The 216449-nt window shown below is 67.9% G+C and carries 212 protein-coding genes, 4 tRNA genes and 1 pseudogene (1 of these 217 only partly in view); 66 read left to right on the top strand and 151 right to left on the bottom strand.

Features of this window, described 5'->3' with window-relative positions:
• Positions 1-610 (top strand): annotated as a pseudogene (locus ACX80W_RS02705) (hypothetical protein); the annotation flags it as partial.
• A gap of 9 nt (positions 611-619) precedes the next feature.
• Complete coding sequence (csrA, locus tag ACX80W_RS02700) at positions 620-874, top strand: carbon storage regulator CsrA (RefSeq protein ID WP_459280164.1); 255 nt, start codon at positions 620-622, stop codon at positions 872-874.
• Positions 875-934: 60 nt separating this feature from the next.
• On the opposite strand, the gene ACX80W_RS02695 is transcribed toward csrA, so the two are convergent.
• Positions 935-1732 carry a sigma-70 family RNA polymerase sigma factor gene (locus ACX80W_RS02695; RefSeq protein WP_459280162.1) on the bottom strand — a complete coding sequence of 266 codons (798 nt, stop codon included), beginning with the start codon at positions 1730-1732 and terminating at the stop codon, positions 935-937.
• Between the two features lie 330 nt (positions 1733-2062).
• Here ACX80W_RS02695 and ACX80W_RS02690 point away from each other — a divergent pair, with 330 nt between their 5' ends.
• Both ACX80W_RS02690 and ACX80W_RS02685 read left to right on the top strand, forming a co-directional pair.
• Positions 2063-3787, top strand: a complete 1725-nt coding sequence (locus ACX80W_RS02690; protein WP_459280160.1) for an ABC transporter transmembrane domain-containing protein — start codon at positions 2063-2065, stop codon at positions 3785-3787.
• On the top strand, positions 3780-5567 hold the full coding sequence (locus tag ACX80W_RS02685) for an ABC transporter ATP-binding protein (RefSeq protein ID WP_459280158.1): 1788 nt from the start codon (positions 3780-3782) through the stop codon (positions 5565-5567). The genes ACX80W_RS02690 and ACX80W_RS02685 overlap by 8 nt, the downstream gene beginning before the upstream one ends.
• A 23-nt stretch (positions 5568-5590) precedes the next feature.
• On the opposite strand, the gene ACX80W_RS02680 is transcribed toward ACX80W_RS02685, so the two are convergent.
• The 3 genes from ACX80W_RS02680 to ACX80W_RS02670 all read right to left on the bottom strand — a co-directional run bounded on the left by ACX80W_RS02680 (position 5591) and on the right by ACX80W_RS02670 (position 9085).
• Positions 5591-6082 (bottom strand): PTS sugar transporter subunit IIA, encoded by a 492-nt coding sequence (locus tag ACX80W_RS02680; protein WP_459280156.1) that lies wholly within the window; start codon positions 6080-6082, stop codon positions 5591-5593.
• Between the two features lie 69 nt (positions 6083-6151).
• The gene (locus ACX80W_RS02675; RefSeq protein ID WP_459280154.1) at positions 6152-7876 is read right to left on the bottom strand and encodes a glycerol-3-phosphate dehydrogenase/oxidase; all 1725 of its coding nucleotides are present in this window, start codon (positions 7874-7876) and stop codon (positions 6152-6154) included.
• Positions 7877-7945: 69 nt separating this feature from the next.
• Positions 7946-9085, bottom strand: coding sequence for a GuaB3 family IMP dehydrogenase-related protein (locus tag ACX80W_RS02670; protein ID WP_459280152.1), 1140 nt, complete (start codon positions 9083-9085; stop codon positions 7946-7948).
• Positions 9086-9532: 447 nt separating this feature from the next.
• Between ACX80W_RS02670 and ACX80W_RS02665 the strand changes: the two genes are divergently transcribed.
• Positions 9533-11176 (top strand): ribonuclease J, encoded by a 1644-nt coding sequence (locus tag ACX80W_RS02665; protein ID WP_459280204.1) that lies wholly within the window; start codon positions 9533-9535, stop codon positions 11174-11176.
• Between the two features lie 109 nt (positions 11177-11285).
• Here the strand turns inward: ACX80W_RS02665 and ACX80W_RS02660 are convergent, their stop codons facing one another.
• Positions 11286-12674: a glycosyltransferase gene (locus tag ACX80W_RS02660; RefSeq protein WP_459280151.1), complete on the bottom strand. Its 1389-nt coding sequence runs from the start codon at positions 12672-12674 to the stop codon at positions 11286-11288.
• A 16-nt stretch (positions 12675-12690) separates the two neighbouring features.
• Entirely contained in the window at positions 12691-13482 is a 792-nt protein-coding gene (gene ubiG / locus ACX80W_RS02655; RefSeq protein WP_459280149.1) for a bifunctional 2-polyprenyl-6-hydroxyphenol methylase/3-demethylubiquinol 3-O-methyltransferase UbiG, read from the bottom strand.
• A gap of 293 nt (positions 13483-13775) precedes the next feature.
• Between ubiG and ACX80W_RS02650 the strand changes: the two genes are divergently transcribed.
• Positions 13776-14612 (top strand): PhzF family phenazine biosynthesis isomerase, encoded by an 837-nt coding sequence (locus ACX80W_RS02650; protein WP_459280147.1) that lies wholly within the window; start codon positions 13776-13778, stop codon positions 14610-14612.
• Between the two features lie 531 nt (positions 14613-15143).
• On the opposite strand, the gene guaB is transcribed toward ACX80W_RS02650, so the two are convergent.
• From guaB to groES, 4 genes are all read right to left on the bottom strand, one after another.
• On the bottom strand, positions 15144-16667 hold the full coding sequence (gene guaB, locus ACX80W_RS02645; RefSeq protein ID WP_459280145.1) for an IMP dehydrogenase: 1524 nt from the start codon (positions 16665-16667) through the stop codon (positions 15144-15146).
• Between the two features lie 139 nt (positions 16668-16806).
• A complete protein-coding gene (locus tag ACX80W_RS02640) occupies positions 16807-18768 on the bottom strand; it encodes an acyltransferase family protein (protein ID WP_459280143.1) in 1962 nt (653 codons plus the stop codon).
• 320 nt (positions 18769-19088) lie between these two features.
• Positions 19089-20702, bottom strand: coding sequence for a chaperonin GroEL (gene groL, locus ACX80W_RS02635; protein WP_459280141.1), 1614 nt, complete (start codon positions 20700-20702; stop codon positions 19089-19091).
• A gap of 70 nt (positions 20703-20772) precedes the next feature.
• Complete coding sequence (groES, locus tag ACX80W_RS02630) at positions 20773-21069, bottom strand: co-chaperone GroES (protein ID WP_459278926.1); 297 nt, start codon at positions 21067-21069, stop codon at positions 20773-20775.
• A 244-nt stretch (positions 21070-21313) separates the two neighbouring features.
• Between groES and ACX80W_RS02625 the strand changes: the two genes are divergently transcribed.
• Together ACX80W_RS02625 and ACX80W_RS02620 are read left to right on the top strand one after the other, a co-directional pair.
• Positions 21314-22558: a THUMP-like domain-containing protein gene (locus tag ACX80W_RS02625; protein ID WP_459280139.1), complete on the top strand. Its 1245-nt coding sequence runs from the start codon at positions 21314-21316 to the stop codon at positions 22556-22558.
• A gap of 162 nt (positions 22559-22720) precedes the next feature.
• Positions 22721-23410 (top strand): HAD family hydrolase, encoded by a 690-nt coding sequence (locus ACX80W_RS02620; protein ID WP_459280137.1) that lies wholly within the window; start codon positions 22721-22723, stop codon positions 23408-23410.
• Between the two features lie 11 nt (positions 23411-23421).
• On the opposite strand, the gene ACX80W_RS02615 is transcribed toward ACX80W_RS02620, so the two are convergent.
• Positions 23422-24216: a shikimate 5-dehydrogenase gene (locus tag ACX80W_RS02615; protein ID WP_459280202.1), complete on the bottom strand. Its 795-nt coding sequence runs from the start codon at positions 24214-24216 to the stop codon at positions 23422-23424.
• 158 nt (positions 24217-24374) lie between these two features.
• On the opposite strand from ACX80W_RS02615, the gene ACX80W_RS02610 reads away from it, so the two are divergent.
• From ACX80W_RS02610 to ACX80W_RS02600, 3 genes are all read left to right on the top strand, one after another.
• Positions 24375-25514 (top strand): glutamate--cysteine ligase, encoded by a 1140-nt coding sequence (locus ACX80W_RS02610; RefSeq protein ID WP_459280135.1) that lies wholly within the window; start codon positions 24375-24377, stop codon positions 25512-25514.
• An 84-nt stretch (positions 25515-25598) separates the two neighbouring features.
• On the top strand, positions 25599-26126 hold the full coding sequence (locus ACX80W_RS02605) for a GNAT family N-acetyltransferase (RefSeq protein ID WP_459280133.1): 528 nt from the start codon (positions 25599-25601) through the stop codon (positions 26124-26126).
• Positions 26123-26902 (top strand): alpha/beta fold hydrolase, encoded by a 780-nt coding sequence (locus tag ACX80W_RS02600; RefSeq protein WP_459280131.1) that lies wholly within the window; start codon positions 26123-26125, stop codon positions 26900-26902. Before ACX80W_RS02605 ends, ACX80W_RS02600 begins: the two co-directional genes overlap by 4 nt.
• 48 nt (positions 26903-26950) lie before the next feature.
• On the opposite strand, the gene ACX80W_RS02595 is transcribed toward ACX80W_RS02600, so the two are convergent.
• Together ACX80W_RS02595 and ACX80W_RS02590 are read right to left on the bottom strand one after the other, a co-directional pair.
• The gene (locus tag ACX80W_RS02595) at positions 26951-27112 is read right to left on the bottom strand and encodes a hypothetical protein (protein WP_459280129.1); all 162 of its coding nucleotides are present in this window, start codon (positions 27110-27112) and stop codon (positions 26951-26953) included.
• Positions 27113-27337: 225 nt separating this feature from the next.
• Positions 27338-27811, bottom strand: coding sequence for a DUF4386 domain-containing protein (locus tag ACX80W_RS02590; RefSeq protein WP_459280127.1), 474 nt, complete (start codon positions 27809-27811; stop codon positions 27338-27340).
• A gap of 475 nt (positions 27812-28286) precedes the next feature.
• On the opposite strand from ACX80W_RS02590, the gene ACX80W_RS02585 reads away from it, so the two are divergent.
• A complete protein-coding gene (locus ACX80W_RS02585; protein ID WP_459280125.1) occupies positions 28287-28964 on the top strand; it encodes a TetR/AcrR family transcriptional regulator in 678 nt (225 codons plus the stop codon).
• Between the two features lie 78 nt (positions 28965-29042).
• Here ACX80W_RS02585 and ACX80W_RS02580 read toward each other — a convergent pair whose 3' ends face one another.
• Genes ACX80W_RS02580 through ACX80W_RS02570 form a run of 3 tightly spaced genes read right to left on the bottom strand, consistent with a single transcriptional unit; the run spans position 29043 to position 32945 of the window.
• On the bottom strand, positions 29043-30188 hold the full coding sequence (locus tag ACX80W_RS02580; RefSeq protein ID WP_459280124.1) for a mannitol-1-phosphate 5-dehydrogenase: 1146 nt from the start codon (positions 30186-30188) through the stop codon (positions 29043-29045).
• Positions 30188-32161 (bottom strand): PTS mannitol transporter subunit IICBA, encoded by a 1974-nt coding sequence (locus ACX80W_RS02575; protein WP_459280122.1) that lies wholly within the window; start codon positions 32159-32161, stop codon positions 30188-30190. The genes ACX80W_RS02580 and ACX80W_RS02575 overlap by 1 nt, the downstream gene beginning before the upstream one ends.
• A gap of 58 nt (positions 32162-32219) precedes the next feature.
• Positions 32220-32945 (bottom strand): TetR/AcrR family transcriptional regulator, encoded by a 726-nt coding sequence (locus ACX80W_RS02570; protein WP_459280121.1) that lies wholly within the window; start codon positions 32943-32945, stop codon positions 32220-32222.
• Positions 32946-33070: 125 nt separating this feature from the next.
• On the opposite strand from ACX80W_RS02570, the gene ptsP reads away from it, so the two are divergent.
• Entirely contained in the window at positions 33071-34756 is a 1686-nt protein-coding gene (gene ptsP, locus ACX80W_RS02565; RefSeq protein WP_459280119.1) for a phosphoenolpyruvate--protein phosphotransferase, read from the top strand.
• Positions 34757-34775: 19 nt separating this feature from the next.
• On the opposite strand, the gene tsaD is transcribed toward ptsP, so the two are convergent.
• The 6 genes from tsaD to ACX80W_RS02535 are packed head-to-tail and all read right to left on the bottom strand — an operon-like array spanning position 34776 to position 39914.
• Positions 34776-35852 carry a tRNA (adenosine(37)-N6)-threonylcarbamoyltransferase complex transferase subunit TsaD gene (gene tsaD, locus ACX80W_RS02560; protein WP_459280118.1) on the bottom strand — a complete coding sequence of 359 codons (1077 nt, stop codon included), beginning with the start codon at positions 35850-35852 and terminating at the stop codon, positions 34776-34778.
• Positions 35849-36415 (bottom strand): ribosomal protein S18-alanine N-acetyltransferase, encoded by a 567-nt coding sequence (rimI, locus tag ACX80W_RS02555; protein ID WP_459280117.1) that lies wholly within the window; start codon positions 36413-36415, stop codon positions 35849-35851. Before rimI ends, tsaD begins: the two co-directional genes overlap by 4 nt.
• Positions 36412-37083 (bottom strand): tRNA (adenosine(37)-N6)-threonylcarbamoyltransferase complex dimerization subunit type 1 TsaB, encoded by a 672-nt coding sequence (gene tsaB / locus ACX80W_RS02550; RefSeq protein WP_459280116.1) that lies wholly within the window; start codon positions 37081-37083, stop codon positions 36412-36414. Before tsaB ends, rimI begins: the two co-directional genes overlap by 4 nt.
• Before the next feature lie 9 nt (positions 37084-37092).
• Positions 37093-37635: a tRNA (adenosine(37)-N6)-threonylcarbamoyltransferase complex ATPase subunit type 1 TsaE gene (gene tsaE / locus ACX80W_RS02545; RefSeq protein ID WP_459280115.1), complete on the bottom strand. Its 543-nt coding sequence runs from the start codon at positions 37633-37635 to the stop codon at positions 37093-37095.
• On the bottom strand, positions 37628-38833 hold the full coding sequence (gene alr / locus ACX80W_RS02540) for an alanine racemase (RefSeq protein WP_459280114.1): 1206 nt from the start codon (positions 38831-38833) through the stop codon (positions 37628-37630). The genes tsaE and alr overlap by 8 nt, the downstream gene beginning before the upstream one ends.
• The gene (locus tag ACX80W_RS02535) at positions 38826-39914 is read right to left on the bottom strand and encodes a PfkB family carbohydrate kinase (RefSeq protein ID WP_459280112.1); all 1089 of its coding nucleotides are present in this window, start codon (positions 39912-39914) and stop codon (positions 38826-38828) included. Before ACX80W_RS02535 ends, alr begins: the two co-directional genes overlap by 8 nt.
• 74 nt (positions 39915-39988) lie before the next feature.
• Here ACX80W_RS02535 and ACX80W_RS02530 point away from each other — a divergent pair, with 74 nt between their 5' ends.
• A complete protein-coding gene (locus tag ACX80W_RS02530; RefSeq protein WP_459280110.1) occupies positions 39989-40768 on the top strand; it encodes a class I SAM-dependent methyltransferase in 780 nt (259 codons plus the stop codon).
• A gap of 121 nt (positions 40769-40889) precedes the next feature.
• Positions 40890-42239: a family 4 glycosyl hydrolase gene (locus tag ACX80W_RS02525; protein WP_459280108.1), complete on the top strand. Its 1350-nt coding sequence runs from the start codon at positions 40890-40892 to the stop codon at positions 42237-42239.
• Between the two features lie 70 nt (positions 42240-42309).
• Here ACX80W_RS02525 and mgrA read toward each other — a convergent pair whose 3' ends face one another.
• From mgrA to glmS, 8 genes are all read right to left on the bottom strand, one after another.
• A complete protein-coding gene (gene mgrA, locus ACX80W_RS02520) occupies positions 42310-43356 on the bottom strand; it encodes an L-glyceraldehyde 3-phosphate reductase (RefSeq protein WP_459280106.1) in 1047 nt (348 codons plus the stop codon).
• Positions 43357-43401: 45 nt separating this feature from the next.
• On the bottom strand, positions 43402-44958 hold the full coding sequence (locus ACX80W_RS02515; protein WP_459280104.1) for an FAD-dependent monooxygenase: 1557 nt from the start codon (positions 44956-44958) through the stop codon (positions 43402-43404).
• Between the two features lie 2 nt (positions 44959-44960).
• Entirely contained in the window at positions 44961-46709 is a 1749-nt protein-coding gene (treZ, locus tag ACX80W_RS02510; RefSeq protein WP_459280102.1) for a malto-oligosyltrehalose trehalohydrolase, read from the bottom strand.
• Positions 46706-49024, bottom strand: coding sequence for a malto-oligosyltrehalose synthase (gene treY / locus ACX80W_RS02505; protein WP_459280100.1), 2319 nt, complete (start codon positions 49022-49024; stop codon positions 46706-46708). Before treY ends, treZ begins: the two co-directional genes overlap by 4 nt.
• 97 nt (positions 49025-49121) lie before the next feature.
• The gene (gene glgX / locus ACX80W_RS02500) at positions 49122-51308 is read right to left on the bottom strand and encodes a glycogen debranching protein GlgX (protein WP_459280099.1); all 2187 of its coding nucleotides are present in this window, start codon (positions 51306-51308) and stop codon (positions 49122-49124) included.
• A gap of 177 nt (positions 51309-51485) precedes the next feature.
• Positions 51486-53060 carry a bifunctional ADP-dependent NAD(P)H-hydrate dehydratase/NAD(P)H-hydrate epimerase gene (locus tag ACX80W_RS02495; protein WP_459280200.1) on the bottom strand — a complete coding sequence of 525 codons (1575 nt, stop codon included), beginning with the start codon at positions 53058-53060 and terminating at the stop codon, positions 51486-51488.
• Between the two features lie 24 nt (positions 53061-53084).
• The gene (locus ACX80W_RS02490; protein WP_459280097.1) at positions 53085-53441 is read right to left on the bottom strand and encodes a holo-ACP synthase; all 357 of its coding nucleotides are present in this window, start codon (positions 53439-53441) and stop codon (positions 53085-53087) included.
• A gap of 21 nt (positions 53442-53462) precedes the next feature.
• The gene (gene glmS / locus ACX80W_RS02485) at positions 53463-55403 is read right to left on the bottom strand and encodes a glutamine--fructose-6-phosphate transaminase (isomerizing) (RefSeq protein ID WP_459280095.1); all 1941 of its coding nucleotides are present in this window, start codon (positions 55401-55403) and stop codon (positions 53463-53465) included.
• A 63-nt stretch (positions 55404-55466) separates the two neighbouring features.
• On the opposite strand from glmS, the gene coaA reads away from it, so the two are divergent.
• A complete protein-coding gene (gene coaA / locus ACX80W_RS02480) occupies positions 55467-56444 on the top strand; it encodes a type I pantothenate kinase (protein ID WP_459280093.1) in 978 nt (325 codons plus the stop codon).
• Positions 56441-57244: a M15 family metallopeptidase gene (locus tag ACX80W_RS02475; RefSeq protein WP_459280091.1), complete on the top strand. Its 804-nt coding sequence runs from the start codon at positions 56441-56443 to the stop codon at positions 57242-57244. Before coaA ends, ACX80W_RS02475 begins: the two co-directional genes overlap by 4 nt.
• 78 nt (positions 57245-57322) lie before the next feature.
• Here ACX80W_RS02475 and glmM read toward each other — a convergent pair whose 3' ends face one another.
• From glmM to rplM, 3 genes are all read right to left on the bottom strand, one after another.
• Entirely contained in the window at positions 57323-58687 is a 1365-nt protein-coding gene (gene glmM, locus ACX80W_RS02470; RefSeq protein ID WP_459280089.1) for a phosphoglucosamine mutase, read from the bottom strand.
• 123 nt (positions 58688-58810) lie between these two features.
• Entirely contained in the window at positions 58811-59308 is a 498-nt protein-coding gene (gene rpsI / locus ACX80W_RS02465) for a 30S ribosomal protein S9 (protein WP_459280087.1), read from the bottom strand.
• Positions 59309-59349: 41 nt separating this feature from the next.
• Complete coding sequence (gene rplM / locus ACX80W_RS02460) at positions 59350-59793, bottom strand: 50S ribosomal protein L13 (protein WP_459280085.1); 444 nt, start codon at positions 59791-59793, stop codon at positions 59350-59352.
• 672 nt (positions 59794-60465) lie between these two features.
• Here rplM and ACX80W_RS02455 point away from each other — a divergent pair.
• The gene (locus ACX80W_RS02455) at positions 60466-60924 is read left to right on the top strand and encodes an Hpt domain-containing protein (protein ID WP_459280083.1); all 459 of its coding nucleotides are present in this window, start codon (positions 60466-60468) and stop codon (positions 60922-60924) included.
• An 18-nt stretch (positions 60925-60942) separates the two neighbouring features.
• Here ACX80W_RS02455 and ACX80W_RS02450 read toward each other — a convergent pair whose 3' ends face one another.
• Positions 60943-61731, bottom strand: a complete 789-nt coding sequence (locus ACX80W_RS02450; protein ID WP_459280081.1) for a response regulator transcription factor — start codon at positions 61729-61731, stop codon at positions 60943-60945.
• Positions 61732-61953: 222 nt separating this feature from the next.
• On the opposite strand from ACX80W_RS02450, the gene ACX80W_RS02445 reads away from it, so the two are divergent.
• Positions 61954-62604: a prepilin peptidase gene (locus ACX80W_RS02445; RefSeq protein ID WP_459280079.1), complete on the top strand. Its 651-nt coding sequence runs from the start codon at positions 61954-61956 to the stop codon at positions 62602-62604.
• A gap of 44 nt (positions 62605-62648) precedes the next feature.
• On the opposite strand, the gene ACX80W_RS02440 is transcribed toward ACX80W_RS02445, so the two are convergent.
• The 40 genes from ACX80W_RS02440 to ACX80W_RS02245 all read right to left on the bottom strand — a co-directional run bounded on the left by ACX80W_RS02440 (position 62649) and on the right by ACX80W_RS02245 (position 98757).
• The gene (locus ACX80W_RS02440; protein WP_459280077.1) at positions 62649-63584 is read right to left on the bottom strand and encodes a tRNA pseudouridine synthase A; all 936 of its coding nucleotides are present in this window, start codon (positions 63582-63584) and stop codon (positions 62649-62651) included.
• A 27-nt stretch (positions 63585-63611) separates the two neighbouring features.
• Complete coding sequence (gene rplQ, locus ACX80W_RS02435; protein ID WP_459280075.1) at positions 63612-64202, bottom strand: 50S ribosomal protein L17; 591 nt, start codon at positions 64200-64202, stop codon at positions 63612-63614.
• A 63-nt stretch (positions 64203-64265) separates the two neighbouring features.
• Entirely contained in the window at positions 64266-65276 is a 1011-nt protein-coding gene (locus ACX80W_RS02430; protein ID WP_459280073.1) for a DNA-directed RNA polymerase subunit alpha, read from the bottom strand.
• Positions 65277-65431: 155 nt separating this feature from the next.
• A complete protein-coding gene (rpsK, locus tag ACX80W_RS02425) occupies positions 65432-65833 on the bottom strand; it encodes a 30S ribosomal protein S11 (protein WP_120164773.1) in 402 nt (133 codons plus the stop codon).
• Between the two features lie 141 nt (positions 65834-65974).
• The gene (gene rpsM, locus ACX80W_RS02420; protein ID WP_459280071.1) at positions 65975-66352 is read right to left on the bottom strand and encodes a 30S ribosomal protein S13; all 378 of its coding nucleotides are present in this window, start codon (positions 66350-66352) and stop codon (positions 65975-65977) included.
• A 166-nt stretch (positions 66353-66518) separates the two neighbouring features.
• On the bottom strand, positions 66519-66632 hold the full coding sequence (gene rpmJ / locus ACX80W_RS02415; RefSeq protein WP_043440658.1) for a 50S ribosomal protein L36: 114 nt from the start codon (positions 66630-66632) through the stop codon (positions 66519-66521).
• Between the two features lie 21 nt (positions 66633-66653).
• The gene (infA, locus tag ACX80W_RS02410) at positions 66654-66875 is read right to left on the bottom strand and encodes a translation initiation factor IF-1 (RefSeq protein WP_019481515.1); all 222 of its coding nucleotides are present in this window, start codon (positions 66873-66875) and stop codon (positions 66654-66656) included.
• A 249-nt stretch (positions 66876-67124) separates the two neighbouring features.
• Positions 67125-67952, bottom strand: a complete 828-nt coding sequence (map, locus tag ACX80W_RS02405) for a type I methionyl aminopeptidase (RefSeq protein WP_459280198.1) — start codon at positions 67950-67952, stop codon at positions 67125-67127.
• A gap of 10 nt (positions 67953-67962) precedes the next feature.
• Positions 67963-68535 carry an adenylate kinase gene (locus ACX80W_RS02400; RefSeq protein ID WP_459280069.1) on the bottom strand — a complete coding sequence of 191 codons (573 nt, stop codon included), beginning with the start codon at positions 68533-68535 and terminating at the stop codon, positions 67963-67965.
• Positions 68532-69845 carry a preprotein translocase subunit SecY gene (gene secY / locus ACX80W_RS02395; RefSeq protein ID WP_459280067.1) on the bottom strand — a complete coding sequence of 438 codons (1314 nt, stop codon included), beginning with the start codon at positions 69843-69845 and terminating at the stop codon, positions 68532-68534. The genes ACX80W_RS02400 and secY overlap by 4 nt, the downstream gene beginning before the upstream one ends.
• A gap of 202 nt (positions 69846-70047) precedes the next feature.
• Positions 70048-70539: a 50S ribosomal protein L15 gene (gene rplO / locus ACX80W_RS02390; RefSeq protein ID WP_459280066.1), complete on the bottom strand. Its 492-nt coding sequence runs from the start codon at positions 70537-70539 to the stop codon at positions 70048-70050.
• Positions 70539-70757, bottom strand: a complete 219-nt coding sequence (gene rpmD / locus ACX80W_RS02385; protein WP_459280064.1) for a 50S ribosomal protein L30 — start codon at positions 70755-70757, stop codon at positions 70539-70541. Before rpmD ends, rplO begins: the two co-directional genes overlap by 1 nt.
• Positions 70757-71491, bottom strand: a complete 735-nt coding sequence (gene rpsE, locus ACX80W_RS02380) for a 30S ribosomal protein S5 (RefSeq protein ID WP_459280062.1) — start codon at positions 71489-71491, stop codon at positions 70757-70759. The genes rpmD and rpsE overlap by 1 nt, the downstream gene beginning before the upstream one ends.
• Positions 71488-71871 carry a 50S ribosomal protein L18 gene (rplR, locus tag ACX80W_RS02375; RefSeq protein WP_459280060.1) on the bottom strand — a complete coding sequence of 128 codons (384 nt, stop codon included), beginning with the start codon at positions 71869-71871 and terminating at the stop codon, positions 71488-71490. Before rplR ends, rpsE begins: the two co-directional genes overlap by 4 nt.
• 2 nt (positions 71872-71873) lie before the next feature.
• The gene (gene rplF, locus ACX80W_RS02370) at positions 71874-72410 is read right to left on the bottom strand and encodes a 50S ribosomal protein L6 (protein WP_459280058.1); all 537 of its coding nucleotides are present in this window, start codon (positions 72408-72410) and stop codon (positions 71874-71876) included.
• Between the two features lie 17 nt (positions 72411-72427).
• Complete coding sequence (gene rpsH / locus ACX80W_RS02365) at positions 72428-72826, bottom strand: 30S ribosomal protein S8 (RefSeq protein WP_043440638.1); 399 nt, start codon at positions 72824-72826, stop codon at positions 72428-72430.
• A gap of 96 nt (positions 72827-72922) precedes the next feature.
• Positions 72923-73498, bottom strand: a complete 576-nt coding sequence (gene rplE, locus ACX80W_RS02360; RefSeq protein WP_459280056.1) for a 50S ribosomal protein L5 — start codon at positions 73496-73498, stop codon at positions 72923-72925.
• Positions 73498-73875, bottom strand: a complete 378-nt coding sequence (gene rplX, locus ACX80W_RS02355; RefSeq protein WP_120164755.1) for a 50S ribosomal protein L24 — start codon at positions 73873-73875, stop codon at positions 73498-73500. The genes rplE and rplX overlap by 1 nt, the downstream gene beginning before the upstream one ends.
• Positions 73876-73878: 3 nt before the next feature.
• Entirely contained in the window at positions 73879-74247 is a 369-nt protein-coding gene (gene rplN / locus ACX80W_RS02350; RefSeq protein WP_049829173.1) for a 50S ribosomal protein L14, read from the bottom strand.
• Between the two features lie 265 nt (positions 74248-74512).
• A complete protein-coding gene (gene rpsQ / locus ACX80W_RS02345; protein WP_459280054.1) occupies positions 74513-74803 on the bottom strand; it encodes a 30S ribosomal protein S17 in 291 nt (96 codons plus the stop codon).
• Complete coding sequence (gene rpmC / locus ACX80W_RS02340) at positions 74800-75141, bottom strand: 50S ribosomal protein L29 (RefSeq protein WP_459280052.1); 342 nt, start codon at positions 75139-75141, stop codon at positions 74800-74802. Before rpmC ends, rpsQ begins: the two co-directional genes overlap by 4 nt.
• 1 nt (position 75142) lies before the next feature.
• Positions 75143-75559, bottom strand: coding sequence for a 50S ribosomal protein L16 (rplP, locus tag ACX80W_RS02335; protein WP_049829176.1), 417 nt, complete (start codon positions 75557-75559; stop codon positions 75143-75145).
• On the bottom strand, positions 75560-76390 hold the full coding sequence (rpsC, locus tag ACX80W_RS02330) for a 30S ribosomal protein S3 (RefSeq protein WP_120164750.1): 831 nt from the start codon (positions 76388-76390) through the stop codon (positions 75560-75562). It abuts the gene before it with no gap.
• Entirely contained in the window at positions 76391-76756 is a 366-nt protein-coding gene (gene rplV, locus ACX80W_RS02325; RefSeq protein ID WP_120164749.1) for a 50S ribosomal protein L22, read from the bottom strand. It lies immediately after the preceding gene.
• 38 nt (positions 76757-76794) lie between these two features.
• Positions 76795-77076, bottom strand: a complete 282-nt coding sequence (rpsS, locus tag ACX80W_RS02320) for a 30S ribosomal protein S19 (RefSeq protein ID WP_026549122.1) — start codon at positions 77074-77076, stop codon at positions 76795-76797.
• A 12-nt stretch (positions 77077-77088) separates the two neighbouring features.
• Positions 77089-77928 carry a 50S ribosomal protein L2 gene (gene rplB / locus ACX80W_RS02315; RefSeq protein WP_055768070.1) on the bottom strand — a complete coding sequence of 280 codons (840 nt, stop codon included), beginning with the start codon at positions 77926-77928 and terminating at the stop codon, positions 77089-77091.
• A 31-nt stretch (positions 77929-77959) separates the two neighbouring features.
• Positions 77960-78265, bottom strand: coding sequence for a 50S ribosomal protein L23 (gene rplW / locus ACX80W_RS02310; RefSeq protein WP_459280049.1), 306 nt, complete (start codon positions 78263-78265; stop codon positions 77960-77962).
• Positions 78262-78885, bottom strand: coding sequence for a 50S ribosomal protein L4 (rplD, locus tag ACX80W_RS02305; RefSeq protein WP_459280047.1), 624 nt, complete (start codon positions 78883-78885; stop codon positions 78262-78264). Before rplD ends, rplW begins: the two co-directional genes overlap by 4 nt.
• Before the next feature lie 4 nt (positions 78886-78889).
• Complete coding sequence (gene rplC, locus ACX80W_RS02300) at positions 78890-79546, bottom strand: 50S ribosomal protein L3 (RefSeq protein ID WP_459280045.1); 657 nt, start codon at positions 79544-79546, stop codon at positions 78890-78892.
• Between the two features lie 16 nt (positions 79547-79562).
• Entirely contained in the window at positions 79563-79871 is a 309-nt protein-coding gene (gene rpsJ / locus ACX80W_RS02295) for a 30S ribosomal protein S10 (RefSeq protein ID WP_026531952.1), read from the bottom strand.
• A gap of 910 nt (positions 79872-80781) precedes the next feature.
• Positions 80782-81750, bottom strand: coding sequence for a hypothetical protein (locus ACX80W_RS02290; RefSeq protein WP_459280043.1), 969 nt, complete (start codon positions 81748-81750; stop codon positions 80782-80784).
• 586 nt (positions 81751-82336) lie between these two features.
• The gene (gene tuf, locus ACX80W_RS02285; RefSeq protein WP_120164739.1) at positions 82337-83527 is read right to left on the bottom strand and encodes an elongation factor Tu; all 1191 of its coding nucleotides are present in this window, start codon (positions 83525-83527) and stop codon (positions 82337-82339) included.
• Between the two features lie 209 nt (positions 83528-83736).
• Positions 83737-85851, bottom strand: a complete 2115-nt coding sequence (fusA, locus tag ACX80W_RS02280) for an elongation factor G (protein ID WP_459280040.1) — start codon at positions 85849-85851, stop codon at positions 83737-83739.
• Positions 85852-85937: 86 nt separating this feature from the next.
• Positions 85938-86408: a 30S ribosomal protein S7 gene (gene rpsG, locus ACX80W_RS02275; protein ID WP_043440595.1), complete on the bottom strand. Its 471-nt coding sequence runs from the start codon at positions 86406-86408 to the stop codon at positions 85938-85940.
• Position 86409: 1 nt separating this feature from the next.
• Complete coding sequence (rpsL, locus tag ACX80W_RS02270) at positions 86410-86784, bottom strand: 30S ribosomal protein S12 (protein WP_120164735.1); 375 nt, start codon at positions 86782-86784, stop codon at positions 86410-86412.
• A gap of 475 nt (positions 86785-87259) precedes the next feature.
• Positions 87260-91150 (bottom strand): DNA-directed RNA polymerase subunit beta', encoded by a 3891-nt coding sequence (locus ACX80W_RS02265; RefSeq protein WP_459280038.1) that lies wholly within the window; start codon positions 91148-91150, stop codon positions 87260-87262.
• A 173-nt stretch (positions 91151-91323) separates the two neighbouring features.
• Entirely contained in the window at positions 91324-94833 is a 3510-nt protein-coding gene (rpoB, locus tag ACX80W_RS02260) for a DNA-directed RNA polymerase subunit beta (RefSeq protein WP_459280036.1), read from the bottom strand.
• Between the two features lie 320 nt (positions 94834-95153).
• The gene (gene crtI / locus ACX80W_RS02255) at positions 95154-96791 is read right to left on the bottom strand and encodes a phytoene desaturase family protein (RefSeq protein WP_459280034.1); all 1638 of its coding nucleotides are present in this window, start codon (positions 96789-96791) and stop codon (positions 95154-95156) included.
• Entirely contained in the window at positions 96788-97687 is a 900-nt protein-coding gene (locus ACX80W_RS02250) for a phytoene/squalene synthase family protein (protein WP_459280032.1), read from the bottom strand. Before ACX80W_RS02250 ends, crtI begins: the two co-directional genes overlap by 4 nt.
• A gap of 2 nt (positions 97688-97689) precedes the next feature.
• Positions 97690-98757 carry a polyprenyl synthetase family protein gene (locus ACX80W_RS02245; protein WP_459280030.1) on the bottom strand — a complete coding sequence of 356 codons (1068 nt, stop codon included), beginning with the start codon at positions 98755-98757 and terminating at the stop codon, positions 97690-97692.
• 120 nt (positions 98758-98877) lie between these two features.
• On the opposite strand from ACX80W_RS02245, the gene idi reads away from it, so the two are divergent.
• Together idi and ACX80W_RS02235 are read left to right on the top strand one after the other, a co-directional pair.
• Positions 98878-99456 carry an isopentenyl-diphosphate Delta-isomerase gene (idi, locus tag ACX80W_RS02240; protein WP_459280028.1) on the top strand — a complete coding sequence of 193 codons (579 nt, stop codon included), beginning with the start codon at positions 98878-98880 and terminating at the stop codon, positions 99454-99456.
• Positions 99457-99531: 75 nt separating this feature from the next.
• Positions 99532-100734 carry an acetyl-CoA C-acetyltransferase gene (locus ACX80W_RS02235; protein WP_459280027.1) on the top strand — a complete coding sequence of 401 codons (1203 nt, stop codon included), beginning with the start codon at positions 99532-99534 and terminating at the stop codon, positions 100732-100734.
• Positions 100735-100824: 90 nt separating this feature from the next.
• On the opposite strand, the gene rplL is transcribed toward ACX80W_RS02235, so the two are convergent.
• The 8 genes from rplL to ACX80W_RS02195 form a co-directional block, all read right to left on the bottom strand.
• Complete coding sequence (rplL, locus tag ACX80W_RS02230; RefSeq protein ID WP_459280025.1) at positions 100825-101205, bottom strand: 50S ribosomal protein L7/L12; 381 nt, start codon at positions 101203-101205, stop codon at positions 100825-100827.
• Positions 101206-101262: 57 nt separating this feature from the next.
• Complete coding sequence (rplJ, locus tag ACX80W_RS02225) at positions 101263-101847, bottom strand: 50S ribosomal protein L10 (RefSeq protein ID WP_459280023.1); 585 nt, start codon at positions 101845-101847, stop codon at positions 101263-101265.
• Between the two features lie 269 nt (positions 101848-102116).
• Positions 102117-103241 carry a GNAT family N-acetyltransferase gene (locus ACX80W_RS02220; RefSeq protein WP_459280021.1) on the bottom strand — a complete coding sequence of 375 codons (1125 nt, stop codon included), beginning with the start codon at positions 103239-103241 and terminating at the stop codon, positions 102117-102119.
• A gap of 367 nt (positions 103242-103608) precedes the next feature.
• Complete coding sequence (gene rplA / locus ACX80W_RS02215; protein WP_459280019.1) at positions 103609-104316, bottom strand: 50S ribosomal protein L1; 708 nt, start codon at positions 104314-104316, stop codon at positions 103609-103611.
• Between the two features lie 140 nt (positions 104317-104456).
• Positions 104457-104888 (bottom strand): 50S ribosomal protein L11, encoded by a 432-nt coding sequence (gene rplK, locus ACX80W_RS02210; RefSeq protein ID WP_459280017.1) that lies wholly within the window; start codon positions 104886-104888, stop codon positions 104457-104459.
• Between the two features lie 134 nt (positions 104889-105022).
• Entirely contained in the window at positions 105023-105856 is an 834-nt protein-coding gene (gene nusG, locus ACX80W_RS02205) for a transcription termination/antitermination protein NusG (RefSeq protein WP_459280015.1), read from the bottom strand.
• A gap of 69 nt (positions 105857-105925) precedes the next feature.
• Positions 105926-106189, bottom strand: a complete 264-nt coding sequence (secE, locus tag ACX80W_RS02200) for a preprotein translocase subunit SecE (RefSeq protein ID WP_459280014.1) — start codon at positions 106187-106189, stop codon at positions 105926-105928.
• Between the two features lie 155 nt (positions 106190-106344).
• A tRNA-Trp gene (locus ACX80W_RS02195) sits at positions 106345-106417 on the bottom strand.
• Positions 106418-106654: 237 nt separating this feature from the next.
• Here ACX80W_RS02195 and ACX80W_RS02190 point away from each other — a divergent pair.
• On the top strand, positions 106655-107881 hold the full coding sequence (locus tag ACX80W_RS02190; protein ID WP_459280012.1) for a pyridoxal phosphate-dependent aminotransferase: 1227 nt from the start codon (positions 106655-106657) through the stop codon (positions 107879-107881).
• Between the two features lie 169 nt (positions 107882-108050).
• On the opposite strand, the gene ACX80W_RS02185 is transcribed toward ACX80W_RS02190, so the two are convergent.
• Positions 108051-108728, bottom strand: coding sequence for a LuxR C-terminal-related transcriptional regulator (locus ACX80W_RS02185; RefSeq protein WP_459280010.1), 678 nt, complete (start codon positions 108726-108728; stop codon positions 108051-108053).
• Positions 108718-110040 carry an ATP-binding protein gene (locus ACX80W_RS02180; RefSeq protein WP_459280008.1) on the bottom strand — a complete coding sequence of 441 codons (1323 nt, stop codon included), beginning with the start codon at positions 110038-110040 and terminating at the stop codon, positions 108718-108720. Before ACX80W_RS02180 ends, ACX80W_RS02185 begins: the two co-directional genes overlap by 11 nt.
• Before the next feature lie 125 nt (positions 110041-110165).
• On the opposite strand from ACX80W_RS02180, the gene ACX80W_RS02175 reads away from it, so the two are divergent.
• The 5 genes from ACX80W_RS02175 to ACX80W_RS02155 all read left to right on the top strand — a co-directional run bounded on the left by ACX80W_RS02175 (position 110166) and on the right by ACX80W_RS02155 (position 113690).
• Positions 110166-111743: a PspC domain-containing protein gene (locus tag ACX80W_RS02175; protein ID WP_459280006.1), complete on the top strand. Its 1578-nt coding sequence runs from the start codon at positions 110166-110168 to the stop codon at positions 111741-111743.
• Positions 111740-112003, top strand: a complete 264-nt coding sequence (locus ACX80W_RS02170) for a hypothetical protein (protein WP_459280004.1) — start codon at positions 111740-111742, stop codon at positions 112001-112003. The genes ACX80W_RS02175 and ACX80W_RS02170 overlap by 4 nt, the downstream gene beginning before the upstream one ends.
• Before the next feature lie 29 nt (positions 112004-112032).
• On the top strand, positions 112033-112284 hold the full coding sequence (locus ACX80W_RS02165; protein ID WP_459280002.1) for a PspC domain-containing protein: 252 nt from the start codon (positions 112033-112035) through the stop codon (positions 112282-112284).
• 93 nt (positions 112285-112377) lie between these two features.
• The gene (locus ACX80W_RS02160) at positions 112378-113055 is read left to right on the top strand and encodes a hypothetical protein (protein WP_459280000.1); all 678 of its coding nucleotides are present in this window, start codon (positions 112378-112380) and stop codon (positions 113053-113055) included.
• A 14-nt stretch (positions 113056-113069) separates the two neighbouring features.
• Entirely contained in the window at positions 113070-113690 is a 621-nt protein-coding gene (locus ACX80W_RS02155) for a GNAT family N-acetyltransferase (RefSeq protein ID WP_459279999.1), read from the top strand.
• Here the strand turns inward: ACX80W_RS02155 and ACX80W_RS02150 are convergent.
• Together ACX80W_RS02150 and ACX80W_RS02145 are read right to left on the bottom strand one after the other, a co-directional pair.
• Complete coding sequence (locus ACX80W_RS02150; protein WP_459279997.1) at positions 113687-114412, bottom strand: SDR family oxidoreductase; 726 nt, start codon at positions 114410-114412, stop codon at positions 113687-113689. The genes ACX80W_RS02155 and ACX80W_RS02150 overlap by 4 nt on opposite strands.
• An 82-nt stretch (positions 114413-114494) precedes the next feature.
• Positions 114495-115592, bottom strand: coding sequence for a calcium:cation antiporter (locus ACX80W_RS02145; protein WP_459279995.1), 1098 nt, complete (start codon positions 115590-115592; stop codon positions 114495-114497).
• A gap of 347 nt (positions 115593-115939) precedes the next feature.
• On the opposite strand from ACX80W_RS02145, the gene ACX80W_RS02140 reads away from it, so the two are divergent.
• A complete protein-coding gene (locus ACX80W_RS02140) occupies positions 115940-117016 on the top strand; it encodes a thioredoxin family protein (RefSeq protein WP_459279993.1) in 1077 nt (358 codons plus the stop codon).
• A gap of 129 nt (positions 117017-117145) precedes the next feature.
• Here the strand turns inward: ACX80W_RS02140 and ACX80W_RS02135 are convergent, their stop codons facing one another.
• Positions 117146-118384, bottom strand: a complete 1239-nt coding sequence (locus tag ACX80W_RS02135) for an MFS transporter (RefSeq protein WP_459279991.1) — start codon at positions 118382-118384, stop codon at positions 117146-117148.
• A 209-nt stretch (positions 118385-118593) separates the two neighbouring features.
• Here ACX80W_RS02135 and ACX80W_RS02130 point away from each other — a divergent pair, with 209 nt between their 5' ends.
• Positions 118594-119631, top strand: coding sequence for a nitronate monooxygenase (locus tag ACX80W_RS02130; RefSeq protein ID WP_459279989.1), 1038 nt, complete (start codon positions 118594-118596; stop codon positions 119629-119631).
• A gap of 42 nt (positions 119632-119673) precedes the next feature.
• Here the strand turns inward: ACX80W_RS02130 and ACX80W_RS02125 are convergent, their stop codons facing one another.
• The 6 genes from ACX80W_RS02125 to ACX80W_RS02100 all read right to left on the bottom strand — a co-directional run bounded on the left by ACX80W_RS02125 (position 119674) and on the right by ACX80W_RS02100 (position 124570).
• On the bottom strand, positions 119674-119994 hold the full coding sequence (locus ACX80W_RS02125; protein ID WP_459279987.1) for a DUF3040 domain-containing protein: 321 nt from the start codon (positions 119992-119994) through the stop codon (positions 119674-119676).
• Between the two features lie 208 nt (positions 119995-120202).
• Positions 120203-121639, bottom strand: a complete 1437-nt coding sequence (locus ACX80W_RS02120; protein ID WP_459279985.1) for a dihydrolipoyl dehydrogenase family protein — start codon at positions 121637-121639, stop codon at positions 120203-120205.
• Positions 121640-121789: 150 nt separating this feature from the next.
• The gene (locus ACX80W_RS02115; RefSeq protein WP_459279983.1) at positions 121790-122236 is read right to left on the bottom strand and encodes a VOC family protein; all 447 of its coding nucleotides are present in this window, start codon (positions 122234-122236) and stop codon (positions 121790-121792) included.
• 119 nt (positions 122237-122355) lie between these two features.
• A complete protein-coding gene (locus tag ACX80W_RS02110; RefSeq protein WP_459279983.1) occupies positions 122356-122802 on the bottom strand; it encodes a VOC family protein in 447 nt (148 codons plus the stop codon).
• A gap of 81 nt (positions 122803-122883) precedes the next feature.
• The gene (locus ACX80W_RS02105; protein ID WP_459279981.1) at positions 122884-123327 is read right to left on the bottom strand and encodes a VOC family protein; all 444 of its coding nucleotides are present in this window, start codon (positions 123325-123327) and stop codon (positions 122884-122886) included.
• A gap of 247 nt (positions 123328-123574) precedes the next feature.
• A complete protein-coding gene (locus tag ACX80W_RS02100; RefSeq protein WP_459279980.1) occupies positions 123575-124570 on the bottom strand; it encodes an MBL fold metallo-hydrolase in 996 nt (331 codons plus the stop codon).
• 122 nt (positions 124571-124692) lie between these two features.
• On the opposite strand from ACX80W_RS02100, the gene ACX80W_RS02095 reads away from it, so the two are divergent.
• Positions 124693-125754, top strand: coding sequence for an NAD(P)H-dependent flavin oxidoreductase (locus tag ACX80W_RS02095; protein ID WP_459279979.1), 1062 nt, complete (start codon positions 124693-124695; stop codon positions 125752-125754).
• 15 nt (positions 125755-125769) lie between these two features.
• On the opposite strand, the gene ACX80W_RS02090 is transcribed toward ACX80W_RS02095, so the two are convergent.
• Both ACX80W_RS02090 and ACX80W_RS02085 read right to left on the bottom strand, forming a co-directional pair.
• On the bottom strand, positions 125770-126177 hold the full coding sequence (locus tag ACX80W_RS02090) for a nuclear transport factor 2 family protein (protein ID WP_459279977.1): 408 nt from the start codon (positions 126175-126177) through the stop codon (positions 125770-125772).
• An 84-nt stretch (positions 126178-126261) separates the two neighbouring features.
• Positions 126262-126969 carry an SDR family NAD(P)-dependent oxidoreductase gene (locus tag ACX80W_RS02085; RefSeq protein ID WP_459279975.1) on the bottom strand — a complete coding sequence of 236 codons (708 nt, stop codon included), beginning with the start codon at positions 126967-126969 and terminating at the stop codon, positions 126262-126264.
• Positions 126970-127044: 75 nt separating this feature from the next.
• Here ACX80W_RS02085 and ACX80W_RS02080 point away from each other — a divergent pair, with 75 nt between their 5' ends.
• The 4 genes from ACX80W_RS02080 (at position 127045) to ACX80W_RS02065 (ending at position 129127) form a co-directional block, all read left to right on the top strand.
• Positions 127045-127653: a TetR/AcrR family transcriptional regulator gene (locus tag ACX80W_RS02080; protein WP_459279973.1), complete on the top strand. Its 609-nt coding sequence runs from the start codon at positions 127045-127047 to the stop codon at positions 127651-127653.
• 91 nt (positions 127654-127744) lie between these two features.
• Positions 127745-128050: a DUF4193 domain-containing protein gene (locus tag ACX80W_RS02075; RefSeq protein ID WP_459279971.1), complete on the top strand. Its 306-nt coding sequence runs from the start codon at positions 127745-127747 to the stop codon at positions 128048-128050.
• Between the two features lie 55 nt (positions 128051-128105).
• The gene (locus tag ACX80W_RS02070) at positions 128106-128228 is read left to right on the top strand and encodes a ribosomal protein bL36 (protein ID WP_120164674.1); all 123 of its coding nucleotides are present in this window, start codon (positions 128106-128108) and stop codon (positions 128226-128228) included.
• Positions 128229-128341: 113 nt separating this feature from the next.
• A complete protein-coding gene (locus tag ACX80W_RS02065; protein ID WP_459279969.1) occupies positions 128342-129127 on the top strand; it encodes a carotenoid biosynthesis protein in 786 nt (261 codons plus the stop codon).
• A gap of 31 nt (positions 129128-129158) precedes the next feature.
• On the opposite strand, the gene ACX80W_RS02060 is transcribed toward ACX80W_RS02065, so the two are convergent.
• Positions 129159-130592: a phytoene desaturase family protein gene (locus ACX80W_RS02060; RefSeq protein WP_459279967.1), complete on the bottom strand. Its 1434-nt coding sequence runs from the start codon at positions 130590-130592 to the stop codon at positions 129159-129161.
• On the bottom strand, positions 130589-131455 hold the full coding sequence (locus tag ACX80W_RS02055) for a UbiA family prenyltransferase (protein WP_459279965.1): 867 nt from the start codon (positions 131453-131455) through the stop codon (positions 130589-130591). The genes ACX80W_RS02060 and ACX80W_RS02055 overlap by 4 nt, the downstream gene beginning before the upstream one ends.
• Before the next feature lie 261 nt (positions 131456-131716).
• On the opposite strand from ACX80W_RS02055, the gene ACX80W_RS02050 reads away from it, so the two are divergent.
• On the top strand, positions 131717-132742 hold the full coding sequence (locus ACX80W_RS02050) for a 6-phosphofructokinase (protein WP_459279964.1): 1026 nt from the start codon (positions 131717-131719) through the stop codon (positions 132740-132742).
• Between the two features lie 60 nt (positions 132743-132802).
• Positions 132803-133516, top strand: a complete 714-nt coding sequence (locus tag ACX80W_RS02045; RefSeq protein ID WP_459279963.1) for a GNAT family N-acetyltransferase — start codon at positions 132803-132805, stop codon at positions 133514-133516.
• Between the two features lie 100 nt (positions 133517-133616).
• Here ACX80W_RS02045 and ACX80W_RS02040 read toward each other — a convergent pair whose 3' ends face one another.
• The 4 genes from ACX80W_RS02040 to ACX80W_RS02025 all read right to left on the bottom strand — a co-directional run bounded on the left by ACX80W_RS02040 (position 133617) and on the right by ACX80W_RS02025 (position 136672).
• On the bottom strand, positions 133617-134006 hold the full coding sequence (locus ACX80W_RS02040) for an ankyrin repeat domain-containing protein (protein WP_459279961.1): 390 nt from the start codon (positions 134004-134006) through the stop codon (positions 133617-133619).
• Positions 134003-135094 carry a CAF17-like 4Fe-4S cluster assembly/insertion protein YgfZ gene (ygfZ, locus tag ACX80W_RS02035; protein ID WP_459279959.1) on the bottom strand — a complete coding sequence of 364 codons (1092 nt, stop codon included), beginning with the start codon at positions 135092-135094 and terminating at the stop codon, positions 134003-134005. Before ygfZ ends, ACX80W_RS02040 begins: the two co-directional genes overlap by 4 nt.
• 66 nt (positions 135095-135160) lie before the next feature.
• Complete coding sequence (locus tag ACX80W_RS02030; RefSeq protein ID WP_459279957.1) at positions 135161-135760, bottom strand: nitrobindin family protein; 600 nt, start codon at positions 135758-135760, stop codon at positions 135161-135163.
• Positions 135761-135928: 168 nt separating this feature from the next.
• A complete protein-coding gene (locus ACX80W_RS02025) occupies positions 135929-136672 on the bottom strand; it encodes a hypothetical protein (RefSeq protein WP_459279955.1) in 744 nt (247 codons plus the stop codon).
• 211 nt (positions 136673-136883) lie between these two features.
• On the opposite strand from ACX80W_RS02025, the gene ACX80W_RS02020 reads away from it, so the two are divergent.
• The 8 genes from ACX80W_RS02020 (at position 136884) to ACX80W_RS01985 (ending at position 145307) form a co-directional block, all read left to right on the top strand.
• Complete coding sequence (locus ACX80W_RS02020; protein ID WP_459279953.1) at positions 136884-137594, top strand: winged helix-turn-helix transcriptional regulator; 711 nt, start codon at positions 136884-136886, stop codon at positions 137592-137594.
• A gap of 254 nt (positions 137595-137848) precedes the next feature.
• Positions 137849-138874: a mycothiol synthase gene (gene mshD / locus ACX80W_RS02015; RefSeq protein WP_459279951.1), complete on the top strand. Its 1026-nt coding sequence runs from the start codon at positions 137849-137851 to the stop codon at positions 138872-138874.
• A 69-nt stretch (positions 138875-138943) separates the two neighbouring features.
• Positions 138944-141166: an RNA degradosome polyphosphate kinase gene (locus ACX80W_RS02010; protein WP_459279949.1), complete on the top strand. Its 2223-nt coding sequence runs from the start codon at positions 138944-138946 to the stop codon at positions 141164-141166.
• Positions 141166-142182, top strand: coding sequence for an NUDIX hydrolase (locus ACX80W_RS02005; RefSeq protein ID WP_459279948.1), 1017 nt, complete (start codon positions 141166-141168; stop codon positions 142180-142182). Before ACX80W_RS02010 ends, ACX80W_RS02005 begins: the two co-directional genes overlap by 1 nt.
• Before the next feature lie 77 nt (positions 142183-142259).
• Positions 142260-143069, top strand: a complete 810-nt coding sequence (locus ACX80W_RS02000) for a thymidylate synthase (RefSeq protein WP_459280196.1) — start codon at positions 142260-142262, stop codon at positions 143067-143069.
• Positions 143066-143623 carry a dihydrofolate reductase gene (locus ACX80W_RS01995; protein WP_459279946.1) on the top strand — a complete coding sequence of 186 codons (558 nt, stop codon included), beginning with the start codon at positions 143066-143068 and terminating at the stop codon, positions 143621-143623. Before ACX80W_RS02000 ends, ACX80W_RS01995 begins: the two co-directional genes overlap by 4 nt.
• A gap of 60 nt (positions 143624-143683) precedes the next feature.
• Positions 143684-144829, top strand: coding sequence for an aspartate-semialdehyde dehydrogenase (gene asd / locus ACX80W_RS01990; RefSeq protein WP_459279944.1), 1146 nt, complete (start codon positions 143684-143686; stop codon positions 144827-144829).
• Between the two features lie 49 nt (positions 144830-144878).
• The gene (locus tag ACX80W_RS01985) at positions 144879-145307 is read left to right on the top strand and encodes a hypothetical protein (RefSeq protein ID WP_459279942.1); all 429 of its coding nucleotides are present in this window, start codon (positions 144879-144881) and stop codon (positions 145305-145307) included.
• Positions 145308-145333: 26 nt separating this feature from the next.
• Here ACX80W_RS01985 and ACX80W_RS01980 read toward each other — a convergent pair whose 3' ends face one another.
• From ACX80W_RS01980 to ACX80W_RS01955, 6 genes are all read right to left on the bottom strand, one after another.
• Entirely contained in the window at positions 145334-146443 is a 1110-nt protein-coding gene (locus tag ACX80W_RS01980; protein WP_459279941.1) for a UDP-N-acetylmuramate dehydrogenase, read from the bottom strand.
• Positions 146440-146880: a MaoC family dehydratase gene (locus ACX80W_RS01975; protein ID WP_459279939.1), complete on the bottom strand. Its 441-nt coding sequence runs from the start codon at positions 146878-146880 to the stop codon at positions 146440-146442. The genes ACX80W_RS01980 and ACX80W_RS01975 overlap by 4 nt, the downstream gene beginning before the upstream one ends.
• A complete protein-coding gene (locus tag ACX80W_RS01970; protein WP_459279937.1) occupies positions 146877-147329 on the bottom strand; it encodes an FAS1-like dehydratase domain-containing protein in 453 nt (150 codons plus the stop codon). Before ACX80W_RS01970 ends, ACX80W_RS01975 begins: the two co-directional genes overlap by 4 nt.
• A 76-nt stretch (positions 147330-147405) precedes the next feature.
• Positions 147406-147642, bottom strand: coding sequence for a hypothetical protein (locus tag ACX80W_RS01965; RefSeq protein WP_459279935.1), 237 nt, complete (start codon positions 147640-147642; stop codon positions 147406-147408).
• A 20-nt stretch (positions 147643-147662) separates the two neighbouring features.
• Positions 147663-148586, bottom strand: coding sequence for a DUF2797 domain-containing protein (locus ACX80W_RS01960; RefSeq protein ID WP_459279933.1), 924 nt, complete (start codon positions 148584-148586; stop codon positions 147663-147665).
• Between the two features lie 10 nt (positions 148587-148596).
• Positions 148597-150069: a MinD/ParA family ATP-binding protein gene (locus ACX80W_RS01955; protein WP_459279931.1), complete on the bottom strand. Its 1473-nt coding sequence runs from the start codon at positions 150067-150069 to the stop codon at positions 148597-148599.
• 154 nt (positions 150070-150223) lie between these two features.
• Between ACX80W_RS01955 and ACX80W_RS01950 the strand changes: the two genes are divergently transcribed.
• A complete protein-coding gene (locus tag ACX80W_RS01950; RefSeq protein ID WP_459279930.1) occupies positions 150224-151429 on the top strand; it encodes a low temperature requirement protein A in 1206 nt (401 codons plus the stop codon).
• A 56-nt stretch (positions 151430-151485) separates the two neighbouring features.
• On the opposite strand, the gene ACX80W_RS01945 is transcribed toward ACX80W_RS01950, so the two are convergent.
• A complete protein-coding gene (locus ACX80W_RS01945; protein ID WP_459279928.1) occupies positions 151486-152067 on the bottom strand; it encodes a helix-turn-helix domain-containing protein in 582 nt (193 codons plus the stop codon).
• A gap of 107 nt (positions 152068-152174) precedes the next feature.
• Between ACX80W_RS01945 and ACX80W_RS01940 the strand changes: the two genes are divergently transcribed.
• Together ACX80W_RS01940 and ACX80W_RS01935 are read left to right on the top strand one after the other, a co-directional pair.
• Positions 152175-153218: an NAD(P)/FAD-dependent oxidoreductase gene (locus tag ACX80W_RS01940; protein WP_459279926.1), complete on the top strand. Its 1044-nt coding sequence runs from the start codon at positions 152175-152177 to the stop codon at positions 153216-153218.
• Positions 153208-153876: a class I SAM-dependent methyltransferase gene (locus tag ACX80W_RS01935; RefSeq protein ID WP_459279924.1), complete on the top strand. Its 669-nt coding sequence runs from the start codon at positions 153208-153210 to the stop codon at positions 153874-153876. Before ACX80W_RS01940 ends, ACX80W_RS01935 begins: the two co-directional genes overlap by 11 nt.
• A gap of 99 nt (positions 153877-153975) precedes the next feature.
• Here the strand turns inward: ACX80W_RS01935 and ACX80W_RS01930 are convergent, their stop codons facing one another.
• Together ACX80W_RS01930 and ACX80W_RS01925 are read right to left on the bottom strand one after the other, a co-directional pair.
• The gene (locus tag ACX80W_RS01930; protein ID WP_459279923.1) at positions 153976-154755 is read right to left on the bottom strand and encodes a hypothetical protein; all 780 of its coding nucleotides are present in this window, start codon (positions 154753-154755) and stop codon (positions 153976-153978) included.
• 787 nt (positions 154756-155542) lie between these two features.
• Positions 155543-156694, bottom strand: coding sequence for a tyrosine-type recombinase/integrase (locus ACX80W_RS01925; protein WP_459279921.1), 1152 nt, complete (start codon positions 156692-156694; stop codon positions 155543-155545).
• Positions 156695-157215: 521 nt separating this feature from the next.
• On the opposite strand from ACX80W_RS01925, the gene ACX80W_RS01920 reads away from it, so the two are divergent.
• Positions 157216-157440, top strand: a complete 225-nt coding sequence (locus ACX80W_RS01920) for a helix-turn-helix transcriptional regulator (protein WP_459279920.1) — start codon at positions 157216-157218, stop codon at positions 157438-157440.
• Between the two features lie 1629 nt (positions 157441-159069).
• Here the strand turns inward: ACX80W_RS01920 and ACX80W_RS01915 are convergent.
• Positions 159070-159372, bottom strand: coding sequence for an endonuclease VII domain-containing protein (locus ACX80W_RS01915; protein WP_459280194.1), 303 nt, complete (start codon positions 159370-159372; stop codon positions 159070-159072).
• Between the two features lie 953 nt (positions 159373-160325).
• Here ACX80W_RS01915 and ACX80W_RS01910 point away from each other — a divergent pair.
• On the top strand, positions 160326-160640 hold the full coding sequence (locus ACX80W_RS01910) for a helix-turn-helix domain-containing protein (RefSeq protein WP_459279918.1): 315 nt from the start codon (positions 160326-160328) through the stop codon (positions 160638-160640).
• Between the two features lie 392 nt (positions 160641-161032).
• Positions 161033-161953, top strand: coding sequence for a tyrosine-type recombinase/integrase (locus ACX80W_RS01905; protein ID WP_459279916.1), 921 nt, complete (start codon positions 161033-161035; stop codon positions 161951-161953).
• A gap of 140 nt (positions 161954-162093) precedes the next feature.
• Here ACX80W_RS01905 and ACX80W_RS01900 read toward each other — a convergent pair whose 3' ends face one another.
• The 10 genes from ACX80W_RS01900 to ACX80W_RS01855 all read right to left on the bottom strand — a co-directional run bounded on the left by ACX80W_RS01900 (position 162094) and on the right by ACX80W_RS01855 (position 174059).
• Positions 162094-162534: a Panacea domain-containing protein gene (locus tag ACX80W_RS01900; protein WP_459279915.1), complete on the bottom strand. Its 441-nt coding sequence runs from the start codon at positions 162532-162534 to the stop codon at positions 162094-162096.
• Between the two features lie 103 nt (positions 162535-162637).
• Positions 162638-163495, bottom strand: coding sequence for a hypothetical protein (locus tag ACX80W_RS01895; RefSeq protein WP_459279913.1), 858 nt, complete (start codon positions 163493-163495; stop codon positions 162638-162640).
• Between the two features lie 43 nt (positions 163496-163538).
• Positions 163539-165908, bottom strand: a complete 2370-nt coding sequence (locus ACX80W_RS01890; protein WP_459279911.1) for an N-6 DNA methylase — start codon at positions 165906-165908, stop codon at positions 163539-163541.
• 545 nt (positions 165909-166453) lie between these two features.
• Positions 166454-167743 carry a hypothetical protein gene (locus tag ACX80W_RS01885; protein WP_459279909.1) on the bottom strand — a complete coding sequence of 430 codons (1290 nt, stop codon included), beginning with the start codon at positions 167741-167743 and terminating at the stop codon, positions 166454-166456.
• Complete coding sequence (locus tag ACX80W_RS01880) at positions 167743-168909, bottom strand: hypothetical protein (RefSeq protein WP_459279907.1); 1167 nt, start codon at positions 168907-168909, stop codon at positions 167743-167745. Before ACX80W_RS01880 ends, ACX80W_RS01885 begins: the two co-directional genes overlap by 1 nt.
• Positions 168910-169551: 642 nt before the next feature.
• Positions 169552-169625 (bottom strand) — tRNA-Met (locus ACX80W_RS01875).
• A gap of 55 nt (positions 169626-169680) precedes the next feature.
• A tRNA-Thr gene (locus ACX80W_RS01870) sits at positions 169681-169752 on the bottom strand.
• A gap of 128 nt (positions 169753-169880) precedes the next feature.
• Entirely contained in the window at positions 169881-171788 is a 1908-nt protein-coding gene (locus ACX80W_RS01865; RefSeq protein WP_459279905.1) for a DEAD/DEAH box helicase, read from the bottom strand.
• A 338-nt stretch (positions 171789-172126) separates the two neighbouring features.
• Positions 172127-172768: an MOSC domain-containing protein gene (locus ACX80W_RS01860; protein WP_459279903.1), complete on the bottom strand. Its 642-nt coding sequence runs from the start codon at positions 172766-172768 to the stop codon at positions 172127-172129.
• A 4-nt stretch (positions 172769-172772) separates the two neighbouring features.
• Entirely contained in the window at positions 172773-174059 is a 1287-nt protein-coding gene (locus tag ACX80W_RS01855) for a glycosyltransferase 87 family protein (RefSeq protein ID WP_459279901.1), read from the bottom strand.
• Between the two features lie 118 nt (positions 174060-174177).
• Between ACX80W_RS01855 and ACX80W_RS01850 the strand changes: the two genes are divergently transcribed.
• Positions 174178-175386, top strand: coding sequence for an amidohydrolase (locus ACX80W_RS01850; RefSeq protein WP_459279899.1), 1209 nt, complete (start codon positions 174178-174180; stop codon positions 175384-175386).
• On the top strand, positions 175383-175823 hold the full coding sequence (locus tag ACX80W_RS01845) for a hypothetical protein (protein ID WP_459279898.1): 441 nt from the start codon (positions 175383-175385) through the stop codon (positions 175821-175823). Before ACX80W_RS01850 ends, ACX80W_RS01845 begins: the two co-directional genes overlap by 4 nt.
• Positions 175824-175850: 27 nt before the next feature.
• On the opposite strand, the gene ACX80W_RS01840 is transcribed toward ACX80W_RS01845, so the two are convergent.
• On the bottom strand, positions 175851-177017 hold the full coding sequence (locus ACX80W_RS01840) for a cystathionine gamma-synthase (RefSeq protein ID WP_459279897.1): 1167 nt from the start codon (positions 177015-177017) through the stop codon (positions 175851-175853).
• A 24-nt stretch (positions 177018-177041) separates the two neighbouring features.
• Positions 177042-178418, bottom strand: coding sequence for a cystathionine beta-synthase (locus tag ACX80W_RS01835; RefSeq protein WP_459279895.1), 1377 nt, complete (start codon positions 178416-178418; stop codon positions 177042-177044).
• Between the two features lie 263 nt (positions 178419-178681).
• Between ACX80W_RS01835 and ACX80W_RS01830 the strand changes: the two genes are divergently transcribed.
• Positions 178682-179656 (top strand): DNA-3-methyladenine glycosylase family protein, encoded by a 975-nt coding sequence (locus ACX80W_RS01830; RefSeq protein WP_459279893.1) that lies wholly within the window; start codon positions 178682-178684, stop codon positions 179654-179656.
• A gap of 125 nt (positions 179657-179781) precedes the next feature.
• On the opposite strand, the gene ACX80W_RS01825 is transcribed toward ACX80W_RS01830, so the two are convergent.
• Entirely contained in the window at positions 179782-180171 is a 390-nt protein-coding gene (locus tag ACX80W_RS01825) for a thioredoxin family protein (RefSeq protein ID WP_459279891.1), read from the bottom strand.
• Between the two features lie 192 nt (positions 180172-180363).
• Here ACX80W_RS01825 and ACX80W_RS01820 point away from each other — a divergent pair, with 192 nt between their 5' ends.
• Together ACX80W_RS01820 and ACX80W_RS01815 are read left to right on the top strand one after the other, a co-directional pair.
• Positions 180364-181131, top strand: a complete 768-nt coding sequence (locus ACX80W_RS01820; protein WP_459279889.1) for a hypothetical protein — start codon at positions 180364-180366, stop codon at positions 181129-181131.
• A 25-nt stretch (positions 181132-181156) separates the two neighbouring features.
• Positions 181157-181642: a DUF6314 family protein gene (locus tag ACX80W_RS01815; protein ID WP_459279887.1), complete on the top strand. Its 486-nt coding sequence runs from the start codon at positions 181157-181159 to the stop codon at positions 181640-181642.
• Between the two features lie 18 nt (positions 181643-181660).
• Here the strand turns inward: ACX80W_RS01815 and ACX80W_RS01810 are convergent, their stop codons facing one another.
• Entirely contained in the window at positions 181661-181957 is a 297-nt protein-coding gene (locus ACX80W_RS01810; protein ID WP_459279885.1) for a hypothetical protein, read from the bottom strand.
• 122 nt (positions 181958-182079) lie between these two features.
• On the opposite strand from ACX80W_RS01810, the gene ACX80W_RS01805 reads away from it, so the two are divergent.
• Positions 182080-182301: a hypothetical protein gene (locus ACX80W_RS01805; RefSeq protein WP_459279883.1), complete on the top strand. Its 222-nt coding sequence runs from the start codon at positions 182080-182082 to the stop codon at positions 182299-182301.
• A gap of 69 nt (positions 182302-182370) precedes the next feature.
• Here the strand turns inward: ACX80W_RS01805 and ACX80W_RS01800 are convergent, their stop codons facing one another.
• The 3 genes from ACX80W_RS01800 to ACX80W_RS01790 all read right to left on the bottom strand — a co-directional run bounded on the left by ACX80W_RS01800 (position 182371) and on the right by ACX80W_RS01790 (position 184707).
• On the bottom strand, positions 182371-182754 hold the full coding sequence (locus tag ACX80W_RS01800; RefSeq protein ID WP_459279881.1) for a YtxH domain-containing protein: 384 nt from the start codon (positions 182752-182754) through the stop codon (positions 182371-182373).
• A 192-nt stretch (positions 182755-182946) separates the two neighbouring features.
• Positions 182947-183600: an HNH endonuclease family protein gene (locus ACX80W_RS01795; protein ID WP_459279879.1), complete on the bottom strand. Its 654-nt coding sequence runs from the start codon at positions 183598-183600 to the stop codon at positions 182947-182949.
• A gap of 504 nt (positions 183601-184104) precedes the next feature.
• Positions 184105-184707, bottom strand: coding sequence for a DUF6919 family putative SAM-binding protein (locus ACX80W_RS01790; protein WP_459279877.1), 603 nt, complete (start codon positions 184705-184707; stop codon positions 184105-184107).
• Positions 184708-185037: 330 nt separating this feature from the next.
• Between ACX80W_RS01790 and ACX80W_RS01785 the strand changes: the two genes are divergently transcribed.
• Positions 185038-185946, top strand: coding sequence for a tyrosine-type recombinase/integrase (locus tag ACX80W_RS01785; RefSeq protein WP_459279875.1), 909 nt, complete (start codon positions 185038-185040; stop codon positions 185944-185946).
• On the opposite strand, the gene ACX80W_RS01780 is transcribed toward ACX80W_RS01785, so the two are convergent.
• From ACX80W_RS01780 to ACX80W_RS01765, 4 genes are all read right to left on the bottom strand, one after another.
• On the bottom strand, positions 185940-186611 hold the full coding sequence (locus ACX80W_RS01780) for a helicase associated domain-containing protein (protein WP_459279873.1): 672 nt from the start codon (positions 186609-186611) through the stop codon (positions 185940-185942). The two genes, ACX80W_RS01785 and ACX80W_RS01780, sit on opposite strands and share 7 nt — an antisense overlap.
• A 557-nt stretch (positions 186612-187168) precedes the next feature.
• Positions 187169-187942 (bottom strand): SDH family Clp fold serine proteinase, encoded by a 774-nt coding sequence (locus ACX80W_RS01775; RefSeq protein ID WP_459279872.1) that lies wholly within the window; start codon positions 187940-187942, stop codon positions 187169-187171.
• Positions 187943-188073: 131 nt separating this feature from the next.
• Positions 188074-188247 carry a hypothetical protein gene (locus ACX80W_RS01770; RefSeq protein ID WP_459279870.1) on the bottom strand — a complete coding sequence of 58 codons (174 nt, stop codon included), beginning with the start codon at positions 188245-188247 and terminating at the stop codon, positions 188074-188076.
• Between the two features lie 448 nt (positions 188248-188695).
• Complete coding sequence (locus tag ACX80W_RS01765; protein WP_459279868.1) at positions 188696-191680, bottom strand: phage tail tape measure protein; 2985 nt, start codon at positions 191678-191680, stop codon at positions 188696-188698.
• 89 nt (positions 191681-191769) lie between these two features.
• Between ACX80W_RS01765 and ACX80W_RS01760 the strand changes: the two genes are divergently transcribed.
• Entirely contained in the window at positions 191770-192687 is a 918-nt protein-coding gene (locus ACX80W_RS01760) for a hypothetical protein (protein WP_459279866.1), read from the top strand.
• A 432-nt stretch (positions 192688-193119) separates the two neighbouring features.
• Here ACX80W_RS01760 and ACX80W_RS01755 read toward each other — a convergent pair whose 3' ends face one another.
• Positions 193120-193485 carry a phage terminase small subunit gene (locus tag ACX80W_RS01755; RefSeq protein WP_459279864.1) on the bottom strand — a complete coding sequence of 122 codons (366 nt, stop codon included), beginning with the start codon at positions 193483-193485 and terminating at the stop codon, positions 193120-193122.
• A 204-nt stretch (positions 193486-193689) separates the two neighbouring features.
• Here ACX80W_RS01755 and ACX80W_RS01750 point away from each other — a divergent pair, with 204 nt between their 5' ends.
• Positions 193690-193884: a hypothetical protein gene (locus ACX80W_RS01750; RefSeq protein WP_459279862.1), complete on the top strand. Its 195-nt coding sequence runs from the start codon at positions 193690-193692 to the stop codon at positions 193882-193884.
• A 131-nt stretch (positions 193885-194015) separates the two neighbouring features.
• On the opposite strand, the gene ACX80W_RS01745 is transcribed toward ACX80W_RS01750, so the two are convergent.
• From ACX80W_RS01745 to ACX80W_RS16365, 9 genes are all read right to left on the bottom strand, one after another.
• On the bottom strand, positions 194016-194579 hold the full coding sequence (locus ACX80W_RS01745) for a hypothetical protein (protein WP_459279860.1): 564 nt from the start codon (positions 194577-194579) through the stop codon (positions 194016-194018).
• A gap of 30 nt (positions 194580-194609) precedes the next feature.
• Complete coding sequence (locus ACX80W_RS01740; protein ID WP_459279858.1) at positions 194610-195221, bottom strand: hypothetical protein; 612 nt, start codon at positions 195219-195221, stop codon at positions 194610-194612.
• Between the two features lie 49 nt (positions 195222-195270).
• On the bottom strand, positions 195271-195489 hold the full coding sequence (locus ACX80W_RS01735; RefSeq protein ID WP_459279856.1) for a hypothetical protein: 219 nt from the start codon (positions 195487-195489) through the stop codon (positions 195271-195273).
• 5 nt (positions 195490-195494) lie between these two features.
• Positions 195495-195719: a hypothetical protein gene (locus ACX80W_RS01730; RefSeq protein WP_459279855.1), complete on the bottom strand. Its 225-nt coding sequence runs from the start codon at positions 195717-195719 to the stop codon at positions 195495-195497.
• 404 nt (positions 195720-196123) lie between these two features.
• Positions 196124-197197, bottom strand: a complete 1074-nt coding sequence (locus ACX80W_RS01725) for an AAA family ATPase (RefSeq protein WP_459279854.1) — start codon at positions 197195-197197, stop codon at positions 196124-196126.
• Positions 197184-197462 carry a hypothetical protein gene (locus ACX80W_RS01720; RefSeq protein ID WP_459279852.1) on the bottom strand — a complete coding sequence of 93 codons (279 nt, stop codon included), beginning with the start codon at positions 197460-197462 and terminating at the stop codon, positions 197184-197186. The genes ACX80W_RS01725 and ACX80W_RS01720 overlap by 14 nt, the downstream gene beginning before the upstream one ends.
• Positions 197459-197725 (bottom strand): DUF3039 domain-containing protein, encoded by a 267-nt coding sequence (locus ACX80W_RS01715; RefSeq protein WP_459279850.1) that lies wholly within the window; start codon positions 197723-197725, stop codon positions 197459-197461. The genes ACX80W_RS01720 and ACX80W_RS01715 overlap by 4 nt, the downstream gene beginning before the upstream one ends.
• A gap of 142 nt (positions 197726-197867) precedes the next feature.
• Positions 197868-198017, bottom strand: coding sequence for a hypothetical protein (locus ACX80W_RS01710; RefSeq protein ID WP_459279848.1), 150 nt, complete (start codon positions 198015-198017; stop codon positions 197868-197870).
• 5 nt (positions 198018-198022) lie between these two features.
• Positions 198023-198226 (bottom strand): helix-turn-helix transcriptional regulator, encoded by a 204-nt coding sequence (locus ACX80W_RS16365; RefSeq protein ID WP_525929882.1) that lies wholly within the window; start codon positions 198224-198226, stop codon positions 198023-198025.
• A gap of 98 nt (positions 198227-198324) precedes the next feature.
• Here ACX80W_RS16365 and ACX80W_RS01705 point away from each other — a divergent pair, with 98 nt between their 5' ends.
• A complete protein-coding gene (locus ACX80W_RS01705; protein ID WP_459279846.1) occupies positions 198325-198888 on the top strand; it encodes a helix-turn-helix domain-containing protein in 564 nt (187 codons plus the stop codon).
• 3 nt (positions 198889-198891) lie between these two features.
• Positions 198892-200013 (top strand): site-specific integrase, encoded by a 1122-nt coding sequence (locus ACX80W_RS01700; protein ID WP_459279845.1) that lies wholly within the window; start codon positions 198892-198894, stop codon positions 200011-200013.
• Between the two features lie 65 nt (positions 200014-200078).
• Here ACX80W_RS01700 and ACX80W_RS01695 read toward each other — a convergent pair.
• Positions 200079-200160: transfer RNA gene (locus tag ACX80W_RS01695), tRNA-Tyr, on the bottom strand.
• Between the two features lie 223 nt (positions 200161-200383).
• On the opposite strand from ACX80W_RS01695, the gene ACX80W_RS01690 reads away from it, so the two are divergent.
• Positions 200384-200872: a YajQ family cyclic di-GMP-binding protein gene (locus tag ACX80W_RS01690; RefSeq protein WP_120164599.1), complete on the top strand. Its 489-nt coding sequence runs from the start codon at positions 200384-200386 to the stop codon at positions 200870-200872.
• A 97-nt stretch (positions 200873-200969) separates the two neighbouring features.
• On the opposite strand, the gene ACX80W_RS01685 is transcribed toward ACX80W_RS01690, so the two are convergent.
• Both ACX80W_RS01685 and ACX80W_RS01680 read right to left on the bottom strand, forming a co-directional pair.
• On the bottom strand, positions 200970-202250 hold the full coding sequence (locus ACX80W_RS01685) for an MFS transporter (RefSeq protein WP_459279843.1): 1281 nt from the start codon (positions 202248-202250) through the stop codon (positions 200970-200972).
• Positions 202251-202318: 68 nt separating this feature from the next.
• Positions 202319-203011, bottom strand: a complete 693-nt coding sequence (locus ACX80W_RS01680) for an esterase/lipase family protein (protein ID WP_459279841.1) — start codon at positions 203009-203011, stop codon at positions 202319-202321.
• A gap of 91 nt (positions 203012-203102) precedes the next feature.
• On the opposite strand from ACX80W_RS01680, the gene ACX80W_RS01675 reads away from it, so the two are divergent.
• Together ACX80W_RS01675 and ACX80W_RS01670 are read left to right on the top strand one after the other, a co-directional pair.
• Positions 203103-203609, top strand: a complete 507-nt coding sequence (locus ACX80W_RS01675; protein WP_459279839.1) for a Fur family transcriptional regulator — start codon at positions 203103-203105, stop codon at positions 203607-203609.
• Positions 203606-205093, top strand: coding sequence for a catalase (locus ACX80W_RS01670; RefSeq protein ID WP_459279838.1), 1488 nt, complete (start codon positions 203606-203608; stop codon positions 205091-205093). The genes ACX80W_RS01675 and ACX80W_RS01670 overlap by 4 nt, the downstream gene beginning before the upstream one ends.
• A 261-nt stretch (positions 205094-205354) precedes the next feature.
• Here the strand turns inward: ACX80W_RS01670 and ACX80W_RS01665 are convergent, their stop codons facing one another.
• The 3 genes from ACX80W_RS01665 to ACX80W_RS01655 form a co-directional block, all read right to left on the bottom strand.
• The gene (locus ACX80W_RS01665; protein ID WP_459279836.1) at positions 205355-206878 is read right to left on the bottom strand and encodes an APC family permease; all 1524 of its coding nucleotides are present in this window, start codon (positions 206876-206878) and stop codon (positions 205355-205357) included.
• A gap of 299 nt (positions 206879-207177) precedes the next feature.
• Positions 207178-209721, bottom strand: coding sequence for an MMPL family transporter (locus ACX80W_RS01660; protein ID WP_459279834.1), 2544 nt, complete (start codon positions 209719-209721; stop codon positions 207178-207180).
• Positions 209722-209770: 49 nt separating this feature from the next.
• Entirely contained in the window at positions 209771-210400 is a 630-nt protein-coding gene (locus tag ACX80W_RS01655) for a TetR/AcrR family transcriptional regulator (protein WP_459279833.1), read from the bottom strand.
• A 125-nt stretch (positions 210401-210525) separates the two neighbouring features.
• Between ACX80W_RS01655 and ACX80W_RS01650 the strand changes: the two genes are divergently transcribed.
• Positions 210526-211500 (top strand): aldo/keto reductase, encoded by a 975-nt coding sequence (locus ACX80W_RS01650; RefSeq protein ID WP_459279831.1) that lies wholly within the window; start codon positions 210526-210528, stop codon positions 211498-211500.
• 59 nt (positions 211501-211559) lie between these two features.
• On the opposite strand, the gene ACX80W_RS01645 is transcribed toward ACX80W_RS01650, so the two are convergent.
• Together ACX80W_RS01645 and ACX80W_RS01640 are read right to left on the bottom strand one after the other, a co-directional pair.
• Positions 211560-213281 (bottom strand): amidase, encoded by a 1722-nt coding sequence (locus ACX80W_RS01645; RefSeq protein ID WP_459279829.1) that lies wholly within the window; start codon positions 213279-213281, stop codon positions 211560-211562.
• Positions 213281-214324, bottom strand: coding sequence for an agmatine deiminase family protein (locus ACX80W_RS01640; RefSeq protein WP_459279827.1), 1044 nt, complete (start codon positions 214322-214324; stop codon positions 213281-213283). Before ACX80W_RS01640 ends, ACX80W_RS01645 begins: the two co-directional genes overlap by 1 nt.
• A 132-nt stretch (positions 214325-214456) precedes the next feature.
• On the opposite strand from ACX80W_RS01640, the gene ACX80W_RS01635 reads away from it, so the two are divergent.
• Entirely contained in the window at positions 214457-215098 is a 642-nt protein-coding gene (locus ACX80W_RS01635; protein ID WP_459279825.1) for a TetR/AcrR family transcriptional regulator, read from the top strand.
• Between the two features lie 18 nt (positions 215099-215116).
• Here the strand turns inward: ACX80W_RS01635 and pntB are convergent, their stop codons facing one another.
• Positions 215117-216449, bottom strand: the 3' portion of a protein-coding gene (pntB, locus tag ACX80W_RS01630; RefSeq protein ID WP_459279823.1) for a Re/Si-specific NAD(P)(+) transhydrogenase subunit beta. 194 nt of this gene lie beyond the right edge of the window; only the last 1333 of its 1527 coding nucleotides appear in the window; the start codon falls outside the window, past its right edge — the gene reads right to left on this strand; its stop codon occupies positions 215117-215119.

Raw genomic sequence — 216449 nt, 5'->3', positions numbered from 1 at the left:
CCCCCCCCTGAAGGACCTCACCTCTTCGGCCACCCCCCCTGCTGCCGTCACGGCCCCCCCCCCCCTCCCGCAGCCCCTGGGCGGCCCGGGCGACCTCATCGTCGTCGCCGGACCGGGCCGGGACGCCTTGGAGGCCGGCGGATCCCTGCTCGCCCCGGCGGCCCCGGCAGCCCTGCTGACCGCCGGGGCGCTCAGGGCCGATGGGCTGGCCCATGTGGCCGACCGCCGCGCGGCCACCGAGGCGCGGGCCGCCGGAGTGCTCGCCGGGGCGCCGGTGGTGCTCGCCTTCGGGCTGGGGCATCCCTCCGAGGCCTTCGCCCACGTGCCCGCGCTGGCCCTGCTGGGATTCGACCAGCTCTGGCTGGCCGTCGATGCCACCCGCAAGCACGAGGACACTGTGTCGTGGGTTGAGGCCGTCGAGGCCGTGGCCGAGCCCGACGCCGTCGCCGCCTTTTCCCGCCGGGACACCGCCACGCCGGAGACCGTGCAGGCGCTGCGCTTCCCGGTGAGCTGGGTGGACGCCGCCCCCGGGGCCCCGCCGGGGCCCGCCGGTCCGGCACCGTCCGCCGCGCGCGCCGTGGTTTTTCCTTCGACGCAGATGAAAAGATAGGCTTTAGCTGTGCTGGTACTTACGCGGAAATTCAACGAGAAGATTCATATCGGCGAGGATATCGTCATTACCATTCTCGAATCACGCGGTGATGGTATCAAGATAGGCATTGAGGCGCCCCGGGGCGTGAAAATCCAGCGCGGCGAGATTCTCCAGGCCGTGATCGAAGCGAATCTGTCGGCCAACGTCTCGGATGCCGATGCGGAGTCCCGGCTCAAGGAGCTGCTGGGCCGGAAGGACCCCGAACCGGGTCCTGCTTCCTGAGCCGTCCGGCAGGTGCCGGGGCCCCGGGCGGAGACGGGGTTTCAGGCGGAGACGGAAGCGTCAGGCGGAGACGGGCGCCATCGCGGCCAGCCGGGCGCCCGGGTTCAGGGTCGATCCGCCCCGGGTCAGGGCCGCGAGCGAACTGAGGTAGGCGTTGCGCCGGGCCGGCGCGACGCGTGATTCCGGTGCGGGCGCGGTGCCCTCGGTGTCGGAGTAGACCGCGGCCATCCCGTCGCGGAGCAGCCGGATGGCCTCGGCGCGCTGCTGGGACACCGCCGAGTGGGTTGAGCCGAACTCCTCGGCCAGGTCCTTGACCGGGCGGTCCTCGAAGTAGGTCTGCTCGATGATGTAGCGCATCTTCTCGGGCAGGGCCTCGACTGCGGCCCGCAGGACCTGGGCCTGCTCGGACACCAGCAGGGACTCCTCGGGGGTGGCCATGACCGCCGTGAGCGACTCCGGTGCGTTCTCGTCCAGGGCCGAGACGGTGCGTGAGGCGTCGGCCAGGGTGGCCGCTACGGCGTCGCGCCCGACGCCGAGCACCTCGGCGATCTCGCTGACCGTGGGGTTGCGCAGCAGTTCCCCGGTCAGCAGTTCGGAGACCGCCAGGGTCTCCTTGATCCGCCGGCGGGTGTCCCGGCTGGCCCAGTCGGCGGCCCGCATGTCGTCGGCGAAGGCACCAAGGATCCGCCGGCGGGCAAAGGTGCCGAAGCGGACGCCGTAGGTGGGGTCGAAGGAGTGGGCGGCGGAGACGAGGGCCACGGCGCCGGCGCCGGCCAGGTCCTCACGGGAGAGGTGCGGGGACCGTGCGCAGATTTCCGAGACAAGATAACCAACCAGCGGAAGATTCTCCACAATCATCTTGTTGCGTTCTTCACGGTTCAACTCGGACTTCCCCTCATAACACGATTCGCGATCCGCGCCGGTGGCTGTGGATTCTCCCGGGCCGGTCCCGGTTGTCCGGAAGCGGTGGCCGGAGAAATTCCCGGTTTTTTCAACAGTAAGTCCACGTAGCTGGCCGAAATAGCGAGGTGCAAAAACAGCGGGTAATTCCTACTGAAATACTGCGCCGATCCTGCGGATATCCAGAGCATCGATTGGAGGGCCCGCCGGGCCGCCCCCGTACCCACCCGCCGAAGCGATTGGGAAATCTCTACCATTGGGGTGCGAAGCGGTCTAGGATGGCTTTTCGTGCGCGCCTTCCCGTATCCCGATGCCGGCCCTCCGGACCTCCGTTCCCCCACCCGCTTCCTGCTCTGGCTCGCCGCGCGGCAGAAGGCGACCCTGGCGGCCGGGGCCCTGCTGGGCGCGGTCTGGATGGTGGCACAGGCCCTCATGCCCTTCTTCCTCGGCCGGGCTGTGGACCGCGGCATCCTCGCCGGCGACGGCCGGGCCCTGGCGGTCGAGGTGCTGATCCTGCTGGCCCTGATGGTGGTGCAGGCGGCGGCCGACACGTTCGGGCACCGGGTGGCCGTCAGCAACTGGCTCCAGGCCTCGTTCCGGTCGGTCCAGCTGGTCGGGCACAAGGTCACGCGCACCGGCGACGCACTGCCGAACACCCTGTCCACCGGCGAGGTGGTGTCGACCGCCGCGTCGGACACCTTCCGGCTGGGGGAGATCTTCGACGTCTCGGCCCGCCTGGCGGGCGCCTTCGCCGCGTGGCTCGTGGTCAGCGCCCTGATCTTTCGGACCTCCCCCGAACTCGGCCTGCTGGTGCTCGCGGGCGTGCCCGCGTGCTGCGCCCTGCTGCTGTTCGTGGTGCGCCCGCTGCAGGCCCGGCAGCGCGAGCAGCGGGCCGACTCGGGGAAGATGACGGCGGTGGGGGCCGACACGGTCGCGGGGCTGCGGGTGCTGCGCGGCATCGGCGGCGAGCACATCTTCGTGGACCGCTACCGCGCCCGCTCGGCGGCGACCCGCGATTCGGGCATCCGCGTCGCCCGCTCCCTGGCGGACCTCGAGGCCTCGCAGGTGTTCATCGCCGGTGCCTTCAGCGTGGTGTTCACCTGGGTCGGGGCGGGCCTCGTGCTCGACGGCAGCATCTCCCCCGGCGAACTGGTGGCCCTCTACGGTTTCTCGGTGTTCCTCGTGACGCCGATCCGCACGGCGGCCGACGCCGTCTCGCGCACAATCCGCGCCCAGGTGGGGGCCCGGAAGATCCTCGCGGTGCTGAAGGTGGAGCCGGGGGTCTCCGAGGCGCCCGCACCGGTTCGGCCGCCGGCGCCGGGAGCCGCCCTGGCCGATACGGAGAGCGGGCTGCGCCCCGAGCCGGGGCGGATCACCGCGCTGGTCTCCGCCGACGCCGCCGGCGCCGCCGCCGTGGCGACCCGGCTGGGCCGCTTCGACGACGCGGCGCCCGGGGCGGACGGAGTCCGGTGGGGCGGGGTGCCCCTGGGTGCGGTGGAGCTGGCGGAGGTCCGCCGGCGCATCGTGGTCAGCGAGGCGGCCCCGCAGCTCTTCACCGGTTCGCTGCGGTCCCAGCTCGACCCGCACGGACGCCACGACGACGACGCCGCCATCCTTGACGCCCTGCGGGCCGCCAGCGCCCTCGACATCCTCGACGGGGTGGAGGACGGCCTCGACACCGGAGTGACCGAGCGCGGCCGCGGGTTCTCCGGCGGCCAGCGCCAGCGCATCGTGCTGGCCCGGGCACTGCTTACCCGGGCGGAGAACCTGATCCTCATCGAGCCGACCAGCGCCGTCGACGCCCACACCGAATCGAGGATCGCCGCACGCTTCCGCACCGAGCGGGGGCACCCGGGCCTGACCACCCTGGTCGTGACCGCCAGCCCGCTGCTCCTGGGCATCGTCGACGCGGTGGCGTTCCTCGAGGACGGCAGGGTCGGTGCCACCGGCCGGCACCGGGACCTGATGGCGTCCAACCCGACCTATCGAAATGTTGTGATCCGCAGTGAGTGAGACAGCCACCCGCACCGGGCCCGACACCGGGCCGCACCCGGCACCCGACCGCCTTCCGGTGGCCGGCGCACGCGCCGTCCGGGCCGAGGCGGCCCGGCTGATCCGCCACCACCGCCGCGGCCTGGGCGCCGTGGTGGCCCTGTACGTTGGCTCGGCGGTCGCGGGGCTGGCCGGGCCGCTGCTGCTGGGCGCCGTCGTGGATGCGGTGCTCGCCGGCACGACGCGGGGGTTCGTCACCGCGGTGTCCCTGGCGATGCTCGGCTTCCTGCTGCTCCAGTCCGTCCTGCGCCGCTTCGCGGTGCGGGCCGGCATGCTGTTCGGGGAGCGCGTCTTCGCCCGGCTGCGCGAGGACTTCCTCGAGCAGGTCACCGCCCTGCCGCTGTCCACCGTCGAGAAGGCCGGCACCGGCGACCTGGTGGCGCGCACCACCAACGACATCGACGCCGTCTCGCACACCGTGCGGTTCGGGGTCCCGCAGGTCGTGGTGTCCGCGGTGACCATCGTCCTGACGCTGGCCGCCGCCGTCGTTGCCTCCCCCCTGCTCTCGGTGGCCCTGCTCACGGGCCTTCCCCTGCTGTACCCGGTGACGCGTTGGTACCTGGCGCGTTCCTCGGCCGGGTACCAGAGGGAACGCGAGAGCTACGCGGTGATCAACGGCGCCGTCACCGAGACCATCGAGGGGGCGCGCACGGTCGACGCGCTGAGCCTGGGTGCGGCGCGCCGGGCCACCATCGACGGCGCCCTCTCGGCGAGCTACCGTGCCGAGCGCTATACGCTCTGGCTGCGCAGCGTCCTCTTCCCCGCGGCGGACATCGCCTTCTGGCTGCCCGTCGCCGCGGTGCTCGTGTGGGGCGGCTGGCTCGCCTCCGTGGACGTGGTGACCCCCGGCGCCGTCGCGGCGGTGGCGCTGCTGGCCGTCCGCCTGATTGACCCGGTGGACCTGCTCATCATGTGGACCGACGAGATCCAGGTCGGGGCCGCGTCGCTGGCCCGGATCATCGGGGTGAAGGAGGTGCCGCCGGACCGCACGGCGACGCCGTCGGTGCCGGCGAACGAGGACATCCGGGTCTCCGGGGCCACTTACGCCTACCGTCCCGGCCACAACGTGCTCCACGGCGTCGACCTGACCCTGCGGCGCGGGGAACGGCTGGCCGTCGTCGGGCCCTCCGGTGCCGGCAAGTCGACGCTCGGGCGCCTGATCGCCGGGATCCACCCGCCCACCTCCGGGTCGGTCACCGTGGGCGGGGTGCCGCTGGTCGACCGTCCCCTCGACGACCTGCGCCGCGAGGTCGCCCTGGTCACCCAGGAGCACCACGTGTTCGTGGGTTCCGTCGCGGACAATGTGCGGTTGGGACGCGCCGACGCCACCGAGGCGGACATCGCCGGTGCCCTCGAGGCGGTGGGCGCCCTGTCCTGGGCCGCCGCCCTGCCCGAGGGAATCGACACGGAGGTCGGCTCGGGTGCGCACGAACTGACCCCCGCCCAGGCCCAGGAGCTGGCCCTGGCGCGGCTGATCCTCGCCGATCCGCACACCCTCGTCCTCGACGAGGCGACCTCGCTCATCGATCCGCAGTCTGCGCGGAACCTCGAGCGCTCCCTCAGCGTCGTCCTGGAGGGCCGGACGGTGGTCGCCATCGCCCACCGGCTCCACACCGCGCATGACGCCGACCGGGTGGCGGTGGTCGAGGACGGCAATATCACCGAGCTCGGCTCGCACGAGGAACTGCTCGCCCTGGATGGCTCCTACGCCTCGCTGTGGCGCTCCTGGCGCACCGAGTAGGCGGCTGTCCGGCCGGGAGTGCCTCAGTGGTCGAAGAACACCAGCGAGGAGTTGATCAGCTCCGCGATGACCTCGGCGTCGTGGGCCCGCCGCAGGGAGTCCCGGAAGTTTTCCTTGAACAGGCTCCGGGCGATGGTGGCAAGCACCTCGAGGTGCTCGGAGAACGATGAGGCGGGGGTGGCGATGAGCAGCACCAGGGTGGCCGGCCCGTCCACGGCCCCGAAGTCGAGGCTGTGCCCGTACCGGGTGACGCCGACGCCGATGGAGGTCTGGCAGACGTACTCGCTGCGCGCGTGCGGGAGGCCCACGCCGCCGGGCAGCCCGGTGGCCATCTGGTGCTCCCGGGAGTTGACCTGTGTGAGGAACGCCTCGAGGTCCGTGATCCTCCCGGCGGCGTGCATGCGGGCGGCCAGCTGCGCGCTGGCGTCCTCCTTGGAAACCGCCTCCATCTCGAGGATCACCAGGTCCGGCGTCGTCAACCCGGCGTCGTGCAGCTCCAGGGACAGATTGCTCACGTTGTGCCTCTCATCGTGCCCGCAGCCGCCAATGCCCTACGGTCTCCGCGCCGCGGCTGCGGCCCTCCCCTAGCTTACCGGGACGATGTCCTCGGCACCGAGGCGGGCGCTGTCGGCCGACTCGTCATCGGGCTGCTCCTGGCTGAGCCGCTCCGCCTGGACGCGCGCGAGGTAGTGCTTCACCTCGCGGTTGACCTGCTGCTCGCTCCAGCCCAGGAGCGGCCCCATCAGCTCGGCGACCACCGGCGCGGCGGAGACCCCGCGGTCCCAGGATTCGATGGAGATCCGGGTACGGCGGGTCAGGATGTCCTCGACGTGGCGGGCCCCCTCGTGGGTGACGGCGAAGACCGCCTCGGCGGCGAGGTAGTCGTCGGCGCCGGGCAGCGGCTCCCCCAACGCCGGGTCGGACCGAATCAGCTCAAGGACCGCCTCGGCCTGGGTGCCGTACCGCTGGAGCAGGTGCTCCACCCGGGCGACGTGGATCCCCGCCGCCTCGGCCATCCGGGCGCGCTTGTTCCACGCCGCCTTGTACCCCTCGGCGCCGAGCAGCGGAACGGTGTCGGTGCAGCTGGGGGGAACCCGCTCGTCGAGGGCCCTCGAGGCCTCGTCGACGGCGTCCTTGGCCATCACCCGGTAGGTGGTCCACTTTCCGCCGGCGACCACCACCAGCCCCGGCACCGGGTGGGCGACCACGTGCTCGCGGGAGAGCTTCGCCGTCGAATCGCTCTCCCCGGCCAGCAGCGGACGCAGGCCGGCGTAGACGCCCTCGACGTCCTCGCGCGTCAGCGGCCGCTTGAGCACCCGGTTCACGTGTTCGAGGATGTAGTCGATGTCCTGCGAGGAGGCCGCCGGATGGGCCTTGTCGAGGTCCCACTTGGTGTCGGTGGTGCCGATGATCCAGTGGCGTCCCCAGGGGATGACGAACAGGACCGATGTTTCGGTGCGCAGGATCAGGCCCACCGTCGACTGGAACCGGTCGCGCGGCACCACGAGGTGGATGCCCTTGGAGGCCCGGACCTTCAGCTGGCCGCGGTCGGTCACCATGGCCTGCGTCTCGTCGGTCCACACGCCGGTGGCGTTCACCACCTGCTTGGCGCGGATGCTGAATTCCTCGCCGGTCTCCTGGTCCTTGACCTGGGCGCCGACCACCCGCTCGCCCTCGCGCAGGAAGTTCACGACCGTGACCCGGTTCGCCGCGTGCGTCCCGTAGTGCACGGCGGTGCGGACCATGTTCACCACGTACCGCGCGTCGTCGACCTGCGCGTCGTAGTAGCGGATGGAGCCGACCATCGCCTCCTTTTTCAGGCTGGGCGCCGCGCGCAGCGTGCCGCGCCGGGTGAGGTGCTTGTGGAACGGCACTCCGCGGGAATGCCCGCCGCCCACGCTCAGGGCGTCGTAGAGGGCGATGCCGGCCCCGACATAGGGGCGCTCGATGAAGCGCTTGCCGAGCGGGTACAGGAAGGGCACCGGCTTCACCAGGTGCGGGGCGATCCGCTGGATCAGCAGACCGCGCTCCTTGAGGGCCTCCTGCACCAGGGCGAAGTCGAGCATTTCGAGGTAGCGGAGCCCGCCGTGAATCAGCTTCGAGGAGCGGGAGGAGGTCCCCGAGGCCCAGTCCCGGGCCTCGACGATGCCGGTGCTCAGCCCGCGCGTCACCGCGTCGAGGGCGGAGCCCACGCCGACCACTCCACCGCCGACGATCAGGATGTCGAGTTCTCCGCCCGGCCGGCTGGTGGCCTTCAGCGCCTCAAGCGCCTCGCTGCGGTACTGGGGACTGAGTGCGCCTGCTGCCATGGCCGTGACCCTCCGGAACGTTGAGTTCTGCGTACCCCAACTTTAGGCACTCAACGGCCCGGAACGCACTCAATCGTTCGAAACATAGGGTGAAAGGACAACCTCCACCCGCTGGAATTCCTTCAGATCCGAGTATCCCGTGGTGGCCATCGCCCGGCGCAGCGCGCCGATCAGGTTCGAGGTGCCGTTGGTGTGGTGGGAAGGACCCCACAGCACTTCCTTCAGCGGTCCCACCGTGCCGAGGTTGAACCGGTCGCCGCGGGGAAGTTCGGCGTGGTGGGCCTCCTGGCCCCAGTGCCACCCTTTACCCGGCGCCTCCTCGGCGCGGGCCAGGGCCGAGCCGAGCATGACCGCGTCGGCGCCCATCGCGATGGCCTTGACGATGTCGCCGCTGGCGCCCATCCCGCCGTCCGCGATGACATGCACGTAGCGTCCGCCGGATTCGTCCATGTAGTCCCGGCGGGCCGCGGCGACATCGGAGATGGCCGAGGCGAGCGGGGAGTGGATGCCGAGGGCCCGGCGGGTCGTCGTCGTCGCCCCTCCCCCGAAGCCCACGAGGACGCCGGCGGCACCGGTGCGCATCAGGTGCAGGGCCGGGGTGTAGCCGGCGGCACCACCGACGATGACCGGCACGTCGAGCTCGTAGATGAACTGCTTGAGGTTCAGCGGCTCGTCATTCTTCGACACATGCTCGGCCGAGACCGTGGTGCCGCGGATGACGAAGATATCGACGCCGGCGGCAAGGACGGTCTTGTAGAACTGCTGGGTGCGCTGCGGGGTGAGCGAACCGGCCACGGTCACCCCGGCCTCGCGGATCTCCGCCAGCCGGCTGGTGATGAGGTCGGCCTGGATGGGCGCCGCGTAGAGCTCCTGCATGCGCGCGGTGGCGGCGGGGCTGAAGTTTTCGGTGCTGAGCCCGGCGATCTCGTCGAGCACCGGCTGCGGGTCCTCGTAGCGGGTCCACAGGCCCTCGAGGTTGAGCACGCCGAGCCCGCCCAGCCGGCCCAGGGCGATGGCGGTGGCCGGGGACATCACCGAATCCATCGGGGCGGCGATCACCGGCATCTCGAACTGGTAGGCGTCGATCTGCCAGCTCACCGACACATCCAGCGGGTCGCGGGTACGCCGGGAGGGGACCACGGCGACATCGTCGAGGGAATACGCCCTGCGTCCACGCTTGGCCCGGCCAATTTCAATCTCGTAAGTCACTGCTCTAGGTTATCCCAGCCCCGCTCGGCGGCCTCATCGGGCGGCATTATCCGCTTTCCCGGCTGCTTCGCCACCCCCGGCGGCCGGACCCAATTAGCCCTCCCACCCCCGCACGCAATAGAGTTGCACAAAGGAACACCGCTGGAAAACACCGGCCGGGCAGCAGAACTGCTGGCTCCGGCACCCCCGCACCGCAACGACGCGGGCGGTTTCCCTCGGCCATTCGACCCGGCGCAGCCACCGGGCCCCGGAGGTGCAAGCACTCCGATCCGGTGAAATGCCGGCCGGTCCCCGCGGTCTGCGCGGAACTAATTTTTAGAGCAACACCCTTCGAGCACGACCCTTCCCCGCGGCGGCCCGCCCGCCTCGACACCGACGAGAGAATATCGATTCGTGAATAAAACACCCGCCGCACTGAAAACTCCCCCGACACTCGCCAAGGGCGCCATGCGCATCGTGGCCCTGGGCGGGATCGGCGAAATCGGCAGAAACATGACAGTCTTCGAATTCGGCGGCAAGCTGCTGATCGTCGACTGCGGCGTCCTGTTCCCCGAGGACCACCAGCCCGGCGTCAACGTAATCCTGCCCGACTTCTCCTACATCCGCGAACGCATCAACGACGTCGTCGCCGTCGTGCTGACCCACGGCCACGAGGACCACATCGGTGGAGTCCCCTACCTGCTGCGCGAACGCGCCGACATCCCCCTGGTCGGCTCCCAGCTCACCCTCGCCTTCATCGAGGCCAAGCTCAAGGAACACCGGATCACCCCCAAGACCATCCAGGTCAAGGAAGGCGACCGCCGCACCATGGGCGGGTTCGACCTCGAATTCGTTGCGGTGAACCACTCCATCCCCGACAGCCTCGCCGTCGCGATCCGCACCGCCGCCGGCATGGTGCTGCACACCGGTGACTTCAAGATGGACCAGTTCCCGCTTGACCGCCGCATCACCGACCTGGGGGCCTTCGCCCGCCTTGGCGCCGAGGGCGTGGACCTGTTCCTCACCGACTCCACCAATGCCGACGTGCCCGGCTTCACCACCTCCGAGAAGGACCTCAGCCCCGCGATCGACGCCGTCTTCCGCACCGCCCCGCGCCGGATCATCGTCTCGAGCTTCGCCAGCCACATCCACCGCATCCAGCAGATCATCGACACCGCCCACCGGCACCGCCGCAAGGTCGCCTTCGTGGGCCGCTCGATGGTGCGCAACATGACCATCGCGGCGGACCTCGGCTACCTGAACATCCCCCACGGCCTGCTCGTCGACTTCAAGAAGCTCGAGCGCAGCGACGACCACAAGGTGGTGCTGATCTGCACCGGCTCCCAGGGAGAGCCGCTCGCGGCCCTGTCCCGGATGGCCAACAACGACCACGCCATCAAGATCAGCGAGGGCGACACCGTCCTGCTGGCCAGCTCCCTGATCCCGGGCAACGAGAACGCCATCTACGGCATCATCAACGCCCTGACGGAAATCGGCGCGAACGTCGTCCACAAGGGCAACGCCAAGGTGCACGTCTCCGGCCACGCCAGCGCCGGTGAACTGGCCTACTGCTACAACATCGTCAAGCCGCGCAACGTCATGCCGGTGCACGGCGAATGGCGCCACCTGCGCGCCAACTCCGAGATCGCCGTCGCCACCGGCGTGGAGCCCCGCAACGTGATCATCGCCCAGGACGGCGTCACGGTCGACCTGCAGCGCGGCCGGGCCACGGTCTCGGGCAAGGTGCCCGCCGGGCTGGTGTTCGTCGACGGCGCAAGCGTCGGCGGGATCACCGAGGAGACGCTGCGGGAGCGGCGCCGCCTGGCCGAGGAGGGCTCGGTGACGGTTCTGGCCATCATCGACGCCGAGACCGGCACCATGACCGAGCCGCCCGAATTCTTTATCCAGGGCTTCTCCTGCGACCCGGCCGACCTGGACAAGGCCGGCACCGCCGTGGAGAAGGCCCTCGCCGACGGGCCTTCCGGCCGGCAGGGTGGGCGCGGGGCCCGCAACCTGGATCCCGAGGCCGTCATCGAGCGCGCCACGGCCAACTGGATGCGGCGCTTCTACAACCGCACTCCGGTGATCACCGCGATCGTCGTCGACGCCTAGCGGCGCCGGTTCCGGGGTTCCGCACGCACTGCGGAGCCCCGGGGCTACCTCCGGACGCTCCGGAACCCCAGGCCCGCCATGAGCGCCGCGAGCAGCGTGGCCCCCGCCGTCAGGGGTGCGATGCCGCGGCCGGGCCGCCGCCGGCCGGCCCGGAAAGAACGGCCAACCGCTTTCGGCCCGTCCGCCGGCGGGCAGCGCCGGAGCCTTCGCCGCCCCGCGGAGGGCCGGCCGTGGCGGTCTCCAGTTCGCGGGCGATCAAGGGCAGCGCCTCATACCGCGCATACTCCGCGGCCAGGCGTCCTGCCGCCTCCCGGTAGGACGGGTCGGAGAGGACCCGGCGGACGGCGTTCCGCACGGCGTCCGGCGCCGGCGAACCGGTGCGCAGGTTGATCCCCGCCCCGGTCCAGGCCACGCGGGCGGCCACCTCGGGCTTGTCCTCGCGGTCGCCGGCGACGATCACCGGCAGGCCCTGCGCCAGGGCGCGCTGGGTGCCGCCGTACCCGCCGTTGGTGACCATCACATCGATCAGGGGCAGCAGGTCCCCATGCGAGATGAAGTCGGCGACCCGGGCATTGGCCGGGACCTCCTCCGGAGGCACCTGCACCCCGCCGGTGGTGGCGACCACCAGGACGTCCATGCCCGCCAGGGCACGCAGCGTCGGCAGGATGAGCCGGCCCGGATCCTTGTTGTCGATGGTCCCCTGGGTGACGTGGACGACCGGGCGCCCGCCCTGGAGGTCGTCCCACCAGGACGGCGGGCTGAACCCGCCGCTCCCCGTTGGGAAGACCGGCCCCACAAAACGGACACTGCTCGGCAGGTCGCTGCGGGGGTACTCGAAGCCGGGGCAGGTGAACTGCAGGAACCGGTCCGCGAGCGAGGCCGCGTCGAGGAAGTGGACGGGAAGGGGCACCCCGGCGACGGCCTTCATCTGCCGGCTCGCGGCACGATGGGTCGACCGGAAAACAACCTTCTGCAGAACGGCTCTGAGCACCAGGTTGCGGAGCACCCCGGCCTTCGTGGGCATCGGCGGCAGGCCCAACCCGAAGGGTGCCGTGTCCCTGCTGGAAAAGGCGAGCGGGATGATCCCGCTGAAGTGGATCGGCGGCCGCGGCTCGGTCCGGAGCAGCGGGACAACGGCCCCGGTGAAGCCGGACTCGGCAAGCACGGCGTCGGGAGGAACCCGGTCGAGTTCCTCCCGCAGGGCGCGGTACTGGTGGGGCAGGGGGCTGATGAAGACTTCGGTCATGTCGAAGCGGAGCCGGTCCAGCCCCTTCTTTGCGCCACGCCCCGGGAAGGACGCGTCGAGGTCCCGGTCGTCGAAGTCGGCGGCGGCCGGCAGCGCGATGAACTCGAGGCCGGCGTCGGCGGCCAGTTCCCCGAAGCGGGCACCGGTAAGCAGGCGCACCCGGTGCCCCTGGACCAGGAGGTACCGCCCGATTTCGATCTGGGGCACCACATGGCCGTAGATCGGGGAACTGCAGAGAAGGTACGTTGCCATCGGTGACTCCTGATGCTTAGTTTCCGGACGCGGCCGGTTTGAGGGCGTACCCCATATAGGAGACCCGCTTGGTCGCGACCCTGCCGAAATCGAGGCGCCGGCTGAGCTCCCCGTAACTGATCCTGCGCTTGCGTGCGTCGTAGAAACCCTTGAGCACCACCGGCGTCCGCGCCCTGGGCGCCAGCCCGGTGATCTCTCCGACCACCAGTCCCCTGCGGGAGAGCTGATCGGTCAGCTCCCCCGGAGTGATGAACATGTCCCAGTCGTGCAGGGCGGCGTCGGTGAGCCGGGTCAGGGACCAGTCCTGCATGACCTTGATACCGAGCAACTTGCTGGTGCGGGTCCGGTTGATGGTGTCGAACAGGTACAGGCCCCCCGGCTTCAGGACCCGCGCGCTTTCCCCGATGACCCGTGGGAGGTCCGTGACGTGTTCGAGCACGTCGCAGCAGTACACGACGTCGAACACCGCACTGTCGATGGGCAGGTCCTCCCCCGCGCCCACGACGTAGCGGATGTCGAGACCGGCCTGCCCGGCATGCTCCCGGGCGGCGGAGATGGCCACCTCCGACGGATCGACGCCGGTGACCGAGAAGCCCAGCCGGGCAAACTCCTCGGCGAGGAACCCGCAGCCGCAGCCGACGTCCAGCGCCGTCAGGCCTGAATAGCTGTCCTCCAGCCGGCTGCGCAGCACCTCCCGGAAATAGGCCATCCGTCCCGGAGTGCAGCTGCCGTGCAGCATATTCAGCGGGTTGTCCTCGTGCCACCAGGTTCCGCCCAGACGGTCGTAGATTTCATTGTCGATGGCCACGGCCCCTCCTTGGCTTCGACCGGCCGGACCAGCACCGCTGCCCGCCCTGCGTGTATCTTGCTCCCGGGCCCACCCGATCGACAGGGCCCTTGGACCCGATTCCCAGCCCACCGGCATCGTCCCCCGGGCCTGCACCGGGGCGGCGGCCGGGCCTGCACCGGGGCGGCGGCCGGGCGCGTCAAGCTGGTGCTGCTGCCTGCCGACCACCGGATTTTCCTGCCCCAGGTCCCCGGGGCCGTGCCGCCGGGCGTGCCGGGGAGGCCGGACCCGGGCCGGTGGGGCAGAGTTGTGCCATGGAAATTCTTCGGTACGCCGCGTTCACCACCGATCCCGCCGGCGGCAACCCGGCCGGGGTCGTACTCGACGCGACCGGGCTGGATGACAGCCGCATGCAGCGGATCGCCGCGGACGTCGGCTACTCGGAGACGGCCTTCGCCTGGCCCGGCGGCGGGCGGACCCACACCCTGCGGTACTTCAGCCCCCTGGCGGAGGTCGCCTTCTGCGGGCACGCGACCATCGCCACGGCCGTGGCCCTCGCCGAACGGACCGGACCCGGGGACCTGCTGTTTTCCACTCCGGTCGGGGACATCGCCGTCTCCACGGCGGACAGCGCGGCGGGCCTCCGGGCCACCCTCGTGAGCGCTCCGGCCCGGAGCCGGCCGGCCACGGAAGAGGAGACGGCCGGGGCCCTCGCCGCGCTCGGTTGGGCGCCCGGGGACCTCGACGCTGCGCTTCCGGCGCATGTGGCGTTCGCCGGTAATGAGCACCTGGTGCTGGCGGCCCGCAGCCGGGAACGCCTCGCCGACCTCGACTATAACTTCGACGGACTCAAGGAATTGATGACCGGGCGGGGCTGGACGACGCTTCAGCTGATCTGGCGCGAGGACGCCCGCACCTTCCACTCCCGCAACCCCTTCCCGGTCGGCGGAGTGGTGGAGGACCCCGCCACCGGGGCCGCCGCGGCGGCGCTCGGCGGCTACCTGCGGGAACTGGGCCTCGTTCGCGAACCGCAGCGGATCACGATCCTCCAAGGCGAGGACATGGGCCGGCCGAGCACCCTCCAGATCGAGGTGTCACCTGCGGACGCGCGGGTGTCGGTCAGCGGCAGCGCAGTGCGGATGCCGGCCTAAGCCGCGGGTGGAGGAGTCGCCGTCGGGCACGGTTCGGCAGCTTCCCCGCCGTCCTTCCGCCGAAGCCGCACCTCAACGCGGGCGCTGCCTCTCCCGCCGAAACTGCAGCTCACCACGCTTTGCCCCACCCAGAAGGTGGTTAAGTGCAGTTTCGGCGGGGTGTGGCACGGCCAGAACGGGGTTACCTGCACACTCGGCGGCAGGAACGATGACGACGACGGGCCATGGCCGCCGCGCCCACACCCACACCCACACCCACACCCACACCCACACCCACACCCACACCCACACCCACCGAAACCGCAGCTCACCACGCTTTGCCGCACCCAGAAGGTGGTTAAGTGCAGTTTCGCGGGGTGTGGCACGGCCAAAACGTGGTTATCTGCACACTCGGCGGAAGAAGGACGCCGGGGACGGGTTACGTGCACACTCGGCGGCAGGAATGACGACGACGGGGACGCCCTGACACGCCGAGGGCCTCCCTCCACCCCTGCGGGTGGCGGAAGGCCCTCGTGAACGACCGGGCGGAACCTACTTCGAACCGTAGTTCGGGGCCTCCACCGTCATCTGGATGTCATGCGGGTGGGACTCCTTGAGCCCGGCCGCGGTGATCCGCACGAACTTGCCCTTGGCCTTGAGCTCGGGGATGGTGCGTGCACCGGTGTAGAACATCGTCTGGCGGAGCCCGCCGACCAGCTGGTACGCCACCGAGGCCAGCGGCCCGCGGTAGGCGACCCGGCCCTCGACACCCTCGGGGATCAGCTTGTCGTCCCCGCTGACGTCGGCCTGGAAGTAGCGGTCCTTGGAGTAGGAGGTGTTCTTCCCGCGGGTCTGCATGGCGCCGAGCGAGCCCATGCCGCGGTAGGTCTTGTACTGCTTGCCGTTGACGAAGACCAGTTCGCCGGGGGCCTCGGCCGAACCGGCGAGCAGCGAGCCGAGCATCACGGTGTCGGCGCCGGCCACGAGTGCCTTGCCGATGTCGCCCGAGTACTGGAGGCCGCCGTCGGCGATGAGCGGCACGCCGGCCGGGATCGCGGCCTTCGCGGATTCGTAGATGGCGGTGACCTGGGGAACCCCGACGCCGGCAACGACGCGGGTGGTGCAGATCGATCCGGGCCCGACGCCGACCTTGATGCCGTCGGCACCGGCGTCGATCAGGGCCTGGGCGCCGGCGCGGGTCGCGGCCTGGCCGGCGATGATGTCGACGTGTGCCAGGGACTTCTCGGCCTTGAGCCGGGCGACCATCTCGAGGACGCCGGCGCTGTGGCCGTTGGCCGTGTCCACGAAGAGGGCGTCGACGCCGGCGTCGACGAGCGCCATGGCGCGCTCCCAGCCGTCGCCGAAGAAGCCGATGGCGGCACCGACCCGGAGGCGGCCGTCGTCGTCCTTGGTGGCCAGGGGGTACTGCTCGGCCTTGGTGAAGTCCTTGACGGTGATGAGGCCGCGGAGGATCCCTTCGTCATCGACGAGGGGAAGCTTTTCAATCTTGTTCGTGCCGAGCAGGGCGATGGCCTCGTCCCCGCTGATGCCGACGCGGCCGGTGATCAGCGGCATCTTGGTCATGACCTCGCGCACGAGGCGCTGCGGGAACTCGCTCTCGGGTACGAAACGGGTGTCGCGGTTGGTGACGATGCCGAGCAGGTGCCCGAAATCGTCGACGACGGGCAGGCCGGAGACGCGGTACTGCCCGCACAGCTCATCGAGCTGGGCCAGGGTGGCGTCGGGGCCGATGGTCAGCGGGTTGGTGATCATGCCGGACTCGCTGCGCTTGACCCGGTCGACCTGCTCGGCCTGGTCGGCGATCGAGAGGTTGCGGTGGATCACGCCGAGCCCGCCCTGGCGGGCCATGGCGACGGCCATGCGCGCCTCGGTCACGGTGTCCATGGCGGCGGAGAGCAGCGGGGTCTGGACGGAGATCCGCTTGGACACCCGCGAGGAGGTGTCCGCCTCGGACGGGATGACGTCGGTGTGGCCGGGCAGCAGCAGCACATCGTCGTAGGTCAGACCGATGAAGCCGAAGGGGTCGTGGGGCTCGTTCTGCTCAGACAGGGTCACTAATTGTCCTCTTTCGGGGGTGTCACCGCGGGTGGGGTGCCATCGGCGGCTCTGCCGTCCGGCTCTTAACCATTCTAAAACCATTCATTGCCGGCCCCTATTCCGCCCACGGTGCGGGGACACCGGGGGGCCCTGGCGCTCACCAGCCGGTGAGGGCCAGGAAGCGCTCGGTGAAGGCCGGCTCGACCGTCTTCACGTAGGTCCGTGTCAGGTGGTCGCGGTCCTTGTAGACCAGGACGTTCCCGACCAGCCCCTGGCAGGTCGTGGCGGTGCACAGCTGATCGGTCAGGTCCAGCACGCCGATGCCGGGATTGTCCCGGGCGACCTGAACGAGCGGGGACACGTCGGCGAGCAGTTCGGAGCGGGGCAGCGCGCAGGCGTCGGGATCGGCGCTGTTGAGCTCGATGCATTCGGCCATGTCGAACTCGAACCGCGGGGTGTCGCGCAGCGCCACGACCTCGATTCCCCGGTCCAGGAAGGGCTGCACCCCGGCGGCGTAGCCCTCCGGGACGGTTTCGGCCGGGGAGCTCCACTCGGTCTTGGACCCAACCGTCAGCACGGCGTCCGGCTCGAGGTCCAGGGCGTACTCGAGGGCCGCAGCGTTGTGCGCGTTGCACTCCGGGCTCAGGGCGGACGACTGGGCCCCGTACCGGCAGGCGGGCTTGTGCACCAGGATGGCGTTCCAGTTCCGCTCGGCGGCCATCGCGCCCACCGCGGTCAGCCACATCTGGGCGTGCGAATCGCCGAGGATCAGCACCGTGTGCTCCGGCGACTCGGCGTTGCCGGCCTGGTGGCAGAACTCGATCACCGGGTTGGTGGGGGCCAGGGGGCCTTCGCAGCGGCCGTCATAGTCGGCCCACTCCGCGCCCAGGGCGCTGGCGAGCGGAAGGACCACGGCGTCGTCGGCCCCGCGGTACTCGAACCCGGGGGCCAGCGCCCGCGCGCCGGGGTTGTCGTGCACCGTCTGCATCCCCGCGGCGGCCGCCTGGGCCTGGACCTTGAGTTCCCAGCCGGAGAGGGGCACCGCGACCACGGCCAGCGTCACGGCCACGACCAGGCCCGTCCGCCGCCGGTGCAGCGTCGGCCAGGGCCAGGACCGAACGGGCACCTCGACGAACCGGGTGGTGGCGTAGGCGAGCACCAGCGACACGGCGATCACGACCGCGCCGTCGAGCAGTCCGGCCTCGGGCTTGCGCGCGGTCATCAGCCAGAAGACGAGGACCGGCCAGTGCCAGAGGTATAGGGCGTAGGAGTTGTCGCCGAGGCGCACCAGCGGCGCCGCGCTCAGCAGGCGGTCGACGCCGAAGCGGTGTTCGGTGCGCCCGGCGGCGAGGATGGAGGCGGCGGCCAGGGTCGGCCACAGGGCGATCCAGCCGGGGAACTGCTGCTGCACCTGCAGCAGCAGCCCGCAGCTGAGCATGGCCACCAGTCCCAGCCAGCCAAGCACCACCCGGGTGCGTATGCCGAACCGGGCATATGGCAGGAGCAGCGCGACGAGCGAGCCCAGCGCGAACTCCCACAGCCGGGAGCGGGTGTCGAAGTACGCGGCGGCCTGGTGGTGGGTGGTCTGCCAGACGGAGAAGGCGAGGGAGAGGGCGAAGACCGCCCCGAACACCCAGATCAGCACTGTGCGGTAGCGCCGCCGGGCGGCCCGCGCGGCGAGGGCGGAGACGGCGAACAGCAGCGGCCACAGCAGGAAGACCTGGCCCTGGATGGAGAGGGACCAGAAGTGCTGCAGCGGGCTGGCGTTGCTGTCGTCCTGCGCGTAGTAGTCGACGGCGTTGGCGGCCAGTTCCCAGTTCTGCACGTACAGCAGCGACGCCCAGGTCTGGTCGAAGATCCCGGGCCACCGGGAGGGCGGGGCCAGCACGGCCGTGGCGGCCAGCACGGCGACCAGGACGACGACGGCGGCGGGCAGGAGGCGCCGGAAGAGCCCCAGCCAGTACCGCAGCAGCTGCAGCGGCCGGCCCGACTCGACCTTGCCGACGAAGGAGAACGTGAGCAGGAAGGCCGAGATCAGCAGGAACACGTCGACGCCGCCGGAGACCCGCCCCAGCCACACGTGGTAGAGAACGACCATGACCACGGCGAGGGCGCGCAACCCCTGGACCTCGGGCCGCCGCTGGCGCGCCGCTGGGGCCGCGGGGCGGCTTTCCGTTGGTGCAGTTCTGGTTACTCCCACATCGACCCTTCCGGTGTCTCCGGGCGCCGTGAAGACGTTCCTCCGGCCGCCGGCGCCGGCGGCACAAAGCTCCAGTTTACCAATCCGCAATGGAGGGAGGTTCCGGTCGCCGTCGGATGAAGGGGCCGGGGAACGGGAACCGGCCAGGGGCCCGTTAAGCGAAGCACCCCGGCCGGGTGGACCCGGCCGGGGTGCTTCGCGTGCGGTCAGGGCCCGTGGGGGGCCCTGCGCTGCGGGAACTAGTGGCTGTGGCCGTGGCCGTCCTCGTCGTCCTCCGCGGGCTTCTCGACGACCAGGGTTTCGGTCGTGAGGACCAGCGCCGCGATCGAGGCTGCGTTGCGCAGCGCCGACCGGGTCACCTTGACCGGGTCGATGATGCCGGCGTCGATCAGGTTCTCGTACTCGCCGGTGACGGCGTTGAAGCCGTGCCCGTCCTCGAGCTCGGAGACCTTGGCGACAACGACATAGCCCTCGTGGCCGGCGTTCTCCGCGATCCAGCGCAGCGGCTGCGCCAGGGCGCGGCGCACCAGGCCGATGGCGGTGGCGGCGTCGCCCTCGAGGGCGAGGACGCTGCTGTCGGTGTCCAGGGCCTTGCCGGCCTGGACCAGCGCCGAGCCGCCGCCTGCGACGATGCCCTCATCGAGTGCGGCGCGCGTCGCGGAGACGGCGTCCTCGATGCGGTGCTTCTTTTCCTTCAGCTCAACCTCGGTGGCGGCACCGACCTTGATGACACCCACCCCGCCGGACAGCTTGGCCAGGCGCTCCTGGAGCTTCTCGCGGTCCCAGTCGGAATCGGTGCGCTCGACCTCGGCGCGGATCTGCGCCACGCGGTCGGCGACGTCGGAGGCTTCGCCCGCTCCGTCGACGATGGTGGTGGCGTCCTTGGTGACCGTGATGCGGCGGGCCGAACCCAGCACCTCGAGGCCGACCTGGTCGAGCTTCAGGCCCAGGTCGGGGGAAACGACCTGTGCACCGGTGAGGGTGGCGATGTCCTGCATCATGGCCTTGCGGCGGTCACCGAAGCCCGGCGCCTTCACGGCGACGGCATTCAGGGTGCCGCGGATCTTGTTGACCACGAGGGTGGACAGCGCTTCGCCTTCGATGTCCTCGGCGATGATGAACAGCGGCTTGCCGGCCTGCAGGGCCTTCTCCAGCAGGGGAAGGAATTCCGCCAGGGAGGAGATCTTGCCGGAGTTGATCAGGATCAGCGCGTCCTCGAGGACGGCTTCCTGGCGCTCGGCGTCGGTCACGAAGTACGGCGAGAGGTAGCCCTTGTCGAACTGCATGCCTTCGGTCAGGACGAGTTCGGTCACGGTCGAGGAGGACTCCTCGATGGTGATGACGCCGTCCTTGCCGACCTTGTCGAACGCCTCGGCGAGCAGGTCGCCGACCTCGGTGCTCTGGGCGGAGATCGCGGCGACGCTGGCGGTCTGGTGGCCGACAACTTCCTTGGCATTCTCCAGCAGGCGCGCGGCGACGGCCTCGACCGCGACCTCGATGCCATGCTTGAGCTGGCCCGGAGCGGCGCCGGCGGCCACGTTGCGCAGGCCTTCCTTGACCAGGGCCTGGGCGAGGACGGTGGCCGTGGTGGTGCCGTCACCGGCGACATCGTTGGTCTTGGTCGCTACTTCCTTGGCCAGCTGGGCGCCGAGGTTTTCGTAGGGATCGTCGAGTTCGACCTCACGGGCGATCGTGACGCCGTCGTTCGTGATCGTGGGAGCGCCCCACTTCTTGTCCAGCACGACGTTGCGTCCGCGCGGGCCAAGCGTCACCTTGACGGTGTTTGCAAGCTTGTCGACGCCGGCCTCGAGTGCGCGGCGGGCTGCATCGTTGAACTCCAACTGCTTTGCCATGTCTTGTTCCTTTCAGGCTTGTGCAGTGGAAAGACCCCGGCCAGAAAGGCCGGGGTCCTTCTGGGAAAAACTACTTAACGACGATCGCCAGGACGTCGCGCGCCGAGAGAACCAGGTATTCCTGGCCGCCGTGCTTGACCTCGGTTCCGCCGTACTTCGAGTAGATGACGACGTCGCCTTCGGCAACGTCGACGGGAACGCGGTTGCCGTTGTCGTCGACACGGCCCGGCCCTACAGCTACAACTTCGCCCTCCTGGGGCTTCTCCTTAGCGGTATCCGGGATGACCAGGCCGGAAGCAGTTGTCTGCTCGGCTTCCAGCGGGCGGACAACAATACGATCCTCAAGAGGCTTAATAGAGACCGACACTCGGGCTCTCCTTTGCGTTCGTTACTAATGGAATGTAGGCCGTCGGTGCAGCACTGGCCGTCGTCGCGGTGCCGGCCGGCACTTTCCTCGGGATTAGCACCCTCCTAGTGAGAGTGCCAACCCTGACTTTATGCACTGGTTAGCACTCGGTCAAGGCGAGTGCCAGATCGCCCGGTTTCCGGGACCCCGGCCGGCGCCCGGCGGCGCGCAGCGCGGCCCCGGGCGCGTCGCCTAGGGTTGGACCATGGCTTTCGAGAATCCCCCCACCGACAACCTGGCACCGATCCTCACCCCGCAGGGCTGGGAGCTGCTGAACTCGCTGGGGCCCTACTCGGAGGCCGGCAGCCTGCAGCTGAGCGAACAGCTGCGCAGGTCCGGCCACGCCCCGGAGGTGGTGGCGGCGGCCCTGACCCAGTCCCGCCTGCGGGCCAAGGCCCACGCGAAGTTCGGCGGCTTCGCGGACCGGATGGTGTTCACCCCCGCGGGCCTTGAACAGGCGACCCGGCTGCGGGTCGCGGCCCACCACGCCCAGCGGTACGTGACGGCGGATCTGCTGCGGGTGGCGGACCTGGGCTGCGGGATCGGTGCGGACTCCATGGCCCTTGCGACGCTGGAACGGCAGGTGACTGCCGTCGAGCTCGATGAGACGACCGCGGCCGCCGCGACAATGAACCTGCTGCCCTGGCCGAATGCGTCGGTGCTGAACGCCGATGCGTCGAGCGTCGATATGACGAAGTACGACGGCGTGTGGCTCGACCCGGCCCGCCGCAGCACCTCGACCTCGGGCACGACCCGCCTGTTCGATCCCGAGGCGTTCTCTCCCCCGCTGTCCTTCGTCGAGGACCTCGCCGGCCGCGGCATCCCGGTCGGGGTGAAGCTGGGCCCCGGGATCCCGCACGAGGCGGTGCCGGCGGACTGCGAGGCGCAGTGGGTCTCGGTGGACGGCGACGTGACCGAGGTGGCCCTGTGGTTCAACGCGCTGCGCCGGCCCGGTGTGCGCCGCGCCGCCCTCGTGCTCAGCGCCCACGGCGCAGCCGAACTGACCAGCACCGAGGACTTCGGGGCGGGCCCGGAGGCGCCCGTGGGCGCACCGGAGGGCTACCTGTACGAGCCGGACGGAGCGGTCATCCGCGCGGGCCTCGTCGCCGACGTCGCGGAGCGGCTCGCCGGGCACCTCCTCGATCCCCGGATCGCGTACATCTGCGCCCCGGAGCTGCGCGAGACCCCGTTCGCCCGCCCCTACCGGATCGTCGAGACCCGGCCGTTCAACATCAAGGCCCTCAAGCAGTGGGTCCGCGCCGAAGGCATCGGCGTGCTGGACATCAAGAAGCGCGGCACCTCGGTGACCCCCGAGGAGGTCCGGCGCCAGCTGCTCAGCGGCTCCGGGAAGGCCCGGAAGAAGGCCACCCTGGTGCTGACCCGGATCGGCGACGACCGGGTGGCCCTTGTCGTGGAGCCGGTCCCGGCGCACCCCGCGCAGGACGCCTAGGGCGGCGCCGCCGTCCCCCGTCGTCCCCCGCCGGGTGGCCCGGGCGCGCCGGGACCCGGGCGTGTACCGGACGGCCGCGCCGCGGGCCAGCCGGAGAAATCCGCCGGGCACGGGCGCCGCTTCACTAGACTCGGGGCAACTCCGGAAAGCAAGGTGGCAGCCATGACCCCCCAACCATCGTCCCCGCGCCGCGGCGTCCTCTTCGACGTCGACGGAACCCTCGTCGACTCCAACTATCAGCACACGATCGCCTGGTGGCAGGCCTTCCGCCGCTTCGGGCACGACGTGCCGATGGCGGAGATCCACCGGGCGATCGGCATGGGCGGTGACAAGCTCGTCGAGCACCTGCTCGGTGAGGACCGCGACGCCTCCCTCGACGGGGAGCTCGACGCGACGCACGGCGCCGTGTTTTCGACCTACTGGCCCTCGCTGCGCAGCTTCGACGGCGCCGGCGACCTGCTGGGCCGCTGCTTCGACGAGGGCCTCGTCGTGGTCCTCGCCTCCTCCGCCTCCGGGAAGGAACTCGAGGTGCTCCGCAGCGTCATCGACGCCGACGCCGCCATCACCGGCGCCACGAGTTCCTCGGACGCCGAGAACAGCAAGCCCTCCCCCGACATCCTCCAGGCCGCCCTCGAAGCCGGCGGTCTTGAGGCGGCCAACACGGTCTTCGTGGGCGACTCGGTCTGGGACGTGTTCTCGGCGACCGAGCTCGACATCCCCACCATCGGCATCACCACCGGGGGCACCAGCGAGGCCGAACTGCGCGACGCCGGCGCCGCCGAGGTGTACAAGGACGTCCGGACGCTCCTGAGAAACTTCGCCGGCAGCCCCCTGGCGAAGCTGCTGACCTAGCGGCCCGCCGGTTACCCCTGCCGGGAGAACTCGCCCGCGGCGGCCACCTGCTCCGGGGTGGGACGCACCCCGGTGTAGAGCACGAACTGCTCCTCAGCCTGCAGCGCGATCACCTCGGCGCCGGTGATCACCGGCTTGCCCGCGCCGCGCGCGGCACGGATCAGCGGGGTCTCCGAGGGCAGGGCGACGACGTCGAACACCACCGAGGCCGCCTCGATCGCCGCGGCGGGGAAGGAGACCTCGTCGGCGTCCGGGCCGGCCATCCCCACCGGGGTGACATTGATCAGCAGCCCGGCGGTGGAGGAACCGACGTCCTGCTGCCACGCGAACCCGTACAGCCCGGCCAGGGCCCGGCCGGCCTCCTCGTTCCGCGCCACCACCGTCACGTCCCGGAATCCGGAGTCTCGCACCGCCGCCACGACCGCCTTGGCCATGCCGCCGGAGCCGCGCACCAGCACCGAATGGTCCGTGGACACCCGGTGGTCGGCCAGCAGCCGGGCCACGGCGAGGTAGTCGGTGTTGTAGGCAGTGAGGACGCCGTCGTCGTTGACGATGGTGTTGACCGAATCGATCGCCGTCGCCGAGGGGTCCATGCGGTCGACGAGGGCGATGACGTCCTCCTTGAAGGGCATGGAGATGGCGCAGCCGCGGATCCCCAGCGCGCGCACCCCGCCGATCGCCGCGGGCAGGTCCGTGGTGGTGAACGCCTTGTAGATGTAGTTCAGCCCCAGCTCGTCGTACAGATAGTTGTGGAACCGTGTCCCGATATTGCTGGGCCGGGCGGCGAGGGAGATGCACAGGGTCATGTCTTTATTGAGGATCGGCACGTGCCCATTGTTCCATCCGATCGCCGTGCGCGCCGGTGCGGGCCCTGCACTACGATTGGGCTCAGTTCTCATTCGCGATGACGCGCTGCCGAGGCGAGAAACCAGCACACAGTCCGGTACCGGTCAGGAGCCAGCCCATGAAGATCGATTTTGCCCGCTCAGCCCAGTCCACCCTGGGAGTGGAGTGGGAGCTGGCCCTCGTGGACCGGCACAGCGGAGAGCTTGTTTCGGCCGCCGAGGAGGTCCTGCGCGGGGTCACCGCGAACCATCCCGAGCTCCAGGACGACGAGGAACACCCCCACATCAAGCAGGAGCTGCTGCTCAACACCGTCGAACTCGTCACCGGCGTCTGCACAACGGTCGCCGAGGCGAAGGCGGACCTGAGCCGGTCCCTGGCCGCGGTGCGGGAGGTGACCGACCCGATGGGCGTCGAGCTGTTCTCCGCCGGGTCCCACCCCTTCAGCGCCCCCCGCTCCCAGCACGTCTCGGACAAGGAACGCTACTTCAAGCTGATCGACCGCACGCAGTGGTGGGGCCGCCAGATGGTGATCTACGGCGTGCACGTGCACGTGGGCCTCGATTCGCGGGACAAGGCCCTGCCGGTGCTGGACGGCCTCATCAACTACTTCCCACACTTCCAGGCGCTCTCGGCCTCCTCCCCCTTCTGGTGCGGTGAGGACACCGGCTATGCCTCCCAGCGGGCCCTGCTGTTCCAGCAGCTTCCCACAGCGGGCCTGCCCTTCCAGTTCCCGGACTGGCAGGCGTACGAGGCGTACGTCTCGGACATGTTCACCACCGGGGTCATCGACTCGGTGAGCGAGATCCGCTGGGACGTCCGCCCGGTCGGCAACCTCGGCACCGTCGAGATGCGGGTCTGCGACGGACTGTCCACCCTGCAGGACGTCGGCGCCGTCGCCGCGCTCACCCAGTGCCTCGTCGACGAGTTCTCCAGCCAGCTTGACGCCGGGGAAACCATCCCCACGATGCCGCCGTGGCACGTGCAGGAGAACAAGTGGCGGGCCGCCCGGTACGGCCTCGACGCCGTCATCATCCTCGACGCCTCCGGCAAGGAACAGCTAGTCACCGAGCACCTCACCGAGGTGCTCAACCGGCTGGAGCCGGTCGCCGCCAAGCTGGGCTGCAGCGATGAGCTGGCCGACGTCGAAACGATCATCACCCGGGGCGCCGGCTACCAGCGCCAGCGCCGGGTCGCCGAGGAAAACGGCGGCAACCTGCGGGCCGTCGTCCTCGACATGGTCGACCAGCTGCGCCGGTAGCGCCCGGCCCCAACGCGCCGCCGGCACAGGGACCCGGACCCGTGCCGGCCTGGCCGCCGGAGCACCCCCGTGAGAGGATCAGCCATGCAGATCGTCCTCTCCCCCATGCCCGCAGAAAGGCTGGGCCGCTGGCTTGCCGGCAGCATGAGCACCTATATCGACGAACGGGTGATGGCCGGGGAGACAATCGAGCAGGCCCGGGCCAACGCCGGGCGCTCCCTTCAAGCGTTCTTCCCGGCCGGAAGACCCGCCCCCGGCCACCTTGTCTTCGACTTGGTGGCGGAGGAGTCACCGGTGGGCTACCTCTGGATCGGGCCCACGGAGGAGCAAAAGGATGCCTGGTGGGTGTACGACATCGCCGTCGACGAACCGTTTCGACACCGGGGACTCGGCCGGCAGGCGATGCTGCTGGCCGAGGAGGAGGCACGCCGGAGCGGTGCGTCCTCGCTCGGGCTCAACGTCTTCGGGCACAATGGGCCCGCCCAACGGCTCTACGAACAACTCGGCTACACGACCACCGCAATCCAGATGAAGAAACAGCTGTCCGGCGGGGAGGCGGCCGGGGGCGCCGGGCGAACGGTCGAGGACCCCAGGGAAGGAACCCACCGATGAGCGAGGTGCACTCCTCCGACGGAACCCGCATCGGCTACGAAGCCCAGGGGGCGGGCCCGGCGGTCATCCTCATCGACGGCGCCATGTGCCACCGGGATTCGGGGCCGATGCGCGCCATCGCCCCCGGGCTGGCGGCGGCCCGCACCGTCGTGCTCTACGACCGCAGGGGCCGCGGGGCCAGCGGCGACACCCTTCCCTACGCCGTGGACCGGGAGATCGAGGACATCGCGGCCCTCATCGGCGCGGTCGGCGCTCCGGCCACCCTGCTGGGACTGTCCTCCGGAGGGGCGTTGGCCGCCCTGGCCGCGGCCCGCCTCGGCGGGGAGGTCGCCGAGCTGATCGTCTTTGAGCCTCCCTTCATGCCCGAGCCCGCCCGGCCGGGGGCCAGCGCCTATACGGCGGAGCTGGGTTCGGCGCTGGGCGCCGGAGACCGCGATGGTGCGGTGGCGGCATTCCTGGCCCGGGTCGGGATGCCCGGGCCTGCAGTCGAGCAGCTGAAATCCTCGCCCGCCTGGCAGGGGATGACGGCCCTCGCCCCCACCCTCGGCTACGACGACGCCATCATGGGCGACAGCAGCCTCCCGGCCGAACTGGCCTCCGTGACCGCCCGCACCCTCGCCCTGGCCGGTGGCGCCTCCCCGGGGTTCCTGCAGTGGGGTTCGCGCGGCATTGCGGAGCTGATCCCCGGTGCGGAGTTCGATCTCCTCGATGGCCAGGGCCACAATGTCGACCCGGGCGTTCTCGCCGGGCGCGTCAGCGACTTCCTTCGCCGGTGACGCTGCCGCACTCTGGCAGCGGGCGGGCGCCCCGGCGCCCCGCGCCGCTCAGGGGGCGGGCGGATCCCGGTCCGGGTCGGCGTCCTCTTCCTCGAGCCGGCTGGTGATCAGTTCCACCCGGTCGGCCTGGATCAGGCCCTCGTCGTTCTGGATGGCTTCGATGTCGCTGCTGTCGAGCTCCTGCGCCGGATCGGGTGTTTCGCTGGTCATGGCGTCCTCCCTGCTGTTGTGCCAGCCCTGAACCAAACCGGGCTGTCTCCGCCGATCGTACCGCTGCGCGCCCGCTGCGCCAGGCGTTCGTGCACGGTGCGCCCGCCGTCCTGCTTTCGATGGCTGGACTCCCCTTCCCGTGGTAGGTCGCTTCCCGTGGTGGGACGCTTCCCGTGGTGGGACCGGGCCGCCGCGCGCCGGCGTGCTGGGGCCCGTGCAGGACGGTCAACCCACCGGCATTCTTTCCTCCGGAAGCACGGCTGCGGGAACCACCCTGAACCCCCTGGCGATAAGCCAGATCCCGAGGAACAGCTCGAAGAGCCCGCCCGGCACACTGAAGATCATTCCGAGCCCGGCGAAGCCCAGCAGCTCCAGGACGGCCCCGGAGGCCAAGACCGCGTAGCCGGCCAGCCCCCAGACGGCGAGGAAACGCGGTACCAACCGGGCCCGCAGCAGCAGGGAGCAGAAGAAGACGCTGCCGATTCCGAGCCCGGCCATCGCGACCTGGTAGGAGAGGAAGTTCCCGTTGATGGCGAGCGCGCCAAGGCTCTGGAGACAGCCGGCGTCGAGTCCGCCCCCGGCAGCCTCCGTGCCTATCCCGGTCAGGGACAGGAGGCTCACGACGCCGACGGCGAGAAGGACCGCCTCGAAGATCCTCGAGGCGAGGTATCCCGCGGCGACGGCCCGGCTGTGCCGCACCCAGAACCGGGAACAGCAGCACCCCGATGCCGGTGACGGCGGCCGAGTTGAGCAGCATCAGCACCGCACCGACTGGAAACAGCGGGTTCGAGGACACCTCGGCGAGGACGTCCGGCGCCGCCGTGGCGGTCGAGGTGAGGATGCTGCCCACCCCGTAGGTCAGGAAGCCGCCCAGGAACAGCGCCCCCACCAGCCGGGCGGTCCTTGATGATTGCGTCTGCAGTTCAGTCATTGCGATGGTTCCCCTCACTGGGCCGCAGTGCGGCCTCCAACCTGATCAGGATTCCGGCCGGCACCCCGGCAGTACTGGAGCGGCGGCCTCGGAAAGTGCGTTCCCCGGGAGGAAGAGTTCTTCAGGGGCTGCGCCGGGTTACCTGACGGTGTAAGGTAGGGAACTGTCCCCACCATACGCCGTAAGGTAGGCTTTGGGAAGAGCGGGTGGGAACCGGCTGCGGAAATCCATGGAGGGACAGGGATGGCATCGACACGCGGGCCAAAGACCCACCGGGATCCCGTCTCCCGGGCGCGGGCGGTCCGGATGGCGGTAACCCTGGCCGACGCCGGTGGCCTTGAATCGCTGAGCATGCGCCGGCTCGCCCAGGCACTCGGGGTGGAGGCCATGTCGCTCTACTACCACGTGAAAAACAAGGACGACCTCATCGACGGCATGGTCGACCTCGTGTTCGATGAGATTGCCCTGCCTCCCGTGGATGCCCCGTGGCGGACGGCGCTGGAGGACCGCGCGCACTCCGCGCGCGCCGCCTGGGCGCGGCACCCGTGGGCGATCAGCCTGATGCGGTCGACGCCGGGCGCGTCGACGCTGCGGCACCTGGACGCCGTGATCGCCTGCCTCCGCGGGGCGGGGTTCTCGATGACGCTGACCGCGCATGCGATGTCGCTGCTCGACAGCTACGTTGACGGGTTCGCCCTCCAGGAGGCCGCCCTGCCGCTCAGCGAGGCCGGCGACGTCAATGCCGCGACCGAGGACATCCTGGTCCAGCAGCACATGGTGTCCGGCGCCTTCCCCCACCTCGCCGAGATGGCCGCCACCCATATCCTGAAACCCGGCTACGCCTATGGGGACGAGTTCGCGTTCGGCCTGGGGCTCATCCTCGACGGAATCGAGGCGGCGCACGGGGCCGCCTCCGATTAAGCCCCGACGCAGGAGTGCTCCCCCTCCGGGCTGGAAGGGGAGCACTCCTGTGTTTTCGGCGGGCTGCGGGAGGCGTGCCTACACCGTGGCGCGGGCCTTGACCAGCTCCAGGACCGCCGGGAACAGCGGGTGTCCGGCGTCGAGCCCGGTGATCCGGGTGACGGCCTCCTCCGCCGGGTTGTCCCCGATGATGCGGGCGAGCTCCTCGACCTCGGGGTCGGCCGGGTCGGAGAAGGCCAGTGCGGCCTCCATCGCCGCCAGCAGGGCGGCCGGGTGCACGCCGCCTTCGGCGAGTTCGGCGGCGGGGCCGACGAAGCGTTCGTGGCGCCCGAGCTTGCGCAGCGGCGCCCGTCCGACCCGCACCACGGTGTCCGGCAGGTGCGGGTTGGAGAACCGGCGCAGGATCTTCTGCACGTACGCCTCCTGCTCGTCGGCGGCGAAGCCGTGCTTGGTGACAAGCAGCTGCTTCGTCTCATCGAGCACCGCCCGTACCCGCTGCGCCACCCCGGGATCCGCCATCGCATCGGAGATCTTCTCCACCCCAGCGGCGGAGCCGAAGTAGGCGCAGGCGGCGTGTCCGGTGTTCACCGTGAACAGCTTGCGCTCGATGTACGGGGCGAGATCGTCAACATAGGTCGCCCCGGGGATGCTGGGTTCACTGCCGCCGAAGGGGGTGCGGTCGATCACCCATTCGTAGAAGGTCTCGACCGTCACGTCCAGGCCCTGCCCGGCCGCCTGGTTGGGCACGATCCGATCCACCGCCGTATTGGCGAAGACCGCCCGCGCCTCCAGTCCGCTCCGGTCCCCCGAATAGACGTCCACAATGGCCTGCCGCAGCAGGTCGGTGGCGTTGATGGCGTTCTCGCACGCCATCACCTGCAGCGGCTGCGCCTCCGGGGACCGCCGCCCGATGGCTGCGGCGATCACCGGAGCCAGGAACTTCAGCACCCCCGGCCCGACGGCGGTGGTGACCATGTCGGCCGTGGCGATCTCCTCGATCACCTCCGCCTCCTGCGAGCGGGAGTTCAGGGCCCGGTAGCCGTCCACCCTCTTGTCCGTGGGGTCCTCTCCGACCTCATGGACGGTGTAGGAGGGGGTGGAGGCGAGCTGGTCGATCAGCGCCTCGGCCACGTCGGCGAACACCACCTCGTACCCGGCTTCGTGGAGCAGCAGCCCCACGAAGCCGCGGCCGATGTTCCCCGCCCCGAAGTGCACGGCCTTCACTAGGCGTTCACCTTCCCGAAGAGGGCCAGGACCTCGTCGACGCTTTCCGCCCGGTCGAGGCGCGCCACCTGCTCCTTGTCGGAGAAGACGCGGGCGATGGCCGAGAGGATCGAGAGGTGTTCGTTGTTGACCCCGGCGACGCCGACCACGAACTTCACCTGCTTGCCGTTCCAGTCGATGCCCTCGGGGTAGCGCACGATCGAGACCGCCGAGCGCCGGATGTACTCCTTGGCGGCGTTGGTGCCGTGCGGGATGGCCAGGAAGTTGCCCATGTACGTTGCGACCGAGCGCTCGCGCTCGTGCATCGCATCGATGTAACTCGGGTCGACGGCTCCGCGGTCCACCAGGAGCTGTCCGGCCTCGTTGATGGCATCGGCCTGGTTGGTGGCGGTCCCCCGCAGGACGACGCTGCGCTCGGCGAGGACTTCCTCCCCGGCGGGCTGGGCCTGCTCGGAGATGTCCGGCGCACCGCTGTCCGGCTCCGGGGTGCCGTCACCGGCGTTCTGGGTCCGGGCCAGCTCCACGATCTCGTCGTACCGGGGGCTGTTCATGAAGTTGTCCACCGACACGTGGGTTGCGCCGGAGGTCAGCGGTCGGGCCCGGTCCGTCAGGTCCTGGTGGGTAACCACGAGGTCGTAGGAATCGGTGAGGTTCGCGATCGAGGAGTTGGTGACCGTGACGTCGGTCAGCCCGGCCGCCTTGAACTTGTTGCGGAGCACGGAGGCACCCATGGCGCTGGAGCCCATGCCCGCGTCGCAGGCGAAGACGACATTGCGGATCGGCCCGGCGGTCGCCTCCCCCTTGGCCCCGATCAGGCCGGAGACCGAACTCTTGCGGCCCTTGAGGTCCTCCATGCGGGCCGTGGCGTTGCTGAGGCTGCCGTCGTCGTCGGCCGGGTTCTTGGTGGTCTTGAGGATCACCGACCCGATCAGGAAGGACACCGCGGTGGCGAGCAGCACCGACAGGGTGACCCCGACATAGCTGTCGGATGCGGTCGCCGCGTAGACGGCGATGATGCTGCCGGGCGCCGCCGGGGAGCGCAGGCCCGCCCCGGTGATGACGAGGGTCAGGATGCCGGCCATGCCGCCGCCGATCGCGGCGAGGATCATGATGGGCTTCATCAGCACGTAGGGGAAGTAGATCTCATGGATGCCGCCCACGAAGTGGATCAGGGCCGCGCCGGGTGCCGAGGCCTTGGCGATGCCGCGGCCGAACAGCATGTAGGCGAGCAGGACGCCGAAGCCCGGGCCGGGGTTGGCCTCGAGGAGGAACAGGATCGACTTGCCGTTCTCCAGGGACTGCTCGGTGGCCAGCGGCGTGAGGATGCCGTGGTTGATGGCGTTGTTGAGGAAGAGCACCTTGGCCGGTTCGATCAGGATGCTCGTGAAGGGCAGCAGCCCGTTGGTGACGAGGAAATCCACGACGGCCCCGGCCGCGTTGCTGAAGGCGGTGACCAGCGGACCGACGGCGAACAGGCCGAAGACCGCCATGATTGCCGCGACGATACCGGCGGAGAAGTTGTCGACGAGCATCTCGAACCCGGGCCGGATCTTCGTGGCCCACAGCCCGTCGAACTTCTTCATGATGAACGCCGTCAGCGGGCCCATGATCATGGCGCCGATGAACATCGGGATGTCGGTGCCCACGATGACGCCCATGGTGGCCGCCGCTCCCACGACGCCGCCGCGGAGCCCGTGGACCATGCGCCCACCGGTGTAGCCGATGAGCAGTGGGAGCAGGTAGGTGATCATCGGACCGACGAGTCCGACGTTCGGCTCTCCTGCCGCGTTCTCACCGAAACCGCCAAGGACGCCCACCGGGAAGAAGCCCTTCTCAATGAAGAGCGCGGTGATGATGCCCCACGCGATGAAGGCCCCGATATTGGGCATGATCATTCCGGACAGGAAGGTCCCGAATTTTTGGACGCGGACCCGCGCACTGGTGCGGGGCGCCGCTTCTGCTTGTGTTGCCACGTGCGTTCCTAACCGTTGTCCCTGCGTCAGTGCGGGGAGTGGATAAATGAGTTGCTTGTCAGCCCGCCCGGGTGGAAATCCGTTGGAGCCACTCGAGGAAGAGCTTCAGCTCGGAGCTGGAGAGCTGGTCGGGGTGCGATGACTGCAGCGCTGCATTCAACGCGATGGCCGCGACCACCACCGAGGGGGTGCCCTCGGTGTCGATGACCGGGTCCGAGTCGGAATCGGTCGCGATAGCGGAGATGACGGCCTCACGTGTCATCACCGACAGTTCAAGGCTGCGGTTGGAGGCCGGTTCGGCGATCAGCATGAGCGTCACGCCGACGTTCGCCGCGAGCAGGCTGCGGGCCGCCTCGGCCGGCGGTACGACAAGGCGGGCCGCGGCCGCCGCCTTCTCCAGGACCTCTTCGAGGAACGCCTCGGCCTCGGCCACCATCGAGGGACGGCGTTCAGGACGGATATTGCCGAACATGACCAGGTACAGGTGCGGATGGTCGAGGCCGAACTGCACGTGGTTGTCCCAGTGACGCCGCAGGTCCTCCACGGGCCGCCCCGAGGAGGGCAGGTTGCGCTCACCCTCAAGGTACTCGGTGAAGCCTTCGGCCACGACGGCGTCGAACAGGCCCTCCTTGTCACCGAAGTGGTGGTACAGGGTGGGAGCGGTGACCCGGGCGAGCTTGGTCACCTGGCGCGTTGAGACCGGAGAACCGCCGGATTCGGCCAGCAGCGAGGCGGCTGCCCTGAGCAGCCTGATCTTCGGTGCAGGCTCGCCAGCGGTATCCATGCCTGCTACCGTAACAGCTATAGCGCTGATATATGAAGTGGTTCACACACTTCGCATCCCGCGCCCGGGCCGGGACAGGTACGGTGGAAGTCCATGCGCTCACGGCAAGGAAATGAGGACGTTCGATGCGGAATTTCTCAGGAGTAGGCGTCAGCCCGGGCCGGGTCATCGGGCCCATCCGCCAGATGCCGAAACCGGTCGGTGAACCCCCCAAGGGCGAGCGGCTCCGCGAGGGCACAACGCCCGACGACGCCGCCGCCGCACTGCGGTCCGCGACGAAGGCCGTCCAGGCCGAGCTGAAGCAGCGTTCCGAGACCGCCAGCGGCGACGCCCGGGCCGTGCTCGAGGCGACCGCCATGATGGCCACGGACCCCATGCTTGTCAAGAACGCAATTAAGCTCATCAACGCCGGAACCTCCGCCGAGCGCGCCGCCTGGGACGCGGGAGCCTCGGTGGCCGAGATGCTCCACAACCTCGGCGGCTACATGGCCGAACGCGCCACCGACGTCCTGGACGTGCGGGCCCGGATCGTCGCCGAGCTGCGCGGGCTGCCTGCGCCGGGCATCCCGTCCTCGGAGGACCCGTTCATCCTCGTCGCCGAGGACCTCGCGCCGGCCGACACCGCCACCCTCGACCCCGGCAAGGTGCTGGCTTTGGTCACCTCCGGCGGCGGGCCGCAGTCCCACACCGCCATCATCGCCCGGTCCCTGGGCCTGCCGGCCGTCGTTGCCGCCTCCGGCGTGGACGAGCTGGAATCCGGCACGATGGTGTACGTCGACGGGGCCGCGGGAACCATCAGCGTCGACCCCGGCGCCCAGGAGCGGGCCGCGGCCGAGGCCTACGCCGCCGCCGCGGCGGCCCTCACCGAGTTCGACGGCACCGGGAGGACCTCGGACGGCCACGAGGTGCCGCTGCTGGCCAACGTGGGAGGGGCCAAGGACGCACGGGGAGCGGCGGAGGCCCGGGCCCAGGGCGTGGGCCTGCTCCGCACGGAGTTCTGCTTCCTGGGCCGGGACACCGAACCGACCCGCGAGGAGCAGGTCGAAGCCTACAAGGGGGTCTTCGACGCCTTCCCGGGAAAGAAGGTGGTGGTGCGCACGCTCGACGCCGGTGCGGACAAGCCCCTTCCCTTCCTGACCGACACCACCGAGCCGAATCCGGCGCTCGGCGTCCGCGGCTACCGCACCGACCTGACAAGTCCCGGCGTCCTGGCTAGGCAGCTGGAGGCCATCGCCGAGGCCGAGGCACAGTCCTCCGCCGAGGTCTGGGTGATGGCGCCCATGATCTCCACCGCCGAAGAGGCCGCCGACTTTGCCGCGATGACCACCGCCGCGGGCCTGAACAAGCCCGGTGTGATGGTCGAAGTGCCCTCGGCGGCGCTGATGTCCGAGTCGATCCTCGCCGAGGTGGGCTTCGCCAGTATCGGCACCAACGACCTCACCCAGTACGCCATGGCCGCCGACCGGCAGCTCGGTTCCCTCGCGGCCCTGAACAACGCCTGGCAGCCGGCCGTCCTGCGCCTGATCGGGCTCACCGTGGAAGGCTCGGTGGCCGAGGGGAACGCCAAGCCGGTCGGGGTGTGCGGGGAGGCCGCGGCCGACCCGGCGCTGGCCGTGGTGCTCGTCGGCCTCGGCGTCTCGACCCTTTCCATGACGCCGCGGGCGCTGGCCGGTGTGGGGGCGGTGCTGAACAGCGTCAGCCTCGACGAGGCGCGGAAACTCGCGGAGATCGCGGTGAAGGCACCCAGCGCGGCCGAGGCCCGCACCCGCGTCCGCGCCGAACTGCCCGTCCTGGAGTCCCTCGGCCTCTGACCGGCGTCGGGCGCCTGCGTTAGAGCAGGATGTCCGAGACCGGCAGGGCCGAGTCGGTGGCGAAGGCGAGGCCGCTGGGGGTGCCGCCGTCCATCACGATCTGTGCGCCCAGCGAGGCGACCATCGCCCCGTTGTCGGTGCACAGCGACGCCGGCGGAACCGTCAGTTCGATGCCGGCGGCGGCGCAGCGTTCGGCCGTCAGGGCGCGCAGGCGCGAGTTCGCCGCCACTCCCCCGCCCAGCAGCAGGCTGGTGATGCCGTGCTCCGTGCAGGCCAGGACGGCCTTGGAGGTGATGACATCGACCACGGCCTCCTGGAAGGAGGCGGCGATGTCGGCCACCGGGACCGGCTCCCCGTTGGCCTCGAACTGTTCGACGCTGCGCGCCACCGCGGTCTTGAGGCCGCTGAAGGACCAGTCGTAGCGGTGCGGCCCGGGATTCTCGGCGGTCCCCATGTACTTGGGCTGGGTCAGCCCGCGGGGAAAGCGGAAGGCCCGCGGGTCGCCCTGCGCGGCGATGCGGTCGATGACCGGGCCGCCAGGGTAGCCGAGGCCGAGGATGCGCGCGGTCTTGTCGTAGGCCTCCCCGGCGGCGTCGTCGATGGTGGAGCCCAGCAGCTGCACATCCGAGGCGATGCTTCCCACCTTGAGTATTTCGGTGTGCCCGCCGGAGACCAGCAGCGCGCCGAGGTTCGGCGGGACCCCTTCGGCGAAGGTGTCCCCGAGCATGCCGACGCCGACGTGGGCCACCAGGTGGTTCACCGCGTACAGGGGTTTCCCGGTGGCGACGGCGAGCGCCTTGGCGGCGGCCACGCCCACCATGAGCGCCCCGGACAGGCCGGGCCCGGTGGTGACCGCGATGGCGTCGATGTCCTCGAGGCCCACCCCGGCCTCGGTGAGCGCCTGCTGAAGGGTTGGGACGAACGCGTCGAGGTGGGCGCGGGAGGCGATCTCGGGGATCACCCCACCGAAGCGCACGTGTTCGTCCATGGAGGAGGAGACGACATTGGCGAGCAGCCGGGTTCCGGCGACGACGCCGACGCCGGTTTCGTCGCAGGAGGATTCGATGCCGAGCACCAGCGGTGCGCTGCGGTTCATGGCCGGTCCCCTTCGGTGCCGTGGTTCCCGCCGTGCGGGCCGGATGGTTGCTGGTCGGATGGTTGCTGGTCTGCTGGGTGCTGGTCGGATGGTCGCGTATCGGAGCCCGGGGCGCCCGGTGGGAGGGGAAGGCGCATCACCCAGGCGTCGACGCCGTCCCGGTAGTAGCGGCGGCGCGTGGCGATTTTCTCGAAGCCGGTGCGGCTGTAGAGGAGCTGGGCGCGGGGATTGTCGGCGCGCACCTCGAGCAGGACCTCCCGGGCGCCGCGGCGGGCCGCCTCCGCCAGCAGTTCACGCAGCAGGGCCGTGCCGATGCCCCGGCCCTCGTGGGCGGGAAGGACGGCGATGGTCTGGATGTCCGCGGTGGAGTCGATGACCATCACCCCGGCATAGCCGACGATCTCGCCGTCCACCTCGGCCACGACGTAACGGCGGGTGTCGGGGCGGAAGAACTCCTCGTAGAACATGTGCACGGGCCAGGCGTCGACGGGGAAGAGCTCCTGCTCCAGCGCACCGACCGTCCTGATGTCCTCGTAGTCGAGGTCCCGCAGGAGGAAGCTCACGAGCCGACCTTCTTCCGGGCTCCCGGAACCTTCGCATCGGATTCCCTCAGGTACAGGGGGGTGGTGTCCAGCAGCGGCACGCCGGCGGCGAGCCGGGCCGAGGCGGTACGGCCGAGGGCCGCCGCGTGCGGCAGCGCCTCGGCGAAGGCGTCGACGGCGTGCAGTGCCTCCCGGTACAGCCCGGCGCCGGCACCGAAGACGGGTAGGTCCGGCAGTTCCCCGGCCGGGCCCACATGCGGGCCGTCGATCAGGATGGGAAGCCCGTTCGGGTCCTTCGGGCTGCGGTAGCGGGCCCAGTACACCTCGCGCCGGCGTGCGTCGGTGGCGATGAGGAACTCCCCGGCGGCCGCCGGGTCGGCGGCGGCGTCCAGCGCGAGGGCGTCCAGGCTCATCACCCCGTACAGGGGCACCGCCCAGACGAAGGCCAGGGTCCGCGCCGTGGCCAGCCCGGCGCGCAGGCCCGTGAAGGGGCCCGGACCGACGCCGGCGGCTATGCCGCCGAGGTCCCGGCCGGCCACGCCCGCACCGCGCAGCAGGTCCTGGACCGCGGGGGCGAGGACCTCCGAGTGGGAGCGCGTGTCGGCACTGGTGAACCGGCCGATGACGGCGTCCCCGTCAAGGAGCGCGGCGCTGGCGGCGGCTGAGGTATCCAGGGCAAGAAGAAGCACCGTAACAGCCTAGTCGAGCAGCCCGGCCGGCGGTCCTGACGACCAGCGGGGGCCGAAGCCCGCCACCCGCAGTTCCCGCTCCTCGTCGGCGTCGTCGCTGAAGTCCGTGGTGATCCCCGGCCCGCCCACCGGGTCGCCGCCTGTGGGCCGGGTGATGGTGATTTCGAGCCGGCTGTCGGAGAGGTGCTCGGCGCGCCCGGCACCCCATTCGACGACGGTGACGCTCGAGTCGAGGGTGGCCTCAAGGTCGAGGTCGTCGAGTTCCTCCGCCGACTCCAGCCGGTAGGCATCGACGTGCACCAGCGCCGGGCCGCTGGAGAGGGAGGGATGGTTGCGGACCAGGATGAAGGTGGGGGAAATGACGGCGCCGCGCACGCCGAGGCCGCGGCCCAGGCCCTGGGTGAAGGTCGTCTTCCCCGCCCCGAGGCCGCCGGTGAGGATCAGCAGGTCCCCGCCCTTCAGCGCCGGCCCGAGCTCCTCGGCCACCGCCTGGAGTTCGCCGGCGGACGAGACGGACCGGCTCCGCAGCCACTGCTGGACAGGCTCAGTCACCGGCGGGATCCTCGTTGAGGTAGGTCCGGGGAACGCGGCTGCTGATGCGGGTGACGACTTCGTAGTTGATCGTCCCGGAGGCGGCGGCCCACTCCTCGACCGGCGGATCCCCGGCGCCGCCGAACAGGACAGCGCGGCGGCCCAGCGGGCTGCGTTCGGTGCCGGCGAGGCCCAGGGTGCCGAAGTCGATCACGAGCTGGTCCATGGCGATCCGGCCCACGGCGGGGTAGGTGCGCCCGTCGACGCGGACCGGACCCCCGGTGGCGATGCGCGGGACGCCGTCGCCGTACCCGGTGGGGATCAGGCCGAGGGTGGTGGGCCGGTCGGTCCGGTAGGACAGCCCGTAGGACACCCCCTGGCCGGCGGGAACCTCCTTGCAGCCGGCGACGACCGTGGCGAAGGTCATGGCCGGGCGCAGGCCCAGGTCGGCGGCGCTCTGGTCCGAGAACGGCGAAAGCCCGTACAGGCCTAGGCCCACCCGCACCATGTCGAAGTGGCAGTCGGGCCGGGACAGGGTGCCCGGGGTGTTGGCCAGATGCCGCACCTCGAGGTCCGCCCCGGCGTCCTCGGCGACGGCCACGGCGTCCCGGAAGCGGCGCAGCTGCTCGTCGGTCTCGGGGCGGTGCGGCTCGTCGGCGACGGCGAGGTGGGAAAATACCCCCACCACCCGCAGCAGGCCCTCCTCCTGGTGTTCGAGCGCCCGGTTCAGCAGGCCTTCCCACAGCTCCGGGGAGCAGCCGTTGCGGCCGAGGCCGGTGTCGATCTTCAGGTGGACGCGGGCGGGCCGTTGGAGCCGGCGGGCCGCCGCCACGACATGGTCGAGCTCCCAGCCGGAGACCCCGATGTCGATGCCCTGCTCGATGCCCGCCGCGAAGTCGCTCTCGGGGGTGTGCAGCCAGGCGAGTACCGGGGCGTCGAGGCCGGCCCGGCGCAGTTCGAGCGCCTCGGCGATGTGCGCGGTGCCCAGCCAGGAGGCTCCGGCCCCAAGCGCCGCCTTCGCGACGGCGACCGCGCCGTGGCCGTATCCGTCCGCCTTGACGACCGCCATGACCCGCGCCGGGCTGGCCACGTCGAGCAGGTGCCGGACGTTGTGCCGGATGGCGTCGAGGTCGATTTCTACTGTGCGTTCGGCAGGGACTGGGGAAAAACTCACTTGCCCTATTGTGCCACCGTCACCGGCGGAGTCCCCCTCAGGCATCGGAATGGCGGGCGATGGTCGCCGAGGCGCGGCGCACCGCCTCCACCGGAACGTCGGAGACGAGGTGCTCGAGGAACCCGTAGCGGCGCACCCACTGGCGGCGCACGCCGTCGCGCGTCGAACTGATCCGGTGCCACCAGTCGGCGATGTCACCCCAGCCCGGCGCCGCGAGCGATCCGCCGACCTCCTGCACCGACAGGGACGCGCACAGGTTGGCGAAGCCGAGGCGGTCCGCCAGGGAGAATTCGGCGAGGTCGGCCATGACGAACGCCGCGGCGAAACAGTCGCCGGCGCCGGTCGGGTCGTAGGCGGTGACCGGCAGCGCCGGCACCCACTCCTCCTCGCCGGTCAGGGAATCGATGGCCATGGCGCCCTGCTGCCCCACGGTGACGACGGCGACGGGAACGCGGTCGGCCAGGGCGTAGAGGGCCGCCCACGGGTCCTCGGTGCGCGTGTACGCCATCGCCTCGACGTCGTTGGGCAGGAACGCGTAGAAGTGCCCGAGTGTGTCGAGGACCTGCGGCGCCCACTCACCGTGCGGGTCCCACCCCACGTCCCCGTACAGCCGGGTGCCGTTGGCCGTGGCGGCCGCCGCCCAGGGCTCGAGTTCCCCGCCGACGCTGACGACGGCGGCCCGGCAGGCCGGTGGTGGCACGCCGATCAGCTCGGAGGCGCTCATGGGCGGGGCGTGACCGTGGGTGACCAGCGACCGGTCGCGCTCCACCGAGAGGGAGACCGTCACCGGGGAGTGCCAGTTGCGGAAGACCTGCGAGCGCGACAGGTCGACGTGCTCCTGGTCCTGGAGGATGTCCCAGTTGAACTGGCCGTACCCGTCGTCGGAGAACGCGGCGGCGAGCGTGGTGCGCAGCCCGAGGCGGGCCGCGGCGATGGCCTGGTTGGCGATCCCGCCGGGGCTGGAGCCCATGCCGTCGGTCCACACCTCCGTGCCGGGGCGTGGGAGCTGGTCCAGTCCGGTGAAGGTGATGTCGAAGAAGACCTGCCCGGCCAGCAGGAGGTCGAACTCGGGGTCCTCCGGGGACCGCCGCCCGGCGAGCGGGTCGAACCGGTGCTGGTTGGCCATGTAGGGCACCTTACCCGCTGTGCCCGGCGCCGGGGAGGCCCTCCACCGGGCCCGGCCGCCGGCAGGACCGGCTCGTGCCGGGTCTATGCTGTAGCCCACCGCTCCGATCCGGTGCCGGCGCCGGCGCCGGCCGCCCGGGGGCGGACCCGGAAGGAGCAGCCATCGCGGATAAGTACAGCAGGTACGCTCCGTTCTACGATCTGGTGTCCGGCGAGTTCCCGGTGTACCGGGCGGGCAGGAAGAAGGCCATCGCGCTGCTCGCCCCGCCGCCGGGGGCCCAGGTGCTCGACGTCGGCTGCGGGACGGGCCTCAACTTTGCGCTGCTGCAGGCCAGGATCGGCCCGGCCGGAACAATCGTGGGCATCGACAGCAGCCCCGGGATGCTCCGCCGGGCCCGGCGGCGGGCGGAACGGCGGGGCTGGACCAACGTGATCCTGCTCGAGGCCGATGCCACAGCCTCCCCGCCGGCCGACCTCCGGCGCCGGATCGCCGCCGCGGGCGGACGCGCCGCCTCGGAGGCGGCGATCGCCACCTACGCGCTCTCGCTCATGCCGGACCGGGAGCAGGCCTGGGCGATGATGCGTGAGCTCACCGCCGCGGACGGTGCTCTGGCCGTGCTGGACATGCAGGAACCCACCGGGGTTTTCACCGCCGCCGCCCCACTCGCCCGGATCGCCTGCCGGCTCGGCGGCGCCGACATCTCGGCCCGCCCGTGGACCGCCGTGGAACGCGACCTCGATGACGTGAGAGCCGCCTCCGCCCGCGGCGGGCACCTCCAGATCCGGGCCGGATGCCGGCGCCCGGGTCCCGACGGAGCCGGAGCGCCCGGCCGCGGATCCGGCGCGGCCACCTGAACCGCGGACAGGGCCGCGCCGCCCGGGTCCGGGCCGCGGCCCGATACGGCACAATACTGCCTAGGCCGGGCGGAAGGTGGAGGGACTGTGGAAGGAACGGGACCGTGAAGGGTTCCAGCCGATGAGGCTCGTGATTGTCGGAGGCGGCGGCTTCCGCGTTCCGCTGGTCTACCGCGCGCTGGGCTCCGGCCGGTTCGCGGGCCTGATCGATGCGCTCACCCTCGTCGACGCCGATCCCGGCCGGGCCCGCGCGGTCGCCCGGGTCCTGGCCGCCATGCCCGCCGGGGGCACCACCCGGCCGCCGGCCGTCACCGTCGAGACGGACCTCGACACGGCCTTGGCCGGGGCCGACGTCGTGTTCGCCGCGATCCGCAGCGGAGGAACGGCCGGCCGGGTCCGCGACGAGCGGGTCGCCCTGGCCGCCGGGCTGCTGGGCCAGGAGACGGTCGGGGCGGGCGGCATCTCCTACGCGCTGCGGTCCATCCCGGCCATGCTGGACCTTGGCCGGCGGATGGCCGAGCGCTGCCCGCGGGCGTGGCTGGTCAACTTCACCAATCCCGCCGGTATGGTCACCGAGGCCCTGCAGCCGGTGCTGGGGAACCGTGTGATCGGAATCTGCGACTCGGCCTCGGGGCTGGTGGCGCGGGCCGCGGCGGCCGCCGGGGTTCCGATCGCCCCCGGCTCCCTGCGCGGCGTGGACTACCTCGGCCTGAACCACCTGGGCTGGCTGCGGGGCCTGCACGCCGACGGCGAGGACCGGCTGCCAGCGCTGCTGGCCGATCCGGTGCGCCTTTCATCCTTCGAGGAAGGACGCATCTTCGGGCCGGACCTGCTGCGGGTCCTCGGCGCCCTGCCCAATGAATACCTCTTCTACCACTACTTCCACCGGGAGGCCCTGCGCGCGGTGCGCTCGGCGGACCGGACCCGCGGCGAGGTGCTGCTGGCGCAGCAGCACCGGCTTTATACGGACCTTGAGGAGTCCGCCGAGCCCTATGCGGTGTGGGAGGCGGCCCGGCGGGAGCGGGAGAGCGGTTACCTCGCCGAGGCCCGGACGGCCGGGGAGGAACGGGACGAAGCGGACCTCGCCGGAGGAGGCTACGAGCGCATCGCCCTGCTCCTGATGCATGCCCTGCTGACGGGGACCCCGGCGGAGCTGATCCTCAATGTCCGCAACGGCGGCACCGTGGAGGGGCTGCCGGCCGATGCCGTCGTCGAGGTGCCGGCCCGGGTCACGGGCGCCGGGGCCGAGCCCCTTCCCGCGGCCGGCCCCCCGACCGGGCACCAGTTGGGCCTGATGAGCGCCCTCAAGGCGGTGGAGCAGGAAACGGTGCGCGCGGCCGTGCACGGGGACCGGGACGCGGCGCTGCGGGCGTTCACCCTGCACCCGTTGATCGATTCGGCGCATGCCGCCGCCGCGGCGCTTGCCGGCTACGAGGACGCGTTCCCCGACCTGCGGGCCGGCTGGCGCTGACGCCCCGGAAGCACAGGAGGAGCCCGCCTCCCGCCGGGGCGGGACGCGGGCTCCTGCGGGACCTGCCGGCTCAGCCCTCCAGGGCCTTCGCCCACAGGTTGATGTCGGATTCGACGGCGAATTCGTCGATCGCGGCCAGTTCCCCGCTCGTGAACTCGAGGTTGGCGATGGCGCCGACGCTGCTCTCGAGCTGCGCCACGCTGGAGGCCCCGACGAGGGCCGAGGTGATCGGGGTGCCCTTGGCCTGCGGCCGCAGGATCCAGGCGATCGCCATCTGGGCCAGGGACTGCCCGCGGCCGGCCGCGATCTCGTTGAGGCCCCGCACCCGGCGCAGGTTGTCCTCGGAGAGGTGGTCGCCGGAGAGGGACTTGTCCGCCGCGGCCCGTGAATCGGCGGGAACGCCGTTGAGGTAGCGGTCGGTCAGCAGGCCCTGCGCGAGCGGGGAGAACGCGATGGAGCCCGCGCCGACCGTCTCGAGGGCCTCGGGGAGGTTCGGCTCGCCGTTCTCGACCCAGCGGTTCAGCATGGAGTAGGAGGGCTGGTGGATCAGCAGCGGCGTGCCGAGGTCGCGCAGGATCGCCGCGGCCTCGATCGTTTTCTCCGGGGAGTAGGAGGAGATGCCCGCGTAGAGCGCACGGCCGGAGCGGACGGCGGTGTCCAGGGCGCCCATGGTCTCCTCGAGCGGGGTCTCCGGGTCGGGGCGGTGGCTGTAGAAGATGTCGACGTAGTCCAGGCCCATGCGGTTCAGCGACTGGTCAAGGCTCGCCAGCAGGTACTTCCGGGAGCCGAAGTTGCCGTACGGGCCGGGCCACATGTCGTAGCCGGCCTTGCTGGAGATGATCAGCTCGTCGCGGAACGGACGGAAGTCGTCGGCGAAGTGGCGGCCGAAGTTGGTCTCCGCGCTGCCGTAGGGGGGCCCGTAGTTGTTCGCGAGGTCGAAGTGCGTGACGCCGAGATCGAAGGCCCGCCGCAGGATGGCCCGCTGCGTGTCGAATGGCTTGTCGTCCCCGAAGTTGTGCCACAACCCCAGGGAAACGGCCGGCAGGTGCAGGCCGCTTTGGCCGACGCGGCGGTAGGGCATTGAGTCATAACGGGTTTCAGCGGGGCAATAAGTCATGAAACCATCCTATGCGGGCCGGCCGGCCGCCCGGCGGCCGGGTCCCTAGGGCCCGGGCGGCGGGGCGGGTTTCCATTCCGCCGGGAGGGCCGCGCGGAGTATGGAGACGGCGCGGTGTGCGGGGGCCTCGGCGGCGACGAAACCGTCGGGGCGGACGAGGTAGAACCGGCCCGGGAGCAGGCCCACCGCGGGTGCGGCGGGGAACCGGTGCACCGGCAGGCCGAGGGACGTGGCGAGCGCCTCGGTGATTTCGGTGTCCGCCTCGCCGTAGCTGTGGACCTGCCAGGCGGGATCGGCGAGGACGGTGAAGTTGACGCCGGTCCAGGGCAGGCGCCGCCCCACGATCCGGCCGCGGCGGCCCCGGGCGGCGGCCTTGGCTCCCCCGCTCATCCAGTAGTGGATGCGCAGCTGGCCCAGGTACCCGGCGGCCCGGGACCCGACGGGGATCCGCGGCACCACCCGCACGGCGAAGGGCCCGGCGATCCGGGGCAGGAACCTGCGCAGCGTCCGGGCGGTCGGCGTCCCGGAGGTGACCCCGGCGAACAGCCTGTCGGTGACGCTGACAAGCCGCAGGGCGACGGGACGCCGCTCGACTTCGTACCGGTCGAGGAGCTCCTCACCGGCCCTCCCGGTGAGGACGTCGGCAAGCTTGAAGGCCAGGTTGTGGGCGTCCTGCAGCCCCGTGTTCATGCCCTGCGCTCCGACCGGGGAATGGACATGGCCGGCGTCCCCGGCGAGGAACACAGGACCCTTGCGGAAGGCCGCGGCGACCCGGTGGTGGACCCGGTAGGTCGAGAACCAGCGGGAGGTGTCGTAGGTGACGCCGAACAGGCGCGAGAGGCGCTCCCGTGCCAGGTCCTCGGCGATGTCGGCATTGCCGCTGCTGCGGATCACCCCGATCAACCGGTAGTTCCGGGTCCCCTCCTCGGCGGAGCGCAGGGGGAACGCCAGCATGAAGTCATCGCCGGACAGCCGCACCTCCACACTGGCCTTCGAGAGTCCCTGCACCTCGAGGGCGTCCGCGACGTAGAAGGTGTGTTCGTTGGTCACGCCCTCGAACGGGATGCCGCTCAGGGTGCGCACCGGGGAGGATCCCCCGTCGCAGCCCACCACGTACCGGGCGGTGACGGTGAGCGGGCCCTCCGCGCCGTCGAAGACCGCGGTGGCGCCGGCGGCCCCGGCCTCGGCGGTGAGCCCGGTCAGGCGCCGGTTCCACAGCACTTCGCCGCCGCGGCGCTCAAGCTCCGCGAGGAGGATCCGCTCGTTCTTGCTCTGCTCCAGGAAGTGCAGTCCCGGATATGGGGTGAGTCCGGTGCCGAGGGTGGCCAGGGGGATCTCGCCGAAGGAGCGGCGGCCGTAGCCGGGCTTCAGGGTGAGCGCCTTCTGGGCCTGGTCGAGCACCGGTTCGATGACGCCGAGCTGGTCGTAGATCTCCATGGTGCGGGACTGCAGGCCGATGGCGCGGGACTCCCGTGTCGGTTCGGCCTTGGCATCGACGAGCATCGCGTCGATGCCAAGGCGGCGCAGCCAGGTGGCGAGCATCAGGCCCGTGGGGCCGGCACCCACCATCAGGACATCGGTGCTCCGTTCTCCCCCGGTCATGGTCAGCCGGCCAGGGTGAGGATCAGCGAACCGTGGGCCGGCAGGGTCACCGAATCGGGGCCGGTGGTGGCGCCGTCGACGGTGGAGAGCCGGACGGTGGCGTCCCGGGCGGGAAGCGGCACAGTGCGCTCCGTGCCGCCGAGGTTCAGCACGACGGCGGTGCGCCGCCGCCGCAGCACCAGCCACCGTTCGTCCTCGCTGAAGTCCACGGAGACGCTCCGGAAGTCAGGTTCCCTCAGGTCGGGCTCGGAGTCCCGGAGCCGGATGAGGGAGCGGTAGGTTGCAAGGAGTTCCTGGTGCTCCGGCTTTTCCGCCTCGGCCCAGTCAAGCTTGGCCGACGCGAACGTCGCCGGGTCCTGCGGGTTGGGCACGTCCTCGGGGTTCCAGCCCATCCGCTCGAACTCGCGCAGCCGCCCCTCGGCGGTCGCCCTGCCGAGCTCGGGCTCGGGGTGGGAGGTGAAGAACGGCCACGGGGTGGTGGCACCGTATTCCTCGCCCATGAACAGCATGGGGGTGAACGGGCCGGCGAGGGTGAGCACGGCGGCCTGGGCCAGCTGCGCGGTGTTCAGGGAGGCGCTGATGCGGTCCCCTGCGGCGCGGTTGCCGATCTGGTCGTGGTTCTGGGCACAGACCACCAGCTGCAGGGGCGAGATCCGCTCCGGGTCCAGCGGACGGCCGTGGTGGCGTGCCCGGAACGAGGAGTAGGTGCCGTTGTGGAAGAACCCTTCGGTGAGGACCTTCGCCAGCGCGCCGACCGAGTTGAAGTCCTCGTAGTAGCCGTCGGTCTCCCCCGTCAGGTTCACGTGCACCGCGTGATGGAAGTCATCGCTCCACTGTCCGGCGAGCCCGTAGCCGTGGACGCTGCGCGGGGAGATCAGCCGCGGGTTGTTGAGATCCGACTCGGCGATGAGGAACAGCGGCTTGCCCAGTTCGGTGGCGCACGCGTCGGTCTTCTCGCTGAACTCCTCGAGGATGTGCACGGCGCGCTCGTCGTGGAGGGCGTGCACGGCGTCCAGGCGCAGCCCGTCCACATGGTAATCCCGGAACCACATCAGCAGGTTCTCCGTGATGTAGCGGCGCACCTCGTCCGAGTCCGGCCCGTCGAGGTTCAGCGAGTCGCCCCACGTGTTGCTCATGCCCTCGGTGAGGTAGGGGCCGAACTGGCCGAGGTAGTTGCCGCTCGGGCCCAGGTGGTTGTAGACGACGTCCTGGATGACGCCGAGGCCGCGCTGGTGTGCGGCGTCGACGAAGCGCTGGTAGGCGGCCGGGCCCCCGTAGGTCTCCTGCACGGCGTACCAGAGCACCCCGTCGTAGCCCCAGTTGTGCGTTCCGTTGAACGCGTTCACCGGCAGCAGTTCGACGTAGCGCACCCCGAGGTCCACGAGGTGATCGAGGCGCTCAATGGCGGCGTCGAGGGTCCCTTCGCGGGTGAAGGTGCCGGGGTGCATCTCATAGATGACCCCGCCGTCCATGCCGGGTGAGGACCAGCCGGCGTCCTGCCAGTCGTGGGCGGACGGGTCGAAGGTCCGGGACAGGCCGTGGACGCCGTCGGGCTGGCGGCGCGAGCGCGGATCCGGCACGGCGGTCGGCGACCCGTTCACCTTGAACCCGTAGTCGATGTCGGGCCCGGACGGCGCCGACGCCGGGGCGCTCCACCAGCCGCCCCCGGCCGGGCTCATGGGGTGGTCGGTGCCGTTAATCGTCAGGACCAGGGACTCCGCGCGGGGTGCCCAGACGTCGAAAGTGCTCATGATGCATCCTCCTTGGTGAGAAGCGCTACGGGCAGTGCTGGGAAGAGGTCGGCCACCTGGACGGTGCCGCCGTCGATCGTGGTGCCGGTGAAGGCGCAGGTGTAACGGCCCTCCGGAAGCTCCACCGTGGTGCCGTTCCAGCCCCCGCCGGCCTCCAGCCCGGAGGGCAGCCGGGTGACGAACGTCAGGGCCCCGCCGCGGTCGAAGCCGAAGAGATGGTCGGCGGCGGGCCCCGAGGCGTGCACGGCCTCGTACCCGGTGAACAGCTCCGGCCGGTCCCGGCGGAGCCGCAGTGCACGGGAGACGACGAGCAGTTTGGCCCGGCCGTCGGCGCCGACCGCGGGCCGGGCCCCGAAGTCGAGGTCGGTGAGGGCCTGCTTCCGTGCCCCGTAGTCGACCTCGCGGCGGTTGTCGGGGTCCACCAGCGAGGTGTCCCAGAATTCGGTGCCCTGGTAGACGTCCGGGACGCCGGGCATGGTGAGCTGCAGGAGCTTCGCCGCCAGCGAGTTGGACCACCCGGCGTGCTGGATCCGCTCCACAAAGGAGGTGAGGAGCTCCGACACGCGGGCGTCGTCGAACGCCGCGTCGACTGCGGCGTGCATCGCCGACTCGAACGCCTCGTCCGGGGCGGTCCAGTGGGTGCTGGCGTCGGCCTCGCGTGCCGCCTTTTCGGCGTAGGCGTGGGCGCGTTCCCTGCTCAGCGGCCACGCCCCGAGAAGGGACTGCCACAGCAGCGGCGCGAAGGAGTCGTCGCCGATCGGTGCCGCCTCGTTGAGCCGGGCCAGGACCGAGGCCCACTCCCCCGGCAGTTCGGACAGGACGGAGATGCGCGCCCGGGTGTCCTCGCTGCGCTTGGTGTCGTGGGTGCTCAGGGTGGTCATCGACAGCGGGTTGCCGGTGGCGCGCTGCAGCAGGCGCCGGTGCATCTCCAGCGGGTCGAGGGCGAAGATCGACGGGTCGGCGCCCACCTCGTTGAGTGAGACGAGCCGGTTGTAGCGGTAGAAGGCGGTGTCCTCCACGCCCTTGGCCATGACCATGCCCGAGGTCTGCTGGAACCTGCGGGAGAGTTCGGTCAGCGCGGCGTCCGGGCCGCCCTCCAGGAACGGGTCGAGGAGCGGGTGGAGGGTCTTGACGGCGGCGGCCAGGTCCGGCCGGCGCACCGAGGCGTCCCGCACGGCGTCGGCAAGGTAGTCGGCGCCGTCGGGCAGGTAGCTGCGGTAGACGGGGAAGCAGGTGAGCAGCTCGGCCAGGGCGTCGGCGGCCTCGGCCGGGTCGAGGCCCGCGTCGCCGGGGACGAGCCGGGCCAGCCGCAGCACTTCCGAGCGCAGGATCCCGTCGGTGATGGCGCGCTTGGTGCCGTGGATCATCTCGTGGAACGGCTCGACGGGAACCAGGGAGGTGAGCCCGTGTTCCCCGGCGGGGTCGGTGAAGAGCCGGTCGATCTCGGCGAGCGCGTCGTAGCCGGTGGTGCCCTCGCAGGCCCAGCCGGCCGGGAGCTCCTCCCCGGGTTCGAGGATCTTCTCCACGAGCACATAGGCCCCGCCGGTGAGGGCGCGCAGGTCCGAAAGGTAGCCGACCGGGTCGGCGAGGCCGTCGGGGTGGTCGATGCGCAGCCCGTCCACGAGCGAGTCCGCGAACCAGCTCCGGATCTGGCTGTGGCTTTCCTCGAAGACCCACGGCACCTCGACGCGCAGCCCGGCGAGGGTGTTCACGCCGAAGAAGCGCCGGTAGTTCAGTTCGCTGTCCGCGCGGCGCCAGTTCACCAGTTCGTAGTGCTGGCGGGCGTGGACCTCGGCCGCGGTGTCCCCGGGCGCGAAGGATCCTTCGGCGAGGGGGAAGCGGTGGTCGTAGTACCGCAGTTCGCCGTCGACGACCTGCAGGGCGGACTCCTCGTCGGGGCCGTCCCCGAGCACCGGGATCCGGATCCGGCCCCCGCCGGCGTTCCAGTCGACGTCGAACGCCTCCGCCATCCGGGAGTCCCGGCCCCCACGCAGCAGCTCCCACCACCAGGGGTTGTCCGCCGGCGTCTCGATGCCCATGTGGTTCGGCACGATGTCCACCAGCACGCCCATGCCGGCGGCCCGCGCGGCGGCGGAAAGCTCCGAGAGGGCCTCCCGCCCACCGCGCGCCGGGTCGACGGCCGTGGGGTCGGTGACGTCGTAGCCGTGGCCCGAGCCCCGCTCCGCCGTCAGGATCGGCGACAGGTACACCCAGTCCACCCCGAGGTCGGAAAGGTACGGCACCAGCGCCGCGGCGTCGCGCAGGTCGAATTCGTTCCGAATCTGCAGCCGGTAGGTCGATTTCGGTGTCTTCACGCATTTCCTCCTGGAGGGCTGGATGTCCTGCTGGCTGCCGGGCCCGGGCGGGCCCGGCAGCGCCGATCGTGTGCGGTGCCGGTTGGGGCGTGCCGGCCTAGGCGGTGCCGGTTTTCGCCGTGACCTCATTGGCGAGGATGGCGAGTGAGGCGGCCACGGAGTGGTCGAGGTCCTCCACCTCCGTGTGCGACCTCAGCACGACCATGGACTTCCCCTCGATGGAGGTCACAGCGCCCGCGGAGATGGGCGCGGTGTCGGCGTACTTGCCCGCGGTGTCGATGACGACATCCCAGGTGGGCGCGTACTCCTCGGTCGGGATGGTGAAGTCGACCGCCTCGTCGTGGGCGTTGAAGTACATCAGGAAGTTGGCGTCGGTGATGCGCTGGCCGCGCGCATCCCGGCCCCGGATCCCCTGGCCGTTGAGGAACACCCCGATGGAGCGCCCGAAGCCGCTGTTCCAGTCCTCGGGGGCCATGAGCTCGCCCGCGGTGTCCAGCCAGACGATGTCCGGCAGCGCCTCGCCCTCGCCGCGGCGCACGGGCCGCCCGTCGAAGAAGCGCCGGCGGCGGAAGGTCGGATGCTCCGAGCGCAGCCGGTTGACGGCCGCCGTGAACTCCAGCAGGGGCTGGTCCATCTTGTCCCAGTGCACCCAGCTGAGCTCGGAGTCCTGGGCGTAGGTGTTGTTGTTGCCGTTCTGGGTGCGTCCGAGTTCGTCGCCGTGCAGGAGCATGGGGACGCCCTGGGAGAGCAGCAGGGTGGCGATGAAGTTGCGCTGCTGGCGGGCGCGCAGCCCGAGCACCTTCGGGTCGTCGGTCGGGCCTTCGACGCCGGAGTTCCAGGAGCGGTTGTGCGATTCGCCGTCGTTGTTGTTCTCGCCGTTTGCCTCATTGTGCTTCTCGTTGTAGGAGACGAGGTCGCGCAGGGTGAAACCGTCGTGGGCGGTGACGAAGTTGATCGAGGCCACGGGCCGGCGGGCGGAGTGTTCGTAGAGGTCGGCGGAGCCGGTGAGGCGCGAGGCGAACTCGCCGATGCTCGAGGGCTCACCGCGCCAGAAGTCGCGCACGGTGTCGCGGTACTTGCCGTTCCACTCGGTCCACTGCGGCGGGAAGTTGCCCACCTGGTAGCCGCCGGGCCCGACGTCCCACGGCTCGGCGATCAGCTTCACCTGCGAGACCACCGGGTCCTGCTGGACGAGTTCGAAGAACGCCGAGAGCCGGTCCACCTCATAGAACTCGCGGGCCAGGGCGGAGGCGAGGTCGAAGCGGAAGCCGTCGACGTGCATTTCGGTGACCCAGTACCGCAGGGAGTCCATCAGCAGCTGCAGGGAGTGCGGGTTGCGGACGTTCAGGGAGTTACCGGTGCCCGTGTAGTCCATGTAGTACTGCTTGTCGTCCTCCACCAGCCGGTAGTAGGCCGAGTTGTCGATGCCGCGCATCGAGAGGGTGGGGCCCAGGTGGTTGCCCTCGGCGGTGTGGTTGTAGACGACGTCGAGGATCACTTCGATCCCGGCCAGGTGCAGTTCCTTGACCATGGCCTTGAATTCCTGGACCTGCTCGCCCTGGTCGCCCGTGGACCCGTAGGTGTTGTGCGGGGCGAAGAACCCGATGGTGTTGTAGCCCCAGTAGTTGGAGAGCCCCTTTTCCTGCAGGGTGCTGTCGTTGACGAACTGGTGCACGGGCATCAGCTCGATGGCCGTGACGCCGAGCTTCTGCAGGTGGGCCACCACCGCCGGGTGCGCGACGCCGGCATAGGTTCCGCGCTGTTCCTCGGGGACCTCGGGGTGCAGCATGGTCAGGCCCTTGACGTGGGCCTCGTAGATGAACGACTGGTGGTAGGGCGTGCGGGGCCTGCGGTCGCCGTCCCAGTCGAAGAAGGGGTTGACGACGACGCCGAGCATCATGTGCGGGGCGGAGTCCTCGTTGTTGACCGAGTTCTCGTCCCCGAAGTTGTAGCCGAAGAGCGCCTGGTCCCAGTCGATCTGTCCGTGGACGGCCTTGGCGTACGGGTCCAGCAGCAGCTTGTTCGGGTTGCAGCGGTGCCCCTCGGCGGGGTTGTTCGGGCCGTGGACCCGGAAGCCGTACTTCTGCCCCGGGGCGACCTGCGGCAGGTAGCCGTGCCAGACGTAGCCGTCGACCTCTTTCAGGGGCACCTGGGTCTCGGTGCCGTCGTTGTCGAACAGGCAGAGCACGACGGACTCCGCAATCTCACTGTAGAGCGCGAAGTTCGTCCCCGTGCCGTCATAGGTCGCCCCCAGGGGATACGCTTCGCCGGGCCATAGTTCCATGTTTGTGCTCCTTGGTGTGTTCATTGAAAGTCTGGTGGTGGGGGAAAGGTCAGGGTGGGCCGGGGCTGCCGGTGCGGGTTCCGGGACCGGCGGCCGGCAGGCGGCGGTGACCGCAGCCGGCGATGGGACGGCTTCCCATGGTGTACCTCACGCGGGTAACGGGCACGTGAACACCGGTCAATCCGGCGCCCCGAGCAGCCCGGCGATGACCGCGCCGATCTCCGCGGGGAGCTCCGAGACGATCACGGGGCCGCGTCGGGCGGCCCGGTGCGCGGCCGATCCGTGGATCAGTGCCGCGGCCGCGGCGACGGCGGCCCACTTCGCGCCCTCGGGCACTCCCGCCCGGGCGGCCGCCGCGCCGTCCTCGGCGGCGGCGGCGGCGAGGGCGCCGAGGATGCCGGCCAGGGTATCCCCCGCCCCGGCCGTGGCGAGCCACGGCGTTGCGTCCGCCTGGCTGAAGACCTCGCCCGTCGGGGCGGCGGTCACGGTGGTGAATCCCTTGAGCAGCACCGTGGCCCCGGTGAGCCGGGCCGTCTCCAGCGCGTACTCGGCCGGTGACGCCTCGATGGCCTCCCTGCTGACGTGGCGGCCGCGGCCGCTGAGCAAGGCGACAAGTTCCCCGGCGTGCGGGGTGAGGATGACCTGCGGGCCGACCGTCCGGGGCACCTCGGCGAGCGCTCCGGCGTCGACGACGACGGGCAGACCGCTGGTGATCGCATCCCGCGCGCGGCGGGACTGTTCGGGGTCGCCGACCGCCCCGGGCCCCACGAGCCAGGCCTGGGACCGCGACTCGGCGACGCCTCCGGTGGAGCACACCGCCTCGGGATGCACCGCGTTGATGAGGGTCCCGACGCTGCGCGGCCCGAGGTAGCGGACCATGCCGATGCCGGTGGCCAGAGCCGCCCCGGTGGCCAGGACCGCGGCCCCGGGGTACTGCTCGGACCCGGCGGCGATGCCGAGGACCCCGCGGGTGTATTTGTGGTCGGTGGCCCGCGGCCGGCGGTACAGCGCCGCGGCGTCGGAGAGTTCGAGGCGGCGGACGGCCGGCTCGGCCGCGGTGCCGTTGGCCAGGCCTAGGCCGATGTCGATGACGTTCAGTTCCCCGGCGGCGAGCGCTCCGGCGCCGGTGAGCAGCCCGGCCTTGGCTGCCCCGAAGGTTGCCGTGGCGTCCGCACGCAGCACCGGGCCCTCGACCCGGCCGGAGTCGAGGTCCACCCCGCTGGGGCCGTCGCAGGCGAGGACTCGTGGCCTGCGGTTCCCCCGCGGACCCGCCAGGGTGTTGACCGCGTTGATGAGGGCCGCCGGCGGGCCGTGGAGGGATCCGCTGGCGCCGGTGCCGAGGATCCCGTCGAGGATCAGGTCGGCGTCGGCGCACCGCGCGGCCAGCTCGGCCGTGTTGTCGGGGGTGAGTCGCTCAAGCCGGCCTCCGGCGCCGGTGAACGCCGCCAGGGCACCGGGGTGGATGCGCCCGGAGACGGAGACCGCCGTGGCCGCCATGCCGCGCCGGGCCAGCCGCGCCGCGGCGTAGAGGGCATCGGCGCCGTTGTTGCCGCCGCCGGCCAGCACCACGACCGTCCGCCCGTAGAGGCCGCCGGTGTCCCGGAGCATGCCGGCCGCCACGGCAAAAAGCCCGTGGGCCGCCCGCTGCATCAGCGCAGCGCCCTGCCCGGCAGCGAGGAGGGGTTCCTCGGCTGCACGGACCTGACCGGCGGTGAAGGCTTTGAGCATATAGACGAGCTTAGCGGCCAGCACCAAATTAGTCAGTCTGGTTACTATTTACCCCGGCGCCTCGGCGACGACCATGGCGCTGGCCAGGCCGCCGTCGTGGCTCATCGACAGGTGCCAGGAGGCGATGCCCTTGAGCCGGGCGGCGTCCTTGACCGTACCCGTGAGCACGATCGACGGGGCGCCCGCCTCATCGACGCGCACCTCGCAGTCCTGCCAGTTCATGCCGGCGGGCGCGCCGAGCGCCTTGGCCACCGCCTCCTTGGCCGCGAACCGCGCGGCCAGGGAGCGGACGTGCAGGCCGCGCTCGGCGGGCACGAACAGCCGCTCGATCAGCCCGGGGGTGCGCTCGACCTGCCGCCGGAACCGCTCGACGTCCACGACGTCGACGCCGATTCCGACGATCACGGGCGGGCCCGGCCCGGGGTCCTACTCAACGGTGACCGACTTGGCCAGGTTGCGCGGCTGGTCGACGTCGAAGCCCTTCGCGGAGGCCAGGGCCAGGGCGAAGATCTGCAGCGGGACGGTCGTCAGCAGCGGCGCCAGCAGCGTGGGGCTGGCCGGGACGTAGAAGACATGCTCGGAGTACGCCTCGACCGAGGTGTCGCCTTCCTCGGCGATCACGATGGTGATCGCACCGCGGGCGCGGATCTCCTGGACGTTGGAGACCACCTTGGCGTGCAGGGAGTTCGGCGCCGAGGACGAAGGCATCACGACGACGACCGGCTGGCCCTCCTCGATCAGGGCGATCGGGCCATGCTTCAGCTCTCCGGCGGCGAAGCCTTCGGCGTGGATGTACGCGAGCTCCTTGAGCTTCAGGGCGCCTTCCATGGCGACGGGGAACCCGACGTGGCGGCCCAGGAAGAGCACCGACTTGGCCCCGGACATGTCGCGGCCGAGCTGCTTGATCTTGTCGGCATCGTCGAGTATCGCCTGGATCTTCGCTGGGACCTCGGCGAGGTTGTCCATCACCTCGGCGATCTCGTCGCGGAACTTGTTGCCGCGCAGCTGCGCCAGGTACAGGCCCAGCAGGTAGGCGGCGGTGATCTGCGCAAGGAACGCCTTGGTCGAGGCGACGGCGATCTCCGGGCCGGCGTGCGTGTAGAGCACGGCGTCGGATTCGCGCGGGATGGTGGAGCCGTTGGTGTTGCAGATGGCCACCACCTTGGCGCCCTGCTCGCGGGCGTAGCGCACGGCCATCAGGGTGTCCATGGTCTCCCCGGACTGGGAGATGGCCACCACGAGGGTCTTCTCGTTGACGATCGGGTCGCGGTAGCGGAATTCGTGCGAGAGTTCGACCTCGGTGGGGATCCTGCACCAGTGCTCGATGGCGTACTTGGCGACCTGCCCGGCGTAGGCGGAGGTGCCGCAGGCCAGGACGACGATCTTGTCGACGGTGCGCAGGATCGACTCGCTGATCCTCAGCTCGTCGAGCACGAGGTTGCCGGCGGCGTCGGAGCGGCCCAGCAGGGTCTGGCCCACGGCGTCGGGCTGGTCGTTGATCTCCTTCTCCATGAAGGAGTCGTAGCCACCCTTTTCGGCGGCGGCGGCGTCCCAGTTGACGTGGAACTCCCGGCCTTCCGCGGGCGCGCCGAAGAAGTCGGTGATGGTGACCTCCTCGGGGGTGATGGTGACGATCTGGTCCTGGCCGAGTTCGACGGCGCGGCGGGTGAAGTCGATGAAGCCGGAGACGTCCGAGCCCAGGAAGTTCTCGCCCTCGCCCAGCCCGACAACGAGCGGGGAGTTGCGGCGTCCGGCCACGACGACGCCGGGCTGGTCCTCGTGGATGGCCAGCAGGGTGAAGGCGCCCTCGAGGCGCTGGCAGGCCTGCTGCATGGCCTGGGTGAGGAGGTCGCCGGTGGCGCCGCTGTCCACGAGGCCGCGGTAGATGGCACCGATCAGGCCGGCGGCCACCTCGGTGTCGGTGTCGGAGAGGAACTCGACGCCATCGGCGGCGAGTTCGGCCTTGAGCTCGGCGAAGTTCTCGATGATGCCGTTATGGATCACGGCGAGCCGGCCCTCGTCGGCGAGGTGCGGGTGCGCGTTCTGGTCGCTGGGTCCGCCGTGCGTCGCCCAGCGGGTGTGGCCGATGCCCGTCAGCGACCGGGGCAGGGGCGCGGCGGCGAGTTCGTCAATGAGGTTGGTGAGCTTGCCTGCCTTCTTGCGGGACTCGATGCCCGACGGCGTCAGGACAGCCACCCCGGCGGAGTCGTAGCCGCGGTATTCGAGGCGGCGGAGCCCCTCCATGACGACATCGAGTGCGCTGTGCTGGCCGTCGGCGTTTTCGCCGCTGACTGCGGGCGCTGCGGTGTCCAGCGCCTGACTTCCCTGGCCGTGGTCCCGGCCTACATAACCTACGATTCCACACATGCCCCCAAGCCTACCGGCACGGTGCGTTTGTTAATGTAAGGGCCACGGGGCAGAATCCTAAGGGTGAGCGAACGAAGCCCCGGCACCCAGCAGGCGAACGGCGCCGAAACCTTCACCCCGTTCGTCGAACTCGACCGGCCGATGTGGTCGCGGCTGTCGATGGAAATGCAGTCCCCGCTCACCATGGAGGACGCCCAGCGGCTGCGCGGCCTGGGCGATGTCCTCAGCCTGGAGGAGATCCGGGAGGTGTATCTTCCCTTGTCACGGCTGCTGAACCTGTACGTGGCCGCCGCCGGGGAGCTGCACGCGGCCACCACCACCTTCCTCGGCGAGCTGACGACCCGCACGCCGTTCGTGATCGGGGTCGCCGGCTCGGTGGCGGTGGGCAAGTCGACCACCGCCCGGGTCCTCCAGGAGCTGCTCCGGCGCTGGCCCGACACCCCCAATGTGGAGTTGGTCACGACCGACGGCTTCCTCTACCCCAATGCCGAGCTGGAGCGGCGGGGCCTGATGCAGCGCAAGGGCTTCCCGGAGTCCTACGACCGCCGCCGGCTGCTGCGTTTCGTCAGCGAGGTCAAGAGCGGCGCCGAGGAGGTCCGCGCCCCCTGGTATTCGCACCTTTCCTACGACATCGTTTCGGGTCGGGAGGTCGTGGTGCGCCGCCCGGACGTGCTGATCGTCGAGGGGCTCAATGTCCTGGCCCCGGCGCGGCCCCGGGCGGACGGGCGCACCGGGTTGGCGGTGAGCGATTTCTTCGACTTCTCCATCTATGTCGACGCCAAGACCTCCTACATCGAGGAGTGGTACATCCAGCGGTTCCAGTCCCTGCGCAGCGGCGCCTTCGCGGACCCCAAGTCCTACTTCCACCGCTACGCGGACCTGACCGACGAAGAGGCCCGCACGACCGCCCAGGGCATCTGGAAGCGCATCAACGAACCGAACCTGATGACCAACGTCCTGCCCACCCGCGGCCGGGCGCAGCTCGTGCTCACCAAGGAGGCCGACCACTCCGTCCGGCGGATGCTGCTGCGGAAGACGTGAGGGCGCAGGGTCCGCGGTGCACGACGGCGGGGGCCGCGGCCTTCGCCGTCGTCCTCGCCGCCCTCCTCGGCGGCTGCGCCGGGACGCCGGGCGGGACGGGGGCGCCCAACGCCACGGCGGCGGACCTGCCCGCTCCCGCACAGCGGAGCCCGGCCGCCGCACCACCGGACCATGCCGATACCGACAAGGCCCAGTCGGAGAAGGCGCATTCCGACCCGGCCTCCTCCGGCGTCGTGGTGAACAAGCGCCGTCCGTTGTCGCCGCGGGACTTCGTCCCGCCGGAGCTGGTGGTGCCCGACGTCGAGCGCACCGTGGCCGCGGACCGGGTGCGCCTGCGCCCCGACGCGGCGGCGGCGGTCGAGAAGATGTTCGCGGCGGCGGCCGCCGACGGCGTGGGGCTCACCCTGGTCAGCGGCTACCGCTCCTTCGCCGAGCAGGAGGCGACCTATAACCACTGGGTGGACCAGTACGGCGATCCGGGCCAGGCGGACAAGGTTTCGGCGCGCGCCGGCTATTCCGAACACCAGACCGGGCTGGCGTTCGACATCGGCCAGGCCGACGGCGCCTGCACGCTGGTGCTGTGCTTCCGGGACACCGCGGCAGCCCGGTGGACCGCCGCGCACGCCGCGGCCTACGGGTTCATCCTGCGCTACCCGATGGGGCACCACGAGGTCACCGGGTTCTCGGCCGAATCCTGGCACTACCGGTACGTGGGGCCCGAGATCGCCGGGGCGATGAAGGCCGAGGGCACGCCGACCCTCGAGAAACACTTCGGGCTGCCGGCCGCGCCGGGCTACTGACGTCCAGCGGGCCGGTGCCGCCCGTTTGAAGACCGGCCCCCGGTGGCGCCGCCCGGGCGCCACCGGCGGGAAGCGTCCCTAGGCTGCGGGGGCGGGCTCGAGGGCAAGCCGGGTGCGCACGGTCCCGGCGAGCTCTTCGGCGATCCGCTGTGCGGTGTCCATGTCGGCGGCTTCGACCATTACCCGCACGACGGGTTCGGTGCCGGAGGGGCGCAGCAGTACCCGGCCGGTCTCGCCCAGTACCTCCTGGGCCTCCCTCACGGCCTCCTGCACGCCGGCGTCGGTTTTCACCGCGGTCCGGTCCACGCCCTTGACGTTGATCAGCACCTGCGGAAGCTTGGCCATCACCCCGGCGAGGTCCTTCAGGCTCCGGCCGGTGGCGGCCACCCGCGCGGCGAGCTGCAGCCCGGTGAGGATGCCGTCACCGGTGGTGGCGTATTCGGCGAAGATCACGTGGCCGGACTGTTCCCCGCCCAGGTTGTAGCCGCCGTCGCGCATCTCCTCGAGCACGTACCGGTCCCCCACCCCGGTTTCGCGGATGGTGATGCCCGCATCCCGCAGGGCAAGCTTCAGGCCGAGGTTGCTCATCACGGTGGCCACCAGGGTGTTGTCGGCCAGCCGGCCGGCCTCGTTCATGGCGATGGCCATCACGGCCATGATCTGGTCGCCGTCCACCACCGTGCCTTCGTGGTCCACCGCGAGGCACCTGTCGGCGTCGCCGTCGTGCGCGATGCCCAGGTCCGCGCCGTGTTCGAGCACGGCCGCCTGCAGGCGCTCCATATGGGTGGAGCCGTAGCCGTCGTTGATGTTGTTGCCGTCCGGGTCCGCCCCGATGACCACGATCTCGGCACCGGCGTTGGAGAAGACCTCCGGGGAGCAGCCGCTCGCCGCGCCGTGGGCGCAGTCGAGGACCACCTTGAGGCCCTCGAGGCGGTGCGGGAGGGTCTGAAGCAGGTGCACGACATAGCGGTCCTCGGCGTCGGCGAAGCGCCGGATCCGGCCGACATCGGCGCCCACGGGCCGCGGCTGGGGCTTCGTCAGCTCGGCTTCGATGGCGTCCTCGAGTGCGTCGTCGAGCTTCTGTCCGCCTCGGGCGAGGAATTTGATGCCGTTGTCCGGCGCCGGATTGTGCGAGGCGGAGATCATGACCCCAAAGTCGGCGTCGAGGTCGGCGACGAGGAAGGCAGCGGCCGGCGTGGGAAGCACGCCCGCGTCGAAGACGTCGACGCCTGAGCTGGCGAGGCCGGCCTCAATGGCCGCGGCGATGAATTCACCACTGATCCGGGGATCCCGGGCGAGCACCGCCGTGGGCCTGCGCCCGCCCTCCACCGCGTTGTGCCCGAGCACCACGGCAGCCGCCTGGGCAAGCTGCAGGGAGAGTTCCGCCGTGATGAGGCCGTTGGCCAGGCCACGGACGCCGTCGGTACCGAATAATCTGCTCATCGCTGTACATCCTAGGTGAGAAACAGTGGCAGGGGCCCGCAGGCTTGCCCATGCTGGTTTAAAGCGCAGCGCCCGCCCGGCAGGCCGGACGGGCGCTGGTAATGCTGAAGGTAAAGCGTAAAATTAGCGCTTCGAGTACTGCGGTGCCTTGCGGGCCTTCTTGAGACCGGCCTTCTTGCGCTCGATCACGCGGGCGTCGCGGGTCAGGAAGCCGGCCTTCTTCAGGGCCGGGCGGTTGTTCTCGCGGTCAATCTCGTTGAGCGCGCGGGCAACGCCGAGGCGCAGTGCGCCGGCCTGGCCGGAGGCGCCGCCGCCGTGGATGCGGGCGATGACGTCGTAGGCGCCGTCGAGCTCGAGGAGCTTGAACGGGTCGTTGACTTCCTGCTGGTGCAGCTTGTTCGGGAAGTAGTCGCTGAGCTCGCGCCCGTTGACGATCCACTTGCCCGTGCCGGGCACGAGGCGCACGCGGGCGATGGCTTCCTTGCGCCGGCCAACAGCGCCGCCGCCGACGGTCAGCGCGGGGCGCTCCCGGACGGGGGTGTCGCTGGCTTCGGTTGACTCTGAGGTGTAGCTGGTGAGCTCCTCAGCCGGTTCGTTCAGCTCTTCAGTGTTCTGAGCCACGGTTCTCCTTGAATTAATTTCTTAGTGTGTGGTGGCCAGGACTACTGGGCGACCTGGGTGATTTCGAAGGCCTTGGGCTGCTGGGCAGCGTGCGGGTGCTCGGCACCGCGGTAGACCTTCAGTTTGGACATCTGCTGAGCAGCCAGCGAGTTCTTGGGAAGCATGCCCCTGATCGCCTTCTCAACCGCGCGCTCCGGGTTCTTCTCCAGGAGTTCGGCGTAGTTGGTGGACTTCAGGCCGCCCGGGAAACCCGAGTGGCGGTAGGCGCGCTTCTGCTCGAGCTTGGCGCCGGTGAGGGCGACCTTGTCGGCGTTGATGATGATGACGAAATCGCCCATATCCATATGGGGTGCAAAGGTCGGCTTGTGCTTTCCGCGCAGCAGTGTTGCGGTCTGGCTGGCAAGACGGCCTAGGACAACGTCAGTGGCGTCAATGACGTGCCACTGGCGGGAGATGTCGCCTGGCTTCGGGGTGTACGTACGCACGGTGTTGGCCTTCGTTTCTTGTTCGGTGACGCCTGCGCCCACGGGTCAATCCGCGTCCACAAGCTCAGCTTATTCATGCGTTACCGGAACTTCAGGTGAGGGCTGAAATACAACCAGTTATCCCGGAAACCTCGGCTGCTCCCCCGGGCCAGGTGGTTCTGCAACTGAACCGCTCCGGATGGCGCAGACGTATCGAGTTGGGATACGCACAACGACTACCAAGGTTAGCGCGGGGCAGGGCCTCAGGTCAAAAGCGGCGTGGCGGCGTGCACGGGCGGGCACCACAGGTCCCACCCGCATCTTTGGTGCAGCGCCAGCGCACCCTGCCCATGGCGCCTGCGCAGCCGCCAACACCGACGGTGGAGCCACCGACCTGCCTCGAACGCACCCAGGCGAGGGATCCATTGCTCAACGAACGGCAGTGCAGCAGCCATCACTCTTGAAAGGAGCTGCGGTTACGCCCTCGGTCAAGACCCTTTTCCGCAGATTATTCCGTTTTTCTCATGATGTTTGTCGCCATGCCTGGTTCCGCTGCGGTCAATATCTCGCAAACTCTCGAATAATCCTGCGCCGAACCGTTCGACTGTTCTTGCACCACAGTAATGCCGCAGTTTTTGCGAAGTATGGCATTCTTTTCCGCCGGACCATGAACTTCAAAAGTAGCCTTACAGGGTGCCAACCACACCGTTCGACTCCAGCCACGACAGCCACGGCCTTACCCGCTCCGCGCATCCCCTTGCCGGTCGCTCCGACGCGGGCGATGCCGGCGCGGCACCTCTGCTGGATCACGCGGTCCTGGAAGAGCTCGGGCAGGAACTCGAGGATACCGCCACCGTGCGGGCCTTCGTAAGCGATTACGTCGCTTTTTGGGACGAGCGCATCCACCGTCTCACCTCCTCCCTCGCCGATGGAGATCCCACAGCAGCGCTTGAGGCCGTCGTCAATCTTCGGGCCGCATCCATCATGGTCGGCGCACCCCGTCTGACGGCGCTGGCCTCCCGACTCGAAGGCTTCCTCCGCCGCCTCGAGGTCCGCGAGGCCCTCGACGCACTGTCCGCCGTGGAGCGGTGCGGACGGGAAACCATCGAAGAGCTGCGCACCACCTACCTCCTCACTTCGGGCTGCCATTAGGAGCCGAAGGCCGGTGGATCAGGCCTGCGCGGGCGTCAGGCGGTAGCCCACGCCCCGGACCGTCTGCAGCCACCGCGGGTTCCGCGGGTCCTCGGACAGCTTCCGCCGGATGTTGCCCATGTGCACCTCGACGGCCCGCTCGTCCGAATCGCTGATGTAGGACGACTCCCCCGGGGCCTCCCCCCGCACCACCTTCACCAGCTCGGCCTTCGTCTTCACGGCCCCGCCGGCCAGCAGGAGCGCATGAAGGAGGTCGAACTCGCTGCGGGTCAGGGACAGCTCGGTGCCGTCCACCGAAACGGTGCGCGCATGGTGATCGAGGACCAGCCCGTTGTGCCGCAGCACGTTGATGGTGCTGGTCCGGGCAGACCCGGCGGCACCCGGTGCGGGACGGGCGGGGCCGGCAGGGCCCGGATCGGGAAAGCCGCCTGCTCCGCTGCGGGGCCGGCGCATCATCGCCGCAATACGGGCACGCAGTTCCCTGGGCCTGAAGGGTTTGGTGAGAAAGTCATCGGCGCCCGCCTGCAGCGCCATGAGGGCATCGAGTTCATCGGCCCGCGAGGTCAGGATGACGACGTAGCAGTCGGTGAAGTTCCGAAGCCGACGCAGCACCTCATAGCCGTCGATATCCGGCAGGCCGAGATCCACGGTGACAACGGCGGCTTCGACCTCGCGGACCAGGTGGACACCATCACGGCCGGAGCGCGCGGCATGGACCTCAAAGCCCGACTGTCTCAGGACCGCACTCAGGAGGTTCCGCACATCGTCGTCGTCCTCAATGACGACCGCCACCCCAGGATCGTTCATAACGCCTTCTGCCCCCAGCCCAGTTCCGCGCCTCACATCCGGGTCTTACCGCGGCCCACGCGTCGCAGGCCCCCGTTGAATAGCACAATAGTAACCCTCGTCACTCTTGCACCAACAGGAGTGATAATGATGGTTGGTCCAACGGCAGGAGAAAGTTGATTTCCGTACAGGTTCCGAAGGTTCCCGGCAGGTCCCACGAGCGCGGCCGGCGGGGGTCCGCTCGTGCCTGACGCCGCACCGGGCGCCGTCCTTGCCCTCGTGTGCGCCGTCGCAGGCGGTCTGACGGCGTACCGCATGTTCCCGCTGGCGGACCGGGACCCCCGGACCGTGCTTCCCGGCCGTTGGCGGTGGCCCGTCGCCGCGCTGACGGCCCTGTGCTGCGCCGCAGGGGCCCTCACGGCGGAGGAGCCCACGGAGCTCCCGCTGTTCCTCGTGCTGCCGGTCTTCGGCGTGCTGCTCGCGGCGATCGACCTGCGCTCCAAGCTCCTGCCGAACGCCCTGGTGCTCCCCTTCCTCGCCGCGACCGGGTTGGCCCTGCTCGTCGCCGCGCTCGGCGGCGGCTGGCAGCCGCTCGTCGGCGCGCTGCTGGGCGGCGCCGTGATGTTCCTGTTCTACCTGCTGCTGGCCTTCATCTCCCCCGCCGGCATGGGCATGGGCGACGTGAAACTCGCGGGCGTGCTGGGGCTTTACGGCGGGTATGTGGGCGTAGGGTCCTGGCTTGCGGCCCTCCTGGGCGGGTTCATCTTCGGCGGGCTGGCCGGGGTCGCCCTGCTGGCCTCCGGCCGCGGTACGCGCAACACCAGCTTTCCCTTCGGCCCCGGGATGGTCCTCGCCGCCCTCGTCGCGGTGCTGTTCCTCCGCGACCAGGTCTAGGGAACCCGGAACCGCCCCGACGCCGTGGGCGCATCAGGCGGGATTCAGTCCGGGTCCTCCGCCGCCCTTCGTGCGCGGGTCAGCTCAGCACGCAGGCCGAGTTCCTCAACGCCCGGATAGGCGACCTCCTCGAGCACCAGCGGGTGTGGGGGTGCCAGCACGGACCGGGCGTCCTTGATCCGGGCCGCCAGCCGCTCGGCGAGCCACTCCACGGGCAGCTCGCCGCTGCCGACCCGCAGGGTGGCGCCGACGAGGGCCCGCACCATGTTGTGGCAGAAGGCGTCGGCCTGGACGGTGGCCTCGATCATCCCGTCGGGACGCCGCCGGTAGGCGTAGCGCTGCAGTTCGCGCACCGTGGTGGCACCCTCGCGGGGCTTGCAGAAGGCGCGGAAGTCCTGCAGCCCGGTCAGCTGGGCGGCTCCGGCGTTCAGCAGGTCCTCGTTCAGGTCTCCGGGGTACCAGAGCACCGTGCGGCGGGCCAGCGGGTCGCGCTCCACCCGGGCATCGGCGATGGTGTAGCTGTAGCGGCGCCACAGCGCCGAGAAGCGGGCGTCGAAGCCGGCCGGGGCGAGGTCGGCCCGCTTCACGACGACGGCGGGGATGGAGTTCTTGATCGAGCGTCCCCGCCCGGTGAGCTGGTCCGAGAGCACCCGGTTCACCGTGCCGGCCAGGCGCCGGGTCAGGGCCTCCCCCGGCGGCACGTCCTTCCCGCGGGCGATGCCGTGCCACTCCGCCGGCGTCAGGTCGATGTGGGCCACCTGCCCGCGGGCGTGGACCCCGGCGTCGGTCCGCCCGGCCACGGTGAGCCGGGCCGTGCGGCGCAGCAGCGTGAACAGGGCCTCCTCGAGCACCCCCTGCACGGTGACGTTCCCGGGCTGGAGGGCCCAGCCGGCGAAGGGCGCGCCGTCGTAGGCGATGTCGAGCCGGACACGCAGAAGCCCGCCGGACCCCTCGGGGCCGGCGGGCAACTGGTCTTTCACGAACGTGCTCAAGAAGCGTCGAAGAAGTTACTTCTTCGCCTCGGGGGCTTCGGCGTCGTCGGACGCTGCTGCCTCGTCGGTTGAAGCGGCGTCGGCGGGCTCTGCAGCCTCGGTCGACTCTGCCGTCTCGGTCGCTTCGACGGTCTCAGTCGTCTCAGCGGTCTCGGCGGACTCGACCGGCGCTGCGGTCTCCTCGGCCGGAGCCGCGGGGGCTGCCTTGGCCTGCTCGGCCTCGGCGACGACTGCCTGCTTGGCGGACAGCGGATCCAGGACCAGCTCGATGACAGCCATGGGAGCGTTGTCGCCCTTGCGGTTGCCGATCTTCGTGATGCGGGTGTAGCCGCCCTCGCGGTTGGCAACGGCCGGTGCGATCTCGGTGAAGAGCTCGTGGACGATGCTCTTGCTGCTGATGACGCCCAGGACGCGGCGGCGCGAGGCGAGGTCGCCCTTCTTGGCGAAGGTGACGAGACGCTCGGCGTAGGGGCGGAGCCTCTTGGCCTTGGTGACGGTGGTGGTGATGCGCTTGTGCTCGAACAGCGAGGCGGCCAGGTTGGCGAGCATCAGGCGTTCGTGCGCCGGACCGCCTCCGAGGCGTGGGCCCTTAGTGGGTGTGGGCATGATTATTTCTCCTCATAGTGGACCTGGCCGCCGCTTCCCAGCGGCGGTCAGGCAGTTAGCGTATTAGAGCTCTTCGTCGCCGTAGGCGGCGTCGTCCTCTTCGATGGCAGCGGCGCGGGCGGCAAGGTCGAACCCGGGAGGGGAATCCTTCAGGGACAGACCGAGCTCAACGAGCTTCGCCTTGACCTCGTCGATAGACTTCGCGCCGAAGTTGCGGATGTCCATCAGGTCGGCCTCGGAGCGGGCAACGAGTTCACCCACGGAGTGGATGCCCTCACGCTTGAGGCAGTTGTAGGAACGCACGGTCAGCTCGAGGTCCTCGATCGGCAGCGCCATGTCGGCGGCCAGGGCCGCGTCCGTGGGCGAAGGACCGATTTCGATGCCCTCGGCCGCGACGTTCAGTTCGCGGGCCAGGCCGAACAGCTCGACCAGGGTGGTGCCGGCCGACGCGACGGCGTCGCGCGGGGCGATGGCGTCCTTGGTCTCGACGTCGACGATCAGGCGGTCGAAGTCGGTGCGCTGCTCGACACGGGTCGCCTCGACCCGGAAGGTGACCTTCAGGACCGGCGAGTAGATGGAGTCGACCGGGATGCGGCCGATCTCCGAGTCACCGGACTTGTTCTGCGAAGCCGAAACGTAGCCGCGCCCGCGCTCGATGGTCAGCTCGAGCTCGAACTTGCCCTTCGAGTTCAGGGTGGCGATGTGCAGGTCCGGGTTGTGGAATTCCACACCGGCCGGCGGTGCGATGTCGGCCGCGGTGACGACGCCGGGGCCCTGCTTGCGCAGGTACGCCACGACGGGCTCGTCGTGCTCGGAGGACACCGCGAGGTTCTTGATGTTCAGGATGATCTCGGTGACGTCTTCCTTGACACCGGGAACCGTCGTGAATTCGTGAAGGACTCCATCGATGCGGATGCTCGTGACAGCTGCACCGGGGATGGAGGACAGGAGGGTACGGCGGAGCGAGTTGCCGAGGGTGTAGCCGAAGCCCGGCTCGAGGGGTTCGATCACGAACCGCGAGCGGTTGTCGGCGACTACTTCTTCAGTCAGGGTGGGGCGCTGTGCAATAAGCACGTACATTTCCTTTCAGGGTGCATCCGCTATATGACGCAACACAAATGGTGGAAAGGGATAGCTAGTGAGCCGGCTCAAAAGCTTTGGATAACGGCACCGAACCGCCCTGCGGCAGCCGGGGCTGCTGCAAGGCGGTGCGGTGGCCGTAAAGCCGATTAGACGCGGCGGCGCTTCGGGGGGCGGCAGCCGTTGTGGGCGCTGGGGGTGACGTCCGAGATGGAGCCGACCTCCAGGCCGGTGGCCTGCAGCGAGCGAATTGCGGTTTCGCGTCCGGATCCCGGGCCCTTGACGAAGACGTCGACCTTGCGGACGCCGTGCTCCTGAGCGCGCTTCGCGGCGGCTTCAGCAGCCAGCTGCGCAGCGAACGGGGTGGACTTACGTGAGCCCTTGAAGCCAACCTCGCCGGCGGAGGCCCAGGAGATGACTGCTCCGCTGGGGTCCGTGATCGAGACGATGGTGTTGTTGAAGGTGCTCTTGATGTGCGCCTGGCCGAGCGCGATATTCTTCTTATCCTTGCGACGCGGCTTGCGCACCGCTCCACGAGTCTTGGGGGGCATTACTTCTCCTACGAAGGTATTGGGTAAAGCATTGGGTTAGCTCGAAGTTCCAATCGGAGACCCTGACTTAAAGGGCCCCTGATGGCGAGGGTCCCCTGGCCGGGCGAGCTTTGCGAGCCCGGTGAGGGAGCCGTCAGGGAACTAGCGGCCGGCCTTCTTCTTGCCTGCGACGGTGCGCTTCGGGCCCTTGCGGGTACGAGCGTTGGTCTTCGTGCGCTGTCCACGCACGGGAAGGCCGCGGCGGTGCCGGATGCCTTCGTAGCTGCCGATCTCGACCTTTCGGCGGATGTCGGCTGCGACCTCGCGCCGGAGGTCACCCTCAACCTTGAAGTTTCCTTCAACGTAGTCGCGGAGCTGGACGAGCTCTGCATCGCTGAGGTCCTTGACGCGCGTGTTGGGGCTGATGCCCGTATCCGCGATCGTCTTCTCTGCACGGGTCTTGCCCACGCCGTAGATGTAGGTAAGCGCAATGACTACCCGCTTTTCGCGGGGGATGTCTACGCCAGCGAGACGTGCCATAGAGGCTGTTCTCCTTTGGTGATACCGGAGGTCTGAGCCAAAGCGTACCCGGAAGGTTTTCCGGTCCCCGGCCTCCGTACCGGGGGTGTGCACTGCGCGGATGCGCCGTGCTGCTTTGCCTTAATGAACTGAACTACGCGTGGGGGTCGACCTCGAAAGAGGCTGATTAACCCTGGCGCTGCTTGTGGCGCGGGTTTTCGCAGATGACGAGAACGTTGCCCTTGCGGCGAACCACCTGGCACTTCTCACAGATCCGCTTCACGCTCGGGTTGACCTTCATGGTTTTCCTTCGAGTTGATTCTTATTTGTAGCGGTAGACAATACGACCCCGGGTGAGGTCGTACGGGCTGAGTTCCACTACTACCCGGTCCTCAGGAAGGATTCGAATGTAGTGCTGGCGCATCTTTCCCGAGATGTGGGCGAGAACAATGTGACCGTTGGCCAACTCAACGCGGAACATCGCGTTGGGCAGCGCCTCGTTCACAGTGCCTTCAATCTCAATGACACCGTCTTTCTTGGCCATATCCTCCGCTAACGTCGATGCCCACCGCTTGCACGGTGGACGGGTTTGGGTTTTGATTGGCTAACTTCGGTGCGGCGACGGCTCGTGAGCCGGCGGGCCGCCCGGCCCGAAATGGGCACGAAAAGCACAGACAACCAACAGACAACACTACGCCATGGGCGCGGAGAAGTTAAATCGGTGCCCGCCGGGCCCTCCCCCGGGCGGCCTGCGCCCCGGGGACCCGGCGGCCGGGAAGCGTCCGCGGACCGCCTAGGCCTGGACCGGCACCGGCACGACGCCGAGCGGCGCCAGCTTGGACGCTCCACCGTCCTCGGCGCTGAGCACCCAGATGCCGCCGCCGTGGACGGCGACGGTGTGCTCCCACTGGGAGGCGCGCTTGCCGTCGGTGGTCACCACGGTCCAGTCGTCGTCGAGCACCTTCGTCTCGAGTCCCCCGAGCACGAGCATGGGTTCGATGGCCAGGCAGAGCCCCGGGCGGACCTTCGGGCCGCGGTGGGAGCTGCGGTAATTGAGCACGTCGGGCGCCTGGTGCATCTGCGTGCCGATGCCATGGCCCACGTAGTCCTCCAGGATGCCAAGGCGCTTGCCCGGCAGTTCGGACACGTAGTCGTCGATCGCGGCCCCGATGTCGCCGACGTGCTTGGCGCCGGCGAGCGCGGCGATCCCCCGCCACATGGCCTCCTCGGTGACCTGCGACAGGCGCACGTCCTCTTCCCGGGCCGTCCCGACGATGGTGGTGCGCGCCGAGTCGGCGTGCCAGCCGTTCACGACGGCGCCGGCATCGATGGAGATGATGTCCCCGTCCTGCAGCACGTAGTCCCCGGGGATGCCGTGGACCACCTCCTCGTTGACGGAGGTGCAGATGCTGGCCGGAAAGCCGTGGTAGCCCAGGAAGTTCGAGGTGGCCCCGGCCTCCCGGAGCACCTCCTCGAACACCGCGTTCAGTTCGCGGGTGCTCACCCCCACCCGGGCGGCGGACACCGCGGCGTCCAGGCCGCGGGAGAGAACCAGGCCGGCCTCCCGCATGCTGAGGATCTGGCGGGGTGTCTTGTACTCGATCTTGGGTTGACGCAAAATCGCCGGCGGCCTAGCTGGCGACCTTGAGCGCGCTCATGACGCGCTCGGTGACCTCGTCGATGGTGCCGATGCCGTTCACCTGGGTGACGATGCCGCGCTCCTTGTACTGCGAGACGACGGCCTCGGTCTGCTCGTGGTAGAGGCTCAGGCGGTGCCGGATGACGTCCTGGTTGTCGTCGCTGCGCCCGTCCAGGGCGGCGCGGCCGAGCAGCCGGCGCACCAGCTCCTCATCCTCGGCGGTGAGCTGGAGGACGACGTCGAGGGTCAGCGAGTTCGACGCAAGGATGTCATCGAGTTCGGCCACCTGGGCGGCCGTGCGGGGGTAGCCGTCGAGCAGGAAGCCCTCCTGCACGTCGTCGGCCTTCAGCCGGTCCCGGACCATGCTGTTGGTGACGCTGTCGGGAACGAAGTCCCCGGCGTCCATGTACTTCTTCGCCTCGACGCCCAGCGGAGTCTCGCGCTTGACGTTGTCGCGGAAGATGTCGCCGGTCGAGATGGCGACCACGCCGAGCCGCTCGGAGATCCGCGCGGCCTGCGTTCCCTTGCCCGAACCCGGAGGGCCGATAATCAGCATTCTTGTCATCGGAGGAGCCCTTCGTAGTGGCGCTGCTGGAGCTGCGCGTCGATCTGCTTTACGGTTTCCAGCCCCACGCCCACCATGATGAGGATGGACGTGCCGCCGAACGGGAAGTTCTGGTTGGCGCCGATCGCCACGAGGGCGATCAGCGGAATCAGGGCGACCAGGCCGAGGTAGATCGCACCCGGCAGCGTGATGCGCGAGAGCACGTACTGCAGGTACTCCGCCGTGGGACGGCCGGCCCGGATGCCCGGGATGAAGCCGCCGTACTTCTTCATGTTCTCGGACACCTCGTCCGGGTTGAACGTGATCGCCACGTAGAAGTAGGTGAAGAACACGATCATGAGGAAGTACACCGCCATATACAGCGGGTGGTCGCCCGTGGCCAGGTAGGTGGTGATCCAGTTGACCCACTCCGGGGGCGGCGTCTGGCCATCCGAGGGGGTGTTGAACTGCGCGATGAGCGTCGGCAGGTACAGCATGGAGGACGCGAAGATCACGGGGATCACGCCGGCCATGTTGACCTTGATCGGAATGTAGGTGCTGCTGCCGCCCAGGGTGCGGCGCCCGATCATGCGCTTGGCGTACTGCACCGGGATGCGGCGCTGGGACTGCTCGACGAAGATGACCAGGGCCACCACCACGATGCCCATGACCATCACGCCCAGGAAAACCGTCCAGCCCTGGGTGCGCAGGATCTCGCCGAGGGAGGTGGGGAAGCTCGCGACGATGGCGGTGAAGATCAGCAGGGACATGCCGTTGCCGACACCCTTTTCGGTGATCAGCTCGCCCATCCACATGATCAGGCCCGTGCCCGCGGTGAGGGTGATGATCAACAGGATGATGGTGATCAGGGAGTCGTCCGGGATCAGCGGCACCGGGCAGTCGCCCAGCAGGGCCCCGGAGCGCGCGAGCGACACCAGCGTCGTCGCGTTGAGCAGGCCGAGGGCGATCGTGAGGTAGCGCGTGTACTGGGTCAGCCGTGACTGGCCCTGGGCGCCTTCCTCATGGAGCTCCTGGAAGCGGGGAATCACAACGCGCAGCAGCTGCGTGATGATGCTGGCGGTGATGTACGGGGTGATGCCCAAGGCGAAGACCGACACCTGCAGGAGCGCTCCGCCGCTGAACAGGTTGACGAACTCGTAGAGGCCGCCCTGCGTGTTGCCGAGGCTCAGGCACTGCTGGACGTTGCCGTAGTCGACTCCGGGGGCCGGGATGAAGGCACCGAGCCGGAAGATGGTGATGATGCCCAGCGTGAACAACAGCTTGCGCCGCAAGTCTGGCGTCCGGAATGCCCGGCCAATAGCGCTTAGCAAGCGTCCTCCTGAAGGTCTTGAATGTCCGAAGCGGACAGTACACAACAACCGAGTCTAACGGTCGAAGCCTGGTCTCTTGGCACCAGGCTGTGATGAACCGGCGCTTAAGCCGGAAAACTCCTGGTGGGCCGGAAAGCACCGGCCCACCAAGAGTCTAGTTCCTGGCCGTGGTTGAACACAGCCGGACCACGAGCAGATCCGCCTAGAGCTGGCTGATGGAGCCGCCGGCGGCCGTGATCTTCTCGGCTGCGGTCGAGGAGAAGCGGTTAGCCTTCACATCGACTGCCACGGTGATGTCGCCGGTCCCCAGCACCTTGACGGGCTGGTTCTTGCGCACCGCACCCAGGGCGACGAGCGACTCGACGGTCACTTCGCCACCGTTGGGGTAGAGCTCCGAGATCTTGTCCAGGTTCACAACCTGGAACTCGACCCGGAAGGGGTTCTTGAACCCGCGCAGCTTGGGCAGACGCATGTGCAGCGGCAGCTGGCCGCCTGCGAATCCTGCCTTCACCTGGTAGCGGGCTGCGGTTCCCTTGGTGCCACGGCCGGCCGTCTTACCCTTCGAACCCTCACCACGGCCCACACGGGTCTTCTTGGTTTTGGCTCCGGGGGCCGGACGCAGGTGGTGGACCTTCAGAGCGTGGACGCGCTCCGTCTTTCCTTCGGCTACAGCCGTTGTCTTTTCCTCTGCCATTAGTTGGCCTCCTCAACCTTCACGAGGTGCGGAACCGTGTTGACCATGCCGACGGTCACAGCATCGGCTTCACGGACCACGGTGTGGCCGATCCGCTTCAGTCCGAGGGACCGCAGGGTGTCGCGCTGGTTCTGCTTGCCGCCAATGGCGGACTTGATCTGCGTGATCTGCAGCTTCGCGGAGCTGACCTTGACGCGCTTGGGCGTGATCGCGGTCATTACGCACCTACCTTCTGCGCTGCGATAGCGCGGAGCATCTGGTGGGAGGCAACCTCGTCCAGCGGCAGGCCACGGCGGGCAGCCACGGCCTGGGGCTCTTCGAGCCTCTGCAGCGCATCAACCGTGGCGTGCACGATGTTGATGGCGTTGGAGGAGCCGAGCGACTTCGACAGGACGTCGTGGATGCCGGCGCACTCGAGGATCGCGCGGACCGGACCACCGGCGATAACACCGGTACCCGGGGACGCGGGACGAAGGAGCACGACGCCGGCAGCGGCCTCACCCTGCACCAGGTGCGGGATGGTTCCACCGATGCGCGGGACGCGGAACATCGTCTTCTTGGCTTCCTCGACGGCCTTCTGGATGGCCGAGGGAACTTCCTTGGCCTTTCCGTAGCCGACGCCGACCATGCCGTTGCCGTCGCCTACCACCACGAGGGCGGTGAAGCTGAAGCGGCGGCCGCCCTTGACGACCTTGGCGACGCGGTTGATGGTGACGACGCGCTCAATGAACTTGTCCTTGTCGTCACGGCCGCCGTCGCGCCCGTCACGGCCACCACGGCCGCCACGGTCGCTCTTGCCGCGCTCACCGCCGCGCCCGCTTCCGCGGGAGCCACGGTCGCCTCGGCTGTCGGCCGATGCGGTTTCAGTGGAACCGGCAGCCGGGGCGTCGGCCGCTGGCTGCTCTGTAGCCGTATTCAATGGCGCTTCCTTTGCCTTGTTTTCTTCGGTCACAGTGACAGCCCACCTTCGCGTGCGCCGTCTGCGATGGCCGCGACACGGCCGTGGTACTTGTTACCGCCGCGGTCGAAAACGACAGCTTCGATACCGGCAGCCTTCGCGCGCTCTGCGACGAGGCCGCCAACGCGCTTGGCCTTGGCGGTCTTGTCGCCATCGAACGCGCGCAGGTCCGCTTCAAGCGTCGAGGCCGAAGCCACGGTGATGCCCTTGGTGTCATCGACGACCTGCACGAATACGTGGCGGGCCGAACGGTTGACGACCAGGCGCGGACGGACCGCGGTTCCCGAGACGCGCTTGCGGACGCGCAGGTGGCGGCGACCGCGCGAGGCGGACTTGCTCTTGGAGGTGCGCTTCTTATTGATGCTGATTGCCATGGTTACTTACCGGCCTTTCCGACCTTGCGGCGGATGATCTCGCCTGCATAGCGGATGCCCTTGCCCTTGTACGGGTCGGGCTTGCGCAGCTTGCGGATGTTTGCAGCGACCTCGCCGACCTGCTGCTTGTTGATGCCCGACACCGAAAGCTTGGTGGGGGAATCGACAGTCAGGACAATGCCCTCGGGAGCCTTGACGGCAACCGGGTGGCTGTAGCCCAGAGCGAACTCCAGGTCGCTTCCCTTGGCCTGCACACGGTAACCCGTGCCCACGATCTCAAGGTTCTTCTTGTACCCCTCGGTGACTCCGACGATCATGTTGGAGATCAGCGTGCGGGTGAGGCCGTGCAGTGAGCGCGAAACGCGCTCGTCGTTGGGCCGGCTGACGGTGAGAGTGCTGTCCTCGAGCGAAACTTCGATCGGGCTGGGCACGGTGTGGCTCAGCTCGCCCTTGGATCCCTTGACGGAGACTTCATTGCCGTTGACCTTGACCTCAACACCCGCAGGTACGGTGATGGGGAGACGTCCAATACGTGACATTTTTCTTACCCTTCCCGCTACCAGACGTAGGCGAGGACTTCCCCACCCACACCCTTCTTGGATGCCTGGCGGTCCGTGAGCAGACCGGAGGACGTGGACAGGATGGCAATACCAAGGCCGCCCAGCACGTGGGGCAGGTTCGTGGACTTCGCGTAAACGCGGAGGCCCGGCTTGGAGATGCGGCGGATGCCGGCGATCGAACGCTGGCGGTCCGGGCCGAACTTGAGGTCGATGGTCAGCTTCTTACCGACCTCCGCTTCCTCTTCCTTCCAGCCGGCGATGTAGCCCTCGGCCTTCAGGATGTCGGCTACGCGAGCCTTGAGCTTGCTGTACGGCATCGACACGGAGTCGTGGTACGCCGAGTTTGCATTGCGCAGACGCGTGAGCATGTCTGCGACAGGATCTGTCATTGTCATGTGGGCTCTTGCCCTTCCTCGTAACGGTTTCCGGGTCCCGGGTCAGCAGCGGGCTTTCGCCCGTCCTGGCCGGAACGGACCTGCAACGTAGTTAGATTAATCTTCGGATTTGAACGGGAAGCCAAGCGCCTTCAGCAGCGCGCGGCCCTCGGCGTCGGTCTTGGCGGTCGTGACGACGGTGATGTCCATGCCACGCACGCGGTCGATCCGGTCCTGGTCGATCTCGTGGAACATCGACTGCTCCGTGAGGCCGAAGGTGTAGTTGCCGTTGCCGTCGAACTGCTTGCCGTTGAGCCCGCGGAAGTCGCGGATACGGGGCAGGGCGAGGGTCACCAGGCGGTCGACGAATTCCCACATGCGATCGCCGCGCAGCGTCGCGTGGGCGCCGATGGGCATACCCTCACGAAGCTTGAACTGGGCGATGGACTTGCGGGCCTTGGTCACCTGGGGCTTCTGGCCGGTGATCGCGGTGAGGTCCTTGACGGCACCGTCGATGAGCTTGGAGTCCTTGGCGGCATCTCCAACACCCATGTTCACGACAACCTTCACCAGGCGCGGAACCTGGTTGACGTTGGCGTAGCTGAACTCCTCCTGCAGCGAGGACTTGATTTCAGCGGCGTAGCGGGCCTTGAGGCGAGGGAGAACCTTGGTCTCTGCGGTTTCAACAGTCATTACAGATCCTTCCCTGATGACTTGGCCACGCGGATGCGGACGGTGCGCTGACGGCCGTCGCGCTCGACGGTCTCGGTGCGGTAGCCAACGCGGGTCGGCTTCTTGGTCTCCGGGTCGACGATCGCAACGTTGCTGATGTGCAGCGGTGCCTCGACGACCTGGATGCCGCCACCGTGGCTGTGGCCCTCATGCTGGGTGGCCTTGGTGTGCTTGGTGATCCGGTTGATGCCCTCAACGAGGACACGGTTGGTCTCCGGGAACACCTTCAGGACCTTGCCCTGCTTGCCGCGGTCGCCGCCGCGCTCCTGCTTGGCTCCGGTGATGACCTGAACCAGGTCACCCTTCTTGATCTTGAGCTTTCCAGTCTTCTGTGCCATGGGCTAGAGCACCTCCGGCGCCAGTGAAATGATCTTCATGAAACGCTTGTCGCGCAGTTCGCGGCCGACAGGGCCGAAGATACGGGTACCGCGGGGGTCGCCGTCGTTCTTCAGGATCACTGCTGCGTTTTCATCAAACTTGATGTAGGAACCATCCGCGCGGCGGCGTTCCTTCTTGGTGCGGACGATGACCGCCTTGACGACGTCGCCCTTCTTGACGTTGCCGCCGGGGATTGCGTCCTTGACGGTGGCGACGATGACGTCGCCGATGCCTGCGTAGCGGCGTCCGGATCCTCCGAGAACACGGATGGTCAAGATTTCCTTGGCCCCCGTGTTGTCGGCGACCTTGAGCCGCGACTCCTGCTGAATCACTTATTACTCCTGTCGTCGCGCTGGTTCTCTCATCGAGCCTTGCGGAACGGATATGGGTGGGCCCCGTAATACTGGTACTCAGCACAAACGCGCGCCGAGGCGCGCTGCGGTTTAGAGCGGATTTGTGTTGAACAAGATCATCGGGCTTTTGCCTATTTGCCGGTGTGAGGGCATGCGCCAACCCACCAGACAGACAAGATTCTCATCGTATCGCGAAAATGCCCCGGACACGAATCCGTGTCCGGGGCATTTCACGCAGCTGGTGCTACTTGGCCTTTTCGATGACCTCGACCAGGCGCCACCGCTTGGTGGCGGACAGCGGCCGGGTCTCCGAGATGAGAACCATGTCGCCGATGCCGGCGGTGTTCTCCTCGTCGTGGGCCTTGACCTTCGAGGTACGGCGCAGAACCTTGCCGTACAGCGCGTGCTTCACGCGGTCCTCGACCTGGACTGTGATGGTCTTGTCCATCTTGTCCGAAACGACGTAGCCACGGCGGACCTTGCGGTACCCGCGTGCCTCGGCGTCGGTTGTGCTTTCGGTGTTCTGCTCACTCATTTGGCGTCCTCCTCAGAAGCCTCGGTGTCCACGGACTTGGCGTCCTTAGTGGAGGCCTTCTTGGATTTCTTAGCCGGCTTTTCCTCGGTCTTTGCTTCCTCGACGGTTACAACGACCTCGGGCCGGATGCCCAGCTCGCGCTCACGCAGCACCGTGTAGATGCGGGCGATGTCGCGCTTGACCAGGCGCAGGCGGCCATGGTTCTCCAGCTGGCCGGTGGCCGACTGGAAGCGGAGGTTGAACAGCTCCTCCTTGGCCTTGCGGAGCTCCTCGACGAGACGATCCTTGTCGAACCCGTCAAGCTGATCCGTTGCTAGTTCCTTTGAACCCAATGCCATGCTATTCACCACCCTCACGACGCACGATGCGTGCCTTCAACGGCAGCTTGTGGATCGCGAGGCGCAGGGCTTCGCGGGCTACCTCTTCGGAAACACCGGACAGTTCGAAAAGAACCCGTCCCGGCTTGACGTTGGCCACCCACCACTCGGGCGAACCCTTACCGGAACCCATGCGGGTTTCGGCAGGCTTCTTGGTCAACGGGCGGTCCGGATAGATGTTGATCCAGACCTTGCCGCCACGCTTGATGTGGCGGGTCATGGCGATACGGGCCGACTCGATCTGGCGGTTGGTGACGTATGCCGGGCTCAGAGCCTGGATACCCCATTCGCCAAAGCTGACCTCGGTGCCGCCGGTCGCAGCGCCGGAACGACCCGGGTGGTGCTGCTTACGGAACTTGACTCGACGTGGGATAAGCATTTAAGCCTGTCCTCCTTCAGCCGCTGCGGGTGCTGCGGCGGTTTCGGCGGGTGCAGCTGCCGGCGCCTCGGCGGCGGGACGGCGGCGGCGGTCTCCGCCACGGTCGCGGTCGCCACCGGCGGGGCCACGGCCCGGACGGTCTCCGCCGCGGCCGCGGGAGGGAGCTGCCGCAGCCTGGGCTGCCAGTTCCTTCGCGGTGACGTCACCCTTGTAGATCCAGACCTTCACGCCGATGCGGCCGAAGGTGGTCTTGGCTTCGAAGAACCCGTAGTCGATGTTCGCGCGGAGGGTGTGCAGGGGCACACGGCCTTCGCGGTAGAACTCCGAGCGGCTCATTTCGGCGCCACCCAGGCGGCCGGAGCACTGGACACGGATGCCCTTGGCTCCCGCGCGCTGTGCCGACTGCATTGCCTTCTTCATCGCGCGGCGGAAGGCCACGCGGGAGGAAAGCTGCTCGGCGACGCCCTGGGCGACAAGCTGGGCCTCGATCTCGGGGTTCTTGACCTCGAGGATGTTCAGCTGAACCTGCTTACCGGTGAGCTTCTCGAGCTCGCCGCGGATGCGGTCCGCTTCGGCGCCGCGGCGGCCGATGACGATGCCCGGACGTGCCGTGTGGATGTCCACGCGGACACGGTCGCGGGTGCGCTCGATCTCGACCTTGGCGATGCCGGCGCGGTCCATGCCCGTGGACATGAGCTGACGGATCTTGATGTCCTCGCGGACGAAGTCCCTGTAGCGCTGGCCCGGCTTGTTGCTGTCAGCAAACCAGTGAGACCGGTGGTCCGTGGTGATGCCGAGTCGGAACCCGTGCGGGTTTACTTTCTGTCCCACTTAGCGGACCTCCACTTTCTCAGGGGTAGCTACTACAACTGTGATGTGGCTGGTCCGCTTGTTGATGCGGAACGCGCGGCCCTGGGCACGCGGACGGAACCGCTTCATAGTGGGGCCCTCATCGACAAATGCCTCGCTGATGACCAGGTCGCCCTCGTCGAAGGCAACGCCATCGCGGTCCGCGAGAACGCGGGCGTTGGCCATTGCGGACTGAACTACCTTGAATACCGGCTCTGAAGCAACCTGTGGGGCAAACTTCAGAATAGCCAGAGCCTCATTCGCCTGCTTACCACGAACAAGGTTGACGACGCGCCGGGCCTTCATAGGCGTTACGCGGATATGACGCGCAATTGCCTTGGCTTCCATTGCTTTCCTTCTCTCGTCTTAGCCGTAAAAGCCAGCGCCTAGCGGCGCTTGCCCTTGCGGTCGTCCTTAACATGGCCGCGGAAAGTCCGCGTAGGAGCGAATTCGCCGAGCTTGTGCCCGACCATCGACTCGGTGACAAACACCGGAATGTGCTTGCGCCCGTCGTGCACCGCGATCGTGTGCCCGAGCATGTCGGGGACGATCATGGAGCGGCGGGACCACGTCTTGATGACGTTCTTTGTGCCCGATTCGTTCTCGCGAGCGACCTTTACGTAAAGGTGCTGATCGACGAAGGGGCCTTTCTTCAGGCTGCGTGGCATGTTCCCAGGCTCCTATCGCTTGTTCTTGCCGGAACGACGGCGACGCACAATGAGTGAATCGCTTTCCTTGTTGGGACGGCGGGTGCGTCCCTCTGCCTTGCCGTTGGGGTTGACCGGGTGGCGTCCACCGGAGGTCTTACCTTCACCACCACCGTGGGGGTGGTCGACGGGGTTCATGGCCACACCACGGACGGTCGGGCGGATGCCCTTCCAGCGGTTACGGCCGGCCTTGCCCCAGTTGATGTTCGACTGCTCGGCGTTGCCGACCTCGCCGATCGTCGCGCGGCAGCGGACGTCGACGTTGCGGATTTCACCGGAGGGCAGACGCAGCTGGGCGAAACGGCCTTCCTTGGCGACGAGCTGGACCGACGCACCGGCGGAGCGGGCCATCTTGGCGCCGCCGCCCGGACGGAGCTCCACAGCGTGGATGACCGTACCGACGGGGATGTTGCGCAGCGGAAGGTTGTTGCCGGGCTTGATGTCAGCCCCGGCGCCGGCCTCGACGAAGTCGCCCTGCTTGAGCTTGTTCGGCGCAACGATGTAGCGCTTGGTGCCATCAACGTAGTGCAGGAGTGCGATGCGCGCCGTGCGGTTGGGATCGTATTCGATCTCAGCTACGCGGGCGTCAACGCCGTCCTTGTCGTGGCGGCGGAAGTCGATCAGACGGTACTGACGCTTGTGTCCACCACCCTTGTGACGGGTCGTGATCTTGCCGGTGTTGTTACGGCCGCCCTTCTTGGGGAGCGGACGCACCAGGGACTTCTCCGGTGTCGATCGAGTGATTTCTGCGAAGTCGGCAACGCTGGAGCCGCGGCGGCCCGGCGTTGTCGGCTTGTATTTACGGATTCCCATGTGTCATTTCCTCGTTAAAGTGGTCTCCGCTCTAGGCGAGCGGACCGCCGAAGATGTCGATTGTGCCTTCTTTGAGGGACACAATGGCACGCTTGGTGCCCTTGCGCTGTCCCCAGCCGAACTTGGTGCGCTTGCGCTTACCGGCACGGTTGATGGTGTTGATCGAGTCGACCTTGACGGAGAAAATCTTCTCCACGGCCAGCTTGATCTCTTCCTTGTTGGAACGCGGGTCGACCAGGAAGGTGTACTTACCTTCGTCGATCAGGCCGTAGCTCTTTTCCGAGACGACGGGTGCAATGACGACGTCGCGCGGATCCTTTGCGATGCTGCCGCTCACTTGGCCTCCTCCTTCGATGTTGCGTCAGCCGACTCGACGAACTCGTCGTAGGCGGCCTTCGTGAAGATCACATCGTCGGAAACCAGCACGTCGTACGTGTTGAGCTGGTCAACGTACAGCACGTGAACCCCGGGGACGTTGCGTACCGACAGCGCCGATACGTCGTTGGCGCGCTCGATGACCACGAGCAGGTTGGGCCGCTCGGAGATCGAACGCAGCGTCTCGATGGCACCCTTGGTCGACGGCTTGTCGCCGGCCACCAGGGCCTCAAGAACGTGGATGCGGCCATTGCGGGCGCGGTCCGAGAGGGCTCCGCGCAGGGCGGCTGCCTTCATCTTCTTGGGGGTGCGCTGGCTGTAGTCGCGGGGCGTGGGCCCGTGGACAACGCCACCACCGGTCATGTGGGGGGCGCGGATCGAACCCTGACGGGCACGGCCGGTTCCCTTCTGCTTGAACGGCTTGCGGCCTGCACCGCTCACCTCGGCGCGGGTCTTGGTCTTGTGGGTACCCTGGCGGGCAGCCGCAAGCTGGGCCACGACAACCTGGTGCAGCAGCGGCACGTTCGTCTGAACGTCGAAGATCTCGGCGGGGAGATCGACCTTTACTGTTTGGACAGCCATTTGGCTATGCTCCCTTCACGGCGGTGCGTACGAGGACGACCTGGCCGCGGGCGCCAGGTACAGCGCCCTTGATCAGCAGCAGCGACTTCTCGGCATCGACGCCGTGAACCGTGAGGTTCAGCGTGGTCTGACGAACGGCACCCATGCGGCCTGCCATTTTCATTCCCCTGAAGACGCGGCTGGGGGTGGACGCACCACCGATGGAGCCGGGCTTGCGGTGGTTCTTGTGGGCACCGTGCGATGCTCCAACGCCGTGGAAACCGTGGCGCTTCATGACACCGGCGAAGCCCTTGCCCTTGGTGGTGCCGATGACGTCGACCGTCTGGCCGGCAGCGAACATCTCGACGGAGAGTTCCTGGCCCAGCTCGTAGGTGTCGGCGTCGGCGGTGCGCAGCTCGACCACGTGACGGCGCGGGGTGACCCCGGCCTTGTCGAAGTGGCCGGCCAGCGGCTTGGTCACCTTGCGGGGGTCGATCTGGCCGAAGCCGATCTGCACGGCGCTGTAGCCGTCCTTGTCCGCGGTGCGCAGCTGCGTGATGACGTTCGAGTCCGCCTGAACGACGGTGACGGGAACGAGGACGTTGTTCTCATCCCAGACCTGGGTCATGCCGAGCTTGATGCCCAGCAGGCCCTTGACCTGGCGCGTAAGTGAAGTAGACATGTGTATCCCCTCTCCCTTACAGCTTGATTTCGATGTTCACGTCCGCAGGCAGGTCGAGACGCATCAGCGAATCAACGGCCTTAGGCGTGGGGTCAATGATGTCGATCAGACGCTTGTGAGTGCGCATTTCAAAGTGCTCACGGCTGTCCTTGTACTTGTGCGGGGACCGGATCACAACGAAAACGTTCTTCTCCGTCGGCAGCGGCACGGGGCCAACAACCGTAGCGCCTGCGCGCGTCACCGTCTCAACGATCTTCCGCGCTGAAACATCAATGACCTCGTGGTCATATGACTTCAGCCGGATGCGGATCTTCTGTCCCGCCATGGCGTCTCGACTCTCTCTCTACATGAAAACTGCCGGGGCAGTTCCGGTACGTACATTGTCTGCGCCCGTTGTTCGGCGCTCCCCCACAGGCTGAATCCGGACGATTCCGGGTTCCTCACCCTGCTGAGGCTCCGACCCCCGCGCTCGGGCGTGTCGCGCTTTTCTCGACACGCACATTCCGCGCTCTTCAGCCAGGCTGAACGGGATGGATTATATTTGGGCCACGCTGACCGGTGAACCTTGACCCTGCATCAGGCATTATCCTGACCGGGACCCGGGTCTCAAACCGCACGCGCAAGCACTTGAACAACTTGTCTAGTCTGGCAGAGATGCCCGTCAAACGCCAATCAGCGCGGATTTCCGCCCCTCCGGACGGCGTGGCGCGCGCAACACGCGGGGGTGACGAGCCTCTCCCCCGGCCGGCCGGCCGCGTCGAGTGCCGCTCCGGCTGCAGGAGCCGCTCCGCTCGGACCCCGGGTCGCGCTCCGCCCGGGCCCCAGGTCGCGCCGGTGCCGGCGGGAGCTTCCATTCCGGTGACCGCGACTAAATGTGACCAGCACACCCGAAAGCGACCTGCGGACCGAAAATATCGGGGCGGTTTGTCGCTTTCGGGGCGCACGTCGCAACCGTGCTGCGCGATCCGCGCCCGCCCGCCACCGACGCCGTCCTGACCGGAGCTTCCATCCCGCTCACTGCGCCCGGGTGCGCCCCGCACGCCCCAAGCGCCAACTACGCCCGCGTACGACCAGCACGCCCCAAAGCGACGGCCGAACCTGGAATACCGGGGCAGATTGTCGCTTTCGGGCGCGGCGGACGCGTTGGCATGCGGTTATCGTCTTGGAGTGTACCCACCCTGCCGGGCACTGACACCCTGGCGGGTGCGTCGACGTGCGCCGGGAGAACCGGGGGCCTACCCGTGGGCGCGGACGACGATTCCCGGGATGGCGGGTCGCCCCGGAACAAGGCCTGCCGAGGTGAGAAGGTCACGCAGCAAAGCAGGATCGCGGAGGTCGTCCCACGTCCAGCGCACTACCCGCAGCCCCAGGGCCCGCAACCGGTCTTCCCTGCGCTTTTCTTCGATGACGATCTCGCTGGGCGTCCTACCAGTGAGGAATTCCGGCTTCGAGTACTTCACCAGGCCGTCGAACTCCCCCACGAGACGCGCCTGCGGCCAGTAGAAGTCGACACGGCCGATGTATCCCCGCGCATCAGTGAACACCCGCTGCAGCTCGGGCGCCGGAAATCCCATCACCATCATGTGCACGCGGCTCAGGGACTCCCCCGGCGACTCTGCGTCGCCGCGGGCGAAATCGAGCACCGCTGCGAGCCGCCTCTGGGCGGCAGCCGTCCGTGTCATTTGCGCCAGCTCGGATACCCGTTCCAGATCAGTCATTCCCCGACGCAGCGCGTCATCGAGAGCGAGTACGCCCGCAGGGAAACCCGAACCGACGGCGAGGGCGACGATCGTCGACTCGAGCGAGGTCACCTGCAGCCCGGAAGTGTGGACCACCGGGGGCTCAGCCAAGGAGATGCAATGACGTCGGACCCCTCCGCGCGAGTGCGCCGAGCTGTCGGCGACCTGCTGGACGTGCACGTGGGACGGGACCGCGACGAGTGGTAGTCCATGGACCAGCGCCGCCGTTTCACGGCAGAAGACGGGTGGGCGGTGCGCGGCCAGGTGTACGGCCAATACCCTCATCCGATAGCGGTCCCAGCGATCGAGGGTGGCCCACTTTTCGCTGGATACGTAGAGCCCCTGCCGGATCCGCACCAGGTCTCCTGCTGCACAGCTCCGCTGAAGCGGGCGGGAGTTGCGGCCCTGGGCCGAGAGTTCCGCAGTGGACAGCAGGAATGTCCTGAGCATGGAATACGTCGTCATGCTTCAACATTGACGGCATAGCTCCGCTGAGCTGGCCACCGTCGTCGTTATGTGGACGGGCGTCCGCACCGAGTCCGGAACCCATTTCCCGACGGTGTGTCTCCCCCTCGACCTCGGTGCCACCGTTTGCGACCGGCGTACCCGATTGCGACACCCGCACCCGATAAATCCGGCTCCGCCGTCGCTTTCGAGGACCCGGGACGCAACCAGGGGTGGAAACGATCCTAAGCCGCGCCACCACGACCCGGCGCTACCCGCCGGCAGCGCCACCACGACCCGGGCTACCCACCGGCAGCGCCACCACCGACCGGGGAGCTGCGCATGGGCTCCGGCAGCTCCGCTGATTGCGACCGGCGTACCCGATTGCGACACCCGCACCCGATAAATCCGGCGCCGTCGTCGCTTTTGGGGACCCGGGACGCAACCAAGCGTGCAAACCCCTACCGGGCAGCCCGCCCGGTGCCGCGCCGGCCCCCGCCGGGTGCGGCGCCGATCATCGGACGAGCCGTAAAGGGCCCGGGCACACAAAAGGGCCCCACTGCCGAAGCAGCGGGGCCCTTCCGGTAGAACTCAGGCAGTCGGAAGACTACTTGATGATCTTGGTGACACGTCCCGAACCAACGGTGCGGCCGCCTTCACGGATAGCGAAGCCGAGGCCCTCTTCCATTGCGATCGGCTGGATGAGCGCAACGGTCATCTCAGTGTTGTCGCCGGGCATAACCATTTCAGTGCCCTCGGGGAGGGTGATGACGCCGGTTACGTCCGTGGTGCGGAAGTAGAACTGCGGGCGGTAGTTCGAGTAGAACGGGTTGTGACGCCCGCCCTCGTCCTTGGCCAGGATGTAGACGTTGGCCTCGAAGTCGGTGTGCGGGGTGATCGAACCCGGCTTGACGATGACCTGGCCGCGCTCGACATCTTCGCGCTTGATGCCGCGGAGCAGCAGGCCACAGTTCTCGCCGGCCCATGCCTCGTCGAGCTGCTTGTGGAACATCTCGATACCGGTGACCGTGGTCTTCTGGACCGGGCGGATGCCGACGATCTCGACCTCGGAGTTGATCTTCAGGGTTCCACGCTCGGCGCGGCCCGTAACAACGGTGCCACGGCCGGTGATGGTGAAGACGTCCTCGACAGGCATGAGGAAGGGCTTGTCCTTGTCGCGGATCGGGTCCGGAACGGACTCGTCCACAGCAGCCATCAGGTCCTCAACGGACTTGACCCACTGGGCGTCGCCTTCGAGGGCCTTCAGGCCGGAAACGCGGACCACGGGAGCTTCGTCGCCGTCGAAGCCCTGCGCGCTGAGGAGCTCGCGGACCTCCATCTCGACGAGGTCAAGCAGTTCCTCGTCTTCGACCATGTCGGACTTGTTCAGCGCGACCAGCAGGTAGGGAACACCAACCTGGCGGGCGAGCAGAACGTGCTCGCGGGTCTGAGCCATCGGACCGTCGGTGGCGGCGACAACGAGGATGGCACCATCCATCTGAGCCGCACCGGTGATCATGTTCTTGATGTAGTCAGCGTGACCGGGAGCGTCTACGTGTGCGTAGTGGCGCTTCTCAGTCTGGTACTCAACATGCGAGATGTTGATGGTGATGCCGCGCTGCTTCTCCTCGGGAGCCGAGTCGATCGACGCGAAGTCACGCTGCTCGTTGAGAGTGGGGTACTTGTCGTACAGCACCTTGGAAATGGCAGCCGTCAACGTGGTCTTGCCATGGTCAACGTGACCGATGGTGCCGATGTTAACGTGCGGCTTAGTCCGCTCGAACTTTGCCTTCGCCACGGGTTCCTCCTAGAACGTTTGAGAAGATTTGCTTCCCAGCCGCGCTTTTCGCAGCTGAAACTCATGCAAGTCTACTTGGGGGCTTTGGTTTTCTTGAAATTGCAGGGTACTGCCGGCCCCTGGGGGCCGTTGGCTGGTGGAGGACCGGCCCGCTCATCGCGGGCCGGTCCCACCGGATGCCTCAGTCGTTGCCGACCGGAGATCCGAAGTTACTCACCACGGGTCTTCTGGATGATCTCGTCGGCAACAGCCTTGGGGACCTCCGAGTAGCTGTCGAACTGCATCGAGTACACGGCGCGGCCCTGGGTCTTGGACCGCAGGTCACCGATGTAACCGAACATTCCGGACAGGGGCACGAGGGCGCGGATGACCTTCACGCCGCTTGCGTCCTCCATGGACTGCATCTGGCCGCGGCGGGAGTTCAGGTCGCCGATGACTTCGCCCATGTACTCCTCGGGCGTGCGGACCTCAACATCCATGAGCGGTTCGAGCAGCACCGGCTGCGCCATCCGAGCGGCTTCCTTGAACGCCATACGTCCGGCGATCTTGAAGGCCATTTCGGAGGAGTCGACGTCGTGGTAGGCGCCGTCAAGCAGCGTCGCCTTGATGCCGACAACCGGATAACCGGCGAGCACGCCGTCGTTGAGGGCATCCTGGATGCCTGCATCAACGCTGGGGATGTACTCGCGCGGAACGCGTCCGCCGGTGACCTTGTTGTCGAAGGTGTAGAGCTCGCCTTCGGAGGTGTCCAGCGGCTCGATCGCGATCTGGATCTTCGCGAACTGGCCCGATCCACCGGTCTGCTTCTTGTGCGTGTAGTCGTGCTTGGCGACCGTGCGCTTGATCGTCTCGCGGTAGGCGACCTGGGGCTTGCCCACGTTCGCCTCGACCTTGAACTCGCGGCGCATGCGGTCCACCAGGATGTCCAGGTGGAGCTCGCCCATGCCGGCGATGATCGTCTGTCCGGTGTCCTCGTTGAGGGAGACCTGGAAGGTGGGGTCCTCGGCCGAGAGCTTCTGGATAGCCGTGGACAGCTTCTCCTGGTCACCCTTGGTCTTGGGCTCGATCGCAACCGAGATCACGGGCTCCGGGAAGCTCATGGACTCGAGGACGATCTGGCTGCCCGCATCGGAGAGGGTGTCACCGGTGGTGGTGTCCTTCAGGCCGATCGCAGCGTAGATGTGGCCGGCCAGTGCCTCTTCAACAGGGTTCTCCTTGTTGGCGTGCATCTGGAACAGCTTGCCGATGCGCTCCTTCTTGCCCTTGGTGGAGTTGATCACCTGGGTGCCGGCGGAGACCTGTCCGGAGTACACCCGGATGAAGGTCAGCTGGCCGAAGAACGGGTGGGTCGCAACCTTGAACGCCAGGGCCGAGAACGGCTCGTCGGTGCTCGGCTTGCGGGTCATCTCGACGGCCTCGTCGCGGGGATCGTGGCCGATCATCGCGGGAACGTCGAGCGGGGACGGCAGGTAGTCGACGACGGCGTCAAGCATCGGCTGGACGCCGCGGTTCTTGAACGCGGAGCCGCAGAGGATCGGGTAGACCTCGGAGGCGATCGTCATCTTGCGGATGCCGGCCTTGATTTCCTCGACGGAGAGTTCTTCACCCTCGAGGTACTTGCCCATGAGGTTGTCGGAGGACTCCGCGACGGTCTCGACGAGCGCGGCGCGGTATTCCTCGGCCTTCTCCTTGAGGTCGGCGGGGATCTCCTGGACCTCGTACTTGGCACCCATCGTCACGTCGCCCTTGGCGTCGCCCGGCCAGACCAGGGCGCGCATTTCGATCAGGTCGACGACGCCGATGAAGTCGTTCTCGGCACCGATGGGCAGCTGGAGGACCAGCGGCTTGGCGCCGAGGCGGCTGATGATGGTGTCGACGGTGAAGTAGAAGTCGGCGCCCAGCTTGTCCATCTTGTTGACGAAGCAGATGCGGGGAACTTCGTACTTGTCGGCCTGGCGCCAGACGGTCTCGGACTGGGGCTCAACGCCCTCCTTGCCGTCGAACACGGCGACGGCGCCGTCGAGGACGCGCAGTGAGCGCTCAACCTCGACGGTGAAGTCGACGTGGCCGGGGGTGTCGATGATGTTGATCTGGTTGTTGTGCCAGAAGCTGGTCACGGCGGCAGACGTGATGGTGATGCCGCGTTCCTTTTCCTGTTCCATCCAGTCGGTCGTCGAGGCGCCGTCGTGGGTCTCGCCGATCTTGTGGTTTACACCCGTGTAGAACAGGATGCGCTCGGTAGTAGTGGTCTTGCCGGCATCGATGTGCGCCATGATGCCGATATTGCGGACCTTTGTAAGGTCTGTAAGCACGTCCTGTGCCACGGTGTCTCCCTATTTGACGAAGATGGAGTTCTGCTGGACCCCCGGGCCGGGGCCTGCCGATCGGCAGGCCCAGGCGGGAGCTCGTTTTACCAGCGGTAGTGTGCGAAGGCCTTGTTGGATTCGGCCATCTTGTGCGTGTCTTCGCGGCGCTTGACTGCGGCGCCGAGTCCGTTGGAGGCGTCGAGGATCTCGTTCTGCAGACGCTCGGTCATCGTCTTCTCGCGGCGGGCCTTGGAGTACCCGACCAGCCAGCGGAGGGCGAGGGCGGTCGAACGCCCCGGCTTGACCTCGACGGGAACCTGGTAGGTTGCGCCACCGACACGGCGTGAGCGGACCTCGAGGGTCGGCTTGACGTTGTCCATGGCCTTCTTCAGCGCAGCGACCGGGTCGCCGCCTGACTTGGCGCGTGCGCCTTCGAGTGCACCGTAGACGATGCGCTCGGCGGTGGACTTCTTGCCGTCGACGAGAACCTTGTTGATCAGCTGCGTGACCAGGGGGGAACCGTAAACGGGATCTACAACGAGCGGCCGCTTCGGGGCCGGGCCCTTACGAGGCATATTACTTCTTCTCCATCTTTGCGCCGTAGCGGCTGCGGGCCTGCTTACGGTTCTTGACGCCCTGGGTATCCAGCGCCCCACGGACAATCTTGTAGCGGACACCCGGGAGGTCCTTCACACGTCCGCCGCGCACCAGCACGATGGAGTGTTCCTGAAGGTTGTGCCCAACACCGGGGATGTAGGCGGTGACTTCGATGCCGCCGTTGAGACGCACGCGGGCGACCTTGCGGAGCGCGGAGTTCGGCTTCTTCGGGGTGGTCGTGTAGACGCGGGTGCAGACGCCGCGCTTCATCGGGCTGCCCTTCAGTGCGGGCGCCTTGGTCTTGGCGACCTTCGGTGACCGGCCCTTGCGGACCAGCTGGTTAATCGTAGGCACTTTCGTGTTCTCCGTAATGTCTGAAGATGAGTTCTCTGTTAGCCCAACCCTTGCGGTACTCCGTAACCCCGGGGGCAGCGGACCACCCGTGAGCGGGGGTTCTCAGTCGTTTGGCGCCGCCTGACAAGCTGCCGTAAAACGACCGTAGGCGTGCGAAAATGTGGCATTCGTTGTACAAGATCCCTACAACACGGAGATACGTTTCGCAACGCCAATCCACTGCCACACAAACAATTGCTGCCAAGTCTATCAGAGATTGCGCCGCTCCCGCCCCGCTCCCCCGTCCCGGCCCCGGAATTCCGCGGAAAAAGGCGGGCCTCCGGACCCCGGGACACCACCGGGCGGACCCCGGACGACGGGCCGGCCGAAGGGCCAGGACGACGGCGCCCGACGCCGGGGACGGGGAAGGCCCCGGACCGTTCCGGGTCCGGGGCCTTCCGCCGTGTCTCACGGCTGCTCGTGCAGCACGGGCTTCCTAGCGGAAGTCGTTCCCGAGGTCGTAGTCATCCAGGGGGATGGCGTGGAACTCGGGGCTCATGCCACCCTCGACGCCGGCGTAGTCGAAGTCGCTGAACGCGCTCGGACCGGTGAAGAGGTTGGCCTTGGCTTCCTCGGTGGGCTCGACCGTGATCTTCGTGTAGCGGTCCAGGCCGGTTCCGGCCGGGATGAGCTTACCGATGATCACGTTCTCCTTCAGGCCCAGCAGCGGGTCGCTCTTGCCTTCCATGGCGGCCTGCGTGAGAACACGCGTGGTCTCCTGGAAGGAAGCGGCCGACAGCCACGACTCGGTGGCGAGCGAGGCCTTGGTGATGCCCATGAGCTCGGGACGGCCTGAGGCCGGCTTCTTGCCCTCGGACACCACGCGGCGGTTCTCGTCCTCGAAGCGGCGGCGCTCGGCCAGCTCTCCGGGGAGAAGGTCCGACTCACCGGACTCGATCACCGTGACGCGGCGGAGCATCTGCCGGACGATGACTTCCACGTGCTTGTCGTGGATGCCGACACCCTGGCTGCGGTACACGCGCTGGACCTCGTCGACCAGGAATTCCTGGGCCTTGCGGGGGCCAAGAATACGCAGGATCTGCTTCGGGTCGACCGCGCCGAAGACGAGCTGCTGCCCGACCTCGACGTGCTCGCCGTCGGCGACGAGCAGGCGCGCACGGCGCAGGACCGGGTACGCGACCTCTTCCGAGCCGTCGTCCGGGGTGACCACCAGGCGAAGCTGCTTCTCGGCATCCTCGATGGTGACCCGCCCTGCGACCTCGGAGATCGGGGCGACACCCTTGGGGGTACGCGCCTCGAAGAGCTCCTGGATCCGGGGCAGACCCTGGGTGATGTCCTCGGCCGAGGCAACACCGCCGGTGTGGAAGGTACGCATGGTCAGCTGCGTGCCGGGCTCACCGATGGACTGTGCGGCGATGATGCCGACGGCCTCTCCGATATCCACGGTCTTGCCGGTCGCGAGCGAACGGCCGTAGCAGAGGGCGCAGGTCCCGACGCTCGACTCACAGGTCAGCACGGAGCGGATCTTGATCTCGGTGATGCCCGCGGCGAACAGCTCGCCGATCAGGACGTCCCCGACGTCGGAGCCGGCAGCCGCCAGCACCTCACCCTTGGAATCGACGACGTCGGTGGCCAGCGTACGGGCGTACGCCGAGTTCTCGACCTCTTCGTGCAGGACCAGTTCGCCGTTGGCATCCGGTACGGCGATGGTGACCTTCAGGCCGCGCTCGGTGCCGCAGTCGTCCTCGCGGACGATGACGTCCTGGGACACGTCCACGAGACGGCGGGTCAGGTAACCCGAGTTCGCCGTACGCAGCGCGGTGTCCGCAAGGCCCTTACGCGCACCGTGCGTGGCGATGAAGTACTCCAGCACCGACAGGCCCTCGCGGTAGGAAGACTTGATCGGACGCGGGATGATCTCACCCTTGGGGTTTGCCACCAGTCCACGGATACCGGCGATCTGCCGGACCTGCAGCCAGTTACCACGGGCACCGGAGGACACCATGCGGTTGATGGTGTTGTCCTTCGGCATTGCCTCGCGCATCGAGGCGGCAACCTCGTTGGTGGCCTTGTTCCAGATGTCGATGAGCTCCTGGCGGCGCTCCTCGTCGGCGATCAGGCCCTTGTCGAACTGCGACTGGACCTTCGCGGCCTGCGTCTCGTAGCCCTCCATGATTCCGGCCTTGTTGATGGGCGCGGAGATGTCGGAGATGGCGACGGTGACGCCTGAACGCGTGGCCCAGTAGAAGCCGGCGTCCTTGAGGTTGTCCAGCGTCGCGGCGGTGACGACCTTGGGGTAGCGCTCCGCGAGATCGTTGACGATCGTGGAGAGCTGTCCCTTGTCGGCGACCTTCTCGACCCAGGGGTAGTCCTCGGGCAGCGTGTCGTTGAACAGGACCTGCCCGAGGGAGGTCTCGATCAGCGCCGGGGCGCCCGGCTCCCAGCCCTCAGGCGCAGGGGTATCCGCGCTGGGGACGAAGTTGGGAACGCGGATCTTCACCACGGAGTTCAGGTGCAGCTCGCCGGCGTCGTGCGCCATGATGGCCTCGGCGGGGCTGGTGAACACGCGGCCTTCGCCCGCACTGCCCTCACGCTTGGTGGTGAGGTGGTGCAGACCGATGATCATGTCCTGTGACGGGAGGGTCACGGGGCGGCCATCGGAGGGCTTCAGGATGTTGTTCGAGGAGAGCATCAGGATGCGCGCCTCGGCCTGGGCCTCGGGGCTCAGCGGCAGGTGAACTGCCATCTGGTCACCGTCGAAGTCGGCGTTGAACGCGGCGCAGACCAGCGGGTGGAGCTGAAGGGCCTTGCCTTCAACCAGCTGGGGCTCGAACGCCTGGATGCCGAGACGGTGCAGGGTAGGTGCACGGTTCAGCAGCACGGGGTGCTCGGTGATGATCTCTTCGAGAACGTCCCAGACCTGCGGGCGGTAGCGCTCGACCATCCGCTTGGCGCTCTTGATGTTCTGCGCGTGGTTGAGGTCAACCAGGCGCTTCATCACGAACGGCTTGAAGAGCTCCAGTGCCATCTGCTTGGGCAGGCCGCACTGGTGCAGCTTCAGCTGCGGGCCGACGACGATCACGGAACGGCCCGAGTAGTCGACGCGCTTGCCCAGGAGGTTCTGGCGGAAGCGTCCCTGCTTGCCCTTGAGCATGTCGGAGAGCGACTTCAGCGGACGGTTGCCCGGCCCGGTGACGGGACGGCCGCGGCGGCCGTTGTCGAACAGGGAGTCAACGGCTTCCTGCAGCATGCGCTTTTCGTTGTTCACGATGATCTCGGGGGCACCGAGATCCAGCAGGCGCTTGAGGCGGTTGTTCCGGTTGATCACGCGGCGGTACAGGTCGTTGAGGTCGGACGTCGCGAAACGGCCGCCGTCGAGCTGGACCATCGGGCGCAGTTCCGGCGGGATCACCGGGACGGCGTCGAGCACCATGCCCAGGGGGCTGTTGGTGGTGGTGAGGAACGCATTGACGACCTTCAGGCGCTTCAGGGCACGCGTCTTGCGCTGGCCCTTGCCGTTCTGAATGATGTCGCGGAGCATCTCGGCCTCGCCGGCCATGTCGAAGTTCTCAAGACGCTTCTTGATCGCTTCGGCACCCATGGAGCCCTCGAAGTACAGGCCGTAACGGTCGCGCAGTTCGCGGTAGAGGCCCTCATCGCCTTCAAGGTCGGCGACCTTGAGGGTCTTGAAGCGCTCCCACACCTGGACCAGGCGCTCGATGTCGGCGTCGGCGCGCTTGCGCACGTTGGCCATCTGACGGTCCGCGGAGTCGCGGGCCTTCTTCTTGTCGGCGGCCTTGGCGCCCTCTCCCTCGAGACGGGCAAGCTCGTCCTCAAGGTCCTTGGCGATCGCGGCGATGTCGGAGTCGCGCTGGTCGATCATCTGCTTCTTCTCGAGGTCGTGCTCGGCCTGGAGGTTCGGCAGTTCGGCGTGGCGGTTCTCTTCGTCAACCGAGGTGATCATGTAGGCAGCGAAGTAGATGACCTTCTCGAGGTCCTTCGGTGCAAGGTCAAGCAGGTAGCCAAGGCGTGAGGGAACACCCTTGAAGTACCAGATGTGCGTGACGGGAGCGGCGAGCTCGATGTGGCCCATGCGCTCGCGGCGCACCTTGGCGCGGGTGACCTCGACGCCGCAGCGCTCACAAATGATGCCCTTGAAGCGCACGCGCTTGTACTTGCCGCAGTAGCACTCCCAGTCGCGGGAAGGGCCGAAGATCTTCTCGCAGAAGAGGCCGTCCTTCTCGGGCTTGAGCGTGCGGTAGTTGATGGTTTCCGGCTTCTTGACCTCGCCGTAAGACCAGCCGCGGATTTCGTCCGCGGTGGCAAGGCCGATTCGCATGAGGCCGAAGGAGGATTCGCTGGACATATGGTCCCTGTTCTCTCTTTGTTCTCTAAATTCTTGAAGTCTGATGGGTGCGGTGGGCAGCCAGGCCCGCACCGGACCGGTGTTCGAGGAAGCGGCCTTTAATATTTCAAGGCCGTCCGCGGCCGAAGAAATTTCGTTGGCCGCGTTCGAACGCCGGTTCGGTGCGGTGAAACCTAGACCTCCTCGACAGAGCTCGGCTCGGCCCGTGACAGGTCGATGCCCAGCTCTTCCGCGGCCCGGAAGACTTCTTCATCCGAGTCACGCATCTCAATCGTCGTGCCGTCGGTGGAAAGGACTTCCACGTTCAGGCAGAGCGACTGCATTTCCTTGATCAGCACCTTGAAGGACTCCGGCACGCCCGGCTCGGGGATGTTCTCGCCCTTGACGATCGCTTCGTAGACCTTGACGCGTCCGTGGATGTCATCCGACTTGATCGTCAGGAGCTCCTGGAGCGTGTAGGCGGCGCCGTAGGCCTCGAGGGCCCAGACTTCCATCTCACCGAAACGCTGTCCGCCGAACTGCGCCTTACCACCCAGCGGCTGCTGCGTGATCATGGAGTACGGTCCGGTGGAGCGTGCGTGGATCTTGTCGTCGACAAGGTGGTGCAGCTTCAGGATGTACATGTAGCCGACGGAGATCGGGTCCGGGAACGGCTCGCCGGAGCGGCCGTCGAACAGGCGCGCCTTGCCGGACTCGCCGATCAGGCGCTGGCCGTCGCGGGTCACGTTGGTCGAGTTGAGCAGACCGACGATCTCGTCCTCGGTGGCGCCGTCGAACACGGGGGTCGCGACGGTGGTCGAGGCGACCTCGCGGGGCAGGTCCGGAAGGTTCTTGACCCACTCGGGGTCCCCTTCGATCTTCCAGCCCTGCTTGGCGGCCCAGCCCAGGTGGATCTCCAGGACCTGTCCGACGTTCATGCGGCCCGGAACACCCAGCGGGTTCAGGACGATGTCGACGGGGGTGCCGTCCTCGAGGAACGGCATGTCCTCGATCGGCAGGATCTTGGAGATGACGCCCTTGTTGCCGTGGCGGCCGGCCAGCTTGTCGCCGTCGGTGATCTTGCGCTTCTGCGCAACATACACGCGGACCAGCTGGTTGACGCCCGGGGGCAGCTCGTCGTCGTTGTCGCGGTCGAAGATGCGCACGCCGATGACGGTTCCCGACTCGCCGTGGGGAACCTTCAGGGAGGTGTCGCGGACCTCGCGGCTCTTCTCACCGAAGATGGCGCGCAGCAGGCGCTCCTCCGGGGTGAGCTCCGTTTCACCCTTGGGGGTGACACGGCCGACGAGGATGTCGCCCGCCTCAACCTCGGCACCGATGTGGATGATGCCGCGCTCGTCGAGGGCGCCAAGGACCTCTTCGGAGACGTTGGGGATGTCGCGGGTGATTTCCTCGGCACCGAGCTTGGTGTCGCGGGCGTCGACCTCGTGCTCCTCAATGTGGATCGAGGTCAGCACGTCGTCGGAGACGATGCGCTGCGAGAGGATGATCGCGTCCTCGAAGTTGTGGCCCTCCCAGGACATGAACGCGACGAGCATGTTCTTGCCCAGCGCCAGTTCACCCTGGTCGGTCGAAGGACCGTCGGCGATGATCGAGTTGTACTCGACGCGGTCGCCCTCGCCGACCAGCACGCGCTGGTTGTACGCGTTGCCCTGGTTGGAGCGGGCGAACTTCATGATCGGGTAGCTGGTCTCGGTGCCGTCGTCGTTGAGCACGGTGACGAGGTCGGCGGAGACTTCGCGCACGACGCCGGGCTTGGCGGCGGTGACGGCGTCACCGGCGTCGACGGCGGCGTACTTCTCCATGCCGGTGCCCACGAGCGGACGCTCGGAGCGCAGCAGGGGAACGGCCTGGCGCTGCATGTTCGCACCCATGAGGGCGCGGTTCGCATCGTCGTGCTCGAGGAACGGAATCAGGGCCGTTGCCACCGACACCATCTGGCGCGGGGAAACGTCCATGTACTCGACCTCGTCGGCGGCGACGAGCACGGGCTCGCCGGAACCACCGCGGGTACGCACCAGGACCATGTCCTCGACGAACTTGCCTTCGGCGTCGAGCGGGGCGTTGGCCTGGGCGATCAGGCGCTCCACCTCGTCATCGGCGGTCAGGTAGTCGATCTGGTCGGTGACGACGCCGTTGACGGCCTTGCGGTACGGGGTCTCGATGAACCCGAACGCGTTGATGCGTCCGTAGGAGGCCAGCGAACCGATCAGGCCGATGTTCGGGCCTTCAGGGGTTTCGATGGGGCACATACGGCCGTAGTGCGACGGGTGGACGTCACGGACCTCCATGCCGGCGCGGTCGCGGGACAGACCACCCGGGCCCAGCGCGGACAGGCGGCGCTTGTGCGTCAGTCCGGCGAGCGGGTTGTTCTGGTCCATGAACTGCGAGAGCTGGGAGGTTCCGAAGAACTCCTTGATCGCGGCGACGACCGGGCGGATGTTGATCAGGGTCTGCGGCGTGATCGCCTCGACGTCCTGCGTGGTCATGCGTTCGCGGACGACGCGCTCCATGCGGGACAGGCCGGTGCGGACCTGGTTCTCGATCAGTTCGCCGACGGCGCGGATGCGGCGGTTGCCGAAGTGGTCGATGTCGTCGACCTCGACGCGCAGCTCGACGTCTTCGCCGTCGCGCTTGCCCGTGATGGTCTTCTCGCCGGCGTGCAGGGCGACGAGGAACTTGATCATCGCGACGATGTCGTCGATGTTCAGCACCGAGGCGTCGGAGTCGGCAAGGTTCTTGTCGATGCCGAGCTTGCGGTTGATCTTGTACCGGCCGACCTTGGCAAGGTCGTAGCGCTTGGGGTTGAAGTACAGGTTGTCCAGCAGGGTCTGGGCAGCCTCAACCGTCGGCGGCTCTCCCGGGCGCAGCTTGCGGTAGATATCGAGCAGGGCGTCCTCACGGGTTTCCGTGGCGTCCTTCTCCATGGTGGCGCGGATGGAGTCGTACTCGCCGAAGGTCTCGAGGATCTGGCCTTCGGTCCAGCCGAGGGCCTTGAGCAGCACGGTGACCGACTGCTTGCGCTTGCGGTCGAGGCGGACGCCGACCTGGTCGCGCTTGTCGATCTCGAGCTCGAACCAGGCGCCGCGGGACGGGATGATCTTCGCGCTGAAGATGTCCTTGTCGCTGGTCTTGTCGGCGGTGCGCTCGAAGTAGGCGCCGGGCGAACGGACCAGCTGCGAGACGACGACACGCTCGGTGCCGTTGATCACGAAGGTGCCCTTGTCCGTCATCAGCGGGAAGTCGCCCATGAACACGGTCTGCTGCTTGATCTCGCCCGTGTTGTTGTTCATGAACTCGGCCTTGACGTACAGCGGAGCCGAGTACGTTGCGTCACGGTCCTTGCACTCGGCCATGGTGTACTTCGGATCAGCGAACTCCGGCTCGGAGAAGCTCAGGGACATGGTGCCCTGGAAGTCCTCGATCGGTGAGATCTCTTCAAAGATGTCGGCCAGACCGGAGGTCGTGGCTACGCCCTGAAGTCCCTTCTCCAGCGCTTCCTCAACGCGCGCCTTCCAGCGCTCGTTGCCGACCAGCCAGTCAAAGCTGTCGGTCTGAAGGGCGAGGAGATTCGGAACGTCGAGGGGTTCGTGAATCTTTGCGAATGAGAGCCGGGGTGCGGCGCCGTCGGCGTCGACCTGGCTGGTAGCGGTTGCATTATTAGAGGTGCTCGAGGCGACCAAGAGGGATCCTTCCACAGACCTTCAGGCTTGTCAGCGATCCGCCCTCAGCACAACCACCGCAGATAGGTGCGGGGATTCGAGTGCTAACCTGATGTCTCCACGCGTCACCTGAACCAAGTGGCCCGTTAAATGACGAGAGCAGAACAAAGCCCACCGCTATATGAAGGCTGAGGTTTAGAGGGAAGACGCAAATCTCTACACTACGGGACTCCTAGCGCAATGTCCAATGCCCCGTCAACCTCGCCACGCCCCGGAGTGTCGTCCGCCTTTCCCGCGGCCCGGGTTCCCTGCCGGCGGTATCCCCCGGCAGGCCCCCGCCCTCAGGCCGGCGGCTCCGGCAGCGGGCCGGTGCTGGTATCGGAGCGCAGCCGCTTGACGATCAGTTCGGCACTGATGAGGCACATCGGGATTCCGATCCCCGGCACCGTTGAGCTTCCCGCGTAAAGAAGCCCCTCGACCTTTGAGCTTCGGTTGGACCCGCGGAGGAACGCGCTCTGCCGCAGGGTGTGCGCCGGCCCGAGGGAGGTGCCCCGCCAGGCGTTGAGGTCGGTGGCGAAGTCCTGCGGCCCGTAGGTGCGACGGAGCACGATCCGCTCGGCGAGGTCCGGGATGTTCGCCCACGCAGCGATCTGGGCCACCACCTCGTCGCCGAGTTCCTCGACGCGCGGATCGCCCCCGCGGTCCACTCCCCCACCGCCGATGGAGACATCGGCGGGGATGGGCACCAGGACGAAGACGTTCTCGTGCCCCTCCGGCGCGGCGGCCGGGTCCGTGGCGCTGGGGCGGCAGACATACAGCGATGCCGGGGACGGCACGGAGGTGGTCTTCCCGAAGATCCGCCCGAAATTGTCCTTCCAGTCGCTGGTGAACAGCAGCGTGTGGTGCTCGAGCTGCGGCAGGGAACCCTTCACGCCCAGGTACATCAGCAGCGCGCTCGGTCCCGGAACCCGCCGCGACCAGTACTTCTCCGGGTACGTCTGCAGGGGCCCGGGGAGCAGCGCCGTCTCCGTGTGGTGGAGGTCCGCGGCCGAGACGACGACGTCGGCGGCCACGCTGTGCAGGGCGCCGCCGGAGCGGTAGGTCACCCCGCCCACCCGGGCCGCGCGGCGGCGGCGCCGCGGTCCGGGCCGCGCGGCATCAGCCCCGGCGGCGGGGACGGTGTCGATCGAGACGACGTCGGCGCCGGTAAGGATTTCCACGCCGGCCCCCTCGGCGACCCGGGTCATCGCCGAGATCAGCGAGGTGAACCCGCCCATCGGGTACAGCACGCCGTCGTCGAGGTCGAGGTGGCTCATCAGGTGGTACATGCTGGGCGCGTCGAAGGGCGAGCTGCCGAGGAAGACGGCGGGGTAGCCGAGGATTTGGCGCAGCCGCGGGTCGGCGAACCGCCCCGCGACGAAACCGTGCAGCGGCTGGGCCAGCAGGCGCACCAGGCGCGGCAGCCGGGTGAGCACATCGGGGCTGAGGAACGGCAGGAAGGACTGGAAGGTGGAGTACAGGAACCGTTTCTTGGCGATCTCGTAGGTGTCGCCGGCGGAGTCGAGGTACTTCTCCAGGGCCTCCCCCGCTCCCGGTTCGAGGGACTCGAAGAGTTTCACGGCGGCGGCGCGGTCGGCCGGGACGTCGACGACGTCGCGGTCCTTTTCGAAGATCACCCGGTAGCCGGGGTCGAGGCGGATCAGGTCGAGCTGCTCCGCCGCGGAGGTGCCCATCAGCCGGAAGAAGTGGTCGATCACCTCGGGCATGAGGTACCAGGACGGGCCGGTGTCGAAGCGGAACCCGCCGGCCTCCCAGGACCCGGCGCGTCCGCCCACCCGGTCCTGCCTTTCGAGCAGCGTCACGGCGTGCCCCTCGGCCGCCAGCAGCGCCGCCGTGGCGAGGCCGCCGATCCCTCCGCCGATGACGGCGACCCTGCGGCCACCGGCCCGGGATCCCTTGGTGCTTCCCTGAGCGCTCATGGTGTCCTCTCCTTCAGGTGGATCTCCGGTGCCGCGCCTCCGGCCAGGGTGCGCGCCAGGATGCGCATCTTAACCGTGTTGGGCACGCGGATCCGCGCCCGGAGCAGCTCGTGGGCCGGGGTGCGCCGCAGCCGCACGGCGAGCTCGGTGAACAGCGCCTGCGCCAGGGCCACGGCCCGGCGCGGGGCCGGGGGAAGCCCGGGCAGGCTCGCCAGGGAGATCCGCAGGTCCTCGTCGATGTCGTCGAGCAGGCGGTGCTTGTCCTGCTCGGTGAAGTTCCCCGGACGGATCCCCGGGAAGTAGCTGCGGCCCAGGGTGGAGAAGTCCTCGGCGAGGTCGCGCAGGAAGTTGATTTTCTGGAAGGCCGCCCCGAGGTGCTGCGCTCCGTCGGCCAGGACCTTTTCCTGCACCGGGTCCACGGCGCGGTCGGCGAGGAACGCCTTCACGCACATCAGCCCGACCACCTCGGCGGAGCCGTAGACGTACCGGGAGAACGACTCGGGGGTGTGTTCGCGCTGGGTGATGTCGGCCCGCATCGAGGCGAAGAAGGGCCGGGTGAGGTCCGGGCCGATGCCGGTGTCCCGGGCGGTGAGGGCGAAGGCGTGCACCACGAGGTTCGCGCTGTATCCGGTCTCCAGCGCGGTCTCCGTCTCACTCTCCAGCGCGTCCAGCATCGCTTCGACCTGCTGCGGGGCGAGCCCGGCGGCGGCCGCGGGCCCGTCGACGACCTCATCGGCCACCCGCACCAACGCATACACGGCTTCGATCCGCGCCCTGGTGGGTCCGTCGAGGAGCCGGCAGGCCAGCCCGAAGGAGGTCGAGTAGCAGCGGATCACCTCGGCCGAGGTCTTGCGTGCGGCGGCGTTGTATCGTTCGAGCGCTGTCTGGCTCACCATGCCTACCGAGTCCTGTCCACGGCCGCGGAGGCCACCGGTTGAAGTACGTTGCGCAGTTCCGGCGGCACGACGTCGGACTCGAGGTGCCGCTGGGCACGGGAGGCGTAATCGACGGCGAGTTCGGCCGAGTACTCCCGCGCGCCGGAGTCCTCGAGGATGCGCCGGACGTAGTCGGCGTCGGCGGCGGACATCGCCGGCGACCCGACGAGGGAGGAGATTTCCTCCCACTCCGGGCGGGCGGCGACGAAGGCCATTAGGGCGGTGCGCTTGCCTTCGCGCAGATCCCCCCAGTTCGTCTTCCCCGTCCGGGTTTCGCTGCCGAAGACCCCCAGGAGGTCATCGGCGATCTGGTAGGCGATGCCGGCGTCGCGGCCAAAATCCCCGAGGCAGTCGACGAGCCCCTCGTCGGCGCCGGCGAGCACCGCCCCGGCCTGCAGCGGCCCTTCGAAGGAGTAGACGGCGGTCTTCAGCCTGGCCAGGTTCAGGATGTCCTCAAGCGGAGGCATCCGGGGCGTCAGCACCGCCTCGATGTCGAGCAGTTCCCCGGCCGCCGAGGCGAACACCGCCTCGTCGAGGATTCTGCGAAGCCGGCGGTGCGTGGCGGGCGCGGCGTCCACCCGGTCGAGGAGCCGGTAGGCGTTGGAGAGCGCGAGGTCCCCGGCGATCACGCCGGCGGAGAAGCCGACGTGCTCGGCGGCGGCGGGGTCCAGTCCGGCCGCGCCCGCGATGGAGCGGTAGCGGCCCGCCACGTTGGGAACACCGCGGCGCACGAAGTCCCGGTCGATGACGTCGTCGTGGATGATGAACGCGGTGTGCAGCAGTTCGAAGGAGGCGCCGACGAGGGCGGCACTGTCAAGGTCCGATCCGCCCAGCAGGGAGTAGGCGGAGAGCACGAGGCGGGGCCGGAAGCGCTTGCCGCCCGAGGAGGAGCTTTCAAGGCTTTCCCACAGGCCCAGGTAGCCCGGGCCCACCGCCGCGGCGCGGCGCTTCGACCGCTCGAAAAAACACCGGAGCGCGTGCTCGACCTGCCCAAGCCCTTCCGGCTCGACCAACAGACCGTCGATGTTCATAGGTAAAGTAAACACGACAAGCCGCCTTCAACTAACCCGGCGGAAAACAGCACGGCCGGACGGGTGTCCGCCGTGGAAAATCCTCCCCTGAATCCGGCGGAGGCGAGCGGGATGAGGACCATGGCGCGACACCTTGAAGAGCAGCCCGCCGACCGCGCCGAACTTGTGGTGCTGCTGGCCGAGGACGGCACCCCCATCGGCACCCAGGACAAGGCGAGCGTCCACACCGGGACCACCCCGCTGCACTTCGCGTTCTCCACGCACGTGTACAACGAGGCCGGGCAGATCCTGGTGACCCGCCGCGCGCTGACCAAGAAGGCGTGGCCCGGGGTCTGGACCAACTCCTTCTGCGGACACCCCGGCCCCGGCGAGGCGCTGGAGGATGCCGTGGTGCGCCGCGCCCGCCAGGAGTTGGGCATGGGCGTCCGCTCGATCGAACCGGCGCTTCCGGATTTCCGCTACCGGGCCGTTGACGCCTCGGGCATCGTCGAGAACGAGATCTGCCCGGTCTTCACCGCCGTCCTCGACGGCGCCGTCGCGCCCTCGCCGGAGGAGGTCATGGACTTCACCTGGGTCGAGCCGGACCGCCTGGTCGGGGCGGTGCGGGCGACGCCGTGGGCCTTCAGCCCCTGGCTCACGCTCCAGCTGCCGCTGCTGTACCCCGCCGATTTCCCCCGGGAACCAGTTAATAATCGTTAGCTGAAATGTGCCTGGGGCGGTAGCCTTAAGGGGAGTACGGCAAGATTTCAATGACGAAAGCGAGCACTCCCCGCCATGGCCTTTCCAACGAACGCGCCCGATGACGTTGTCATCGTCGGCGGCGCACGTACCCCGTCAGGCAAGCTGAACGGCCAGTTGTCGGCCTTCAGCGCCGTTGAGCTCGGCGGCTTCGCCATCGCCGGCGCCCTGGCCAGCGCCGGCGTGGCCCCCGAGTCCGTTGACACCGTGATTATGGGCCATGTGGTGCAGGCCGGCTGCGGCCAGAACCCGGCACGCCAGGCCTCCCTCCGCGCGGGCATCGGCTGGGACGTTCCGGCGGTGACGGTGAACAAGGTCTGCCTCTCGGGCCTGACCGCGGTGATCGACGCGGCCCGCCTGATCCGCAGCGGCGAGGCCTCCGTCGTCGTCGCCGGCGGCCAGGAATCGATGTCGCGCGGACCGCACCTGCTGCCCGGTTCACGCCAGGGCTGGACCTACGGCAACATCTCCGCGCTCGACTCGGTCGCCCACGACGGGCTGACCGACGCCTTCGACAACGAGTCGATGGGCGCCTCCACCGAGCGGGGCAACAAATCGCTCGGCATCGACCGGACCGCACAGGATGAGGTGGCCGCGGCGTCCCACCAGCGGGCGGCGGCCGCCATCGAATCGGGCATCTTCGCCGAGGAAATCGTGCCGGTCACCGTGCCGCAGCGCCGGGGCGACGACGTCGTCCTGAGCACCGACGAGGGGGTCCGGCCGACGACGACGGTCGAGACCCTGGCGGGCCTCCGGCCGGCGTTCGACAAGGAGGGCTCGATCACCGCGGGCAACTCCTCGCCCCTGTCCGACGGCGCCTCGGCGCTGGTGCTGACCTCCCGCGCCACCGCGGAACGCCTCGGCCTGCGGATCCTGGCCGTCACCGGGCAGCCCGGGCAGGTCGCCGGGCCGGACAACTCACTCCACTCCCAGCCCTCCAACGCCATCAACCACGCCCTGAAGCGGGCCGGATGGACGGCCTCGGAGCTCGACTTCATCGAGATCAACGAGGCGTTCGGCTCGGTGGCGGTACAGTCCCTCAAGGACCTCGACTACCCGGCAGAGAAGTGCAACCTGCACGGCGGCGCCATCGCCCTCGGCCATCCCATCGGGGCCTCCGGAGCCCGGCTCGCGCTGCACGCGGCCTTCGAACTGCACCGCCGCGGCTCCGGCAGGGCCGCCGTATCGCTGTGCGGCGGCGGCGGGCAGGGCGAGGCACTCCTGCTCTGGCGCGGCTAGCAACTCCGGCTTAAACGGGAAGGGCCCCGACCTGAGGTCGGGGCCCTTCCTGTCTGGAAGCCGGGGGCGGACCCCCGGCTGCCGGATCTACTACTTGAGGGAGACGGTGGCGCCGGCAGCTTCCAGGGCTTCCTTTGCCTTCTCCGCGGTCTCCTTGTTGGCGCCTTCGAGGACGGCCTTCGGAGCGCTGTCGACAACGTCCTTGGCTTCCTTCAGACCCAGGGAGGTCAGCGCGCGGACCTCCTTGATGACTGCAATCTTCTTGTCGCCTGCAGCTTCGAGGATGACGTCGAAGGAATCCTTCTCCTCCTCGGCTGCGCCGCCGTCGCCCCCACCGGCGGGGCCGGCAACTGCAACAGCTGCAGCGGTGACGTCGAAGGTCTCCTCAAACAGCTTTACGAAGTCGGAGAGTTCGATGATCGACAGTTCCTTGAAGGCTTCGATGAGCTCTTCGTTGGTGAGCTTCGCCATGGCTAAAGCATCCTTCCGTGAGTGGTGCACTGCACCGAGATTGGTGGGTGAAGAGAACTACTTCTCTTCGGGTGCCGCAGCTTCTTCAGCCGGAGCCTCTGCCGGGGCAGCGGTCTCGTCGGCGGCGGGAGCATCGGCGCCTGCGGGTGCAGCACCATTGCTCTCTTCGAGCTTGACGCGCAGGGCGTCAACGGTGCGGGCGAGGGCTGCCATCGGTGCCTTGAGGACACCGGCAACCCGGGCGAGCTGGAGTTCACGCGACTCGAGGGCTGCCAGGGCAGCGACCTCGGAGGCGTTGAGGGGCTTGCCCTCGAAGACTCCGGTCTTGATAACGAGCTTCGGGTTGGCCTTTGCGAAATCCGTGAGGCTCTTAGCGGCAGCAATTGCGTCGCCCTTGATGAAGGCGATGGCAGTGGGTCCGGCGAGCTGGCCGTCGAACGCGTCGATGCCGGCTTCCTTGGCTGCAATGCCCGTCAAGGTGTTCTTGACGACAGCGAACTTGGTGTCCGCACCGAGTGAACGGCGCAGTTCCTTGAGCTGTGCGACCGTGAGCCCGCGGTATTCGGTTAGGACAGCAGCGGTGGAGTCCTTGAAATCATTAGCGATTTCCTCCACTGCATCTACCTTTGTTGGCGTTGCCATAACCCTCCTTCCGGGGAATAAAAGCCGGTTTTTCAGCCCCAATAAAAAACGCCCCGCGCAGATGCACGGGGCCTTCTCGACACGCAGCACCGTGGTGCTTCGCGGAGGAAAGCTTCGTTCACCTGCGTTGGCCGCCCTTGACGGGAACTTTCAGATCTACTTCCTTACCTCGCCGCGCAGCATTGCTGGCGGGAAAGGGTGGAGGCACATCGACCGACGGTCTTTGGTATCCCCAAGCCTACGTGAATCGGCGGCACCCTCCAAATCCGCTACGCGGCGGACGGCCCCAACCGTTTCTGCCAGCCGGCCACCCTTCCCGCCGGAACGAATCCCAGCTCGACATTGACGGCCAGCATGAAGGAGTTCTCTTCGGCATTCCACGTGTAGATGCGCTCCACGTCGGGCCATGCGGCACGCAGGGCCTGCAGGTTGGCGGCCTTCAGCAGCATGCCCAGCCGGTGGCCCCGGTGTGCCCGGAGCACGAGGGTGTCCTCCTGGTTGGCGACGACGGGAGCCGCCTCGTACCGCTCGAGGACGGTGTGGCCCGCCAGCGACCCGGTTGGCCGGTGGAGCACGGCCGCAACGAGGCTGCTTCCCCCGCTGCGCGCCAGGCGGTCCTCGGCCTCGCGCACCCGCGCCCCGTCCCAAACCTCCTCGTCGATGTCGAGGTCACCGAGCGGTGCATCGGTGCTCATCGCCTGGCGGAGCTGCGCATACTGCTCGAGCCGGGCATCCGGGCAGCATCCCTCCCAGCGGATCAGCTCGTAGTCCGGGCCGGCCGCGGCTGCGGCGGCAGCGAGGGCCGCACCGGCAGTGCCGCCGATCCTGCCGACGTCGAGCACGCTGCAGCGGTCCACCTGGGCGAGGTCGAACCCCCGGCTGCGCGCCATCCGGGCGGCGGGATCCGCCGACGGGTAGCTTCCGGCGCCGGTGGCGGGCACCAGGTCTTCCTGGGGCAGCGAAGGTTCCCCTCCCCCTGCGGCCCGGTGCTGCGGAACCTCGGTCCAGGCCAGAAGGCTCGACCGGTTGCGGGCGCGGGCGTAGCGCTCCACCGCGGCGTAGAGGGCGCCGCCGATGCCCTGGCCGCGCGCCTCCGGGTGCACTGCGAGGTCGAAGTAGCAGGCGGTCAGGTTATCGGTCAGCGGCAGATCGAGCACGGCCCGCCCGAGGATGCGACCGTTGCGCCGGGCCGCCAGCAGGAGCCGCTCCTCGTAGGGATTGCGCTGGAACGCGGCGTGTTCCTGGCGGAGTCCGCGGCGAAAGTCGTCGCTGCCCCAGAGGGTGCGTTGGACGAGGTTGCCGAGTTCGACGATCTCCCGGAAGTCCGCGGCCTGCGGAGAGTCAAGCGAGGACGGGACGGGGACCGGGCGGATGGCCAGGGCATCGGCGCTCATGCTCGATTGTAGGCCCGGGGGCAGCCCGCCCCGGCCCGCCGGCCCGATCGGCCAGTGAAGGGCCTCCGAGGGCACGCTCCCGGACGAACCTGCCCACCGATCGGGGCCGACCAGTGGGCATATCCAGACATGCCCACCCATGGGCGCCGATCAGTGGGCAGAACGGATCGGCACCGGCCCGGAGAACGAACCTGCCCACTGACGGGCCTCCAGCAGTGGGCAGAACGGACCAGGACCGGGCCCGAGAACAAGTCTGCCCACTGGCCGGGAGGGGCCAGTGGGCAGGAAGGTGCCGGAAAACGCAGCGGGGGTGGCCGCAGCCTGAGCTGTGGCCACCCCCGCTGGGTGTTCAGGTTCTACCTGACACTTACGCGTCGGTGAGGACCTTCGTGACACTCGGGTCGACGGAGATGCCGGGGCCGAAGGTCGTCGAGACGGTGGCCTTCTGGATGTAGCGGCCCTTCGAAGCCGAAGGCTTCAGGCGCAGGACCTCTTCGAGGGCTGCTGCGTAGTTCTCCGCCAGCTTCTGAACATCGAAGGAAACCTTGCCGATGATGAAGTGGAGGTTGGAGTGCTTGTCGACGCGGAAGTCGATCTTTCCGCCTTTGATGTCGGTGACGGCCTTGGCCACGTCGGCCGTGACGGTGCCGGTCTTCGGGTTCGGCATCAGGTTACGCGGGCCGAGGATCTTACCCAGGCGGCCGACCTTGCCCATCAGGTCCGGGGTGGCGACGGCGGCGTCGAAGTCGACCCAGCCACCGGAGACCTTCTCGATCATGTCGTCGGAGCCCACGAAGTCGGCGCCGGCGGCGATTGCCGCTTCGGCCTTCTCGCCGGTCGCGAAGACGAGGACGCGGGCGGTCTTACCGGTGCCGTGGGGCAGGTTGACGGTGCCGCGGACCATCTGGTCGGCCTTGCGGGGGTCGACGCCGAGGCGGAAGGCAACCTCAACGGTCGCGTCGAACTTGGAAGGGTTGGTGTCCTTCGCGAGGACAACCGCCTCGAACGGAGTGTACTGCTTCTCCGCCTCGATCTTGGCGGCAGCTCCCTTGTATGCTTTGCTGCGCTTTGCCATCTGCTTTTTCTCCTTATGCAGTTGTGGTCTGCGGACCGCGCTGGGCCCTGCCACACTCCCACCGCGCGCGGGGCGCACGGTTTCGATTCGAATTGGTGGTGGCTTCGGCGGCGGGTGCCGCGTCGGCCGGGGAGGAGGTGTTAGCCCTCGACCGTGATGCCCATGGAGCGGGCGGTGCCGGCGATGATCTTGGCCGCAGCCTGGACATCGTTGGCGTTGAGGTCCTCCATCTTCGTGGTGGCGATCTCCTCAACCTGGGCCTGGGTCAGCTTGGCAACCTTGACGGTGTGCGGCGTGCCGGAGCCCTTCTGGATACCGGCGGCCTTCTTGATCAGCTCGGCTGCCGGAGGGGTCTTGGTGATGAAGGTGAACGAACGGTCTTCGTACACGGTGATTTCAACGGGGATGACGTTTCCGCGCTGGGATTCCGTCGCGGCGTTGTAAGCCTTGCAGAATTCCATGATGTTGACACCGTGCTGACCGAGCGCAGGGCCAATGGGGGGAGCCGGGTTGGCGGCGCCTGCATTGATCTGCAGCTTGATGAGGCCGGTGACCTTTTTCTTCGGGGCCATGAAAGGGTCCTTTTCTTGCATTAGGTCCCCCGGGACAGGAGCGTCCCGTGGGTTGGTGGTCATCATGGCGTGATGACCGGCCGTCCTCCCCGGCTAAGCGGGCCGGGGGAGAACGAAGCTTTGGCGTTGCCGTCCTACTGGATCTTGGTGACCTGGTTGAAGGACAGCGTGACGGGGGTTTCGCGTTCGAAGATCGACACCAGGACGACCAGCTGCTGGGATTCGGGCTTGATCTCCGAGATGGTGGCCGGCAGGGTCTCGAACGGCCCCTCGTTGACGGTGACGGACTCGCCGACCTCGAAGTTGACGGCGACCGGCGTCGAGTGCTGCTTGACGGGCTTGCCGGACTCGGCGTCGGTGTGGACGACGGTGTGCTCGAGCATCGAGAACACCTCGGCGAGGCTCAGCGGCACCGGGTTGTGGGCGTTGCCGACGAAGGCGGTGACGCCGGGGGTGTGCCGGACGGCGCCCCACGATTCGTCGGTGAGGTCCATGCGCACCAGCACGTAGCCCGGGATGCGGACCCGGTTCACGATCTTGCGGGTGGTGTTCTTGATCTCCACGACCTCTTCCATGGGGACCTGGATTTCGAAGATGAAATCCTCCATGTCGAGGGTCTGGATGCGGGTCTCCAGGTTGGCCTTCACCCGGTTCTCGTAGCCGGCGTAGGAGTGGATGACGTACCAGTCACCCTCCTGGCGGCGGAGCTTGGCCTTGAAGGCCTCGACCGGGTCCTCCTGGGCGGGCGCCTCGGCCTCGCCGGATTCGGGCTGGTCGCCGTCGTCGGCCTGGCCGGCGGCCTCCGCCTCCGACACCTCCGAACCGTCGACGTCGGAATCCTCGGCGGCGGTCTCCGCGGGCGCGTCGGAATCGGCGAGGTCGTCAGCGACGCCTGCCTCAACGGCCTGATCCTCGTTCTCCAGACCATCTTCAGTCGTGATCTGCTGCTCGAGTTCTTGCTCGGACACCTAGCTGCCTGCTTTCTGGGGTTCTTCAGCTTCGAATTGCTTGGGCTCTAACGTCACCGGCCGGCCGGTTCAGCTTTCACTGCCGCCGAACACCCAAACCGCACCGGTTCCGAACACATAGTCGAGCCCCGTGACGATGAGGATCATCAGGACCACGAAGGCCAGCACCGTGATGGTGAACCTCACCAGTTCCTGACGGGTGGGGGTGACGACCTTCCGCAGTTCGGCGATGACCTGCCGCACGAAGAGCGTGATCCGCCCGAAGAACCCGCGCTTGGGGTTCTCCTTGCTGGCGGGGCTACCCTTGGAGCTGCTCGCGGCCGTATCGGTCACCTTCAACCTCATCAATCTGTGTGGGTTTCCAGCCGGGCCGCGGTAGGAGCGGCGCCAACTACTCATAAGTCATGCCGAGCAGGTCCATCGCCTGTACCGGACACTTCGTGATGTTCTACTGCCGCACCGCCGCGTCCTGCTTCGACGGTTACGCGCAGGGCAGACAGGACTCGAACCTGCAACCTGCGGTTTTGGAGACCGCTGCGCTACCAATTGCGCCACTACCCTATGGAACCGGACCACCGTGCGATCCGCTCCGCTGCCGCCCCTGGAGGGCGTTTCGCGGGCACGAACCATTGGAGTGATCCAACACCGAGGATCTAGTCTACGCAATACGCGCCGGAGAGTCGAACCGGGACCCGCGGCGGCGGCCCCGGGACCGCTCAGGCGTCACGGATCGGCGCGCGGACGGATCAACCGCCTAAGCTGGACCTGCCACACTTCTTCACGAGAAAACGGGACCCGATGACCGAGATTTCCACCCGTCGTTCCCTGCCGCGCGTTTCCCGCAGGATCGCCTCCATCGCCGAGTCCGCGACGCTCGCCGTCGACGCGAAGGCCAAGGCCCTGAAGGCCGCGGGACGGCCGGTGATCGGTTTCGGCGTCGGCGAGCCCGACTTCCCCACCCCGGATTACATCGTCGAGGCGGCCATCGAGGCGGCCCGCCAGCCACGCTTCCACCGGTACTCCCCCGCCGGCGGGCTGCCCGAGCTGAAGCAGGCGATCGCGGCGAAGACGCAGCGCGATTCCGGCTACGGCATCGAGCCGGCCCAGGTGCTCGTCACCAACGGCGGGAAGCAGGCCGTCTACGAGGCCTTCGCCTCCCTGCTCGATCCGGGCGACGAGGTCCTCGTCCCCACCCCGTTCTGGACCACCTACCCGGAGGCCATCCGCCTGGCCGGCGGCGTGCCCGTTGAGGTCTTCGCCGGGCCCGAGCAGGGCTACCTGGTCTCGGTTGAGCAGCTCGAGGCGGCCCTGACGCCGCGGACGAAGGTGCTCCTGTTCGTCTCGCCGTCGAACCCCACCGGCGCCGTGTACCCGGAGGATGCGGTACGGGAGATCGGCAATTGGGCGGCGGACCAGGGACTGTGGGTGGTCACCGACGAGATCTACGAGCACCTGACCTACGACGGCGTCCCCTTCACCTCCATCGCCGCCGCGGCGCCGGCCCTGGGCGACCGGGTGGTGATCGTCAACGGTGTGGCGAAGACCTACGCCATGACGGGGTGGCGGGTCGGCTGGATGATCGGCCCCCAGGACCTCGTGAAGGCGGCGACGAACCTCCAGTCGCATGCCACCTCGAACGTGGCGAACGTGTCGCAGATGGCCGCCCTGGCCGCCGTCTCGGGCCCGCTCACCGCCGTCGAGGAGATGAAGGTCGCCTTCGACCGGCGCCGGCGCGCCATCGTGGCCGGGCTGAACGCCATCGAGGGTGTCGAGTGCCCGACGCCGCACGGTGCGTTCTACGCCTACGCCGACGTGCGGGGCCTGCTGGGACGCAGCTTGGGCGGGGCGGTCCCGCAGACCTCGGCGGAGCTGGCCACCCTCATCCTCGATCAGGTCGAGGTGGCGGTCGTGCCGGGCGAGGCCTTCGGCCCCAGCGGCTTCCTGCGGCTCTCGTACGCGCTCGGCGACGACGACCTCGCCACCGGCGTGGGCCGCCTGCAGGAGTTCCTCTCCGGCGCGAAGTAGGCACCAGGCAGGCGGACGCGGCCGGTCGGCGGTGCCGGGGCGCCGGCTCGCACCAGGCCGGGGCAGGACGGCGGCGCCGGGCGCACGACGTCGGACGCACGACGCCGGAACGGCGCGGCGGCGGGAACCGGCCGCACTGCGGTGAAGCAGCCTTGGAGCAGGGGCAGACCTAGAGCAGCCGCCGTTCGGCGGCCCACCGCGTCAGTTCGTGGCGCGAGGAGAGCTGGAGCTTGCGCAGCACGGCCGAGACGTGGGTCTCGACCGTCTTGACCGAGATGAACAGCTCCTTGGCCACCTCCTTGTAGCTGTAGCCCCGGGCGATCAGCCGCATCACCTCGAGTTCGCGGGCGGAGAGGCGGTCCAGCTCACTGTCCGCGGAGGCGGCGGCCGCGGTGCCGAAGGCGTCCAGGACGAAGCCGGCGAGCCGCGGGGAGAACACGGCGTCGCCCGAGGCGATGCGGAAGACGGCGTCGGAGATGCCCGCACCGGAGATCGTTTTGGTGACGTACCCGCGGGCGCCGGCGCGGATGACCGCCACGACGTCCTCCGCGGAGTCCGAGACGCTCAGGGCCAGGAACCGGGTCGACGCGCCCAGCTCGCCGCAGCCGGCGATGACCTCGGCCCCTCCCCCGCCCCGTCCACCCGGCAGGTGGACATCAAGCAGGACGACGTCCGGCCGGCGGGCACGGACCACCGCGACCGCCTCCTCGACGGTGGCCGCCTCCCCGACGACGCGGATCCGGCTGTCGAGGTCCGAGCGCAGCCCCGAGCGGAAGATGGCGTGGTCGTCGACCACGACCACCGACACGCCCGCCGGGGCATTGGTTGGTACGCGTTCATCCGTCATGGCTGCGGCTCTCCTGCTCGGGCATCTTGAGGTGGACTTCGGTCCCGTCGGGACCGCTGCGGATGGTGGCGGTGCCCCCGTGGCGCTGCATCCGCGTGGTGATCGATTCGCGGATGCCGAGCCGGTCGGCCGGCACCGCCAGCACGTCGAATCCGGCGCCGCGGTCCCGGATGAACACCTCGGACCCGCTCGGCCCCGCCTCGAGGTAGACCGAGACCGTGCCTCCGGCGTGCTTGGCCGCGTTGACGATGGCCTCCCGGGCGGCCTGGGCAAGCGCCTCCTGGCCTGCGCTCAGCGGCGCGTCCCCGACGGCGACAACCTCGACCGGGTGCCCGTAGCTGTCCTCGACCTCCCCGGCCAGGGCGCGCAGGCGCTCGGAGAGGTTCCCGGAGTGACCGGCCGGATCGGCATAGAGCCAGTGGCGCAGCTCGCGCTCCTGCGCCCGCGCCAGGCGGATGACGTCCTGCTCGGAGCCGGCGCGGTTCTGGATCAGGGCGAGGGTCTGGAGCACCGAGTCGTGGAGGTGGGCCGCGATTTCGGCGCGCGCCGCCTCCCGCACGCGGCCGGCTCTCTCCTCCTCGAAGTCCTTCCAGAACCTCAGCGCCCAGGGTGCCAGCACGAGCGACACCCCGGCGAGGACGGCGCCGGTGGCAAGGAGCGTGGCCCACGTCAGGTCCCAGGAGATCGACCCGGACACCATCACCAGGACGCCGGAGACCACGAGCACCAGTCCCAGCAGGAGCCGGGCCAGGCCGACGGCGCGGTCGGCGCCGGCCTTGTTCCTCAGCCCTTCACGCCGTGCATCATCGAGCTGGCTCCACGCCAGCACGGCGCCGACTCCAGCCGCGGCGACGGGGAGGATCTGCCGCCAGCTGACGGCGAAGCCCAGTTCCTGGGCGGTGAAGACGGCCGCCAGGAGCAGCAGTGCGACACCCAGGAGCAGTTCCTTCCGCCCGGGGCGGAAGCGCGCGCCGCTCCGCCGCGGCGTGTCGGCGGGCAGCCCGGGAAAGGCCACGCCCGGCTCCGCGGAGGCGTCCGGGGAAAACAGGGCGGGAGCCGGTGGGGGGAACAGGGCGGGGGCGGGCGGGCCGTACCGGGCGGCGGGACGGAAAGCGGCGGCGGCGAGCCGGTCGGAGGCCATTGGGACGAAGATCCACAGCCACGCGTAGAGGAAGATTCCGGCCCCGCCGGCCAGGGTGAGCAGCACCATGAGAACGCGCACCATGCGCAGCGTCATGCCGAGGTGGATGGCCAGTCCGCCGCACACGCCGGCGACGAGGCCGTCGGGCGAACGCAGCAGGGGCGGTTTCATAGCTCAATCCAAGCACGCCGACGGGCCCCGGGGATGCCCGGAGCGGACAATCAGGGGTTCCCTCAGGGGGAAATTCAGGGCAGCCCCCGATAGCTGACGCAGCGGCGCACTGGAAGGATCGGGATATGACTTCCGAACCGCCCCTTGATCCACTGCCTCCCGAGCGCTCCGCCGGTGACGCCCCCGCCGGGCGCATTCCGGAACCGGCCGGGTTCCCCGCCGGCTCCGGCGGCCCCTCCTCCACCCGGTCCGGGTCCACGGCCGCGCCGCCGCCCCGTCCTGCACCGTCCAACTCCTTCTTCGACCGGATGCGGTCCGTGCAGATCACCCGCACCCCCGACCGGTGGCTGGGCGGAGTGGCAGGAGGAATCGCCTATCGCACCGGCCTCGACGTCGTCCTGGTGCGCGGCATTCTCGTCATCCTCGGCATCTTCGGCGGCATCGGCGTCCTGCTGTACGGCCTGGCGTGGGCCCTCCTGCCCGAACCGGATGGGCGCATCCATGCCGAGTCGGCCGGGCGCGGCAACTGGACCGCGGGGATGACCGGAGCGCTGGTCCTCGTCATCGCCGGTCTCTGGCGGCCCAACCTGCCCTTCCTCGGCGATGGCGAGGGCGGCGGCGTCTGGCGGGTGCTGGTGACCCTGATCTGGGTCGGCGCCGCCGTTTACGCGGTGTACTGGGCCCTCACCGCGCACAGCAGGAACGCTGCCGGCGGCCGGCCGGCCGGCGCCCCGGGAGCGGTGAACGCCTTCGGCGCACCCGGCACCACCCAACAGTTCCCGGCCGCCAGCTACCAGGCCGGACCGCACCCGACGGCCCGGCCCTACCCGCCCACCGAGCCCTTCGGCCCTGAAGCGGCGCCGCGCCCCGGCACCGCGGACCCGGGCTCCACGGCCCCGCTGCCCACCGACCTCCCGGGTTCCGCCTATCCGCCGCCCTCCGGGTACACGCCGACCGGTTACTTCTCGGGTGGCTCGGTTCCCCCTGGGGCAATGCCCCCGGGATATGCACCCCGCCCCGTACCGCCGCCGCGCCCCCGGACGCCCGGGCCCACCGGAAGCGGCGTGGCGCTCAGCCTCGGTGCCGCCGTCCTCACCGTCGGCATCATCCTCGCCCTCGACTATGCGGACGTGGTGGACCTCGGCCGGACCGCGATTCCAGTGGCCCTCGCGTCGGGCGCCGCCGTGCTCGGCCTCGCCGTGGTGACCCTGGGCCTGCTCGGGCGTTCCTCCGGGTTTGTCGGGTTCGCTGCCGGAGCCTCGGTCTTCGCCGCCCTCGTGGCGTCCGCGGTGGCCGCCGCCAATTTCGACGGCGGCGCCTCGGTCGTCGGAAGTGAAACGCCCCTGACGGCGTCCTCGGTGCGCGCCGCGGAGGAGGGCTACACCGTGGTGGCCGGGAGGAGCACACTCGACCTGCGCGGCCTGGACGACCTCACCTCGGACGTCGTCGTCCCGGTGCGGGTCCTGGCCAGCGAGGTGGAGGTCCTCGTCCCCCGCGACGTTCCCATCGAGGTCCGCTCCGAGGTCGCCGTGGGCTCGGTGCGCACGGGCGACGGCGTCGGCGCCTCGGTCGCCGAAGGCTTCTGGCAGCCCGGAACCACCAAGCTGAACGAAACAGCGGACGGCCCCTCGATCATCCTTGAGGTCGGTGGTGCCGCGAGCCAGGTCAGCGTGTCACGAAACGAGAATGGATTCGACCAATGAGTACCTCCGAAAAGTCAGCAGCATCCCGCCGGGTGCGCACGGGAACGGTCGTCTGGGGTGCGGTGATCCTGGTGGTCGCGGCGCTGATCCTGACCTCCCTGCTCACCGGCATCCGGTTCGACCTGGGCATCGTGCTCCTGGGGCTGCTCATCGGCGCCGGTATCGCCCTGGTGGTGGGAGGCATCTCCTCGATGATGCGCCGCCCCTCCGCGGCAGGCAGCGACCCGGACGCCGACAGCGGCCATACTGAAGGCCTCTGACCGAAGTTCCTCCGAACGAAAGGCTTCCCATGGACACCCTGTTCAAGATCCTCCGCTCCTCCCCCGTCAAGCGCGCACCCGGCGGCATCCTCGGAGGAGTCGCCGCCGGGATCGCCGCGCAGTTCAGCTGGCCGGTTTCCTACGTCCGGATCGCCATGCTCCTGAGCTTCCTGCTTCCGGTGGTGAGCCTCCCGATGTACGGCGTGCTGTGGCTCCTGCTGCCCAAGACAGACGGGACGATCGCCCTCGAGCAGCTGTTGGGCCGGACCAGCCGGCGGTGACCTTCCCGGACGACCCGGCGCGGAGCTTCCGCGCCGGGTCTTCCGTTGCCCGGTTCCGGTGCGCGGGCCCGGGCACCGAACTACGATGATGCAGTGGATCCCCTCTTCGAATTCGCCGGCAACTTCTGGTGGCTCGTCTTCCCGCTGAGCGGGGTGTTCGCGGCCTGGGGGCGGTCCTGGTCCCATGCCAGCGAGCGCCGGCACCAGCGCAAGGTGGAACTCCACACCCTCCGGCACCGGGGCGAGCAGGTGCGGCAGGCACGGACCGCCGAGGTGGAGGCCGTGATGGGGGACCATGACGCCGTCAACCGGAAGTGGCTCGACTACGAACTGGATGTCGGGAAGCTGATCGATTTTCCCCTGATGACCGACGTGCGGGAGCCGCTGACGGTGGCCTTCCTCCGCGCCAAGCGCACGGCGGATGCGCTCCGCCCGGCCGACCCCGGCCAGCTCGGCACCACGGAGTTTGCGGAGTACCGCTCCGCCGTCAACGACTATGCCGTGGCCTTCCAGATCGCCGAGGCGGAGGCACACCGGCTCCGGGACACCGCCTTCACCGGCCCGGAGCGGCAGCGGCTGGCCCGGGCGCGGAACCTTCTCGCGCTCGCGCTGGACAGCGCCGCCAGCTCCGCCGAGCGGCAGACGGCCTACCGGCGGGCACGGCGGGAGCTCGACGGACTGATCGTGCTGCCGGACACCGCGGTCGCCTCCCTTGAGGCGAAGGTGGCGCGGATGATCGACTCCGGGCCGGGCTCCTCCGCCACCGCGTGACCTACACTTCGAGCATGTCTCCGCCGGTCCTCTTTTCCGAACAGCCCACCCTCAGGGGCACGCTGTGCACCCTTCGCCCCTTCACGGCCGGGGACATCGATGCGATGGGGCCGATCCTTGCCGATCCCGAGGTGCTGCGCCTGACCGGGAGCGTCCACTCCACCGGCGAGGCGGAGGCCGGGACGCGGACCCTGGACGAGCGGACCCGCCGCTGGTACGACACGCGGTCCGGGCAGGACGACCGCCTCGACCTGGCCGTGGTCGACAATGCCACCGGGGGCTGCGTCGGTGAAGCGGTGCTCAATGAGTGGGCGCCGGAGGACGACGCCTGCAACTTCCGCATCCTGCTCGGTCCGGTGGGCCGGGACCGCGGCATCGGATCCGAGGCGACCCGCCTCCTCATTGACCACGCCTTCACCGCCACGGGGCTTCACCGGATCTCCCTCGAGGTCTTCGCGTTCAACCCGCGCGCCCGCCGGGCCTACGAGAAGTCGGGATTCACCGCCGAGGGCACCCTGCGCGGGGCGTTCAAGTTCGACGGCCGGTACATCGACGCCATCGCCATGTCGATCCTCCGCCCGGAGTGGGAACGCGCGGGCGGAGTCGCGGATCAACGCGGTGGAAGCGCCGGTTAGCCGACCTTCAGTTCCCGGACGGTGATGTCGGGGTAGAGCTGCGACAGGTCGCCGGCGAGCGCCTCGCGCACGTTGTGGGTGAGTTCACCGAAGAGCACCTCCGGCTCGCCGTCCTCGACGGCGTCCAGGGCCGCGGAGACGACCTCGGCGGGGTTGGACTTCTGGTCGGCCGGGATGTGCGCGCCCATGTCGGTGTCCATCCAGCCCACGTGCAGTGCGGAGACCGCGATGCCCTGAGGGGCGAGCTCCTGCCGGACGGCGTTGGTCATCGCCCACGAGGCGGCCTTCGCGGCGCTGTAGGCGCCGACGTTGGGGAAGTGCGCCCAGGACAGCACCGAGAGCACGTTGTGGATCGCTCCGCCGCCGTTGGCCGCGATGACCGGGGCGAAGGCCCGGGTCACGTCGAGGGTTCCGAAGAAGTTGGTCTCCATCTCTTGGCGCACCTCGGCGGTGGAGCCCTCCAGGAGGCTGGTGGGAGTGAGGATGCCTGCATTGTTGATCAGGATGTTGACGTCCTGGGCGGCCGCGGCGGCCGCGGCGACGGCGGCCGGGTCGGTGATGTCGAGGGCCACGGGCACCACGCCGCGCTGGTTGATCTCGATGCCGGAACGGGAGGCCGCGTAGACCTTGACCGCACCGCGCTCGAGGAGCTCCTCGACGAAGAGGCGGCCGAGGCCGCGGTTGGCGCCGGTAACGAGGACAGTTGAACCCTGAATACGCATGAGAAGCCTTTGCTTGGAGGATTAGTCCCAGAGTAGGACCGTACACTCCTAAACCCTGATCTTGCCCCTCCCTATTCCCCAGCTACGGATTGATGGCGAGGAAGACGAACGCCGAGAACAGGATGAGGTGCACGGCGCCCTGCAGGCGGGTGGCGCGCCCGGGCGCGACGGTGAGGACACTGACGACGACCGTGAGCGTCAGCAGCACGATCTCGGTCTGGCCGAGGCCGAGGATCAGGGGGCCCTCAAGCCAGATGGTGGACAGGGCGATCGCGGGGATGGTCAGCCCGATGCTCGCGATCGCGGAACCGTAGCCGAGGTTGAGGCTGGTCTGGATCCTGTCGCGCAGCGCCGCACGGGTGGCCGCAAGCCCCTCGGGCATGAGCACGAGCAGGGCGATCACCACCCCGACGAAGGACTCAGGGATGCCGGCGGCCTTGACCCCTGCCTCGATGGTGGGAGACACGGTCTTCGCGAGTCCCACGACGGCCACGAGGGCGGCGGCCAGCAGGCCGAGGCTGGCGAGGGCCGCGCGCGTGGTGGGGGGCGCGGCGTGCTCCTCCTCCTCCGGGGCCGGGGCACGCCCGGCCGAGGACACCGGCAGGAAGAAGTCGCGGTGGCGCACGGTCTGGGTCGAGACGAAGGCGGCGTAGAGGGCGAGGGAGGCGATCCCGGCGAACGCGAGCTGGGCCGGGGAGAACTCCGGACCGGGCCTGGCTGAGGTGAAGCGGGGAAGTACAAGGGTCATGGTCGCCAGGGTGGCGGTCACCGCCAGGGCGGCCCCGGTCCCCTCCGGGTTGAAGCGCACGGTCCCGTAGCGCACCGAGCCGACCAGCAGTGCCAGCCCGACGATCCCGTTGGCGGTGATCATGACGGCGGCGAACACCGTGTCCCGGGCCAGCGAGGCGGTCTCCGGCCCGCCGGAGATCATCAGGGTCACGATCAGCGCGACCTCGATCACCGTCACCGCCACGGCGAGGACAAGCGATCCGAGCGGCTCCCCCACGCGGTGGGCAATCACCTCGGCGTGGTGCACCGCGGCAAGGATCGCCCCCACCAGGACGATGGCGACGACGGCGACGGCCAGGGCGCCCAGGTCCCGCTGCCAAGTGAGCAGGAGCAGGAGCAGCGCCACCCCCGGAACGGCCACCGTCCAGGCGGAGCGCAGGCGCCCGATCACGGAAGGCCCGGAAGATCACCGGCCGCTGCGGCCTCCTGCTGTCCGGTTCCGTCCGTAGGCCTTGTCGTCATCGCCGCACCGTCCCTCATCCGTCTGTAATGTTCCCCTCCACCTTGGCCGGTTTCGGTCCCCCGGCGCAACGCGGGCCCCGCCGGGAAGCGGCCGCCGGCGTCGGGCCGCGCCCCGGGGAGTGTCAGCGGCTGCCCCTGTGCTTTGGCGCAGGGACGCCGCAGAATAGGTGGCATAAGCGCAGCACGCGGATTGCCGGCGGGCGCGGGGAAGAACCGGGCGCGCCAGAGCGGTCCGGAACGGCGCAGCGGGTCCCGTGATGATCGAAGGGACGAACCATGGCTCCAGAGGACGACACGCCCGCCGACAGCGGCGGGCTCCCTGCCGGTTCCGGACATGAGGTTGGTCCGGCCGAAACCCGCTGGCCGGTTGACGACTCCGACGGCCCCGGCCCCGAGGATGGGCGGTTTTCCCTCGCCGGAGCCACCGACTGGCTCAACTCACCCCCCTTGACGGGGGCATCCCTGCGCGGTCGGGTGGTCCTCATCAACTTCTGGACGTACACCTGCATCAACTGGATCCGGACCCTGCCGTATGTCCGGGCGTGGGAGGACGCCTACCGCGACCGCGGGCTTGTGGTGGTCGGAGTGCACTCACCGGAGTTCTCGTTCGAGCACGACCTGGAGTACGTCCGGCCCGCCGTTGAGCGGTTCTCGATCGGCTATCCGGTCGCAGTCGACAGTTCGTTCGCCGTCTGGCGTTCCTTCGACAACCACTACTGGCCCGCCGTGTATCTGGTGGATGCCCAGGGACGCCTCCGCGACGCCAGCTTCGGCGAGGGAGGATACGAGGAAATCGAGGCAGTGATCCGCCGGCTCCTCACCGAATCGGGGGCAACCGGCCTCGGCCCGCCGGTGGTGCCCGTGATCGCCGATGGCATCGAGGTCGCCGCGGACTGGGACACGCTCCGCTCGGCCGAGACCTACCTCGGGTACCAGCGGACCGCCGGGTTCGCCTCCCGCGGCGGACTTGCCGCCGAGCGGACGCAGGCCTACGCGGCGCCCCCACAGCTGCGCCGCGGCCAGTGGGCGCTCACGGGGAACTGGACGGCGGGCCCCGAGGCGACGGTGCTCCAGGAGCCGGGGGGCCGTCTCGCCTGCCGTTTCCATGCCCGGGACCTCCATCTCGTTGCCGCTCCGGCGGAAAATGGCTCCCCCGTACGCCTGCGGGTGCTGCTGGAGGGACGGGAGCCCGGCGGTGATCACGGCCTGGACATCGATGCCCGCGGGTACGGCACGATCACCACACCCGGCCTCCACCAGCTCATCCGCCGTGACGGGCGGGTCACCGACCTTACGGCCGAGATTGAATTCCTCGATCCCGGCGCCGGGATCTACTGCTTCACCTTCGGCTAGGACAGCGGAGGACGGCGCCGTCCCCTCCGGCGGCCCCCGGATACACGAACGCGCCGTCCGGAGTTGTCCGATGGCGCGTTCGTTGCGGCCGAGCCGCTGGTGCCCGCCGCGGGGGTGCAGGCCCGGCGGTTACGCCCGGGCGGCGCGGGTGACGCGGAACTGTGCGATCAGGCCGATCAGCCCGAGGAGCAGGATAACGGCTCCGTATCCCACAACCGTGGTCGGCAGACCCAGGGGGGCGGCGAGCAGGCCGACCAGGACGACCGGCAGGCCGAAGGCGATGTAGGCGACGACGAAGACGGACGCGATGGTTCCCGCGCGGTGCTGCGGGTCGGTCAGCGGCACGATGAGACGCAGGGATGCCGAGAAGGCGCTGCCGAAGCCGATACCCCCGATCACGAAGCTGACGACCATCAGAACGAGGGTCCCGGTGAGCACGCTCGTCACGTTGCCGATGGCAGCGACGGCCGCGGCGTAGATCCCGAGCCGTATTCCGGCGCGCGGGGCCAGGCGGGAGAACACGATGCCCGAGACCGCCGAGGCGCCCGCTGCAACGAAGCCGACCAGGCCGTTGAGCAGGGCGCTGTCAATCTCGAAAACGTTCCGCACGAGCGTCGGCGCGAGCCCGAGGGAGAGCCCGGCGAGCATCCAGGTCGCGGCGATGACGGGGGCGGCGGCGGCGAATTCCTTCCGGGCAGCGGCAGGGACGGCCACGCGCGGGATCAGGGAACGCCAGGCTCCGGGGCGGCGCGTCGCGCTCTCGGGGGTCAGGGCGACGACGATGATCCCCAGGACCGCGATGACAGCGAGGACCGTAAAGATCAGGCCGTTCGGGGAAGAGGTGAACTCGATGGCGAACCCGGCAAGCAGGGCGCCCAGGGCGAGGCCGCCGGTCACGCCGACACTGCCTAGGATGGCACCGAGTTTCTTGTGCTTCACCGGGGCGAGCTCGGCGAGCGAGGCCGAGAAGGCGCTGGTCGCGGCGCCCGTGGCGATGCCCTGGACAACCCGCGCAGCGATCACCCAGCCGGCGTCAGGCGCTAGAACGAACATGATGGTCGAGACGAGCTGCACCAGGAGGGCGCCGATGAGCACGGGCCTGCGGCCGATGTGGTCGGAGAGGGAGCCCGCAGTCAGGAGGGCCGCAAGGAAACCTCCGGCGTAGGCGGCGAACGCCACCGTCAGAACGACCGCCGGGAAGTTCCATTGCTCCTGGTAAAGCGGCAGCAGGGGTGTCGGCGCCCCCGCCGCGAGGTACAGACTGGTGAAGGCGATCGCGCTTCCCACGAAGGCTACCGGGGCGGGAAGGGTGAAGCGGGAACGAGCAGCAGGTATTGAGCTGCCGAAGGATGACTGGTTGGTGGACAAATGATTCTCCTGGTGCCGCGGATGCCCGCGAGGTGAAGTTGGCCGCCGCACGCTGGCCGGCCAGGTCGTGGTCGACGGGTCCCGGCCTGAAAAGCTGGACGTGCGGTCGACTTTGACTAAATGTGGATTACTGGAAGCGATCGGGAGTGTCCGCGTCAGCGGGCTTCGCCGTCCTACCCACGCACTGACGCACGAAAGGGGCCGGCATTGTGAACGCCTCCACGGATAGAGCTAACCGTTTTGCTGTTACGCGCATTCCCCGGCCGGTGATCCAGGCGCCGATGGCCGGTGGCCCGTCCACGCCGCGGCTTGCCGCAGCGGTCAGTGCCGGGGGCGGGCTGGGGTTCCTCGCCGCCGGCTACAAGACGGCAGGGGCCCTGCGCGCCGAGATTGACGCGGTGCGGGAGCTCACCGACGCCCCGTTCGGCGTCAATCTCTTCGTCCCGCAGCCCTCGACCGCCCGCCCCGAAGACCTCCAGCGGTACGCGCGGTCCCTCACCGCCGACGCGGAACGCCTGAAGGTGGACCTCGGTGAGCCCCGGCATGACGACGACGACTGGGACAACAAGATCGGGGTCCTGCTCGAACTGGCCCCCGCCGTCGTGTCCTTCACCTTCGATGTGCCGGAGGACGGCATTATCCGTGCGCTCCAGGACCGGGGGGTAGCGGTGGCCGTCACGGTCACCTCGATGCGCGAAGCGGAGCTCGCCGCCGCCGCCGGGGCGGACTCGCTTTCGGTCCAGGGGCCCGAGGCCGGCGGGCACCGGGGAACCTTCGACGCAACCGCGCCGGGAAACCCGGTGCCTTTGCACGGACTCCTCGAGGAGCTCTCAGGGATCGGGATCCCCCTCATCGCAGCCGGTGGCATCGCCACCCGCGCCGATGTGCTGGAGGCCCTCGGGCGGGGTGCCGTTGCCGTGCAGGCCGGCACCGCGTTCCTGCGGGCTAACGAAGCAGGGACCCGGGCCGCACACAGGGAGGCGCTGGCCTCCCCTGCGTTCACGGCCACGGCCGTGACGAAGGCCTTCTCCGGACGGTATGCCCGGGGCCTCTCCAACGACTTCATGAGGCGGCATGACCCGGCGGCGCCGTTCGGTTACCCCGAGATCCACCACCTGACCAGTCCGCTGCGGGCTGCCGCCGCGGCCGCCAACGACCCCCACCGCCTCAACCTGTGGGCCGGCACCGGGTTCGACCGCTGCACGGCGGGCCCCGCGCTGTCGATCCTGGCCCGGCTCAGTGGCTAAACGGCTCAGTGGCTGAACCCGGCAGCGGCCGCGATCAAGCGGTCAACGCCCCGGTTCGGGGAGCAGCCACCGGGGGGTGCGGGGCTTCGGTTCGGCTGCGCTCATCGCGACATACATGCCGACTACCATCACGGCGAAGCCAAAGACGCCGACGAAAATGCTGGGCGCCAGCCCAGAGAGCATCACACCAAGGAACACGGTGAGGATGCCGAAGAAATCGATGAGCACGCCCAGGACGATCCGCCGGGTTGAGAGGGCGGGCGGCTCGGCCGTGGCCAGTGTAGCGGCGAGCCTGGGGTCCTCGTCCTCGAGTTGTTTCTCCAGCTGGTCGAACAGCTTCTGCTCGTGTTCGGAAAGCGCCATCGAATTCTCCTTCTAAGCCCGGCAGGGCCGCCGGGTGCGCCGCGGGGCGGCATGGGGTGCGCCGCGGGGCGGCAGATTGGGTGCGCCGCGGGGCGGCAGATTGGGTGCGCCGCGGAGTGCGGCACATGGGGTGCCGCGGGGGCGGCCCGGGCAGGGCCGCCCCCGACGGCGGTGTGGTGACCGGCGGCCGGTAACCGGAAAGGAACTGCTACTTGGCCTGAACCGGCTCGGGACGGCCGTAGGTCTCGAGCAGGCGCAGCCAGACCTCGCTGACGGTCGGGTACGCGGGCACCGCGTGCCAGAGCCGGTCGAGGGGCACCTCACCGACGACGGCGAAGGTCGCCGACTGAAGCAGTTCGGCCACGTCGGGACCGACGAAGGTCACTCCGAGAACGACCTTGCGTTTCTCGTCGATGACCATGCGTGCGGTCCCCTTGTAGCCGTCGGCGTGGACCGATGCCCCGGCCGTCCAGCCGATCTCATAGTCCACCACCCGGATCTCGTAACCCGCGCGGCGGGCTGCCGCTGCGGTCAGGCCCACCGAGGCGACTTCGGGGTCGGTGAAGGTAACCTGCGGAGCCGCCTCGTGATCGGCGGTGGCCACGTGCGTGCCCCAACGACCATCCGAGACCGCCGCGCCGGTGGCCCGGGCTGCAATCACGTCTCCGGCCGCGCGGGCCTGGTACTTGCCCTGATGGGTCAGCAGCACCCGTCCGTTGACGTCTCCGGCGGCGTAGAGCCAGTCGAAGCCCGGCACCCGCAGGGTGTCATCGGTCGCCAGCCAGTCACCGGGGGTGAGTCCGACGGCGTCCAGCCCGATGTCGGTGCTGCGCGGAGTGCGGCCCGTGGCGACCAGGACCTCTCCGGCGGTGATGGTGGCGCCGTCGGAGGTTTCGATGGTGACGGTGTCCCCGTCCCGGGTGACCTTGGTGGTCTTGGTGTCGGTCAGCACCGTGGCACCCAGTTCCCGCAGGGAGGCGCCCACCATTTCCCCGGCGAAGGGCTCCATCTCGGAGAGCAGGCCGCTGCGGGCGATCAGCGTCACCTTGGTGCCGAAGCCGGCGAACGCGGTGGCCATTTCGGTTGCCACCACGCCGCCGCCGATGATGGCGACACTCTCGGGCACTGTCTTGATGCTCGTTGCCTCGCGGGCCGTCCACGGCCGGGCCTCGGCGAGGCCCTCGATGGGGGGAATCACCGCGTCCGAGCCGGTGGTCACCGCCACCGCGTGGCGGGCGGTGAGCACAGTGACAGAGCCGTCGGCGGCCGTAACGGTGACCTCCTTGGTGCCGCTGATCCGCCCGTGGCCGCGCACCAGGTCGATCCCGGCACCCTCAAGCCAGGCCACCTGGCCCGCGTCGGAGTAGTGGCTCGTGAAGGCATCCCGCCGGGCCAGCACTGCGCCCAGGTCGAGGTCCCCGGTGATGGCCTCGGCCGCTCCTGGCACGTGCTTGGCCGCTCGCAGCACCTGCGCCGAGCGCAGCAGCGCCTTCGAAGGCATGCACGCCCAGTACGAGCACTCGCCTCCGACCAGCTCGGCCTCGACGACCACCGCCGTCAAGCCACCCTGCACGGCCCGATCGGCCACATTCTCGCCTACCGCGCCGCCGCCCAGGACGATCAGGTCGTACTCAGTTTTCTCCATGAACGTGTTTTCCCTCAAAATCTCTCTAGTTCCAGTTGGATTGTCTGCCGGAGTGCTGGTTGCGCGCCGGTTTACATGGCCCGGCGCGGCGCCCTGGTGTTCAGGGCACCGCGCTGGAGTCTTTGGGGGCCGCGTTGAAAGCGGCCGGGCTTAGATGCGGCCGGGCAGGCGCGTGGTGATTTCCTGGAGGAACCAGCCGTTGCCGTCGGGGTCGGTGAAGGAGGCGAAGGAGGCGTAGCTCTTGCGCTCCGGGTCCGGTCCGGCGAGGCGGTCCTTCTCGCCCTCGTGGTGCCAGACACCCTTGGCGTCATGCCAGACCTCCGAGATCTCCACGCCACGGCCGGCGATCTCCTCGCGGGCGGCGTTGATGTCCTCGACGACCAGGTACAGGCCCTGCAGGGTTCCGGGGGCGCCGGCGGTGATGCCCTTGCCGATCATGATCGAGGCACCGGATCCGGGAGGGGTGAACTGGACGACCCGAAGGTCCTCATCGACGGTGAAGTCGGCATCGAAGCGCCAGCCCAGCGACGCATAGAAATCCTTGGCCCGGTCCACGTCCGTGACGGGTACCGCAACTACCTCAATCTTGAAATCCATGACAAACCCTCTTCCTGATCAGTGGTGCTTGTTGTTTCGGTGATGGTTTCCGGCGCGGTGCTCGAATGTTCAGGGCACCGCGCCGGAGTCTTTGGGGGCCGCGTTGAAAGCGGCCGGGCTTAGATGCGGCCGGGCAGGCGCGTGGTGATTTCCTGGAGGAACCAGCCGTTGCCGTCGGGGTCGGTGAAGGAGGCGAAGGAGGCGTAGCTCTTGCGCTCCGGGTCCGGTCCGGCGAGGCGGTCCTTCTCGCCCTCGTGGTGCCAGACACCCTTGGCGTCATGCCAGACCTCCGAGATCTCCACGCCACGGCCGGCGATCTCCTCGCGGGCGGCGTTGATGTCCTCGACGACCAGGTACAGGCCCTGCAGGGTTCCGGGGGCGCCGGCGGTGATGCCCTTGCCGATCATGATCGAGGCACCGGATCCGGGAGGGGTGAACTGGACGACCCGAAGGTCCTCATCGACGGTGAAGTCGGCATCGAAGCGCCAGCCCAGCGACGCATAGAAATCCTTGGCCCGGTCCACGTCCGTGACGGGTACCGCAACTACCTCAATCTTGAAATCCATGACAAACCCTCTTCCTGATCAGTGCTGTTTCCGGTTGGTGTTGATGTGGTGGCTGCCGCTTGCGGCTTCAGTAGGTGCAACTCACCGGCCATGGCCGGGAATGACGACTTCCTGGAGGAACCATTCGTTCCCGTCGGGGTCGCTGAAGGCGGCGAAGGACTGGTAGTCGGCGCGGATGGGGTGCGGCCCGGGGATGCGGCTCCCGGTGCCCGGCTGCAAGAAGGAGCCCCGGGCGAAGTGGAAGATCTCCGAGACCTCAACGCCCCTTTGGAGGAGTCCTGCCCGGGTGTCGACGACGTCCTTGACGACCAGGATCGGATTCTGGAGTGACCCCGGGGCGCGGGTGGTGACACCCGTACCGAAGATGATCGACGCTTCCGAGCCCGGAGGTGTCGCATGCACCACACGGTGCTCCTCACCGGCGGACGAGTCCACGTCGATCTGGAAGCCGGCCTTTTCGTAAAACGCCTTGGCCCGGTCCACGTCGGTTACGGGAATAATGACTACTTCGAGCTTGAGGTCCATAAGGAATCCTTGTGCTGATGGGCTTGTGCTGCCGGCCACCGCGTAGCGAGCGGGTTCTGCATCCTGCCGGGCCGGGGTGCGTCATTCCGCCGGCCTTTTACTCCTAATTCAGGAGTTCGTGATTCTGTAGCCGTATCAACTCGGAGTAGGTGGAGATAATTCCCGGGTGCCGCGGACCGGCCGGAGCCGGCCTCGGTGAACGGGTTGCCGGGGCGTGCGGCCGTGGCGGGCCCGGGGTTTCGGGCAGCTAGTCAGCGACGCCGAAGGGGCCGAGGCTTCCATAGTCGAGGCGCAGCGCCTCCATCATCGCCCAGGCGTTGGGCAGGGTGAACACGTCGGCACCGCCCAACCGGTCCACCCAGCGCGGAATCAGTTCGTCGGCCGACTTCGCCGCGACCGCATCGAGGTAGGCCCGGAAGACCGCCCAGGCATTCGACATATCGACGGGGGCCATGATCTCCCCCAGATCGAGGGAGGACAGCGCCGCCTCCGTTGTGTTGTGCAGGTCGGTCAGGTACTCGGCCTGCAGCTCCACGTCCTGCCGGGTACCGGAGCGGGTCACGTGTCCGGGGACCAGCTTCTCGAAGGAGTAGCCCAGGGTCTGGTCGACGGCAGTGACATACCCGGGGATATTGGCGGACACGGCGAGGTTCGAGAAGGGAACCCATCCCGGGAAGATGACATCTACGAGCATCAGCACCTGGCGCTTGGGCTCATGGATGAAGATGTTCCCCTCGGCATGATTGGGACCCTTGTAGTCAAGCTGCAGGGTGTGATCTCCCGACTGCAGCGTGTAGCCGTCGTCGAACTCGACCGTGGGAAGAGGGCGGTTCGGATCCCCCAGCTTCCGCAGCCGCTCGGCGGTGATCCGCTGGGCATACCGGGGCACCTCCTGGGGGTAGAGCGACATCGCCCCGACATGGTCGGCATGCTGGTGGCTGTAGACAACTTGGGTGATGGGCTTCGACGTCACGCCCTTGATCGCCCGAAGGATATTGTGACCCAGGGTCGGCGGAGCATCAACGGCAATGACTCCATCATCGGTGACGACGAACATCATCTGATAGGTGCCGTCGCTCAACATGAACATCCCATCGGCGAGTTCCTCGACGTAATATCCCTCATCCGGAACCTTCGGCCCGCGGGCGACTTCGGGAACAGGAGCTGTGGGAACCAACCGCAGCGACGCTGCGGCCTCGGTAAAACTGAACGGCTTCCAGGGGGCTTCCGGGTCTGCAGACATGGGGGATCGCCTTTCTAGATGTTCGGTCTACTATGGCGCTCCAGTTATAGGTGAGCGCCCAATATCATGTCAAGGATGGGAAGGCAAACCACGAAACATCACGACATGAAAGGCTTGCAAACATGACTTCGCTGCATCGGCATACCCGGGTGGCCCAACGGCTTGACCTGGATTTCCCCATCGTCCAGGGGCCGTTCGGTGGCGGCCTCTCCTCCGAGCCCCTTGTCGCCGCCGTGTCCGAGGCCGGCGGACTTGGCTCCTTCGGCGCCCACCACCTTCCTCCCGACGAGATCACGGCGCTGGTGGGCCGGCTCAAGGACGCGATGGCCCGGCCCTTCGCGGTCAACCTTTGGATACCGCTGGGCGGTGAATCAACGACCGGTATCGACCAACTGGTGGCACAGGCGGCGTTGCTGGCTCCGTATTTCGAGGAGTTGGGCATCGACCCGCCGGAGCCGTCGGTGAGCGCGCCCATCGACTTCGAAGCCCAGCTTGATGCACTCCTTGCGGCGGCACCACCGGTCATCAGTTTTGTGTTCGGCGTGCCTGCGGCTGACGCCGTGGACCGCGCGCGCCGCGCCGGTATCCCTCTCGTGGGAACGGCAACGACGGTCGATGAGGCGGCCGCCCTTGAGGAGGCCGGCGTGGACGTGATCGTCGCCTCGGGCAGTGACGCCGGCGGGCACCGCGGCGCCTTCCTTGCCTCAGCGGAGGAATCCCTGGTCGGGACGTTCTCACTGGTGCCCCAAGTGGTGGCGGCTGTGGATACGCCGGTCGTTGCCGCCGGCGGCATCGCCACGCCGTCCCAGGTTCGGGCGGCACACGAACTGGGGGCCGAGGGGGTGCAGGTTGGAACGGCGTTCCTCGTGTCGGACGAGTCGGCCGCCTCGGCGGTCCACAAGGAGGCGGTCACCGGGCCGGCCGGCCGTAGCACGGTGCTTACCGGGGCCTTCACCGGGCGCCTGGCCCGGGGTCTGGGCAACCGGGTGACCCGGGATGCGTCGGGGTGGGACGCCCAGGTTCCGTACCCGACCCTTGGCGCGATGACCTCGCCGTTCCGCCGGGCCGCTGAGGAGCGGGGCCGGGCCGATCTCGCGAGTTTCTGGGCCGGACAGTCGGCTCCCCTGGCCCGGAGGGGCCCCGCCGCCGAAATCTTCGCCTCGCTTGCCGGAGCGTACGACTGACGGCGGGGCCGGGCGCTACTGGATTTTCGACACGTGGTAGTGGCTGATGAGCCAGTTCCCGCCGGTCCGCTGCAGCACCACCGTCAGGTGCACGGGAATGACCCGGCCATCCCGGAAGGTGAAATCGACGCCGGCGTATGCCAGCACAGCGTCCACCGAAAGCCGTCGATGCTCAAGTATCCGGAAGTCGGCCCGCAGCCCGGCCGGCTGCTTCTCATAGTAGGCAGCGACGACCGGACGGCCGATGCCGTGGCTCCTGTCGAGGCCCTGGAAGAGGGCGTCCTCAGTGAACCGGGAGGCCACCTCCTCCGGCCGATGGTCCCGGATTCCGTTCGCCCAGGCGGTGAGGACCGCTGTGACGATACCGAGCGTGCCGGTGTCCGCCGGGGTCGAAGCAGCTGCTTCGGGTCCAGACGCTTCCATGTCTCTTTGTCCTTCGGTTGGTGTGCGGACACCTCCGGTGTCCCTGTCGATGCAGGAGCGGGAGTGCGGCCCGCTCCGGGGATCCTAGCTGCCGGCGCTCTGGCCGCCGTCGACGTGGAGGACCTCGCCGGTGACGAAGGGTGCCTGCTCCAGGTAGAGGACGCCCTTGGCGATGTCCTCAACCGTGCCCATCCGACCGATCGGGTGCTGGCCGGCGAGCTCGTCGTGGTTGTGTCCCGCGTGCAGCGGGGTCTTGATGTGCCCCGGGGAGACGGCGTTGACGCGGATTCCGCGGCCGGCGTATTCGACGGCGAGCGACTTGGTGACCGAGGAGACGCCGCCCTTGGTGAGGTTGGCCAGGGCGGAGGGAAGCCCCGAGTTCGCGTACTCGACCAGGGTTGTGGTCACATTCACTACGTGCCCGGAGCCCTGCTCGAGCATCCGGGAAATCGCCTGCTGGGTCACATAGAAGAACCCACCGAGATTCACCTGCACCACCCGGTCGTAATCCTCCTTGGTGTACTCGGTGAAGGGCTTGCCGACGAAGATGCCCGCGTTGTTCACGAGCGTGTCGATGCGGCCGAACTTCTCGATTGCCGTGGCGACGACCTTCTCGGCGACGGCGGGATCCGAGATGTCACCGGCGACGGTCACGAAGTCGGGCTCGTCGGCGGGGGCGATGGAACGGGAGTTTGCGACGACGGCATAGCCGATGTTGCGCAGGGCTGCGGCGAGCCCTTCCCCGATACCCTGTGATCCCCCGGTAACGATGGCGACTTTGCGAGATTCCATAGTATGCAGCTTTCTTTAGACGATCGGTCAACTACCGAGTACACAGTTATAGCCGACTGGTCTTATAATTGCAACATGGGACGAAAATCAGACGCACACCAGAGAATCCTCGATGCGGGCACGGCGCTCTTCCAACAGCGCGCCTACGCTTCGATCGGCGTTGCCGAGATCTGCTCAGCGGCCGGTGTGCCCAAGGGAAGCTTCTACCACTTCTTCCCGTCCAAGCAGGCGCTCGCCCTTGAAGTGATCAATGCGCACTGGATCAAGCAGGGCGCCCAGTGGTCGGGCATCCTCACCTCCTCGGAACCCGCCCTCGACCGCCTGCGGAAGCTGTTTCTCGCCACGGCGGAGGTGCAGACGACGGCGCTGGAGGGAACGGGCTCGGTCACGGGGTGCCTATTCGGCAATCTTGCCCTTGAAGTCAGCGCGCAGGATAACCCGGTCCGGGAACGCCTGCAGCAGATCTTCGAGGAACAGATCGACCTGATCGAGGCCACTGTCCGGGAGGGCGCCGCTGCCGGGGAATTCGCAGGAGTCGACCCCCGCGGCACGGCCAAGTCGATCGTCGCGCAGATCGAAGGGATGGTTCTCTTCGCCAAGTTGTTCAACGATCCCGGCCAGCTCGATGCCCTGTGGCAGAACAGCCTCTCCCTCCTCGGGCTTGAACCCGCCCGTGCGACATAGGGCTGCCGGGGAATAGACGCAGCCCGCCCCCTGTTATGGAGGGCACGAGCTGGGGGAATCCTGGTCTCGTCTGAAGGAGAATAAGCACTTTATGGCAACCGATTACGACGCCCCACGCGTCAGCCAAGAGGACCAGCCCGTCAACGAGTCGCTTGAGGCGATCAAGGCCAAGCACAGCGCGCACTCGCAGACGGCGGTCATCGATGTCGAGGAAAGCGATCTGGCGGACGGGTTCGACCTGCCGGGGGCGGACCTCTCGCACGAAGAGCTGCAGATCCAGGTGATCCCGCAGCAGAACGACGAGTTCACGTGTATGTCCTGTTTCCTGGTCCGCCACCGCAGCCAGCTGGCCCGGACGCACAACGGAGCGATGTACTGCTCCGAGTGCGAAAGCTGAACCGCCTGCCGGCACCCCGCAAACATCCGCTCGACCCAGCAGCAAGGAGATCATCATGAAGGTACGCAATTCGCTCAGGGCCCTGAAGGCCATCCCCGGCGGTCAGATTGTCCGGCGCCGCGGACGCACGATGGTCATCAACAAGAAGAACCCCCGCATCAAGGCCCGCCAGGGCTGAGAGGGGACATCGACCGGCCGGTGCGCATGCTGCGCGCCGGCCGTTGCCGTTTAACTAACGGCCCGGCCGCGCCACCGGACGCGGGCGCCGGGCGCACCTGCAAGGATGGGACGGTGCCGCACCCCGCCAGAACCCGCCGTTTCCCGCCTCTGCTCGCCGGAGCCTGCCTCTTCCTGCTGATCTCCGGGTACTTCGTCGTCCGGTTCCCCGACGCACCGGGGGCCGACGTCGCCTCCTATTTCTTCAACCTGCTCATCGCCCTGCCCTCCTTCGTCGCCCTGGTCCACCAGTTGGGCCGGGCCCGGGCGACCGCCGCGCTGGCGGCAGTCTCCATGTTCGGGTACCTGATCGAGGGCGTCGGGGTGGCCACCGGCTTTCCCTACGGCAGCTTCTCCTACGGCGAGCCGCTCGGGCCCAAGGCCTTCGGCCTTGTGCCGTTCCTGTTGCCCCTGTCCTACGTTCCGCTGGTGATCGGCGCCGTTGCGGCCGTGGCCGGCCGCAGGACACTCCTTGGCACAATCGTCACGTCCGCCCTGCTGCTGGTGCTGATCGACGGCGTCCTTGACCCGGGGGCTGTCTCGCTGCGGTTCTGGACCTGGGCCGACGGCGGACCCTACTACGGGGTGCCGCTGAGCAACTACGCGGGGTGGCTGCTCTCGGGCCTGTGCGCCGCGGCCATCCTGGCACTGCTCGCCGGACCGCGGCTCACCGACCGTCCGCTGCGGCCCGGGCTGCTCGATAGCCTGCTGCTTTCGCTCAGTTTCTGGCTCGGCGTTTCGATCTTCTCGGCCCTGGTGTTCCCCGCCGTGCTGGCGGCGGCGCTCCTGGCCTTCCTCGTGCGGCGCCGCGTCCTGCTCTCGGCCGCACCCCGCCCCGCCCCGGCCGGCAGCCCCGCCTGATCCGCGGGACCGGTCCGGACCTCGGGACCGGTCAGGGCCGCGGGACCGGCGGCAGCGAGCGCAGCAGCCGTCCGGTGGCCATCATCGCCCCGCCCAGGACCGCCGGGAGGCCACCGCCGGGGTGCACCGAGGCCCCCACCCGCCACAGCCAGGGCCGGCGGGGGCTCCACTGGGCGGGCACGTGGAACGGCCCGCTCAGCCAGGAGGGCCGAACGGCTCCATAGAGCGCCCCCCCGGCCGAGCCGGCGGCGCTGAAGTAGGCCGGGTCGACGATGACATGCTCCCCCAGATAGCGGTCAAGGCGCTCCGGGAGCCCGAGGACCCGGGACACGCGGTCGACCTCCCCGGCGATGAACCGGTCGCCGATGGCATAGGAGCGCCCGTTCGGCGGGCTGGTCAGCAGCAGGGCCAGCGTCGGAGCGGCATTGGGGTACACCGCGCCCGCCGGGTAGTAGTTGGCGAACACCATCGTCTGTTCCGGTTCCGCTCCTGCCTCCAGTGCGGAGTAGAGCTCCGCCGGGGCATCGGGCAGGATCACGCTGTGCCGCGGCGTCCCCTCGGGCAGCGGCCGCTCAAGCACGGCGTAGAGCCCCACCGCCGAGCAGGAAAGCTTCCGCGGGGTCCGCGGCGCCCGGCCCGACAGCAGCCCGGCCACCCGCTGCGCATCGATGCCGGCGACCACGGCGTCGGCCGGGTAGGTTCCCTGGGCCGTGCGCACGCTGCCCCGCCGGATCCTCTCCACCGGTTCCCCCGTCCGGATCTCCACTCCCGCCTCCAGCGCCAGCCGCTCCAGCGAAAGCACCAGCTCATACACCCCGCCGCGGGGCACCCAGACGCCGTCGTGGGCCATGACCGCGGGCATGCTCGCATACAGCGCCGGGGTGCGGGTGGGACTGACCCCGGCGTTGAGGGTGTGGATGGCGATGACCTCCCGGAGGCCCCCCGGGAGCCACGGAAGGCTGTCCAGGTAGCTGCGGGTGGTAAGGCGGTGCCCGTACAGCCCGGCGAGCCGGCCGAGTGCGGGATACGCGGCCCGGTCGAGCGGGTCGGTCGTCAGCAGCGTCGTGACGTCCTCCCCGAGACCCCCGTGCAGGGCGGCGAACCGCTCCCAGGCGGCGTGCCAGGGGTGTCCGGGCGGCACCGGAAGGCTGCACTCCCCGCCCCGGTAGTAGTAGGTTCCCACCTCGGTGAGCCTCTCGAGCGTCAGTCCGGCGGTGGCCGCGGCGCTGCCCGGTTCGCGGCCTCCCAGCACCTCGATGCGGCGGAGCAGTTCCTCCCAGACTCCGGGGAAGGTGAACAGGGAGGGCCCGGTGTCCATGCGCTGCCCGGCGACTCCGATGCGCCGGCTCTTCCCGCCGAGGGTGGGCGCGCCCTCCAGAACGGTCACCGAGTGCCCGGCGGCCCCGAGGAGCGCGGCGGCCGCCAGGGACCCGATGCCTCCTCCGACGACGAGGATCCGGCTCACCGGTAGAGCCCCAGCAGCAGCGACCCGGTGAGCTGCACCCCGGCCACCGTGCCCGCGATGTAGGGGAAGGCGATGGACCACCGGTACAGCCGGTGGCCGGTCGCCGGGGACGGCGAGCGCAGGAGCGAGACGAGCAGCCAGGCCGCGATCCCGCCGCTCACGATGGCCACGGGCAGGCTCACCAGGGCGAAGCAGACGGTGGAGACGGCCCACCAGAATCCGCTCCAGGCCACGACGCCGCGCGCGCCCAGCCGCACCGCCGTCGTCGGAATGCCGGCCGCACGGTCCTCCTCGATGTCCTGCACGGCGTCGAAGGTGTGTTTGGCTGCGCTCCAGGCCATCAGGCCGAGGGCGGCCGGCCACAGGGGTGCGGCGCCGAGCGCGAGCGGGACGAAGACCAGGGGGAAGGCGTAGGCGGCGTTGCTGAGCGAATCCAGGTACGGCCGGGCCTTGAAGCGCGGCGGAGGGGCCGAATAGGCGATGAACACCGCCGCGTACAGGCCGATCCAGGCCAGCGCCGGCCACGGCAGGGTGGCCAGGAAGTAGGCGAGGAAGGGGAGGTTCGTGGCGGCCACCCAGGTCCAGATGGAGCGGACCTCGGCGGCCCGGATGCGTGCGCCCTCCAGGGATCCCTTCCGCGGGTTCAGCGCGTCGGTGTCCTGGTCGAAGATGTCGTTGACGCCGTAGATCAGCAGGTTGAAGGGCAGGGTCAGCCAGAGCAGCAGCGCCAGGGCCCCGGGATCCCAGAGCGCTCCGGCGAGCCACATGCCCACCGCGCCGGTGCCCAGCGTGTTGATCCACAGCACGGGCCGGGAAATGGCCACCATCCTCTGCGGGGCGGCCAGCAACCCTGATCGGGGCACGGCGGGTCCTCCTTGGCTCGGGTCGTTCGCGGATAAAAGCCGGTCGGACCGGGTCGGTCCGCGCTCCCGCACGGCCGTGCCGCCGGTGGCGGCGGCGCGGGCGGCGTACGAACGGCCACCGCCCGGACGCTTCCGCCAACACTACGGGCCTCCCATGGCCGATGAGTGCGTCAGCAACCCTCCCCTGTGTCTAGAATCATAATTGAGCTCGACGGCGCGCTCTGCGATGTACCGTCAACCCAGCTGAAGGAACACACCCCTATGAAAATCGGAATGCTCACGAGCGGCGGCGACTGCCCTGGCCTGAACGCTGTGATCCGGGGGGCGGTGCTCAAGGGGATCAAGGTCCACGGCCAGGAGTTCGTCGGCTTCCGCGACGGCTGGCGCGGTGTCGTCGAGGGCGACGCCGTCGAACTGCTGCGGCACGACGTGCGGGGCATCTCCAAGCAGGGCGGCACCATCCTGGGCACCTCCCGCACCAATCCCTTCGACGGCGGCGGCGGGCCCGAGGCCATCAAGGCCACGATGGACCGCCTGGGCATTGACGCCATGGTGGCCATCGGGGGCGAGGGCACGCTCGCCGCGGCCAAGCGCCTCACGGACGCCGGGCTGAAGATCGTCGGCGTCCCCAAGACCGTCGACAACGACCTTGACGCCACCGATTACACCTTCGGGTTCGACACGGCCGTCCAGATCGCCACCGAGGCGATCGACCGGCTGCGCACCACGGGAGAGTCGCACAGCCGGTGCATGATCGCCGAGGTCATGGGCCGCCACGTGGGCTGGATCGCCCTGCACGCCGGCATGGCCTCCGGGGCCCACGCCATCCTCATTCCCGAACAGCAGACAAGCATTGAACAGATCGCCCGGTGGGTCAGCGAGGCCAACGCGCGCGGCCGGGCGCCGCTGGTCGTGGTCGCCGAAGGCTTCGTGCCCTCCCACATGGAGCAGCCCCACTCCGAGCGCGGGCTCGATACCTTCGGGCGTCCCCGTCTGGGCGGCATCGCCGACCAGTTGGCGCCGGAGATCGAAGCCCGCACGGGCATCGAGACCCGGGCGACGATCCTGGGGCACATCCAGCGCGGCGGGGTCCCCTCCTCCTTCGACCGGGTCCTTGCGACCCGTCTCGGCATGGCCGCCGTCGACTCCGTGGCGGACGGCCTGTGGGGCACCATGGTGTCCCTCCACGGGACCGAGATCGCCCACGTCGGCTTCGAGGACGCCCTCGGCAAGCTCAAGCGGGTCCCCCAGCACCGCTACGACGAGGCCGCCATCCTGTTCGGGTGATCCCCGTCCCCGGGAGCCGCGCGGCGGCAGGGCCGGGGGTGTCCGTGCTAGTTTGCCGTCATGGAACTCGACCCCGGCACCGTGGCCATCATCCAGCTGGCCTGGTCGCGGCTGCTCAAGTTCGAGGACTCCGCGCTGGCCGGTGACCCCGCCGAACGGATCGTGCGGGTCGACAACGCCTCCGGCCGGCTCACCTTCGTCACCCTCTTCGGCAAGGAGGCGCTGGTTGGGCCGGAGTGGGCGGTGGAGGCGGCCCGGCGGCTTCCGGCCACCGAGCTGCGGCAGCAGAGCACCCTCGTCCACCTGACCCGGAAGCACGGGGGCAGGGGCCTGGGTGAGGCTCAGCTGTACTTCAGCGACACCCTGCCGGCGCTGGAGGCCCTGCGCAGCGCCGCGGTGTCCAGCGACCGCGAGTTCGTCGAGGGGCTCGAGCGGATGTGCCCGCCGGACGATGTGTCCGAGGCCGGCCTCGGCGGCCTCGAACACCGGTTCGTCCTCGTCGACGACAGCCGGCCGGAGGAGCCGGTGCCACTCGCCGGCGCCGGCTACGAGCCGTGGGCCGGGATCCTCGCCCACCTCAGCGTGCTGACCGCTCCCCAGCACCGCGGCCGGGGCCTGGCGGCCCGGATTGCCTCCGTCGCGGTGGAGGAGGCCATGGCCGCGGGGTTCGTTCCCCAGTGGCGGGCCCGCGTCGACAATCCGGCCTCCCAGCGGGCCGCGCGGCGCACCGGGTTCTCCTTCGGCGGCACACAGACCACCGTGACCCTCGGCTGAGCGCACCGGACCCGGACCGTGTTCCGCCGGGCCCGTCCGGCGGCGCGGCGGCCCGGCTGTCCAACAGCCCGGCCCGGGCATCCCGCCCGCGTGGGCGGGCTCAGCCGAACAGGTCGGCCAGGTCGGTCCGCTCGAACATCCGAGCGGCGGCACGGGCGCTCGGGGTGCCGGCGTCGGGGTCGGCGCCCGCTTCGTACAGGACGCGGGCGGTCGAGGTGTGGCCCTTGAACACCGCGCCGGCCAGCGGGGTCTGCCCGCGGTCGTTGGACTTGTTGACGTCGACGCCGCGCGCCAGGAGGTCCTTCACGATGGCCGGGTGTCCGTTGTAGGAGGCGAGCATCAGCAGGGAGTCCCCCGCCGCGTTGGTCAGGTCCGCCGGAACCCCGGCGTCGAGGTACTTCGCCAGGGTGGCGGCGTCGCCGTGGCGTGCCGCGTCGAAGAGCCGGCCGGCGAGGGCGAACGCCGCCTCCGCACCGGTGTCCCCGGTCACCGGGGGCCCTTGAGGAAGCCGGTGGCGCGTCCGATGACCTGCCCGGCGTCGGGGGCAACGATGACCTCCTGGGCCGCCGCGTACTGCTCGTCGGCGTCCTGCACCAGGAGCCGGGCGGACGGGTCGACCGAGCGCTTCACCACCGCCAGGGCGATGGGGCCCATCTCCCAGTGGTGCGCGACGGAGGTGACCCGCCCCACGGTGCGGCCCTCCAGGACGATGCCGCTGCCGCGCGCCGGAAGGGTGTGCTGGCTGCCGTCGAGGTGCAGGAAGACCAGCCGGCGCGGCGGGTGTCCGAGGTTGTGGACGCGGGCCACGGTTTCCTGGCCCTTGTAGCAGCCCTTGGCCAGATGCACTGCGGTGCGGAGCAGGTCCAGTTCATGCGGAAGGCTCTTGTCGTCGGTCTCGAACCCGACCCGGGGCCGCCATGCGGCCACCCGCAGGGCCTCGGCGGCCATCATGCCGGCGGGCGTGTAGCCCTCGAGCCCGGAAACGGCCGCAGGGAGGGAGGCCTGCGGGATGAGGTATTCGAACCAGGGGCGTTCGCGCCCCGGGTGCGCCTCCTCGCCGACCACCGAATACGGAAAGCCGCCGGTGCCCACGCCGGGCCACGGGTCGGCCCACACCGTGGACCCGTCGAAGGCCTCGATCCGGGCCGTCGCGCCCACCACGGCCCAGTCCGCCGAGACGTCGGCGATCTCGACCCGCAGCATGAACTTCATGCGCTGGAGCCACTCGGCGAGCCCGGGCGCCTCGGCGCCCTCCACCAGCAGCCAGGCGGTGGCGCCGTCGTCGACGATGCGCACGCCGAAGTCGATGCGGCCCTGGACGCTCAGCAGCAGCGTCTCCGATGACCCGCCGGGCTGCAGGCCGAGCAGCAGCTGGGAGGAGAGCGTATTGAGCCAGCTCAGCCGGTCCGGGCCGGTGACGCTGACGACGCCGCGGTGGGAGAGGTCGACGACCGCCTGCCCCTGGGCGAGGAGGCGCTGCTCGCGGAAAGGGTCCCCGTAGTGGGCGGCGACGGCCTCATCGGGGGCACCGCCCGGAACGGCTCCGGGCAGGCTGAGGAGCGGGCTGGTGTAGGTCATGTGGATGTAACGCCTTTCAGGCGGTGCTATTCCCCCACCCCGCCTGCCGGACGGCGCGGCATGCGGTCAGGGAAGCTTCTTGAGGATCGCCGAGGCGTGGGCCTGCAGCGCGTTGCCCGCCGCCGCGACATCCCAGCGCCAGTACAGGTCGCCGCCGACCAGCCCGAACAGGCGCGTCGCCGCCGCGTACTCCTTGGAGTGCTGCCCGCGCATCACCACGTCGGTCGACAGCTGGATCTGCGGGCCCTTGATGGTGCCGTAGTAGAGCTCGGCGATGCTGCCGGGGTGGACGATGGTGGCGGTGATGTCGAACCCGCCCGCGTCGTTGCGGAACTGCTCCACCTCGTCCGCGGTCTTCAGCGCGGGCACGATGTCGGCCGGGGAGAGCCCGGGCCCGACGTCGGCGTCGTTGAGCTTGCGGTCCAGCGCCCAGAAACCGGTTTCCACCGACAGAGGTCGCAGCCGGGAGCCCTGCTCGTCGGTGAGCCAGCTTTCGGCGGTGTACTGCAGGTACGGCAGCCCGTGGTGCTCGAACGTCATCCGCTGCCCGAAGTGCTCCGAGTCCGCGTCGCCCTCGCCGAGGCGGCCGGTCCCCTCCCAGGTGCCCAGCAGCCAGGAGAGCGGAACCAGTTCAGGGGTGAGGTCGGTGGGCAGTTCGATTGACATTGCCGGGACGCCTGACCGCTACTTCTGGCCCTTGTACAGGCGGGCGATCACCAGCGCCGCGAAGCCGCCCATGGCGAGGCCGGCAATAACGAGCAGGCTGAGAAAGAAAATTTCCAGTGCGAGGATCGACATATTCCCATCCTAACGCCCCCTCCCGGCCCGGCGGGATCAGGAGAGCAGCAGGGTGTCGAGGAAGTAGACGAGGGCGCCGATGGCAAGGACGGGGGTGATTCCCGCCGAGAGCGCCGCGGCCGCGTTCAGGGGCGCCTCCCGGGAGGCGAGCAGGCGCCGGCTGCTCACGAGCACGGCGCCGCTGACCAGGCCGACGAGGACCGCAGGCAGCGCGGGAACCCCGGGGAGCAGGAGCGCCCCGGCCCATCCGGCGGCGGCGGCGAGGGCCAGGCCCAGCGGGGCCGCGACGCGGTCGGGCCACCGGGGCAGCAGGGCCGCGAGTCCCGCCAGGACACTGACTCCGGTCACGACCATCATGCCCGTCCCGGCTGCATTGACCGGCAGGCGGTCGGCGGCCGCCCAGCCGGAGCCCAGGGCGACGGCGAAGACGCCCGAGCTCGCCCCGAGGGTCGACTCCAGGCGGTGGCTCTGCCCGGTTCCGCGGAGCAGCTGAATCAGGAACACCGCCCCGACACCGAGGGCCACCGCGCCGGGGAACCAGACCATGAAGCCCGGGCCCGGGGTGAAGGCGGCGGCGGCGGTGGCAGCGAGCGCGCTGAGTCCGATGGCCGTGGACTGGCTCTTGCGGGCGGGAACGCCAAGCAGGTGGGGCCAGCCGAGGGCCGCTGCGGCGCACAGGATGGCCGCGACGGCGGCGACGGCGAGGTGGGAGACGAAGGATGCGCCGACCAGGCCCGCCACCGAGGCGGCGGCTGCCGCGGCCACAATCCAGAATCTCACCCGGCCAATACTGCCCTATGCCTCTCGGGTCTGGGAAACCGCGGGCCCGCTCCCAGGAAGGGGCCGCATGTGGCCCCCGCTGCGGCAGCGGCCGCCGCGGGCACCCTGCGGTTATACTTGTCCAAATCTTTACCGCCGGCGGCTTCCGGTTCTCCCGGTTCAGCTCCGGTCCGCCCGCCCGATGATGCGCGTCCCGACCAGTGGAGGACACATGCCGCACATCTTACTGCTCACCAACAGTGCGGGATCCTCCGTGGACATCCTCCCGGCCCTTGAACTGCTGAGCCACAAGGTGCACATCCTGCCGGCCGAACCCACCGCCCTGCTGGAGACCGAACCGTGCGACGTCGTGCTGGTCGACGCCCGCCGGGACCTCGTGGGGGCGCGTTCGCTCACCCAGCTCCTGAAGGCCACCGGGCTCAGCGCGCCGTTGATGCTGGTGCTCACCGAGGGGGGAATGACGGCGGTGACCGCGGCCTGGCTGGCCGATGACGTCCTGCTGGACTCGGCCGGCCCCGCCGAGGTCGAGGCGCGGCTGCGGCTGGCCATCGCCCGGGCGCAGGCGGCCGGGGAGGAGGCGAGCTCCGAGATCCGGGCCTCCGGCGTGGTGATCGATGAGGCCAGCTACACCGCCCGCGTCGGCGGGGAGCCGCTGAACCTCACCTACAAGGAGTTCGAACTGTTGAAGTACCTGGCCCAGCACCCCGGCCGGGTCTTCACCCGCGACCAGCTGCTGCACGAGGTTTGGGGTTACGACTACTACGGGGGCACCCGGACGGTCGATGTCCACGTGCGCCGGCTGCGGGCGAAACTCGGCACCGACCACGAACAGCTCATCGCCACGGTGCGCAATGTCGGCTACCGGTTCACGCTGACGAGGATGCCCGAGGAGGCCGGGGCGGACATCCCCCAGGATGCCTGACCGGAGCATGCGGAACGGCGCTTAAACGCCGGAACCCCCATCCGTGCGGATGGGGGTTCCTGGGCGGGCGGAGCCCGGAAGTGGAGGACATACGGGTCGAACGTATCGCGGGCACCCCAGTGGTGCATCCCCCCTGAACGGTTTCCAACGCTACCCCACCCCCGGGTGTCCCGCCAAACCGGCGGTCCGGGCCGGTGGCGGCCGGGACGCCCGGCGGCCCGCCGCGGCGCGGCGGAGGGCACTAGGCTTGGCCCATGACGGCCAAACAGCAGCTTCCCTCCTGGACCATCACCCGGACCTCCGGCGCTCCGCCGGAGCTTCTGCTGGCCGAAATCCGCGAGCTCGCGGCGCGGGCGGTCGAGGCCGACGGTAACCCTCCCCTGTCCGAGCAGACCCTGGTGAACCTGGGCTCCTCCGCGCCCGGGGCGGCCGGCGTCCTGGTCTTCGCCGCACGGCCGGGCGCCGCGCCGGGCCCCGGCGAGGATGCCGAGCTCGCCGGTGTCGCCGTCGTCAGCCTCCCTTCGGGCGCGACCGGCGGCGGGGATGGGGCGGGGGCCGCGGGGCAGGAGCCCGCCGTCCTCGAGCTCGTCGTCGCCCCGCACAGCCGCGTCGAGGGGGCCGGTTCGGCCCTGGCCGCGGCGGTCGCCGCCGAGGCGCTGCCCGGGCTGCGGGCCTGGTCCCACGGCAACCATTCCGCCGCGGCCGTCCTGGCCGCCCGGCACGGGTTCCGGCCCGTCCGGGAGCTGTGGCGCATGCGCCAGACCCGGGCCGCGGCCGAAGAGCTCGCCCCGGCCCTGGTCCTGCCCGACAAGGTCCGGCTCCGCGCCTTCGTCCCCGGGCAGGACGAACAGCTGTGGCTCGAGGCCAACCGCGCCGCCTTCGCCCACCACCCCGAACAGGGCGCCATGACCCTCGCCGACCTCCAGGCCCGCATGGCCGAGGACTGGTTCGACCCGGAGGGCTTCCTTCTGGCGGAGGACACCGACTCCTCCCGCCTCCTCGGATTCCACTGGACCAAGGTGCATGCCGGGCAGGGAGCGCACCCGCCGCTCGGCGAGGTGTACGTGGTCGGGGTGACCCCCGAGGCGCAGGGCCGCGGCCTGGGCCGGGCCCTGACGGTGGCGGGCATCGATCACCTGCACCGGCGCGGACTGCAGGCCATCATGCTCTATGTCGATGCCGACAACACCTCCGCGGTGTCCCTCTACCGCTCACTCGGCTTCACGCGCTGGGACGTCGATGTCATGTACGCAGGTGGCGAAGGCACGCCCAGCTTGTAAGGTTGGATTCCAGCACAGTGCCCGCTTCTACGCGCGCCCGAGACACCACTGAACGCCGCAGGAGACACCATGGCATCTGAAACAGCCGCCCGAGTCCCATCCCGTTACGGTTCCTCGGAGACCTCGCCCGCCCGGGCCACCCAGGACCGCATCGACATCCCCGAATTCGCGCCGAGCCTGCTGCCCACCGGAGATATCCGCCCCGACCGGTTCCTCGACCGGGAGATCAGCTGGCTGGACTTCAACGCGCGGGTGCTTGAGCTTGCCGAGGATCCCGACCTGTACCTGCTGGAGCGCGTCGCCTTCCTCTCGATCTTCGCCTCCAACCTCGACGAATTCTTCATGGTGCGCGTCGCCGGCCTGAAGCGGCGCATCGCCACCGGCCTGGCCGTCCCCTCAGCGGCCGGGCTCAGCCCGATCGAGCAGCTTGAGAAGATCATGGAGGACGGCTACCGCCTCCAGCAGCGCCACGCGGCGGTGTTCGCCGAGCAGATCCGCCCGGCCCTGGCCAAGGAGCACATCCACCTCACCTCCTGGGACGAGCTCGACGAACCGGCCCGGAGCGAGCTGAACAAGCTGTTCACCGAGAAGGTCTTCCCCATCCTCACCCCGCTCGCGGTGGACCCGGCGCACCCCTTCCCCTACATCTCCGGGCTGTCGCTGAACCTCGCCGTCGTGGTGCGCAACCCCATCAGCCAGAAGGAACTGTTCGCCCGCGTCAAGGTGCCCGACCAGCTGCCCCGCCTGATCTCCGTGGACGGGCACCGCGCCGGGAGCATCGCCGGACGCACCGCCCGCTTCATCGCGCTCGAGGACGTCATCGCCGTCCACCTCGACCAGCTCTTCCCCGGCATGGAGGTGCTCGAGCACCACACCTTCCGGGTCACCCGCAACGAGGACCTCGAGGTGGAGGAGGACGACGCGGAGAACCTGCTGCAGGCGCTCGAGAAGGAACTGCTGCGCCGCCGGTTCGGCCCGCCGGTGCGCCTCGAGGTCGCCACCGACATCAACCCGAGCATCCGGGCGCTGCTGGCACGGGAGCTGGGCATCGAGGAGGACGAAGTCTTCACCCTCCCGGCGCCCCTTGACCTGCGCGGGCTCAGCGTCATCGGGAAGATCGACCGCGGGGAGCTCCACTACCCCAAGCACGTCCCGCACACCAGCAGGCACCTCAACGAGAGCGAGACCTCGAAGGCCGCCAACGTGTTCGCCGCCATGAGGCGCCGCGACATCCTGCTGCACCACCCGTACGACTCCTTCTCCACCTCGGTCCAGGCCTTCCTGGAGCAGGCCGCGGCCGACCCCAAGGTGCAGGCCATCAAGCAGACCCTCTACCGCACCTCCGGGGACTCCCCCATCGTCGACGCCCTGATCGACGCGGCGGAGGCCGGCAAGCAGGTGCTCGCCCTGGTGGAGATCAAGGCGCGCTTCGACGAGCAGGCCAACATCTCCTGGGCCCGCAAGCTCGAGCAGGCCGGCGTCCACGTGGTGTACGGGATCGTGGGGCTCAAGACCCACTGCAAGCTCTCCCTGGTCGTCCGCCAGGAAACGGACGGGCTGCGCCGCTACTGCCACATCGGCACCGGCAACTACCACCCCCGCACGGCCCGCTACTACGAGGACCTGGGCCTGCTCACCTCCAACGACCAGGTGGGCGAGGACCTGTCCCGGCTGTTCAACCAGCTCTCGGGCTACGCGCCGAAGTCCACGTTCAAGCGGCTCCTCGTGGCACCGCGGTCGGTGCGTTCGGGGCTGATCGACCGGATCGAACGGGAGATCGCCAATAAGAACGCCGGGCGCGCCGCCCGCGTGGTCATCAAGGTCAACTCGATGGTCGACGAGGCCATCATCGACGCCCTCTACCGGGCTTCGCAGGCCGGGGTGAAGGTCGACGTCATCGTGCGCGGCATCTGCTCGGTGCGGCCCGGGGTGCCCGGGCTCAGCGAGAACGTCACCGTGCGCTCGGTGCTCGGCCGGTTCCTCGAACACTCGCGCGTCTTCGCCTTCGCCAACGGCGGCGATCCGGCGGTGTTCATCGGCTCGGCCGACATGATGCACCGCAACCTCGACCGCAGGGTCGAGACCCTCGTGCAGCTGAGCGCCCCGGACGACATCGAGTACCTGATGACGCTCATGGACCGGTACATGGACCCGCGCACCTCCAGCTGGCACCTTGACGAGACCGGGGCCTGGACCCGGCACGCCAAGGACGAAAACGGCGAGGACCTCGGCGACATCCAGTCGTGGCTGCTCGCCTCCCGTGCCCGGCAGCGCGCCGCGATGCGCCGCTGATGTCCGCCAACCTCCAGACCCCGGCCGACGCGGCGCCGGCCCACACGGCGCCGGCGGACGCGGCGCCAGCGGACGCGGCGCCGGCGCACACGGCCGAGGCCGCCGTCGTCGCCGCCGGCACCCTGTGCTGGCGGACCGAGAAGGGCCACCTCCAGGTCCTGCTGATCCATCGCCCGCGCTACGACGACTGGTCCTGGCCCAAGGGCAAGCTCGACGACGGGGAGACCACCCCGGAGTGCGCCGCCCGGGAGACCCATGAGGAGGTGGGCCTCAAGGTCCACCTCGGCATCCCGCTGCCGTCAATCGCCTACGAGGTGTCCTCCGGCCGCAAGGTGGTTCACTACTGGGCGGCGAAGGCCGACCGCCTCAAGCCCGTCCCGGACGGCAAGGAGGTCGATGAGTACCTGTGGTGCACCCCCGACAAGGCCCGGGACCTGCTGACCAACCCCTCCGACGTCGAGCCGCTGGAGGCCCTTGAGGAGGCCCACGCGCGCCGCGACCTCGGGACCTGGCCGCTGATCATCGTCCGCCATGCCAAGGCCAAGCCCCGCTCCTCCTGGAGCCGGGCCGAAGGCGAACGGCCCCTGGCCGCCACCGGGCGGCGCCAGGCGGCGGCAGTCAGCCGGCTGCTGCAGGCCTGGCGGCCCGAACGCATCATCAGCAGCCCGTGGGTCCGCTGCGTCCAGACGGTCACCCCGTACGTCACCAAGGCCGACGCGAAGCTGAAGCTCGTCGACGCGCTCACCGAACACGACGCGGCGCGCAAGCCCGGACGGGCCCGCACGGCGGTGGAGAAGGTTTTCGACAAACGCCACCCCGTCGCCATCTGCACGCACCGGCCGGTCCTGCCCCTGGTCTTCGGGGTCCTGCGCGCCCACATGCCGGCGCCCCTTGCCGCGCTGCTGCCGGTCGCCGACCCCTACCTGGCGCCCGGTGAGGCGGTCATCTGCCAGGTCAGCTCCGTCAACCACGGGCGCATCGTCTCGGTGGAACAGTACCGCGCCTACGACGACTGACACGCCGTTGCGCTGGGCCCGCACAGGTCGGCGCACCGGCGGGTCCTCGCTAGACTGGCACGGTGAGCACACCCCTGATGACCCCGTATGAAGACCTGCTGCGCGATGTGATGGCCAACGGCACCGCCAAGTCCGACCGGACGGGCACCGGAACCCGCAGCGTCTTCGGCCGCCAGCTGCGCTTCGACCTGCGCGAGTCCTTCCCGCTGATCACCACCAAGCGGGTGCACTTCAAGTCGGTCGCGCTCGAACTGCTCTGGTTCCTCCGCGGGGAATCGAACGTCCGGTGGCTGCAGGAGCAAGGCGTTTCGATCTGGGATGAATGGGCGGACGCCGACGGCGAACTCGGCCCGGTCTACGGGGTGCAGTGGCGCTCCTGGCCCACCCCCGACGGCGGGCACATCGACCAGATCGCCGCCGTCATCGAAGGGCTCAAGGCGAACCCCGACTCGCGGCGCCACATCGTCTCGGCCTGGAACGTCTCGGAGATCTCGAACATGGCGCTGCCGCCCTGCCACGCGTTCTTCCAGTTCTACGTCGAGCCCTCGGCCGACGGCCCCGGCCGGCTCTCCTGCCAGCTCTACCAGCGCTCGGCGGACACCTTCCTCGGCGTTCCGTTCAACATCGCCTCCTACGCCCTGCTGACCCTCATGGTGGCCCAGCAGGCCGGGCTGGAGCCCGGGGAGTTCATCTGGACCGGCGGGGACGTGCACATCTACGACAACCACGTCGAGCAGGTCACCGAGCAGCTCTCGCGCGAACCCTATCCGTACCCGCGGCTGCGGATCACCCGCACCCCGGCAAGCATTTCCGACTACACCCTTGAGGACTTCGAAGTGCTCGACTACCGGCACCACCCCACGATCAAGGCCCCGATCGCCGTATGAGCTTCGACAATGTCACAGTCACCGGCGCCGTGGGCGGCGGGCCGGTCATCGGCCTGATCTGGGCGCAGACCGAGGACGGGGTGATCGGCAGGGACGGCGGCATGCCCTGGGATGTCCCGGAGGACCTGGCCCACTTCCGGAAGACCACCACCGGCCACCCGGTCATCATGGGCCGCCGCACCTGGGAGTCCTTCCCCCGGAAGTACCGTCCGCTGCCGGACCGCACCAATATCGTCGTGAGCTCCTCCGGTCCGCTGGAGGGCGCCGCCGTCGTCGGCTCGCTCGAGGCCGCCCTGGCCGAGGCGAAGCGGGCCCCCGGGGCGGAGCAGATCTGGATCATCGGCGGCGGCCGGCTGTACGCGGACGCCGTCGCCGTGGCCAACACGGCGGTGGTCACCGTCATCGAGGGCAACGCCGAGGGCGACACGTACGCCCCGGTGCTGGGCCCCGAGTGGGACCTGAAGGGCGTCACCCCCGCGGGGGGCTGGCTGGAAAGCTCCACCGGCACCCGGTACCGGCTGAGCCTGTGGGCGCGCGGGGCCACGGGGGCCTGACGGGCGGCGGGTGACGTAACCGGCACTGCCCCGCGCGGCGCGCTCGCCTAAGCTGGAGGAATGACCTTCGCAGCAAGCACCTCCCCCCTGCCCTCCGTCGGCTTCGTCGGCTGGCGCGGCATGGTCGGCTCCGTCCTCATGCAGCGCTTCCAGGACGAGGGCGACTTCCGCCTGTTCAACCCCGTCTTCTTCTCCACCTCCAACGCCGGCGGGCCGGCGCCGTCCTTCGCGGAGGGCGCCGGGAAGCTCGAGAACGCCTACGACGTCGAGACGCTGGCGAAGCTGCCGATCATCGTCACCGCGCAGGGCGGGGACTACACGGCCGAGGTGCACCCCAAGCTGCGCGACGCCGGCTGGGACGGGCTGTGGATCGACGCCGCCTCGACGCTGCGGATGGAATCCGATTCGATCATCGTCCTCGACCCGGTCAACCGCAGCGTCATCGACGCCGGGCTGGCACGCGGCGTGAAGGACTTCATCGGCGGCAACTGCACCGTCTCGTGCATGCTCATGGGCCTGGGCGGGCTGTTCCGCAACGGCCTTGTGGAGTGGGGCACCTCGATGACCTACCAGGCCGCATCCGGCGGCGGAGCCCGGCACATGCGCGAACTGCTCACCCAGTTCGGCGCCCTGCACTCGAGCGTGCTCACGCACCTCGACGACCCGGCCTCGGCGATCCTCGAGATCGACCGGGCCGTCCTGGCCCAGCAGCGGAACCCGGAACTCGACGCCTCCCAGTTCGGCGTGCCGCTGGCCGGCTCGGTGATCCCGTGGATCGATGCCGACCTGGGCAACGGACAGTCCCGCGAGGAGTGGAAGGCCGGGGCCGAGACGAACAAGATCCTGGGCACCGGCGACGGCGGGCGCATCCCGTTCGACGGCCTGTGCGTGCGGATCGGCGCCATGCGCTCGCACTCGCAGGCGCTGACCCTGAAGCTGACCGAGGACCTGCCGGTGGCCGAGATCGAGCGGCTGATCGCCGCCGACAACGAGTGGGTGAAGGTGGTGCCCAACACCAAGGAGGCCTCCGTGGCCGAACTGACGCCGGTGGCGGCGACCGGATCGCTGGAGATCCCCGTCGGGCGGATCCGCAAGCTCGAGATGGGCCCGGAGTACATCAGCGCCTTCACCGTGGGAGACCAGCTGCTGTGGGGCGCGGCGGAGCCCCTGCGCCGGATGCTCCTGATCGCCACGGGCAACCTGTAGCGGCCTCCGGGCGCACCGAACTGTCAGAGGGCGGGGGCAGAATACCGGCATGGAACACACCGACGTCGACCGCATCCTGACCGGATTCTTCGCCGCAAGCGCCCGCGGCCGGCACCCGGAGACGGTGATCCGGTACGGGCGCGTGGAGGCGGGGCTGAGGTCCTACCTGGAGGGCGAGGGTGCCCGCTCGCTGCCGCCGGAGGCGGCGGCGCTGCTGGAGCTTGAGCGCCAGTTCCGCCCCGACGCCGCCTACGTGCGCCTGATGGGCGCCGCGGAGCTCCTCCACGCCCTGCCCGGGTTCCTCGGGGTGCGCTGGCTCGCGGCGGACTTCCACGACCGCCTGGCCCAGATCAGCCTCGCCTCCCGGCTGGCGCAGTGGCTGTGCACCCGGCAGCTGGTGGACCGCAAGGCGCAGTGGGGGGATGTCCTGCTGACCCGCGCCGCCGCCGAGCATGCGCGGCGGACCTCGGTCACGTAGGAGCGGCCGTCAGCCGCCGGCCGGGCTCAGCGGGCGCTGCGCGCCGGCAGCGCGCAGCCGATCAGCAGCGGTTCGGGCTGCAGCCGGATGCCGAACTCCTTCTCCACCCCGTCCGCCACCAGGCCGGCCACCGCCAGCAGGTCGCGGGCGGTGGCGCCGCCCCGGTTGGTCAGCGCGAGGGTGTGCTTGGTCGACAGGGAGGCCCGTCCGCCCGCTGCAGCGAAGCCGGCGTCGCCGGCCAGGCCGAAGCCCTTGGCGAAGCCCGCGTGCTCGATCAGCCAGGCCGCGCTCAGCTTCACCTTCCCCGGGTCCGCGACGGGATACCGGGGGGCGGCCTCGGGCAGGGCCGCGGCGTCGGCGGCGTCGATGACCGGGTTGGTGAAGAAGGATCCGGTGCTGAAGGTGTCCCGGTCCTGCGCGTCGAGGACCATTCCCTTGGCCGCGCGCAGCCGAAGCACCTCGCGGCGCACGTCGTTGGCGTAGGCCCGCTTGCCGACCTCGACCCCCAGGGCGCGGGCCAGTTCGGCGTACTTCACCGGTGCGCTCATGCGCCCGAGGCCCAGCTGGAATTCGACCGTGAGCACCACGTAGCGCGGCGAGCCGTCGACGGTTGTCTGCTTGAGCAGCGAGTCCCGGTACCCGAAGTGCAGTTCGAAGTTGGTGAAGCTCTTCACCGCCGAGGCCTGCCGGTCCCAGGTGCGCACGGTGGCGATCGTCTGGGACACGTCGGAGCCGTACGCTCCGACGTTCTGGACCGGCGTGGCCCCGGTGGAGCCGGGGATGCCCGAGAGCGCCTCGAGGCCGGAGAAGGCGTGCTTCACCGTGTACTCCACCAGCGCGTCCCAGTCCTGGCCGGCCTGCGCCTTAACCATCACGCCGCCGCAGGTGGCGTCGTCATCGTTGACGGTGAAGCCGTCGGAGGCGATGCGGACGACCGTGCCGTCGAAGCCCTCGTCGGCGATCACCAGGTTGGAGCCGCCCGCGAGGATGAGCAGGGGCTCGCCGGCGTCGTCGGCGGTGCGGACGGCGTCGATGATCTCCGCTTCCGACCGCGCCTCGATCAGCGTGCGGGCGGGTCCGCCGACGCCCGCCGTCGTCAGCGCGGCCAGGGACGAACCGGTCAGCGGCGTGCTCATGACAGGCGCACCACGGCCTGGGCCTTCACGAGGACCTTCTGGCCCTCGAAGGTGACGGTGAGGTCGATCCGCGCCGTGGACTCCTCGGGGTTCAGGGCCCCGATGGTCCCCCGGACCTCGAGGACGGCGCCGGGGACTCCGGGCTGGCCGGTGGTGTCGGCCACCACGACGGGCTTGGTGAAGCGCGTCTGGTAGTCGATGACCGAGCTCGGGTCGCCGGTCCAGTCGGTTACGAGCTGCACGGCGGCGCCCATGGTGAACATGCCGTGGGCGATGACCCCGGGCAGGCCGACTTCCCGGGCGAAGTCGGGGTTCCAGTGGATCGGGTTGAAGTCCCCGGAGGCCCCGGCGTAGCGCACCAGGTCCTGGCGGGTCACCGGGATCGTCACGGACCCGATCTCCTGCCCGACGGTCAGTTCGGCTGCTGGGATGCTCACTGCTGCTCCTCTCCCCGGACGAGCAGGGATGACGTTGTGGTTGCGGTCCGCACGCCGTCCACTGTCGAGATTTCGGCGCGCGTGGTGATCATCGCCCCGCCGCCCATGGCGCGCACGGAGTCGACGTGGAGGGCGGCGACGAGTTCGTCCCCGGCCACGATGGGCCGGTGGTGGGTGAAGCGCTGGTCGGCGTGGACCACCCGGGAGAAGTCGATCCCGGCGCCCGGATCGGTGATGAGCTGGGCGTCCGCCCGCTGCGCCACGATGATGGCGAACGTCGGGGGCGCCACCAGGTCGGCGTGTCCGAGGGCCCGTGCCGCGTCGACGTCGTAGTGGGAGGGGTGGGTGGCCTTGACGGCCCGGGCGAAGTCGCGGATCGCCTCGCGCCCGACGGTGTACACCTCACCGGCGGGGTAGGTGCGCCCCTGCAGGTCGGGGTTGAGAGTCATGGAAGTCCTCCGGAAGGTCGCGGGCGGGGGCTGGGTTCAAGCGTAGCGGAGCGGCCGGCTCGGCGGCCGGTGGGTGTCAGCGGGGCGCTGCGGGGCTCCTGCGCCGCCGTGCGTCGCGGGTCCGCACCACCATTCCGGCGATGTGGCAGAGGAGGCCCGTGCCGATGAGCGGCATCGCGGCGAACACCGCGGCCTCGGCATTGGCCGCCGCCCCCGCCACGGCGAGCGCGATGCCGGCGCCGGTGAGGATGAGCGCGGCGATCAGGAGCCTGCGGTACAGCACCGATCCGGTGTCCCAGGGTGTGTTGAGCATCCCCCAATCCTACCGCCGCGCTAGAACAGGGACTCCTGCACCGCCGGCACCGGGGTGGTGTACGCCCCCAGCCCGAGCCGGCGCCCCTTGAGGCGGGACAAGTCGGCGAGGAAGCGCAGCGGGGCGCCGTCGAGGGTGACGAGGGCGCAGGACCCGATCAGGGGGCCGATGACGAAGCCGTGCTCGCCGCTTTCCAGGTCCCCCGGATAGGGCTGGGCGCCCTGCGCCGTCAGCATTTGGCGCCACGACGGCGGCGGGTCGAACCGCTCGGTGACGACGGTGAAGCCCTCAAGGTCCAGCCCCTCCCGCAGCAGCTGCCGGGCGGAGTCGGCGAACCCTGCGTTGAGTCCGGCGAGCCGTTCCGGCGGGAGCGGCCGGCGGAGGGCCTCGGCCTTGGCCGCCGAACGCACGGCCTGCGGCAGGCCCACGCTGCGCGTCACCTCATCCTCGAGGACGCGCACCACCCGCCCGTTCTCCGCGAGGGCAACGTACGAGCCGGTGACGGCGCCCTGCTCCACCAGCCGCCCGTGCTTGCGTTTGTCCGCGGCGGTCCCGACCTTCGTGGCGCCGTCGGCGAAGGTCGCCACGTACAGCCAGTGCGGCTGGTCGAGGTAGCGTTTCAGGCCCTCCGGGGCGATCCCCGAGCGGTGGAAGTCGTGCAGAAAGCGCAGGTCGTCCTGGGCGAAGCAGGGCCCGCACTGGTAGCCGCGCTCGGCCTCGGCCTGCCGCGGGCAGGGCAGGTGGGTGCGGGACTGCGCGTCATGAACCCGGTAGGAGCCAAGGCAGTAGCGCACGCCGGCCGGACCCAGGACGCGGTACCCGAGCCGCACCCCCGGACGCAGCGGCAGGTCCGTGCGGGCGCCTTCCGGGTCGGCGAGGACCAGGGCCGGCGCCTCGCCGTGCCAGGCCACCCCGCTGCACAGGTAGCGTCCACCGGGCTGCATCGGCCTGGGATCAGAGCCCCTCGGCCACCGCCGCCGCCGCCGCGAGCCAGGCCCGCTGGGTTGCCGGGCGCAGCGAGCCGTAGCGGATCCGCCCCTTTAGCAGGGCGGGGTCGAAGGGGATGGTGACGGCGCTGCGGGCCAGTTCGGTGAACCCGTCGGCGATGCTCTGCGCCTGGGCGGCGGTGCCGTTCTTGTCCGACTGGCTGACGATGACCACGGCGTTGCGGGAGAGCTGCTCATAGTCCCCGCCGCGGGCCCGCAGGGCCTCGAGGAGCAGCGCGCCGGCCTCGGCGTGCTCCTCGAGGGTGGTGGTGGCGATGACGAGCTGGTGGGTGTGGTGGAGCATGCGCAGCCACCGTTCGGCCGTTTCGTCATTGCCGGAGTCGACGACGTTGAGCCGGAAATACTTCGAGGCGACCTCGTGCAGGGCGTCGAAGTCCCGCGAGGTGACCTTCTGTTCCGAAGCCAGCACGTCGGGCTTGGAGCGCAGGACGTCGTACTTGTCCTCGGTCTGGTGGTGGACGTAGCGGGCCAGCAGCGCCGACTGGGCGGACGGGGCGAGCAGCGCGCCGGTCTGCGGCAGCAGGTCGAGCACCGTCGCTTCGTGCGGGCCCTGCTCGGTGCGCCACCCGAGGGTGCCGCGGGTTTCGTTGTTGTCCCAGGCCAGGACGGGTCCGCCGCCGTTGCGGGCGAAAACCGCCGCGAGCATCACCGTCGTCGGCGTTTTATTGGCGCCGCCCTTGCCGTTCACGACGGCGATGGTCCGCGGGCCGGGCCAGTGCTGGCTGACGGAGCGGGTATGGGCGCGCACCACCAGTTCGGCGGCGGAGGGCGGGATGCGCACGCCGATCCGGGTCAACGCCCCGCGGAGCCCGGTTTCGGCAGGAACCACGGCCGTGTCGGGGGTGAGGAAGGAGCGGCGGCCGGTGCGCGCTGCGGAGGCCCGCTGCCGGGTGGCCGGCGGTTCGGCAGGCTGCGGAGGAAGCTCCGCGACGGGGTCCGTCCCGAACCCTCCGTCGTCCGGCCGGGAACCGCCAAGCGGCCCCGGTTCCGCCGGTGCGGTCCCGGGGAGGCCGGGAACGACGGAAGTTCCCGGCTCGAGGAGTCCCGGGGCGAAGGGCTCGGGCTCGTAGGGAACCATGCCGTAGGGCACCGGGTCGTACGGCCCCGAATCGAAAGGCGCCGGGCCATACGGCGCTGCATCGGAAGGTGCCGGGTCATACGGGGCTGCCTCGGAGGGCACAGAGTCGGAGGCCACCGCTCCGTAGGGCGCCGCGCCGTGCAGCACGGCGGGGATCGAGGGCGCGTAGTTCGGCGCCGCATCCGGCCCGTACACCGCCGGTCCGCCCTCCGGAGCGGAGGGCGGGGCCTCCCACCGGACCTGGAAATCCTCTTCCAGCAGGGACTGCCGGCGCCGGCTCGCCCTGGTGGGATAGGTGTCGTTCGTGCTGTCGGCGCTCCACGCGGAGTCACGTTCGGTCATGTAAGTCCATCCCCCCGCACACCTGACGGGGCGGCTGCTTAGCGGTCATTTGCCTCCGCCCATCCTATAAGCACCCTGATCTCCGGCGTCCGCAGCCGAGTAACAGTGGGCGCCGACCGCAGACACGGCCCGGCCCGCGACCTATGCTTTCCGTATGTTTCCCGCCTTTCGGCCGATGCGGCAGGTCCGGGTGTCCGACGAATCGCACCGGGTGACGACCTTCGAACTCTTCTTCGACCTCGTCTTCGTGTTCGCCTTCACCCAGGTCACCGCCTTCATGGCGCACGAACACACCGGCTTCGGCGTCCTGCAGGGCATGATCATCCTTGGCATCCTCTGGTGGTCGTGGGTCTGCTACTCCTGGCTCGCGAACCAGACCCACGTCGACGAGGGTGTCGTGCGGCTCGGGATGTCCCTGGCCATGATGGCGATGTTCATCGCGGCCCTGGCCATCCCGGAGGCCTTCGACGACATGGCGGGAGGCCTGGACGGGCCGCTGGTGTTCGCGTTGGCCTACTTCGTCGTCCGGCTGGTCCACATCGGGCTGTACCTCCTCGCCGCGGGGGACGACGTCCCGCTCCGGCGCCAGGTGATCAAGACCTCGAGCGCCATGTTCACCGGCTCGGGCATCATCATCACCGGAGCCCTCATCGGCGGGCCGGCCCAGACCTGGTTCTGGCTCGTCGGCCTCGCCGCGGACATCGCGCTCACCTACCTCACCTCCGCGGGAGGGAACTGGCGGGTCCATTCCGCCGCCCACTGGACCGAGCGGTACGGCCTGGTCGTGATCCTCGCCCTGGGCGAATCGATCATCTCCATCGGTGTGGGCGCCTCGGAACGTCCGGTGAGCACCCTGATGATCCTGGGGGCGGTGTTCGGCGTCGGGCTCTCGATCTGCCTGTGGTGGCTCTACTTCGACGTCATGGCGATCGCGGCGGAGCACGTGCTGGCGCGGCTCCGCGGCCGGGCGCGGTCGGCACTCGCCGTCGACGCCTACACCTATCTCCACCTCCCGCTGATCGCCGGGGTGGTCCTTTCGGCGCTCGGCGTCGAGGATGCCCTGGCGCATCTCGATGAAACCTCCGGCTACGGCTGGCTGGGCGCCGGCGCCCTGCTGGGCGGGACCGCGCTGTACCTCCTGGCCCACGCGGCGTTCTGGCGCAGGGTCGGCGGGTACTGGAAAACGTGGAGGCTCAGCACCGCCGCCGTCCTGCTGGCCCTGGTTCCGGCCGCCTCAGGATTCGCGCCGCTGGTGGCCCTTGGACTGGTCTTCGGATTGTGCGCCCTGCTCGTCGTCGTCGAGACGAGCGTCTATGCGGACAAGCGGGCGGAGATCCGCGGGAGCCACTCTCCGGCGTAACGCGGCCGGTGCCGGGCCTCCCGCCGGAATGCCACCCACACCCGGGACCGCGGCTCCTAGGCCTTGGGGCGGGCCCGGACGTGCATCTTCTCCCCCTGGTGGCCGAAGAGGCTGAGGAACTCCACGGCGCGCTCATCGGCGCTGGCGAACCAGTGCGGGGTGTGGGTGTCGAACTCGGCGGCCTCCCCCGGGCCCAGGACGAAATCCTTGTCCCCGAGTACGAGGCGCAGGCGCCCATTGAGGACGTACAGCCACTCATACCCCTCGTGCACCCGAAGCTCGGGCTCCCCCTGCCTGGCGCCGGCGGCCAGCACCATCTTGTACGCCTGGAGCCCACCGGGCCTGCGGGTGAGCGGAAGGGCCGTCATGTCGCCGTGCCTGATGGGCCGCAGGTGGATCCGGGGATCCCCGGTGGGTGGTGCCCCGACGAGGTCGTCGAGCGGGACCTGGAACAGGCGCGCGAGGGGCAGGAGCAGTTCGAGGTTCGGGCGCCGCTGGCCTCCCTCGAGGCGGGACAGGGTGCTCGCCGAGATCCCGGTGGCCCCGGACACCTCGCCGAGGGTCAGGCCCCGCTGCTGGCGCAGCGCCCGCAACCGCGGGCCCATGGCGTCGAAAACCGGCGACAAATCGTTTTCCATCCCCGCATTTTGCCATAGCGGCAAGGAATATTGCCATCCCACCGCCATGCCGCCACCGTGGAGAAGAAGGCGCCGAGCGTAGGCGCCGGAGACAAAGGAGAACCATCATGCAGGACCCACGCTACGACGTCGTCATTGTCGGAGGCGGACCCGCCGGGCTCAGCGCCGCGGTGGCCCTCGGCCGCTCGCTGCGGACCACGGCCGTGATCGACTCCGGCTCCCCGCGGAACGCCCCCGCGGCCGGGGTGCACAACTTCCTCTCCCGGGACGGCATGCCGCCGCTCGACCTCGTGGCGGCGGGACGGGCGGAGGCGGCATCCTACGGGTCGGTCCTGATCGACGCGGAGGTGGTCCGGGTCGAGAGGGGGTCGGACGGGTTCACCGCCACGCTCGGGGACGGCCGGCGCCTGGGTGGCCGACGCCTGCTGGTGACGACGGGGCTCACCGATGAACTGCCCGACGTCGAGGGCCTCGCCGCGCACTGGGGCACCGGCGTCATCCACTGCCCCTACTGCCACGGGTACGAGTCCCGCGGCAAGGCCATCGGCGTGCTGGCCACCGGCCCGATGGCGATGCACCAGGTGCAGATGTTCCGCCAGCTCAGCAGCGAGGTCACGCTGTTCCGGCACACCGCGCCGGAGCCGACGGACGAGGAGGCGGAACTCCTGGCGGCGCTGTCGGTCCGCGTCGTCACCGGCAGGGTCGAAGCGGTCGAGGCCTCGGCCGGGGCGCTCTCGGGGGTGCGCCTCCAGGACGGCTCCAGCGTCGCGCTCGACGCCCTGGTGGTGGCACCGCGCTTCGCCGCGCGGTCGGCGCTGCTCGAGTCCCTCGGCGTGCGGACCGCCGAGCACCCGATGGGCATCGGCTACGCGGCAGAGGTCGACCCGCAGGGCCGCACCTCCGTCCCGGGGGTGTGGGCGGCGGGCAATGCCGCCGACCCCACCGCCCAGGTGGTGGCCTCGGCCGCGGCCGGCCTCGGGGCAGGCGCCGGGATCAACTGGGACCTCATCGCCGAGGACGCGGCGTCGGCGGTTCAGCGGCGCCGGGCGGGCGCCGAACCGGTGCTTGGTGGAGCACCGGCCGCGTCCGACAATGGAACTCCGGCCGGGACGGCCGACGGCGCAGCAAAGCGGGAGAGCCATGCACACTGAAATGGATCAGGAGTTCTGGGACCGGCGGTATGCGGAGCACCGCAGGGTGTGGAGCGGGAACCCGAACGTGCACCTCGTGACGACCGCTTCCGCGCTGCCGCCCGGGCGCGCGCTCGACGTTGGCTGCGGCGAGGGCGCCGACGCCCTGTGGCTCGCCCGCAACGGGTGGCGGGTGACCGGCGTCGACATCTCCGAGGTCGCCCTCGGACGCGCCCGGGAGCAGGCCGCGCTGGAGGACGCCGCCGTGGCCGCCCGCGTCGAGTGGGTGCACGCGGACCTCCTCGAGGCGCCGCCGGAACCGCGCAGCTTCGACCTCGTCTCGGCGCAGTTCATGCAGCTCGCCGAGCCGGCGCGCTCGGCGCTGTTCGCCGGGCTCGCGGAGGCCGTGGCGCCGGGCGGCACCCTGCTCATCGTCGGCCACCATCTTTCCGACCTGCACACGACGGTGCGGCGGCCCCCGCTGCCCCAGCTGTTCTACACCGCGGAAGACCTCATCCCCCTGCTCGACGGCGGCTGGGACATCACCGCCTCCGAGGCGCGCCCCCGGTCGGCGGCCGACGTTGAAGGGCACCAGGCGACAATCCATGACACGGTGCTCCAGGCCCGCCGGCTGGAGACCGGCCCGGCACCGGCGCCGCCCGCTGCGGGACCGGTGTAACATCACCGCCGCAGGCGCACGCCGCGGCGGTGACGGCCGCCGGAGGCCGCTCCGCGCCTGCGCCCATGCCCGGGAAGCACTGCCGCAGGGCGGATTGTCCTACCTGCCGTTGGCGACCTCGAAGGACACGATCAGGATGCCCGAGGTGGTCGAGTTGCGGCGGTACTGGTCATTGCAGTCGGCGCGCAGGAACAGCTTGTGGCTGCTATTGGTCAGCTTGGTGGTGTCGATACTGATCCGCCCGTCGTACTCCCCGCCCGCCCGCCGGAGGATCAGGCCGGGAACATTGGCATGGAGATCCGGGTCGATGCGGATCTCATGGGCCGTCACGGGCGGGTCGCCCGCCTCGCCGTGCGAAACCATTCTGACGGCGGGTGACCAGATGCCGCTGACGGGAGTATTCGGAACCGGAACAGTCAGGAGATCGGCTTCGCAGTAGCCGCCCTTCGCCAGATCCCTCCCGGGCGCCGAGTACCATCCCTTACCGCGCAGATAGGGATCCTGGGAGACATCGCTCACGGTGCGGGTAGGCGAAAGATCGACATAGTACTGAAAATTGAGGGAGGCGGTCATGCGGGCTGTGGTTGTCCTGCCGCCCGCAGCAGGGTCTACGACGTCGGAGAAGAATCGAAGGCGCGTTTCCTTCAGGCCATCGGTCGAAAAGAAGGACGGATCAACCCTCACCTGGCCCCAACGGGTGCACGTACCCGGGGTCGGGCACGTCCAGCCGGTTTGGTAGAGCTTGGACTGCGTCTTCTCGGTTGAGGCACCCTTCATGACAACCGCCACGTAGGGCGTCAGGGTCTCGCCGGTATCGGCCTCCTGGCGGCCTGGATTATGCAGCATCATCCGGATATCGAGTGTGAAGGGCCCGGTCATGGTTTCACGTTCGGGAATACACGCCCCGACATGGATATGGCCGTGGTTCGTGCCTGCGGGAGTTGCCCCCGCGGTGGGTGTCCACCAGGACTGCGCATCAACGAAGATCCGCTTCTCGGGATAACCCGCACAGGTGAGGGGGTCGGGCGGAGCGGCCACGGCCGGGACGGGGGAGGAGCCGAGTAGGGTGCTCGCCACAAGGAGTAGTGCCACTACCATGCGCGCGGGTCGTTCCAGATACCTCGGAGTAATCTGCATAGCTGACTCCGTTCACACTTTCTGAGTGTCCATCCCTCCCCCAGCGGGTTCCTGAAGCTTCACGGCGTCCGTATCGAGGGCGGACTGACCGTTACGCCGAGGCCGTGGCAGCACTGCGCGCGGCCGGGTCTTAAAAGGGCCCGAGAGGACTGGGGTGGACCAGCGTCAGGCCATGGGATTTGAATTCACGGATCCGCATAGCGGGTTGTTCCCGGCGGTCCCTGGAAGTAAATTACGTCTTCGCAGGCCCGAGGGGAAGAGTTGTCCCTCCTGTTACGAGGGGTCCGCGTGGGGGCCGATGCGCTCCACGCCGCGTCCGTCATCCTGGCCTCTTCACCGGGGCGCCGCAGGTGCTGCAGTGCGTTAAGACAAAAACCCCCGGAATCCAGGATTCCGGGGGTCTGCGTTTTGTAGCGGTGGTGGGACTCGATCCCACGACCTCACGATTATGAGTCGCTGCATAATACTGTGACCTAACAAGGATTTTGCTGCCGAAACCATCCAACTTTCATCCAACAACTCGTAGTACTTAGATGAGCTCGCCGGCCCCGGGGCTGAACATTCGATCAACAGCGCGGGCAGAGGCGTGTAGATCATCCTCGTAATACTGAGCGTAGGTGTCCAAGGTAGTCACGGCCGATCGATGCCCCGCGATCTGCTGCACCACCTTGACATTGGCATCTGCGCTGATTGCGAGGCTGACAGCAGTCCGGCGAAGGTCGTGAAAGACGATCCGGGGAAAGGCTGGGTCTCGTTCGCGGCATCGATTCACCGCCGGGTGCAGTATCCGTCGCGCGAAGTTGGAGGATCTCAGCTCACGACCGGACGGCGCGGTGAATACCAACGCGCCCGGGTCCATACCTTCGATGTGCGCCCTCAGCAGGCTTGCCACGGAATCCGGGATTGGGACCCGCCTCGGGCGTCGACCCTTGGTCGTGGAGCGCAGCTCCAACCGACCATCCACTGGTACAAGTGCGGACTCCACAAGGACGTACGAGTTCTCCCCCAGGTGTACGGAGCGGGCTTGGAGACCCGCGATCTCCGACCACCTCAAGCCTGTCGTACCAGCAAACAGGACGAGCAGTTTGTAGTGAGCATGTGACACTTCCTCGACCCGTCCACCAAGTGAGCATTCCGTAGCCAGGGTCTTGAGCTGATTCGCCGTAAGCGCTCTCGCCTCACGCACAGGCTCCGGCTTGGCCACGTGATTCATCCTGGCGTTTCGAGCGACGTTGTTAGCGATGTAGCCGCTGTCAACCGCATACTGCAGCATCCTCCCCAGCTGCCGATACGCGCGCTGTCGTGCATCATCCGTCCGAAACGTACCCAGCCAACTATTGACCACCCCCAGCGTGATCGCCCCCAGCGGACGGTACTCAAAGTGGTCGCGGATGTGATTGAGGTAGATGCGCCGGTATCCCGCGACAGTCACGGGCGAGGCTGGCCTCTTTCCATCCGCGCCCACAGAACCGATCCGCGCGAGCCACTCCTCGTAGAGGTCATGGAAGCGCAGCTTCTCGCCCTTGCGCGTATCCACGAGGGTGCCGCCAGCTTTCGCATTGGCTACCGACAACTCATTGGCCCGAGCTGCGGCCAAGGTGGGAAACCGCTTGAAAATCCGTCTGCCGTCGATCCGGTAGTCGTGCTGGTACTTACCGTTCGGGAGCTTCTTGATTGCCACCGCAGAAGTCTATCCAGTGGGTCGTGCGCTCACTCCACGGCGACACGCCGGGAAAGATGCGCCACGCAGCTAGACCGTGCGGCCGCCCAGTTATCCACAGCCCGTGGAGAAGTGCCACAGTCCACCATGCTTCCGCACTTCGCGCCCGGAACTCCTGTGGAAAATTCGGACGCGGCTGTGGATTGACATCACCCATACTTGTCAGTCTTGATGGGCTTGACATTGTGGTCTGTATCGGCAACCCGCACCAGATGTACGATTGGGTCATCGGATTGTACGGCAACTGAACGCTGAGCGCAATCTGAGGTGGACTCAGCTGCGAGCCACCAGAGCACTCCCCATCGACGCGCGGGCCGCGGTTCAACCTGAATGGTCGAGGGGGATCCTCCACAGAGCAGATCTAAGCAACTCCAGGCCTTCTTGCCGCGCTTCTTCAGCGGGCAGACCTGACGTGCTTCCACATCGGCGCCGGCGTTAACGCCGCCTGCCTTGAATCAGGAAGTGAACCATTGAGTACAACCTTGCATAGCACCCTTTCGGGTGCAATCACTGCCGCCACGGCCCGGGAGATCACCGGGAACCTGTACCTCACCCGCCGGGAATGTGCGGCGTACATGGGCGTCTCCGAGAAGTTCCTCGCAACACACCTCAGCGACGGCCCGCCGCGGCGGCTCATCGGATCAAAGGTGATCTACCGGCTGTCCGACGTTGACCGCTGGATGGACCACCAGGTGGTGACCAATTGAACCCTTACAAGGACGCTTGGTTGGCCCAGGTCAGAACCGACCCCACTTTGCGAGAGCCTGCCCTCCAAGTAGCAGAAGCTCTGGGTGCAAGCATGACCGGCCTCGCGCCCACTGCGTACACAACCTGGGTAAAGCTGACGAAGGCGACCGGTCAAGACCAAGCCGTGGTGCGTTCCGCCATTTCAGATCTGCGGAACGCCGGCCATGTGGGTGCCTACTGGTGCTCTTCCCCGGGGCGATCAAACGGCTTCAAGATACTGCACACCGCCGTTTCGCCTTGACTAGGGCGACACTTCGGAGATTGCCCGCGGCACAACACCCCGACGCCCCCCGCTGGTACCTTGCGCGGGTTTCGGCCCGCGCAGCTCGCATCGATTCCTCTCGATGGACATATGCCGAGTTCGCTGCTTCCATCTCGTCGTCATCTCTCAGTGACGGAGCGAAGGCAACCATGCTGGCCACGGCCTCCAAGGCCAACGCCCGCGGCGTCACCACGGTTGACCGCGCGACAATCTCCGGGCTCACGGGATGGAGCGATTGGACCACCACCCAGCATTGGAAATCAGCGGAGCGCTTGGGTCTCCTGCTGTCGGCGCCCAGGTTCAACAAGACTTCGATTCGGTATCTCGGAACGGTGGCTGTTCGCGCGCAACCGTTCGAAGTCTCAGCTCGAGCCCTCCTCGAGCATGTCTGGACGTCTTCCGATCACCAGTGGCACCGTGTGGCGGATAAGGACCGTCATGAACCCCCGTGGGGCGCGGACCGCCCCCCGTTCTGAGCACCCAATTCTAAGGAAAGAGCGGAAGTGATTTTCCTTGGCGAGAGATTGACGTCCTCGTCGACATGCTCCGCGGTCTTTCGCCTCCGGCTTCACACCGCCTCCCCCACCAAAGGCGATTGGTGCGTTCAGCGCCGCCGGGCGGAACGCCCCTTGCGCTGAGAACAACATTCGATATGCCGGGGCCCCAGCCCCGGGCAAACCTACCACTACAGATTGGACCAATTTCACAATGACAACGAAACTGACAGTCTCACCCCCACGGTGCGCGCCCCGCAGGCGCGACGGTGAGGTGATCAAGAACGCCACAGCACCCGAGTCACCGTCCCAGGCAAAGGAATGGGACCTGCGGAAGAGACGATATCTGCGCGCCGGGCTTTGCCATGCCTGCGCAGCACAAGCTGCGTGGGGTCACCAACTTGGCTTTCGACAGGTGAAGGCACCGTGCCGGGCATGCATGCCGACGGTACTCGGCTTCCGGCGAAATGAACCTGGCCCGTGGCGCAGCGAGACCAGACAACGGTAGGGGTCCCATGGGAGATCAGCAGCCGCATCTGTCGATCTTAGGTTGGTCCTCCCGCTAAGCACCTGCCGCTGAACTCCACCGCCGGACCAACCTGAGGTTTGCATCCTAGGCTGTACAGCAGGTGCTCTGGCGCTTGTGGCCAACATCCTGCACACTAACGGCGACGGATCCGAAGCCCGCAAAAAGCTTTTCATCCTGCCCGCTCCCAAGGGGGCGATCACCACTGGGGGGGGCATCCAGCCCAGGTGCCCCCACCCCCCCCCCCCCCGCCCCTTTCAAGGAGATAGGAACACGTCTTACTCTGTGGCATGGCCTCCAGCCCTGACTATGACCTGTCCGTCGACGTTGTCCGCTCCGGAACGAGTACCGGGGGGTAGATCGAGTTGAGTACGAGGTAGGCGATGGCTTTTTTCAACAAATCTGGTTGATCTTGGAAAAGCCCAAGCCCCCGGTTGCAGTTGGGACAGAGGATTCCGCGGATGCAGTTGCCGCAGGATGCTTCACCGGCACAACAACGGTGGTCGTGATCGATGGACAGGCGGGCCCCATCGGCCCGCAGGGAACTACCGCATATGGCGCACCCGCCTCCCTGGCGGGCCAATAGGGTTTCATACCCATCAAGATCCATGTTGTAGCGGGACATTTTGGTGACCGAAGCATGGCAGGTCCTGCACCTGTAGTTCAGTCCGTCCCGGGAGTATGTGGAGAGGCAGAACTCCTCGACTGCCTTCCACTCACCGCACACAGGGCAGAGCTTGTTGCCGTCCTGGTCTCTGTCCAGAACGGCATTGCCACGATTTGGAGTGCCGCGCAGGGCTGATAGGTCTTTGCCGTCCTGCTTCTGGCGCCAGTGGTGATGGCAGAGTCCCTCGCCACGTGGCGCGTTCATGTATCGGCAACCATTGAAGGAGCAAGGCTCCGCCTCACCTTTGCGCCGGTTCAGCCTAAGCGGCTTCAGAGGTATCTTCCGGTTGTGTTGACCGTAATGCCCCGCGCACAAACTGTGCGTCTTATTCATGATCGGCCGGCCGCAGGCGGGTTGTTCAGGACCCGGCCCCGGTCCTACACACGGTCCGTCTGGAACATTGATGTGCCGGACAGGCGTGAGCGGATTCCCCTTCCTTTCTTGCCGGTGGTGGGGGTCGCAGAAGCCGGAGGTGTGCGCGGCCATGTTTTCACATTGAATGTTGCCGTCACGGCCTGGACCAGGGCACTGTTGCTCGGGCACGGGCCCGGACCGCTTCTGAATGGGTCGTAGTTGCCGATCCCCGCGCTGAGTCTGCTCGTGATGCGCCCGGCAGAGCGTGCTGTTAGGTGATTTGACGGGGCGGCTACACAGGCCGCCCTCGTCATGGCCGGGGCCAATGCAGGACCCTTTTTCCTCTCCGGGGCGGCTTCGGTCTTCCGGCGGGGATCCAGACGGGCGGGGATTGACTCCTTGTGTTTCCGCCCCCGGCAGTATCACTGCCTCGTGTATCGGATGGCTCTCGTCTTTTGGCATTGTGGCTCCTGTATCCGCCATTGGATGCATGTGCCACTAGTAGAGCAGACAACGCTGACGCTTTTGATTGACATAGGAGGGTGCCAACCCGCCCGGAACAGTCCTCTCAGGAGCAGAGTGAAAGATGGCTGGCGCGGCGGCGGAAGGTGGGTGCTCGCATCCGTGAGGTTCGCCTCGCACAGGGCTTGTCGCAGGAGTCCCTGGCGCTGGAGTCCGGCCTGAGCCGCAACATGGTTATCGGAATTGAGTGGGGCCGCCGAAGTATTGCCTATGAACGACTTTGGGACATCGCTGAGGTGTTGGATTTGCCCGTAGCGGCCCTCTTTACAGAACCGTCAACCGAGGCAAAGAGGGCCCCCTACCGCGGCGGTCGGCGCTCCATGGGCGAATCGTGAGGTAGCGCGGAGCGACATACCCAGAACGGCGACGCGGCGAACCCAGAACGGCGACGCGGCGAAGCGCCTGTTTCAGTCCCTACAGAAACCGCACGGCAATGGCAGTCGTTCGGCCCGCAGGACGCGCTGTTGACGGCGCCGTTAGGCTCGGAGCATGGGTGCCAAGCGTAGGAAATGGCCGACCAAAGGCCAGGCTTTGGCTGGGTGCGTTTAAGCGTTGCTCTGGATGGCCAGCAATGCGTATTCCGTACTGGCCGAGGGGCGCATCGCCACTGGGTTCTACTGGGTTACGCAGGCCGTTAACCTGGCTTTCGCCTTGCTGTGTGTGTGGTTGTTCATCCGAGCTGTGAAGCGGCCGGAAGACACACGATAATGTCAGTTATCATGTGTCTATGACCCTAATTGCCGTTGAGGAAAACAACGTTGTTTCCAACCAGGAACGCCACGCCCGCCTCATTGCGGGCTGGCAGCTGGCCCAGTCCTCCCCGCACACCCTGCGGGCGTACACCCGGAACCTGACCGACTTTGCAGGGTGGCTCGACGGGCACGGTCTGGATCTGCTGGGCGCCACCCGCACCGTCATCGACGGGTACCGGCACACCCTGACGGGCGCGCCGGCCACGGTGGCACGGAAGCTGGCAGCGGTCTCGAGCTTCTACCGCTTCGCCATGTCGGAGGGGGCCGTGCCGGGCAATCCGGTGGAGCTGGTGAAACGCCCCGTGGTGGACGCCGACCACAGCTCCACGCAGGGCCTGACCAAAGACCAGGCACGTGCCCTCCTGAATGCGGCACGCGCCGACGGCGGGCGCTCACACGCGCTCGTGAGCCTGCTCCTGTTCACCGGCATCCGGCTCAGTGAGGCACTGGGTTCCACAACGGTGGACTACGGCCACGACAATGGGCACCGGACCCTGACGGTCCGGCGCAAGGGCGGCAAAACGGCGAAGGTTGCCGTGCCGGCCCCCGCAGTGGAAGCGTTGAACACCCTGCTGGACACCACAGGGAAAGACCTGGTGAGCGCGGCAGGCGCGGGCCTGCCGATCTTCACCACGGCAACGGGCAAGCCCTGGGCTGCATCGGAGGCGTTCCGCACCATTCAACGGCTGGCACGAAAGGCCGGCATTGAGGGCGAGGTCAGTCCCCACTCCCTGCGGCACACCTTCGCAACCATCGCCCTGAACTCAGGCACCGCGCTGCATGATTTGCAGGACAGCATGGGACACGCAGACCCCCGCACCACACGCCGGTATGACCGGGCGCGGCACAGCCTGAACAAGGCGGCGGGTTACGACGTTGCACGGGCGCTTGCTTAATTTCCCGGCGTGAGTGGTGCTGAGGTGCTCGGTTGTGACGAGGAGGTGGTCGAACATGCCGAGTACGGGAATCGGCTGTGCTCGCCAACTAGTGTGCGGCAGCGAAACACGGTTTTGTAGTTGCCCCGCTGTACGAGCGATTAAAGATTGCTGAAGTAGTCCAGCATCGCTTCCTTATCAATGACCGCCTCGCTTCGCTGCCCGTCCACGAGTCCCAGCCGATCCCGTACGCTCTTCCAGGGGCGACCCTTATGGGTGAGTTCGCTGAGTTGGTAACCAGACATTTGCCCGTAAGACTCCAGCACGGCTCTAATCATTCGCTTCTGCTGGTCTGTAACCTGTCCCAGCGAATTAACGTTGAGCTTGTCGACTCCGTAATCTCCCCGGTGCAGATTGTAGAGCTCCCGGCATACGGGCCCGTTCGCCCAAGCTTGGAAGTCCTCACGAAACAGCGGACGCGATGTCCAAGCCAAAAACCAACCTTGGCTGAAGTAGCAGAGTTTCTGTAACTTCATCGTCGACATCGGACCGTTCTCCGACAGAATGAACTGCGCGACATCGACGATGCTGGTACTCGCCATCGGTCCTCCATCCTGACTTGTCATGTAATCATCACTACTTTCATTCAGAGTACAGTCCCGGTCCGGCTGCGTCCCGACACTTCGGCGGGCCGTTGAACAGCAATCATGCGGGTTTGGTGGGCTTGGGTACTTCGGCGACCTCGTCACGAAGCCCGTGGGACAACATGCCGGCCAGAATCCTCACCCATTCACCGTCAGACTCCGTAAGGTCTCCAACCTCTGCTGCGTCAACGGTGAGTAAGCCGAGGGACCTGGACTTGGAGGCGTCAGTTACAGGTGCTGATATGAAGCACCGATAGGCGGTCTTCCGAACCTTCTTACGCCTCGTCCAGCCGGTACTGTCCCGATAGATGTCCTTGACCCACAGGTCCTTGCCAGCTTTCGCGCGCGAGATCATCTCGGCGGCCTGATCTCTTCCATCCGCGTCAGTCGTTCCAACTATGTAAGTGATCGGCATGACGTTGCTCCGCTCATACGCTGCGCGTTTCCTTAGATAAGAAAGGTCTGCAAGGTCCTCTGATTCGCCCCCTTCCAAGATGAAGAAACCTATACGGACGTCGCGCCCTTGGAATAACTTAGGTCCACACTTCTTGATCAAGTCATCGAAATAGGCTTGGTACTTGTCGTCGGCCGATAGCCGCCCCATTGCCATTTCAAGGTCTTGGAGTACCTCGAAAGCTTTGGCGGCGACAAACTCCCCGTTGATGGTGGCACGTTTCGCGGTCATGTGCTGATTCACCAGAGGGAGGACAGCAGCCACGATGCCAGCGCCCAGAGGCAAGAAGAAGCGGGGGTGACGGTACCTCGCTAGGTCCCCTTTCGGGGCAGCTGGATCCCAATATGGGTCGATCGAATTCCAAACCGGTATTCCAGCCGCCACCACTGCACACAAGGCGATGAGGATGACAACGGCAAGGCTGCCCCAAAAGGTCCAGGGCCTCTTCTTCCCGTTGAGGCTCACCTGGCGACCCTGCTCACAGATCTCCTATGTTGTCTTCGCCCATTCAGACGACTGCATCCTCTCGGGGCGCGTACATTCCTACAGCTGACTCCGCAATGGCTGTCCACCGCGTAACTTCGGCCGTAACCGACGAAACGAGGTCCTCATCCAAGAGCAGGGGAAACTGAGCTATTCGAGCCGGTGTCAGCTTGCGGCCATAGTTGAAACGCCATTTCTCAAGCCGAATGGTCGCTGCGGCGATTATGAGGTGAGCCTCACTCAGCGCCTGGTTCGTTTTCGGAAGCAAAATGAGGCAGTCATCGTTCACCGCGCAAGGCTCAAGCTGCACAAACGCTTCACCGATGCTTCCAGTCTGCGCAACTGTCACGAACCCCGGCGTGAGGATCTTGTCAAAGTGAAGCCATCCATAACACCCGTTATATGCCTCAGTCGGAGAAATGACGAGCGCTTCACCAGGGGCAACTCCTTCCCGGCTGTGAAGTTCTTTCTGGCCGTAAAAAACATCAAAGTAGCCGCCGATCGTTCCTTCGACGGATGGAAGGGCTGCAGCGTTAGCAAGCCGGGCGGCGGACAACATAGAACGGTATGGTTTCGGATTCAGTCTGCCTTCTTCGACGGCACGGCGTTGGCCTGCAATTTCTCCTGCGTACCTTACATAGAAGGAGTACAACCTGCGCATGAGCTCATGGACACTCAGCTCCAACTCGTCCGGTTCAGGGAGTGCCGAGGGCACGTACGCTCCAGCCGTCCACTCGGATTCACCTGTTATGGATGCCAAGCCAGCGAAGCCAGGCACGGTCGACTTGTTGAGCACGGCCTCGATGGCGGCTGGAATCTGATTCTCATGGACGGCATCCAGAGCACGGATCCCTTTCCTGAGTGCGAACCCATCATGCTTCACGCGCACAAAACTAGTCTGGTGCGCCGCGGCATGCGGTACACCCTTCTCGAGGATGACGATCGACGTTGTTGCCGCCGCGTAGGGCTGAAAGAGTTCGTCAGGGAGCTCGATGACAGCCAAGAGGGTGTGGTTGTGCAGTATCTTCTTTCGCCAAGCACCGATAGGTTTCTTCGCCAGAAGGCTCGTCGGCATGAGGATCGCGAGTTTCCCTCTGCGGCGAATACCCTCCAAGGCCCGCTCCACAAAAGCCTGTACGGGGTGGTCGGTGTTCTTATGCGGGAACGGTGGGTTCATCAGGCCTACATCGCAACCGTCTACAGGGAACTCGCCCGTCGTCAGGACGTCCGCTCGATGGATCCCGCTCTTACCGTCCCCTCGCAAGATCATGTTCGCAACGCAAAGTGCGGCTGTAGCTGGCTCGCTCTCAAAGCCAATCAGGTTGTGCTTAACAACCTCCACTGCGTCCGCATAAGAGAGGTGTCCCACCTCTTGTGCTCGGTTCAGGGCGGCTATCAGGAAGCCTCCCGTACCGCATGTAGGGTCCAACACCTTGTCGTGCTGTGTTACTTGGCAAAGGTCCGCCATGAATCGGGTGATGTGGCGTGGTGTGAAGTACTGGCCAATCGTATTGCCGCCGGTATACCGGAAGAACGCTTCGTATAGCTGCCCTAAATAATCGTGGGAGAACGAAGCACTAACTACATTCAGCTTCTCCAACTCGGCGATGATTCGATGCACGGAGCCAGCCAAGGCCGCGTTCTCCTCGTCGATGTGAAGGCTTCGAGCAAGTTCAGCCTTGTTGGCATCTCGGAACGCGAGCTTGCATGCCTCATTAACGTCCTTGAGGATCCAATCTGGTTCGAACTTCCTTAACCGTCCCCTGGTGCGCCACATCGCCAACATCAGGGCGCCTACGTAAGTCGGCCGTTGTCCATCCCGCACGCTTGCTTCGCGCAGAATCCTGTTAATCAGCTCTGCTTTCTCCGCGAGAACTTCAGGTGACGGCACAGACGGCATGAGGTCTGTTAGGTCAGCGTTGTCGAGAAGGCGCTGCACTTCCTCCTCATTCGGTATCCACCCGATGGGCCGGTTCTCGTATGAAACGTCGACCCAGTCATCCCCGATTCGTCGTTGAACCCGCACAGCGAAGTCGTCACCGTCTTGACCTGCAATACCAACGGCGACTACTGGGTGTCCCGCCGCGTGGCAGGCGTTCCCGTAGGTGGCCGTAGCCTCGCCTATGGCTTCATCAACCCGCCGCACATCGGACTTCGCTTCGATCACTAGTGCCGGCAGGTTGTTGCTACCTGACAGAAGCATGAAGTCGGGGATCGCATCGCCCGCGCCCGTCTTACTCCACCCGGCGAAGATCTGCGTGAGCTCTGGGTGTCCCCGGTATTCACCTTGCCGAAGGGTTTGACCTTTTGGAGGTCGAGCGGTGTCCCAGCCTCGGATTGCGAGCAGGTCACGCGTGAGGTCCTCGGTGCGCGTTTCACTAATGTTCCGAACCAAAACTCTCCTCATTGCTACGCGTGCCCATCCAGGGCCATGTGTCCGTGTCCTCTGAGCAATCCTATGGGTAAGAACTGACATCAGAGTGCGCACCACGCTCGCCCCACCGCGTAGTAGAGAGCGCCAACCGGCGGGGCACGGGGTGGGTCACGAACTGCCCTCCGCGCCGAGCAGTCTCCGAAAACGCGGGGGTCTCGGTCGCCCCATGCCGCGCATGTCCCAACTCTTGGAGGTGACGAGAAAGTGACGAAACCACTGGGAATCCATCGATAGGACAGGTACTGGCAAACTTAGGCTTATGTCGACTTGAGAGACAGATGCCCCCAGATTCAGCAGAACCTGGGGGCATCTTATGAGCCTCCTGCCAGAGTCGAACTGGCGACCTTCTCATAACGAGGGCGAAGGTCGGCGACGCTGGCAGGCCATGGGAAGGCTGCAACATCTTCGGCTCTATGTGCACCTGAGCGCCAGGGCACGGGAGTCCCTTGTTCTGGGCGCCTGCATCATGCGGGTGCCGGCCTACGGTCTTCACTTGCAAGACCCGGTTACCGGCCCGAACCTCCGCTGATTTGTTCGCCAAGACCTCCTTCGTCGTCTCCATCGGGCTCCCAGTCATTCAAGTCCAAAAGCGACAACTGGGGGAGGCTCGACGTCGAGTCTTCCGCAGGTCGTGACGTTCGTCTTGAGTTGAATTCAAGACTCGACGGCCTGCTGACTGCGGCGTCGGCAACTGCAGATGAAGCGGACGGTTCCTCGCCCAGCAGCACTCGACGAGCGTGGTCTCGAAATTTGGGGTTGAGGCCGCAAACCCTTGTAACGAAACCGCAGACATCGGCCGCAAGCTTTGCGGCGATTGGATCAAAGTCTGCGGGTTTGAGCGCCTGGGGGATCGGCTCTACGTTCCCCGCCGTAGCAAAAGCGGTAGCCACTTCGGTATACCGGAGGGAGGTCTGAAGATGCTGAGGACGCTTCAGAAGTCGGGTGATCAATTCGAGCATTGGCCGAAAGTAAGCAGGCAGATGGTCCATTTCCGGCGTGCCTGCCGGACGTGCCTGGTTCAGGAGTGCAGCTGTCACGCGCTTCTCGTCCAGCCCTGTCGGCCCCCCGAAGAGGTACTCTTGGACCGCTCTGTCCGGGTCGCCAAGGAAGCCACCCCGCACATATCCGGTAACGCGGGTGAGGCTTAGCAGGTAAAGCCAGCAGAGATCCAAAAACACAGCGCGGTGCGCCGGATCCATCGGATTCAGAAGATTGCTGGCCTTGGAAAGGTGAGCAACAAGCTGAGTCGGGTTTCTGTGGGGCTGGTTCACCCAGTAGTTGAACTGGCAGAACTCGAGGAGGTGATCAAGTTTGCTATTTAACCCGTTGAACGCGCTCAGGTGGCTGGCCACTGCCCGTCTATCAAAGAGGACATCGAGGCCAGCCGCTTCAGCATTGGGACGCGGATTGTGGATTGTCTGCAGTCTCGCGAGTTCAGGACTAGTGAGGATGCCGATGCCGAGTCGCGCCGACAGCTGCCTGGCGGCGTCAGTGACCTCGTGTTCTCGAACCAGATATGCATGGTCCGCTCCAAAGAATTCGGCGACTCCCCTGACCCAAAACATGCGTGACGTGCTGTCGCGTTTGCTCGTTTTGCAGTCAGCTATCAGGGTGGTCATACGCACGTCGGGCGAAATAGAGATGCCAAGGACGTCGAGGTCAGTGAAAGATTGAGCGCCTCCGCGCTGGTTAGCAGCCTTGTGCCCTCTGAGCTCCACGTCGAGACGCGTTGACAACCCCATGTCCCAAAAGAGGCGGCGCGTTCCTACCTTAAGTCCCAGATCAAGCTCCGACACTATACGAACCGTCCCATCGCTGCTTCAAATATTTGCGAGTAGTGCTTCGGATCCTGGATGGCGCTCTGCCTGCTGCGGTACATGGTCTGCATAGGGGCAACGTAAGCGTTGCCTGCGTCCAATGCACTCCGAGCTTCCTGGTCGCTCACCCGCCTCTGAACGCCCTCACCATGTGTGATCAGGTCTCTGGCTAGAATCAACGCAGCCCGGTTATCCTCGGTATCCACAAACCGCGGCATTTTCCAGTTGCCTCCCGGCATCGAATCCGGATCGAAAACTATTAGCCCCGCACGATACATAAGGTTGTACTGCCTTTCGTGGGAACTATGAGGCGCGAGGAAACCTCGGTTCTTGTCCAACAACTTGTCGATCACGGACACCAAGGCACTCTGCGACAAGTTATTGTGACCGCCGTCGTACTCAGCACAACGTAGACAAGCAAGCACGGTCAGAGCCTTGTCGAGAACAGCCTTGTGGGTTGTCAGAAGCCTCTTATCCGGCACGTAAGGCAATGCGGCAAACGCCTGCGAATTCCCGCCCGGAAGCTGCACCGCCGGAGCCATCACCAGACCGCGAGCAATGGCATCGGATATCAGTGGGTACTGTTCCTTCGAGATAGCGAGACCCTGGTGCCTTCGGACGGCATCAAACTCCTCGCTCAACTGCCCACTTCCGTGGTCGTTGACAAGCTCGGTCAGGAGCTCCGGATTTTCGAATCCAAAGAAAGGCGAGTAGGCGATATCCCCATCCGTTGTTTTCAGGACTTGAATGAGTCCGCCACCCTTGGCCACGGCCAAGACGTGACTCAGGTCCGAGCGGTCCAGGCCGTACTTGTTCTCTATCTCCTCAACCGGCACCGGCGCGCCTGACAGTCCATCAACAACCGTCAAGAGCTGCTGCTCAATCTCGGTCGGCTGGCGGTCCTGCCAGGACTCCCCAAGTCGTTCATAGAGGCTTTCGTAATAAGGGACGTTCTCCGTGAACGACGTGATCTTTCCGCCGGTCCGCTGTACGCCTTGAACAAAATCTACGTCTTCAAGTACGCGGATCACGGAATCGAACGACAGCATGCTGACATCGAGCTGAGCGGCGGCCACCGTCATCAGCGCTTGGCCATCTTGAATGACGTCTCGACCCCGTATAAGACCTGCGATGGTCGCGGCCATACCAATGATACGAGTGTCGTTCAGGGGACTAAGGAGTGGAGAATTGGGGTCCACGTTGCGAACTCCTGAGTGCACGTCCTGACACCTAAGCCCTAGATTGATGCCCTCCACGCCAACTACCCCCATATTTCTAGCTGAATGGGGACGTCTTTGCCCCTGCTCTAAGTTACAGCAGACACAAACTTCCCTAGTTCTCCTGCAGCGCGTCCCTCCTCAAGGCCTTCCTAGAGCCTTCCTAGGGCCTTCCACGGCCTGCGTGACGGGCCAGGAGGCACATAGAGCACGAATTCCCCGCTGCCAGCCCGCCGGCCCCCACCGGGGCCTACAGTGCGCTGGCCCAGCACGGCAATCTAGCTCTACAGCGCACCGGTCGTTCTCTCCACTGAGTCGGCGGCTGCCTGAGCCCCGAGCAGCGTTCGGTAGGTCATGTGGCCTAACCAGCACACGCTCCGGTCGGGGCGTCTCCGAAGTTGCGGCCTCCGCCAACGCACACTCGGGGTCGGCTCAAAACATCCAAAAAACATCCATGCCCTGGAGAAGCGAGGGGCTTCCGGGAGAATCCCGTGGTAGACCACGAGACCAGGTTGCCTCTTCGCAATTGAAAGACCCCCGGAATCTCAAGGATTCCGGGGGTCTTGTCTGTAGCGGTGGTGGGACTCGATCCCACGACCTCACGATTATGAGTCGTGCGCTCTAACCAGCTGAGCTACACCGCCCTAAATGAGTCTGCCCGCACCGATCGGATGATCGTCACGGGCCCCCTCATTTACGAGCCCCCCACCGGAATCGATCCGGTGACCTCGTTCTTACCAAGAACGCGCTCTACCACTGAGCTAGGGGGGCAACGACAAGAAACTTTACCAGTTCCGAGCCGCTGTGCGAAATCAACAACCGCCCTGGCGTGCGGACCCCTGATTTCGCTTCGGATCCCCGCCGTGGCGGGGATCCGAAGGGGTTAGCCTAGGTGATTTTCACCACTGGTCGGACTGCGCATTGGAGCGGCCGAGACCGGCTCCGGCAGCCTTGCCCGACCGCGGCTTGCGCGCGCTGTCGCTGGAGAACCGGGTGTCGCCATCGCGCTTCTTGAAGTCCTTCGAGTCCCTGTTGAATTCCTTCTTGAAGGGCTTCTTGAACTCGCCGGCCGGACGCTCGCGGTTGGGCTTGCGGCCCTTGTCGAGCTCGAGGTGGATCAGCTCACCGCCGATGCGGGTCTTCGACAGGGCGCGCCACTGATCCTTGGAGAGATCCGCGGGGAGCTCCACCAGGGTGTGGTCGGCGCGGATGTCGATGCCGCCGATCTGCGAGGAGGAGAGCCCGCCCTCGTTGGCGATGGCACCCACGATGGAGCCGGGCATGACGCGCTGGCGGCGTCCAACGGCGATCCGGTAGGTGGCGTTGCCCTCGGTGAGCGTGCGCGTCGGCCCGCGGGAGCCGAAGGCGTCCTTGCGGCCCTCCGAGCGCTCACGCTGCCCGGCGGGGGCCACCGGGATGTCCTTGACCAGGAGCGGGTTCCCGCCCTGCGCCATGACCGCCAGGGCGGCGGCGATCTCTGCGGCGGGAACGTTGTGCTCCTGCTCGTAGCTGGCAATGAGGTCGCGGAAGACCGCGACGTCCTCGCTGGCAAGGGTCTCGGTGATCTTCTCGGCGAACTTGTTCAGGCGCAGCTCGTTGATCGTCTCCGAGGAGGGAAGCTGCATCTGCTCGACCGGCTGGCGGGTCGCCTTCTCGATGGAGCGCAGCAGGTACTTCTCGCGCGGGGTCATGAACAGGATCGCGTCGCCCGAGCGCCCGGCACGGCCGGTGCGGCCGATGCGGTGGACGTAGGACTCGGTGTCGTGCGGGATGTCGTAGTTGACGACGAGCGAGATGCGCTCGACGTCGAGCCCGCGGGCGGCGACGTCGGTCGCGACGAGGATGTCAATCTTGCCCTCGCGCAGGGCCTCGACGGTGCGCTCGCGCTGCTGCTGGGGAATGTCTCCGTTGATGGCGGCGGCCGAGAAGCCCCGTGAACGCAACTTGTCCGCCAGGTCTTCGGTGGCCATCTTCGTACGGACGAAGGCAATGATGCCGTCGTAGTCCTCAACCTCGAGGATGCGGGTCATCGCGTCGAGCTTGTGCGGGCCCATGACCTGCAGGTAGCGCTGGCGCGTGTTGGTGCCGGTGGTCGTCTTGCCCTTGACCGCGATCTCGGCCGGGTCGTTCAGGTACTTCTTGGCGATCCGGCGGATGGCCGGGGGCATGGTGGCGGAGAACAGCGCCACCTGCTTCTCGGCCGGGGTCGAGGCGAGGATCTGCTCGACGTCCTCGGCGAAGCCCATGCGGAGCATCTCGTCGGCCTCGTCGAGCACGACGTACTCGAGGTGGGACAGATCGAGGGAGCCCTTGGAGATGTGGTCGATGACGCGGCCGGGGGTGCCGACGACGACCTGGGCGCCGCGGCGCAGGCCGGCGAGCTGGGGGCCGTAGGGCGATCCGCCGTAGACGGGCAGCACGGAGAAGCCGTCCATGTGGCGGGCGTAGGAGGTGAACGCCTCAGCGACCTGGAGCGCGAGCTCGCGGGTCGGGGCGAGGACCAGGACCTGGGTGTTCTTGCTGACGCCGTTGATGTCGGCGAGTTCGGCCATCTTCGACAGCGCGGGAACCGCGAATGCTGCGGTCTTTCCGGTGCCGGTCTGGGCGAGCCCGACGACGTCGCGGCCCTCGAGCAGGGCCGGAATGGTGGCGGCCTGGATCGGTGAGGGCTTTTCGTAGCCGACGTCGGTCAGCGCCGCGAGGACGCGGGCATCGAGGTTGAGATCGGTGAACAGGAGCTCTCCGGCGTCATCGGCAGCCGGGGCGTTCACGGTTTCGGAGGTTTCAAGGGGCAGGTTTTCAGGCATGGAGGAAGGACCTTCAGGTAGATGCCGGACGGCCCGGAAGGCGGAAGCCAACAGGTGCCGTGCTTACAACGAAATCCGGCACTGTTTCAATCCCGCGGCAGGACTTCCCGTCACAACTGGTCTTCCTGCTCAAGGAGCGGGAATGTGTGACGTTTTCTTCTAGCCGGCGCTCCCTGATGAATCTGCTCGCTTGAAATCTCGACGAGCCCCAACACAACCTATCCGTCCGGAAGGGACGGAAATTAAGGGAATACCGGTGTGGGGGATGTTTCTATCCTACCGCATGTGCGCTCCGGGACCACCGCAGGGCCCGTGCGGAGCGGGTGACCTTGCGCACGTTACGCCGTGGCGAGGGCCCTCAGCACCGCCTCGCGGACCTGCGGGGCAAGCGCGAGTTCCTGTTCCCCGGCCTCCAGCAGGCGCCTGGCCGATGCGGCCCCGAGGCCGCCGAACACCTGCGCGAGGGTCACCCCGTGGTCCGGGCGGGAGAGAACGGCGACGGCGTCCCCGGCCTGCACCGTCCCCCCCTTGACCACGGCGAGGTAGGCTCCGGCACGGTTGGCTTCGGTGAACCGCCGGACCCACCCGCGCTCGCCCAGGCGCTGCGCGAAGTTGCCGCAGGGGCTCCGCGGCATGGTGACCTCGAGTTCCACGCCGTTGATGCCCCACCGTTCACCGATCACCGCGTTGTTGACGTCGATCCCGGCGACCCTCAGGTTCTCCCCGAACAGTCCCGGCTCGACGGCGCGGCCTAGTTCCGCACCCCAGTATTCGGCATCCTCCTGGGCGTAGGCGTACACCGCCTTGGTGGAGCCGCCGTGGTCCGTGCGGTTGGCCTGCAGGTCGCCGCTCAGCCCCAGCGGATGGACCTTCACGCGCCCGGTGACCGGGCGCTTGTCGATCGCCGTCACGCCGACGGCGTCGCGGGTTGGCAGCAGCCCGTGGACCAGGCAGACGGCGAGGACGGTTCCGTGGTTCATGCGGTCATCCTATGCGTCCGCGGGCGGGGACGCCGGGGGCGGTGGAGGCGGCACGGTCCGCTGCGCGGCGGTCCAGGGCGCGGGTCAACAGCACCCAGAACCCGAGGACCGCGATGCCGCAGAACACCCCGGCGCTTGAGGCCATCAACCAGGCCGTGGGCTGCTGGGAGTCGAGGTCCCCAGCGCCCAGCGCCCGCCCGATGGTCTTGGGGGACGCGGCGAACACCGGCAGGGTGGCGGCGAACAGGCACCCCGCGGCCAGCCGGTACCGCACCAGGTCCGCCGGAAGGTAAAGGAACTGTCCGGCGAGCACGGCCAGGATCACCGGGATCCAGACCCAGTGGTGGGACCAGGAGATCGGGGAGATCAGGAGCATCAGCAGCGCCGTCGCGGCGATGCCGGTGAAGCGGTCCCCCCGCCGCAGCGCCCCGCGGATGATGAACGCGGCCGCAGTGGTCAGCAGTACGGATCCGGCCAGCCACGGCACCCGGGCGGGGTACTCCGGGCCGGCGAAGTGGAGGATGGCCCCATTGACCGAGAGGTTGTCGACGTACCCCGCACCGCCGATCCGGCCCGTGTCGCGCAGCAGGAGTCCCCAGTAGGTGAGGGACTCTCCCGGCGGCAGCAGGAAGCCCAGCCCGATGGTGCCGGCGAACCCGAGCGCCATGTTCCGCAGCCCGCGCCAGTCCCCGCGCACCAGGAAGTAGAGCCCGAAGACCAGCGGGGTCAGCTTGATCCCCGCCGCGACGCCGGTGAGGACCCCCGTGGGCCAGCACCGGTGCGGCCCGGACAGCAGGTCGCCCGCGATCAGTGCGAACAGCAGGATGTTGATCTGGGCGAAGGCCATCGTCTCCCGCCAGGGTCCGAGCGCGCAGATTACCCCGGCGCCCATTAGGGCCGCCGGCAGGGCCACCGGGTGGGCCAGGACACCTCCCAGGGTGGGGAACCGGCCCAGGTAGCGGGCGGTGTACAGGGAGGCGGGCAGGGCGACGGCCATCGACAGGCCCACGAACACCCAGGCTCCGGCCTCCGCGCTGACCAGGGTCAGCGGAGTGAAGATCAGGGCCGCGAACGGCGGATAGGTGAACAGCAGCGAGCCGGGCCCGGAGCCCAGGGTGTCCGTGTAGAGGGTGCCGCCGCCGTCGACCACGCTCTGCCCGCCCATGCGGTACACGCGGAAATCGAGGCCGATGAAGCCGGCGTAGGCGAGGGCCCCGGCGGCGAGCAGGCCCGCGGCCAGGGTGGCGGCAACGGCCCGCACGATGCCGGCCACCGGAGTGCTGCGCGTCATGGATGTCCTTCGGATCGGAGCCCCGCCGCGCCGTTACGGGCGCGGCCGTTCCAGTCTAGGCAGGGGCGCCCTGCGGTTATGGTGGGTGAACCACCGACGAGCGCGAAAGGTCTTCTCCATGACCACCCCTCGAACGCACGACGCCGTGCCCCCGGCCCTGGCCATCCTCAACGCCCACGTTGTCCCGATCGACGGCGACCCCTTCGACGGGACGGTCGTCCTTGAGGGCGGGAAGATCACCGCCCTGGGCGCCGGGGTCGAGGCACCGCCCGGAATGGAGACCCTGGACGCGGCCGGCAAATGGCTGCTGCCGGGCTTCGTCGACGCGCACGTCCACCTCGGCACCCACGAGGAGGGCGAGGGCTCCGCCGGCGACGACACCAACGAGATGACCGACCCGGTGATGGCGGGGGTCCGGGTGCTCGACGCGATCAACCCCTACGACCCGGGCTTCGACGACGCCCTGGCCGGTGGCGTCACCACGGTGAACGTCAATCCCGGCTCGGGCAACCCGATCGGCGGGCTCGCCGTCGCCATCCACACCCACGGCCGGTACATCGAGGAGATGCTGCTCCGCTCCCCCAGCGGCCTGAAGTCGGCCCTGGGCGAGAACCCCAAGCGGGTGTACGGAGGAAAGGACAAGACCCCCTCGACGCGCCTCGGCACCGCACTGATCATCCGCAAGGCGTTCAAGGACGCCCAGAACTACCTGGGCAAGGACGACGAGAACGCCCGCGACCCGCACCTCGAGGCCCTGGCGATGGTCCTGCGCCGCGAGATCCCCTGGCGCCAGCACGCCCACCGGGCCGACGACATCGCCACCGCCCTCCGGCTCGCCGACGAGTTCGGCTACGACCTGGTGCTCGACCACGGCACCGAGGCCCACCTGCTGGCGGACGTGCTGGCCGTACGCGGCACCCCGGTGCTCATCGGTCCGCTGTTCACCACCAAGTCCAAGGTGGAGCTGCGCGGGCGCTCCCTGGCCAACCCCGGCAGGCTGGCCGCGGCCGGCGTGGAGATATCCATCATCACCGACCACCCGGTGATCCCCATCAACTTCCTGGTGCACCAGGCCACCCTCGCGGTCAAGGAGGGCCTGGACCGCACCACGGCGCTGCGCTCGATCACCCTGAACCCGGCGAAGGTCCTCGGGCTGGCCGACCGGCTCGGTTCCCTCGCGGTGGGCAAGGATGCCGACGTCGTGCTCTGGAGCGGGGACCCGCTCGATGTCATGCAGCGCGCCCTGACGGTGTGGATCGGCGGGCGGCAGGTCTACCGCTACGACACCGCGGCGCGCGCCGGCGTCGTCGCCCCGCGCGGGGCATGAGACGGGCCCCCGCCGTCGGAAAACACGACCCGGCCCGCCCACGCCACCCGCGGACGCTGCGGGCGGCCTCGGTGCTGTGGCTGGTGGCCGCGGCGCTGCTGCTCGTGGCGGCCGGTTCCTTCGCCGGGTCGGCGGCACTGCCCGGCTCGGACGGCACGGCGCTCACCGGACTGGCGGTCGTGCTGGGGGCCCTGGCCGTCCTGCAGCTCGTACTGCTGCTGGGCCTGCGCCGGGGCAGACGCAGCGCCCGCGAACTGCTGAGCACCGTGGGGATCATCGCCGGGCTTCCGGTGCTGGTGCGCGGCACGCCCGGGCTCTCGGTCGTCGCCGTCGTGATGCTGGTGGCGGTGGTGCTGATGTGGCTGCCGGCCAGCAGCGCCTATTTCCGGGTGACCGACCCCAAGGCCCGGAAAAAGCGGAGGCTGCCCGGTACCTGACCGGGCAGCCCCCTCTGAAGTGAGCGCCTACCCCCGGAGGGATTCCAGGGCCTGTGCGAGGTCGCCGATGAGGTCCTCGAGGTCCTCGATGCCCACGGAGAGGCGGATGAGGTTCTCCGGCACCGCCAGGTCGGTGCCCTTCACCGACGCGTGGGTCATCGCCGAGGGGTAGTTCATGAGCGACTCGATGCCACCGAGCGACTCCGCCAGGGTGAAGACCTTCGTCGATTCGGCCACCGTCCGGGCCGCGGCCTCGCCGCCGGTGAAGGTCACCGAGATCATGCCACCGAAGCTCTTCATCTGCGCCGCGGCGAGGTCGTGGCCCGGGTGCTCCGGCAGCCCCGGGTAGTACACCCGCTCCACGCCCTCCTGCCCGGTGAGCCAGGAGGCGATCGCGGCCGCGTTGGAGCTGTGACGGTCCATCCGCACGCCAAGGGTCTTCAGGCCCCGCGTCGTCAGCCAGGCCTCCATGGGCGCGGACACCGCGCCCACGGCGAACTGGATGAAGCCGACCTTTTCGGCCAGTTCCCCGTCCTTCACTATGACGGCACCACCGCTTGCGTCGGAATGCCCGCCGATGTACTTGGTGGTCGAGTGCACGACGACGTCGGCCCCGAAGCCCAGCGGCTGCTGCAGGTACGGGGAGGCGAAGGTGTTGTCGACGACCAGGAGCGCCCCTGCCTCGTGGGCGATCCCCGCGACCGCGGCGATGTCGGTGATCTTCATCATCGGGTTCGACGGCGTCTCCACCCACACCATGCGGGTCTGCCCGCCGGCGACGGCGGCGCGGACGGCGTCGAGGTCTGACATGTCCACGGCGCTGTTGGTGATGCCCCACTGCGAGAGCACCCGGTCGATCAGCCGGTAGGTTCCGCCGTAGGCGTCGTTTCCGAGCACGATGTGGTCACCGGGCCGCAGCGCCGCCCGGATCAGCGCATCCTCGGCGGCCAGGCCCGAGGAGAAGCTGAACGCGTGCGTTCCGCCCTCGAGGGCGGCGAGCTGGGCCTGCAGGGCGTCGCGCGTGGGGTTGGTGCCGCGGCCGTACTCGTAGCCGTTGCGCAGCTTGCCGATGCCGTCCTGGGCGAACGTCGTCGTCTGGTAGATCGGTGGAATGACGGCCCCGGTCGTCGGATCGGGCACCTGCCCCGCATGGATGGCGCGGGTGTTGAAGCCTTGGTTGTTTGACTGCGTCACACTGCTCCTCAGGTTTAGGGGGGATTAGCTGCCCAGATAGGTCAGCAGGTCATGGCGGGTCAGCATTCCCACCGGCGCGCCGGCGGAGGTGACCAGCACCGTGTCGTTGTGCTCGAGGCGCTGGCGCGCCGCGCCGACCGACTCCAGCGAGCCGATCAGCGGCAGCTTCGGGCCCAGGTGGTCCGCGATGCTGTCGGCGAGCTTGGCCTCGCCGGCGAAGATCTTCTCCGTCAGGGAGCGCTCATCGACCGAGCCGAGCACCTCGCCCAGCACGACGGGCGGCTCGTGCGACAGGACCGGGAGGCTGGAGAGCCGGTACCGGCCCATCAGGGCGATGGCATCGCCCACGGTGTCGTCGGGGCGGATGTGGACGAGGTCCGGCTCGGTGTCCGCCTTCGCGGTGAGCACCCCGGCGACGGTGGCGTCGCCGCCGGCGTCCAGGAAGCCGTGGGACTGCATCCAGTCGTCGCTGAAGATCTTCCCGAGGTAGCCGCGCCCGCCGTCGGGCAGCAGCACGACCACGACGTCGTCGGCGGTCAGGCCCTTGGCCGCGCGCAGAGCCGCCACCACGGCCATACCGCAGGAGCCGCCGACCAGCAGTCCCTCCTCGCGGGCCAGGCGCCGGGTCATGGCGAAGCTCTCGGCGTCGGAGACGGCGATGATCTCATCGGGCACCGACGGGTCGTAGGAGTCGGGCCAGATGTCCTCCCCCACCCCCTCGACGAAGTAGGGGCGCCCGCTGCCGCCGGAGTAGACCGAGCCCTCGGGGTCGGCGCCGATGACGCGGACCGGGCCGCCGGCGCGGTCCGCGGAGACCTCCTTGAGGTAGCGTCCGGTGCCGGTGATGGTGCCGCCGGTGCCGACGCCCGTGACGAAATGGGTGATCTTGCCGTCAGTGTCGTCCCAGATCTCCGGCCCGGTGGTCTCGTAGTGGCTCAGGGGACCATTGGGGTTGGAGAACTGGTCGGGCTTGTAGGCGCCGGGGATCTCGCGGGTGAGGCGGTCGGAGACCCCGTAGTAGGACTCGGGGCTGTCGGGCGCGACGGCCGTGGGGGTGACCACCACCTCGGCCCCGTACGCGGCGAGCACGTTGCGCTTGTCCTCGCCCACCTTGTCGGGCACGACGAACACGCACTTGTAGCCGCGCTGCTGCGCCACGAGCGCCAGGCCCACCCCGGTGTTGCCCGAGGTCGGTTCGATGATCGTCCCGCCGGGCCGCAGCCTGCCCTCGGCCTCCGCGGCGTCGATCATCTTCGCCGCGATGCGGTCCTTGACCGAGCCGCCCGGGTTCAGGTACTCAACCTTGGCCAGCACCGTCGCCGCTATGCCGTCGGTGACCCGGTTGAGCTTGACCAGGGGGGTGTTGCCGATCAGGTCGACTACTGAGTTCGCATACTTCATACTCCTAAAGCTACCGGGTGGCGCCCGGGCCGGGGCGCGGCCTGAAACACGGGGACCCCAACTTGCGCGGGCGGGTTTCTCTGTGGCCGGCCGCGCCCGTTTGCGACGACCGCGCCCGTTTGCGACAAACGGGCCGGGTTTATCGGGCGCGTCCGTCGCTTTGGGGCGCGCCGGTCGTAAAGGGGTCCGCTGGCCGTGGCGGAGTGCGGAGTGTCGCACGCCGGCCACGCCGGGGGCCGGCGGGTCCGTGGCACCATTGAGCAATGAGCAGTTCCCCCGTTGTCGCCGGTTCCGCCGGCGTCACGACGGTCTGGGAGCCCGACGGCCCCTACCACCTGGCCGGCACGATCGGCCCCCTGCAGTGCGGCGCGTACGACCCCGCGTTCCGGACCGTCGACGGCGTCCACTGGCTCGCCTTCCGCACCGCCGACGGCGCCACCACCCTGCGCCTGCGGCAACGCGGAACCCTGCAGTCCGCCCGGATCGAGGCCGCCGCCTGGGGGCCGGGCGCCGGGGCGGCCCTCCACGGGCTGCCGCGGATGCTCGGCGCCGAGGACGACTGGAGCGCCTTCGACAGCCCCGGCTTCCGCGCCGGCCTGCCCGAGCTCGCGAAGAAGGGCCGCTACCTCAGCCCGGGACTCCGCCTTCCCACGACCGGGCGCATCCTCGACGCCACGGCACGGGCCGTGCTCGAGCAGCGGGTGACCACTTTCGAGGCGAGGCGCTCCTGGCGCTACCTTCTCGAACGGTACGGCGATCCCGCCCCGAACCCCGGCGGCTCCGCTCCCGCCCGGCTGCGGCTGCCGCCCACGGCCGAGCAGTGGCGGAAGATCCCCTCCTGGGACTGGCACCGCGCCGGCGTCGACCCCCGCCGCTCGGCCACCCTGCTCAGGGCGTCACTCGTCGCCTCGGGGCTTGAGCGGCTCGCCGCCGTGCCCGCCGGCCCGCTGGTGCGCCGGGGGCTCTCCTCGGTGCCGGGCATCAGCGTGTGGACCTCGGCGGAGGTCATGCAGCGCACCCACGGGGATCCCGACTCCATTTCGGTCGGGGACTACCACCTCGCCTCCTTCGTCGGGGCCGCCCTGACCGGCCGGAGGACCGACGACGCGGGAATGCTCAAGCTGCTCGCGCCCTGGGCCGGGCACCGGCAGCGGGTGGTGCGCATGCTCTACGCCAGCGGCTTCCGCAAGCAGGCCTACGGACCGCGCCTCCGGCCGGAGGACCACCGCCACCACTGATTCCGGCGGCGTCCACCGGAACCGTCGGCCACCTCCTGAACCGCACGGCCCGGGCACGCCGAAGCCCCCGGGTCCGCGTGGAACCTGGGGGCTTCGGCGTCGATCCTGGAAGGGGCCTGCTGCGCCTACTGGCCGTCGGTGGGGTCGGCCTGGGCGGCCTGCTGCTGGGCGACCTGCTCGTGGACGGCCTTCATGTCCAGGCCCTTGACAGCCTCGACCAGCTCGGAGAACTGCGAGGAGTTCAGTGCACCGGGCTGGGAAAACACGAGAACCTGCTCGCGGAACGCCATCAGCGTCGGGATGGAGGTGATGCCCGCCGCCGCGGCCAGGGACTGCTCCGCCTCGGTGTCGACCTTCGCGAAGACGACGTCGTCGTGCTTCTGGGAGGCGGCGTCGTAGACGGGCGCGAACTGGCGGCACGGGCCACACCATTCGGCCCAGAAGTCAACGAACACGATGTCGTTGCCCTCGATGGTCTCGGGGAAGCTTGCCTCGGTGATATCGATGGTTGCCATCATCCAACCGTAACGAGTCCGGTGGGTGCTGTCGCGTGTGTTCGCTGTCGATGAAGCCGTCCCGGTGGTGCCTCCGGCCCCACAGGGAGGCACCCAACGGCACCGGCTCGCCGCAGCGGCCGCGGGCGGTGTTTGCGCCCTGCACAGCGCAGGCATAGCGTGGCAGGTATATACCTCCAGCCCTAGGCAGTCATGAGCGAATCCCCGGCAGATGCTGCCGCTCCCGATGCGGTGCAGGCGCGCAGGACGCTCGAAGCAGGCGAATCGGCGGCGACCCGGCTCCACGGCACGTCCACGGCGCCCGAGGGGTGGCTGCTCCTTGTGGTGGCGGCCGGGATCGCCTGCTACTTCGCGGCGTCCTTCCTCGGCGTGCGGGCCTCGCAGCTCACCGGCACCGCCCTTGTGGTGCTTCTTGTCGCCATCGCCGTCCTCGGCGTCGCCCTTCCGTTCCTCCTGCGCCGGCACCGCACCATCCGCCCGCGGCACTTCCCGGTCATCGAGACCGCCGCCATTGCCGCGTCGGTGCTCCTCGGCGCGGCCTACCTGCGGCACTTCCGCGGCACCGGTGCCGGGCTCGCCGACGCCTTCACCGCCGGGTTCACCGCCGTCCAGCCGCTGGCTGCCTGCGCCCTGTGGCTCATCGTCCGCTCGATGGCCCTTGGTTCCCCCGCGGGCCGGGCGGAGCCGCCGGCCCCGCCGCGCGACCGCAGGTTCACCCTCCTGGCCGCCCTGGCCCGGGTCCACAGCGCCTCCCCGTCGAGCATCGGCGCCGCGGTCGGGCTTGCCGCCGATGAACTGGCCACGGTGGCGGCGGGCCTCGAGGAGCAGGGGCTGCTCACCGCGCAGGAGCGCCTCATCTCCCCCCGCGACACCGCCGAGGTCCGGCTCACCGGCAAGGGACGCGCCGAAGTCGAGGAGCGCACGGCGGCCCTCCGGACGGCCGCGGGCTCGTCACCCTGAGCCCGCGCCGCTAGGCTGAAGCGCGATGATTTTTCCGGTCTCCGACCTCAGGTCCTACCTGCTCGGCACCTGGCGGGTTCGGCGCGGTCTGCTCAACCGTGCCGATGCCACCCGGGGCACCTTCACGGGCACCGTCACCTTCCTCCCCGTGCCCGACGGCGGCCCGGGGCTGCGCTGGCGCGAAGAAGGCACAGTCCACTGGCCCGGCTCCCGCTCCCCCGCCGGCCGACCCGTTCCAGCCTTTACCGGACCGGCGAGCCGGCAGTACCTGATCGTTCCCGGCGGGCCGTCCGGACCGTGGGAGGTCCTGTTCGAGGACGGCAGGCCCTTCCACCACCTCGCCCTCGCCGGCGGCTCCTGGACCGATGAGCACTGGTGCTCCCCCGATACCTACCGCGTGCGGTACGAGGCGTTGTCCGAAGACCGGCTGGACTACGAGTGGGACGTCACCGGACCCGCGAAGGACCAGCTGCTGACCACGGAGCTGACGCGGCAGTCCCCGCGCCACTGAGGTGGCGACCGGGAGCGCTCAGGCGGCGAACCGCCCGGGGGCGGGCAGGGTCCTCCGGGTGCACTGGCCGGCCGGAAGCCAGGCCTCGCGCGCCCGGGAGTGCTCGATCCACTGCACCCGAACGGTGTCCGCGGTCCAGGCCATGGCGAAGCCCTTCACCGTCCGGGTGGTGCCGTCGGGATAGTGCAGCCGGGCCCACAGGGCAGGGGACTTCAGCGGTGCGGTGACCGTCCCGGCGGGCCGCTCCAACTGCAGGGGCGGCCCGTAGCGGTCGGCCGCCGGCGGTATGCCGTGCCACCCCGATGCCTGTGCCATGCCAACAGGGTAGACCTGCGCGGTGACACCGGCGAGGGGCGGATCCAGCCGGCATCCGCCGAAGGAAAAGCGGGACGGCGCGGGCTCCGGTTACTAAAATGGGAGGGACGAAGGGACCGAGGATGAAGGGCTACGACTCGCTGCCGCCGATGGCCCGGCGCCTGACAAAGTGGGCCTCCATCGGATTCGCTGCGGCCCTGGTGCTCGCGGCCGTCCTGATGATGTTCGTCGAGTTCTGGGTGGCGTTCTTCATCGCGCTGGGCCTGTACCTCGCCCTGATCGGCCCGCTCAATGCCGCGGCCCGCCGGGAGCACCTCGAGATACTGCGGTCCCGCGGGCACTGAAAAGGGCCGGGCAGGCATCGCGTGCCCGCCCGGCCCCGGGCTCGCAGGAGCCCCTGAATCAGCTCGGCATCAGCTCAGCGGCGGACGCGAGTTGGGATCGTCGGCCAGGGTCGGGATCGGATCGACCATGGTGGGGTCATCGAGCCCGGTCCCCGAGAGGCCCGTATCGGTGACGGGCGGGGGCACGACGGCGACCGGCGTGCCGTCGTAGCCCGTGTCCTTGGAACCGGAGCCGTTGCCCCGCTTCTTCAGGGCGCTGGAGAGCTTGCCCTGGACGGCGGGGGCCTTGTCCTTGACGGTGTCCGTGGCGCTGGACACGGTGCTCTGGACCTTGGGGCTGTTCCACAGCTGGGTCGCCTTGGTCCGGATCTTCTCGTAGCTCTCCCGGCCGGCCCGCGTGCCCAAAACGTACCCGGCGGCCATGCCCGAGGCGAAAACAAGCTTGTTTTTCATCGTGGTGCTCCGTTCGCAGATGTACGCTGTCCCGTCCGAATCTAGACCAGCGCCATCCGTCGTGCATTTGGCCCCAATAGCTGGCTTTGCACCCGGGCCTCCCGTAGAATCCCGGGTCCCGGCCAGCTCCCGCCGCGGCCCGCCCCGGAGAGCTCGCGGGTCAGGGGCCTACAGGAGCGCCCCGGGCCCCTCTCAGACCTCGGTGATCGTGAGGCTGGAGGGCGGGCACCCGTCGGCGATACGGATCAATGCCTCTTTCTCGACGGGGTCGGCCGTCAGGCCCCAGCGGGCCTTCACCGCGATCCAGTGCGCGATGTAGGTGCAGCGGTTGACCGGCGGCACCCACTCTTCGGGGCCGAGGGCCTGCTTGCGGGCCACGAGGGTGCCCGACTGCGCACTGAGGGAATCGGCGTAGTCAAGGTCGTTGTAGAAGGCGATCCGCCGGTCCTGCGTCCACGAACGGGCTCCGGAGCCCCACGCCTCGTGGGCCGGCACCGTGTGGTCGACCTGCACGGTAGTGGCCGACTTGTGGATCCGGTCGTCGAAGGTGGTCAGCCACCGGCTGTTCGCCACGGTGCAGCGGCGCTGCGAGGTGTAGTCCGGCGCGGTCTTGCTCTCCCGGATGAGCACCTCGGCGCGGGTGTCCTGGCAGTCGCCATCGGGGTCGGCCCAGCGGCCGAAGTAAAGGTCCCGGTCGTAGCCGAGGTTGTCTTCGGCCGCCACGGGGAGCGCCCGGGCTGCCTCCTGGACGGTGGTGTCGTACGAGGCTGCGCCGGAGGCGGGCGCGGTTCCGGTGAGGAGGAGGCCTGCGGTGAGCAGCGCCATGAGACCGGACTTGAGGTTCATGCTTGGATCTCCAGAAGAAAAGCGTGCCCGGGCAGGCACTTCAACAAGCCTCCCACGCCGTCCAGGCCGGCGGGCCCGGACTGGGCAAAAACTGCGGGAAAACTTGGCTCCCGGCCCGGTGCTGTGCGTGCCGGATGCTGAGGTATGCCACGCCCCGGGCCGGGACGGTCGTCTCCAGAAAAGCGAAAGGCCCGCCCTCCCCTGCTGTTGCAGTGAAGTGCGGGCCTTTCCTTGCTGTGGCAGATGAGGGATTCGAAACCTCTCAAAGGTGCAGGTCAGGGATGATACCCCTGCCAGACCGCGGATCACGCTCACGCCGGATCACGCAGGATCACTAGGTTGAGGTGGGAGTGTGGGCAAAATGTGGGCACAAAGCGTCCCTCACTCGGACATCCCCCGTCGAGTATCCATCAACGTGCTGGTTCTAGTCATCAATGCCGCACCCTGATCTTGCTCCGGCCGCGAAGGAGATGAACGAAGAGCTCATGGGCGGCGCGGACCGTACTAGACCCCGGTCGCGGCTTTCAAAGCATCCTCCAGAGCGGGCAACAGGCGGCTATTTCGGCCCCAGTGCGGGTCAAATACCTGTAACTGCCAGCACTCGCTTACCAGTTGAGCCAACGATCCGTTAGCCTCCTGGGTGTAGGTTTCCAAAACTTCCGCCGCTGACGCAAAGCTCCCAAGCCAAGTGAACTCCGTTCCGCCGTCAATAGATACGCATATCCGACTGTAATCAGCGTCACCGGGAGGGTGGGCGACGCATACAAGCTCCGTCTCCAGCAACTCTCTCATCACCAGCTCTGCCAATCCGGCCTCGCAGAACCCAACGACATACGCTCGCTGGCCCTGCCCTGTACCCAGACCAACTCCAGGCTGCGAATCCTCAGTAAGGAAGCCGAGCCTGTTGAGCCGAGCGAGAGCGTCCCGCATCTGGTTTGTTTCAGTCGCAGGCTGTGCAGCCGAATACCCTGGCATATAGAAGCTTTTGCCTTCGAGCCACCTAGCAGTGAGTTCGCAAGCATCATCGAGATTGATGCACTCCCGCCATGCTTGTGCGTGTTCTCCGTCATCGGACCGAGGGGCCTCAGATAAATTTTGGTTCGTCATTTCGTCACGCTACCTGAGCCCGTATGCACTTGGGTTACTCCGACATGGTGGTTGGTGAGTCACGGACGAAGGCACCCGCGTAACAAATCCTTCCCCCGGTCATCCGGCAGGAGCCACAACATTCCGCGAAATACGAAGAAAAGTGCGAGCTAATCAGAAAGATATTCGCAGGATTGACGGTGAAACGGAAGGAAAAATGAAGTTTCGGGGGGCCATCTCGGGCGGTGCGTATCTTGAGTCTGGCAGTAACAGAGAGCATCTCGTTTGTGATCCTCTTGTCCGGTTCGCAATGATGCGCTCTTCGACTACAGAGGAGTTTCCTTGGTATCAATGACCATCAACCAACTACTGGTGCGACACATTGAGCTGCGCACCGCCGTGGGGGGCTACACGACAACCAGATACGGGCGAAGCCTCAAGGATCACTTTGGGGGGGATTTCGGCAGTGTCCGTGCGGACGCATTGAACTTCGAGGACGTCGCCTTGTGGGTGAAGCAGATGCAGAACAAAGGCTTAGCCCCCAAGACGGTGAAGAACCATTTCGGCTTCCTCTCCGCGGCCATGAAGACGGCTGTGAGGCTCGGTATCCGGACCGACAACCCCTGCACCGGCGTGAGGCTACCGAACTCCCAAAGCATCGAGGCGCCAGTTCGGATCATCAAACGCGCCGAATGGGACGCGATCATCGCGAACACGCCCGACCATTATCGGCCGTTCTTCGGTTTCCTGCGGGTTACTGGAATGCGGTTCTCTGAGGCGACTGCTCTCAACGGGTCGGATTTTGATTTCACTCACGTCCCTCCGCTCGTTCATGTGACCAAAGCCTGGAAGATGGATGAGCGAAATGAGTCGTTCGTCGGGCCGCCCAAGACGGCGAAGTCAAGGCGCGACATCGCTCTTACCGCCTTGCTGACTGAGGAAATGAAGCCCCTTGTGCTGGCCGCGGGCAATGGTCTCGTCTTCCGGAACACTCTCGGCGGTCGGATTCTTTCATCCGCTATCCACAAAGTCTGGGGGCCGGCCTGCTTGAAGGCGGGCTTCACAAATGACAACAAACCCCGGCTTCACGACTGCAGGCACACCAGTGCCAGCATGTTCCTCCACGGCGGCGCCGACCTGCACGCCCTATCCCGCCGGCTGGGTCACCAGAACATCACTATGACAGCCGGGGTATATGGCCACTTGATGCCCGAGGAGCACCAGCGTCTGGCGGAGATTGGAGATGCGGTCTTTCAATGAGTGGCGTGGGCCCGGGATCCTCCAACCCAGCCAGGAACTCGCACCGAGAGTTGTGACCCACGGTAGGGGGAAAGCGCTCCTCGCTTCTCATGATGCCGCTGCGTCATAAGCCAGATCGCGAGGGTGTGTTCTTTGCTACCTGTCAGGCTTCTAAGGCGCGGCCAGCGGCCCTGACGATCAACAAATTGAGCTAGCTCATTCAGCCGCTGCTCCCATTGGTTAGGGTGACGACTGATTCCACGCCACTGCCCCAGACCGTCCAGGCGGCTCACCTGGCCCATTGGAAGAGTGCCGGCGTGTAGTGCCCGTCTTTGGCGGTACAACCAGCTTCGCAGTCGCCTCTCAGCGACCGTTGGACCAAGCTGACTCGGGAAGCGACCCTCGGCGCCGACGAATCGTTCGAGTGCCTTGAACTGGCCATCCCACGTCGGACGCGGGTATTGCTTCGGAAGGCGTGGCTCATCGTGGCGAACTAGCCGGCGGTCGAAGAGGGTAGGGTCTCGTTTCTCAGCCGACCGGATATAACGACGCACGGTTTGACGGCTCACTCGGCAGACATCGGAAACGCGCTCTGGTGGGACTCCCTGCTTGTACATGAGCAGCCATTCCTGCTTAGAGGCGCACTGTCCCCAAGGCTCGTCCTGCAAATCTGGATCCGGATGCACGGACACAGGATAGGCAGCCCGGAGGCTTCAGTGCAGTAGCTACATGAAACTTCGAGGAACGAGAGCAGTGGAAAAGGCGCTTGGTGCGTGTTTCGCCTCGGAGCCAGCGCGGAAGGCAACCCCCGCACGATCCTTTGAATCGAACATGTGTTCTACTTTAATTCTCAGCGAGGATCCGGGATGAGATGGAGCGTGCTGTGGGCCAGAACAAGCGGTACGGGGCCGCCTCAGTCGACAAGTGGCTCGAGGGCTGGGTCCTCAGGGAGGAGCCGATGTTGCTCACCGCCGTCGAGGTTGACCTACCCAATGACCCCCCGCATGAGTTCGACAACCCCCGCCGCGTGTACGTTTGGATCCGCTACCCCACCAAAGCTATCCAACTCCAAGCACACGCCATCGCCTGGAACAGCAGGGCGATAAAAATTCGTTTCCTTGAGCCTGCAATTGGAACCGAGCGGGAAGGATGGGTGTGGCGGAATGCAGTCTCGCCATGTTGACATTTAGATCACCCCGCATGCTTAGCGGCCATCAACGAGATGGCCGCTAAGACAGCTTCTTCACGCAGACTGACGAACAGACATGATAGATGCGATGCCTTGATGATTCTCAATGATCTTCATCGCGGGGGTCTCAGAAAGCGTTTGGATGCAGGCATGGTGAACTGTAAGTACCGCATCCTGAAGCTTTTGATCATCTTCGAGATCGATGACCTTTATACCTAGAGACTTAGCTTTGGTGCCCGAGATGTGACGATCGTGAGAAAGGGTCAGTGCGTGACTTCCTAGCTCAGCGAGAACCGTATCCGCTAGGCTTTCTGCCTTTGGGTCCCCGATGAACATTCCCTCGGTCAACCACCGCTTGACCATGTCATTGGCCCAGTCGATTGCTTTCTCGCTCTCCCCAATCAGGGTCGGGCTGTACTTAGCAATAATCGGCTGCCATACCGGGATCGTTGAGTTATCAGTACTAATTTCCTGTTTAGCCCGCTCAAATTCTTCGACGATTCCATGCGCAGGCAGGCCTCCAATCTGTGGATCGATTGGACCCAGACTTGAATGCTTGCCCATCACGATCTGATTGGCGGCAAGAGCGATCATCGTTCCCGCGGACATTGCCAACTGCGGAACAATGACGCGAATGTCCGTGAACATCGACTTCAGATAATCGACGAGCGATTCGGTCGCCGCTACATTGCCCCCTGGGGTATGCAACAGAAGATCGAGCCCGTCGCCTCGAGGCAGCTCGTGAACCGTGGCCATGAAACCATTTTTGTCACTGTCGTTGACCTCGAACCCAGGAACACCCTGCTGTGCGAAGAATGATTTCTCCAACCACCCGGAGTAGTACAGAATCGTGTTACGACCCGTGTAATCGGCAAGTTCCTTGAGGTACCTCCTTCTGATCACATCGTGTGTTGTTCCAGCAGCGCTTGTTTCAGTTCGTATGTGAGACCAACTGGGCATTACGCCGCGAACGGATTGGAGGTACTGCTGAATACCACGTCGTATCCACTTGCTCGGGCCGCACCGGCAGGTTCAGCGAAACGAACTCGATCCGCATAGCCGCTAAGCCCCAGTCGTGCGAAGACTCCCTCGATTTCGCGCTGGTCCAGCGCGTACTCTTTGTCGTTTTCCATGCGAATTTCCTCCACAGTTTTCGCTTATACCCCATAATAGCCAAGACCGCAACTTGACGGTAGAGCTGTCAGAAGTCTATAGCAAGTTTGTTCATTGGGAATGATTGGCTAGGTGGGTTACTTGCACCGCGTCTCTTGTGGTACTGCTTCGAAAGTCTGAGCTTGTCGCATGAGGCCCCACTCAGAAGGCCTTCAGTGGGGCCTCATGCGATCACCTAGAGGTGAGGTCAGCCGCCGGGGAAGGTGTGCCAGTCGACATCAGGCCCCCTCATACTCGTACGGATACCAGCGCCGACCCGGTCATCAAAATAGGCGTCGGCCCCGTGGACGCCCACAACAAGCCGCAAAGGACGGTCACGCAGGCCGCCCGTGCCCGCAACCGAAGCCCAACCAGTCGCAACAGACAACAGCGAAGGATTCGTCGCCCTATTCGTACGCGTCACAACGCTCATACAGACGCCCCCCTTCGAATATCCCGGCCGGCAGCACCAATGACCTGGTGCGCCGCGTTAGTAGCGATGCCCCGGAACGTCCCGAGGACTTCGCCGGAGTCCATGACAAGGGTCCCCGTCATCTCCATCGGCCCCGACGCAGTAGCCGGCACACCCAAGATCGAGCTGCCGCCACCAACAGACCGGGACCGCATTACAGCCCCGCCCTCAGCGAACCCCTGCGCACCCGACCTCAACCGTGACCGGAACCCGTACACGGCCGCCTGGCCGCCCATCGCCTGCACCTCACGGGCAGTCAGAACATGCTCACCATTCGACAGGCGAGCCGGGATGCTATCCGACGTACCAGTGCCCGGCCCATACACCGCACCACCGGTCGCCCTCGTCATTCCGCCACGACCACCCGGGCCCTCCGCAATGTGGGACGAGTCATGGATTGACTTCACAATGTTCGTGGTCGTGTTCACGTAGTCGACATCCACCCGCTTGTAAGACGGGATAGCGTTGATGGCGCCCGTAGTTTCCTGCGCCATACGCTTAGCCTCATCCGACATCCACGTATCGATGTTGGCGTTATCCGGGATGCCCAGCACATCGCGCGCCAGCGCATCAGCCGCAGCACCCGTTATGTTCATCCCACCGAGCGCGGTGATGAGAGAGTTGTACGTCCCCCGGAGCTGCGCCTGCAGCTCGGGCTGCCCCATCCCGTCAAGGGCCTTTGCCTCAATCATCGCCATGCCCTGACTAGCCACCGCCTGGAACGCGGCGTTAGCTGCACGGCCCACCTCCGTGGACAGGTTGAAGTCGGACGCGTTCGCATTCAGTACGTCACCCAACGCGATAGTGCCCGCCGCCAACTCGTCAGCCATAGCCTTCGCCGAGTCGATAGCTTCCTCGTAGGAAGCCGTTGCGGAGCGGGCGGACTGGGCCGCCAAGCCCGCATCAAACAGGGCCTGTAGGAACGCGTCGAACGACACCACAGCGCCGTCAGCGGAAACGCCAAGTTCAGCAAGCGCCTCGTTCACAGACTCAGTCAGCTCAGCGGCACCAGCAGCAGCAGTACCAACACCAGTGATCGCCCCGCCCGCAAGATCAGCCGCAGCCGCAGCCGCCTCCATCTTCGCCGGGGTCTCACCCATAGCCCAGTTCAGTCGCTCCTCCTGGGTCAAGGTCACGCCCGCGGCGTTTTCGATCTCCCGGAGCCCGTCGATGTAGCCCGGGAAAGACTCAGCGACTTTGTCCATGCTCTGACCGACTTTCTCACCCTCGGCGACGGCCTGCCGGAAGCCGGTAGCAGCCCCCTCAAGGTTCCCGCTTGTAACGAGATCCTCGAGCGACTGATCGAAGGTCTTGAGCACTTCCTGCGCCAGACCGACTTCGGTGTCGAAGACGCCGAAGCCCGAGCCAACGAAATCTAGGCCTTTGAGGAAACCATTCAGATCAACCGTCTTTAGGGCCGATCCAAGACCATCCACCTTTGTAAGGGAGGATCCGGACACTGTGGCGAGGCGGTTCAATGATGCTGCGCCAGCGTCTGCATCACCACTCAACTGCTGGATAGCCGAACGGAACTCTTCACTCGAACCAATCTCATCCATTCCGGTTCCAGCGAGACGGGAGGCGGCTTCAAGGGCCACTAAAGCGACAGCGGCCATCCCTGCCGCCCTGCCCAGCTTCCCCACCGCCGATGTTGCACCTGGCGTCTGGGTTTTGAGGTCACGGAACGCGCCAACGGTGTCCGCGATGCGGGGAACTACGGTTATGAACGCGCCACCCAGAAGCAGCGCACCGCCGGTGAGCCCTGCAACGGCGGCAACCCCGTTGAGGACCGGTTCTGGAACCTGCCCCACTTTGTCGACTACGTCCTCGAGGTTCTGCACGAGTCCGCGGAGTGCGTCGTTGGCACCGGATCCTGATTTGAGGAATACCGTGTCGAACGATCCCCCGAGCCGTTCGAGGTCGCCGGCGAGGTTGTCAGTGAGTAGCGCAGCGGTTTCGGCGGCATACCCCGAGTCCGAAACGGCGTCTTCCCACTTCTGGACACCTTCGGCCCCGTTTTCGTATAGCACCGCGGCGGCCCTGACTGCATCGGATCCAAAGATGGTCGACATTGCGGCGTTGCGCTGTTCGGTGGTGAGCCCAGACATTGAATCCTTGAGCTGCCCTGCGAACTCTGAGAGCCCCACGAAATTGCCCTGGGAGTCGTAAGCGCTGATCCCGAGCTCAGCCATTGCTGTAGCTGCCTCTTTAGACTGCGGGGTGAGGCGTTGCAGCATTGACTTGAATGAGGTTCCCGAGTCGGCCCCTGTGAGCCCCGCCGAAGCGAACGCAGCGAGTCCACCGGTGGTTTCTTCGATGGTTAGCCCAGCCTGGTCAGCGACTAGCCCAGCCTGCTTCAGCGCCATACCCATATCTTCAACAGACCCTTGAGCCTTACCGGCCCCCGCGGCCAACAGGTCAGCGATGTGGGGGATGTCCTGACCCGACAGCCCGAACTGCGTCATGGCACTACTTGCCAGCTCGGCGGCCTGCCCGACGTCGAGTGCTCCCGCTGCCGCCAGTGCTAGAGCGCCGTCGAGTCCCCCACTGATGATGTCAGCGGTCGAGACTCCGGCTTTCGCCATTTCCTCGATGCCCTTAGCGGCTTCCTCAGCGGAATACGCCGTGTCAGCCCCCGCCTGCACCGCTACGTCTCTCAGGCTCGCCATATCGGCCTCGGTGGCGTGGGTTGCCGCCTGGATCCCGCTGAGGGCTTTGTCGAAGCCGGCATACTTCGTCACCGCCAGTGCAAGCCCGCCGCCGAGAGCCGCGCCCATACCGAGCCCAGCCGCCCCAACCTGCTCGAGCGACTGCCGATTCTTCTGCGCGAACTTCTCAGTCTGCGACCCGAAATCCTGGGCCGCCCTCTGAGCGGTACGCATACCAGCCTGAAATCCGGCTACGTTCACACCTAGCCGGATGCTGATGCTTCTATCGGCCATCTGTTTATCTCCTTAAACGAAAAGTGGCCAGCCATCAAGCCAGCCTTTGGGTGATTCAGGTGTCACAAGCTTTGAACGGGAAGTGTGCAATGGAGGTATTAGCTTGGATGCCATATCTCCACGGCATTTCGATCTACGCGATGATGTGGGACTCTATGTACATGTCGACCGCAACATGTTTCATCGCCATGCCCCTCACCACCAGCGAGGAGGCTGCGAAGCGATACGGTGACCCGCGCCACTTCATTCACGTGCTCGAACAACTTTTCGTCCCAGCAGTTGAGGCGGCGGGCTACCATGCGATCGTCCCGATAATGAAGGGTTCCGACATGATCCAAGCTGAGATCATCAAGAACTTGGAGCGCGCCGACTTAGTCCTGTGTGACGTAAGCGATCAGAACCCCAACGTCTTTTTCGAACTTGGTATTCGGACGGCCCTAGACCGTCCTGTTGCACTGGTCAGCGATGGGCTTACCGGGCTCCCCTTCGACACGAACATGATCAACACGCACTTCTATGACGCTTCCATCGCGTCTTGGATCATCGATGAGCAACGAAATTCGCTTGCGAAGCATGTCAAACACGCCGGTGAAGGACAGGACGGCAAGAATTCGATGTGGTCCTATTTCGGGTTGACTCAGCGGGCGGAGCAGACCCTCCCAACAACTGATCCTATTGCGGCGAGAATGGACCTTCTCATGGCGAAACTCGATAATTTGGGGCTGCCTTCGATAGGTAATCAGGCCGCCAGCGAAAAACTTGCGCCCTGGCCCCAAAATGAAGTGGTTAGAGTCCTCGACGAGATTCAAGTGGCAAGTGATCGAACTGGGGTCGTCATTAAAGTTTTACCAATGGACGGGATTTCATTTCAGGTGACCATGCTTTCCGGTGGACAATCGGAGATTCGGGCTTTCAGCCAGGCCTTGGAAGGCATCGCGGACGAGTACGAAGTGCGAATCATTGCTTTCTACCCCGAAGGAGAACTTGTCATCTTCAGACCACGTTAAGGAAAAAATTCTGTCGGGCTCTGAGTGTAGAGACTCTGCCCATCTCGTTCAGCTATGGCGGACGAGCCCTACTTTCCGCACTCGGCGACTCTCCATCGGTTCAGTTCGATATGCGAGAACATGTGGGAGTGGCGCCCCCTCACGTAGTAGCTCCCCGGACCGAAGGTAATGCCCATCTCCCGAAGGTTCGTTTTGTCGACGTTTGCCCATTTGTTCACCAGCCCCTGGCGTTGCGCCCACGCCACGATGCACCACTGCCGGAGGCCCGGAGGAAGCTTGTAGTAGCTCTCAGGTGCGTCTGGGAGTCCGTGCAATGACAGCCACGCCTCAACTTGTGCCCGGTTATCCCAGAAGCCGCCAGGCACGCACTCCATAAGCAATTCCGGCGGCACACCTCTAGGCGCCTGTTTACCGGCCGCCCGTTGCGCCCTCCTACTGCTCATGCCGCACCACCCAACCAAGGGCCAACATCCCCGCCGGGGTTAGCCCCAACTGCCCCCCAAGGTGCCTCATCTCCTGCGCCTGCCACGCGCTAGCAGTCCCGGCATAGACAGCGACGGCGTGACAGATATAGGCGGCTACTGCGGCGATGTAGGAGTCATCCCATTCATTTGCCTGCGGACTTTTCCACAAATTCCTCCATAAACTGCGTTCTTCCTTCGACCATTCGCGCATTTTTGGCAGGCTGGGAATCTTCAGCTCACAGCCCCCAGCGGGTAGCTCAATCAGCCCGGAACGCGCACCAGTGCCGCGATGCCGCGAGTTCGGCTTAGTCGGGTTCGCCTTCGGTCCAGGCATGTTCTCTCTCTTTCAGTTGGGTCTATCTGCTTGCCAAACATCCGGGCGACCTCACCGGCGGTCTGGTGTCGTCCCCCCTTTGGGTCTGCCCCCTGGGGGTATGACGCTTGGCGTCGAGCGGGCGACACCCTACGGGGTCCCCCAATAGGTGCAGGATGCGTCCCAACAATGGGTTGCAATCAATCGACGAGAGGGAGCAACACAATGAGCGACACACGCGCGAAAGTTCGGATCGTTGGGACGGGGTTGGTAGGTACCCGTGCCGTTGAAACCTACGGCGGGAACACGAAGATGTTCCACACCACTGATGGTTGGAACATTCACTTCGTTCCGGTCTACTTCAGCGAGACACACGAGGTCCGATGGTTCGAGCAGTCAGCAGTCCAGGACATCGGGTGACGCATCGTTGGTGCCCCCGAGTTCAATCCGGGGGCACCAACATTGGGAAAAAAATCACGGGGAGAGATATTGCCTAGCCCCAGAGGTACGGGGCGTTTGCGTGAGAGGGGTATCCCCCCTAGGTATCGGCTTTAGAAGCCGAGTTCTTCGGGCTTCTGAAGGTTGAGAGCGACGCCGCGCTCCCATGACTCCTTGTTCGTGAAGATCCCGTTAGGCGTCTGCAGTGACAGCAGTTCCTTGAGCTGTGCTGCGTACTGTGGGTGGCGCTCGGCGTAGCGGTCGGCCACCTGATTCCAGGAGAGGTCGATGGCCTTCTGCATGAGCGTCTTGACCATGACCGTGTCATTGGCTAGCTCGGCCTGGTCGAGGAGCTGCAGCGCCTTCTCCTGATCGAACTGTCCCAGTTCAGCAACGCGGGTCTGAGCGTCGCGGAAGCTAATGGCAGTCTGCGGGTCGGTTGCCGTGCTGCCGAACAGGTCACGTCGGAGTACATGGGTTCGCAGGTTCTTCGCGTTCTTGAATGAATCCTTGATCGTGCCGATAGCGTTGGAGACGCTCTGGTACTCGGCGGCGATGCGTTCCTTCTTACCCTCGGGGGTGAGGTGTTCGTCGTTTCGGATCTGCTGGAGAGTGTCGACAAACTGCGACTGGATCTGCTGGGCCCGGCGGAGGTCGGCGGTTTCAGTGAGGCTCATGGGTCTGTAGTCCTTAGGTTGGTTTGGGGGTTAGCTTGCTGCTACTGCTGAGATTGCTTCGTCGGTGTGGTAGCCGATGAGCTCGTGGGGCTTGTCCACGTTGTACGTCATCGCCTCACCCAGGAGCCGCGCCATTGACGCGCTGCTGCCGCCTGACGCTTCGAGGTCGGCGAGTTCCTGGAACTTGCTGGTGCTGGCGGGGTACTGATCCGCGTAAGCGTTCACTACGCCGTTCCAACCGTCCTGGAACCCGCGTGCGGCGATGGCCTTAGCGAGCCAGGTATCCCCCGACATCTCAGCCATGCCGAGCAGGCGGGCGGCTTCGTCTTCGTCGGTGATACGTGCAGCCCGGTCCATAGCGTCCCGATAGGCGATGGCCGTATGGCTGTCCGCGGTGCCTGGCATCCCGAACAGTTCCCGGCGGAGGTTCTTGAGGCGGGTTTCCTGTGCAGCGTTCTGCTCTGCCTGCAGGCGCTCGAGCTGGGGTTTGAGTTCGAGGTAGTGGCGGGCGATCTGCTGCGCCTTGCCCTCAGGTGAGAGGGTCCGGTCTGCGCGGATGTTTTCAACCCACTGCTGGTATTCGCCGCGCAGCTTGAGGGCCTTTTCCTGGTGCGCGTTGGTGGGTGCGTTGTTGATTCTCAAGGGACTATCTCCTGTGTTGTGTGCGTTTGATTTGCTGGGATCTGCTTCGTCACGCGTTGGTCTTGTGGTGTTCGATTGCGTCGATGATCTGACTGGCGAGCCGGTATGCCTCATCCTCGGGAATGACATTTCGGACGCAGGTACCGCTGAAAAGCACGACGCCCCGCTCGTATCCCCCGGCCAGATTGGTGAGCAGCGCCGGATCAATCCTGAGCTTCGTGCTATCCATGACGTTCTGCTCGTACATGCTCACTCGTGAGACGAACATGGTCCCTATCCCCTGATTCCGTGCTTGAGGGTTGCTTCCCAGGTCTCGGGGTATTGCGCCCGTATGGAGTTGGCCGCGGTTTTGGCGAGATTGAAAATGATGTTGCCGGCGAGCTGAGCGTTTTTGCTTGCTTCGATTTCCTGAGCGATGCGTTCCCACGCGGCGGTGTTCATCTGCCCGGCCGCGAGGATGAGGCGGAACGTGATTGCGACCTCTGGTGCTGTGTTCACTGTCCACTCTCCTTCGCGACTGCAAGGGCCCGAGCTTTCCAGTAACTGGTCTGGTCGCACTGGTGCAGGTATTTCTCCCGGTAGATGGCGAACTGCACCTCGATGGGCTGTCGCTCAATCTGTCGCTGGGTCCATTCATAAGCCACGGCGGTCACTTCCCTTTTTTCGGTCTGCGTTAGTTGCGGCGGTGTCGCCTGTGCGGTCCTGGTATCGGATCCGCTTATGTCGATCCGACTCAGGCTCGTTGTAGGTGAGCGCTATGAGTCGCTGGTGGTAGCGGAGGGCAAGGTCCTTCCAGAACCGAGCTTGGGTCCGGTGAAAATAGATCAGGTCTTCGAGGGAAGGTTCATCGGCGGAGGCAGAAGTTCCCCCTCGATTAACCCCTTCGTTGCGATCTGCCCCAGTCATGCTGCGTCCCCAGTAAGAGGGGTGTTACTTCTGTCATTTGTGTTGCTTTCGAAGAGTTCAGGCAGGGAAGTAACACTTGTTACAGAAGTAACAGGGGTGTACTGGCCTCGTTTCGGCCGGTCAATCCGCCCGGAGTCATAGGCCCGCTTCAGGTAGGTCCGCACCTGGTTCTCCTCCATGTGCAGCAGTGACGCGAGGTCCCTGGGGGTTAGTCCTTCCGGGTACTTGTTGACCGTGCTGATCAGTTCCGCCATACGGTCCCCGACTCCCGAGATGTTCTGCTGTGTCCCAGCCGCGGCGGCAGCTTCCTCCAAGCTCGACCCATTGAGCTCCCACGTTCCGTTGCCGTCGAGTATCAGCGCGTACTCTCCCTCTCTGGCATCCCGGCTGGTGACTTTGAGGATGGCCCCATGCTCGTTCCGGTCACGGTGCAGGACGGCGATGGTGTCGGCAGCCCCCGCGATCCCCTGGGTTCCACTGACCGCGTCGAGGAAGTCCGTCCCTTCGCTCTTGCGGGTGTGGTGGACCAGAATCAAGCTCGCCCCTGGCACCGCATCAGCGAGACCTTTGAGCGCCCCAGTAACCCGGTAGTCGCGGCTGTACTGGGTTTCATTCCCGAACGCCGGCGGCATAGCTTTGCCGAGGGTGTCGAGAACGACCAGCGGGGCCTGATCCCGGTGTGCCGCCATGAATTCCGAAATGGTCTCGAGCATCCGCCCCTCGGGGACGTTGGTCAGGAAGTGGAGCTGTGCGGGAGGTGGGCCGACGTTGAGTGACAACAGCCGCGACTGCAGTCGTCGGTGCCCGTCCTCAAGCGCGAGGTAGAGGACGGGCCGCTGGTCAACTTTGATGTGACCAAAGGCGTAGGTGCCTGACGCGCAGGCAACACCTAGTCCAAGGACCAGCCACGACTTCCCAATCTTGGGGGCAGCCACGAGGAGCGTAAGCCCCTCCGGGATGACTCCCGGGACGACGTACTCCGTCGGTGGAAAGCGCTGTTGCATCAGCCACTCGGCACTGACCATCCCCTGCAGCATCGTTGGGGCGGAGTGCGGCTCAGAATTGGTCAAGTGTTGTCCCTTCAAGGGTGCTCTGCCACTCGTCGAGGGCGTAGGCATCTTTGGCGGTGATCTGCCAGATCAGGTCACTTCGCATCCACGTGTGGTCGGTCATCGGCCAGGGCGAGTATCGGCCGACCCGGAGGCGAATATGAGCGCCGGGGTTCAGCCTCGACACCTGATCGAAATTGGATCGGTGGAATTTCTGGTAATCGAAGGTCCGCCCGTTGTCTGACGGGTAGTCGGCGAGGTCCAGTTCGAGGACGACTTGAATCATGCCGCACCGCCGGCGGGACGCATCGTGAGCATGTGCTCACACATGGGACACAGGACGAGGACGCCGCGGGTTGCCTGGGTGAGCCGACCGGATCCTCTGGAATACACCTGAACGTGCTCGCCGCACAGGGCTGGGACTCTTACGCCTTCCACAATTGAGCGGGTGATGAGATCCTTACGGATGCGGTGGTTGACGACAGGAAAATCCCCGCTATCGAGTACCGAGATTGAGGACGCGTCAGGTACACTAGTTGTAGAGAACAAGGTGCTATTCCTTCTGTTTGAGACCGGATGAATTCACTTTGGAAGCTTCGATACCTGGTTTGGCGACGGGGTATCGGAGCTTCTTTTTTGTGCCCCACGCAGGGACAGACATGGCTGTGTAAAGCGTTTCCCGGATGTACTTTCAGTCGAGAACCCCCTCGTCTTCGAGCGCTTTCATCAGATCGGCCACTCGGTAGAACTGCACGGTCCCGTCCGCCAAATTGAACGACACGCTCCCCGGAGTTTCGGCGACTATGTCGATAGAGGCGGCGCCGCCGGCGCTCTCCACCATTGCCATCAGGCAGCGCCGGTTTGCTGACGGGTGTGTGCAGATAGCCACTCCAAGACATCAGATTCCAGGTACCGCACTGACTTTCCCCCGAGCTTGACGAAGCGAGGGCCGTTCCCCATGTATCGCATCTGGGCCAACGCGCCTTCACTTGTCCCTAGCCACTTCGCTAGCTCGAGCGGCTTGAGCAACTTGTTTTCTTCCAAGCCCATCCCCTCCTCAATGCTGTGTCATTTTCAACACTATTGTGTCTAAACGAAATAATACTCTTGTGATTGACTTGTGTCAAGTCTCAATGTAATGTGTCAATATGACATCGATTAAGAGCAGTGTGGGCTTCGGAGAGCGACTAAGCAAGTACCGCAAGCTGGCTGGACTCAGTGCCCAGCAGTTGAGCCACCGGACAGGTGGAGAGATTTCACGCTCGGTCATAGCAAACTTTGAAAGCGGTAGGAAGACCGAGGTGAGCGTCGACCAGCTCATTGCCCTCTCCTGGGCGCTGGACATCAATCCCGTCGCATTGGCGATGCCGATACAAGCGCCCTACAAATCACTGGCCCTAGCAGGAGACGATGGGGTTCTACCTACTCACCAAGCTGTCAGGTGGTGGTTGATGGATGATCCGGATCGGGTTTACCGACGCACCGAGGACGATTCACCGAGCATGCTGGTAACACAGCTGATGATCAGCAACATCTGCTTGCTCGACACTCTGACCGACCATCTGCGGCTGGCCAAGCTGCTGATTGAGCAGCGCGGTGGAAGTCCCGAATCCGATGCTTCGGTGGCAGAGATTAGTCAGAAGATCGACGATGCCAAGAAGAAGATGAAGGCGCTTGGCATGGATACGCAATCGCCTGAGGGTGGTAAGTAGATCTTGGCGACGATCGAGTCCTATGAGACGGCCGGCGGTAAGCGCTATCGAGTGCGCTACAGGACGCCGGAACGCAAGCAAACTGATAAGCGCGGGTTCCGGACTAAGCGGGATGCTGAAGCTTTTGCGGCGTCGGTCGAAGTCTCCAAGCTGAAAGGCGAATTCATCGACGTCACGTCTGGGCGGGTGACCATCGCGCAGCTGGGCCCTGAGTGGTTGACCAGGCAAACTCACCTCAAGCCGTCCTCTTACCGTCCGGTGGAAGCCGCTCTTCGAAATCATGTCTTGCCCACTTGGGGAGACCAACCGGTTTCAGAAATTCGCAAGACCGCGGTGCAGCAATGGATTGCTGACCTGACGCGGGGAGACGGCGAGCGCAAGCCGAAGTCGGCGACGGTTGTCATTCGGGCATACGGGGTCCTCGCTGCGGTGCTGGACGATGCTGTCGACGATCGGCGGATCCTGTCCAATCCCGCTCGAGGCGTAGACCTTCCCCGCAAAGGGCGGAAACCCCACGTCTACCTGTCGCACGAGCAGGTGCACGCGCTTGCAGCAGAGGCCAAGTACGGGACGCTTGTGCTTGTTCTGGCCTACTGCGGGCTGCGCTGGGGTGAGGCTGTGGGCCTGCGGGTGCGGCACCTAGACATGCTGAAGCGGCGTATCAACGTCGAGGAGAACGCCGTCGAGGTGGGCGGCCGCGTCGCGGTTGGGACGCCGAAGAACCATAAGCGCCGTGCCGTGCCGTTCCCCCGGTTCCTGGCTGAGCGCCTTGCCGTGCAGTGCGAGGACAAGGGCCGGGACGACCTGGTATTTCCGGGTGAAGACGGCGGCTACCTCCGGTCTACCCGCGTGCAGGAGGACCGCGGAGGGTGGTTCTCAGGCGCCATCCGACGCGCGGGCATACCTCGCATCACTCCGCACGATCTGCGGCACACAGCGGCGAGCTTCGCCGTATCGGCCGGCGCGAATGTGAAGGCGGTACAGCGGATGCTGGGGCACAGTTCCGCGGCCATGACGCTCGACATCTACGCAGACCTGTTCGACGAGGACCTCAACGCCGTTTCCGACGCCCTGGATCACGCTGTTTCGCTGACGAGTGTGGGCAAAATGTGGGCAGGGACCTGACCTGGAGAAAGCGAAAGGCCCGCCCTCCCCTGCTGTTGCAGTGAAGTGCGGGCCTTTCCTTGCTGTGGCAGATGAGGGATTCGAACCCCCGTAGGCTGTGCCAGCTGATTTACAGTCAGCCCCCTTTGGCCGCTCGGGTAATCTGCCGAACGTCTCCAGATGAAGACAACCCGCAGCAAGCGCGGGCAAGACAACTTTACAGAACATCGGCCCCAGAATCGAATCGGCGTCCAGAACGCACAACAAACCGGTGGACGCCGCCGCGGGACGTCGGTACCGCGTCCTCGATGCGCGCACCGGCGGCAGGGCGCGGCCCGCCGCATGCCAGTAGGCTAGAAGCAGGAACGAAACCCAACTTCAAGGAGGCACAGTGGCTAGCGAATCCACGTTCGACGTCGTAAGCAAAGTGGACAAGCAGGAGGTGGCCAACGCCCTGAACCAGGCCCAGAAGGAGATCGCCCAGCGGTACGACTTCAAGGGCGTCGGCGCCGAGGTCGACTTCAGCGGCGAGAAGATCCTCATGAAGGCGAACTCCGAGGAGCGGGTGCTCGCGGTCCTCGACGTCCTGCAGTCCAAGATGATCAAGCGCGGCATTTCCCTGAAGTCCCTGGACACCGGGGAGCCCTACCCCTCCGGCAAGGAGTTCCGGCTGGAGACCTCCATCAAGGAGGGCATCGCGCAGGACATCGCCAAGAAGATCAACAAGCTCATCCGCGACGAAGCACCCAAGGGCGTCAAGTCCCAGATCCAGGGCGACGAGCTCCGGGTCAGCTCCAAGTCCCGCGATGACCTGCAGGCCACCATGGCCCTGCTGAAGAACTTCGACGAGGCGGACCTTCAGTTCGTCAACATGCGCTAAGACGCATACATGAACGTCGGCGGCGGCTCCACCTTCGGGTGGGGCCGCCGTGCTTTATGCGGTCCGGACGGTGGCCGAGGTCGCCGGCGCGGCCGGCTCAGGCTTCGGGGGTGCGCGAGTCGTACCGGGCGAAGCGGGGCTGCCACCGGGCCAGCAGCCCGACCAGGGCGATGCACAGGAGGCCCCCGAGCACCGGCGTCCAGCCCTCCCCCAGCCATTCGGCGCCCCCGCCGGCGACCATGTCGCCCAGGCGCGGGCCGCCCGCGACGACGACGATGAAGACCCCCTGGAGCCGCCCGCGCATCGCATCGGGGGTGGCTGACTGCAGGATGGTGTGGCGGAACACCGAACTGACGGAGTCGGCGATGCCGGCGAGCACGAGGCAGAGCGCGGCGGGGATGATCCACGGGGTGACGGCGCCGCCGGCCCCGGTACCGCTGGTTCCGGCCGCCACCACCACGAGGCCGAAGGCGCTCACCGAGGCACCCCAGCCGACGATGGACCACAGCACGGCCAGGCCCTGGCGGTGGACCCTGCCCAGCGGGCCGGAGAACAGGCCAGCCAGCACCGAACCGAATGCCACCGCCGCGAGCAGGATGCCTACGGTGAATTCCCCGCCGCCGATCAGGACGGCGCCGATGGCCGGCAGCAGCGCCCGCGGCTGGGACAGGATCATGGCGGCGAGGTCGACGAGGAAGGTCATCCGGATGTTGGGGCGGGTGCCGAGGAACCGGAACCCCTCGAGCACGGAGGCGATCCCCGCCCGCCGGGTGGGGCCCTCGGGCGGCAGGGGCGGGAGGCTGAAGACGGCCCACAGCGCCGCGGTGAAGGTGACGGCGTCGATCGTGTAGGTCCAGGCGTAGCCGACCTGCGCCACCAGGACGCCGGCCAGCAGCGGTCCGACGGTGAAGGCCAGCCCGAAGGTGAGCATGCTGAGTGCGTTGGCGGCCGGGAGGAGTTCGGGGCGCACCAGCCGCGGGATGATGGAACTGCGTGTGGGCTGGTTGACGCCGGCCGCACCGCTCTGCACCGCGACGAGGAGGTACAGGAGCCAGACGTTGTCGAGGCCGGCCCAGGCCTGGGCGGCGATGGCGATGGTGGTGAGCCACAGGGCGAGCCCGGAGTACAGTGCCACCGTCCGCCGGTCGTGGGCGTCGGCGATCGCCCCGCCGTACAGCCCGGCCACCACCAGCGGCACGAGCGCGAAGAACCCGAGCAGGCCCACGCTCAGGCTCGAGGAGGTCAGGGCGTAGACCTGCAGGCTGACGGCCACCAGGGTGAGCTGGGTGCCCGTGGCCGAGAGGGTCGTGCCGATGTAGAGCCGGCGGAAGGCCCTGCTCTCCTTCAGTGGCGTGATGTCGGCAAGGAGTCTGGGCACCCCAGAAGTGTAGCCGCCATGTGGTTCGTTACGGCAACTACCACCTGTGGGGACGGCCTGCGGCGGGACTATTCGGCGGCAGCGAGCGCCTCGTCGACGACCTTGAGCACCCGGCGGTCCGCGATCGGGCGGAAGTGGCCCATGGTGTCGAGCCGGATATTCCGCGCGCCCTTGAGAAAACTGCCGCCCGGGATGTGCGGGTCGAAGCGCCCGTAGATCGAGGTGATGCGCGAATTGACCTCGAGGTTGCCGCCGAGCGAGACCAGGGTACGGTTCCGGGGGGCGAAGGCCCGGATGCTCGGCAGGAGGAAGAAGTTCGCATAGATCGACCCGGAAAAGGGCGTGTTGATGGCGACGAGCCGGCTGACCCGGCTCTCCGGCAGGGTCATCAGGTACTTGCCGATCAGCCCGCCCTTGCTGTGGGCGACGACGACGACGTCCTCCAGGCCGCGCTCCTCGAGGTACCCCGCGGCCAGGGCGGCCATCGCCGGCACGCTGCCCCGGTTGTACCCGAGCTTCTCGACGACGTGGACGGGATGCCCGGCCCGGTGCAAGTGGGCGGCGACGGGCCGCAGGAACTGCCAGGGTTCGTAGACACCCGGGATCAGCAGCACCGGCAGCTTCGCCGGTGATCCAGGCTCCGCCGGCGCGGCGTCAAGGTACCGCGCGGGGTCGTCCCGCACGAGGAGTCCGTGGACCTGCCAGAAGCCGACGTACGCATAATCGAGTGTCCAGGCCCATGCCCGCCGCAACAGATCCATTCTTTCACCGTACCTAGCCGGGCCGTGCGGCGGAACGCAAGTTAGACGGACCTTATTATGAATTTCTCAGAACTAGTGGTTGACTCCCTTCATGACCGACACCGCTCCGCATCCCACCGCGCGCGAGGCGCAGTGGTCGCAGGAGCTGCGGGGCCACGGGCGCCGGGTGACCCGGCAGCGCCTCGCCGTCCTCACCGCCGTCGAGCGCTTCCCCCATGCGACCGCCGACGATGCCGCCGCGGCCGTGCGCCAGGAACTGCCGCACATCGCCGTGCAGTCGGTGTACGTCATCCTCGCCGACCTCACGGCCCTGGGCCTGCTGCGCCGCATCGAGACCCCCCACTCCCCCGCCCGATACGAGACCCGCGTCGGTGACAACCACCACCACGCGGTGTGCACGGGCTGCGGACGGATCGAGGACGTGGAGTGCGCCGTCGGCCACTCCCCCTGCCTGACCCCGCAGTGGTCGCCCGGCTCGGCCGGGATGACCATCCAGATCGCCGACGTCCTCTACCAGGGGCTGTGCGGCGACTGCCGCGCCCCCGCCGCCGGCCCAACGATTTACCCCAGCAGCACCACAGAAACAGGAGCACAGTGAACGCCAATTTCAGCACTACGCAGTCCGGGGCGCCCGTCGTCGACGACAGCAACTCGTCAGCGATCGGCCGCGACGGAGCGATCCCGCTGACCGACCACTACCTGATCGAGAAGCTTGCCCAGTTCAACCGGGAGCGGATCCCCGAGCGCGTCGTCCACGCCAAGGGCGGTGGAGCCTTCGGTGTCTTCGAAACCACCGAAGACGTCAGCATGTACACCAAGGCGGCCCTCTTCCAGACCGGCGCCGTCACCGAGACGCTGCTGCGCTTCTCCTCCGTCGCCGGCGAGCAGGGCTCCCCCGACACCTGGCGCGACCCCCGCGGCTTCGCCCTGAAGTTCTACACCTCCGAGGGCAACTACGACCTCGTGGGCAACAACACCCCCGTCTTCTTCATCCGCGACGGCATCAAGTTCCCCGACTTCATCCACTCGCAGAAGCGCCTGCCCGGCACCAACCTGCGCGATGCGGACATGCAGTGGGACTTCTGGACGCTCAGCCCCGAATCGGCGCACCAGGTGACGTGGCTGATGGGCGACCGCGGCCTGCCCGCCTCGTGGCGCACCATGAACGGCTATGGCTCCCACACCTACATGTGGATCAACGAGGCCGGCGAGAAGTTCTGGGTCAAGTACCACTTCAAGTCCAACCAGGGCCACGAGACCCTCACGGTCGACCAGGCCGAGGCGCTGGCCGGCTCCGACGCCGACCACCACCTGCGCGACCTCTCCGAGAACATCGCCAAGGGCAACCACCCGAGCTGGGACCTCAAGGTCCAGGTCATGCCCTACGACGACGCCAAGGACTACCGGTTCAACCCGTTCGACCTCACCAAGGTCTGGCCGCACGCGGACTACCCGCTGATCCCGGTCGGGAAGCTGACCCTGAACCGCAACCCGGAGAACTACTTCGCGCAGATCGAGCAGGCCACCTTCGCGCCGTCGAACTTCGTGCCCGGCATCGCCGCCAGCCCCGACCGCATGCTGCAGGCGCGCATCTTCTCCTACGCCGATGCGCACCGCTACCGCGTGGGCACCAACCACGCGCAGCTGCCGGTGAACATGCCCAAGAGCGAGGTGCGCAGCTACTCGAAGGACGGCGCGGGCCGGTACCACTTCAACTCCGCCTCCACCCCGGTGTACGCGCCGAACTCGGTGGGCGGCCCGGCGGCCGACCCGGCCCTGTACGGCCCGCACGGCGGCTGGGAGAACGACGGCGACCTGGTGCGCGCAGCCCACACGCTGCACGCCGAGGACGACGACTTCGGCCAGGCCGGCACGCTCTACCGCGAGGTCTTCGACGACGCGGCCCGGGCCCGGTTCCTGGAGACGATCACCGGTGCCGTCGGCGGCGTCGTGAGCGCCGAGATCCGCGAGCGGGCCATCCAGTACTGGACCAATGTGGACGCCGACCTGGGCGCCAAGCTGCGCGCCAACCTCGGCGCCGGTGAGACCCCGGCGTCGGAGTCGGAAGCGGCCCTGTACTAGGAGCCCCTTTCGCGCCGTACGCGCCAGAAAACGACGAACGCACCCGGTTTTCCGGGTGCGTTCGTCGTTTTGGGGTGTCTTTGTCCTCAACGGAGGCGCCAGCGCGTCCTAGGGGGCCGCTCCGGGGCCGTCGGCATTCCCGGGGAGCGATCCACAGGTCCGCGGCGCCGCAGTGCGGCTAGGGCACACGAAAACGACGGGCGCACCGGATATTTCCGGTGCACCCGTCGCTTTGGGGTGCGTTCGTCGTGAACGGAGGCGTCAGCGCGTCCCGGCGCCGATCATCTCGTCCGCGTCCGGGTCGGGCTGTCCCGCACCGTCCTTCGCGTTCAGGCGCGAGTTGCGGTAGCCGTAGGCGAAGTAGATGGCGAACCCGGCGACCAGCCATGCGGCGAAGAACACCCAGGTGATGGTGGCGAGGTTGAGCATCAGGTAGATGCACAGCAGCGCGGACAGGATCGGGATGATCTTGCCGAACGGCACCCGGAAGGACGGGCGCAGGTCGGGGCGCTTGCGCCGCAGCACCAGGATGCCGACGCTGACCATGATGAAGGCCGACAGCGTGCCGATGTTGATCATCTCGGCGAGGATCTCGACCTGGGTGAAGCCGGCGAGCAGGGCGACGACGACGCCGCACAGGATCTGCGTGCGGGCCGGGGTACCGCGCTTGTCGGAGGTGCGGCTCAGGAAGCGGGGCATGAGCCCGTCACGGCTGAGGGCGAAGACCACGCGGGCCAGGCCCATGAGGAGCACCATGATGACCGTCGTCAGGCCGATGAGGCTGCCGATGGAGATGACCCCGGCGGCCCAGTCGGCGCCGACGAGCTGGAAGGCCGTGGCCAGGGACGGGGCCCCGGAGGCGCCGAGCTCGGTGTGGGAGACCATGCCGGTGACCACGAGGGTCACGAGGATGTAGAGCACGGTGACGACGGCGAGGCCGGCGAAGATGCCGCGGGGCAGGGTCCGGCTCGGGTTCTTGACTTCTTCGGCCGAGGTCGCGACGACGTCGAAGCCGATGAAGGCGAAGAAGACGAGGGCTGCGCCGGAGATGATGCCGGTGAAGCCGAACGCCGACGGGGTGGCGCCCGAGAGGAAGGACAGGAAGGGCTGGTCGGCCCATTCGGCCCCGGTGTCGGCCGGCGGCTGGGATTCCGGCACGAACGGCGTGTAGTTCTCGGGGCTGACGTAGAAGAAGCCCACGACGATCACGAAGAGCACGATCGCGATCTTGATGACGGTGAAGACACTGTTCACGCGGGCCGAGAGCTTGGTGCCCAGCACGAGCACGGCGGTGAAGATGGCCACGATGAGCAGCGGGCCCCAGTACAGGGGCAGCCCGAAGAAGCTGATCTCCGACGGGACGTCAAGGTTGAGCACCGCGAACAGGTCGCTGAGGTAGATGCCCCAGAACTTCGCGATGACGGCCGCGGCCATGAGGAGCTCGAGGATGAGGTTCCAGCCGATGACCCAGGCGACGAGTTCGCCCATGGTGGCGTAGGTGAAGACATAGGCGCTGCCTGCGACGGGAATGGCCGTGGCGAATTCGGCGTAGCACATGATGGCCAGCGCACAGGTGATCGCGGCGAGCACGAAGGAGATGGTGACGGCCGGGCCGGCGTTGAACGCCGCCGCCTGGGCACCGACGGAGAAGATCCCCGCACCCACGGCCACGGCGATGCCCATGATCATGAGGTCCCACGTGTTCAGGGAGCGCTTGAGCCGGCGCCCCTTTTCATCGGAGTCTGCTATCGACTGCTCAATCGACTTTGTGCGCAATAGGTTCAATGGCCTGCATCTTTCAACAAGGGGGCGGCAGTCAAGGGAAAACTGCCCACACAAGCGTATTGAGGTCCAGCCGCTGGGACGGAATCCGTCCACATACTGAGATAGTTGTTGATGGCCACTATGTGGTCCCTAAGGGTGCGCCACGGAGACCGTCCGCGAGCCAGAAAGCGACCACCACACGCGAAAACGACCGCCGGACCGGATATATCCGGCGCGGCGGTCGCTTTCGGACCGTTCGGTCGCGAAGGGGCGCGGCGGTCGTCCTCGGGCGCGTTCGGTGCGAAGGGGCGCCGGGACGGTCAGGCCGCCGGCACGGCCTCCCGCTGCGGTTCCGGGCGGGCCGTGAGCTTCGCCCCCTCGACGTCGACGTCGGGCAGGATGCGGTCCAGCCAGCGCGGCAGCCACCAGGCCCTGCGGCCCAGCAGGTACATCGCCGCCGGCACGAGGGTCATGCGCACCACGAAGGCATCGAGGAGCACGCCGAAGGCGAGCCCGAAGCCGATCGGCCGGACCATGGTGAGGTGGGAGAACACGAACCCGGCGAAGACCGACACCATGATGATCGCCGCGGCCGTCACAACGCGGGCACCGTGGCTGAACCCGACCCGGACCGCGGACCGGGCGCTGCCGCCGTGGACGTAGGCCTCGCGCATCCCGGAGACGAGGAACATCTGGTAGTCCATGGCGAGGCCGAACAGCACCCCGATCAGGATGATCGGCAGGAAACTCAGGATGGGCCCGGGGTTGGTCACGCCGAAGAGGTCCCCGAACCAGCCCCACTGGTAGATCGCCACGGTGGCCCCGAAGCTGGCCAGCAGGGAGAGGAGGAACCCGGCGGTGGCGATGAGCGGCACGAGCACCGAGCGGAACACCAGCAGGAGCAGGATGAGCGAGAGCCCGACGACGATGCCCAGGTACAGCGGCATGGCCTCCATCAACCGGGCCGAGACGTCGATGTTGGCCGCGGTCTGGCCGGTCACCGACACGGAGACCCCGGTCCGGTCCTCGATGCCGTCGGAGGAGGCACGCAGGGCGCGGACGAGGTCCTCGGTGGATTCGCTGGCCGGGCCCTCCTCCGGGAGCACCTGGAAGACGGCGGTGCGCCCGTCGGTGCTGACCGAGGCGGGAACGGAGGCGGCGACGTCGGGAATCTCGGCGAGCAGGTCGTTGACGTCGAGCTGCAGTTCCGCCAGCTCGGCCGCGTTCCCGGTTTCGGGCATGTCCCCCACGACGATCAGCGGACCGTTGGCGCCCTCGCCGAACTTCTCGTCGACGGTGTCGTAGGCCTTGAAGCCGGTGGAGTCGGCGGGCTCGGAGCCGCCGTCGGGCAGGCCCACCCGCAGCTGCGCCGCGGGCACCGCGATGACGCCGAGCAGCACGATCCCCGCCACGAGGGTGAGGACGGGTTTCCGCGTGACAAGGCCGCCCCAGCCGCGGCCGCGCTCGGCCATCCGGTCCTGGTTCAGCTGGTCCTCGCCGGAGGGGGCAAGCGCGGACCGGCGGGCATTGCGGGCCCACGCCCGCTTGGAGATGAGCCGCGGGCCGAGGACGGCGAGCAGGGCGGGCGTGAGGGTCAGGGCGACCAGGACGGAGACGGCGACGGTCCCCGCGGCGGAGAGTCCCATAACTGTGAGGAACGGCAGGCCGGGCACGGCGAGCGCCGCCAGCGCCACCACCACAGTGAGCCCGGCGAAGAGCACGGCATTGCCGGCGGTGCCCGTGGCCCTGCCGACCGACTCCTGAAGGTCCATTCCGTGAAGGAGCTGGGTGCGGTGCCGGTTGACGATGAACAGCGAGTAGTCGATGCCCACGGCCAGGCCCAGCATCAGCGCGAGGACCGGGGAGATGCTGTTCATCTCGATGACCCCGGAGAGCGCGAAGGTGATGCCCACCCCGACGCCGACGCCGATCACGGCCATGAACAGCGGCAGGCCCGCGGCGACGAGCGTGCCCAGCATGAGGACGAGGACCAGGGCGGCGACGAGCAGGCCGATGATCTCGGCGTAGCCGAAGATTTCGGAGACGTCCTCGACGATGTCCTTGCTGTAGTCCACCGTGACGCCGGCACCGGCGGCGGTCCCGGCCTCCTCCTGGACGGCCTCGCGCAGCTCCGGGTGGACAGAGTTGATTGACTTCTCGAACTGGACGCTGGCGACGGCGGCGGAGCCGTCCCCGGCCACCAGCCGGACACCCGAGGAGGCCTCGAGCCGGCGTTCGGCAAGCTCCAGCTCGGTGCGCCCCTGCTCCAGCTCCGCGGCACCGCTTTCGAGTTCGGCCCGGCTGGCGTCAAGGCGCTGCTGGCCCGCCGCCAGCTGTTCCTCGGCGGCGGCCACGGCGGGACCGGGAAGGAGGGAGGCGCCTGATGCGAGCTGGTCCCGCTGGGCATCGAGGTCCCGCTGGCCCTGCTCGAGCTGCTGCCGGCCCGCGGCGAGCCGTTCCTCGCCGGCGGCGAGCTCGGCCCGGCCGGCGTCGAGCTCGGCCTTTCCACCTTCGAGCTGCTCGGTCACGGCGAAGGGGTCGACCACCGAGCGGACACCCTCCAGGGCCGCGACCGCCGCCAGGGACACCTGCACGGCGGACTGCTGCCCGGGCGTGAAGGCGGTGCCGTCGCCGGTCGTGAAGACCACGGTGCCCGTGCCGCCAACCGCCTCGGGCAGTTCCCGGCGCAGCTGGTCCGCGACACGCTGCGATTCGGTGCCCGGGATGGAGAAATTGTTGGTCAGGGTGCCGGAGAAGAAGACGGCGCAGGCCCCGACGGCCACCATGACGGCCAGCCACGCGGAGACCACCCACCACCGCCTGCGGTAGGCGAACTTGCCGAGCCGGTAGAGCAGAAATGCCATGAGGGTGTCCTAGGGGTGACGAAGGGGCAGAGACTGAAGGGGGTGCGGGTCAGGCGGGGTGGGCGAAGCCGTCCCGGAGCATTGAGAGGGCATGCACCATGCGCTCCTCGAGGGCGGCGCCGGCATCCTCGCCCGGTTCCGGGCCGTGGGCCGCCCAGTCCTGCATCGCCGCCTTCGCGCAGGAGAGCACCGACCCGACGAGGGCGCCGATGTAGAGGGGCGACGCGCCGTCTCCCAGCCGGTCGCTGACCGCCTCGACGATCCGGGCTTCCGCCCGCTCCCAGGCGTGCAGCTGTGCCCGCAGCAGCTCAGGACTGCCGGCGGCCATGCGGAAGAGCTCGCCGTGCACGGCGAGGTCCTGCACCTTGGCCGTTGCCGCGAGGGCGGCGATGACGGCGTCGAGCAGCGGCTCCTCCGCCGGGCGCCGGGCAAAGCTTGAGATGGCCAGTTCAAGGAAGGATTCGGTGCTGACGTTCAGGGCTTCCTCGGCGCTGTGGAAGTAGTTGAAGAAGGTGCGCCGCGAGACGCCGGCCCGGGCGGCGATCTGGTCCACGGTGAAGGATCCGGCCCCCTGGCTGCGGGCCAGGGTGAGCGCGGCCTCGGCGATCGCCTTGTGGGTGTCGAGCTTGTTCTGCTCCCGGCGCCCACGGGGCCCGGCCGCGCCGTCCTCAATCTCCACGCTCCGAGGCTACGCCAAAAATTGCACACCGTGCAAGAAATATTCGGGGCGTCCGGAAATCGGCTGGAGACCGGGCGCCCGTCCCGGTCTAGGCTTGGTCGAGAACCTCACCGAAAGGCGTTGGGATGAAACACCTCACCCTTGGACAGGACTTGGAGGTCTCGCGGCTGGGCCTTGGCTGCATGGGGATGTCGGCCTTCTACACCGGCAGCGGCACCGACGACCACGCCGCCGTGCGCACACTCCACCGCGCGCTCGACCTGGGCATCACCTTCTTCGACACCGCCGAGATCTACGGTCCCTACACGAACGAGGAACTGCTGGGCCGGGCCTTCGCCGACCGGCGGGACCGGGTGGTGATCGCCACCAAGTTCGGCGTTCTCCGCCACACCGGCTCGGGCGAGCGGGGCCTGGACGGCAGCCCGGCCAATGTGCGACTGGCGGTCGAAGGCTCCCTCCGGCGCCTCCGCACCGACCACATCGACCTGTACTACCAGCACCGGATGGACCCCGCCGTCCCCGTCGAGGAGACGATGGGTGCCCTGGCCGACCTGGTCGAGCAGGGAAAGATCCGGCATATCGGCCTTTCGGAGGCGGCCCCGGCCACCCTCCGCCGCGCCCACGCCGTGCACCCCGTGACGGCGCTGCAGACCGAATACTCGCTGTGGAGCCGCGACCCGGAGCAGGAGATCCTCCCGCTGGTGCGCGAACTCGGGATCGGGTTCGTGCCGTACTCGCCCCTGGGCCGCGGATTCCTGACCGGGACCATCCGCAGCCTCGACCAGCTCGACGAGGCGGACGTCCGGCGCTACAACCCGCGTTTCGCCGGGGACAACCTCGAGGCGAACATCCGGATTGTCGAACAGGTCGACGCCGTCGCGAAGCAGGTCGGCGCGACCCCCGGGCAGGTGGCCCTCGCCTGGCTGCTCGCCCAGGGCGGGAACATCGCCCCCATTCCCGGCACCCGCAGGATCGAGCACCTCGAGGAGAACATCGCCGCCGAGGCCCTCGAGCTCTCGGGCGATCACCTCGCGGCGCTCAGCGCCGTCGCCGCGCCGGTCGGCGACCGGTATGCGGACATGTCCACGGTGAACCGCTGAGCCGGAGCCCCGGCCGGAGGTAAGCGCCCCGACGTGGGCGGCCGGGTCCGCCGTCGGACTCAGTCCAGCGGCGGGGTCCTCGGGGGCGGGATGCGGCGCTCCCCGGTCGCCTCAAACGCGGCGGCGATCCCCAGCAGGGCGGCGTCGTCGTAGGCCCGGCCCGCGAAGGTGAGGCCGACGGGCATGCCGGTGTCGACCATCGTCCCCATCGGCACGGTGACCGTGGGGATGCCCAGGTGCCGCGGCACCAGGTTGCCGTTGGCCACCCAGACCCCGTTGCGCCACCCGAGGTCGGCCGAGGCCGGATTGACGTCCATATCTGCCCGCCCGACGTCGGCGGCGGCGGGGAAGACCACGGCGTCCAGGCCGAGGCGGTCCATCCAGTCCTCGAGGTCCACGCGGCGGGTTTCCTCAAGCCCACGCAGCCCCTCGCCCAGGTGCGGGATCGAAAGGAAGGACTCCAGGGGGTGGTCGCGGACACGGTCGGGGTAGGTGGCGATGTCGTCGTCGAAGCCGTGGTAGCGGTCCGGCAGCGCCCCCGGCGGAGGAGGGAAAATGGCCGCGCCGTCCACCGCCGCGAGGCTGTTCAGGGCCGGATCGCCGTTGGCCTTGAGGAAGTCGTCCCACGCCCACGACGAGAGGTCGGTGATTTCGCGCTCAAGGTAGTCGGGGCCGACCAGGCCCCGCGTGGCGATCGTGGGGGCGCCGGGGCGGTCGCCCTCGTAGTTGGAGACCACGGGGAAGTCGACGGGGACCACCTCGGCGCCGGCCGCCTCGAGGTCGCGGCGGGCGGCCTCCCAGAGGGCGATGGCGGAGGCGCGCGTCTCGATGCGCTGCCCAGTCGGTCCGCCGATGCCCGGGCTTTCCCCCGTCCCGGCCTGCGGATCGGCGTTGATGTACATGCGGGGCACCCCGAAGCGCCTTCCCTCAAGCGCCGCCCGGGCGCCGTCGGGGCCCGCGGGGGCCAGCGCGGGGTAGGACGGCGGGCGCAGCGCAGACACGGGCGGGATCTCCACCCACGGCTGGGCGCGCCAGAAGTCACCGCGGGTCTCTGCGTCGTCGGCGACGATCACGTCGAGCAGCTCGAGCAGGTCGGCCATGGAGCGGGTGTGGGGAACGACGACGTCCATGGTGGGCACCAGGGGCCAGTTGCCCCGCACGGAGATCACCCCGCGGGAGGGCGTGTAGGCGCACAGGGCGTTGTTCGACGCCGGTGCCCGTCCGCTGGACCAGGTCTCCTCGCCCAGGCCGAAGGCCGCAAAGCTCGCCGCCGTCGCCGTGCCGGAGCCGTTCGAGGATCCCGAGGCGAACGCGGCGGTGAGGTAGTCGGCGTTGTAGGGACTTTCGGCGCGCCCGTAGAGCCCGCGCTGCATGCCGCCGTTGGCCATCGGCGGCATATTGGTCAGCCCGATCAGGACCGCGCCGGCGCCGCGGAGGCGTTCGATGGTGAAGGCGTCGCGCTGGGCGGTGAGGTGCTCGAAGGCCGGGGAGCCGGCGGCGGCGGTGAGCCCCCGGGCCAGGTAGCTGTCCTTGGCGGTGTACGGGATGCCGTCAAGCGGCCCGAGCACGGCGCCGCGGGCCCGCCGTTCGTCGGAGGCGCGGGCGTCGGCCACGGCCTCCGGGTTCAGCACGACCACCGCATTCAGGGCGGGGCCGCCGCGGTCGTAGGCCTCGATCCGTTCGAGGTAGGCCCGGGTGAGCTCCTCGCTGGTCGTCTCCCCGGACTCCAGGGCGGCCCGCAGCTGCGCGATGGAGGCCTCGACGACGTCGAACCGGGCCATCAGGCGTTCTCTCCGTCGACGGCGGGCTGCTGCTGGGTGATGCAGTGGACGCCGCCGCCCCGGGCGAGGATCGGCCGGGCATCGACGGTCACCACGCGGCGGCCCGGGTAGGCCTCGGCGAGGATTTCCGCGGCCAGGGCGTCGGCGCGTTCCTCCCCGTAGCCGCAGGCGATCACGCCGCCGTTGACCACGAGGTGGTTGACGTAGCTCCAGTCCACGAACCCCTCCCCATCGCGCAGGGTGGCCGGTGCGGGCAGCCCGATCACCTCGAAGGGCTTGCCCGCGGCGTCCGTCTGGGTCTCGAGGAAGACCGAAAGGGTGCGGGTGACCTCGAAATCGGGGTGGTCGGGGTTCGTCTGGGTGTGCAGCAGGATCCGGCCGGGCGAGGGCAGGGTGGCGACCATGTCGATATGGCCGCGGGTGCCCAGGTCCTCGTAATCCCGGGTGAGGCCGCGGGGCACCCAGATGGTCTTCGTGGCGCCGATCGTGCGCGCCATCTCCGCCTCGACGCGGGCCTTGTCCGCGTAGGGGTTGCGTCCCGGATCCAGCTGCACCGTCTCGGTGACCAGGACCGTTCCCTCGCCGTCGACGTGGATCGCCCCGCCCTCGTTGACCAGCATCGAGCTGACCAGTTCGGCGCCGCTGTGGGCCGCGACGAAGCGGGCCATCCCGGCGCTCTTCTCCCACTCCGACCAGGCCGGGGCGCCCCAGCCGTTGAAGGTCCAGTCCACCGCGCCAAGGACGCCGGGGCGTTCGTCGTCGAGCACGAAGGTCGGCCCGACGTCGCGCATCCAGAATTCGTCGAGGGGCGCCTCGAGGAGTTCGATGCCGCTGCCGAGCAGGTTCCGGGCGCGGCCGCGCTCGCTGGGATCCACCGCCATGGTGACCGGCTCGAACTGCGCGACGGCGTGGGCGACGGCGGTCCACGCCGCATAGGCTTCGGCCGCCGAGGCGGCATCGTCCCCCAGTGTGCGACCGGCCCGGGGGAACGCCATCCAGGTGCGCTCATGGGGTGCTGTCTCGGCTGGCATTCTCCACGCCATGGGTGACTCCCTCGTCCAGTGCCCCACCCGGCACGGCGCCGGACGGGTTGTCGGTGGTCCCGCGGCCGCGGCCGCAAACCCTTATTGATCACATGATCAATAGTTTCGAAAACTACTTTAGACTGAAGCGTGATGTCAAGCACTCCACCGAGGCGCGCGGCCCGGAAAGCACCCTCCGAGCGCGCGGCCGAAATCACCGAAGCCGCCCGGAAACTCGCCCTGGAGCGGGGCCTTGCCGCGATCACGCTCCGCAGCGTTGCGGCCCGGGTGGGGGTCGCCTCCGGCCTCGTTGCGCACTACCAGCCCAACGTCGACGCGCTGGTGGCGGGCACCTTCTCCACGATCGCCGCGGCCGAGACGGCGGAGGTCGCGGCCCTGCTGGCCCGGCTTCCCGGCCCGCCGCAGCGGCTCGCCCTGCTCCTGGATACCCTCCTGGACGGGGCGCGCCTGGACGTGACGGCGGTCTGGGTGGAGGCCTGGTTCCTGGGCCGCCGCAACGAGGCGCTTGCGGCGGGCGTACGGGAGCAGATGGACGCCTGGCAGGCGGTGCTGCAGCAGGTCATCGAGGAGGGAATCACGGGGGGACAGTTCGACACCCCGGACGCGGCGTCCGTTGCCTGGCAGATCCTTGGCATGATCGACGGGCTGAACGCCCAGGCGCTGGTGCGCTGGAACGGCGTCAACGACCGCGGCGTACATCTTGCCCGCGCCGTCGAAGGCATGGTCGGCGCGGCCCGCGGCTCCCTCGCCCCGGGCGGCGCACCGCAGCCCTGATGGGCCGCCGCACCCGCCTCAGCGCGTGCCGGGCGGAGCGGCGTCCGCCAGGGCGGGCGGCAGGGCGCTGCCGGGCAGCAGGCGGAGGATGTCTTCGACCCGTTCCTTGGCGTCGCCGAAGAGCATCGAGGAGTTGTCCCGGAAGAACAGCGGGTTCTGGACGCCGGCGTAGCCTGCCGCCATCGACCGTTTGAACACGATGACGTTCTCCGCCTCCCAGACCCTCAGCACGGGCATGCCGGCGATGGGGCTGCTTGGGTCCTCGGCCGCTGCCGGGTTGACGGTGTCGTTGGCCCCGATCACCAGGACCACCGAGGTCCCGGCGAAGTCGTCATTGATCTCGTCCATCTCCAGCACGATGTCGTAGGGCACCTTGGCCTCGGCGAGGAGCACGTTCATGTGTCCGGGCAGGCGTCCGGCGACCGGGTGGATGCCGAACCGCACCTCCACCCCGCGGGCGCGCAGTTGGTGGGCGAGTTCGGCGACGGGGTACTGGGCCTGGGCCACCGCCATGCCGTAGCCGGGGGTGATGACCACGCTGGAGGCGTTGCCGAGCAGGTCGGCGGCCTGCTGGGCCGTGATCTCGGAGTACTCACCCTGGTCGGCGTCCCCTGCCGCGGGCGCGGCGATGCCGAACCCACCGGCGATCACCGAGAGGAAGGACCGGTTCATGGCCCTGCACATGATGTACGAAAGGTAGGCGCCGGAGGATCCCACCAGGGCGCCGGTGATGATGAGCAGGTCGTTGTTGAGCAGGAACCCAGCGGCCGCCGCGGCCCAGCCGGAGTAGCTGTTGAGCATGGAGACCACGACGGGCATGTCGCCTCCACCGATGGAGGCCACGAGGTGCCAGCCCAGTCCGAAGGCAAGGACGGTGACGGCGATCAACAGCTCAAGGCGGGAGTCGTTGACGTACCAGATGGTCAGGAAGGCGAACGCGGCGAGGGCGCCGAGGTTGATCGCGTTCTTCCCGGGCAGCATCAGCGGTGCGGACTTCATCCGGGCCGAGAGTTTGAGGAACGCGACGATCGATCCGGTGAAGGTCACCGCCCCGATGAAGACGCCGATGAACACCTCGGCGTGGTGCACCGCCATCAGGTCCCCGGGCAGGGCCGGGGCCGAAAGGTGCCCGTTCCAGCCGACCAGGACCGCGGCAAGGCCGACGAAGCTGTGCAGCAGGGCGATGAGTTCGGGCATGCCGGTCATTTCCACGACGCGGGCCCGCCAGAGCCCGATGCCGCCGCCGATCAGGACCGCGGCGGCGAGCAGGACCAGGCCGGTCGGGCCCCGGCCCGTTCCCGGGGCGCCCTGCAGGGTGAGCCAGATGGTGGCCGCCAGCGCAAGGGCCATC

Source organism: Arthrobacter melezitosi, from assembly GCF_054511055.1.
This window is presented reverse-complemented; position numbering and strand designations above follow the sequence as displayed.

Coding starts and splice junctions, on each gene's coding strand:
- ACX80W_RS02005 (WP_459279948.1), top strand. CDS start 141,166: ATGTCCGCCAACCTCCAGACCCCGGCCGACGCGGCGCCGGCCCACACG.
- ACX80W_RS02290 (WP_459280043.1), bottom strand. CDS start 81,750: ATGACGACGTATTCCATGCTCAGGACATTCCTGCTGTCCACTGCGGAA.
- ACX80W_RS02625 (WP_459280139.1), top strand. CDS start 21,314: ATGGCTTTCGAGAATCCCCCCACCGACAACCTGGCACCGATCCTCACC.
- ACX80W_RS02265 (WP_459280038.1), bottom strand. CDS start 91,150: ATGTCCAGCGAATCCTCCTTCGGCCTCATGCGAATCGGCCTTGCCACC.
- rplQ (WP_459280075.1), bottom strand. CDS start 64,202: ATGCCCACACCCACTAAGGGCCCACGCCTCGGAGGCGGTCCGGCGCAC.
- ACX80W_RS02180 (WP_459280008.1), bottom strand. CDS start 110,040: ATGAAACCGCCCCTGCTGCGTTCGCCCGACGGCCTCGTCGCCGGCGTG.
- ACX80W_RS01745 (WP_459279860.1), bottom strand. CDS start 194,579: ATGAGCCTCACTGAAACCGCCGACCTCCGCCGGGCCCAGCAGATCCAG.
- rplK (WP_459280017.1), bottom strand. CDS start 104,888: ATGGCCCCGAAGAAAAAGGTCACCGGCCTCATCAAGCTGCAGATCAAT.
- rpsJ (WP_026531952.1), bottom strand. CDS start 79,871: ATGGCGGGACAGAAGATCCGCATCCGGCTGAAGTCATATGACCACGAG.
- ACX80W_RS01680 (WP_459279841.1), bottom strand. CDS start 203,011: ATGGATCTGTTGCGGCGGGCATGGGCCTGGACACTCGATTATGCGTAC.
- ACX80W_RS02185 (WP_459280010.1), bottom strand. CDS start 108,728: ATGACGGATGAACGCGTACCAACCAATGCCCCGGCGGGCGTGTCGGTG.
- ACX80W_RS01850 (WP_459279899.1), top strand. CDS start 174,178: ATGACCACCCCTCGAACGCACGACGCCGTGCCCCCGGCCCTGGCCATC.
- ACX80W_RS02100 (WP_459279980.1), bottom strand. CDS start 124,570: ATGTCTGCAGACCCGGAAGCCCCCTGGAAGCCGTTCAGTTTTACCGAG.
- ACX80W_RS02125 (WP_459279987.1), bottom strand. CDS start 119,994: ATGGCGCTTTCCGAACACGAGCAGAAGCTGTTCGACCAGCTGGAGAAA.
- ACX80W_RS02605 (WP_459280133.1), top strand. CDS start 25,599: ATGCAGATCGTCCTCTCCCCCATGCCCGCAGAAAGGCTGGGCCGCTGG.
- ACX80W_RS01705 (WP_459279846.1), top strand. CDS start 198,325: ATGACATCGATTAAGAGCAGTGTGGGCTTCGGAGAGCGACTAAGCAAG.
- ACX80W_RS01915 (WP_459280194.1), bottom strand. CDS start 159,372: ATGGATCTTGATGGGTATGAAACCCTATTGGCCCGCCAGGGAGGCGGG.
- ACX80W_RS01995 (WP_459279946.1), top strand. CDS start 143,066: ATGAGCTTCGACAATGTCACAGTCACCGGCGCCGTGGGCGGCGGGCCG.
- ACX80W_RS02155 (WP_459279999.1), top strand. CDS start 113,070: ATGTCTCCGCCGGTCCTCTTTTCCGAACAGCCCACCCTCAGGGGCACG.
- ACX80W_RS01710 (WP_459279848.1), bottom strand. CDS start 198,017: ATGGTGGAGAGCGCCGGCGGCGCCGCCTCTATCGACATAGTCGCCGAA.
- ACX80W_RS01950 (WP_459279930.1), top strand. CDS start 150,224: ATGTTTCCCGCCTTTCGGCCGATGCGGCAGGTCCGGGTGTCCGACGAA.
- rplO (WP_459280066.1), bottom strand. CDS start 70,539: ATGGCAGAGGAAAAGACAACGGCTGTAGCCGAAGGAAAGACGGAGCGC.
- ACX80W_RS01675 (WP_459279839.1), top strand. CDS start 203,103: ATGACCGACACCGCTCCGCATCCCACCGCGCGCGAGGCGCAGTGGTCG.
- rplV (WP_120164749.1), bottom strand. CDS start 76,756: ATGGAAGCCAAGGCAATTGCGCGTCATATCCGCGTAACGCCTATGAAG.
- rplR (WP_459280060.1), bottom strand. CDS start 71,871: ATGGCAATCAGCATCAATAAGAAGCGCACCTCCAAGAGCAAGTCCGCC.
- ACX80W_RS01940 (WP_459279926.1), top strand. CDS start 152,175: ATGCAGGACCCACGCTACGACGTCGTCATTGTCGGAGGCGGACCCGCC.
- rplF (WP_459280058.1), bottom strand. CDS start 72,410: ATGTCACGTATTGGACGTCTCCCCATCACCGTACCTGCGGGTGTTGAG.
- ACX80W_RS01955 (WP_459279931.1), bottom strand. CDS start 150,069: ATGACCGAACGTGACTCCGCGTGGAGCGCCGACAGCACGAACGACACC.
- ACX80W_RS01820 (WP_459279889.1), top strand. CDS start 180,364: ATGAGCGAATCCCCGGCAGATGCTGCCGCTCCCGATGCGGTGCAGGCG.
- treZ (WP_459280102.1), bottom strand. CDS start 46,709: ATGAGCACTTTCGACGTCTGGGCACCCCGCGCGGAGTCCCTGGTCCTG.
- rplX (WP_120164755.1), bottom strand. CDS start 73,875: ATGGCACAGAAGACTGGAAAGCTCAAGATCAAGAAGGGTGACCTGGTT.
- rpsK (WP_120164773.1), bottom strand. CDS start 65,833: ATGCCCCCCAAGACTCGTGGAGCGGTGCGCAAGCCGCGTCGCAAGGAT.
- rpsG (WP_043440595.1), bottom strand. CDS start 86,408: ATGCCTCGTAAGGGCCCGGCCCCGAAGCGGCCGCTCGTTGTAGATCCC.
- ACX80W_RS01825 (WP_459279891.1), bottom strand. CDS start 180,171: ATGGCAACCATCGATATCACCGAGGCAAGCTTCCCCGAGACCATCGAG.
- ACX80W_RS01770 (WP_459279870.1), bottom strand. CDS start 188,247: ATGGAAAACGACAAAGAGTACGCGCTGGACCAGCGCGAAATCGAGGGA.
- ACX80W_RS02665 (WP_459280204.1), top strand. CDS start 9,533: ATGCGCATCGTGGCCCTGGGCGGGATCGGCGAAATCGGCAGAAACATG.
- ACX80W_RS01880 (WP_459279907.1), bottom strand. CDS start 168,909: ATGGCCGCGACCATCGCAGGTCTTATACGGGGTCGAGACGTCATTCAA.
- crtI (WP_459280034.1), bottom strand. CDS start 96,791: ATGAGCGCTCAGGGAAGCACCAAGGGATCCCGGGCCGGTGGCCGCAGG.
- ACX80W_RS01810 (WP_459279885.1), bottom strand. CDS start 181,957: ATGGCACAGGCATCGGGGTGGCACGGCATACCGCCGGCGGCCGACCGC.
- rplA (WP_459280019.1), bottom strand. CDS start 104,316: ATGGCAAAGCGCAGCAAAGCATACAAGGGAGCTGCCGCCAAGATCGAG.
- ACX80W_RS02030 (WP_459279957.1), bottom strand. CDS start 135,760: ATGTCAATCGAACTGCCCACCGACCTCACCCCTGAACTGGTTCCGCTC.
- ACX80W_RS02675 (WP_459280154.1), bottom strand. CDS start 7,876: ATGGCAGCAGGCGCACTCAGTCCCCAGTACCGCAGCGAGGCGCTTGAG.
- ACX80W_RS02140 (WP_459279993.1), top strand. CDS start 115,940: ATGGCTCCAGAGGACGACACGCCCGCCGACAGCGGCGGGCTCCCTGCC.
- ACX80W_RS01790 (WP_459279877.1), bottom strand. CDS start 184,707: ATGACGAACCAAAATTTATCTGAGGCCCCTCGGTCCGATGACGGAGAA.
- ACX80W_RS02165 (WP_459280002.1), top strand. CDS start 112,033: ATGGACACCCTGTTCAAGATCCTCCGCTCCTCCCCCGTCAAGCGCGCA.
- rplD (WP_459280047.1), bottom strand. CDS start 78,885: ATGGCTGTCCAAACAGTAAAGGTCGATCTCCCCGCCGAGATCTTCGAC.
- ACX80W_RS01935 (WP_459279924.1), top strand. CDS start 153,208: ATGCACACTGAAATGGATCAGGAGTTCTGGGACCGGCGGTATGCGGAG.
- ACX80W_RS01645 (WP_459279829.1), bottom strand. CDS start 213,281: ATGGCCCGGTTCGACGTCGTCGAGGCCTCCATCGCGCAGCTGCGGGCC.
- ACX80W_RS02120 (WP_459279985.1), bottom strand. CDS start 121,639: ATGGAGAAAACTGAGTACGACCTGATCGTCCTGGGCGGCGGCGCGGTA.
- glmM (WP_459280089.1), bottom strand. CDS start 58,687: ATGAGCAGATTATTCGGTACCGACGGCGTCCGTGGCCTGGCCAACGGC.
- ACX80W_RS01855 (WP_459279901.1), bottom strand. CDS start 174,059: ATGACGCGCAGCACTCCGGTGGCCGGCATCGTGCGGGCCGTTGCCGCC.
- ACX80W_RS02220 (WP_459280021.1), bottom strand. CDS start 103,241: ATGAGCGCCGATGCCCTGGCCATCCGCCCGGTCCCCGTCCCGTCCTCG.
- ACX80W_RS01905 (WP_459279916.1), top strand. CDS start 161,033: ATGACCCTAATTGCCGTTGAGGAAAACAACGTTGTTTCCAACCAGGAA.
- idi (WP_459280028.1), top strand. CDS start 98,878: ATGGCGCGACACCTTGAAGAGCAGCCCGCCGACCGCGCCGAACTTGTG.
- ACX80W_RS01930 (WP_459279923.1), bottom strand. CDS start 154,755: ATGACCGGGCCCTTCACACTCGATATCCGGATGATGCTGCATAATCCA.
- ACX80W_RS02515 (WP_459280104.1), bottom strand. CDS start 44,958: ATGACCGGGGGAGAACGGAGCACCGATGTCCTGATGGTGGGTGCCGGC.
- rpmD (WP_459280064.1), bottom strand. CDS start 70,757: ATGACCGCGATCACGCCCAAGCGCGTCAAGGTCAGCTCCGCGAAGCTG.
- ACX80W_RS02085 (WP_459279975.1), bottom strand. CDS start 126,969: ATGGAATCTCGCAAAGTCGCCATCGTTACCGGGGGATCACAGGGTATC.
- ACX80W_RS16365 (WP_525929882.1), bottom strand. CDS start 198,226: ATGGGCTTGGAAGAAAACAAGTTGCTCAAGCCGCTCGAGCTAGCGAAG.
- ygfZ (WP_459279959.1), bottom strand. CDS start 135,094: ATGACCTACACCAGCCCGCTCCTCAGCCTGCCCGGAGCCGTTCCGGGC.
- ACX80W_RS02235 (WP_459280027.1), top strand. CDS start 99,532: ATGGCCTTTCCAACGAACGCGCCCGATGACGTTGTCATCGTCGGCGGC.
- ACX80W_RS01965 (WP_459279935.1), bottom strand. CDS start 147,642: ATGCTCAACACACCCTGGGACACCGGATCGGTGCTGTACCGCAGGCTC.
- mgrA (WP_459280106.1), bottom strand. CDS start 43,356: ATGACTTATTGCCCCGCTGAAACCCGTTATGACTCAATGCCCTACCGC.
- rpsS (WP_026549122.1), bottom strand. CDS start 77,076: ATGCCACGCAGCCTGAAGAAAGGCCCCTTCGTCGATCAGCACCTTTAC.
- ACX80W_RS02695 (WP_459280162.1), bottom strand. CDS start 1,732: ATGATTGTGGAGAATCTTCCGCTGGTTGGTTATCTTGTCTCGGAAATC.
- ACX80W_RS01970 (WP_459279937.1), bottom strand. CDS start 147,329: ATGACTCTCAACCCCGACCTGCAGGGGCGCACCTACCCCGCCGGTGAG.
- rpsH (WP_043440638.1), bottom strand. CDS start 72,826: ATGACAATGACAGATCCTGTCGCAGACATGCTCACGCGTCTGCGCAAT.
- ACX80W_RS01650 (WP_459279831.1), top strand. CDS start 210,526: ATGAAACACCTCACCCTTGGACAGGACTTGGAGGTCTCGCGGCTGGGC.
- alr (WP_459280114.1), bottom strand. CDS start 38,833: ATGCCTGAGGGGGACTCCGCCGGTGACGGTGGCACAATAGGGCAAGTG.
- ACX80W_RS02190 (WP_459280012.1), top strand. CDS start 106,655: ATGACCGAGATTTCCACCCGTCGTTCCCTGCCGCGCGTTTCCCGCAGG.
- mshD (WP_459279951.1), top strand. CDS start 137,849: ATGACGGCCAAACAGCAGCTTCCCTCCTGGACCATCACCCGGACCTCC.
- ACX80W_RS02170 (WP_459280004.1), top strand. CDS start 111,740: ATGAGTACCTCCGAAAAGTCAGCAGCATCCCGCCGGGTGCGCACGGGA.
- ACX80W_RS02115 (WP_459279983.1), bottom strand. CDS start 122,236: ATGGATTTCAAGATTGAGGTAGTTGCGGTACCCGTCACGGACGTGGAC.
- ACX80W_RS02000 (WP_459280196.1), top strand. CDS start 142,260: ATGACCCCGTATGAAGACCTGCTGCGCGATGTGATGGCCAACGGCACC.
- ACX80W_RS01720 (WP_459279852.1), bottom strand. CDS start 197,462: ATGATTCAAGTCGTCCTCGAACTGGACCTCGCCGACTACCCGTCAGAC.
- groL (WP_459280141.1), bottom strand. CDS start 20,702: ATGGCAAAGCAGTTGGAGTTCAACGATGCAGCCCGCCGCGCACTCGAG.
- ACX80W_RS01980 (WP_459279941.1), bottom strand. CDS start 146,443: ATGAGCACGCCGCTGACCGGTTCGTCCCTGGCCGCGCTGACGACGGCG.
- rpmC (WP_459280052.1), bottom strand. CDS start 75,141: ATGGCATTGGGTTCAAAGGAACTAGCAACGGATCAGCTTGACGGGTTC.
- ACX80W_RS02400 (WP_459280069.1), bottom strand. CDS start 68,535: ATGACAAGAATGCTGATTATCGGCCCTCCGGGTTCGGGCAAGGGAACG.
- ACX80W_RS01835 (WP_459279895.1), bottom strand. CDS start 178,418: ATGAAGTATGCGAACTCAGTAGTCGACCTGATCGGCAACACCCCCCTG.
- ACX80W_RS02660 (WP_459280151.1), bottom strand. CDS start 12,674: ATGGCAACGTACCTTCTCTGCAGTTCCCCGATCTACGGCCATGTGGTG.
- ACX80W_RS02525 (WP_459280108.1), top strand. CDS start 40,890: ATGAGGCTCGTGATTGTCGGAGGCGGCGGCTTCCGCGTTCCGCTGGTC.
- ACX80W_RS02080 (WP_459279973.1), top strand. CDS start 127,045: ATGGGACGAAAATCAGACGCACACCAGAGAATCCTCGATGCGGGCACG.
- ACX80W_RS01755 (WP_459279864.1), bottom strand. CDS start 193,485: ATGCCTGGACCGAAGGCGAACCCGACTAAGCCGAACTCGCGGCATCGC.
- ACX80W_RS02610 (WP_459280135.1), top strand. CDS start 24,375: ATGAAGATCGATTTTGCCCGCTCAGCCCAGTCCACCCTGGGAGTGGAG.
- rplB (WP_055768070.1), bottom strand. CDS start 77,928: ATGGGAATCCGTAAATACAAGCCGACAACGCCGGGCCGCCGCGGCTCC.
- tsaD (WP_459280118.1), bottom strand. CDS start 35,852: ATGAACCGCAGCGCACCGCTGGTGCTCGGCATCGAATCCTCCTGCGAC.
- rplC (WP_459280045.1), bottom strand. CDS start 79,546: ATGTCTACTTCACTTACGCGCCAGGTCAAGGGCCTGCTGGGCATCAAG.
- ACX80W_RS02150 (WP_459279997.1), bottom strand. CDS start 114,412: ATGCGTATTCAGGGTTCAACTGTCCTCGTTACCGGCGCCAACCGCGGC.
- ACX80W_RS01945 (WP_459279928.1), bottom strand. CDS start 152,067: ATGGAAAACGATTTGTCGCCGGTTTTCGACGCCATGGGCCCGCGGTTG.
- ACX80W_RS01985 (WP_459279942.1), top strand. CDS start 144,879: ATGGAACACACCGACGTCGACCGCATCCTGACCGGATTCTTCGCCGCA.
- glmS (WP_459280095.1), bottom strand. CDS start 55,403: ATGTGTGGAATCGTAGGTTATGTAGGCCGGGACCACGGCCAGGGAAGT.
- asd (WP_459279944.1), top strand. CDS start 143,684: ATGACCTTCGCAGCAAGCACCTCCCCCCTGCCCTCCGTCGGCTTCGTC.
- ACX80W_RS02535 (WP_459280112.1), bottom strand. CDS start 39,914: ATGGCCAACCAGCACCGGTTCGACCCGCTCGCCGGGCGGCGGTCCCCG.
- rpsM (WP_459280071.1), bottom strand. CDS start 66,352: ATGGCACGTCTCGCTGGCGTAGACATCCCCCGCGAAAAGCGGGTAGTC.
- ACX80W_RS01635 (WP_459279825.1), top strand. CDS start 214,457: ATGTCAAGCACTCCACCGAGGCGCGCGGCCCGGAAAGCACCCTCCGAG.
- ACX80W_RS02650 (WP_459280147.1), top strand. CDS start 13,776: ATGGAAATTCTTCGGTACGCCGCGTTCACCACCGATCCCGCCGGCGGC.
- ACX80W_RS02595 (WP_459280129.1), bottom strand. CDS start 27,112: ATGACCAGCGAAACACCCGATCCGGCGCAGGAGCTCGACAGCAGCGAC.
- ACX80W_RS02110 (WP_459279983.1), bottom strand. CDS start 122,802: ATGGATTTCAAGATTGAGGTAGTTGCGGTACCCGTCACGGACGTGGAC.
- ACX80W_RS01830 (WP_459279893.1), top strand. CDS start 178,682: ATGAGCAGTTCCCCCGTTGTCGCCGGTTCCGCCGGCGTCACGACGGTC.
- ACX80W_RS01865 (WP_459279905.1), bottom strand. CDS start 171,788: ATGCCTGAAAACCTGCCCCTTGAAACCTCCGAAACCGTGAACGCCCCG.
- ACX80W_RS01760 (WP_459279866.1), top strand. CDS start 191,770: ATGGAGGTATTAGCTTGGATGCCATATCTCCACGGCATTTCGATCTAC.
- ptsP (WP_459280119.1), top strand. CDS start 33,071: ATGCGGAATTTCTCAGGAGTAGGCGTCAGCCCGGGCCGGGTCATCGGG.
- ACX80W_RS02075 (WP_459279971.1), top strand. CDS start 127,745: ATGGCAACCGATTACGACGCCCCACGCGTCAGCCAAGAGGACCAGCCC.
- ACX80W_RS02245 (WP_459280030.1), bottom strand. CDS start 98,757: ATGAACATCGACGGTCTGTTGGTCGAGCCGGAAGGGCTTGGGCAGGTC.
- ACX80W_RS02450 (WP_459280081.1), bottom strand. CDS start 61,731: ATGAACGATCCTGGGGTGGCGGTCGTCATTGAGGACGACGACGATGTG.
- ACX80W_RS02090 (WP_459279977.1), bottom strand. CDS start 126,177: ATGGAAGCGTCTGGACCCGAAGCAGCTGCTTCGACCCCGGCGGACACC.
- ACX80W_RS02250 (WP_459280032.1), bottom strand. CDS start 97,687: ATGGTGAGCCAGACAGCGCTCGAACGATACAACGCCGCCGCACGCAAG.
- ACX80W_RS01860 (WP_459279903.1), bottom strand. CDS start 172,768: ATGAACCACGGAACCGTCCTCGCCGTCTGCCTGGTCCACGGGCTGCTG.
- ACX80W_RS01805 (WP_459279883.1), top strand. CDS start 182,080: ATGAAGGGCTACGACTCGCTGCCGCCGATGGCCCGGCGCCTGACAAAG.
- ACX80W_RS01800 (WP_459279881.1), bottom strand. CDS start 182,754: ATGAAAAACAAGCTTGTTTTCGCCTCGGGCATGGCCGCCGGGTACGTT.
- ACX80W_RS02105 (WP_459279981.1), bottom strand. CDS start 123,327: ATGGACCTCAAGCTCGAAGTAGTCATTATTCCCGTAACCGACGTGGAC.
- ACX80W_RS01845 (WP_459279898.1), top strand. CDS start 175,383: ATGAGACGGGCCCCCGCCGTCGGAAAACACGACCCGGCCCGCCCACGC.
- ACX80W_RS01640 (WP_459279827.1), bottom strand. CDS start 214,324: ATGGCGTGGAGAATGCCAGCCGAGACAGCACCCCATGAGCGCACCTGG.
- ACX80W_RS01735 (WP_459279856.1), bottom strand. CDS start 195,489: ATGTTCGTCTCACGAGTGAGCATGTACGAGCAGAACGTCATGGATAGC.
- ACX80W_RS01900 (WP_459279915.1), bottom strand. CDS start 162,534: ATGGCGAGTACCAGCATCGTCGATGTCGCGCAGTTCATTCTGTCGGAG.
- rpsQ (WP_459280054.1), bottom strand. CDS start 74,803: ATGAGTGAGCAGAACACCGAAAGCACAACCGACGCCGAGGCACGCGGG.
- rplJ (WP_459280023.1), bottom strand. CDS start 101,847: ATGGCAACGCCAACAAAGGTAGATGCAGTGGAGGAAATCGCTAATGAT.
- ACX80W_RS02020 (WP_459279953.1), top strand. CDS start 136,884: ATGCCGCACATCTTACTGCTCACCAACAGTGCGGGATCCTCCGTGGAC.
- ACX80W_RS01785 (WP_459279875.1), top strand. CDS start 185,038: ATGACCATCAACCAACTACTGGTGCGACACATTGAGCTGCGCACCGCC.
- ACX80W_RS02175 (WP_459280006.1), top strand. CDS start 110,166: ATGACTTCCGAACCGCCCCTTGATCCACTGCCTCCCGAGCGCTCCGCC.
- rpmJ (WP_043440658.1), bottom strand. CDS start 66,632: ATGAAGGTCAACCCGAGCGTGAAGCGGATCTGTGAGAAGTGCCAGGTG.
- ACX80W_RS02620 (WP_459280137.1), top strand. CDS start 22,721: ATGACCCCCCAACCATCGTCCCCGCGCCGCGGCGTCCTCTTCGACGTC.
- rplP (WP_049829176.1), bottom strand. CDS start 75,559: ATGCTTATCCCACGTCGAGTCAAGTTCCGTAAGCAGCACCACCCGGGT.
- ACX80W_RS02615 (WP_459280202.1), bottom strand. CDS start 24,216: ATGACCCTGTGCATCTCCCTCGCCGCCCGGCCCAGCAATATCGGGACA.
- ACX80W_RS01750 (WP_459279862.1), top strand. CDS start 193,690: ATGAGCGACACACGCGCGAAAGTTCGGATCGTTGGGACGGGGTTGGTA.
- ACX80W_RS02045 (WP_459279963.1), top strand. CDS start 132,803: ATGGAACTCGACCCCGGCACCGTGGCCATCATCCAGCTGGCCTGGTCG.
- ACX80W_RS01815 (WP_459279887.1), top strand. CDS start 181,157: ATGATTTTTCCGGTCTCCGACCTCAGGTCCTACCTGCTCGGCACCTGG.
- ACX80W_RS02050 (WP_459279964.1), top strand. CDS start 131,717: ATGAAAATCGGAATGCTCACGAGCGGCGGCGACTGCCCTGGCCTGAAC.
- ACX80W_RS01795 (WP_459279879.1), bottom strand. CDS start 183,600: ATGAACCTCAAGTCCGGTCTCATGGCGCTGCTCACCGCAGGCCTCCTC.
- ACX80W_RS02570 (WP_459280121.1), bottom strand. CDS start 32,945: ATGGATACCGCTGGCGAGCCTGCACCGAAGATCAGGCTGCTCAGGGCA.
- ACX80W_RS01960 (WP_459279933.1), bottom strand. CDS start 148,586: ATGCAGCCCGGTGGACGCTACCTGTGCAGCGGGGTGGCCTGGCACGGC.
- rplL (WP_459280025.1), bottom strand. CDS start 101,205: ATGGCGAAGCTCACCAACGAAGAGCTCATCGAAGCCTTCAAGGAACTG.
- ACX80W_RS02585 (WP_459280125.1), top strand. CDS start 28,287: ATGGCATCGACACGCGGGCCAAAGACCCACCGGGATCCCGTCTCCCGG.
- ACX80W_RS01660 (WP_459279834.1), bottom strand. CDS start 209,721: ATGGCATTTCTGCTCTACCGGCTCGGCAAGTTCGCCTACCGCAGGCGG.
- ACX80W_RS02600 (WP_459280131.1), top strand. CDS start 26,123: ATGAGCGAGGTGCACTCCTCCGACGGAACCCGCATCGGCTACGAAGCC.
- rplE (WP_459280056.1), bottom strand. CDS start 73,498: ATGACTGTTGAAACCGCAGAGACCAAGGTTCTCCCTCGCCTCAAGGCC.
- infA (WP_019481515.1), bottom strand. CDS start 66,875: ATGGCCAAGAAAGACGGTGTCATTGAGATTGAAGGCACTGTGAACGAG.
- ACX80W_RS02010 (WP_459279949.1), top strand. CDS start 138,944: ATGGCATCTGAAACAGCCGCCCGAGTCCCATCCCGTTACGGTTCCTCG.
- ACX80W_RS01765 (WP_459279868.1), bottom strand. CDS start 191,680: ATGGCCGATAGAAGCATCAGCATCCGGCTAGGTGTGAACGTAGCCGGA.
- ACX80W_RS02095 (WP_459279979.1), top strand. CDS start 124,693: ATGACTTCGCTGCATCGGCATACCCGGGTGGCCCAACGGCTTGACCTG.
- glgX (WP_459280099.1), bottom strand. CDS start 51,308: ATGGAACTATGGCCCGGCGAAGCGTATCCCCTGGGGGCGACCTATGAC.
- ACX80W_RS02070 (WP_120164674.1), top strand. CDS start 128,106: ATGAAGGTACGCAATTCGCTCAGGGCCCTGAAGGCCATCCCCGGCGGT.